Origin of the sequence: Pullulanibacillus pueri (genome assembly GCF_014639255.1) — a bacterium.
GTDB classification, from domain to species: Bacteria; Bacillota; Bacilli; order Bacillales; family Sporolactobacillaceae; genus Pullulanibacillus; species Pullulanibacillus pueri.
The window spans coordinates 115,344-346,029 of sequence record NZ_BMFV01000001.1 but is presented as its reverse complement, the minus strand read 5'-3'; the positions used below and the strand labels follow the sequence as shown (position 1 = coordinate 346,029).

213 protein-coding genes, 3 pseudogenes, 1 riboswitch and 1 other annotated feature (1 of these 218 running past the window's edge) are annotated in these 230,686 nt (G+C 40.2%); of the genes and pseudogenes, 63 read left to right on the top strand and 153 right to left on the bottom strand.

Going from position 1 to position 230,686, the window contains the following annotated elements; genetic code table 11:
* The 41 genes from pyrC to IEV91_RS01340 all read right to left on the bottom strand — a co-directional run.
* A protein-coding gene (gene pyrC / locus IEV91_RS01540; RefSeq protein WP_188495329.1) for a dihydroorotase crosses the window boundary here: on the bottom strand, positions 1-412 show its start. Its footprint begins 872 nt before the window's first position; the window shows 412 of its 1,284 coding nt (coding positions 1-412); it begins with the start codon at positions 410-412; its stop codon lies off the left edge, out of view.
* A gap of 38 nt (positions 413-450) precedes the next feature.
* Positions 451-1,365: an aspartate carbamoyltransferase catalytic subunit gene (locus IEV91_RS01535; protein ID WP_188495327.1), complete on the bottom strand. Its 915-nt coding sequence runs from the start codon at positions 1,363-1,365 to the stop codon at positions 451-453.
* 155 nt (positions 1,366-1,520) lie between these two features.
* The gene (pyrR, locus tag IEV91_RS01530; RefSeq protein ID WP_188495480.1) at positions 1,521-2,045 is read right to left on the bottom strand and encodes a bifunctional pyr operon transcriptional regulator/uracil phosphoribosyltransferase PyrR; all 525 of its coding nucleotides are present in this window, start codon (positions 2,043-2,045) and stop codon (positions 1,521-1,523) included.
* A gap of 237 nt (positions 2,046-2,282) precedes the next feature.
* Positions 2,283-2,453, bottom strand: coding sequence for a hypothetical protein (locus IEV91_RS01525; protein ID WP_188495325.1), 171 nt, complete (start codon positions 2,451-2,453; stop codon positions 2,283-2,285).
* 532 nt (positions 2,454-2,985) lie between these two features.
* Positions 2,986-3,897, bottom strand: coding sequence for an RluA family pseudouridine synthase (locus tag IEV91_RS01520; protein WP_188495323.1), 912 nt, complete (start codon positions 3,895-3,897; stop codon positions 2,986-2,988).
* A complete protein-coding gene (gene lspA / locus IEV91_RS01515; protein ID WP_188495320.1) occupies positions 3,894-4,355 on the bottom strand; it encodes a signal peptidase II in 462 nt (153 codons plus the stop codon). Before lspA ends, IEV91_RS01520 begins: the two co-directional genes overlap by 4 nt.
* Positions 4,356-4,508: 153 nt before the next feature.
* The gene (locus IEV91_RS01510) at positions 4,509-5,192 is read right to left on the bottom strand and encodes a TraR/DksA C4-type zinc finger protein (RefSeq protein ID WP_188495318.1); all 684 of its coding nucleotides are present in this window, start codon (positions 5,190-5,192) and stop codon (positions 4,509-4,511) included.
* Positions 5,193-5,516: 324 nt separating this feature from the next.
* Positions 5,517-8,276 carry an isoleucine--tRNA ligase gene (ileS, locus tag IEV91_RS01505; RefSeq protein WP_188495316.1) on the bottom strand — a complete coding sequence of 920 codons (2,760 nt, stop codon included), beginning with the start codon at positions 8,274-8,276 and terminating at the stop codon, positions 5,517-5,519.
* A gap of 187 nt (positions 8,277-8,463) precedes the next feature.
* Positions 8,464-8,680 (bottom strand) — a binding site (T-box leader).
* Positions 8,681-8,755: 75 nt separating this feature from the next.
* Complete coding sequence (locus tag IEV91_RS01500; protein ID WP_188495315.1) at positions 8,756-9,262, bottom strand: DivIVA domain-containing protein; 507 nt, start codon at positions 9,260-9,262, stop codon at positions 8,756-8,758.
* 124 nt (positions 9,263-9,386) lie between these two features.
* Positions 9,387-10,154, bottom strand: a complete 768-nt coding sequence (locus IEV91_RS01495; protein ID WP_188495314.1) for a YlmH family RNA-binding protein — start codon at positions 10,152-10,154, stop codon at positions 9,387-9,389.
* An 11-nt stretch (positions 10,155-10,165) separates the two neighbouring features.
* Positions 10,166-10,432: a YggT family protein gene (locus IEV91_RS01490; protein ID WP_188495313.1), complete on the bottom strand. Its 267-nt coding sequence runs from the start codon at positions 10,430-10,432 to the stop codon at positions 10,166-10,168.
* A gap of 9 nt (positions 10,433-10,441) precedes the next feature.
* The gene (locus tag IEV91_RS01485; RefSeq protein WP_188495312.1) at positions 10,442-10,882 is read right to left on the bottom strand and encodes a cell division protein SepF; all 441 of its coding nucleotides are present in this window, start codon (positions 10,880-10,882) and stop codon (positions 10,442-10,444) included.
* 14 nt (positions 10,883-10,896) lie between these two features.
* Entirely contained in the window at positions 10,897-11,580 is a 684-nt protein-coding gene (locus IEV91_RS01480) for a YggS family pyridoxal phosphate-dependent enzyme (RefSeq protein WP_188495311.1), read from the bottom strand.
* Between the two features lies 1 nt (position 11,581).
* Complete coding sequence (gene pgeF, locus IEV91_RS01475; RefSeq protein WP_188495310.1) at positions 11,582-12,412, bottom strand: peptidoglycan editing factor PgeF; 831 nt, start codon at positions 12,410-12,412, stop codon at positions 11,582-11,584.
* A 90-nt stretch (positions 12,413-12,502) separates the two neighbouring features.
* On the bottom strand, positions 12,503-12,778 hold the full coding sequence (locus tag IEV91_RS01470) for a YlmC/YmxH family sporulation protein (protein ID WP_188495309.1): 276 nt from the start codon (positions 12,776-12,778) through the stop codon (positions 12,503-12,505).
* A 419-nt stretch (positions 12,779-13,197) separates the two neighbouring features.
* Complete coding sequence (gene sigG, locus IEV91_RS01465; RefSeq protein ID WP_188495307.1) at positions 13,198-13,977, bottom strand: RNA polymerase sporulation sigma factor SigG; 780 nt, start codon at positions 13,975-13,977, stop codon at positions 13,198-13,200.
* A gap of 130 nt (positions 13,978-14,107) precedes the next feature.
* Positions 14,108-14,827, bottom strand: a complete 720-nt coding sequence (gene sigE / locus IEV91_RS01460; protein WP_188495304.1) for an RNA polymerase sporulation sigma factor SigE — start codon at positions 14,825-14,827, stop codon at positions 14,108-14,110.
* 20 nt (positions 14,828-14,847) lie between these two features.
* Positions 14,848-15,765: a sigma-E processing peptidase SpoIIGA gene (gene spoIIGA / locus IEV91_RS01455; protein ID WP_188495302.1), complete on the bottom strand. Its 918-nt coding sequence runs from the start codon at positions 15,763-15,765 to the stop codon at positions 14,848-14,850.
* A gap of 581 nt (positions 15,766-16,346) precedes the next feature.
* On the bottom strand, positions 16,347-16,811 hold the full coding sequence (locus tag IEV91_RS01450; protein ID WP_188495300.1) for a DinB family protein: 465 nt from the start codon (positions 16,809-16,811) through the stop codon (positions 16,347-16,349).
* A 468-nt stretch (positions 16,812-17,279) separates the two neighbouring features.
* Positions 17,280-18,422, bottom strand: a complete 1,143-nt coding sequence (gene ftsZ, locus IEV91_RS01445) for a cell division protein FtsZ (protein WP_188495298.1) — start codon at positions 18,420-18,422, stop codon at positions 17,280-17,282.
* An 87-nt stretch (positions 18,423-18,509) separates the two neighbouring features.
* Positions 18,510-19,784 carry a cell division protein FtsA gene (ftsA, locus tag IEV91_RS01440; protein WP_188495296.1) on the bottom strand — a complete coding sequence of 425 codons (1,275 nt, stop codon included), beginning with the start codon at positions 19,782-19,784 and terminating at the stop codon, positions 18,510-18,512.
* Positions 19,785-20,058: 274 nt separating this feature from the next.
* The gene (locus IEV91_RS01435; protein WP_188495295.1) at positions 20,059-20,424 is read right to left on the bottom strand and encodes a small basic family protein; all 366 of its coding nucleotides are present in this window, start codon (positions 20,422-20,424) and stop codon (positions 20,059-20,061) included.
* A gap of 4 nt (positions 20,425-20,428) precedes the next feature.
* A complete protein-coding gene (locus IEV91_RS01430; RefSeq protein WP_229745357.1) occupies positions 20,429-21,112 on the bottom strand; it encodes a DUF881 domain-containing protein in 684 nt (227 codons plus the stop codon).
* 21 nt (positions 21,113-21,133) lie between these two features.
* Positions 21,134-21,820 carry a DUF881 domain-containing protein gene (locus IEV91_RS01425; protein ID WP_188495293.1) on the bottom strand — a complete coding sequence of 229 codons (687 nt, stop codon included), beginning with the start codon at positions 21,818-21,820 and terminating at the stop codon, positions 21,134-21,136.
* On the bottom strand, positions 21,807-22,586 hold the full coding sequence (locus IEV91_RS01420; RefSeq protein ID WP_188495292.1) for a cell division protein FtsQ/DivIB: 780 nt from the start codon (positions 22,584-22,586) through the stop codon (positions 21,807-21,809). Before IEV91_RS01420 ends, IEV91_RS01425 begins: the two co-directional genes overlap by 14 nt.
* A 249-nt stretch (positions 22,587-22,835) precedes the next feature.
* Entirely contained in the window at positions 22,836-23,933 is a 1,098-nt protein-coding gene (gene murG, locus IEV91_RS01415; RefSeq protein WP_188495291.1) for an undecaprenyldiphospho-muramoylpentapeptide beta-N-acetylglucosaminyltransferase, read from the bottom strand.
* Between the two features lie 800 nt (positions 23,934-24,733).
* Positions 24,734-25,834: a stage V sporulation protein E gene (gene spoVE / locus IEV91_RS01410; protein WP_188495290.1), complete on the bottom strand. Its 1,101-nt coding sequence runs from the start codon at positions 25,832-25,834 to the stop codon at positions 24,734-24,736.
* Between the two features lie 356 nt (positions 25,835-26,190).
* On the bottom strand, positions 26,191-27,543 hold the full coding sequence (gene murD / locus IEV91_RS01405) for a UDP-N-acetylmuramoyl-L-alanine--D-glutamate ligase (RefSeq protein WP_188495288.1): 1,353 nt from the start codon (positions 27,541-27,543) through the stop codon (positions 26,191-26,193).
* A gap of 1 nt (position 27,544) precedes the next feature.
* On the bottom strand, positions 27,545-28,522 hold the full coding sequence (gene mraY / locus IEV91_RS01400; protein ID WP_188495478.1) for a phospho-N-acetylmuramoyl-pentapeptide-transferase: 978 nt from the start codon (positions 28,520-28,522) through the stop codon (positions 27,545-27,547).
* Positions 28,516-29,898 (bottom strand): UDP-N-acetylmuramoyl-tripeptide--D-alanyl-D-alanine ligase, encoded by a 1,383-nt coding sequence (locus tag IEV91_RS01395; RefSeq protein WP_188495287.1) that lies wholly within the window; start codon positions 29,896-29,898, stop codon positions 28,516-28,518. Before IEV91_RS01395 ends, mraY begins: the two co-directional genes overlap by 7 nt.
* Complete coding sequence (locus IEV91_RS01390; RefSeq protein WP_188495286.1) at positions 29,888-31,363, bottom strand: UDP-N-acetylmuramoyl-L-alanyl-D-glutamate--2,6-diaminopimelate ligase; 1,476 nt, start codon at positions 31,361-31,363, stop codon at positions 29,888-29,890. Before IEV91_RS01390 ends, IEV91_RS01395 begins: the two co-directional genes overlap by 11 nt.
* 161 nt (positions 31,364-31,524) lie before the next feature.
* The gene (locus IEV91_RS01385; protein ID WP_188495285.1) at positions 31,525-33,462 is read right to left on the bottom strand and encodes a stage V sporulation protein D; all 1,938 of its coding nucleotides are present in this window, start codon (positions 33,460-33,462) and stop codon (positions 31,525-31,527) included.
* A gap of 292 nt (positions 33,463-33,754) precedes the next feature.
* The gene (locus IEV91_RS01380; protein WP_188495284.1) at positions 33,755-35,911 is read right to left on the bottom strand and encodes a PASTA domain-containing penicillin-binding protein; all 2,157 of its coding nucleotides are present in this window, start codon (positions 35,909-35,911) and stop codon (positions 33,755-33,757) included.
* 14 nt (positions 35,912-35,925) lie between these two features.
* Entirely contained in the window at positions 35,926-36,291 is a 366-nt protein-coding gene (gene ftsL / locus IEV91_RS01375) for a cell division protein FtsL (protein WP_188495283.1), read from the bottom strand.
* A gap of 2 nt (positions 36,292-36,293) precedes the next feature.
* Entirely contained in the window at positions 36,294-37,241 is a 948-nt protein-coding gene (rsmH, locus tag IEV91_RS01370; RefSeq protein WP_188495282.1) for a 16S rRNA (cytosine(1402)-N(4))-methyltransferase RsmH, read from the bottom strand.
* An 86-nt stretch (positions 37,242-37,327) separates the two neighbouring features.
* Positions 37,328-37,759, bottom strand: coding sequence for a division/cell wall cluster transcriptional repressor MraZ (mraZ, locus tag IEV91_RS01365; RefSeq protein WP_188495280.1), 432 nt, complete (start codon positions 37,757-37,759; stop codon positions 37,328-37,330).
* A gap of 326 nt (positions 37,760-38,085) precedes the next feature.
* Positions 38,086-39,711: a bacillithiol biosynthesis cysteine-adding enzyme BshC gene (bshC, locus tag IEV91_RS01360; RefSeq protein ID WP_229745355.1), complete on the bottom strand. Its 1,626-nt coding sequence runs from the start codon at positions 39,709-39,711 to the stop codon at positions 38,086-38,088.
* Positions 39,712-39,867: 156 nt separating this feature from the next.
* A complete protein-coding gene (locus IEV91_RS01355) occupies positions 39,868-40,251 on the bottom strand; it encodes a DUF3397 domain-containing protein (protein WP_188495276.1) in 384 nt (127 codons plus the stop codon).
* A gap of 771 nt (positions 40,252-41,022) precedes the next feature.
* On the bottom strand, positions 41,023-41,613 hold the full coding sequence (locus IEV91_RS21945; RefSeq protein ID WP_188495274.1) for an RsfA family transcriptional regulator: 591 nt from the start codon (positions 41,611-41,613) through the stop codon (positions 41,023-41,025).
* Positions 41,614-41,924: 311 nt separating this feature from the next.
* The gene (rpmF, locus tag IEV91_RS01345) at positions 41,925-42,098 is read right to left on the bottom strand and encodes a 50S ribosomal protein L32 (protein ID WP_188495272.1); all 174 of its coding nucleotides are present in this window, start codon (positions 42,096-42,098) and stop codon (positions 41,925-41,927) included.
* Between the two features lie 26 nt (positions 42,099-42,124).
* Positions 42,125-42,640, bottom strand: coding sequence for a YceD family protein (locus IEV91_RS01340; protein ID WP_188495270.1), 516 nt, complete (start codon positions 42,638-42,640; stop codon positions 42,125-42,127).
* A 153-nt stretch (positions 42,641-42,793) separates the two neighbouring features.
* Here IEV91_RS01340 and IEV91_RS01335 point away from each other — a divergent pair, with 153 nt between their 5' ends.
* The gene (locus tag IEV91_RS01335; protein ID WP_188495267.1) at positions 42,794-44,029 is read left to right on the top strand and encodes a nucleotidyltransferase; all 1,236 of its coding nucleotides are present in this window, start codon (positions 42,794-42,796) and stop codon (positions 44,027-44,029) included.
* Positions 44,030-44,088: 59 nt separating this feature from the next.
* Here the strand turns inward: IEV91_RS01335 and IEV91_RS01330 are convergent, their stop codons facing one another.
* Positions 44,089-45,123, bottom strand: a complete 1,035-nt coding sequence (locus IEV91_RS01330) for a SepM family pheromone-processing serine protease (protein WP_229745342.1) — start codon at positions 45,121-45,123, stop codon at positions 44,089-44,091.
* A complete protein-coding gene (locus IEV91_RS01325) occupies positions 45,124-45,915 on the bottom strand; it encodes a patatin-like phospholipase family protein (RefSeq protein ID WP_188495266.1) in 792 nt (263 codons plus the stop codon). It abuts the gene before it with no gap.
* A 208-nt stretch (positions 45,916-46,123) separates the two neighbouring features.
* On the opposite strand from IEV91_RS01325, the gene spoVV reads away from it, so the two are divergent.
* Positions 46,124-47,359 carry a dipicolinic acid transporter SpoVV gene (spoVV, locus tag IEV91_RS01320; protein ID WP_188495264.1) on the top strand — a complete coding sequence of 412 codons (1,236 nt, stop codon included), beginning with the start codon at positions 46,124-46,126 and terminating at the stop codon, positions 47,357-47,359.
* Positions 47,360-47,365: 6 nt separating this feature from the next.
* Here spoVV and coaD read toward each other — a convergent pair whose 3' ends face one another.
* The 8 genes from coaD to IEV91_RS01280 all read right to left on the bottom strand — a co-directional run bounded on the left by coaD (position 47,366) and on the right by IEV91_RS01280 (position 53,330).
* Positions 47,366-47,851, bottom strand: coding sequence for a pantetheine-phosphate adenylyltransferase (coaD, locus tag IEV91_RS01315; RefSeq protein WP_188495262.1), 486 nt, complete (start codon positions 47,849-47,851; stop codon positions 47,366-47,368).
* 33 nt (positions 47,852-47,884) lie between these two features.
* Positions 47,885-48,442 (bottom strand): 16S rRNA (guanine(966)-N(2))-methyltransferase RsmD, encoded by a 558-nt coding sequence (gene rsmD, locus IEV91_RS01310; RefSeq protein ID WP_188495260.1) that lies wholly within the window; start codon positions 48,440-48,442, stop codon positions 47,885-47,887.
* A 634-nt stretch (positions 48,443-49,076) separates the two neighbouring features.
* Positions 49,077-49,355: a YlbG family protein gene (locus IEV91_RS01305; protein WP_188495258.1), complete on the bottom strand. Its 279-nt coding sequence runs from the start codon at positions 49,353-49,355 to the stop codon at positions 49,077-49,079.
* A 187-nt stretch (positions 49,356-49,542) separates the two neighbouring features.
* Positions 49,543-49,980: a YlbF/YmcA family competence regulator gene (locus IEV91_RS01300; protein WP_188495256.1), complete on the bottom strand. Its 438-nt coding sequence runs from the start codon at positions 49,978-49,980 to the stop codon at positions 49,543-49,545.
* A gap of 143 nt (positions 49,981-50,123) precedes the next feature.
* Positions 50,124-50,375, bottom strand: a complete 252-nt coding sequence (locus IEV91_RS01295) for a YlbE-like family protein (RefSeq protein WP_505891280.1) — start codon at positions 50,373-50,375, stop codon at positions 50,124-50,126.
* A 21-nt stretch (positions 50,376-50,396) separates the two neighbouring features.
* Positions 50,397-50,822, bottom strand: a complete 426-nt coding sequence (gene ylbD / locus IEV91_RS01290; RefSeq protein WP_188495247.1) for a spore coat protein YlbD — start codon at positions 50,820-50,822, stop codon at positions 50,397-50,399.
* A gap of 257 nt (positions 50,823-51,079) precedes the next feature.
* The gene (locus IEV91_RS01285) at positions 51,080-52,258 is read right to left on the bottom strand and encodes an amidohydrolase (protein WP_373284386.1); all 1,179 of its coding nucleotides are present in this window, start codon (positions 52,256-52,258) and stop codon (positions 51,080-51,082) included.
* Positions 52,259-52,292: 34 nt separating this feature from the next.
* Positions 52,293-53,330, bottom strand: coding sequence for a CAP domain-containing protein (locus tag IEV91_RS01280; RefSeq protein WP_188495246.1), 1,038 nt, complete (start codon positions 53,328-53,330; stop codon positions 52,293-52,295).
* A 499-nt stretch (positions 53,331-53,829) separates the two neighbouring features.
* On the opposite strand from IEV91_RS01280, the gene IEV91_RS01275 reads away from it, so the two are divergent.
* Positions 53,830-54,189: a YugN family protein gene (locus IEV91_RS01275; protein WP_188495245.1), complete on the top strand. Its 360-nt coding sequence runs from the start codon at positions 53,830-53,832 to the stop codon at positions 54,187-54,189.
* A gap of 139 nt (positions 54,190-54,328) precedes the next feature.
* Here the strand turns inward: IEV91_RS01275 and IEV91_RS01270 are convergent, their stop codons facing one another.
* The 7 genes from IEV91_RS01270 to cyoE all read right to left on the bottom strand — a co-directional run bounded on the left by IEV91_RS01270 (position 54,329) and on the right by cyoE (position 61,428).
* A complete protein-coding gene (locus IEV91_RS01270) occupies positions 54,329-54,829 on the bottom strand; it encodes a GNAT family N-acetyltransferase (protein WP_188495244.1) in 501 nt (166 codons plus the stop codon).
* Positions 54,830-54,957: 128 nt separating this feature from the next.
* Complete coding sequence (locus IEV91_RS01265) at positions 54,958-55,428, bottom strand: DUF420 domain-containing protein (protein ID WP_188495243.1); 471 nt, start codon at positions 55,426-55,428, stop codon at positions 54,958-54,960.
* A 989-nt stretch (positions 55,429-56,417) separates the two neighbouring features.
* Complete coding sequence (locus IEV91_RS01260) at positions 56,418-56,744, bottom strand: cytochrome C oxidase subunit IV family protein (protein ID WP_188495241.1); 327 nt, start codon at positions 56,742-56,744, stop codon at positions 56,418-56,420.
* 5 nt (positions 56,745-56,749) lie between these two features.
* Positions 56,750-57,367, bottom strand: a complete 618-nt coding sequence (locus tag IEV91_RS01255) for a cytochrome (ubi)quinol oxidase subunit III (RefSeq protein ID WP_188495239.1) — start codon at positions 57,365-57,367, stop codon at positions 56,750-56,752.
* 2 nt (positions 57,368-57,369) lie between these two features.
* Positions 57,370-59,235: a cytochrome c oxidase subunit I gene (gene ctaD, locus IEV91_RS01250; RefSeq protein ID WP_188495471.1), complete on the bottom strand. Its 1,866-nt coding sequence runs from the start codon at positions 59,233-59,235 to the stop codon at positions 57,370-57,372.
* A 50-nt stretch (positions 59,236-59,285) separates the two neighbouring features.
* Positions 59,286-60,320, bottom strand: coding sequence for a cytochrome c oxidase subunit II (coxB, locus tag IEV91_RS01245; protein ID WP_188495237.1), 1,035 nt, complete (start codon positions 60,318-60,320; stop codon positions 59,286-59,288).
* A 166-nt stretch (positions 60,321-60,486) separates the two neighbouring features.
* Positions 60,487-61,428 (bottom strand): heme o synthase, encoded by a 942-nt coding sequence (cyoE, locus tag IEV91_RS01240; protein ID WP_188495235.1) that lies wholly within the window; start codon positions 61,426-61,428, stop codon positions 60,487-60,489.
* A 445-nt stretch (positions 61,429-61,873) separates the two neighbouring features.
* Here cyoE and IEV91_RS01235 point away from each other — a divergent pair, with 445 nt between their 5' ends.
* Complete coding sequence (locus IEV91_RS01235; protein WP_188495233.1) at positions 61,874-62,773, top strand: COX15/CtaA family protein; 900 nt, start codon at positions 61,874-61,876, stop codon at positions 62,771-62,773.
* Between the two features lie 351 nt (positions 62,774-63,124).
* Here IEV91_RS01235 and pyc read toward each other — a convergent pair whose 3' ends face one another.
* The 3 genes from pyc to IEV91_RS01220 all read right to left on the bottom strand — a co-directional run bounded on the left by pyc (position 63,125) and on the right by IEV91_RS01220 (position 68,311).
* Positions 63,125-66,574, bottom strand: coding sequence for a pyruvate carboxylase (pyc, locus tag IEV91_RS01230; RefSeq protein ID WP_188495231.1), 3,450 nt, complete (start codon positions 66,572-66,574; stop codon positions 63,125-63,127).
* The gene (gene ftsW, locus IEV91_RS01225; RefSeq protein ID WP_229745340.1) at positions 66,544-67,713 is read right to left on the bottom strand and encodes a putative lipid II flippase FtsW; all 1,170 of its coding nucleotides are present in this window, start codon (positions 67,711-67,713) and stop codon (positions 66,544-66,546) included. Before ftsW ends, pyc begins: the two co-directional genes overlap by 31 nt.
* A 286-nt stretch (positions 67,714-67,999) precedes the next feature.
* The gene (locus IEV91_RS01220; RefSeq protein WP_373284382.1) at positions 68,000-68,311 is read right to left on the bottom strand and encodes an Fpa/YlaN family protein; all 312 of its coding nucleotides are present in this window, start codon (positions 68,309-68,311) and stop codon (positions 68,000-68,002) included.
* Positions 68,312-68,553: 242 nt separating this feature from the next.
* Between IEV91_RS01220 and IEV91_RS01215 the strand changes: the two genes are divergently transcribed.
* Positions 68,554-69,027, top strand: a complete 474-nt coding sequence (locus tag IEV91_RS01215; RefSeq protein WP_188495229.1) for a peptidyl-prolyl cis-trans isomerase — start codon at positions 68,554-68,556, stop codon at positions 69,025-69,027.
* Positions 69,028-69,082: 55 nt separating this feature from the next.
* Here the strand turns inward: IEV91_RS01215 and IEV91_RS01210 are convergent, their stop codons facing one another.
* Together IEV91_RS01210 and IEV91_RS01205 are read right to left on the bottom strand one after the other, a co-directional pair.
* A complete protein-coding gene (locus IEV91_RS01210; RefSeq protein WP_239540811.1) occupies positions 69,083-70,408 on the bottom strand; it encodes a PhoH family protein in 1,326 nt (441 codons plus the stop codon).
* A 74-nt stretch (positions 70,409-70,482) separates the two neighbouring features.
* Positions 70,483-70,767, bottom strand: coding sequence for a hypothetical protein (locus tag IEV91_RS01205; RefSeq protein WP_188495228.1), 285 nt, complete (start codon positions 70,765-70,767; stop codon positions 70,483-70,485).
* Between the two features lie 176 nt (positions 70,768-70,943).
* Between IEV91_RS01205 and IEV91_RS01200 the strand changes: the two genes are divergently transcribed.
* Together IEV91_RS01200 and IEV91_RS01195 are read left to right on the top strand one after the other, a co-directional pair.
* Positions 70,944-71,543 carry a YhcN/YlaJ family sporulation lipoprotein gene (locus tag IEV91_RS01200; RefSeq protein ID WP_188495227.1) on the top strand — a complete coding sequence of 200 codons (600 nt, stop codon included), beginning with the start codon at positions 70,944-70,946 and terminating at the stop codon, positions 71,541-71,543.
* Between the two features lie 239 nt (positions 71,544-71,782).
* Positions 71,783-71,983 (top strand): YlaI family protein, encoded by a 201-nt coding sequence (locus IEV91_RS01195; protein ID WP_188495226.1) that lies wholly within the window; start codon positions 71,783-71,785, stop codon positions 71,981-71,983.
* An 869-nt stretch (positions 71,984-72,852) separates the two neighbouring features.
* Here the strand turns inward: IEV91_RS01195 and IEV91_RS01190 are convergent.
* Both IEV91_RS01190 and typA read right to left on the bottom strand, forming a co-directional pair.
* On the bottom strand, positions 72,853-73,185 hold the full coding sequence (locus IEV91_RS01190) for a YlaH-like family protein (protein ID WP_229745339.1): 333 nt from the start codon (positions 73,183-73,185) through the stop codon (positions 72,853-72,855).
* A gap of 15 nt (positions 73,186-73,200) precedes the next feature.
* A complete protein-coding gene (gene typA, locus IEV91_RS01185) occupies positions 73,201-75,036 on the bottom strand; it encodes a translational GTPase TypA (RefSeq protein ID WP_239540809.1) in 1,836 nt (611 codons plus the stop codon).
* A 237-nt stretch (positions 75,037-75,273) separates the two neighbouring features.
* Here typA and IEV91_RS01180 point away from each other — a divergent pair, with 237 nt between their 5' ends.
* On the top strand, positions 75,274-75,444 hold the full coding sequence (locus tag IEV91_RS01180) for a DUF5325 family protein (protein WP_188495225.1): 171 nt from the start codon (positions 75,274-75,276) through the stop codon (positions 75,442-75,444).
* 31 nt (positions 75,445-75,475) lie between these two features.
* On the opposite strand, the gene IEV91_RS01175 is transcribed toward IEV91_RS01180, so the two are convergent.
* A complete protein-coding gene (locus IEV91_RS01175) occupies positions 75,476-76,306 on the bottom strand; it encodes an inositol monophosphatase family protein (protein WP_188495223.1) in 831 nt (276 codons plus the stop codon).
* Positions 76,307-76,499: 193 nt separating this feature from the next.
* On the bottom strand, positions 76,500-76,688 hold the full coding sequence (locus tag IEV91_RS01170; RefSeq protein ID WP_188495221.1) for a YkzI domain-containing protein: 189 nt from the start codon (positions 76,686-76,688) through the stop codon (positions 76,500-76,502).
* Between the two features lie 479 nt (positions 76,689-77,167).
* Between IEV91_RS01170 and IEV91_RS01165 the strand changes: the two genes are divergently transcribed.
* Positions 77,168-77,785: a YktB family protein gene (locus IEV91_RS01165; RefSeq protein WP_188495219.1), complete on the top strand. Its 618-nt coding sequence runs from the start codon at positions 77,168-77,170 to the stop codon at positions 77,783-77,785.
* A gap of 171 nt (positions 77,786-77,956) precedes the next feature.
* On the opposite strand, the gene IEV91_RS01160 is transcribed toward IEV91_RS01165, so the two are convergent.
* A complete protein-coding gene (locus IEV91_RS01160; protein ID WP_188495217.1) occupies positions 77,957-78,952 on the bottom strand; it encodes an NAD(P)H-dependent flavin oxidoreductase in 996 nt (331 codons plus the stop codon).
* 304 nt (positions 78,953-79,256) lie between these two features.
* On the opposite strand from IEV91_RS01160, the gene IEV91_RS01155 reads away from it, so the two are divergent.
* From IEV91_RS01155 to IEV91_RS01140, 4 genes are all read left to right on the top strand, one after another.
* Complete coding sequence (locus tag IEV91_RS01155; protein ID WP_188495215.1) at positions 79,257-80,750, top strand: aminotransferase class I/II-fold pyridoxal phosphate-dependent enzyme; 1,494 nt, start codon at positions 79,257-79,259, stop codon at positions 80,748-80,750.
* A gap of 262 nt (positions 80,751-81,012) precedes the next feature.
* Entirely contained in the window at positions 81,013-81,453 is a 441-nt protein-coding gene (locus tag IEV91_RS01150) for a hypothetical protein (protein ID WP_188495213.1), read from the top strand.
* Positions 81,454-81,465: 12 nt separating this feature from the next.
* The gene (locus IEV91_RS01145; protein WP_188495211.1) at positions 81,466-83,949 is read left to right on the top strand and encodes a molybdopterin-dependent oxidoreductase; all 2,484 of its coding nucleotides are present in this window, start codon (positions 81,466-81,468) and stop codon (positions 83,947-83,949) included.
* Between the two features lie 320 nt (positions 83,950-84,269).
* Entirely contained in the window at positions 84,270-84,419 is a 150-nt protein-coding gene (locus tag IEV91_RS01140; protein WP_188495209.1) for a hypothetical protein, read from the top strand.
* Positions 84,420-84,511: 92 nt separating this feature from the next.
* On the opposite strand, the gene lpdA is transcribed toward IEV91_RS01140, so the two are convergent.
* From lpdA to IEV91_RS01115, 5 genes are all read right to left on the bottom strand, one after another.
* Positions 84,512-85,921: a dihydrolipoyl dehydrogenase gene (lpdA, locus tag IEV91_RS01135; RefSeq protein ID WP_188495207.1), complete on the bottom strand. Its 1,410-nt coding sequence runs from the start codon at positions 85,919-85,921 to the stop codon at positions 84,512-84,514.
* A gap of 3 nt (positions 85,922-85,924) precedes the next feature.
* Positions 85,925-87,199 (bottom strand): dihydrolipoamide acetyltransferase family protein, encoded by a 1,275-nt coding sequence (locus IEV91_RS01130; protein ID WP_188495205.1) that lies wholly within the window; start codon positions 87,197-87,199, stop codon positions 85,925-85,927.
* 144 nt (positions 87,200-87,343) lie between these two features.
* Positions 87,344-88,321, bottom strand: a complete 978-nt coding sequence (locus IEV91_RS01125) for an alpha-ketoacid dehydrogenase subunit beta (protein WP_188495203.1) — start codon at positions 88,319-88,321, stop codon at positions 87,344-87,346.
* A gap of 3 nt (positions 88,322-88,324) precedes the next feature.
* A complete protein-coding gene (gene pdhA / locus IEV91_RS01120) occupies positions 88,325-89,368 on the bottom strand; it encodes a pyruvate dehydrogenase (acetyl-transferring) E1 component subunit alpha (protein ID WP_188495461.1) in 1,044 nt (347 codons plus the stop codon).
* 926 nt (positions 89,369-90,294) lie between these two features.
* Positions 90,295-90,960, bottom strand: a complete 666-nt coding sequence (locus IEV91_RS01115; RefSeq protein WP_188495201.1) for a YkyA family protein — start codon at positions 90,958-90,960, stop codon at positions 90,295-90,297.
* A 257-nt stretch (positions 90,961-91,217) separates the two neighbouring features.
* Here IEV91_RS01115 and def point away from each other — a divergent pair, with 257 nt between their 5' ends.
* A complete protein-coding gene (gene def, locus IEV91_RS01110; RefSeq protein ID WP_188495199.1) occupies positions 91,218-91,769 on the top strand; it encodes a peptide deformylase in 552 nt (183 codons plus the stop codon).
* 60 nt (positions 91,770-91,829) lie between these two features.
* Here the strand turns inward: def and IEV91_RS01105 are convergent, their stop codons facing one another.
* Positions 91,830-92,597: a Cof-type HAD-IIB family hydrolase gene (locus IEV91_RS01105; RefSeq protein ID WP_188495197.1), complete on the bottom strand. Its 768-nt coding sequence runs from the start codon at positions 92,595-92,597 to the stop codon at positions 91,830-91,832.
* A 464-nt stretch (positions 92,598-93,061) separates the two neighbouring features.
* On the opposite strand from IEV91_RS01105, the gene IEV91_RS01100 reads away from it, so the two are divergent.
* Positions 93,062-93,271, top strand: coding sequence for a DNA-dependent RNA polymerase subunit epsilon (locus IEV91_RS01100; protein ID WP_188495195.1), 210 nt, complete (start codon positions 93,062-93,064; stop codon positions 93,269-93,271).
* Between the two features lies 1 nt (position 93,272).
* Positions 93,273-94,946: a ribonuclease J1 gene (gene rnjA, locus IEV91_RS01095; protein WP_188495193.1), complete on the top strand. Its 1,674-nt coding sequence runs from the start codon at positions 93,273-93,275 to the stop codon at positions 94,944-94,946.
* Between the two features lie 92 nt (positions 94,947-95,038).
* Here the strand turns inward: rnjA and IEV91_RS01090 are convergent, their stop codons facing one another.
* From IEV91_RS01090 to IEV91_RS01035, 12 genes are all read right to left on the bottom strand, one after another.
* Positions 95,039-95,611, bottom strand: coding sequence for a hypothetical protein (locus tag IEV91_RS01090; RefSeq protein ID WP_188495191.1), 573 nt, complete (start codon positions 95,609-95,611; stop codon positions 95,039-95,041).
* Positions 95,612-96,429: 818 nt separating this feature from the next.
* On the bottom strand, positions 96,430-97,095 hold the full coding sequence (locus IEV91_RS01085) for a potassium channel family protein (RefSeq protein WP_188495189.1): 666 nt from the start codon (positions 97,093-97,095) through the stop codon (positions 96,430-96,432).
* Positions 97,096-97,149: 54 nt separating this feature from the next.
* On the bottom strand, positions 97,150-98,163 hold the full coding sequence (locus IEV91_RS01080) for a cytochrome d ubiquinol oxidase subunit II (protein ID WP_188495187.1): 1,014 nt from the start codon (positions 98,161-98,163) through the stop codon (positions 97,150-97,152).
* A gap of 134 nt (positions 98,164-98,297) precedes the next feature.
* Positions 98,298-98,981, bottom strand: a complete 684-nt coding sequence (locus IEV91_RS01075; protein WP_188495185.1) for an ECF transporter S component — start codon at positions 98,979-98,981, stop codon at positions 98,298-98,300.
* Positions 98,960-100,621, bottom strand: coding sequence for an ABC transporter ATP-binding protein (locus tag IEV91_RS01070; RefSeq protein WP_188495183.1), 1,662 nt, complete (start codon positions 100,619-100,621; stop codon positions 98,960-98,962). Before IEV91_RS01070 ends, IEV91_RS01075 begins: the two co-directional genes overlap by 22 nt.
* Positions 100,594-101,481: an energy-coupling factor transporter transmembrane component T gene (locus tag IEV91_RS01065; RefSeq protein ID WP_188495180.1), complete on the bottom strand. Its 888-nt coding sequence runs from the start codon at positions 101,479-101,481 to the stop codon at positions 100,594-100,596. The genes IEV91_RS01070 and IEV91_RS01065 overlap by 28 nt, the downstream gene beginning before the upstream one ends.
* 5 nt (positions 101,482-101,486) lie before the next feature.
* The gene (locus IEV91_RS01060; protein WP_188495179.1) at positions 101,487-102,266 is read right to left on the bottom strand and encodes a DUF4430 domain-containing protein; all 780 of its coding nucleotides are present in this window, start codon (positions 102,264-102,266) and stop codon (positions 101,487-101,489) included.
* A gap of 27 nt (positions 102,267-102,293) precedes the next feature.
* On the bottom strand, positions 102,294-102,863 hold the full coding sequence (gene srtD / locus IEV91_RS01055; protein WP_373284381.1) for a class D sortase, LPxTATN-specific: 570 nt from the start codon (positions 102,861-102,863) through the stop codon (positions 102,294-102,296).
* Positions 102,864-102,868: 5 nt separating this feature from the next.
* The gene (locus IEV91_RS01050; RefSeq protein ID WP_188495177.1) at positions 102,869-104,746 is read right to left on the bottom strand and encodes a DUF4430 domain-containing protein; all 1,878 of its coding nucleotides are present in this window, start codon (positions 104,744-104,746) and stop codon (positions 102,869-102,871) included.
* 174 nt (positions 104,747-104,920) lie between these two features.
* Positions 104,921-105,110, bottom strand: a riboswitch (cobalamin riboswitch).
* Positions 105,111-105,424: 314 nt separating this feature from the next.
* A complete protein-coding gene (locus IEV91_RS01045; protein ID WP_188495175.1) occupies positions 105,425-107,257 on the bottom strand; it encodes an ABC transporter ATP-binding protein in 1,833 nt (610 codons plus the stop codon).
* Positions 107,258-107,269: 12 nt separating this feature from the next.
* On the bottom strand, positions 107,270-109,030 hold the full coding sequence (locus tag IEV91_RS01040; RefSeq protein ID WP_188495172.1) for an ABC transporter ATP-binding protein: 1,761 nt from the start codon (positions 109,028-109,030) through the stop codon (positions 107,270-107,272).
* Between the two features lie 489 nt (positions 109,031-109,519).
* The gene (locus tag IEV91_RS01035; RefSeq protein WP_188495170.1) at positions 109,520-110,071 is read right to left on the bottom strand and encodes a peroxiredoxin; all 552 of its coding nucleotides are present in this window, start codon (positions 110,069-110,071) and stop codon (positions 109,520-109,522) included.
* 97 nt (positions 110,072-110,168) lie between these two features.
* Between IEV91_RS01035 and IEV91_RS01030 the strand changes: the two genes are divergently transcribed.
* Positions 110,169-111,026: a mechanosensitive ion channel family protein gene (locus IEV91_RS01030; RefSeq protein ID WP_373284380.1), complete on the top strand. Its 858-nt coding sequence runs from the start codon at positions 110,169-110,171 to the stop codon at positions 111,024-111,026.
* Positions 111,027-111,482: 456 nt separating this feature from the next.
* Here IEV91_RS01030 and IEV91_RS01025 read toward each other — a convergent pair whose 3' ends face one another.
* From IEV91_RS01025 to cbpB, 7 genes are all read right to left on the bottom strand, one after another.
* Positions 111,483-112,769, bottom strand: a complete 1,287-nt coding sequence (locus IEV91_RS01025; protein ID WP_188495167.1) for a hemolysin family protein — start codon at positions 112,767-112,769, stop codon at positions 111,483-111,485.
* Between the two features lie 143 nt (positions 112,770-112,912).
* On the bottom strand, positions 112,913-113,158 hold the full coding sequence (locus IEV91_RS01020) for a YkuS family protein (protein ID WP_188495165.1): 246 nt from the start codon (positions 113,156-113,158) through the stop codon (positions 112,913-112,915).
* 79 nt (positions 113,159-113,237) lie between these two features.
* Positions 113,238-114,362, bottom strand: a complete 1,125-nt coding sequence (locus IEV91_RS01015) for an N-acetyldiaminopimelate deacetylase (RefSeq protein WP_188495163.1) — start codon at positions 114,360-114,362, stop codon at positions 113,238-113,240.
* A gap of 74 nt (positions 114,363-114,436) precedes the next feature.
* Positions 114,437-115,156, bottom strand: a complete 720-nt coding sequence (gene dapD, locus IEV91_RS01010) for a 2,3,4,5-tetrahydropyridine-2,6-dicarboxylate N-acetyltransferase (RefSeq protein WP_188495161.1) — start codon at positions 115,154-115,156, stop codon at positions 114,437-114,439.
* A gap of 94 nt (positions 115,157-115,250) precedes the next feature.
* Entirely contained in the window at positions 115,251-116,114 is an 864-nt protein-coding gene (gene ccpC, locus IEV91_RS01005; RefSeq protein WP_188495159.1) for a transcriptional regulator CcpC, read from the bottom strand.
* Between the two features lie 47 nt (positions 116,115-116,161).
* Positions 116,162-117,667 (bottom strand): MDR family MFS transporter, encoded by a 1,506-nt coding sequence (locus IEV91_RS01000; RefSeq protein ID WP_188495156.1) that lies wholly within the window; start codon positions 117,665-117,667, stop codon positions 116,162-116,164.
* Positions 117,668-117,736: 69 nt separating this feature from the next.
* Entirely contained in the window at positions 117,737-118,198 is a 462-nt protein-coding gene (gene cbpB / locus IEV91_RS00995) for a cyclic-di-AMP-binding protein CbpB (RefSeq protein WP_188495154.1), read from the bottom strand.
* Between the two features lie 262 nt (positions 118,199-118,460).
* Between cbpB and IEV91_RS00990 the strand changes: the two genes are divergently transcribed.
* Complete coding sequence (locus IEV91_RS00990; RefSeq protein ID WP_188495152.1) at positions 118,461-118,634, top strand: aspartyl-phosphate phosphatase Spo0E family protein; 174 nt, start codon at positions 118,461-118,463, stop codon at positions 118,632-118,634.
* Between the two features lie 132 nt (positions 118,635-118,766).
* Here the strand turns inward: IEV91_RS00990 and IEV91_RS00985 are convergent, their stop codons facing one another.
* The 3 genes from IEV91_RS00985 to IEV91_RS00975 all read right to left on the bottom strand — a co-directional run bounded on the left by IEV91_RS00985 (position 118,767) and on the right by IEV91_RS00975 (position 121,293).
* On the bottom strand, positions 118,767-119,765 hold the full coding sequence (locus tag IEV91_RS00985) for an inorganic phosphate transporter (protein WP_188495150.1): 999 nt from the start codon (positions 119,763-119,765) through the stop codon (positions 118,767-118,769).
* Positions 119,766-119,776: 11 nt separating this feature from the next.
* Positions 119,777-120,397: a DUF47 domain-containing protein gene (locus IEV91_RS00980; protein WP_188495148.1), complete on the bottom strand. Its 621-nt coding sequence runs from the start codon at positions 120,395-120,397 to the stop codon at positions 119,777-119,779.
* Positions 120,398-120,717: 320 nt separating this feature from the next.
* The gene (locus IEV91_RS00975) at positions 120,718-121,293 is read right to left on the bottom strand and encodes an isochorismatase family protein (RefSeq protein ID WP_188495146.1); all 576 of its coding nucleotides are present in this window, start codon (positions 121,291-121,293) and stop codon (positions 120,718-120,720) included.
* 134 nt (positions 121,294-121,427) lie between these two features.
* Between IEV91_RS00975 and IEV91_RS00970 the strand changes: the two genes are divergently transcribed.
* The 3 genes from IEV91_RS00970 to IEV91_RS00960 all read left to right on the top strand — a co-directional run bounded on the left by IEV91_RS00970 (position 121,428) and on the right by IEV91_RS00960 (position 125,416).
* Positions 121,428-121,679 carry a sporulation protein gene (locus IEV91_RS00970; RefSeq protein ID WP_188495144.1) on the top strand — a complete coding sequence of 84 codons (252 nt, stop codon included), beginning with the start codon at positions 121,428-121,430 and terminating at the stop codon, positions 121,677-121,679.
* A 142-nt stretch (positions 121,680-121,821) separates the two neighbouring features.
* Positions 121,822-122,301, top strand: coding sequence for a MarR family winged helix-turn-helix transcriptional regulator (locus IEV91_RS00965; protein WP_188495142.1), 480 nt, complete (start codon positions 121,822-121,824; stop codon positions 122,299-122,301).
* The gene (locus tag IEV91_RS00960) at positions 122,285-125,416 is read left to right on the top strand and encodes an efflux RND transporter permease subunit (protein ID WP_188495140.1); all 3,132 of its coding nucleotides are present in this window, start codon (positions 122,285-122,287) and stop codon (positions 125,414-125,416) included. The genes IEV91_RS00965 and IEV91_RS00960 overlap by 17 nt, the downstream gene beginning before the upstream one ends.
* 155 nt (positions 125,417-125,571) lie before the next feature.
* On the opposite strand, the gene IEV91_RS00955 is transcribed toward IEV91_RS00960, so the two are convergent.
* Positions 125,572-128,883 carry an immune inhibitor A domain-containing protein gene (locus IEV91_RS00955; protein ID WP_188495138.1) on the bottom strand — a complete coding sequence of 1,104 codons (3,312 nt, stop codon included), beginning with the start codon at positions 128,881-128,883 and terminating at the stop codon, positions 125,572-125,574.
* A 530-nt stretch (positions 128,884-129,413) separates the two neighbouring features.
* On the opposite strand from IEV91_RS00955, the pseudogene IEV91_RS00945 reads away from it, so the two are divergent.
* Positions 129,414-130,688, top strand: a pseudogene (locus IEV91_RS00945) (MFS transporter).
* On the top strand, positions 130,654-131,268 hold the full coding sequence (locus IEV91_RS00940; RefSeq protein ID WP_229745353.1) for a TetR/AcrR family transcriptional regulator: 615 nt from the start codon (positions 130,654-130,656) through the stop codon (positions 131,266-131,268). The pseudogene IEV91_RS00945 and the gene IEV91_RS00940 overlap by 35 nt, the downstream one beginning before the upstream one ends.
* A gap of 224 nt (positions 131,269-131,492) precedes the next feature.
* Here the strand turns inward: IEV91_RS00940 and IEV91_RS00935 are convergent, their stop codons facing one another.
* The 4 genes from IEV91_RS00935 to IEV91_RS00920 form a co-directional block, all read right to left on the bottom strand.
* Positions 131,493-131,771: a hypothetical protein gene (locus IEV91_RS00935; protein ID WP_188495132.1), complete on the bottom strand. Its 279-nt coding sequence runs from the start codon at positions 131,769-131,771 to the stop codon at positions 131,493-131,495.
* A gap of 496 nt (positions 131,772-132,267) precedes the next feature.
* Entirely contained in the window at positions 132,268-134,193 is a 1,926-nt protein-coding gene (locus IEV91_RS00930) for an ATP-dependent DNA helicase (protein WP_188495129.1), read from the bottom strand.
* Between the two features lie 231 nt (positions 134,194-134,424).
* Positions 134,425-135,213, bottom strand: a complete 789-nt coding sequence (locus IEV91_RS00925) for a class I SAM-dependent methyltransferase (RefSeq protein WP_188495127.1) — start codon at positions 135,211-135,213, stop codon at positions 134,425-134,427.
* A gap of 382 nt (positions 135,214-135,595) precedes the next feature.
* Positions 135,596-136,156, bottom strand: a complete 561-nt coding sequence (locus IEV91_RS00920) for a DJ-1/PfpI family protein (protein WP_188495454.1) — start codon at positions 136,154-136,156, stop codon at positions 135,596-135,598.
* 239 nt (positions 136,157-136,395) lie between these two features.
* Between IEV91_RS00920 and IEV91_RS00915 the strand changes: the two genes are divergently transcribed.
* The 6 genes from IEV91_RS00915 (at position 136,396) to IEV91_RS00890 (ending at position 141,009) form a co-directional block, all read left to right on the top strand.
* The gene (locus IEV91_RS00915) at positions 136,396-137,196 is read left to right on the top strand and encodes a hypothetical protein (RefSeq protein WP_188495125.1); all 801 of its coding nucleotides are present in this window, start codon (positions 136,396-136,398) and stop codon (positions 137,194-137,196) included.
* 3 nt (positions 137,197-137,199) lie between these two features.
* On the top strand, positions 137,200-137,583 hold the full coding sequence (locus IEV91_RS00910) for a GntR family transcriptional regulator (RefSeq protein WP_188495123.1): 384 nt from the start codon (positions 137,200-137,202) through the stop codon (positions 137,581-137,583).
* Positions 137,580-138,269, top strand: coding sequence for an ATP-binding cassette domain-containing protein (locus IEV91_RS00905; protein ID WP_188495121.1), 690 nt, complete (start codon positions 137,580-137,582; stop codon positions 138,267-138,269). Before IEV91_RS00910 ends, IEV91_RS00905 begins: the two co-directional genes overlap by 4 nt.
* Before the next feature lie 29 nt (positions 138,270-138,298).
* Complete coding sequence (locus IEV91_RS00900; RefSeq protein ID WP_188495119.1) at positions 138,299-139,219, top strand: ABC transporter ATP-binding protein; 921 nt, start codon at positions 138,299-138,301, stop codon at positions 139,217-139,219.
* Positions 139,212-140,159, top strand: a complete 948-nt coding sequence (locus tag IEV91_RS00895; protein ID WP_188495117.1) for an ABC transporter permease — start codon at positions 139,212-139,214, stop codon at positions 140,157-140,159. Before IEV91_RS00900 ends, IEV91_RS00895 begins: the two co-directional genes overlap by 8 nt.
* Positions 140,160-140,382: 223 nt before the next feature.
* Positions 140,383-141,009, top strand: a complete 627-nt coding sequence (locus IEV91_RS00890; protein ID WP_188495114.1) for a LysE family transporter — start codon at positions 140,383-140,385, stop codon at positions 141,007-141,009.
* Here the strand turns inward: IEV91_RS00890 and IEV91_RS00885 are convergent.
* Positions 141,006-142,322 (bottom strand): amino acid permease, encoded by a 1,317-nt coding sequence (locus IEV91_RS00885; RefSeq protein ID WP_188495112.1) that lies wholly within the window; start codon positions 142,320-142,322, stop codon positions 141,006-141,008. The genes IEV91_RS00890 and IEV91_RS00885 overlap by 4 nt on opposite strands.
* Before the next feature lie 258 nt (positions 142,323-142,580).
* Between IEV91_RS00885 and IEV91_RS00880 the strand changes: the two genes are divergently transcribed.
* Complete coding sequence (locus tag IEV91_RS00880; RefSeq protein WP_188495110.1) at positions 142,581-143,480, top strand: SDR family oxidoreductase; 900 nt, start codon at positions 142,581-142,583, stop codon at positions 143,478-143,480.
* A 185-nt stretch (positions 143,481-143,665) separates the two neighbouring features.
* Here IEV91_RS00880 and IEV91_RS00875 read toward each other — a convergent pair whose 3' ends face one another.
* Both IEV91_RS00875 and IEV91_RS00870 read right to left on the bottom strand, forming a co-directional pair.
* A complete protein-coding gene (locus IEV91_RS00875) occupies positions 143,666-143,899 on the bottom strand; it encodes a hypothetical protein (RefSeq protein WP_188495108.1) in 234 nt (77 codons plus the stop codon).
* Positions 143,900-144,157, bottom strand: a complete 258-nt coding sequence (locus IEV91_RS00870; RefSeq protein WP_188495106.1) for a hypothetical protein — start codon at positions 144,155-144,157, stop codon at positions 143,900-143,902. It abuts the gene before it with no gap.
* A 63-nt stretch (positions 144,158-144,220) separates the two neighbouring features.
* Here IEV91_RS00870 and IEV91_RS00865 point away from each other — a divergent pair, with 63 nt between their 5' ends.
* A complete protein-coding gene (locus IEV91_RS00865) occupies positions 144,221-144,697 on the top strand; it encodes an Hsp20/alpha crystallin family protein (RefSeq protein ID WP_188495104.1) in 477 nt (158 codons plus the stop codon).
* A gap of 17 nt (positions 144,698-144,714) precedes the next feature.
* On the opposite strand, the gene IEV91_RS00860 is transcribed toward IEV91_RS00865, so the two are convergent.
* A complete protein-coding gene (locus tag IEV91_RS00860; RefSeq protein ID WP_188495102.1) occupies positions 144,715-144,921 on the bottom strand; it encodes a hypothetical protein in 207 nt (68 codons plus the stop codon).
* Between the two features lie 131 nt (positions 144,922-145,052).
* On the opposite strand from IEV91_RS00860, the gene IEV91_RS00855 reads away from it, so the two are divergent.
* Complete coding sequence (locus tag IEV91_RS00855) at positions 145,053-145,472, top strand: hypothetical protein (protein WP_188495100.1); 420 nt, start codon at positions 145,053-145,055, stop codon at positions 145,470-145,472.
* Here IEV91_RS00855 and IEV91_RS00850 read toward each other — a convergent pair whose 3' ends face one another.
* Together IEV91_RS00850 and IEV91_RS00845 are read right to left on the bottom strand one after the other, a co-directional pair.
* Entirely contained in the window at positions 145,473-145,676 is a 204-nt protein-coding gene (locus IEV91_RS00850; protein ID WP_188495098.1) for a hypothetical protein, read from the bottom strand.
* A 58-nt stretch (positions 145,677-145,734) separates the two neighbouring features.
* Positions 145,735-146,565 (bottom strand): alpha/beta fold hydrolase, encoded by an 831-nt coding sequence (locus IEV91_RS00845; RefSeq protein WP_188495095.1) that lies wholly within the window; start codon positions 146,563-146,565, stop codon positions 145,735-145,737.
* Between the two features lie 190 nt (positions 146,566-146,755).
* Here IEV91_RS00845 and IEV91_RS00840 point away from each other — a divergent pair, with 190 nt between their 5' ends.
* From IEV91_RS00840 to IEV91_RS00790, 11 genes and pseudogenes are all read left to right on the top strand, one after another.
* Positions 146,756-147,346 (top strand): YkoP family protein, encoded by a 591-nt coding sequence (locus IEV91_RS00840; protein WP_188495094.1) that lies wholly within the window; start codon positions 146,756-146,758, stop codon positions 147,344-147,346.
* Positions 147,347-147,589: 243 nt separating this feature from the next.
* Entirely contained in the window at positions 147,590-149,095 is a 1,506-nt protein-coding gene (locus tag IEV91_RS00835; protein ID WP_188495092.1) for a glycine betaine uptake BCCT transporter, read from the top strand.
* A gap of 1,119 nt (positions 149,096-150,214) precedes the next feature.
* On the top strand, positions 150,215-152,293 hold the full coding sequence (locus IEV91_RS00830; RefSeq protein WP_188495090.1) for a HelD family protein: 2,079 nt from the start codon (positions 150,215-150,217) through the stop codon (positions 152,291-152,293).
* A gap of 132 nt (positions 152,294-152,425) precedes the next feature.
* Positions 152,426-152,629, top strand: coding sequence for a hypothetical protein (locus tag IEV91_RS00825; protein ID WP_188495088.1), 204 nt, complete (start codon positions 152,426-152,428; stop codon positions 152,627-152,629).
* On the top strand, positions 152,626-154,116 hold the full coding sequence (locus IEV91_RS00820) for a spore germination protein (protein ID WP_229745338.1): 1,491 nt from the start codon (positions 152,626-152,628) through the stop codon (positions 154,114-154,116). The genes IEV91_RS00825 and IEV91_RS00820 overlap by 4 nt, the downstream gene beginning before the upstream one ends.
* A gap of 21 nt (positions 154,117-154,137) precedes the next feature.
* Positions 154,138-155,241 (top strand): GerAB/ArcD/ProY family transporter, encoded by a 1,104-nt coding sequence (locus IEV91_RS00815; RefSeq protein WP_188495086.1) that lies wholly within the window; start codon positions 154,138-154,140, stop codon positions 155,239-155,241.
* On the top strand, positions 155,228-156,334 hold the full coding sequence (locus tag IEV91_RS00810) for a Ger(x)C family spore germination protein (protein WP_188495084.1): 1,107 nt from the start codon (positions 155,228-155,230) through the stop codon (positions 156,332-156,334). The genes IEV91_RS00815 and IEV91_RS00810 overlap by 14 nt, the downstream gene beginning before the upstream one ends.
* Before the next feature lie 198 nt (positions 156,335-156,532).
* Positions 156,533-156,607, top strand: a pseudogene (locus tag IEV91_RS22035) (YjcZ family sporulation protein); the annotation flags it as partial.
* Positions 156,608-156,833: 226 nt separating this feature from the next.
* The gene (locus IEV91_RS00800; protein ID WP_188495079.1) at positions 156,834-157,298 is read left to right on the top strand and encodes a hypothetical protein; all 465 of its coding nucleotides are present in this window, start codon (positions 156,834-156,836) and stop codon (positions 157,296-157,298) included.
* Positions 157,299-157,367: 69 nt separating this feature from the next.
* On the top strand, positions 157,368-157,625 hold the full coding sequence (locus IEV91_RS00795; protein WP_239540804.1) for an alpha/beta-type small acid-soluble spore protein: 258 nt from the start codon (positions 157,368-157,370) through the stop codon (positions 157,623-157,625).
* A 355-nt stretch (positions 157,626-157,980) separates the two neighbouring features.
* Positions 157,981-158,550 (top strand): cell wall hydrolase, encoded by a 570-nt coding sequence (locus IEV91_RS00790; protein WP_188495077.1) that lies wholly within the window; start codon positions 157,981-157,983, stop codon positions 158,548-158,550.
* Positions 158,551-158,711: 161 nt separating this feature from the next.
* Here IEV91_RS00790 and rfbB read toward each other — a convergent pair whose 3' ends face one another.
* On the bottom strand, positions 158,712-159,662 hold the full coding sequence (rfbB, locus tag IEV91_RS00785; RefSeq protein ID WP_188495075.1) for a dTDP-glucose 4,6-dehydratase: 951 nt from the start codon (positions 159,660-159,662) through the stop codon (positions 158,712-158,714).
* A 140-nt stretch (positions 159,663-159,802) separates the two neighbouring features.
* Here rfbB and IEV91_RS00780 point away from each other — a divergent pair, with 140 nt between their 5' ends.
* From IEV91_RS00780 to IEV91_RS00755, 6 genes and pseudogenes are all read left to right on the top strand, one after another.
* Entirely contained in the window at positions 159,803-160,474 is a 672-nt protein-coding gene (locus IEV91_RS00780) for a GntR family transcriptional regulator (protein ID WP_188495073.1), read from the top strand.
* Positions 160,475-160,608: 134 nt separating this feature from the next.
* Positions 160,609-162,693: a DNA topoisomerase III gene (locus tag IEV91_RS00775; protein WP_188495071.1), complete on the top strand. Its 2,085-nt coding sequence runs from the start codon at positions 160,609-160,611 to the stop codon at positions 162,691-162,693.
* A gap of 714 nt (positions 162,694-163,407) precedes the next feature.
* Complete coding sequence (locus IEV91_RS00770; protein ID WP_188495069.1) at positions 163,408-164,547, top strand: zinc ribbon domain-containing protein; 1,140 nt, start codon at positions 163,408-163,410, stop codon at positions 164,545-164,547.
* Between the two features lie 12 nt (positions 164,548-164,559).
* A complete protein-coding gene (locus IEV91_RS00765; RefSeq protein ID WP_188495067.1) occupies positions 164,560-165,720 on the top strand; it encodes a S1C family serine protease in 1,161 nt (386 codons plus the stop codon).
* A gap of 355 nt (positions 165,721-166,075) precedes the next feature.
* Positions 166,076-166,729, top strand: a complete 654-nt coding sequence (locus IEV91_RS00760) for a peroxiredoxin (RefSeq protein WP_188495065.1) — start codon at positions 166,076-166,078, stop codon at positions 166,727-166,729.
* A gap of 479 nt (positions 166,730-167,208) precedes the next feature.
* Positions 167,209-169,009 (top strand): annotated as a pseudogene (locus tag IEV91_RS00755) (S9 family peptidase).
* A 318-nt stretch (positions 169,010-169,327) separates the two neighbouring features.
* Here the strand turns inward: IEV91_RS00755 and IEV91_RS00750 are convergent.
* From IEV91_RS00750 to recQ, 3 genes are all read right to left on the bottom strand, one after another.
* Complete coding sequence (locus IEV91_RS00750) at positions 169,328-169,783, bottom strand: DUF2269 family protein (RefSeq protein ID WP_188495062.1); 456 nt, start codon at positions 169,781-169,783, stop codon at positions 169,328-169,330.
* 125 nt (positions 169,784-169,908) lie between these two features.
* Positions 169,909-170,448 (bottom strand): acyl-CoA thioesterase, encoded by a 540-nt coding sequence (locus IEV91_RS00745; RefSeq protein WP_188495060.1) that lies wholly within the window; start codon positions 170,446-170,448, stop codon positions 169,909-169,911.
* 75 nt (positions 170,449-170,523) lie between these two features.
* Entirely contained in the window at positions 170,524-172,647 is a 2,124-nt protein-coding gene (gene recQ / locus IEV91_RS00740; protein ID WP_188495058.1) for a DNA helicase RecQ, read from the bottom strand.
* 119 nt (positions 172,648-172,766) lie between these two features.
* Between recQ and IEV91_RS21565 the strand changes: the two genes are divergently transcribed.
* Both IEV91_RS21565 and IEV91_RS00730 read left to right on the top strand, forming a co-directional pair.
* Positions 172,767-173,825: a YecA family protein gene (locus IEV91_RS21565; RefSeq protein WP_204871237.1), complete on the top strand. Its 1,059-nt coding sequence runs from the start codon at positions 172,767-172,769 to the stop codon at positions 173,823-173,825.
* A gap of 124 nt (positions 173,826-173,949) precedes the next feature.
* On the top strand, positions 173,950-174,096 hold the full coding sequence (locus IEV91_RS00730) for a transposase (protein WP_188495056.1): 147 nt from the start codon (positions 173,950-173,952) through the stop codon (positions 174,094-174,096).
* Positions 174,097-174,473: 377 nt separating this feature from the next.
* Here IEV91_RS00730 and IEV91_RS00725 read toward each other — a convergent pair whose 3' ends face one another.
* Positions 174,474-175,706, bottom strand: a complete 1,233-nt coding sequence (locus tag IEV91_RS00725; RefSeq protein WP_188495055.1) for an aminopeptidase — start codon at positions 175,704-175,706, stop codon at positions 174,474-174,476.
* A gap of 238 nt (positions 175,707-175,944) precedes the next feature.
* Here IEV91_RS00725 and IEV91_RS00720 point away from each other — a divergent pair, with 238 nt between their 5' ends.
* From IEV91_RS00720 to IEV91_RS00710, 3 genes are read left to right on the top strand one after another with little or no spacing between them, the layout of a single operon-like run.
* Positions 175,945-176,763, top strand: coding sequence for an amino acid ABC transporter substrate-binding protein (locus IEV91_RS00720; RefSeq protein WP_188495054.1), 819 nt, complete (start codon positions 175,945-175,947; stop codon positions 176,761-176,763).
* 11 nt (positions 176,764-176,774) lie between these two features.
* Complete coding sequence (locus IEV91_RS00715) at positions 176,775-177,467, top strand: amino acid ABC transporter permease (RefSeq protein WP_188495053.1); 693 nt, start codon at positions 176,775-176,777, stop codon at positions 177,465-177,467.
* Positions 177,464-178,213, top strand: a complete 750-nt coding sequence (locus IEV91_RS00710; RefSeq protein WP_188495051.1) for an amino acid ABC transporter ATP-binding protein — start codon at positions 177,464-177,466, stop codon at positions 178,211-178,213. The genes IEV91_RS00715 and IEV91_RS00710 overlap by 4 nt, the downstream gene beginning before the upstream one ends.
* 223 nt (positions 178,214-178,436) lie before the next feature.
* Here IEV91_RS00710 and IEV91_RS00705 read toward each other — a convergent pair whose 3' ends face one another.
* The 14 genes from IEV91_RS00705 to dppA form a co-directional block, all read right to left on the bottom strand.
* A complete protein-coding gene (locus IEV91_RS00705) occupies positions 178,437-178,784 on the bottom strand; it encodes a hypothetical protein (protein WP_229745337.1) in 348 nt (115 codons plus the stop codon).
* A gap of 141 nt (positions 178,785-178,925) precedes the next feature.
* Positions 178,926-179,432, bottom strand: coding sequence for a DNA topology modulation protein (locus tag IEV91_RS00700; RefSeq protein WP_188495049.1), 507 nt, complete (start codon positions 179,430-179,432; stop codon positions 178,926-178,928).
* 50 nt (positions 179,433-179,482) lie between these two features.
* Positions 179,483-179,842: a hypothetical protein gene (locus tag IEV91_RS00695; protein WP_188495047.1), complete on the bottom strand. Its 360-nt coding sequence runs from the start codon at positions 179,840-179,842 to the stop codon at positions 179,483-179,485.
* 366 nt (positions 179,843-180,208) lie between these two features.
* The gene (locus IEV91_RS00690; protein ID WP_188495045.1) at positions 180,209-181,747 is read right to left on the bottom strand and encodes a GNAT family N-acetyltransferase; all 1,539 of its coding nucleotides are present in this window, start codon (positions 181,745-181,747) and stop codon (positions 180,209-180,211) included.
* 309 nt (positions 181,748-182,056) lie between these two features.
* Entirely contained in the window at positions 182,057-182,134 is a 78-nt protein-coding gene (locus IEV91_RS22030) for a putative holin-like toxin (RefSeq protein WP_373284385.1), read from the bottom strand.
* 447 nt (positions 182,135-182,581) lie between these two features.
* Entirely contained in the window at positions 182,582-183,367 is a 786-nt protein-coding gene (locus tag IEV91_RS00685; RefSeq protein WP_188495043.1) for a serine hydrolase, read from the bottom strand.
* An 8-nt stretch (positions 183,368-183,375) separates the two neighbouring features.
* Positions 183,376-184,380, bottom strand: coding sequence for an ABC transporter ATP-binding protein (locus IEV91_RS00680; protein ID WP_188495040.1), 1,005 nt, complete (start codon positions 184,378-184,380; stop codon positions 183,376-183,378).
* 42 nt (positions 184,381-184,422) lie between these two features.
* Positions 184,423-185,331: a C40 family peptidase gene (locus IEV91_RS00675; protein ID WP_188495038.1), complete on the bottom strand. Its 909-nt coding sequence runs from the start codon at positions 185,329-185,331 to the stop codon at positions 184,423-184,425.
* Complete coding sequence (locus IEV91_RS00670; RefSeq protein ID WP_188495036.1) at positions 185,324-186,421, bottom strand: dipeptide epimerase; 1,098 nt, start codon at positions 186,419-186,421, stop codon at positions 185,324-185,326. Before IEV91_RS00670 ends, IEV91_RS00675 begins: the two co-directional genes overlap by 8 nt.
* A gap of 123 nt (positions 186,422-186,544) precedes the next feature.
* The gene (locus tag IEV91_RS00665) at positions 186,545-188,173 is read right to left on the bottom strand and encodes a peptide ABC transporter substrate-binding protein (RefSeq protein WP_188495034.1); all 1,629 of its coding nucleotides are present in this window, start codon (positions 188,171-188,173) and stop codon (positions 186,545-186,547) included.
* Between the two features lie 207 nt (positions 188,174-188,380).
* Positions 188,381-189,376: an ABC transporter ATP-binding protein gene (locus IEV91_RS00660; protein ID WP_188495032.1), complete on the bottom strand. Its 996-nt coding sequence runs from the start codon at positions 189,374-189,376 to the stop codon at positions 188,381-188,383.
* A gap of 7 nt (positions 189,377-189,383) precedes the next feature.
* Complete coding sequence (locus IEV91_RS00655; RefSeq protein WP_373284379.1) at positions 189,384-190,361, bottom strand: ABC transporter permease; 978 nt, start codon at positions 190,359-190,361, stop codon at positions 189,384-189,386.
* A 6-nt stretch (positions 190,362-190,367) separates the two neighbouring features.
* Positions 190,368-191,297, bottom strand: a complete 930-nt coding sequence (locus IEV91_RS00650) for an ABC transporter permease (protein ID WP_188495030.1) — start codon at positions 191,295-191,297, stop codon at positions 190,368-190,370.
* 13 nt (positions 191,298-191,310) lie between these two features.
* A complete protein-coding gene (gene dppA / locus IEV91_RS00645; RefSeq protein WP_188495028.1) occupies positions 191,311-192,135 on the bottom strand; it encodes a D-aminopeptidase DppA in 825 nt (274 codons plus the stop codon).
* Positions 192,136-192,476: 341 nt separating this feature from the next.
* Between dppA and IEV91_RS00640 the strand changes: the two genes are divergently transcribed.
* Positions 192,477-192,665 carry a hypothetical protein gene (locus IEV91_RS00640; RefSeq protein WP_188495026.1) on the top strand — a complete coding sequence of 63 codons (189 nt, stop codon included), beginning with the start codon at positions 192,477-192,479 and terminating at the stop codon, positions 192,663-192,665.
* Positions 192,666-192,765: 100 nt separating this feature from the next.
* Here the strand turns inward: IEV91_RS00640 and IEV91_RS00635 are convergent, their stop codons facing one another.
* The 13 genes from IEV91_RS00635 to IEV91_RS00575 form a co-directional block, all read right to left on the bottom strand.
* Positions 192,766-193,575 carry an SDR family NAD(P)-dependent oxidoreductase gene (locus tag IEV91_RS00635; protein WP_188495025.1) on the bottom strand — a complete coding sequence of 270 codons (810 nt, stop codon included), beginning with the start codon at positions 193,573-193,575 and terminating at the stop codon, positions 192,766-192,768.
* 42 nt (positions 193,576-193,617) lie between these two features.
* A complete protein-coding gene (melA, locus tag IEV91_RS00630) occupies positions 193,618-194,940 on the bottom strand; it encodes an alpha-galactosidase (RefSeq protein ID WP_188495023.1) in 1,323 nt (440 codons plus the stop codon).
* 84 nt (positions 194,941-195,024) lie between these two features.
* Positions 195,025-195,822, bottom strand: a complete 798-nt coding sequence (locus IEV91_RS00625; protein WP_188495021.1) for an SDR family NAD(P)-dependent oxidoreductase — start codon at positions 195,820-195,822, stop codon at positions 195,025-195,027.
* Between the two features lie 23 nt (positions 195,823-195,845).
* The gene (locus IEV91_RS00620) at positions 195,846-196,862 is read right to left on the bottom strand and encodes a sugar phosphate isomerase/epimerase family protein (RefSeq protein WP_204871236.1); all 1,017 of its coding nucleotides are present in this window, start codon (positions 196,860-196,862) and stop codon (positions 195,846-195,848) included.
* Positions 196,863-197,000: 138 nt separating this feature from the next.
* Complete coding sequence (locus tag IEV91_RS00615; protein ID WP_188495019.1) at positions 197,001-197,768, bottom strand: SDR family NAD(P)-dependent oxidoreductase; 768 nt, start codon at positions 197,766-197,768, stop codon at positions 197,001-197,003.
* 76 nt (positions 197,769-197,844) lie between these two features.
* Positions 197,845-198,846 (bottom strand): zinc-dependent alcohol dehydrogenase, encoded by a 1,002-nt coding sequence (locus IEV91_RS00610; RefSeq protein WP_188495017.1) that lies wholly within the window; start codon positions 198,844-198,846, stop codon positions 197,845-197,847.
* Between the two features lie 25 nt (positions 198,847-198,871).
* The gene (locus IEV91_RS00605) at positions 198,872-200,020 is read right to left on the bottom strand and encodes a mandelate racemase/muconate lactonizing enzyme family protein (RefSeq protein ID WP_188495015.1); all 1,149 of its coding nucleotides are present in this window, start codon (positions 200,018-200,020) and stop codon (positions 198,872-198,874) included.
* A gap of 32 nt (positions 200,021-200,052) precedes the next feature.
* Positions 200,053-200,874, bottom strand: coding sequence for a carbohydrate ABC transporter permease (locus IEV91_RS00600; protein ID WP_188495013.1), 822 nt, complete (start codon positions 200,872-200,874; stop codon positions 200,053-200,055).
* Complete coding sequence (locus IEV91_RS00595; RefSeq protein WP_373284378.1) at positions 200,874-201,797, bottom strand: carbohydrate ABC transporter permease; 924 nt, start codon at positions 201,795-201,797, stop codon at positions 200,874-200,876. The genes IEV91_RS00600 and IEV91_RS00595 overlap by 1 nt, the downstream gene beginning before the upstream one ends.
* 97 nt (positions 201,798-201,894) lie before the next feature.
* Positions 201,895-203,157: an extracellular solute-binding protein gene (locus tag IEV91_RS00590; protein WP_188495011.1), complete on the bottom strand. Its 1,263-nt coding sequence runs from the start codon at positions 203,155-203,157 to the stop codon at positions 201,895-201,897.
* Positions 203,158-203,867: 710 nt separating this feature from the next.
* On the bottom strand, positions 203,868-204,992 hold the full coding sequence (gene menC / locus IEV91_RS00585; protein ID WP_229745335.1) for an o-succinylbenzoate synthase: 1,125 nt from the start codon (positions 204,990-204,992) through the stop codon (positions 203,868-203,870).
* Positions 204,993-205,252: 260 nt separating this feature from the next.
* On the bottom strand, positions 205,253-206,770 hold the full coding sequence (floT, locus tag IEV91_RS00580; RefSeq protein ID WP_188495010.1) for a flotillin lipid rafts scaffold protein FloT: 1,518 nt from the start codon (positions 206,768-206,770) through the stop codon (positions 205,253-205,255).
* A 15-nt stretch (positions 206,771-206,785) separates the two neighbouring features.
* Entirely contained in the window at positions 206,786-207,304 is a 519-nt protein-coding gene (locus tag IEV91_RS00575) for an NfeD family protein (RefSeq protein WP_188495009.1), read from the bottom strand.
* Between the two features lie 279 nt (positions 207,305-207,583).
* Between IEV91_RS00575 and IEV91_RS00570 the strand changes: the two genes are divergently transcribed.
* The 3 genes from IEV91_RS00570 (at position 207,584) to IEV91_RS00560 (ending at position 212,938) form a co-directional block, all read left to right on the top strand.
* Positions 207,584-208,705, top strand: a complete 1,122-nt coding sequence (locus tag IEV91_RS00570) for a sensor histidine kinase (RefSeq protein WP_188495008.1) — start codon at positions 207,584-207,586, stop codon at positions 208,703-208,705.
* Positions 208,706-209,282: 577 nt separating this feature from the next.
* Positions 209,283-210,806, top strand: a complete 1,524-nt coding sequence (gene putP, locus IEV91_RS00565) for a sodium/proline symporter PutP (protein WP_188495007.1) — start codon at positions 209,283-209,285, stop codon at positions 210,804-210,806.
* A 974-nt stretch (positions 210,807-211,780) separates the two neighbouring features.
* A complete protein-coding gene (locus IEV91_RS00560) occupies positions 211,781-212,938 on the top strand; it encodes a hypothetical protein (protein WP_229745332.1) in 1,158 nt (385 codons plus the stop codon).
* A 21-nt stretch (positions 212,939-212,959) separates the two neighbouring features.
* Here IEV91_RS00560 and IEV91_RS00555 read toward each other — a convergent pair whose 3' ends face one another.
* Entirely contained in the window at positions 212,960-213,118 is a 159-nt protein-coding gene (locus IEV91_RS00555; protein ID WP_188495006.1) for a hypothetical protein, read from the bottom strand.
* A gap of 120 nt (positions 213,119-213,238) precedes the next feature.
* Between IEV91_RS00555 and IEV91_RS00550 the strand changes: the two genes are divergently transcribed.
* Together IEV91_RS00550 and IEV91_RS00545 are read left to right on the top strand one after the other, a co-directional pair.
* On the top strand, positions 213,239-214,249 hold the full coding sequence (locus IEV91_RS00550; protein ID WP_188495005.1) for an LLM class flavin-dependent oxidoreductase: 1,011 nt from the start codon (positions 213,239-213,241) through the stop codon (positions 214,247-214,249).
* 326 nt (positions 214,250-214,575) lie between these two features.
* Positions 214,576-215,181: an undecaprenyl-diphosphatase gene (locus IEV91_RS00545; RefSeq protein WP_188495004.1), complete on the top strand. Its 606-nt coding sequence runs from the start codon at positions 214,576-214,578 to the stop codon at positions 215,179-215,181.
* A 352-nt stretch (positions 215,182-215,533) separates the two neighbouring features.
* On the opposite strand, the gene IEV91_RS00540 is transcribed toward IEV91_RS00545, so the two are convergent.
* From IEV91_RS00540 to IEV91_RS00525, 4 genes are all read right to left on the bottom strand, one after another.
* Positions 215,534-215,935 carry an acyl-CoA thioesterase gene (locus IEV91_RS00540; RefSeq protein ID WP_188495002.1) on the bottom strand — a complete coding sequence of 134 codons (402 nt, stop codon included), beginning with the start codon at positions 215,933-215,935 and terminating at the stop codon, positions 215,534-215,536.
* Between the two features lie 183 nt (positions 215,936-216,118).
* Complete coding sequence (locus IEV91_RS00535) at positions 216,119-216,475, bottom strand: DUF6176 family protein (RefSeq protein WP_188495000.1); 357 nt, start codon at positions 216,473-216,475, stop codon at positions 216,119-216,121.
* Between the two features lie 40 nt (positions 216,476-216,515).
* Complete coding sequence (locus IEV91_RS00530) at positions 216,516-216,713, bottom strand: DUF6199 family natural product biosynthesis protein (RefSeq protein WP_188494998.1); 198 nt, start codon at positions 216,711-216,713, stop codon at positions 216,516-216,518.
* A gap of 108 nt (positions 216,714-216,821) precedes the next feature.
* Positions 216,822-217,154 (bottom strand): nucleoside triphosphate pyrophosphohydrolase, encoded by a 333-nt coding sequence (locus IEV91_RS00525; protein WP_188494996.1) that lies wholly within the window; start codon positions 217,152-217,154, stop codon positions 216,822-216,824.
* Between the two features lie 169 nt (positions 217,155-217,323).
* Between IEV91_RS00525 and IEV91_RS00520 the strand changes: the two genes are divergently transcribed.
* A complete protein-coding gene (locus IEV91_RS00520) occupies positions 217,324-218,205 on the top strand; it encodes a DMT family transporter (protein WP_188494994.1) in 882 nt (293 codons plus the stop codon).
* A 75-nt stretch (positions 218,206-218,280) separates the two neighbouring features.
* Here IEV91_RS00520 and IEV91_RS00515 read toward each other — a convergent pair whose 3' ends face one another.
* Entirely contained in the window at positions 218,281-218,934 is a 654-nt protein-coding gene (locus IEV91_RS00515) for an NUDIX hydrolase (RefSeq protein ID WP_229745331.1), read from the bottom strand.
* A gap of 129 nt (positions 218,935-219,063) precedes the next feature.
* On the opposite strand from IEV91_RS00515, the gene IEV91_RS00510 reads away from it, so the two are divergent.
* Positions 219,064-221,742 carry a YhgE/Pip domain-containing protein gene (locus IEV91_RS00510; RefSeq protein WP_188494992.1) on the top strand — a complete coding sequence of 893 codons (2,679 nt, stop codon included), beginning with the start codon at positions 219,064-219,066 and terminating at the stop codon, positions 221,740-221,742.
* A gap of 337 nt (positions 221,743-222,079) precedes the next feature.
* Positions 222,080-222,751, top strand: a complete 672-nt coding sequence (locus IEV91_RS00505; RefSeq protein WP_188494990.1) for a cupin domain-containing protein — start codon at positions 222,080-222,082, stop codon at positions 222,749-222,751.
* 602 nt (positions 222,752-223,353) lie between these two features.
* Here the strand turns inward: IEV91_RS00505 and IEV91_RS00500 are convergent.
* From IEV91_RS00500 to IEV91_RS00465, 8 genes are all read right to left on the bottom strand, one after another.
* On the bottom strand, positions 223,354-224,358 hold the full coding sequence (locus IEV91_RS00500; RefSeq protein WP_229745330.1) for an alpha/beta fold hydrolase: 1,005 nt from the start codon (positions 224,356-224,358) through the stop codon (positions 223,354-223,356).
* Positions 224,359-224,437: 79 nt separating this feature from the next.
* Positions 224,438-225,262: a DUF4097 family beta strand repeat-containing protein gene (locus tag IEV91_RS00495; protein ID WP_188494988.1), complete on the bottom strand. Its 825-nt coding sequence runs from the start codon at positions 225,260-225,262 to the stop codon at positions 224,438-224,440.
* Positions 225,255-225,815 carry a DUF1700 domain-containing protein gene (locus IEV91_RS00490; RefSeq protein WP_188494986.1) on the bottom strand — a complete coding sequence of 187 codons (561 nt, stop codon included), beginning with the start codon at positions 225,813-225,815 and terminating at the stop codon, positions 225,255-225,257. Before IEV91_RS00490 ends, IEV91_RS00495 begins: the two co-directional genes overlap by 8 nt.
* A complete protein-coding gene (locus IEV91_RS00485) occupies positions 225,808-226,131 on the bottom strand; it encodes a PadR family transcriptional regulator (RefSeq protein WP_188494984.1) in 324 nt (107 codons plus the stop codon). The genes IEV91_RS00490 and IEV91_RS00485 overlap by 8 nt, the downstream gene beginning before the upstream one ends.
* 533 nt (positions 226,132-226,664) lie before the next feature.
* Positions 226,665-227,174: a GNAT family N-acetyltransferase gene (locus IEV91_RS00480; RefSeq protein ID WP_188494982.1), complete on the bottom strand. Its 510-nt coding sequence runs from the start codon at positions 227,172-227,174 to the stop codon at positions 226,665-226,667.
* 105 nt (positions 227,175-227,279) lie between these two features.
* Positions 227,280-228,485, bottom strand: a complete 1,206-nt coding sequence (locus IEV91_RS00475) for a macrolide family glycosyltransferase (RefSeq protein ID WP_188494980.1) — start codon at positions 228,483-228,485, stop codon at positions 227,280-227,282.
* 256 nt (positions 228,486-228,741) lie between these two features.
* Positions 228,742-229,671, bottom strand: a complete 930-nt coding sequence (locus IEV91_RS00470) for an aminoglycoside phosphotransferase family protein (RefSeq protein WP_188494978.1) — start codon at positions 229,669-229,671, stop codon at positions 228,742-228,744.
* Positions 229,672-229,780: 109 nt separating this feature from the next.
* Entirely contained in the window at positions 229,781-230,572 is a 792-nt protein-coding gene (locus tag IEV91_RS00465) for a phosphotransferase enzyme family protein (RefSeq protein ID WP_188494976.1), read from the bottom strand.
* Positions 230,573-230,686: the final 114 nt, after the last annotated feature.

The following is a 230,686-nucleotide window of genomic DNA, read 5'->3' as shown; positions in this document are numbered from 1 at the left end:
CTTTAAAATCTGTCAAGCCATCACCTTTTTGTGCTTGGGTGATAGAGGCATAGGGTAAGACGCGCACAACCGCTGTTTCTTTAATACGTGCATTCACTAACTCAAGAGTTTCCACACTATCAGGTATCGGTGAGGTGTTCGGCATAGCCGCAACAGTGGTAAATCCTCCTCTTGCAGCGGCTTGTGTCCCTGACGCAATCGTTTCTTTATGTTCCCCACCAGGTTCGCGCAGATGAACATGAAGGTCAACAAAACCAGGTAATACAAGTTGGTGTTTAGCATCAATCACCTGATGATCCCCTTCATCGATGGTTTCTGCAATCCTCACAATCTCTTCATCAACAATCAGCACATCGCTTCGCTGAAACACACCTTTTCTATAGACTGTTCCGTTCTTAATCATTAACCCCATTTTTGCCTTCCTCCTCTATGTTTCTTGCAAGCTCGTATTTAAATGGATAGCTGAAAATGTTGCGGTATTATGTTCAGGCCTAATGCCCATTCGAGAATCGCCATCCGGATATGGACACCATTATGCATTTGTTTAAAAATTCTTGAACGCCTGCATTCTACAAGTTCACTTGCGATTTCAACCCCGCGATTAAAGGGGGCAGGATGCATAATAATGGCATGTGCCTTCATGCGCTTTTCTCTTTCTAGCGTCAATCCATAAGCCTGATGATACGTCTCTTTTGTAAACAATCCCTCTCCATCATGACGTTCGGTTTGAATTCTCAAGAGGTTGACAACATCGGCCGTTTCAATCGCTTCTTCTATTGAAACATAAGTGCCAGGAAATTCTGGAGCATGCCATTCCGGAGGTCCTGATAAAATCACGCTAGCCCCCAACTTGGTTAAGATCTCAGCGTTTGATCGTGCAACACGGCTGTGACGAAGATCACCAATCATAGCCACTGTCAGTCCTTTAAAACCTGAAAATTCTTGTTGAATGGTGAGTAGATCTAGAAGCGTTTGTGAAGGATGATGACCCGACCCATCACCCGCATTAATCAGTGAGAGATGTAAACGATCTTGTAAAGGTTCATAAAACCCTTGCTCTGAATGTCGAATAACTGCGGCTTTGGCACCAAGCTCTTCAAGCACACGAAGCGTATCATAAAGCGTCTCACCTTTTTGCGTACTCGATGTGGTATCATCAAAGTTTAAAGCATTCAAACCTAGACGTTTTTCAGCGACTTCAAAGCTAAAACGCGTGCGGGTACTCGGTTCAAAAAAGAGATTAGCCACAAAAATGGGCTCCCTGACTCGCTGTTCGGCTCCTCTGTCTTGAAACGCTTGGGCACGAGTCAAAAGTTCTTCAATGGTATGGACAGATAAGTCGGTCAATGATAAAAGATGTGGCATCTCAACATTCTCCTCCCAAAGATTTATTTATACGTTAAAAACCCCTCCGTCTTATGACGAAGGGGTTTTGGGCAGTCCTATTGTGAGCACACAATGAACTGCACCCCTTTGTCAGTCTCACGGGACTGCCTTTAAAAGGGTGTATCCTAAATTTATCACTCTTTGTCTCTAATACTTACCTCATCGAGCGTGTCAGATTCTGTCAGCTTTACCGCTACAATTTCACCTTTTGAAGTCGGGACATTTTTACCGACAAAATCGGGTCTAATGGGTAATTCTCGGTGTCCACGATCAATTAAGACAGCTAATTGAATGCTAGCAGGTCGGCCTTTATCCATGATGGCATCGATGGCCGCACGAACTGTTCTTCCAGTATAAAGGACATCATCGACAAGAATAACCTTTTTGTCACGGACATCCACCGGGATATCTGAACCCTTAAGCTGTGGCTGGCCATCATTTGTTTTTTCTTCGAGATCATCGCGGTATAGTGTAATGTCCACTTCACCAACGGCAACGGCGCTCGCTTCAATAGCCTCTATTTTTTCAGCGATACGTTTGGCCAAATAAATCCCTCTTGTCTTGATTCCTACAAGGACTAAATCTTCAGTTCCCTTATTTCTTTCAATCACTTCATGAGACAATCTTGTCAGCGCTCTTCGAATGGCACTTTCATCCATTATGATTTTAACCAATGTCTATCACTCCTAAGGTAACCTAAGCAAAAAACCTCTCGGCCAATGGGCGGAGAGGTTTCTGAAAAATCCATCACGCATTGATGGATTTATGCCGTTACCCTTTCCAGCCTCACGGGACTGTTATTAAAGGATCTTCATTTGTCTTTATTATTATGTCAAAAGCGGTCTAAGGTGTCAACACAAAAGACTACATTTTTTTATTTTTAACGCTCACTCTTATCATTCATCATGGTCTAGATCACGCTTTAAAAAGGCAGTCTTTTTCTCCTCTTTTATGCCTAATCTCGCCTTTATTTCAGACAAATCTCTTATCATAATCTGGGTGTTGATCAAGGCAAAAGTAGAAATACATATAGCCACAAGCACTAAAATAAGGATCATGATTTCCAAAGTACTCCCATCCTAAACTTTTTTACTTATCTTACCACAAATCGCTGAAACGTTTGGTTCTTTTTTCAATCAATGAATCAGAGGAGAATAATGGATGGGCTTTATTTTTCAACATTTCGTTGGGCACAAAAAGTTTTTTAGCAAAATGCATTGTCAGTATTAAATGGATTGGAGCGAAAGACGCGAGATGCTAAGGCCACCAAGGATGATCGGCTAAAAGCGTCACGTCGTTAAGGATCTTCGACTAACACCGTCACATCCGTGTGACAACGCCGGTGGTGCGTCGAAAGCTGACCCTACCCACATCAAAAAATCGTAAAACACGATTTTTTGCGAGGATGATTCTCTTAGAAGCTTTCCTTAATCCTAGCGAGCGTTCTGGAGTAAAAATCCACATCAATATTCCACAAATTGTATTTATCCAAGAAAAAAGGATGCCCATATGACGTTCAACTTATAAATTTTGATCTTATAAAAAAAGGATCTGCACCAAATCGTCAAGACATTTTGGTACAAATCCATTGAATTCTACTTACTCTCTATCCAATTCTTCAAGCAATCCGGTCATATCTTCAGGGATGGGAGCTGAGAAGGTTAGGCGTTCGCCTGTCCTGGGGTGGGTAAACCCAAGCTCAGCAGCATGAAGAGCCTGTCCATCAATATTTAAGGTTTTCTTCGGCCCATACTTAGGATCTCCTGCTACTGGATGACCAATATAAGCCATATGCACACGGATTTGATGAGTACGCCCTGTTTCCAATTGACAATCGACATAAGTAAAATCAGTAAAATGCTGATTGACAGTAAAATGAGTGACCGCGGGCTTACCATGACGGATATTTACCGCCATTTTTTTACGATCCTTCTCATCCCTTCCAATCGGGGCATCAATGGTACCATTTTTATGGGGAACAACACCATGAACAATGGCTTTGTAGACTCTATGGGTCGTCTTATCCTTCAATTGCTCTACTAATGATCGATGCGCTTGATCATTTTTTGCAACCATAATTAATCCCGATGTATCCTTATCAATACGGTGTACAATCCCTGGACGTAGAACCCCATTAATACCTGATAAGTCTTCACAATGAGCTACTAGGCCATTGACGAGTGTCCCTGATGTGTGACCAGGTGCAGGATGGACGACCATGCCACGTGGTTTATTGATAACGATGACGTCTTTATCTTCATAAACAATATCAAGATTCATCGGTTCTGGTTTAACATCCAAAGGTTCAGGTTCTCTGATGGTGACGGAAATAACATCATCTGTATTTATTTTATAATTTTGTTTGACTTTCGTATCATTGACCAATATATCTCCAACCTTGATCAACTCCTGAATTTGCGTACGAGAGAGTTCAGGAAATTGCTGATGGATATATTTATCAATACGATCTCCGACAATATGCGCTTCTACTTTCCAATTCGTTTCTGTCATTGTTTCTTTCCTTTTTTACCTTCGAATAAGGTGTATAATAATAATAAAATGACGCCAATCACTAACGAAGAATCGGCAATATTAAAAACAGGATAGCTATATGAACCAAGGTAGACATGTATAAAATCAACCACTTGACCTCTAAATATACGATCAATAAAATTCCCAAGTGTCCCTCCCAAGATAAAACCTAAAGAGACTCCTAAAAATGGATGATGGCGTCCCACTTTTTGCATGTAGTAGATCACAACACCGAGGACAACAATGGAAATAATGTAGAAAAACCACATTTGCCCTTCAAGGATATTCCATGCTGCGCCAGTGTTTCGGGAAGACGTTATGTATAAGAGATTTGGAATGAGTTCGACCTGCTCACCCACTGTCATATTATGTGCAACGGCATATTTACTACACTGATCAATAAATAACAAAATGATGGCTATTAAATAATAAATCACTTATATTCCCCTTTCTCTTTCCCTTAAAACATTTTAGCATAAGCCCTATGCAATGGCGAGATACATTTAAAGAATATGGAAAAAAACACACCTAAGAGGTCCTAGAGAAAATATATGGTATGTAAAGTGGGGAAGCTTTCACTTCTCCACTTTTTATTCATAAGCATCGTTGTCATCTTCCGCTAAGTTTTCTTGGTTCATCCACTGATCATATTGAATGTTTCTTAAGAATTGCACTTGGTCATCGCCTTGGTATCCATGTATATCGGTCGCACCAATGGCTTCTACCATTTGAACATAGCCTATCCCATCATAGCTATCCATTAAAGATGAGCCATCATAAGTCATGTCGATTTGGTTATAGCTGGCCACAAGGTCATAAGCATCTTGTTCATTAAATTCTGTTTCACGACTGGCTGTCGCATAATCTCTTTCCATCTGACGAAGAATGTCTTCTTCAATCGGGCGATCATGATTCACAAACGTATTGGGTGAATCTTTAGTAGTTGTGGTCGCTGTTGGAAGAGCCTTTAAACGCTTATAGGGAATTTTTTCACCCGTTTTCTCATCCACACCATAGGTGCCATTCTCTATTTTAGTTAATGCAACGGCGATGTCATTCAGCTCTTCATGCTTCATTTTTTGAAGCACAAGATCTTTTTCTCTCTCATAAAGTTGAGTTCCTGAATCAGCAGGATGGTTGTCATATTGGGAAAGCTCACCAGAGGAAGTGCTTGATGCAAAAGGAATGTCCATACCAAATTCATTATTTAAATTTAACTCATGTTCTAATTCTTCTTTTCGTTTTAATAATTGTTTTTTTATTTTTCTATACACATTTTATCCTCCTTACCCAAACATAAGCGAACTTTTTCTTGAAAAGTATGAGTTCGCGTTGTTTGACACATTTAGTGTTTGATGAAGAAGGATGAATTAGACTGATTAACATTTGCTAATCCGTTTGTCGTTTTCCTTAATTTCCAATGAGTAACGCGACCTTTTTGTATAATTCTCCTCTGAAGGTAAACAATCAAAAAGACTGAGCCAGCTTTAAACTTTCTCCTTTGTGTTTAAACCTCCTTTCAGCTTTGGACATTCAATCTCAATTTTATATACAAAAAGAGCGGGCTCATAATGAACCCACTCTCAATAAATTTTTATTTAAGCATAATGTTTGTGCATTGTATCAGCGCAACGTGAGCAAAGGGTTGGGTGCTGCGCGTCAGTCCCCACTTCTGGACTAATCACCCAACAACGTTCACACTTATCACCCTCAGCCTCTGTGACTACGACAGCCGCTTCTCGATATTTTTGTGCGGCTTCTGGTGCTTCATCAATTTCGCCAGCAATGGTTGCTTGTGACACAATAAAGAACTTATCAAGATCTTCAATGCTCTCAAGCAATGCACGATTGTCGGCAGATGGATATAACACTAATGCTGCTTCCAGCGACTTACCAATGATCTTTTCATTTCGAGCCACTTCTAAAGCTTTAAGAACATCGTCCCGAACGGCCATAAGTTGATCCCATTTTTCAAGAAGGCTTTCTGCTTGTGTGATATCCTCTTGTTCAGGCATATCGGTCAATTGCACATAGTCAGCCTTTTCTCCAGGAATATACTGCCATACTTCTTCCGCTGTATGAGGAATAATTGGCGTGAGCATTTTCGTCAAAGCGACAACATGTTGGTACAATACCGTTTGAATTGAACGACGAGCAGGGCTATTCTCTGGATCTGTATATAGGACATCCTTAGCAATATCCATATAAAACGCACTAAGATCAATTGTACAATAATTGTGAATCGCATTATATACAGATAGGAATTGATAATCGTTATATGCCTGTGTCACCTTATCGATAAGTTTGTTCAGCTTAACTGTCATATAACGATCAAGCTCTGTACGATCCTCAGGTTTTACAAAATGAGCTTTAGGATCAAAGCCATTAAGGTTTCCAAGTAAAAATCTTAAGGTGTTCCGAATTTTACGATAAACTTCTGAGACTTGTTTTAAAATATCTTGGGAAACTCTAGCATCAGCTGTATAGTCAACAGAAGAAACCCATAGCCTAATGATATCTGCACCGAGTTGTTTCATCACCTTCATAGGATCGATAACATTCCCGAGGGACTTACTCATTTTATGACCTTTTCCATCAAGAACAAAGCCATGGCTTAAAACCCCTTTATAAGGCGCATGTCCGGTCACAGCAACACTTGTTGATAAAGACGAGTTAAACCAACCGCGATATTGGTCAGAGCCTTCTAGATATAAATCAGCAGGTCTTTGCAGGTTTTCTCGTAGCTCAAGAACGCCTTGGTGAGACGAGCCAGAATCAAACCAAACATCCATAATATCGGTCTCTTTCCGGAAAACGCCATTAGGACTATGTTCTGAGGTGAATCCTTCCGGTAACAAGTCTTTAGCCTCACGCTCAAACCAAATGTTGGACCCATGTTCGCGGAACAACTCTGATACATGAGCAATGGTTTCATCCGTGATAATCGGTTCACCGTCTTCACCATAAAAGACTGGAATTGGCACCCCCCATACCCGTTGACGGGAAATACACCAATCTTCACGATCACGGACCATGTTATGGAGTCGAATTTCACCCCAATTAGGAACCCATTTGACTTGCTTAATGGCTTCAAGAATCTCATCACGGAAATCCTTAATGGATGCAAACCATTGTTCCGTCGCTCTAAAAATAATCGGCTTCTTTGTTCTCCAATCGTGTGGATAGGAATGCTTAAAGAACTCAAGCTTGAGCAAAGCACCAACAGCTTCTAATTTTTCAGTGATTGGTTTATTAGCTTCATCATAAAATAATCCTTCAAAACCTGGAGCTTCAGAAGTCATGACCCCTCTTTCATCAACCGGACAAAGCACATCTAGACCATATTTCTTACCGATAAAAAAGTCATCTTCTCCATGTCCTGGTGCAGTGTGGACACAACCTGTACCCGCATCCAATGTGACATGGTCACCAAGAATGACAACAGAATCACGATCATAAAACGGATGTTGAGCGACAACATATTCTAACTCGCGGCCTTTAAAAGTTTTAAGAATCTCAGGATTTTCCCAATCTAATGTATTTTTGAGTGTTTCGATAAGTTCTGTTGCGACAACATATTTATGCCCATCCACAGCAACGACACTATAATCAAAGTCAGGATTGATGCTGATCGCTAAGTTAGCCGGGATAGTCCATGGTGTGGTCGTCCAGATAACGATGGATTCGTCTCCTTCAAGTACCCCTTTTCCATCCTTGACCTTAAAAGCAACATAAATCGAAGGGGAGCGTTTGTCTTGGTATTCAATCTCTGCCTCAGCCAATGCTGATTCTGAAGACGGGGACCAGTAGACCGTCTTTTTATCTTTGTAAATGTAGCCCTTTTTCGCCATTTCACCAAAAACCTTGATTTGCTCAGCCTCATAACTTTTATTAAGTGTAATATAAGGGTGATCCCAGTCACCACGAACACCAAGGCGTTTAAATTGCGTGCGCTGACGATCAATTTGTTCTAATGCATACTCTTCACAAAGTTTACGGAATTCAGCAATGCTTAATTCCTTACGCTTAACGCCTTTTTTTGTCAGCGCCTGTTCAATTGGGAGACCATGCGTATCCCAACCCGGAACATAGGGAGCCTGATAGCCTGACATAGACTTGAAGCGAACGATCATATCTTTAAGAATTTTATTTTCTGCATGACCAATATGAATATCTCCATTAGCATAAGGAGGGCCATCATGTAAAACAAAAAGAGGACGTTCTTTCGTACGCTCTAATTGTTTTTCGTAAATATGCTGTTCTTCCCACTCCTTTTGCATTTCAGGCTCTTTATTGGGGAGATTTCCACGCATAGGAAAATCTGTTTTTGGCATTAATAATGTGTCTTTATACTCCATTCTTTTTCCTCCTAGACTGTCTTCCTTCTCAAAACCAGCACACACTCACCTTTAACACGCTCTCTTTTGCAAATGTCGAAATGTCAAAAAACGTGCAGCCTTATGAGAAATTAATGAAAACTTGATACCAGATTCGCTAACCACGACCCCTGGTTTTATATTTGTGCATAAAAAAGACCCCTCATCCTAAAGGGACGAGAAGGCCGCGGTACCACCCTTTTCAGCAAACCATGTTTCTGTTTGCCGACTTAATTCTTCGTAACGTGAAGTCACCGCCACCGCCTACTTCGGTTCAGGATGGAACTCAAGGGTGATATTCACTACTAAATGCAGATCAGGCTTCCACCATTCCCCGATTCGCTAAGCTGCTATTTATGAGCTACTTTCCCCATCATCGTTTTTACAACTATAACAATGCAGTATGACCAATTATGTGTAAGTATATGAAAAAAAGAATAAGAACGTCAAGTCAAAGCTTTTTATTCACTATATTCTGAGCTCACTTCAAGTTCCGCATCGTCAAGGGACTCTGAGAGCTTGTCCCACTCGTCATTCTTCAATAGCTCAAGTTGCGCTTCAATGAGCATGCGGAACCGTGTACGATAGACGCTGGCTTGTTTTTTCAGTTCCTCAATATCAAGGGCAATTTTTCTTGATTTACTTAGGGACTCATTAATAATGCGATCCGCATTTTTTTCTGCTTCTTTTACAATGAGCTTGGCTTCTTTACTGGCATTTTGCTTAACATCCTCAGCGGTTTCTTGAGCAATTAGGATGGATTTATTTAACGTTTCTTCAATGTTTGAAAAATGCCCAATACGTTCTTCTAATTTACGTACTTTTTCTTCAAGTCCCTTTTTTTCACGGATGAGAACCTCGTAATCCTTGATCACTTGATCGAGAAAATCATTTACTTCATCTTCGTCATATCCACGAAACCCACGTGAGAACTCTTTGTTGTGAATATCTAATGGTGTTAATGGCATCATGCCACCTCCATACTTCTTATGTGTTACTTTGCAATTTCGACAATGGCCGACGGATTTCCTGCAAATTCTTTAAATTCATTTTACAGTTTCCTGCCCTTGCTTACAAGTAGAAATTATACGTCTACCTTAATAAACCATAGGTAATCCACAGATTTCCACGTTTCGTTTGTCCGCCAACTGAGATAAGGCGACTGCGGCCAAACCCCCGCAAGGAGAGATAATCACCTGCTTTTAATTCAAATGACGTTTTTTGGATTAACTTCCAATTCACCTTAACTAAACCATTCGTCACCAGATCCGCAACCTTACTCCTGGAAAGATGGTAAATTTCTGACAAAACAACGTCGAGTCTGAGAGAAGGGACAGCACCTTCCCGCTGCTCCCATTCGTGTTCTACGGGTAGAATTTGATTAAGGGCGACTCGTTCAATTGTCACATTGACTCTGCCCACTTTGTTTAAATGCAGTTGGACATAATCGGCAATTTCATCTGCAACAACACATTGAACTCTATTTTCTGCAAATAAAAGATCACCAAATTTTTCTCTTTTCAATCCAAGACCCATTAACGATCCTAGAAGATTTCGGTGATCGATACTGGCATATTTTACAGGATAATGGACTTCTAATAAAGCCAGCCCAAAATCATTGTCCTCAACGTAAGGAGGTGACAACAACACTCTTGATCTTTCGGCCCCCTGGTAGCCGCCGGAGTAAGAAAGTGTGATCTCATCATTTTTTCCGATTATGGTCTTGACCATTTCAAGTTGTCGGGGATCGAGAAAATCAGTCCTTTTGACAACATAACGCTCAAGAACCTGCGTTTTCCATTCTAAAAGCGAATCAATAAATGGTTTTTCTTCGGGTCTAAAATGTTCATATATTGACATGACAACCGTCCTTAAAAAATCAGGTATGAGAAAAGCCGAGCAAGTCCAATGCGAGCAAAATATAGAACAAAGAGAGCCACCATCGGCGATAAATCCATCATCCCAATGGGTGGAATAATCTTACGAAAGGGTTCTAAATAAGGTTCACAAATTTTGCCCAGGAATTGCCCAAAAGCTGAATAACGAATATTTGGCACCCATGACATCAAAATATAGACAATGAGCGCAAAACTGTACAGCTCTAATAGAATAAGAATAAAATTCAAAAGATAAAGCATTTATTCGCCTCATTTCATGATTACTTTTTCACTGTACTCCACTAACACTGAAGTCACATCAATTTCATTAAGTGCACATAAAAAGGTATGCGGTTCAAGCTTAATGATCTGACCATCCAAAGCATAAACAACGCCACTCATAAAATCAATCATCTGCTTCGCTTCAGCCTTCGGAACATGAAAAAGGCTAAAAATAACAATCTGACGCTCTCGTATATGCTCGGTAATGGTTTGTACATCTTCATAACCATATGAATCTAATCGAAAGATCTCTGGTTGTGGCTCTTCGTCGTTATACACTTCTTCTGCAGCGTATTCAAAATCATCAGGATCATGATAAGAGGATCCTTCCGTCGATTGTCTCCTTCTATCGGGTTGTTCCTGCTCGAAGTGGCTTTCTAATTCTTCATCTAAATTAAAAAAATGCTTAAATGAATCTTTTAAACCCATAAAATAAAACTCCTTTATTCTTCATGCCCAACAAGCGCAGTTCCAATACGAACAAAGGTGGCTCCCTCTTCAATGGCAATTTCATAGTCATTGGACATTCCCATAGATAATTCATTACACGGAGCATGGGGGTAAGCCTTTTCTTGAATGCGCAGTTGGCAATTTTTTAGACGCTTAAAAACTGTTCGAATGAGTGTCTTATTTTCAGTATGTGGCGCCATCGTCATTAAACCGATCACTCTAATTTTTTTGTACTGACTCAATTGCTCAATAAAAGAGTCTAAGTCCGCCTCAGTAATTCCATGCTTACTCTCTTCACCTGAAACATTCACTTGAACGAAACAATTTATAACCGATTCACTTCGCTTTTCGATCTCTTTGGCCACTGATAAACGATCTAAAGAATGAAGCATGTCAATATGATTCACAACATCTTTGACCTTACGAGATTGGAGGGTCCCGATAAAATGCCAACAAATATCTTGAGAAGAAAGCTTGCTCTTTTGTTTCGCCAAAAGGCCTTCTGGACGGTTTTCACCTAGATGCTTGACCCCGCTTTCTACAGCTGCAAAAGCCCGCTCCACACTGACATATTTTGTCACAGCAATAACAGTCACTTCAGAGGGATCTCGTCCCACTTTTTCACAGGCCAATGTAATATTCGTTCTAATTTTTTTAAAATTCTCACTTACATTCATATTATACCCCACCATTAATTCCGATGTATCCTAGCATCCGACCTGTTTTTCCATTCTCTTTCCGATGAGAGTAAAAAAGGTCAGTACGACAGCTCGTGCAGTATTGCGTCATATGGATATTCTCCTCTGCTACGCCAGATGCCTTGAGGATGCCTTTATTCAATTTTTTCAGATCGAGTTGATAGCGATGCTCACGTTTCTGAGTGGCAACATCATCTATTTTTATGTATGAAAGTGCCTTCACTTGCTGCATGACAAAATCATCAACTTCGTAGCAACACGGGCCAATGGAAGGTCCGATTACAACGTTGACCTCTTGAGGTAGAATATTAAATTGTTTTGCCCACTCCTCGACCATCTTCCTACCAATCTCCCCGACGGTCCCACGCCAACCGGCATGAGCGATACCCACAACAGGTACCCTATTGCAGTAAAAAAATAAAGGCACACAATCCGCAAAACAGGCCGTTAATAGTAAGTCTTTCTCTGTGGTATATAAACCATCACAAGCTTTCACGACAGAATCAAGGTCCAAAGCGCCCATTCCTGCAGAATCCTTTGACACTCTTAAGATGAGATGACCATGAACTTGTTCTCCAGTAACCCATCTTTCTGCAGGGAATTTAATAGATTCTCCTAAAAGCTTACGATTTGCTGTGACCATTTTGGCATCGTCACCTACGTGATAGCCCATGTTTAAACTTGCATAATCACCAACACTGTAGCCACCATTTCTTAGCGATATCCCCACTTTAATACTGCCATTGGTCAACTTTATTGGAGCGAGCTCTAATTTTTCTGTCGCTTGTATTTGAAAAGGTTCTGACTGCAAAGGAAACTCACTCCTCAAACTCAACATTTATCTTAAAAGAATGCTTTCTATCCTTTTTTATCATAACATAATATTGCACTTCAATGGCAGTCATTCGTACGATTCTTTTGCTTTATCATACCCACTATTAGGTTCATTAAAACGGACAAGGATGACGTCATCACCAACCCTTACAATATTACGCCAAGGGATGACAACTTCGCTTTCTCGTCCAAACAGTCCTAGCATTTTCCCTGCCCCTGGAATAACGATATGTTCAATTTTTCCTGTGGTCATATTGACATCTAAATCTCCAATATGACCGAGCAACTTTCCATTCTCCACATTAACCACTTCTTTTACTTGAAAATCTGATATTCGCGCCATGGAATCTCCTCCAAAAAGATGATCTTGTCATTAATATATGGAGCTATCGTCCAAAAAAGAAGCATCAGAAACTAAGTTTTCCCGACCTTCTCAAAAACAAGAGCCCCCGGTCCACTTTAAACATTGAAAAGAATTTTAACCAAAGGCAACGTCCCCCCAGTTGATGGGAACGGAGAGTGCGAGAGTCGGAAAGCTTTTACTGATGTTCCTCAGCGCGGCTTACTCACGATGGCCAGAACTAGAGTCTTCTGGAATTGCACGTATCCGAAGATCCACTATAGTAATTCAACCATCCAAAGTTTAGCTTTATCGGCAAATATCAAAGTTACATTTAAAAAGGCTTCCATAAAGTGATAATTGCTGACGTTATAAAAAAGCACCTATCTTAGCGATAGATGCTTATGTAGGTGTATTAAATTTTAATGATGAATATTCTTATTCATCTCCTTTATGGCCGCTTTTTCTAAACGTGAAACTTGTGCCTGAGAAATACCAATTTCTTCTGCCACTTCCATCTGAGTTTTCCCTTGAAAGAAGCGCATGGATAGAATATTTTTTTCACGGTCATTTAATCTTGTCATGGCCTCGCGAAGCGCGATTTCTTCAATCCATTGAATGTCTTTATTCTTTTCATCTCCAATTTGATCCATCACAAAGATGGGATCACCACCATCATTGTATATGGGTTCAAATAAGGAGACAGGATCTTGAATGGCGTCAAGCGCGAACACCACATCCTCCATCGGAACATCTAATTGTTTTGCAATTTCTTCTGCCGTTGGTTCTCGAGAATTTTTTGAAATGAGTTTTTCTTTTATTTGTAGTGCCTTATAAGCAATATCCCGAAGTGATCGCGACACGCGAATCGGGTTATTGTCCCTAAGGTACCGTCTAATCTCTCCTATGATCATCGGTACAGCATAGGTGGAAAACTTCACATTTTGTCCAAGATCAAAATTATCAATGGATTTCATAAGTCCAATACATCCGACTTGGAACAAATCATCGACGTATTCGCCACGGTTGTTAAATCTTTGAATGACACTCAAAACAAGTCTGAGGTTACCATTGACAAGCTTTTCTCGTGCTGTAATATCGCCGTTCTGTAGTTCAACAAATAGCTTTCGCATTTCTTCATTTTTGAGAACAGGCAATGTTGCGGTATCTACGCCGCAAATCTCTACTTTATTTCGTGCCATATGATTCCCTCCTAATCGGAGCTTTGTACAACGTAAAGTATCTCCTAGAGAGGGAAAAATATGCATCAGGATATGTCTGTTATTTTATGGAATAATTTCAATATGTTCTTTTTTATTGATCCTAATAGGGTTAGACCATTTTATTAAATTCTTTCTGAAGCCGCTTTATAATCCGCTTTTCTAAACGGGAGATATAAGATTGAGAAATTCCTAATTGATCGGCCACATCTTTTTGGGTTTTTTCCTTACCTCCTGCCAAACCAAAACGAAGCTCCATGATTTCTTTTTCACGATCATTAAGCAAAAGAATCGCTTTCTTTAAGAGTGTACGATCAATTTTCTTTTCCATATCACGGGTGATGATGTCTTCATCAGTCCCAAGGACATCAGAGAGTAGGAGTTCATTCCCGTCCCAATCCACATTGAGTGGCTCATCAAAAGAAACCTCTGTTTTACGTTTATTATTTCGTCTGAGATACATTAAAATCTCATTTTCAATACAACGTGAGGCATAAGTGGCCAACTTGATTTTCTTCTCTGGATTAAACGTATTGACCGCTTTAATCAATCCTATTGTGCCGATACTGATAAGATCCTCAATATTAATCTTCGTATTTTCAAATTTACGAGCAATATAAACGACTAAACGTAAATTTCTTTCAATCAGTGTTGAACGCGCGTCTTGGTCGCCTTCAACCAATTTCACTAATAGCTCTTGCTCCTCTTCCTTAGATAAGGGAGGTGGAAGGGCTTCACTACCGCCTATATAATAAATTTCTTTAGGCTTAATGCCCATTTTTCGAATGAGCCTATACCACCACGTCATGAACTTCATTTTAAGCTGTCTCATAAATTTCTCCCACCTTTGCCTTAAGATGCTGAAATGTGTAATTGACCCTGCTGAAGCATGTCTGGATGTAAAATACAATTAAATGCATCATCTTCTGATAAACGATGCTCTGTTAAGGCAACAAAGACCTTCGTACATTTTAGATAGCCCTTTGGATGTTGGATGATAATCGCATCAGGTTTTAAAGCAATCACAAGCTGATCCTTTCCATCGACACCTCTATAAGGGATTAAAGTTAAGCGATTCAACCATTCTTTCTCAATTGAGGGATCTCCATAAACCAACAGTGGGTCTTCAACAAATAGACCTTTCGGAAGATAATCACTAGCTGCGGCCTTACTAATAAACATAACAGGCGTCCCTGTGGCTGGGTGTGTTAGCTGGTTCCCAGTATCCACAATGCCATTTACTGAAAAAGTGATTTTGCCAAAATGGAGCTCGACAGGCATCTCATGATCTATCTTCCATTTGCGGACTACAACGTCCTCTAATCTTTTTTTAGAAAAATACCAAACAAGTGGAAAAGCAATGATCACAAAGATCCAGCTCACAGGATCTCCATATTGAAGTGTACTGAACAGCACCCCATTATCATATGATTGATTTGACTGAAGAAAATAATGGATCGCAAACAGGCCTCCACCCATCATAAAGGTGACAAAATAAAACATAAAAAAACTTTGAAAAAAGAGCGAAAAACGCCGGAAACCAAAGACTATCCAAACAATAAGCATAGAATAAATCAGTTTGCCGACAGGATGATAAAACATAGGTGAAAGTGGTGTAAAAAGGAATAAAATGATCAACGATGCAAAAAAACTACCTGCAACTAATCGCCATTTCTTAATGGGTCTTTTAAGAACACCTGCAGTAAGGTTGAGGATCATAAAGTCTATGAATAAATTGAGTAACCAGACGACATCCAAATAGATGGTCAACTTTAACCGCCACCCGCCTGAAGGTTGTTAATCAAAAGTATACGGGCTTATATTTAGAATGTCTGTCGTTTAGTGGTGCTCAAAAGCTATTATTTTGTATTTTAATGACTGTTACATACCGGTTTTTGTCGATGTAAATGAAGTTATTTTTTGGAGGATTATGGTGTCAGTCGGTGAGGAAAGACTTTCAAAAAATTTTTGAAAAAAGTTCGTCTCTGAGCTTTTTTTGGGACCACGACTTTCACCCCAAAAAGTAAAGGGCACTTTTCGGGGACCACGACTTTCACCCCAAAAAGTAAAGGGCACTTTTCGGGGACCCCGATTGGGCGTCGAACGTCGCCCTCTCCGTCGTGTAGGCATGAGGAAAACGAGCTTTTCGAAGCGGAAATCCACACTTTCTGATGGCAAAAATTTTTTCTTACTACTTTAGAAACTTAAAACTTATCTGACCAAAACGTGATTAAAGTGAACAAATACCAGACCCTTGCTTCCCTTAAGGATTTATCCTTTTTAATAAACAAAAAAACCCAAGCATGAAAGCTCGGGTAACAGTTAAGTCACCTTTATAAACTATAGCATTTTTATCTTTCATAAAAAAACGGCGGTTCAATTCCTAACAGTCTTAAATAGATATAGCCTTGACCACGATGATGAATCTCATTTTCAAGCGCGTATTGCAAGCGATCAAAATGGCTCATTTCCCCTCCAAAGAAGGGATCCTTTTCAACCACGGCGAGTCTCTCCTCTGTTATTTCGTGCCACCAATTTCTCACACTTTCTTGGGTCTCTTGACAGGCTTTTAAAAGATCTGCCTTCGAGGAAACACCAGCGTAGGGCTGTGTATATTCCCAGTCTCCCAAGGCAATACCACGAGTATAGCCCCGTTCAACATCCAACACTTCTAAAATCATCTCTGAAAAAGGACGCAACGGTTCTACTGGAGAATATGTAAATAACTTGTCCTCAGGAAAAGCTTGCAACGTGCGAATCGTTAATCCCCGATTGGCATCTAAAGTTTCTCGAAATTTTTCAAGTGATAAAATCATTGAATAACGCCTCCTTTATGTCAATCATATACATAGTATAGCCGCGCTTTACTGACAACAATAGTCAGTGAAAATAAAAAATATTAACCAAATGTTGAGGAAGTGTGAAAAGCAAGAAGCAATAAAAGTGTTTGAGCAGGAACGGCAGGATCAAAAATTATAAAAAGTATTATTGATGTAGATTGCGACGCAACTGCAAGGTGATACCTTTCCGAGCTAATAGTGTAGATCTCCGCTCCAGGTCGCTCGCTTTTCTCATGCCCACAGGACTAAGGAAAGCGGAGTGTATGTCCGTAGCGGTGATTATGTGGTTACGTCGCAATTGACTTCAACTCTAAACTTCATTGTCTTGACTAGAACAACCATTTTCTTTAAATAAGCTTCAGCATTTAATAATAGATACCACTAAAGATGTTTTAACAGCATTTTTAAAGGGGGTTTAACTCCAACAAAAAAAACCGCCGTATATTAACGGCGGCGGTTTCTATTTCTTAGAAATGTCGGAATATCAAGGGTATCCTCTTCTTCTTCAGAGGACACTGAATGAGAATGTGAATGCGATTGCGTGTGTCTTGAAACCTCTTGTTCCTCACGATGAATCGGCTTAGCCTGTGGTTTAAGACTCGGACGATCACGCATAATATTTTGTCCTCGGGATTCTACTTCTTCAAATCCAGTGGCAATCACGGTGACCACAATTTCATCATCGAGGTCTTCGCTAATAACTGAACCAAAAATCATGTTGACTTCTTGATCTGCAGCAGTCGCCACAATATCAGCGGCTTCATTGACTTCATAAAGACTGAGGTTGTTTCCTCCAGTGATATTCATCAAGACACCTTTTGCGCCATCAATGGATTTTTCAAGTAAAGGACTGGAAATAGCCTTTTTAGCTGCTTCGGCTGCGCGGTTTTCACCTGTTGCAACTCCAATCGCCATAAGCGCTGTTCCACCATCGGTCATAATGGTTTTAACGTCAGCAAAGTCCAAGTTAATGAGACCCGGCATTGCAATAAGGTCGGAAATTCCTTGAACACCTTGCCTCAAGACATTGTCTGCTTCTCGGAAAGCTTCGAGCATTGGTGTGTTGCGATCAACGATTTCCAAAAGACGATCATTAGGGATGACAATAAGAGTATCCACTTTTTCTTTTAGATTGCTTATACCACCCGCTGCTTGATTTTGCCGCTTTCTACCTTCAAATGTGAAGGGACGCGTTACCACACCAACCGTAAGAGCTCCCATATCCTTCGCAATTTCTGCTATAACAGGTGCTGCACCCGTTCCAGTGCCACCACCCATTCCAGCCGTCACAAATACCATGTCTGCTCCTTTAAGAGCTTCCTCAATGTGTTCACGGCTTTCTTCTGCCGCTTTCTTCCCAACATCGGGATTCGCACCGGCACCCAAACCCCTAGTTAACTTTTCACCTAGCTGTAACTTAATGTCTGCCTTTGAAAGCTTAAGGGCTTGTGCGTCTGTGTTAACACAAATAAAATCGACGCCCTGTACGCCACTTTCTATCATACGATTAACAGCGTTTGAACCGCCGCCACCGACACCTATTACTTTTATTTGTGCGAGTTGTTCCATCTCCATATTGTCAAACATTCTATGTGCCTCCCATTTGTTAATTGCTCAAATTGATCAGAAGGGGTTAAAAGCACTTATCGTCTCTCGCTTTTTTCTGCCCGTAGATCAGTCAAAAAATGAATCAAATAATTGCTTAACTTTCTTAGTGACACCACCACGTTGTCTAGAATTCTCCTGTTTTACTTTACTTTTCTTTGGGTGTCCATTATTGCTATCGGGGGCAATGGCCACTGCAATTTCTCTACCCTGAATGCGAACATTATGATAAGCAAACTTAATTAGTCCAACACAAGTGGTATATTGAGGTTCTCGCACACCGATGTAATCAGGGATTGCTACCCTCACATTATGGTCAAGCTCATGCTGAGCCAAATCAACAAAGCCTTCCATCGCTGTAACGCCACCCGTAAAGATATATCCCCCTGGAACGTCAACAAACCCATGACGTCGGATTTCTGTTCTCACAAGTTCTAGGATCTCTGCAACCCGGGGTTCGATAATATAAGCAAGATCTTGCTGACTAAAGGTTTCCTCGCCATTTCTCCCCATTTTTGATACTGTAAAGGTTTCTTCTATGGAGGCAAGATCGATAGAAGCATGTCCATATTTAAGTTTAATAGATTCTGCATTTTCTGTTGAAGTGCGTAATCCAATGGACACATCTTTAGTGACATGGTTCCCACCAATCGGGAGGATAAAAGTGTCAACTAAAACACCTTGTTCAAATAAAGCCACTTTTGTTGATCCCCCACCAATATCGACAAGCGCAACCCCAAGGTTTTTCTCATCACTCGAAAGCGCCACAGAACCTAGCGCTAAAGGTGTTAAACAAATATCTGCTATTTCTAAGCCTGCCTTTTCAACACAACGTTGAAGGTTATGTAATATTGTTTTTGAACCCGTAATCACAGTGCCCTTCATTTCTAAACGTACGCCAACCATCCCACGAGGATCGTTAATCCCCTCTAAACCATCCACGATAAATTCATGATGAATCACATCGATAATTTCACGTTCCGGCGCAATAGGCATAACCTGAGCTGCTTCCATTACCCTTGCGATATCGTCATCGCCAATTTCTCGATTGTCACTTGAGACTGCTACAACACCATGACAAGGGTGTAATTGAATATGATTCCCAGTTATTCCCACGATTGCGCTCTGAACCTTTGAACCTACCATTCTTTCGGCCTGTTCCACTGCGTTTCGAATTGAGCGCACCGTTTCATCTATATCGACGATTGACCCTTTTTTAATGCCGTTAGAGTCACTTTTACCGATGCCTATGACATTTAAAGTATCTCCTGCCATTTCTCCAATCAAAACCTTCACTGTGGACGTACCGATGTCCAAGCTTACATAAATATCATTGTTGTTCAATCTCCGGCACCTCCTTTTAACACCTTTCAAGATCTATCCTTTTTTAGATAATCATATTTTACACTATTCAACACTATATCGTATATTTTTGAAAAGATTTCTATCTTTTTATATACGATAATGTTGATAGCATAAGCAACACTTAATTTTTGGTAAAAAACTTTCCTATACATATATTTCGGTTTATAGATGCAATAAATGTACTCTTTTTAGACTACCATATGAATGGTATTCAACACATCAAGACATTTATCCTTTTTTTCATAAGCAAAAATTACGATTTATGCACATTTTTTTCTGCTCGTTCGCGCCACATTTGAATAAAAAGCCTACGAATTATGGCGATATTGTTAAAAAGTCTGACACCGAAAGCAAAAAGAGCTACTAAATATAAGTCTACACCAAGTTTCACTCCGAGAAAAGCTAATCCTGCTGCTAAAATAATATTGAAGAAAATACCAGAGACAAAAACAACATTATCATAGTTTTTTTGCAGGTGGGCTCTCATCCCTCCGAAGAGTGTGTCTAATGCTGCAAGTATAGCAATAGAGAGATAATGAGCATAGGCCTCAGGGATCGAAACGTTCGTAAACCAACCAATAACGAGTCCAATAAATAATCCTAAAACGGGTAGCCACATTTTACTAATCCCCCTTGACTGGCTTCATATATTCCACTTTTTCACTCTCACCATTAGCGGGGAGCTTAAGCCGATCTTCTACTTTAACCATCATAGTCAAGCCTTCACGTGCAAAGTCTTCCATACTTTCTGAGACTTCTAGTCGTTTTTTTAGATCAGACGGATGAGGCGTAAGGACTCGAATTGGAAAAGGAAGGTCCGGTAAAGGATGGTCATTCACATACACTATTTCATGGACCATTCTGATCGGTGAGCGGTTCGTTAATCTTTCATCTGCAATAGCAATATCTGTCGCCCCTAGAGTATTGAGTTCATTAATCAAACGTCGGATCAAATCAGCGTTAAGTCCCTCGCCTGCTTCTGAATACCCTTGGGCAAGGGCTTGTACCGTGACTAAAACGCCTGTGCCTGCTTTTACTGTCTCTCCGGCAAGTTCTTTCTGCTTATCTAGTGCTTCTTTCATTGTCTGTAACTGACTCTTTGTATCATCACTCTCATAGCCTTCTAGTAATCGATTACTCTCGCTAAGTTGTTCATTGAGTTGAACGTGTTTTTTCTCTGCTTTTGTTAAATCATCTTGAAGTTGATAAATATCACGTGTATCTCTTGGCTTGTCCTCTTTAGTTACTCCAAATTGCAGAGCCACCATAAATCCAAGAAATGCGGTGACTAGCGTGATGGAAAGCATCTTTTTCACTCTAACACTACCCTAAATAAGTGGTTTTAACGTTATATCGCTTTTCTTTTCTGTGGAAACCTTAATCCCTCTATTCATAAGCAAGTCCACTGTCCCACCACTCATGTTCAATGACGATAATAAAAGATGGGGATCTCCAATGGCCTCAACGATAAAAGGTACCGTATGTTTTTGTCCATCAATCTTAACAACCGGACCGACACATTCAATATAGGAATGGATCGATAATCTTTGCCCATTTAGTGAAACGCCTTCAGCTCCTGCGGCGTAAAGTTCATAAATGACTTCTTGAATATCTTGCTGATGCACGATGTAGTTATTCGGATCATCCTCTTCTGGGACATACTGAGCATCCTCAAGAGATACTCGAATGCCTGGCCCATGGACTTTGGTTAAACCATTGAGCATCCGGTAATTGTTAAGGCTTTTCTGTATATCGTGTGCCTCTTTTTTCTGATTTGCCAAGGTTTGCTCATTGCTTTGTACTTGTTCACGGCGATTTTCCAACTTTTTCTCTAGGGATTGATTCGTCTCTTGCTCTTTTATCAACTGCGTGCGCAACTGATGTTCTTGTGTCCATAGCTCGTTTGCTTCTTCAGACTTTGGGCTCTCAGCTTTTTTAAAGTATTGATAAGAGAAGACCACAATAAACCCTGTAACCATTAAAATAATGGCTAACGAAAACCTATGATTTCTCATTGCCCTCTCCTTTATCAGGGGACTCAAAAGGCTTCCAAGTAGCGCCTAATGTGAGGTCAATAATGCCCTTCTTACCTTTTTCAGCAGCGGCAATACTCGAGTAATATTTATTCATTTTCTCAGCCAAAGAACTTATCGTCACGATAACCTGGTTGCCATCACTCATATAAAGCTGAATACCATCTGAATTCATTGTTGTTGGTGAGAAAACTATTTCTGAAATGGCATTATAAGTCGCCGGCTCTATCTTAAGTAATTGCCGAGTTAACAATGTCAAGGTTTTCCCTTTTTCAACTTTTTTAATCACAGGTGCAGAATAAGGAAGGGCTGTACCCGAAACCTTTTCCATGACCTTCCCACTTGAAAGTACCGGTAAATAATGGTTATCTTCTTGAATAAACGCTACACGCTTATATTCGGTTACCTTAATGGTCACTTTCGATGGGAAGTGGCTTTCAATATCAGCCGATTTAATCATAGGGATTTCTTTTATTTTACTGGCAACAGCCTTTTCATCAATATCCCATATCTTGCTCTTTGTTGTCACACCACTTTGTTTCTCTATTTCTGGAGAGTCAACATACTCATTTCCACTAATATCAATGGTTTTGACATTACTAAGAGGCGATTCGAAATACACGACGGCCATGATCAAGATAAAGAAGATCGTAAGGTAAAAGATAATACGTCTATTTGTTTTTTGGCGTCTTTGCTCTTTTAATTTTGGAATACGGTCTTCAAGTTGTATGACCTTCTTTTCTGCCATGCTTGTCTCACCTAAATTTCTTTCTAGTTTGAACTTGCACCCACCAGGTGTGCTTGTCCTGCACATACTCTATAGATTATGTATGACGTTATAGAAGTGAAATAAAAGCGACACACTCGATGCCGCTTTTTAGCTCATCATATATCGAATATTATACCATAGAATAAACGCTAGATTTTCCTATTTTTAACGTCAACTTAAAATCAATTTGCAAATCCATAAATGAAACGCTTTAAGGATTCACTGCTCCTATTTAAGATTTTCTCCTGATCGGATAAGTTGATAAAGCCTATGGGCAGCATCAGGAATCCCTTGCTCTTTTGCCTTTTTCATCATTGTTTCTCGTTTCACAGGGTTGGACATAATGTCATCAATGGCCTTATGCAACGAAGCCCCGGTCAATTCCGATTCAGTAATCACTTTTGCTGCTCCGTGCTTTTCAAGTGCCCGTGCATTTTTTTCTTGATGATTATTGGTCACATACGGACTTGGGATTAATATGCTAGGTAGAGCAAGTGCTGTAAATTCTGCCAAGCTCGTTGCTCCTGCTCTTGAGACGACAAGATCAACACCTGCTAGGACATCCGGCATATTGTGAATAAAAGGTTGGATCGAAATATTTTCAGGTTTACCTTGGGCATTGACTTCGGCAATTACTTGCTCATAGTGGACTTCCCCTGTGATATATATCAATTGGTAATCTTTTGTCGCTATCGTCGGTAGCAGTTCAATGACAGCTTCGTTAATCGGTCGTGCCCCTCGGCTGCCCCCAAATACTAAAACTGTTTTTTTACCGGTTTTTAATCCGACAGATTCTATTCCAATTTTACCGTTACCATTTAAGATTTCAGAAGCTCTTGGATTGCCTGTAAGTACGGTATTTCCTTTAGTAAAATAGCTGTCAGCTTCTTCCATAGATAAAGCGACGTGATCCACATATTTACTTAAAAATTTATTTGTTAAACCAGGCACACTATTTTGTTCATGAATAACTGTAGGAACGTGAAGCTTTGCTGCGGCGTAAACCACCGGCCCACAGACATAACCACCTGTGCCAATAACAACATCTGGTGCAAATTTATGAATAAGGCTTTTACTTTTACTGACGCCTTTTAAGAAGCGCATCACCGTTTTAACATTTTCAATCGAGATCTTTCTTCTAAAACCTGTAATGTCTAGTGCATGGAAAGGAAGATGTTCCCTTTCAACAATATCCTTTTCTAGACCATTTTTTGTTCCAATATACATAAATGCAGAATCTGGTTCCTGTCGCTGTATTTCATGGACTAACGCGATGGCAGGATATATATGTCCACCCGTGCCACCACCACTAACGATTACTCTCATTGATGTCACCCTTTATAAATAGCTTTTACCCATAATAATATGTAAGGTCTATTGATCTTTACTTGAGCTTGAGATCAACTGAGCAAGTATAAAATCCACACCCTTTATTCTTCTATTTTTTAGTGAAGATTTACTCTCTAATTGATCCCTACACCGTGTAAAAAAGCGTCTAAATATACAAAGAAAGACGCCCACATTATATTGTATTAGATTTTCTTAATTAAACAACACCATATTATTGGATATTTTATAACTCTACACATTTTAAACCATGCGATGTACCATATCAAATTTTCGCTTACTCCTGACGTTTTATGACGATTTTCAGAGTTCGAAATAGAAGAATCGCTGCTTTCAAACGCTTATCAATAGGGCTTCTCTTTTTAATGATAAGAAAAACCGGGCAAAAACATGCCCAGTCCTCATTCAGTTGAGCATAAAAATGTTTTTTACCAAAATGCACCGTCAGCACCAAGTGGATTGGAGCGAAAGACGCGAGACTCCTTCGGGAACAGCACGTGTCCGAAGATCCACTTGGGAAACCCGATAGCTCATCCCAAGTTAGCTGAGGCCGTGCCCGAGGAAAGCGAGCATTCTGAAGCGGAAATCCACTCCGTCCTGATGACCAGAATTTTATACATTCTTATTCTTTTAGAAAACTTGGCTTCCGCCAAGCCTTAATGGCAGAAGCCTAAGTTGCACTTATAAGGTCTTCCACTCATTTAAATTCTGACGTTACAAAAATATGGAGAAACCCTTGTTAGAGTTTCTCCATATAAGCTAAGCACTACTGAACCTATTTAAAGTCGCGCGTATCGACTAATATTCAGGAGTATACCTACCGCAACGAGCATTAAGGTCAGAGAGGATCCTCCATAGCTTAAGAACGGTAAAGTAATCCCAGTAACCGGCATAAGGCCAGTAACTACTGCTATATTGATCATAACCTGAATGGCAATCATCCCTATAATCCCCACCGATAGTAAACTACCATAGAGATCTGGCGCACTCATCGCGATACGGATCCCTCTCCATAACAATAGGCAAAAAAGTAAAAGCACAAAAGTGGCACCAATAAACCCTAATTCTTCAGAAATAATGGAGAAGATAAAATCCGTTTGCGGTTCGGGAAGGTATTGGAACTTTTGACGACTTTGTCCCAAACCAAACCCCAGTAAACCACCAGGACCTATCGCATAGAGGGATTGGATAATTTGAAACCCACTTCCTAACTCATCCTTCCATGGATCTAAGAAAGAAGTAATCCGCTGTATACGATAAGGGGCTGAAATAATGAGACCCGCAAAACCTATTAAACCGATAGAACCTAAAAAGACGAAGTGTTTAATACGAGCACCCGCCACAAACAACATAGTGATACAAGTTGCCACTAACACTGTCCCGGAGCCTAAATCGGGTTGGAGCATGATCAGTCCGAATGCAAGAAAAACAAGAGCCAATGACGGGACAAGACCTTTTTTTATTGTCGTCACATACTTTTGATTTTCTGATAAAAATTTCGCTAAAAAGATAATCAGTGCTATTTTCATAAATTCAGAAGGTTGGATTGAAAAAGCACTTGGACCCAGCCAGCTACTTGCTCCCCCTCTCACCTTTCCGACCCCAGGAATAAGCACTAAAATAAGGAGAAAAAAGCAAATGAGCAAGGCTATTTTTGACCACGATCGCCAAGTCCAATAATTAATATTCATGACAAAAAACATCGCCGTGACGCCAATACCTGCAAATAATAATTGTCTTTTTGCAAAATAAAAAGCATCATCAAATCTGTAAGACGCCCAGACCGCACTCGCACTATATACCATCACTAAACCAATGGTTAACAACGAAAGAGTGACAATGATAAGAAAAAAATCCGGTGCCGCTTTTTTTTGTGGCATGTTCCCACCTCATTTAAGTACGATAAGGTCGATGCTCGAAAAGAGGTCAAAAAGGAAAAAGTCTAAGCCGTATCGCTTCTCGAGACCAGAGCGTCGTTTCACTACACAAGGCCTGAAGAGCACGCTAACGACGAGATTCGCCGCTCATCATTTGTTGACTTTTTGGATTCCTTTTGATCTAGGTCCAAAAAGAGACAAATAAGAAGCAAGAAGGTCTAGGCAGCGTCACTCTGAGGACCGCAGCGTAGATCATTCCTACGTGAGGACCGGAAGAGTCCGCTAACGACGAGATTCGCCGCTTATCATTTGTTGACTTTTTGGATTCCTTTTGATTTCCTCTCTTTGAGATAACCTGTCTACTTAAGCGTATGCACCAAATTCACAAACATGTCTCCACGTTCCTCAAATGTCTTAAATTGATCCCAGCTCGCACACGATGGAGATAATAATATGACGTCACCCGCTTCAGACAGGTCATATGCAACCTTTACAGCTTCTTCAATATTATCGACCATCTTTGTAATTTTCACACCCGCATCTTTGGCAGTGTGATGAATTTTTTCTTTTGTCTCTCCAAAGGTGACAATGGCTTTTACATTTTTGAGAAAGGGAACCAGGTCTTCAAACCCATTGCCCCGGTCTAAACCGCCAGCAAGTAAAATCGTGGGCTGTTGAAACGCACTCAATGCCTTTGATGTCGCTAAGATATTCGTTGCCTTTGAATCATTATAAAATGCTCGTCCTCGGATAGTCTCGACATATTGAAGACGATGTGGAACACCTGTGAAAGTTTGTAATACATGCACGATATGATCATTAGGAACATCCATGATTTTAGCAACAGCAATAGCCGCTAAGGCATTAGCAATATTATGCTCTCCTTTAGGCATAGCAAATTGATCTTGATGGATGATCGCTTCACCATTAAAATAAAGCGTCCCTGCTTCTAAATAAGCCCCTTCCACACGACGAGTTGTAGAAAAATAGACGCGCTGAGCTAGCGAATGCTTGGTAAAGTCTTGCACACGTTCATCATCAGCATTCACCACTAACCAATCTTCCTCGGTTTGATTTTTAGTAATATTTGCTTTCGCTTGCCCGTAGGCTTCAATACTTCCATGATAGTCTAAATGGGCAGCAAACAGGTTTAAAAACACCGCAATTTTAGGATGAAAGGTTCTAACCCCGAGCAATTGAAAACTCGATAACTCCGCAACGATAATGTCCTCTGTCGTTGCTTTTTGTCCCACTTCGCAAAGGACGGTTCCAATATTTCCTGCCACTAAAGGGTTAAAAAGACTTCCTTTAAGCATTTCACCAACCAAAGTCGTTGTCGTCGTCTTTCCATTGGACCCAGTAATCCCAACAAATTCAGCTTCCGACACTTGAGCTGCGAGTTCCACTTCAGTAATGACCGGAATACTCAGGCTTTCCGCTTTCTCAATCAGTGGATTAGTATAAGGAATCCCCGGATTTTTAACAATGATGTAGGTTTCTTCTGTCACCAATGACAATGGGTGACCATTATCAACCACACGAATGCCCAAGTTTTCGAGTTCAGTTACGACTGGCTGTCCCTTTAATGAGGCACGGTCATTCACCGTAACCTTTGCACCTAATTTGTTCAATAATTTTGCAGCTGCACAGCCACTTTTCGCCATACCTAGGACGAGAATCTCTTTGTTTGTATACTCATGAATTTGTCTCATTTTATAGCCACACCTTTAAATAAACACCAATAATTGCAAATAAAATACCAACGATCCAAAACGTCGTTACAATACGCCATTCTTTCCAACCTGAAAGTACATAATGATTGTGCAACGGACTCATCTTAAAAACGCGCCGGCCGCCTGTTGCTTTAAAATAGGTCACTTGTATAATTACCGATAGCGTCTCAATGACGAAAATGCCCCCGATAATTACTAAGAGAATTTCAGATTTTGTCAGCATGGCCACACCGGCGAGAGCTCCACCTAAGGCCAAAGAGCCAGTATCCCCCATAAACACTTTAGCCGGATGGGCATTAAACACTAAAAAGCCTAATAAAGCCCCGCATACAGCGGTAGAAAAAATCGCCACATCATGTTGCGAACTATCATATGCAATAATAGCAAAAGTAGCAAAAGCAATCGCTGCTGTTCCTGATAAAAGGCCATCCAAACCATCTGTAAGATTGGTGCCATTTGAAGTCCCTAGTAACATAATAATCGCGAGTATGAAGTAAGCCCAATAAAAATTAATGGACCAATCTGTTCCTGGTACAGAGACATAAGTCGAAAAACCGTTTTTAATGATAATGATATAAAAAATCACGGCAACAATAATTTGTCCTAATAATTTTTGCTTTGATGTTAACCCTAAGTTACGTTTCATCACCACTTTTATAAAATCGTCTAAGAATCCAATGATCCCAAAAGCTAAGGTGACAAAGATCAAGAGCCATAGATGACTATTTAAAAAACCATATCTTATTCCTGAATATAGCGAAGCAGCAACAATAGAAAGCACAATTATCACGCCACCCATCGTTGGCGTACCCGATTTCTTTTGGTGCTCTTTCGGCCCTTCATCTCGTATGTATTGTCCAAATTTTAACATTTTCAATAACGGAATAAATATCGGTGAAAATATGATAGCCACTAGGAAGGCAATGATCAATGTTGTTAATAAAATCGTTGTCATGATTCGTCCCCCCCATCTTTCAATGCATCAATCAACGTTTCGAGTCCCGCAAGTCGTGAAGCCTTAAATAACATCACCGTGTCTCTCCCCAACTGATCAAAGAGAAGTGGTAAGGCCTCTTCCTTTTTAGAAAAGGATATTACCTCCAGTGTTGACTGTTCTATTCTCCGGCATTCATCAGCAATCCATTGGGCTTTTTCACCAATGGTAATCACCTGTGTAATCGGCTCAGTTATCACTTCGGCAACCTCACGATGCAAGGCTTCTTCATCATCTCCAAGCTCATACATATCCCCTAATACAATCACCCTCTTTTTAAAACCAGACAGCTGCTTAACGGTATCTACAGCAGCCTTCATTGATGTCGGACTGGCATTATAGGCATCATTTATAAGGAGTGTCCCCAGTTTTCCAGAAAGGGTTTCTAAACGCATAGAGGTACTCTCCAAGCGTTTAAGTTTATCTTCAATCACGGGTTCCGTCAAGTGAAGTTTATATGCCAAAGCAATGGCATACGTTGTATTTTTAACGTTATGTGCTCCCAATAAAGGCATATTATAGGATTTGCCATTAACGGTAAAAACACTCCCCTCACTCTTGGTTTGTAGAGAAGAAATCACATAGTCATTCGATGATCCATATCCACAGGTTATCCTATTTTTCCCAATAGCTTCTGCCTGAGTAAGTAATGGTTCATCTCCATCAATAATCAAGGTCCCTTCCTGTTTCATCCCCTCTAAAATTTCTAGCTTAGCTTTAGCGATCCCTGCACGACTGCCCAAGAATTCAATATGGGATTCCCCAATATTAGTGATAATACTAACATCAGGCTCAGCAATTTGACTTAACAAAGAGATTTCTCCAAAGTGATTCATTCCCATTTCAAGAACACAGACTTCACAATCAGCAGGCATTGCCAATAGGGTTAAAGGTACACCAATATGGTTATTTAAATTCCCTTTTGTTTTATGCACCTTATAAGTACTACTCAAAAGTGAAGCCACAATTTCTTTCGTCGTCGTTTTTCCATTGCTTCCAGTGATCCCAATAACGATAGGGGCAACGTCATGACGATGCATCGTCGCTAAGGTTTGCAAGCCTACCAAGGTATCCTCAACGAAAAACAAGGGGAAATCCTGCTCTAAATCACGCGGAACGGGCTTTCCTTCTTGCCAAAGCGCAGCGACCGCTCCATTCTCTTTAGCTTCGAAAAGATGATCATGACCGTCAAAGTATTCACCCACAATAGGGATAAAGAGACTGTTCTCAACCTTTTGCCGACTATCAGTCGATATCTCTAAAGTGTCCATCCCTTCTATAGCCTTTATAGAATTTTCGCTCTTGGTGAGAGCCCTTAAAAGCTCTACTCTAATTCCCATCTGCTAAACGCTCCTTTATTGCCTGACGTGCTTCGACACGATCATCAAAGTCTAAGACTTCCGTACCTATAATTTGATAGGTTTCATGGCCCTTTCCAGCAATGAGAACGACATCATGATCAGCAGCCTGATTCACCGCATAGGTGATCGCTTCACGCCGACCGGTGAGTTTCGTATAGGTTCCTTTATCAAGCCCCTTCACCATATCTTCGAGAATGCGTTCAGGATCCTCTGTTCGAGGGTTATCAGAAGTAAATACTGCTAAATCACTATATTTCACAGCGATCTCTGCCATGAGCGGTCGCTTGGTTCGATCACGATCCCCTCCACATCCTACGACAGTGATCACGCGGCCTTTAGCAAATTCCTTGATCGTTAAAAGCGCATTTTCAAGACTATCTGGCGTATGAGAATAATCAACGATAACACTAAAGTTCTGACCGGCCTCGACGGTTTCAAAGCGACCAGAAACGCCTTCAATATCTTTTATAGACTCAATCATTCTTTCCCAGTTAATACCGTTTAAATGGCAGACACAGGCGGCAGCAAGGATATTGTAAACACTGAATTTGCCCACTAACTTCATGGATACCGAAAATGTACCGTCTGGAGTTTTAAGGTCAAACTGTGTCCCCTTGGCCGTTACTTTTATATTCTGGGCCTGCACATCTGCGGGTTGATCAATACCGTAGGTTAAAATAGACACAGCCGTGGCTTGTTTTAATGTCTCAGCGGCCGCATCATCATTATTAATGACCGCCACCTTCTTTCGTTCACTATCATATGTATTACCTAATTGTGAAAAAAGAAGGGATTTTGCATGGAGGTAATCCTTCATGGTGCCATGATAATCAAGATGATCCTGTGTAAGATTAGTGAAGACAGCAATATCAAAATCAAGACCACGCACCCGACCTTGAACAAGCGCATGGGAGGATACTTCCATGACAGCGGATTGAATATCATAGTCCACCATGGTCCGAAACGCCTTTTGTAAAACAGGGGCCTCTGGTGTTGTATTGCTCACAGAAATCTCTTGCTGGCCAAACTTGATGCCCATTGTTCCAACAATGCCCGTCTTGATGTTTGCGGCCTCTTGAATTTGTCTCACTAGATGAGTAATTGTCGTCTTTCCATTCGTACCTGTTACTCCGATGAGCGAAAGCTGATGAGTCGGTTGCCCATAAAAAGTATCGACCAGCATCCCCATAGCCCGTCTTGCTTCTGAAACGTATACCACCGGAATATCCGCACTTATCGGCCGTTCAGCAACGAGTGCTACCGCTCCTTTGGCTTGCACTTCTTCTACGAATTGGTGACCATCAAAACGTTCACCTTTTACACACACAAATAAGGATCCAGGTTGAACTTGACGTGAATCCATTTCTATGGAAGAAATATCTGGATCGCCTTCATTCTCTCTTCGATAACTCCCCAATGTGGTGAGTAGTTGATTTAACTTCATTTTTTCTACACATCCTTGTAAAACAGAACTCGTATTTATAGAGAAAGTATCCATTCATTTATTACATCTACGTACGTGAGCCTTGAGCTCATCGAAACATTCAGTTGCAATAAATTAGCCAAGGCATTCACGCACTTGGCTAATGACACTCATTGATTATTTTAATCATCATTATCGGATTTGTCACCTAGATTTATACGAATTGACGAACCTTCTGGGATTTTTGCTCCGGCTTTAGGGGCTTGCTCCGTTACAACATCCCCCTTACCCTCAGGAAGAATTTTTAAATTAAAGTAGCTTTGGCGAATGTCATCCTTTGTCTTCCCTATAAGATTCGGAACCTCAACCATTTGTGTGTCCCCATAACGATATTCTTTTGGAATGCCTTTAGTTTGTTTCTTCACGCCCATGGCTTGTAGACTGTCAGCAATAATTTTACCTGCAATCGGTGCTGCGACCTGTCCACCGAATTGGATCGTATTTTTAGGATTATCAATCGCAACATAAACGACAATTTGCGGATCATTGGCTGGCGCAAAACCCATAAAGGATAAAATATAGTTATTCTCTAAATAACCGCCACCCTTTGCACTTTTCTGGGCTGTTCCTGTTTTACCTCCGATTCGATATCCCTCCTGATAAGCGTTGCGTCCCGTTCCTTTAGCAACAACACTTTCAAGAGCATTTCGTACTTCTTTTGATGTTTTTTCAGAAATGACTTGTTTCTTCATTTGTGGGGTATTCCTACTGAGGACTTCACCTGTATCAGGATCAATCCAATCCTTCGCAATATAAGGCTGATACAGATATCCCCCGTTAACAGCAGCCGATACGGCGGCCACTTGCTGAATAGGCGTCACCGCTACCCCTTGCCCAAAGGCCGTTGTCGCCGCTTCAAGAGGACCAATTTTATCAGGATCAAACAAAATGCCTTTGGCCTCTCCCTGTAAATCAATTCCTGTTTTCTCTCCAAAACCGAATTGATCGATATACGAAAATAAACGATCTTTACCGAGCATTTCTCCCAGCTTTACAAAGCCGGGGTTACAAGAATTTTCAACGACTTCTAGAAAAGTTTCGGGACCATGTCCCCCTCGCTTCCAACAGTGGAGATCCGTTCCGTTCACATCGATATAGCCAGGATCATTAAAGGTATCATTTTTCAAGTCAACAAGATGCTCATTTAAGGCAGCCGCAAGCGTGATGACTTTAAAGGTAGACCCTGGTTCATAGGTTCGCCATACAGGTAAATTGTGATTATAAACTTTGGATGACACAGTTTGATAATCTTCAGGATTAAAATCAGGGCGTGAGGACATGCCGAGAATTTCACCCGTATTTGGATTCATAGCAATGGCGAGCGCACTATCAGGATGATACTTTTGATTAGCGTTATCAAGTTCTCTCTCGATAATCGATTGAACTTTCGAATCGATCGTAAGCTCTAAATTAAGGCCGTCTTTTGGTGGGACATACTCATCTCTTAAAGATGACATCCGATTCCCTTGAGCATCGGAATAAAAATCAACATGCCCTGGCGTCCCTTTTAACATGTCATCATAATAGGATTCCAAACCGATTAACCCCTGATTATCAATACCCGCGAAGCCTAATACGTGTGATAAATAGCTCCCATAAGGATAATGTCTTTGAAAGTCCTCTGCGATAAATACCCCGGGCAGTTTCAATTGCTTCACTTCAGCTGCTTTTTCATTCGTAATCTTCATACCCTCAGGCTTAATATAAGTGGAGCTAGACTTCTTAGTAAGATCTTTATACACCTTCTCCTTATCGGCACCAAGAACCTTTGCTAACGCTTCGGCGGTCTTAGCCGGATTACGCACTTGCTTAGGTACAATAAGAACCGTCGGACGACTCACATTCGTCGCAAGTTTCACACCGTTACGATCCAAAATGTCCCCGCGTTCTGCTTCATACTTTATTTCTCGACTCCATGAATTCATGGCCTTATCCTTTAACCAATCGTTAAGAAAAAGTTGGACATAACCAAGTCTGACAACAAAAATACCGAAAATAAAAAGGCCAACGAATAATATGAAAAGTAGTCGCTTTCTCACTGTAACATTTGATACGCGCACCTGCTGCCCCTCCCAATTCAATTAAACTAGGCTTGTATCAAAATATGCTTGAGAGGGACGAGTTAGAACTTTCTGCTAGAAGTGAGATTTGACTTTTCCCATTCATCTTTTTATAGACAATGACCTTGAGAAGAGGGATCAACCGCAGCGGAGACACTTCAACGCTTCTATGTTACTATTTACCCGCCGTCACTTAAATCGAGCAAAATGCCCCTCGGAATAAGCGTCCAACTCATAAACGCCGCTATAAAAAAATGCGGAGAAATCATAAGACTTCTCCGCCTGCCTTGGACTATTCTTCTTTTTCTTCATTGCCATTAGGTTCTAATTTCAATTCTATTTTTGTATCATCCTTCAGAACTGTTCCCTTGGCCGGACTTTGCTGGACAACATAGCCATTCCCTGTGATACTTGGGTCAACATGCAGCATCTTAACTAATTTAAGAACATCTGTGAGTGACCATCCTGTCACATCAGGCATGGTTTTCGTTCCAGTTCCCACGAGAATAATTTTGCTGTCTTTAAAAACTTGGGTACCAGCTGTAATGGACTGGGCCTCAACTTCTCCCTTGTTCCCCACTGTCACAACATCGAGCCCTTGTTTTTCTAAAGCCTTTTGGGCAGAAGCCAGCGATTTCCCTTGCCAATTGCCAACCTTAACGATCTGTTCTTGAACGTCTTTACTATCCACTTGCCCACTTTTTGGTTCAACATTCAAGTATTGCAAGGCATTTTTCATTACTGGTTTGAAGACATCAGCAACAGGCTGAGAATCACTAGCAACACCCTCTAAATGCGGGCGATCAATCGCCACATAAACAATGAGTTTTGGATCTTTTTCGGGTGCCATTCCTAAGAATGAGAAGACATAATTATCCCTCCCCGTCAGATACCCCTCGGGTCCACCAGAAATTTGTGCCGTCCCTGTCTTGCCAATCACATCATAGTTAGGAAGATCATAAAGAGTTCCTGTTCCGTTCTTTTTGTCATGAACGACTTCACTCATTAAGTGACGCACTTGTTCTGCTGTCTCTTTTGTAATTGGAGTTCCCACTTCTTTTACTTTATGCTGCTGAACCACTTTTCCTGTGTTGGGATCCTTAATTTCCTGAATCACATAAGGTTGAACCATTTTACCATCATTAGCAATGGCCGTTGCCGCTTGCACAATTTGGATCGGGGTTACAGCTGAAGCTTGTCCAAACCCCGTCATTACCTGGTCTAAACGCCACTTAAAATTGATTTGGCTCGGATCTTCACCAGGTAAATCAATTCCTGTTTTCTTTGTAAAGCCAAAACGCTGTAAGTAATCATAAAATTTATCCGGTCCAAGAATATTATCAACGACCCTAGAAAAGGCTGTGTTAGAAGAACGTATGAACCCTTGCTCGTAAGAAATCGTGCCCCAGTCCTCGTCCCAATCGTGAATAGGCATCGTACCCGGGCTCACTTTATAACTCCCTGACTTATAGGTCGCATTCCCATTCCATTTACCTTCGTTAATAGCTGCAGCTAAAGTAAAAGTCTTCATGACTGACCCTGGTTCAAAAGGATTGGCAATGACATCATTCTTATAGTTCTTGATATTCTTTTCATTAGGATTAAACGTTGGTCGATTGGACATTGCGAGAATAGCCCCTGTTTTTGGATCAGCAACAACGGCGACCATACGATGAGGTTTATATTTTTTATCTACTGTTGACATCGCATCTTCAAGAACAGATTGGATTTTGTTATCAAGCGTTAAGTAGACGTTATCACCATTTTTAGGTTCTTTAATATTCTTTGTTGTGTTTTGTATCTTGATGTTTTTCCCGTCACTATAAAAAGAAAGCTCGCCATCCACCTCGGATAAATAGGGATTCAATGATTGCTCAAGACCTAATATCCCTTTTTGTTGTTGCGTCTTATCATCTAAATTAGTGAATCCTAGAACATAAGAAGCAAACGTTCCATTAGGGTAATTGCGTTTGGATTCTGGCAAGAATATAATTCCAGGAAGTTTGAGTTTTTCAATTTTTTCTTTTTGTTGAACACTGATCTTGCGTCCACCAGGACCGAGCTCCACTTGCTTTGCATTCTTTCTGTCAAGTAAACTTAAGATCTTGCTTTCTGACATATTGATAATGGGCGCAAGTTCTGCTGCTGTTTTTTCCTTATCTTTAACGTAAGAAGAGGTATCTTGATCCAAAACTGCCGCTACAGTGTAGGCTGGAACGTCTTGGGCGAGAATTCCTCCGTTACGATCAAGAATTTCTCCCCTTTGTGAATCAATCACCTTAAGCGTCGTCCACTGCTTCTTCCCCTTATCGACGAGGTTATGATTCTGAACCTCCTTGGCTTCTGCAATATAAACAAAGCGTCCAGCAATGACAAAGAAGAGCAGCAAAAAAATGATTGCTAATAATGCTGCCCATTTATTTATGGATTTATTTTTTTGTGGAAACATCTTCTGCCACCTGCTTATTTATTCACGATTTTCACATTTTTACTATTCAATTTAAGGCCATTTTCTTTAGCAAATTTAATAATGCGCTCAGGTTGCTTAAGACTTTGAACTTGAGTTTGTAAATCTTGATTGGTCTTTTCTGTTGATTCTAATTTCTGTTCAATATTTGAGAGGGATCTTGAAGATTCATAGAGAACCGCTTGTTTTGATACGATCAGGATACCAAAGATTAATAGAGTTAAAGCCGCGAGTGACCATAACAGCTTTTCTCCCTTTGTAATCCGTCTCTTCGGCAAGGTCATGGTTTGTGAATCTGTTGTGTGCCTCCGTTGTTTTTGAACATATTCTCTCTGCGTAAGTTGTCTTGCTGGCTGTGCCATTCCTATTCCTCCTCATCTATTCTCATTTTTTCCGCCACTCTTAATTTTGCTGAGCGCGAGCGACGGTTTGCTGTTAATTCTTCCTCTGTCGGTAGGATTGGTTTACGATTGACCAATTTTAAAATAGGTTGCTTACTCTCAGGAACTACCGGTAATCCTGGCGGTAAATCCGGAAGCTTGCTATACCTTTGAAAGGTTTGTTTACACAATCTATCTTCCAAAGAATGAAACGTGATAACAGAGAGTCTACCATTGACATTTAGACTAGCAATTGCTTGCTCAAGGGACTCTTCAAATGCCTTAAGTTCATCATTGACTGCTATTCGTAGCGCCTGAAAAATGCGTTTGGCAGGATGACCGCCTTTACGCCTTGCCGGTGCTGGAATAGCTTCCTTGATTAATTCGACAAGTTCTCCCGTTGTTTCAATGGTCCTTGTTTCTCTCGCTTGTTCAATTCGTCGAGCAATCTGTTTTGAAAATTTCTCTTCACCATATTTAAAAAAGATCGATACAAGTCTTTCATATGGCCACTCATTGACAACAGTATGTGCAGATAACCCTTGTTCTGTATTCATTCGCATATCTAAGGGGCCATCATGCTGATAACTAAACCCTCTGTCTGCACGATCAAATTGTGGCGATGAAACGCCAAGATCGTACAATATACCATCCACTTTCTCGATTCCACGTTCTATTAAAGACGCACGAAGGAAGCGAAAATTTTGCGGGATAATCGTTAATTTATCCTGATATGTAGAAAGTCTTGCTTGCGTCTCGGCATGTGCAAATGGATCTTGTTCAAAGGCAAATAAATGCCCTGTACTTAGCTTGGATAATATTCCCTCGCTATGTCCTCCCCCACCTAATGTACAATCTACATAGATGCCATCTGGTTTGATGTTAAGACCTTCGATTGCTTCACGTTTTAAGACGGTTATATGGTCAAACATAGATAAAATCCTTCCACTTCTATATCGTGTTGTTAAATGGCGCTGTTGTCTCCATTTTGGACACTTACTTTAAATTCTTTTTGAGGTTATAAATCAAAGTCAAGAAGGCTTTCTGAAATTTCACTGAAGGATGCTTCAGATTCTTCATAATAGCTTTCCCATATAGACTTACTCCATATTTCAATACGACTGGAGACGCCGATGACGACACATTCCTTTTCAAGTTTAGCGTAGCTTCTTAAAGGCTGAGAAATATTCACACGCCCTTGTTTATCCAATTGCGATTCCGCTGCACCAGAGAAAAAGAAACGGGTAAAAGCTCTCGCATCTTTTTTAGTAAAAGGCAGGGCTTTTAATTTTTGTTCCAGTTGTTTCCACTCTTCCATAGGATAACCAAACACACATTGATCCAAACCCCGGGTCAACACAAATGTTGTTCCGAGGTCCTCCCGAAATTTAGACGGGACGATTAATCTTCCTTTTTCATCAATTGAATGTTGGTATTCACCCATGAACATGGTCGGAGCCCCTCTTTCTCCCACTACTTTACCACATCGCTCCACTTTTCACCACTCTATATTTAATTATTCGCCCCAATAAAAAAAAATCCTGCCATATCAGCAAGATTTTCTAGTAAAAAATTTATGAGATTAGTGAAGTTAAATGGACGTTCGACCATAGCCACATCGTGTGGGCATGGGGAAAGCGAGCGTTTCTGGAGCGGAAATCCATACCGTCCTGGTGACCAAAACCTTTATGTTTTCTCACTTCTTTTAGAAAACTTGGCTTCTCGCCATACCCTTAAGGTATAGGCAAAATCGCTCTTGCAAGGGCCTCCTCAATGTTATAAATAAACAATATACGGCTTTCCATCAAATTCGAGAGAGGTTTGTAGCAACTCATCTATCACTTCCGAGCCCCAATAATTCAAGAAGTAGAAGGTACTCCATACCCGCTCCTGAGGACTGCCATCAGGAAGCAAACACGCCTTCACGCGATCAAATTTTCTTAACTCCGTACTATGGGCCTGGCGAATACGTCTTTCGATTGTTTTTTTCATATAGTCGATCTGATTGTTGATGATCTCTTGGTTCTTTTGTGTTAATGTTTCAAGCTCAGAATCGACCTCGGCTGCCAGAGCGGCGAGCGGCGTATAGGCTGATGCCATTTCCTTTTTGACAGTCTTAACGACACCCTCAACGTCCCACTGATGCTGCCGACCAAGCCAAGCCTCTTTTTCTTTATAGAAGGACTCGCTGAGACCATCCTCTACTGTGAGCTGTTTCCCTTTTAACCATTTCTCAGTTTTACGATCAACCATCGTCAATCTATGTCTGAGTACCACCGGCGGCATTTTAAAATCAAAAACATGAAAGGCCTCTTTTAATCCAGACCAATAGGCTATTTCACCTGGTCCCCCTATGAAAGCAAGTGTAGGGAGTAAAAATTCTTGCATAAGAGGGCGGGTAACAACATTATTACTCAATCTTTCTGGATGTGTTTCAGCTATATCCAGAAGCTCAGCCCGGCTGACTTGATAGCCTTTATTTTCATTGACAAACGTTTGTTTATCCTTCCTATATAGGAGAATGCGCTCATCCTGATCATGAATAAACAGATTAGCACTTTCAAGACTCTGATCTAAATTTACCGTATAACCAGATGCTCTTAAAGCTTCGAGCTGTGTCACGACGCTACCTGAAATTTTTTCATTTTCCGCTATCAACTGATTGAAAAAGCCTGATTCTAAATGTCTAAGCTTAGGGTCACCAGAATCCATTAAGATAAGTCCTGAATCCCCAAACAATCGGTGGATTTGCCGTGCAAAAAAATCAATAAATGTTTTTGATGCTTCTGCATCCTGCTTGACTTGTGCTAATAACGCTTTGGTTCTAGATGTTTCTCCATAAGCCTGGAAAACGGATTCAATCCATACATTCAATCTTTGTTTATCAATGTCTATTCTTGATAGCGAGTCGAGACCCGTTCCTTTTTGGTGATAAGCCAATTTACGGACAGTCTCTTGATGGTAAGCGAAAACATGGTTCACCTCAGCATAGTCATGATCTTCTCCTGCAATCCAAAAAACAGGAACAACAGGGACTCCTAGTGCTTTTTCCTGCTGATGGGCTAATTGAAGAATCGAGAGACATTTATGGATAGTGTATACTGGTCCTGTAAGCAAGCCTGCCTGTTGACCCCCAACAACCACCACGGTTCTTTCATCCTTCAACTTTTGTATATTATTGATCACTTTTGGTGAAGCCTCGTATTGTTGATTAAACGCCATCAAATAGTCTACAAGTCCCTCTCGGTTGTAGCTTCTTTTATGTAAGTCTTCTAATCGTTTTTGGTAACAGGCCATGTCCTGCGTGGAATAATCAAAGAAACGTCCTATCGTACCATTGTCACTTATGTAATCTGCCGTCAAGTTTGACGTTTCAGGGAGATTTAATTTTTCAATTCGCATCACTTTAATGTCTTCCTCTCTAGACCATCTTTGCTTTTATGAGTATAGCAAAATTCAAACCAGAGTTAAAAGGTCCTGCTTATTAAGGGATAAAAAATAATCTATTCCATAACGCTTCGATTTAGGAACCGATAGTTTATGTCCTCGTAAACCTCTTTATATTTGGTTGGCGATCCCTGAAATGAGACCGTAAATGATCAGCACGATATAAAGAGACATAAAGATGAGAAAATTAAAACGCCATGCGCCTCTAATAAGCTTCTTAGGCTGTATATTGTCCTTAAAAATCCAATTTAACCCAGTGAAAAGAAAAGCGATCAAAATAAACGCAAAAAGAATACGGCCAAAAAAATGATGATGCCAAATCCCGTACATTACGACATCAACAGAAAGGATGGTAAAAAAAGTGGTGATATCCACGGACCAATGAAGGGCTTTTTTTGCTTCCTTGAAGATTCCTTTAAATAGCCAATAAAGAGCAAACAAAGTGACCATTGGTGCCGCAATGAGGACTGCAAATAAATAGATAAATAGAGTCAATGTCCTACTCCCCTCGTTGCTTTTGTTATCTCTTTTTATTAAAGTTTACACAATTCTTTGTTTTCAGGTCAATTTTTTGTTTAGTTCCTCCTCTATTCCTACACTTCCTCATTTGACTTTCTGAATAAAGTGGTTTTCATAAAAAAGTGATCTCAAACTATACTATAATAGAAAAGGAGCGCTCTATAAAGATATTTCAATGAAGCTGGATACTGGATAATGGTACTTAGGAGGCCATTAACGAGGACAGCTAGCTTATCCCATCACCAGTGATTAATTCCAAGACTTCAAAGCACTTGATAAGTTTAGAGAAGGTGGGACACGGGATAGCTATGCTAAAGGATCTAGAAACAAACCTCATGGAAATGACAGTACCTCTCCTTTCTACGGCTTTTATTTCAGAATAAACGCGTTGTTAGAATGAGTCGGTACACAATCAACCACAGGTTTGAACTATCACAAGGTGATTTAGAGCTTTGGAGACACCCATACTTTCTTTCTATCATGGAAAAGGTTCGAAATGGCATTTGTGGCATGAGACAAGCGATTTAATCTCCAATAAAAATTCACACCATGGAGCAATCCAAAAGGTTGTGGGGAAAGATGGGGTTTGGTTAGAAGCGTTACGTATATACATAACGTGATCGTGGAGAACGGAACATTGAAAAGAAAAAAAGGACCCATACAGGCATTAAGACTCGCACGATAGAAAAAACTTGGCGGCCGCCAAGTTTTTTCTCATGCATTCATAAATACTTCCAAACATTTTCGCTAACTCTTACTTGTTTCTTTCTCTAAATTAGACTGTGCAAGCTGTCGCGCTTTATCCATCATCGAAAGCAGGGTTTGATATTCCTTTTCGATGTCGGTATATTTTGCTTTTAATGCCACATAGTCTTCCTCAACTTGACTTTCTCGTTGTCGTAGATCCTCCAAGTCCTTTTTCAAACGTTCATTCTCTGATTGTAATTGCTCAATCAATTTCCCACTTTCCTTGACACTTTCTAAATAGGCAATGACAGAAGAGAGATCTAATGTGGCTAAGCTAGGCGTGGTCTCGTTCTTTTGTTGGCTAACATCAGATTGTGATGGCTCTACAATGGGTTTAGGTTTCTTTTCCGTTTTTTTCTGTTTTGCTAACGCTTTACGTTGCTGCTTCGCTAAAAGGATCGCTGTCTCATACTGCTTTCTCACAAGAGAATTCCATCTAAACCCACAAGCTGCTGAAGTTCTCGATAGTTTCTTTCCTACCTCTTGAAAGGCTTTAAGCTGTGTACTACCTTCTCTTATATGTCTTAAAACGGTTTCTGCCAATAAAAGATCTTCTTCGTCATTCCAAGCATCTTGGCGAATCGTAGACATACTACCCCTCCAATCCTTATTCTGTTTATTCATATTATGCTTTTACTAGGAAAGATAGACTAAAAAATCTAGTATAAGTTTTTTTACAGGATGAAAGGGCAAGTCTACTATACCTTTAATGCTAAAGAGACAAGCATTCCTTTTTCAGGATAGCCCATGGGCACCAAAGAAAACGGGTCATCCACCCAGCATTCATCAAAGCGGCGAATTTTCTACCGAGCCTCTTCATTCTTACGGTATAGAGCATTATTGTTTGAATAAAAAAAAACAAGGAGATGACTTCTCCTTGCTTCTTCTTAACGAAATAACTCTTATTTTTCAACAACTTCTTTACCTTTGTAATGTCCACATTCTGGACATACACGGTGAGCCAATTTCATCTCCCCACAGTTATCACATGCTACCATCCCTGGTACACTCAATTTAAAATGGGTACGGCGTTTATTTTTACGCGTTGTTGATGTTTTTCTTTTTGGTACTGCCATTATTCCCACCTCCTCCAAAGCGCTCTTTACTCATCAAAAAAATGTTTCAATTTCTCCAGCCTGGGATCAATGCGATCACTCGGACCCTCATCAGTTAACAATTCCCAGCCATTCCCTTTTAGATGCGGCGTCTCTTTAACCTTATCACTCACAACACGTATAGGCTTTTGCACTAGAATTTCTTCTATGATATACGGCGTGAGATCAATTATTTCGCCTTCCACATCATGAACCTGTTCACCTTCAGCATCATCTTCAGATAAATGATCATTGATTCGAAAGGTCTCAGACATCTGCATGCGAAAAGGATAAAGTACGTCTTCAAGCGTGACAGAACAAGGTAGGGTCATTTTACCGTCTATTGTAAGATGAAAAGTGACTGCCTCTCGTTTTATGCTTGCTAAACCGGTGACTCGTACCGGAGAAATGTCACGTACTTCCGGATCTCTTTCTTTTAAATCATCGATAGAGATGGTTTCATCGATCTCTAAAAACTCGTCTCGGTTCTTCATTAAATCAGGTACCGACCACTTTAAAACCATTTTCATACCACCTCAAAACAACAAGTGTAATTATAATAATAGTTAAGATAAATGTCAATATGTTCACCTTTACACCGCGTATAAAAAAGCCTATGCTATAGTTAATCGAAGGACAAACCAGATATTTCTGATGTTATTAATATGGAGGTAACCATGAATATCGCAGGCGTTGTTGTTGAATATAATCCTTTACATAATGGTCATTTATATCATTTACAAAAAACAAAAAATCAAACCCATGCTGATTTACTTGTTGCCGTCATGAGCGGACCCTTTCTGCAGAGAGGAGAACCTGCCTTACTTTCAAAATGGGATAGAACCCGATTAGCGCTTCAAGCCGGTGTCGATCTTGTCATCGAGCTCCCTTATCAGTATGCTACCCAAAAAGCCGAGGTTTTTGCCTGGGGAGCAGTTGCGCTTTTGCATGAAATCGGGGCCACGCATTTGTGTTTTGGAAGTGAAGCCGGAACCATAGCCCCTTTTCTAAATACTCTTGAAATCCTTTCTGAACATCAAGAGGATTATAATCATTGGTTAAAAACGTATTTAGCAGACGGAAATAGTTATCCTAAAGCCACAGCACTGGCCTTCAATACATTAGGGTTTAACATGGAATCCCTTGTAGACTTATCTCAACCCAATAACATCCTTGGCTTTCACTACGTTGAAGCTGTGCAGCGACTCCAAAGCTCGATCAAAGTAGAAACCATTCAACGGATTAAAGCCGGTTATCATGATGTAGAAATAGCCGATCAGCAAATCGCGAGTGCGACAGCTATCCGTCAGGCCCTTTTTCAGACTGAAAAGGCGCCAACGCAACTCGAGGGGCTCACCCCTCCTTTTACCTCTCGGATGTTGACCACTCTAAAGCTTCAAGGGCGTTTACGGCACTGGAATGATTATTATCCCTATTTAAAATATCGATTACTTACAGATACACGCGTCCAGCTACAAACCATTTATGAAGCTGAAGAAGGTTTAGAAAATCGCTTGAAGCAGAAAGCTCAAGATCACGAGAATTTCCATACATTTATGTCCGCCATTAAAACGAAACGTTATACTTGGACAAGACTTCAACGGCTTTGTACACATATTCTTACAGGGACTACAAAAAAGGACATGCTATCGGGACAGACGCGTGAACGCCCCAAGTATATTCGTTTACTCGGCATGAGTGACACCGGACAAATATACTTAAATCAGCAAAAGAAAAAACTTAAACTGCCATTGATCACCCATGTATCAGGCACGAGCATCCCCGGACTAGCATTGGATATAAAGGCACAAGAATGCTATCAATTAGTCCATAATGCTTCAGATGTCCATGAATACCAAAGAACACCAATCCGTTATGATCGCCCCTCCGATACATTTCTCAATAATAATTAAAAATGATCAAGGGTAGTGCATGGCCATCTATCGACCAATGCCTACCCTTTGTTTATCTTTTAATTTAGCTTTTGCAAAAACTTAAGGGCATCATCAAACTTACTCACAGGCACGATTTTCATATCTGTTCCAATATCCTTAGCTGCAGCTTCGGCATCCTTTGCCTCACCTTCTGCTGTTGGCGCAAAGAAATATTCTGCCCCAGCTTTATCAGCTGCTACAATTTTTTGCTTTATGCCTCCGATGGGACCCACTGTACCATCTAAGAAGATCTCCCCAGTCCCACAAATATCATGCCCTTTTGAAACATCCTCTTTAGTCAATTGATTATAGATTTCTAAAGTCATCATTAAACCAGCAGAAGGACCACCGATCCCTTTAGTATTAAACTTTACAGGCGGGTCGACATCTAAGCTCATATCATCTCCTTGGAGAATCCCTAGACCGATTTTCTTTTGTTCACTAGAGGTCACCCATTCGTCAGGAAAACGTGCCATTTTCGTTGTAACGCTTAAAGTTTTACTGCCTCTTTTAATTTTAAGGTTTACAGAGTCACCTAACTTTTTATTCTTAAGAATATGAGCGAGATCCTCCATTTGGTGAACAGGTTTCCCTTCTGCCCCCACAATAACATCTTTTACTTTTAAAACTTTGGCAACTGGCATTTTGGAATTGACGTTGACAACTAAGACCCCATTATATTGAAGCTTTGGGTGTTTATTCGCCGCTTTGTATGCCACATAACTCGCTTTAATCTGTGATTCATCCATATAATTGAGCTGCCTGACTTCCATTTCCTCAGGCGACTCATCCGCCAGTTGAATTTGTTGTTGTTTTAATACTTGGGTGTATTTATTAAAATCCAACTTTGTCTTTAAATATTGTAAGACATTAGCCTGACCCTCCAAAATTGTGACGAGTCGAAGGGTACCTTTTTCTTTATACCCATTCTCCACTGTTACCATGGGCTCCAAGGCATCAGCTGTCCCCGGTTGTGTAATGAAATAAGGAAGTTTAATAAAATTCATTGCAATACCAACTACAAGGACAATGACGATAATATAATAAAGGATCCTACTACGATTCTTGCGCAATCATGAGCGCTCCTTCCATGCTTTGATGAGTTGCTGTATGTCGGGTAACTGCCGCCTGGCTGTTGCTTCCCCAATTTCAATAATTTTTTCCATTGACTCCCAAACCTTTAATTCCGTTCGATATTGGCCTATGGGTGGCTTTATTACAATATCAGCACTCGGCTCTTGTAGCGTTACGATCTGTTGTTGCATAATATCAATACTGCTCATAATCACATCATATATCGAGTGGATATCTGATTTCCCATAGTAACTTGCCACATCGACCGCAATAGTGATATCCGCTCCCATCTCTTTAACAACCGTCACAGGTACCCTATCAATAACGCCGCCATCAACAAGGATCTTTCCGTCCTTTTTCACAGGAACAAAAATTCCCGGAATAGAAATACTGGCTCGAACGGCCTCGTAAAGATAACCCGAATCAAAAATCACATGTTTTCCACTTATTAGGTCGGTCGCGACAATTTTTATCGGGATCTTACAGTCCTCAAAGCGTTTGTTATGCGTGAGCACTCTTATTAAGTTCCCCACCTTCCGCCCTGAAACCAACCCCATTTTTGGCAGTGTCCAATCTACAAAATGCTTCCTTCTAAAGGTAGTAGCCATCTTAGCCATCACCTTCCAATCATGCCCACATGCATAAAGGGCACAAGCTAAAGCCCCCATACTCGACCCCGCCATAAAATCAATCGGAACTCCAGCTTCTGATAAAACTTTTAACACACCTACATGAGCAAATCCTTTTGCTCCACCCGAGCCCAATGCCAATCCAATCTTAGGTTTCGCCATTTCATTTTCCTCCCCAGCAGGTGGTCTAAACTCGTCCGAGGTGCGTATATTTGGTTAGTAGATTATTTTTCATTCTAATCATTACTTTATGCAAAGCTGACGGGGTCCATGAACCACGCCTTAAGAGGGTGTTCAAAAAGATCAGCTTTAACAGACCCTGATATCCATTTTTTGAACACGCACTTAAGAGGGAAGGGAGACTTACAGTTTGAATCGAACGAGACTTAAAACATATGTATTAGCAGCTGCAGCCTTATTCATCGCTGGAGCCATCATTGCCTATCCCAAAATTTCTGTTGAGGCATCCTTATCGGGTTTAAAAATGTGGTGGAATATCGTCTTTCCCTCACTATTACCTTTTTTCATCATTTCAGAATTATTGATTGGCTTTGGGATTGTCACTTTTATTGGTGTCTTGCTTGAACCCATTATGCGCCCTATTTTCAAAGTCCCCGGTGTCGGTGGTTTTGTTCTTGTCATGGGTATGGCTTCCGGCTTCCCAGCAGGCGCTAAAATATCATCACGATTATATGAAGAAAAACAATTGACAAAAACCGAAGCAGAAAGGCTAGCAGCTTTTACTAATTTTTCAAACCCACTCTTTCTCTTTGGCGCCATTGCTGTAGGCTTTTTTGGCAAACCTGAACTTGGCATTGTTTTAGCCCTTTCCCATTATATAGGAAATCTCCTCGTTGGTTTCTGCATGCGATTTTATAAAGGGAAAGAGCGTGTGGAGAATCAAGAGAAAACGGGCTTCTTCTTGTCCCCTAAGCTCATTATTAAAGCCGCTGACCGCATGCACCATGAACGTATCAAACGTAAAAAACCATTTGGAAAAATGTTAGGAGATGCCGTACAAAACTCGGTAACGACTTTACTCATGGTCGGTGGATTTATCATTTTATTTTCCGTCTTAAACAAAATATTAGACGTTGTAAATGCCACAGAGATTATCGCATCCTTTTTTAAAATGATTCTTTATTCACTACATATGACACCTGCTCTTGGGTCAGCATTGGTTCCAGGACTATTTGAAATCACAGTGGGATCTCAGAGTGTAAGCCAGGTCAACGCCCCGCTGATTCAACAAGTCATTATGGTCGTCTTTGTTTTAGGCTTTGGCGGTTTTTCAATCCAAGCCCAAGTAGCCAGCATCTTGAGTGAAGCTAAATTAAGTGCTAAGCCATTTTTCATCGGCCGCCTTCTGCAAGGCTTTTTTTCAGCCATTGCCGCGGTATTCCTTTTTCATTGGTTCGCCATCCCATCTAGTGAGGCGATTTACAATAAAAGCATCGCTGTTTTTCAGCCGATTTCAAATGGTATCTATCACTTTGACGCCACAACTAACGAATACTTACAATGGGGCTCTTTTATCACACTCTTTACTTTAGTTACGTTTATCTTGCTCAAAGCGATTTCTAAAAATCACACTTATTCCAATTAAACTGTATTAAGAGGATTCATATTTTAATTTCAAAGCCTGTTCTACCGGTTCAGGCACTAAGTCCGTAACCTTTCCATGATATTTAGCCACTTCTTTCACGATGCTTGAACTCAAAAAAGAATATTCTTTATTGGTCATCATGAAAAAAGTCTCAATGGTATCATCAAGTTTTTTATTCATCGAAGTAATTTGTAGTTCAAATTCAAAATCGGAGACAGCGCGTAACCCGCGGAGAACAGCATTGACCTTTCGCTCCCGAGCATATTCGATCATCAATCCTGTAAAGGAATCAACTTCAACATTTGGCAAGTCAATAGTTGTTTCCTTTAAAAGGTTTACGCGCTCTTCGACTGTGAATAAAGGATGCTTAGCATCGTTTTGTAAAACAGCAACGATGACTTTATCAAATACTTTCGACCCTCTTTTTATAATATCTAAATGACCTAAGGTGACCGGATCAAAACTCCCCGGATATAAAACGACACCTGCCATTAGATTCACCCCCACTTCTCTTTCTTTTGCTCGCTATTTTCTTAGATAAATACTTAAGGCTGTTTGTTCATGAGCTGTATGATACTTCCACAATTTTATCTCTGACGATAGATGTTCAGGGAAATCTATGGTTTTAGGATGCTCAATAACAAGATACCCCATTGCATTCAAAAGTCCAAATGAAAGGATTTTCTCTACATCCTTTTCAAGTCTTCCCGCAGCATAAGGCGGATCCAGAAAAATTAGGTCGAAACGCTCTTGGCGCTTTCCAAGAAGGTTCAGCGCTCGCTCAGCATCATTGCGATAAACTTCAGCCCGTTCTGAAAGCTGACACAACGAAAGATTTTTCTTTATTGTTTGTATGGCTGGGGGGAATTTATCAACAAAAATCATTGTCTTTAATCCCCGGCTCAGAGCTTCAATGCCTAGTCCTCCACTCCCACCATATAGATCCAAACCACGACCACCCTCAAAAAATGGCCCAATCATATTAAATAAGGTTTCTTTGACCTTATCTGTTGTTGGTCTTGTCGTTTTACCGGGAACACTCTTTAATGGTCTTCCCTTACATTCCCCTGCAATTACCCTCATAATCATATCACCTTGACCTAATGGATTTACGAAACTATCCTACCATAAAATGTGTTCGACATACATTTTTAAATAAATAATTTCAAAATACGATGTATAGCAGACTATTTATCCGTTCATAATAAATACAACAACATCACCACTCATGATGTTGTTTCCAACCGCGGAGACTTACGTTTCCCCATAAGTTTTTCCGCCGGTTTCTCCTCTCCCATTGTCTTAGCATACTCAGTATGTATGAGACACCCGCAGGATTTTCCTGCGGGTTTTTTTAAAATGTTAAAGATGCTCTTTTGGTTAAGAAAAGAACATTTTAGATGTCACTAGAGGGCACAGCGTTGATTCCCACTCTAGGGGACCATTTTCCTCAGGAGCCTAGACTAAGGCAGCTTCTCAGAGAATAATCTTCGCGAAAAATGTATTTTTCAAGATTTTCTAACAGGAGAAAGATCCGCATTGGACGCAAATCAGAGCCCGCGAAACATATTCATTCCTTTTTGTAGTGTATTGATGTCTCAGTTCAGTGTGACCAAAGGGTTTTATGACCTCAACATATAAAATATAGCGCCTTATAACTATATAAAAAGCAAAAGGTGAGACATCAGCTTTTTTAGTCTGTTCTCACCTTTTGCTATTATGGAGACGGGATTTGTTGCTCCTCATCTTCAGGTTTAGTCTCTGTTTTTTTCTTATAATGGGTACGAATCTCTTGTAGATAGGAAAGATCCACTCGCTTCGTAAACTTTTGTTTCTTCAAACGTTGAATGATGAGATCACTTTCCTCCGCATCGCAATAAAGAACCGCATATTTTAGCGCTTTCGATACATAGTGAATGTTTCCATACTTTCTTAATGTCTTTACATGTTTAATATGATAGAGCCAGACAATCATCCCTGTCCGTTCAGTTACCATGGTTTAGTCTCCTTACACTCAAACACTTATTCATTTATATAATAGGAATTACTCGTTATGTAAAAAAACATTGTTTACGCATTGAGCCGTCGAAGGGTATGACTAAGACTACCTTAGAACTAAAAAAGATAAGGTAGTCTTAATCCATTTATAGGTCGTAGCATTGTCAGCTTACATCGCTCTTGTCCTAATGACAGCTACATGCACCGCCAGAGCCACAACCTCCACCACAGCCTCTGTCAAAGAACGGATCACCTGTAGGAACTTTAATAGAGTCAGAAACGGCATAGGCCAGAGATTTACTGATCTCATTAAGGAGTTTTTCCAGATCCTCCTCGGCACTCTTATAGGCTGCGATTGTATCATTTAAATCTAAATCCCTCTTGATGTTCATCATCGCTTTAATCACTTGATTATAATTGGGGTGATATTTGCCAAAGCGCTGAACTTCATTATAGTCTTCACGAAGCTTTGTAAAGCGACGAATCAACTCAAGGGCGTCTTTATCGTGTGCAAGCTTGTCCTTACATTCACGATAATGATCCATAGCTTCAGAATCTGCCAACATCGCAACAAGACCATCCGCTTTTTCTAAGATTTCGATGTGTTCCAGTGTTGCAATCATATAAGAACACCTCCAACTGTATTGTAACATGAATTCTTTAATTTTCCATACTTTATTTTATGATCCTTTATATGTAATCCTTAAGCGCATAGGCTCATAAACCACAGTACCCATGCGCCACTTTTAGATCTTTTTCATTTTAATTATTCCTTTGTCTGTTCAGCAACGGGGGATTTGTCTTCTTCCATTAGGGACGTCATCTCCATAAACATATTTAACATCCCTAAATACTCGCCAAATTGTTCAATTTTCTTTTTCATGGAACGTCCAAAGTAATCGTCTGCTTGTGCCTTGATCTCTTGTATTGCCTCTGGATGTCTGGACAATTTATGATACCATTCTGGGTTTTGACGCATAAATGTCCACAAGTCAGGATGATGGTCTAAATATTGAATGACTTCCGCTCTCAGAAAGCATCAATCCCTTCTAAAATATGGAGGTGCCTGTTGAGGAGAGCCCCCATTTCCAGTTGGCCATTGATTTAAAGGGTAGTTTTGTTGTGGTGAAGGTGATGACTCAGGCTGGAATTGGACAATCAGATCCTGGATATTGGTTAGCACACCATTGACTTGATCCAATCGCTCCTGCATTTCCTTGGCATCAAGATTCCCTATAAAATCAAACACCCTCATTAGTTCTGCTGCTCCCTTGGGCTTTTTTTTAGGTTCATCTCTTTTTATTCCGTATTGTTCCCAAATTTCATGGTCCTCACCAAATAAAAGCCATTCATCAAAGATATCTTTCCAAGACTTCCCTTCCTTTTTTATCCCTTTAACCAATTCTGGGTGTTTCTTCACAAAGACCTTAAATTCTTCTATGGACTCACTTTTCTTATTCGCCATAAACGAATCACCTTTACCTTAATTTGTTCTGCCAATAATTAATGAACCCCTTTATAAACAGTATAGGCAAAACAACAGAGAACGTGCATAACTCCATTAGAAAACCGAGCGAGAGCACCTCCATCCTGTCTCGAGATTAAAAAATTCAGACTAAAACGTTCCGCCAGCAACGCATCCTACAGTGTCAGATATGCCTTCTTTCTTATACATAAAAAAGACCCATCCTTAAATGGGTCCCATAAATAAAGCGTATAAGTTCAAGTGTTTAAAAAACGATAAGCCGCGGCAACAAAGAGTTTTACGCCGACTTCAAGCGCATCTTCATCAATTGTAAAACGCTCGTGATGGTGAGGATAATGACTCTCTTTCTCTCGATTCCCGATGCCGATAAAAATAAATGTTCCTGGTTTCTTTTCTTGATAGGCAGAAAAGTCTTCTCCACCCATTGTCGGAGGAAGCATTTCAATAGCATCAGCTCCAAAAGTGGCTTTAACGGTCTCCTCAATGACTTTCGTCGTATCGGGATGGTTAATGACAGGGGCATATCCCTTTTCATATGTAAAACGATAGCCGGCTCCATGGGCTGCAGTAATCCCTTTAACAAGCTGTTCCATTCGCGTGATGAGCGTGTCTCTTAGGTGAGGATCTAAGAGACGTACTGTTCCTGTAAGCTCAGCAGTACCTGGAATCACATTATGAGTTGTCCCACTTATAAATTTTGTCACACTGACAACCACAGGATCAATCGGGTCCATCTGCCGAGAAACAAGATGTTGAAGATTTGTGACCACTTGGGAGGCAATGGCGATACTATCGACCGTTTGTTGTGGCATCCCTCCATGGCCCCCTTTGCCCTCAACAGTGATATGAAAGACATCTGGGGAAGCCATCATCGGACCATAAACAATACCGATTTTCCCAGAAGCTAGCGGTGACCATAAATGCGCCCCAATCACCCAATCAACATTTTCTAAGACGCCCGCTTGAACCAATTCCTTAGCACCACCAGGAAAAACTTCCTCTGCGTGTTGAAAAATAAGACGAACTTCACCAGCCAGTTCTTCTTTTAAAGAATTAAGGAGCTTCGCTGTCCCTAATAGCATGGCCGTATGCCCATCATGCCCACAAGCATGCATGACCCCATCATGCACGGATTTAAAATCAAAAGTATTTTTCTCATCGATGGGCAAAGCATCCATATCAGCTCGGATGGCTAAGGTTTTACCAGGTTTATTCCCCATGATTCTTCCAACCACACTTGTTTCGGTTGGCCTTGATAATTGGATACCCCCAAAAGAATGCAAAGTATCATAGACAAACTGTGCTGTTTCCTTCTCATGAAATGAAAGTTCTGGATGTTGATGTAAAAAGCGACGCCATTGGATCATCTCTGATCTTATCTTCTTCACTTCTGCCATAAGTCTCTCCTGATTTATCACTCTTTTTCCTCCCCCTATAATTCTACGGTACTCATGGTTTCGTAAAATCCTGCGTATAATATTTCTGATAAACACCTACGCCTAATTGAGTGAACCTTTTATCTAATAAATTTTTGCGGTGCCCCTCACTGTTGATCCAGCCCATAACAGCACTAATACCATCTGTGTAATTATGAGCTATGTTTTCTCCAGCCACTTGAAATTGGACACCTTGAGCATTTAATCGATCTCCCAAATTCCCTTCCGCTTCGGAATCATGTGAGAAATAATTTTTATCATTCATTTCTTTACTGTGAAGGTAAGCCGCTTGAGCCACATTATCATCCCATTGCAATGGTTTTAAATTATGATTCTTACGGAAAATATTAGAGATTTCAAGTGTCTCTTGGGACTCTGCTTGCTGAATGTCTTTCCACTGGTCCTCAGAAGGTGGTGAGGGTGTATCTAGGTGTCCACGATACACAATGGTATAAGGTCTCTGTTTTATTAATATGTCACTCGTCCAATATCTGACGCCGATTAACCGATTGGTAAAATGATCAAAATATAACTGAACATAATAATCCCCAAACTTAATAAGGGGCTTAACCATCATTTCGTCTTCCTCAAATTCAATTTCAACTTGGGCTTGTTTATAGTTAAGGGACAATGTATCTTGTAACGTCACTTTTTTAAATATATTGGAAGCATCTTCATTTATTTTAAAAGGCTGTGTTGGTAGCTCGTCGCCTAACGCAAAGATCGTCACAACCTTATTATCTTCAATACCTATTTGTAAATATTTTTTTTGAGAATCACTTCCATAAATCCACCAGTCATAACCATAAGCTGTTGGGTCCACCCTTTCAGGTTCACCTAAATTCTTTTTGATTTGATCAGCAGACACACCGATATAAGTATATAAGCCTTTCGTAGGCACTTTAAAACCTGTCGGCTTATTGTATTCAATTTTTGGTGATCCATCCGAACTTTTTTCATCCTTATTCGTAAAATCAAATAAAAATGTCAGCAAAAATACAATGATAGCAATCACCAAAATAAGTACATTTGTTTTACGCAGAATGGCCAACCTCCGTTTATCTTGTCTTATTCTAAGTATAGCAATTTTTAATAGTAAGAAGTAATAATGTTTGTTGTTTAATTATTAAACTTTTATTGAAATTGAGAAGATTTTATTGCTCATACACAGTATATATTGTTTGTTTTCGCTCATTATATAGCCTTAAGTGTAACATTCTTTAAAACAACCATAAAAATATATGCCCTCTTTTAATACATTTTCGACCGTTTTTTAAGATATAATCATTATTTTTTAGAAAACTCGGCTTATTGCTTCACCGCTTCGCTATGTACAGCCAGAAATTCAGGCATAGGCCTTTACACGTTAATGTTGGCCCAAATTATAATTTCGAAAGTCCTAGTAGCACTTATAAGGTCTTCCACTTAAATATTCAGTGACGCTTTTTTTCTATGAAGAGAAAAGAGCGTAACCAAACATTGCATTCCCAAATTGTTCGTACTATTATAAAATAAGAAGAGATTTTGAATTCAAGAAGGAGGTCTTGCTCGTGCGTTTTGAAGCAGCAAAAATTGAAGGCGCCATCATTCCTTTTCCGGAATTGGAACATATCATGAAAGGAATTGGAATGATTCGTGGTGGTGCATGGGATTATGAACGTGTTACATATGATTTTAAATTTGAAAATCGAACAGATGGCAGTGTATATTATTTCCGTATTCCTGGTATAGCCGTAGAGGGAGAGGTTGAAAGCAATAACGGAAAAATAAAATTACTTACCCCTTATGTCGGACGCCATTATTATCCTCATGGTGTTGAATATAATGAGCATTTTCCCGATTCCGTTGTTAATAAATGTAAAGAGAAAATATCTCAACTCTCAGAGGCCTTACATCAATTCCAAGCATAATGTCTCTCTTTCTCAGCCACACCTACAACATCATTTTTTAATAGCATATAAAAGGGGCAGAACCTGCCAAAAGTGTATAGGAATCTAAAGTTTCCTGTACACATGCTGGTATTTTCTGCCCCTGTTACTTTAGCTTATCTTATTCAATCATTTTACTCATATAAAACTCATTAACAACCTCATGATCAAGAACAACGGACTTTCTACGAATCCCTTCTACGGAATAGTCCAGACGGCTATATAGCCATAGCGCTTGTTTGTTATGGCTCATGACCGATAATTCAAATCTTCGTATTCCCTGTTTGACAGCCCAAGCCTCAGCCGCCTTCATAAGCTGCTTGCCAATCCCACGTCCTTGAAACTCTTCTAAAACGCCAAGAGTAATCGTAGCCCGATGCTGAATTCTTTTTAAATCATTACCCCGGATTGTAATAAATCCTATTAGTTCATTTCCATGATCAGCAACCAAAAGTGTTGAACGTTTCTTAGATAGAACATCCCTGATATGTTCTTGTTGTTCTTCAACTGAAATATACCGTTCACCCGGTTCAAAAATTATAAATTCGGATTGCTCGTCAAGTCTTTGACATAACTCTAGATAAAGTCTTGCATCCTCTTCTTTTATCTCTCTGATGTCCATTTTGATTCACCCGCCGATTTGAATTGAAAATCCTATTGTCCTCTTCAATATGTATCTATTCAGCGAATGGCATCTTCATGACACTTGATCCCAACAAGAAATCTCCCCCACAAAGCATACGTTCTCTCTTAACCACCAAAAACAGCATTTAATAAACTGGTATCCATATCACCTGGCCATACCAAAAACAGGAGAACATAAACCACAATACCGGTAATCGTGGTTACAAACCATATCACCGCAGTATAAGGTGAAATTTTTCGATGTAAAGGAATTTTATTTTTATTTCCTAAGTAAAGACTGATCAATCCAAAAATTGCCCCGAGCAAAGCGAAGACAATATGAAAAAACAAAAAAAGATGATAGGGTAATTTCATCATATCTGGCCCGCCAAATTTCACGTTGCCAATAAAAAGCGTTCTAAACATATAGATAACAAAAAATACAAGGGCAAAGACCGCAGCTGTCACCATTATTTTCTTATGACGCTTTCTATCTTTTGTTTTCCTGATAACGATCCACCCATAAGCAATGAATAAGCCACATAAAAAAATGAATAATGTACTGATTGATGCAAGGACAGCACTCAAAGCAATCATAACCGTTCTCCTCTCTTAAGATGCACCTTGCCATGATGAAAACTTGAGCAAGTCTACACATTTCTATCTTACCAAGCCGGCAATTGAATGAAAAGAATTATCTTTTTAAAAAATATTAAAAATAGGCTAAATTAGCCTTTTGAAAAAGATTACAATAAATAGAATTATACATCCTACAATGAAATTCCCAGTAGAAAGTAAGTTATTTTCGCATCACACGTTTCCCATCGCTTGTCGCTATTGATATAGATTGCGACGTAACGGGTAAGGTGCACGAAACAAGAGGCAAACTCACAAAAAGACGAGGCGCCTACACATAAGAGGCGATAAACTTAAAAAAGAGTATTGCGCACGCACTAAAGAAGAGGCTGACTCACAAAAGCAGCTGCCGCGCGCACTAAAGCTAGCCTCAACGCACAAAAGGCGCACGAATCAAGGGTGAAACTAACAAAAGAACATTGCGCTCGCCCATAAGAGGCAGCGGACTCACAAAAGCGGCTGCCGCGCGCACTAAAGCCAGCCCAAACTCACAAAAGGCGCTCAAATCAAGGGGCAAACTAATAAAAGCTCGCCGTGCCCATGGAAAGCGAGCGACCTAGAACGGAGACCAACATAAAATGCATCGATGCTATCCAGTTGATCGGAGTGTAAGGTGCGAGACTCCTGCGGGAACAGCACGAGCCGAAGATCCACTTGGAAAAATAAATAGTCCATTTCCAAGTTAGCTGAGGCCGTGCCCGCGGAAAGCGAGCAACCTGGAACGGAGATCAACATAAAGGTCACCCAATCTGTTACGTCGCAATTTCCTTCAACTTCTAACATTTAGGGTTCCTGAGTAAAGCAACCATCTCTTAGAAAAAAACTACATTTAATAATTGCTGCATTAAAAATGTTTTAAACAGCATGTACAAACGATTAATTAAGCCGTATTTTCTGTGTAAAAATACCTTGCTGAGCACTCAGCAAGGTATTTTAGCTTCTCATCTGTTTTAAGAAATCCAAATGATCGAGACAAAACTAATCACGGTTAAAAAAGCAACTGCCGCCCCACCATAAAGAAATAAGGATGGGAAACCATGATCTTTATCCTTCATGTGCATGAAATAATAGAGCTGAAACACCACTTGAACAATCGCCATCGTAACAATAAAGATGGCAATGAGATAATCATTAATACTATCTCTGAGCATCACAGCAGCAAAAGCTAAAATGGTGAAAAGGATCATCAGGACAAAGGAAACATAATAGTGCTGCAATTCTCGTTTCCTTTTTTGCTTTTCAACATATACATTAATATCGGATTGGTTTGTAGCCATATGCTTTAATCCCCCAATATTCCGAGTAGATATACAACAGTAAAAATGAATACCCATACGACATCAATAAAGTGCCAATATAGGGCCGCTACATAATATTTTGGAGCAGTTACTGTCGTTATCCCTTTTTTATAGGATGCAATCATCAAAGTCGAAATCCACAATATCCCGAAAAACACGTGACCCCCGTGTGTCCCTACTAAGGTGTAAAACGAGGAAGAAAAGGCACTTGTTTTATATCCTAGGCCTTCACTAAGATACTCGGAGAATTCATAGATCTCAAGCCCCAAGAAGCAAAGACCAAGAAGGACAGTAACCCAAAACCATAATTGCATCTGCCTGAGCTTATTATCTTTCATCGCCATGACGGCAAATACACTTGTTAAACTACTGACAAGAAGGATCATGGTCGAGATAAATGTCGTTGTTATACTAAACAACTCTGGTCCAGAGGGTCCACTCGCCACCTTATCCCTTAAAGCAAGGAAGGTCGCAAAAAGTGTCCCAAACAGAACGGTCTCACCGCCTAAGAAAAACCAAAAGCCTAAAAATTTATTCTTTCCTTCTAAAGTCGCTTTTTCAGGGTTGGCGAGTTTTTCGATACTTGTATGTGTCTCAGACATCGTTACTCAGCCCCCTTCTCTGTTTCAATAATTTCCTCTTTATGAATATGGAAGCCATGATCATCTTTCAGTGAATGAATGAGCATGAGCAAGAACATTAGACCGATGCCAATGCCAGCAAAAACCAATGCTCCCATGCCATTTATATCAGCATAGATAAAACCAAAGCTGGCTAATGTTAGAGAAAGTGACATAAGGAAAGGCAGAATAGATGGTGACGGCATATGGATATCCCCTAAAGGTTCTGCCGGTGTTAGCTTTTTATTCCCTTCCATCTTAGCTTTCCATAAAGGATCGATCCCTTTAACTAACGGTGTTTGTGCAAAATTATACTCAGGTGCTGGAGAAGCTATTGACCATTCTAAAGTACGTCCTAGTCCCCAAGCGTCTCCTTTAGCCTTTTTACCCTTTGCCGTAGTAATGACTATATTAATGACTAAGAGAATAGTTGCAATAGCCATACCACTTGCGCCGATACTACTAATCAGGTTTCCAGCTTCGAGTCCTTCACCTTTAAAATATGTAAAGTAACGACGTGGCATACCCATTAAACCTAAAAAGTGTTGTGGGAAGAAGGTAAAATGAAAACCAAAGAAGAAGAACCAAAAAGTGAATTTTCCTAAAGTTTCATTCAAAAACTTCCCGAACATTTTTGGCCACCAATAGAATATAGCGGACAGAAGACCAAAGACTACACCACCCACAATAACATAATGGAAGTGAGCGATAACAAAATAGCTATCATGGTATTGGAAGTCAGCGGCAGGAACGGCAAGCATAACACCGGTCACACCACCCATGACAAACGTTGGAATAAAACCAATGGCAAACAAATTCGCCGTATTAAAATGAATTTGCCCACCCCACATGGTAAACATCCAGTTGAAAATTTTCATTCCGGTTGGGATCGCAATAGCCATTGTAGCGATTGCAAAAATAGAGTTGGCCATCGGTCCTAGCCCTACCGTAAACATATGGTGAACCCAAACCATGAACGCCAAAAAGCCAATGAGAACGGTCGCAAAAACCATTGAGCTATAACCAAACAAACGTTTTTTGGCGAAGGTCGGAATCACCTCTGAAATGACACCAAAAGCCGGAAGTATCAAAATATAAACTTCAGGGTGTCCGAAAATCCAAAAGATATGTTCCCAAATGACCGAGTTCCCGCCATTTGTCGCATTAAAAAAGTTTGCTCCAAAGATTTTGTCAAAGAGTTCGAAAAATAAACCAACAGTTAGCGCTGGGAAAGCAAATAAGATTAGCGCTGAAGTCACTAGTGCTGTCCAAGTAAATAACGGCATGCGCATAAAGGTCATCCCCGGCGCACGCATATTGATAATAGTAACGAGGAAGTTAATCCCACCCATTAGCGTGCCAGCACCTGCTACCTGCAAACCAAGAATATAAAAGTCCATCCCACTGCCCAAATATTCAGATGATAAAGGGGTATATGCTGTCCACCCTCCATCTGGAGCACCACCGAGGAACCAACTTACATTTAAAATTAAACCACCAAGAAAAAATAGCCAAAAGCCCAAGGAATTTAAAAACGGAAACGCAACATCTCGGGCGCCAATTTGTAATGGAACAACAGCATTCATTAAAGCGAAAATCATCGGCATGGCCGCTAGGAAAATCATTGTTGTTCCATGCATGGTAAGTACTTGGTTATAGGCCGAGCCCACTAAAAAGGTATTTTCAGGTACAGCCAATTGAATCCTTATAAGAATCGCTTCGATACCCCCAATGAGAAAGAAGAAGCCCCCCCCACAGAGATATAGAATGCCCACTTTTTTATGATCAAGTGTTGTTAACCACATCCAAAGCCAAGCTAAAAAACCTTGTTTTTGCCTTGGTGAATGCACGTGTGGACTAATCGTTGTCACAGATGTTTACCTCCCTTTTTAAGCAATTATTAATCTTCGACTGATAATGTAAATAAATAATCTGCGATTTGCTTGATTTGATCTTTGGTAAGATTATTATTCACGCCTCGCTTAGGCATTAATGCACCTGGTTTCTCTGCTTGAGGATCCCAGATCCATTTCTCAAGATTTTCCTTATTGTGATCCAGGAAGCCCGCGATATTCTTTCTGTCAGCAAAGTTTTCAAGGTTCGGCGCAATACCTGCATCTTTACTATCCACTGCGTGACAGCTCATACAATTATTTTTAAAGAGTGCTTGACCTTCCTTTGCACTTGCGGTCGTTGGTTCTGAGGCTCCATCCTTCATTGCATTGATCCAAGCCTTGTAATCATCATTGCTAACCGCTTTCACATTAAAGTACATTAAAGCATGCGAAGCACCACAAAGCTCTGCACAACGCCCACTATAAGTACCATTTTCATCAGCTTTTAATCTTAGCTTTGTTGTTTGACCTGGGTTAGCATCAACTTTACCACCTAATGCTGGAACCCAAAAAGAGTGTGTCACGTCTTTAGACGTAATGTTAAAGATAACATTTCTACCTGTTGGAATCACGGCATCCTCTGCAGTCACAACTTTATCATCAGGATACTCAAATTCCCACCAAAATTGGTTGGCTGTGACATTAATGACGACTGCATCTTTCGTCACACTTTTGGATGTTGTGTCAGAAGTAGAAAATGTTTTTGCTACAGTTGGTACCGCTAAAATAGCTAGAAGAATGATAGGGATCACTGTCCAAATAATCTCTAGCACTGCACTTCCTTCAACTTGCCTTGGTATGTACTCCTCTTGACCCTTACGCTTACGGAACTTCACCAATACATAAGTGAAAATAATACCGACAACCAAAACAACAATAATCATAATCGAAAAACTAATGATCATCAGTTTTGCTTGTTCCCTGGCAATTTCACCAAATGGTTCAAGGGCTGAAACGCCATCTTTTCCGCAACCCGATAGTAGCGCCAAAAGCGTAATAAGAGGAAGGAAGCGCAAAACGTGTTGCCAATTCTTCTTCATAAAGGACCCTCTCTTTCTATATCGGAAGTTTAAAAAATATAATAAAAAACAGTTGCCGCCACAAAAAAATAATATAAGTGCATGTTTTAAAGAGACAAAGCTACTTCAAACAAAAAACCCTCATTCTATTTTAAGTGTTAAACGACAACTGTTTAATAAACAACGCTTAGAAAAGGACAGATATGATCATGACAATAAACAGTATAGTCATGTAATTCAAAGAAAAAACAAACATTATGCGTGACCATTTAATAATATCTTTTGTATAAAAACCTGCAATACTTATAATTAACCACGCGATTCCAAGGATTCCTGCAGCAATTAAATAGACAGTTCCTAATTCATATAACATCAATGAAGCAGGAATAAGAGCAGCAACATAAATAATCATTTGCCGTTTGGTTACTTCAAAGCCCGCTACAACAGGAAGCATTGGAATTCCTGCACGACGATATTCTTCGACTCTCTTTAAAGCAAGAGCTAAGAAGTGCGGCGGTTGCCATAAAAACATAAATAAAAACAGTAACCAAGGAACCATACTTGAAAGACTAGGATCTATTGCTGCCCACCCAATAAGTGGTGGGACAGCTCCTGAAACTCCACCAACAATCGTATTTATGGAGTGAGTTCTCTTTAGCCACATAGTATAGATAACAACATAAACAAAGAGTCCAATGAGACCAAAAATCGCGGAAACAGGAGAACCCATGAATAATAAAATGGTTCCTAATGTTGACATGATGATTCCAGCCCATAAGACTTGCCGTGGAATGAGTGTCCCTGTTGCTGAAGGGCGCTCCCTTGTCCTTTCCATTAATTGGTCAATATCTCGATCAATAAAATTATTGAGACAGCAACCTCCAGCAATAACAAGTGCTGCTCCAGCAAGTACCAATATAATTTTAACAAGATTATCTAAAAACAACTGATCAGTTAACTTTAAGGCTAACCATATTCCTGTGAATGTAGTCACGAGGTTAGAATTCACAATTCCTGTCTTGCAAATTTCCAGGAAGTCTTTAAAGGTACCTGTTTTCTTTTTATCAGCTAAATTGGAAGCCGTATCTATAGTTTGAGTTGAATCAAGTGAACTCAACGGTTTTGACATTCCGGTCGCATCCTTTCTAAATCAAAACGCGTTCCGTTTCTAAAACGCGCGGTTCTCCTATCGTGTCTATTTAGATATGTATTCAAAAAGACGCCATTTTCATGTGAAAGAGTATTAAGATAATCACGGGTCGAAAACGGGATACTATACATAACCCACAGTCTTTTTGAACATCCTCTATTATAATAAACGGTCCTATTATTTGAAAACCTAAAAGATTATTTTATTTTTAGCCATAAAATTGTTTCTTCCTGTTCACAAATCAATGACTAGTAGGAGCCCTATTGTGTTAGGATATTATATGAATTGGATAACATAACCTTATTTCATTATATACGAAGTCTATGCCTTTGTATACTTTGCACAAAGTTGACACAAAATCGACAAACTTTCAATTGTTCTATAAAATTGTTGTAAATAGTTTCTCATTTGAGAAGGTGACTTAATGGATCGTGTTTTACGTATTTTAGGTGTCTTAACTTCCCTAGGAATGCTTATTGTCGTTATCATGGGCGCTATTGTAACCAATACCGGCTCTGAATTAGGATGTGGTCATCATTGGCCACTCTGCTACGGCCAAGTCGTTCCAGATACAAGTAATAAAGAAACCTTTATTGAATTTAGCCACAGGGCCGTTTCTGCCTTAGCAGGTTTATTGATTGTAATTTTAAGTGTATGGGCGTGGATTCGTCTTACGAAGGTCAAAGGGGTTAAATTCCTATCCATCTGCTCTGTTTTTTTTGTAGTATTACAAGGTTTATTAGGGGCAGCTGCAGTGATTTGGGATCAATCCTCCATCGTTCTTGCCCTACATTTCGGAATTTCACTCATATCGTTCGCGAGTGTTTTATTGTTAACGGTCATTATATTTGAAGAGACAAAAGCTTCGGGGTCCATCCACCCACGAACAGGAATGGGAATGCGGGTCAATCAAACCCTTTTAATCATTTATACTTATATTGTTGTCTATAGTGGGGCCTTTGTGCGTCATACAGATTCAGCTTTAGGTTGTCCCGATTTCCCACTATGTACTGGTCAGGTCATTCCAGATTTATATAGTCGTGCAGGTGTTCAATTTGGTCACCGAGTACTAGCTGGTATTTTAGCCCTCTGGATATTGATCACATTCCTTTATGCCCTTATCCGATTAAGGCATGAAAGATGGTTATTCTGGGGATCTTTGATCGCTATATTATCTGTGATAGGTCAAGCTACAAGTGGTGTTTTTGTTGTTCTAACACAATTGAACTTAACATTCCTATTACTCCATTCGTTTTTTATTACTTGTTTATTTGGTATCCTAGCGTTTATGACGATGATCGCTTTAAGAAAGCAAACAAAATAATTAAGAGGGTATCCCAAAAGCCTTTGCTTTTTGAGGATGCCCTTCTCTTTTGAATCATTATTTTGATGTAAATAAAGTTGAATTTACACTCTTTTCGCTAGCATCTACGAAACCTTTTAAGAATACTTGGTCTTTATGGGCGCTCTATCCACACCATAATATTCTAGAAACATGATTCTCTACGCGTACTTTTTCTCTGAAAGATTTCCATCCTCCCGCATGTAGAGAGAGCATTCTGTAGCAAAAATCTCCATTTACTTAATGACCTGACATTTCCTTTGTTATCTCTTAAATAAAAAAAGATATATAAAAACTGCAACCCTTTTTTAGGATTGCAGTCTTTTAGTATGCTTAATTCCCACGAAGTTCTATGAGAAGATCTCCGGTTTGAATGGCTTCATTTTCTTTAACAAAGACATTTTCAACAACTCCATCAAACGGCGCTTGAAGTGTCGTTTCCATCTTCATCGCTTCCGTAATAATGATGTGATCGCCCTTTTTCACCTTTTCGCCCTTGTCCACTAATACCTTTATGACTGTCCCTGGCATTGAAGCACCAATTTCACCAGGATTACTCTTATCGGCTTTTCTTTTTACATCTACAGATGCCTCGATCGTATTGTCCTTAATCACAACTTCACGCGGTTGACCATTTAATTCAAAGTAAACGATCCGCGTTCCATCTTTTTGCGGCTGTCCAATCGATACAAGTTTAACAATCAATGTCTTCCCTTGTTCTATTTCGACAGAAACTTCTTCTCCAAGCCTCAAGCCATAAAAGAAAGTTGGTGTATCAAGGACACTGACCTGCCCATATTGTTCAACAATTTGTCTATATTCATTATAGACCTTTGGGTACAGGGCATAAGAGATCATTTCTTTATTTGATGGTGTGCTCCCGTACCTTTCGGTTAAACTCTCTTTAAGCTCATTAAAATCTACGGGTTCTAAACGCTCACCAGGTCGATTGGTAATAGGTTCACGGCCTTTTAGAACAATTCTTTGTAACTCCTTAGGAAAGCCTAGATAAGGTTGACCTAATTTCCCTTCAAAGAACGTAATGACCGAGTCAGGAAAATCAATATCTTCCCCTCTTTCATAAATATCGTCCTCTGTTAAATCATTTTGCACCATAAAGAGAGCCATATCACCAACAACCTTAGAAGAAGGGGTGACTTTAACGATATCGCCAAACATCTGATTCACTGTTGCGTACATCGCTTTAACGTCTTCCCAGCGTTCGCCTAGCCCAACGGCAGAGGCTTGCTGCTGAAGATTAGAGTATTGTCCCCCTGGCATTTCATATTTATAGACTTCTGCATTAGGAGCATTTAAGCCACTTTCAAAAGAAGCATAGTATTTCCGTACACTTTCCCAATAACGACTCACTGCATCTAAGCCGTCGATATTGCTCTTCAAAGGACGCTTATTCCCCTCAAGTGCGTAGTAAAGGCTATTGGCACTGGGTTGTGAGGTCATGCCGGACATTGAAGCTACGGCAGTATCCACAATATCAACACCTGCTTCTACTGCTTTAATATAACTGGCTATCCCATTACCACTGGTATCATGCATATGAAGATGAATCGGCAAATCAACCGTCTCTTTCAATTCACTCACTAAAGCATAGGCGGCTTCCGGCTTGAGTAACCCTGCCATATCCTTAATGGCGATAATATGTGCGCCAGCATGTTCTAATTCCTTCGCCATTTTTTTATAATAGCCTAGATCATATTTCGTCCGAGTTGTGCTAAGGATATCGCCAGTGTAGCAGATTGCTGCCTCAGCAATTTTCCCTGTCTCTCGCACCGCGTCTATAGCAAGCGTCATTCCTTTTAGCCAATTGAGACTATCGAAAATTCGGAACACATCAATCCCTGAGGCTGCAGATTCCTTTACAAAGGCCTTGATCAAATTATCAGGGTAATTCGTATAGCCTACAGCATTTGCTCCTCGTAAAAGCATTTGAAATAGGACATTAGGAATCTTCTCTCTAAGGAGTGTTAAGCGTTCCCATGGATCTTCCTTAAGGAAACGATAGGCGGTATCAAAGGTCGCTCCTCCCCACATTTCTAATGAAAAAGCATTAGAAAGTAACCGGGCAACAGGGTCCGCAACCTTTAAAATATCGGCCGTTCTTACCCGAGTAGCCAATAAACTTTGATGAGCATCACGGAAGGTGGTATCTGTAATAAGAACGTCATTTTGCTTTTTAATCCATTCAATGAGGCCATCGGCGCCCTCTTCCTCTAGAATTTGTTTCGTCCCTCTAGGCGCTGGTTCAGAGAGCTTAATCTTAGGAAGCTGTGGTGAATCAAAGGCCGGCTTTTTAGACTTTTTAATCCCCGGAAAACCATTGACAGTAATTTCTCCTATATAGGTCAACATTTTCGTTCCACGGTTTAAGCTTTCTGGGAAAACAAAAAGCTCTGGTGTGGCGTCGATAAAAGTTGTATCAACCGAACCATTTAAAAACGCTGGATGAGTGACTACATTTTCTAAAAAAGCAATGTTCGTTTTAATGCCTCTAATTCGGAACTCTCTTAAGTTACGAAGCATCTTTGAGGCAGCCGCCTCAAAAGTCAAAGCATAGGTTGAAACCTTGACGAGAAGAGAGTCGTAATGCGGTGTAATAACAGCCCCTTGATAGCCGTTCCCAGCATCAAGTCGCACACCGAAACCGCCACCTGTCCGATAGGCCATAATCTTTCCTGTGTCAGGCATAAATTGGTTCGCAGGATCCTCTGTTGTGACCCGACACTGTATGGCAAAACCGTTGGCCCTAACGTCCTCTTGCTTGGGGATCGAAACAGGAGCGTCAAATAGATTATGTCCTTGAGCAATTAGGATTTGGGATTGAACAATATCCACACCCGTTATCAACTCAGTTATCGTATGTTCCACCTGAACCCGAGGGTTAACCTCTATAAAATAAAATTGCTCATCTGGAGTCACTAAGAACTCCACGGTTCCAGCATTAAGATAGTCCACACTGTCCATCAGTTTTACAGCCGCTTCATGGATGGCCGATCTAACACTGTCACTTAAAAAACGACTCGGCGCAATCTCAACCACTTTTTGGTGACGACGTTGGACTGAACAATCCCTTTCCAAAAGGTGTACGGTATTCCCTTCGGAATCTGCAAGGATTTGGACTTCAATATGTCTTGGTTTTTCCAAGTATTTTTCAACATAAATATCGTCTTGACCAAAGGTGGCTTTTGCTTCGGATTTAGCTCGTTCATAAGCATCCTTGAGCCCTTGTTTACTTCTAACAATACGCATACCACGTCCACCACCACCGAGGACGGCTTTGATCATGACAGGGAATCCATGCTCATCAGCAAATTGTTGGGCCTCTTCTAATGTTTGAACTGGACCATCAGTCCCTGGAACAACAGGGATATTAGCGTTAATTGCTGCTTCTCTTGCCTTTGCTTTATCACCAAAAACCTCTAAGTGTTCCACTTTAGGACCAATAAAGACAATACCTTCCTCTTGGCACCGGCGCGCAAATTCTGCATTTTCAGACAAAAAACCGTAGCCAGGATGGATCGCATCCACATCATTGGCTTTGGCGATTTCAAGGATCCCTTCAATATCAAGATAGGCATCTATTGGTTTCTTCCCTTTACCTACGAGATAGGCCTCATCCGCTTTATACCGATGATAAGAACCCGAATCCTCTGTTGAATAAATCGCAACAGTGCGTATATTTAATTCTGTACACGCTCGAAAAATACGAATGGCAATTTCACCGCGGTTAGCGACTAATATTTTATTGATGTTTTTGTTCTCCATTTAGCAGTCTCCTCTTCATTCACTTGTTCTTTTATTTTGACAAATCCTGATAGGTTAACAACAATGCCTACTGAAAACATCATCATAACGAGTGACGAACCACCATAACTAATAAAAGGCAGCGTAACCCCTGTTATTGGTAGTAACCCTGTGACAACGCCCAAATTAATAAAGGTTTGGATAGCCATAAAACTACCAATTCCAATCGCGAGCAAGCTTCCGAAAACATCTTGACAACGGATGCCAATGTATATGCTTTTAGTCACCAAATAAGCTAAACAAATAATAACAAAGAGTACACCGATAAGTCCGAGTTCCTCGGCTGTAATCGACATTATAAAATCGGTTTGTGGTTCAGGTAAATAGCCTGTCTTTTCAATACTTTCTCCAAGCCCTTTTCCTGTAAATCCACCAGAAGCGATGGCTATGTAAGAATTAATAAGCTGCAAGCCTGTACTTTGGCTGATTTTTGGATCAAAAGGATGGTATGCACCCGCAAAACGTCCGGATTGAACATCTGATAAGGAAGTAAAGAAAATAATCGAAAGCGCCACACATGCTAATCCCAACAGCATGAGAATGTGTTTCACACGAATCCCTGAACAAAGAATCATCGTTCCAGAAATACCAGCAATGATCATTGCACTTCCCAAATCAGGCTGAATCGCAATTAATAGAAACACTAAGGAAATCATAATGAGCGGTGGCAAAACACTTGATTTAAAATCTGATATTTGATTTTGCTTATTAGAGAATACTGAAGCTAAATAAATAATAACGGATAGCTTAGCGATTTCAGCAGGTTGAACCGAGAAAGGACCAATATCAAACCAAGATTGCGCATGGTTGGCGACCGTTCCAACTAATAATACCAATACTAAAAGAAAGAGCGTAATAAAGATAATAGGTTTTACAAGTGCTTTATACATCTTATAAGGGAGGATCATGCCGCAAAGTAAAGCTATGATTGCAATGAATACCCAGAAAAGTTGTTTGATAAAAAAATAGTTTGCTGGGTGATTAGCATTTAAAGATACCGCTACACTTGCACTATAAACCATCACAACGCCAAAGCCTGTAAGTAAAAGAGCCACAACTATTAAACTGTAATCGTAATGCTTAAATAATTTTTGAATCATCGCTTCGTCCATCCTATTCCAATGTTGCTTGTCTACTCTATGTTCGCTTTCAAGGTGAACTTTTCCTGCTAGTTCTTATTATATAAAAGAATTCAAACAAATTAAAGAAAAAACTCAAGCGATCCTTATGATCGTTTGAGTTTAGTCATTCTAAAGAGATCATTGTATGAACAGACCATCATCCTTCAATCTCATGATATCTAAAAAGACTGAAAGAAAATGAACAGCGCCCTGTCCATCAAACTTTCATTTCATTCAATAGAAGATTAAATAGAAAAATTCAACTTTATTTTTCGCGCGTAACAGCATCGTGAAGTGTTGATAACTGCCTCTCCAATGACTCAAGCAATTCCTTGGCGTCCTTCTCTTCGACCAACCCTAGACGAATAGCGAAATCAATTTCTCTAGAAAGGCCGAACATTTGTGTATCTAGAACTTCCTCATATAGAGGACATTGTGGCATGGTTAAATTATCCATTTGCACTTCTATAAGTTTTAGGATCTTGTGAGCGTCGCTTTTGAGCACTTGGTAGGCTTTCTCACGGTGACCCGCTTCGATTTCGGTCGACAATAGGATCCCCTCCGTTTGATTCACCATCCTAACTCACATATTAGCTTTAAAAGCTATAAAAAGCAAGAGGAGAGTGGTATAGGTTTATACAATTTTTTAGATTTAAAGCTATTTTTCTCCTCAAAAATCATTTTTTAGCGCTCCAGAATTAGAATGTGTGACAAAATACTTTATACCTTTTATACTAGAATCAGTACGTCCAAAATAATCTTTCCCTTTTGCCGTCAGATTACGGTATGAAAGGTCTTAACATGAGAGAAGGTTTAAAAATGCCAGAAATAGTTACCATTACAGGATTAGTTTCTTTTCCATTAACATTGGACCCAAGTAGTTGGATTTTTGATGACAGAAAAATTGATATTGATGATTTCTTTAGCAATGATTTTGACCTCGATGAATTTCTTGAAGCGCAAAAAGATGAACGCGCGGGAGCAGCGATTCCGAGACTAGCTAAAGGTCAAAGAAAGTATAAAAAACAAGAATGGCTCACTCGTTCCTTCGCAATCCCCGTCAAAATTTTTATCGAAAATTCAGAACCAAAGAACGAGGCAACGCAAGTGACTTTTTCACTACAAAATGGCGAAAAAGCGATTGTTTCACTCGAAGATGCAAAATCAGGTGTTTTTGCATTCAGTATTAACGGCAGAATCATTGAGGAGGATGGCCCTCTCCATTTTTATTTCCAGGATCCTAGTATGAAAGATAAAGCCATTAAAGGCATTACCTCCATTATTGTGGAATGATCTTGGATAACCCCAACCTTATCAAACATTTGATAAGGTTTTTTCTTGTTCAATTTCACAAGATATCTGCCGCCAACTGTGCGAGCGTTGATCGCTCTCCTTTCATCAACTTGACATGTCCACTAATCTCCAAATCTTTCATTTTCTCAACAACGTATGTTAGCCCATTATTATACTCATCTAGGTAAGGGTGGTCGACTTGCTGAGGATCTCCTACTAAGATGATTTTTGTTCCCTCTCCCACTCGAGTAAGAATTGTTTTTACTTCATGCTTGGTCAAGTTTTGTGCCTCATCAATAATAATAAACTGCTCTGGGAGACTTCTCCCACGAATAAAGGTTAAAGCTTCAACCTGGATAGAACTCATCCCTGAAAGGATATTTTCTATTTCTCCTTTTCTTTTTGTATTAAATAGATACTCAAGATTATCGTAAATAGGCTGTAACCAAGGTTTTAATTTTTCTTCCTTTTCGCCTGGTAAATACCCTAAATCCTTTCCGACTGGAACAATAGGACGAACAATAAGCATTTTTTGATACTCTTGTAAATCCTCTGTTTGTAACAGCCCTGCTGCTAATGTCAGCAACGTTTTACCTGTTCCAGCTTTTCCTACTAATGTCACAAGTTCAATTTCATTTCTTTGCAACAGCTCTAATGCCATTACTTGTTGGGCATTTTTGGCTTTAATTCCCCAGACTGAGTCATTTCCAAATCTACAGGGGGTGATCATTTTTGCATGCTCATCTGTGATACCTAACGCAGACGATTGATTCGTAAAAGTTTTCAATATGACAAACTCTCGAGGGTAGAGCGGTCCACATTTCAAGGCAAGAACAGGCAGTGCTTTGTCTTGGTAAAATTGATTCATCAGCTCTTCATCAACTTCAATTTCCTTATAACCGGTATATATGTCATCGTTATTGATCACACGATCACTCAAAAAGTCCTCTGCGGGAAGGCCTAACGCATCTGCCTTTACTCTCACCAGAACATCCTTACTGACAATGATGACCGGTTTAGGATCCGCTTTTTCCTGTTCTTCTCTATGGAGATTTAGAGCTACAGCTAAAATACGATTATCATTTGTCCTTTCAATAAACGTCTCCTTAAGATATTGAAAAGAACGGTGATTAAGCTCTACCCACAGGTGACCTCCCGTTTCCAAAGGAATTTTTTCATGAAGTCTGCCTTTCTCTCTTAAATCATCAATTAACCGCGAAACGTGACGTGCATGTTTGCCAATTTCATCCATATTTCTCTTTTTCGAATCAATTTCCTCAAGGACAACTGCTGGAATGACAATATCGTTATCCTCAAAAGCAAATAATGCGTATGGATCTTGCAAGAGCACGTTGGTATCAAGGACATATATCTTGGTCAAGATGACGCCTCCTGTGCTTTAAGCTTATCTCTATTTTGTATTTCTAACACCAATATATGTGAAGGTGTATAAAGTTAGACGGCCATGAAGAAAATAAAGAAAACTTGCTGATTGGCGAGCCTTGGTAAAGGCGATGACAGAAGCCTAGTTGCACTTATGCTGGACACTTTTTTCTCTCTTTCAATCAGCGAAAAGAAAACTTGCTGATTGGCGAGCCTTGGTAAAGGCGATGACAGAAGCCTAGTTGCACTTATGCTGGACACTGATTTCTCTCTTTCAATCAACGAAAAGAAAACTTGCTGATTGGCGAGCCTTGGTAAAGGCGATGACAGAAGCTTAGTTGCACTTATGCTGGACACTTTTTTCTCTCTTTCAACCAGCGAAAAGAAAACTTGCTGATTGGCGAGCCTTGGTAAAGGCAATGACAGAAGCTTAGTTGCATGCTGGACACTTTTTTCTCACTTTCAACCAGCGAAAAGAAACTTACTAAAAGATCCATCATCCTTAATCCAAAAGAAAAAGGAGGAGTATAACCATGTTTAAAAAGGGATTAGCCATTGTGACATGTCTATTCGTATTAAGCGGATGTACGGCTGGACAAAAAAATCAAGGGGCCGATGAAAATCAAAATATCCACATAAGTGAAGTCAAACAAACGGTTGACAATAAACAAAAGAATTTGAACGGAAAACAGGTGGCAAGGAGATTGGTCAATATTGCTACACGGATCCCCGATGTTCATGATGCAACAGCCATTGTTGCTGGTGACTATGCAGTTGTTGGTATAGATATTGATAAAGATTTAGACCGAACTAAGGCTGGTAATATCAAAAACTCAGTAACAGAAGCTCTCACCAAAGATCCTTATGGAGCCAACGCAATTGTGACAAGTGATCCGGATATAATTCAGCGTTTAAAAAACATGGGTGCTGAAATACGGAAAGGAAAACCGCTATCAGGGATTGCAGGAGAATTAGCTTTAATAGTTGAGCGTCTCGTCCCTGAAGTGCCGAATAAAGTCATACCCGATAAAAACGAAACAAATGATCAAAACAAAATTGATCAATCTAATAAAAATAACCAAAAGAATGTTAACCCTAAGATAAATGAAAAGCCAAAGAATCAGGTCCAATAAATTTGAATCGATCGGGATTTTTGCCCTTCCCCACTGATTGTTAGTGGAACCCATTAGGAGTTAGCAGTTACTCTCACTTAAATAGCTTTGTATCATCGCCTATTTTTGAAGTGGGGGTCTCACGGACAGTTGAACCGGGATAAACCTTCCTGAACGTCCTTCCTTTCTTTATAAGGAAATAAAAGCACTTGCTCTAGCACAGGCTTTTCTGCTAGTCTTTAGTTAAGGGTGGTGAGACTATGCAGGTGACCTGTGCTATTTGTGAAAAAGAAGAAGAAATTAATGATCAATCTGCTATTGCCAAAAGAATTCGCAATCGCCCAATCCATACCTATTTATGTAAAACATGCAATGAACGAATAAAAGTACGCACTATAGAACGTTGGGAGACAGGAAAATTTAAGCTTTATCAAAAAAAAGAAGTCGAAGAAAACTGGTAAGGATTCTTACTTACCAATGCCTATGTTTATAGAGGGAAAAAGCTGTCAAACACACATTGACAGCTTTTTTATTATTTTATAACGTCAGAGAATTTATAACTAAGTGGAAGACCTTATAAGGGCAACTTTGGCTTTCGCTATTAAGCCTGGCAACACCTTAGTGGTAAGTGCAAAAGCATGAAATCAAGCTGTACTTAGCCAAAGCGGTTAATACCAAAAGGCACCGTCGGCACCATATGAATTGGAGCGGAAGACGCGAGATTTGGAACTCTTCAACAAAGTGTATTCCTCAGCGCACTGACTCACAGGCGCCTAAACTGGAGTCCTTCAGAAATTGCAACCAGCGGACTTCACAAATGCACTTCGAGTTGTTCCGAAGAAGCTTACTACGAACCCAAGCTAGTAAACGCAAGAATAAGGATTTTTAGTCAAATATTTTGGAACACCATTCAACCCTCCCAAAATAGCTGAGGCTACTAAGGACGATCGGTTAAAATCGTCACGTCCGTGTGACATCGCCGAAGCTAGCACCTCAGTCACCCCAAAAAGTAAAGAACACTTTTCGGGGACCCCGACTACCACCCCAAAAAGTAAAGAACACTTTTCGGGGACCCCGACTACCACATCAAAAAATCATAAAAACACGATTTTTTTCGAGGATTATTCTCTTGCAGCTTTCCTTAGTCCTGTGGAAATGAGGAAAGCGAGCGTTCTGAGGCGGAACTTCACATCGTCCTAATGACCAGAATACATTCCATTCCTATGTAAAAAACTGTGGATCCTCCACTTATAAGAGTTTCCACAGTTTTTAATGAGAAAAACAAGCCCTTTGACCAATTTCAGGTTAACACTCCGAGAGAAAGGGTCAGTTATGCGCCTTTGCTACTTTGTTCTTTTTTCTTCGTGCTTTTTAACCTTAACTTATAAATAACCAATACAATCGCGGCAATAAATAATGCTCCAACAATGGGCAATTGCAAAGAAAGAACGGCTAAAATTAAGCAACCTATAAGAAGCATGAAATAGATAATGATCGATTTGATCATCGGTAACTTTTTTGCAAAACCTAGTTTGTAAACAATAATGGACAAAAATACAATGGTAAGGTAAAGATAGAACATCGCATAATGACTTGTCCATGAATGATCAAAAAGGAATTGTGCATAACCAGAAAGCTTCACTGATCCTTCAGCGGAACCCACAGGGCCACCCCCCTATTATTTCGAGCCGACTTTTTTGCGCTTTTCAGCTTTTTCCCGTTCATTCTTATTTAGATACTTCTTCCTAAGTCTGATGTTTTCTGGGGTGATTTCGCAATACTCATCGTCATCTAAATAAGAGAGTGCATCCTCTAATGATAAAATTCTTGGTGACTTTAATGTTACCGTTTGATCTTTCGTGGCCGAACGCACGTTAGTTTGATGCTTCGTTTTCGTGACGTTAACTGTAAGATCATTTTCTCTTGTATGCTCACCAACAATCATACCTTCATACACTTGAGTACCCGGCTCTATAAACATTGTACCACGATCTTCTAATTGCATCATACCATAAGCAGACGCTTGACCGGTTTCCATAGCCACAAGTACACCTTGTCTTCTTCCACCAATTGCTTCTTTAATTACAGGACGGTAATGATCGAAAGTATGGTTCATGATTCCATACCCACGTGTTTCCGTTAAAAAGTCACGACGATAGCCGATAAGACCACGTGAAGGAGCAATAAATTCAAGCTTGAAATGCCCATCAGATTGCTGTTCCATATTTTGCAGTTCAGCTTTTCTGATCCCCATGGACTCGATGACTGATCCCGAATAATCTCCAGGAACATCGATATGCACACGCTCATATGGTTCTGAAAGAACACCATCAATTTCTTTTACAATTACACTTGGTTTTGAAACAGCAAGTTCATAACCTTCACGACGCATATTTTCAATTAAAATCGAAAGGTGAAGCTCACCACGTCCAGAAACCACCCATTTATCCGGAGAGTCTGTCATTTCAACGCGAAGGCTAACATCTCTTTCAAGTTCAGCCAACAATCTTTCTTCTAACTTCCGACTAGTGACATGTTGGCCTTCACGGCCCGCAAAAGGACTGGTATTGGCTAAGAATGTCATCTGTAAAGTTGGCTCATCAATGGTTAACAAAGGAAGAGGATCCACATGGCCTGCGGTGTTAATGGTTTCACCAATATTGATATCCTCAACACCAGAAATTGCAATCAAATCCCCCGCTTTGGCTTCATCGATTTCTTCTCTTTTCAACCCAAAGAACCCAAAGATTTTCGTAATTCTAAACGCCTTTTGACTGCCATCTGTTTTAACAAGGACTGCCTGTTGACCCACTTTGATTGAACCACGGAAGATACGTCCAATTCCAATACGTCCAACATAGTCATTATAATCAAGCATTGTGACTTGGAACTGTAAAGGCTCATCAGAATTATCAACAGGGGCAGGAACATGTTCTAAAATAATATCAAATATTACAGACATATCTTTCGTAACATCTTCGGGATCCGTGCCTGCAACCCCATTGACTGCTGAAGCATAAACAACTGGAAACTCTAATTGATCATCGTCTGCTCCTAAATCTATAAAGAGTTCAAGCACTTCATCTATAACAGCTTCAGGGCGAGCCATTGGCTTGTCGATTTTATTGACGACAACAATGGGCTTAAGCTTGGCTTCAAGCGCTTTTTTCAATACAAAACGTGTTTGTGGCATGACCCCTTCATAAGCATCAACAAGAAGAAGGACACCATCAACCATCTTCATAATGCGTTCAACCTCACCACCGAAGTCGGCGTGTCCAGGTGTGTCCACCACATTAATGCGATTGCCGTTATAAGCAAGGCTTGTATTTTTGGCTAGAATCGTGATCCCACGTTCACGTTCTAGATCATTTCTATCCATTGCGCGTTCACTGACATGCTCATTCTCTCTAAATGTCCCCGATTGACGAAGCATTTGATCGACGAGCGTTGTTTTACCATGGTCGACGTGAGCGATAATGGCAATATTTCTTAGTTCTTCTCTTTTATTCATAATCGTAACTCCTCATAAATTGATACGAATGTTATCGCATAATCCTGTAAATTATTACGTACAAAAATCAAACTTCTTTATTATAACACATGGTGCCCAAATTCCCTAAACTTATTTTAGCAATCCTTCATAAAATCATGCAAATCGCTTAACACTGCTACTTCCACGTGATTTTTACTAAAGGTCTTTCCCTTTTTATCCAAAGTGCGCTAAAATAGCATTTGGAGGCGGTATACGATGAATATTTTATTTTTTCTACTTGCAGTACTCACAGTAGCCAGCCTTGTGGCGATTGGATATGGCATTGCTGTCGCTAGCCCACTTTTTACTATCCTTTCGATTGTTGGCGTGTTTGTCTTTATGGGCGTTGGCTTTACACTTAAAAGCAAATTAAGACAACAAAATTAATCTCTTAGGACGACGTTGCGATGACGTCGTTCTATTTTTTTTCAACATACTTTCCTTCTGCTATCCCCGACTGTATATATTGCAGCATTTCCTGGTGAACACCTTTCTTACCAATTAAAATGGAATTCTGTTTAAGTAACTCCAGTGGGCTGCCATCGACCTGAGAAACACGTCCCCCCACTTCATCAATCAAAATCAAGCCGGCACCGATATCCCATGGGGCTAAACGCATCGATAAATAACCGTCTAATATGCCATTTGCAATGTAAGCAAGTTCAATAGCCGCAGAACCATATGACCGAGTGCCACGGGTGTGCTCAGCAATAGAGCGAACAATCTCTGGATTGATCCGCCTGTTTTTACTCAACCAAGTCCCATTAATGGCCACTACAGAGGTTTTAAGTTCCCCGTCTTCTAGGGGGCGCATTTTTTCTTTATTTATAAATGCCCCTTGTCCTTTAACACAGTGATAAATATCTCCAGCAATGACATCATAGATCACTGCAACCTTCCCTACACCCTCTTCATAAATGCCAATAGAAATTGCAAAATGCCTTTTCTGGTGAACAAAGTTCATCGTGCCATCAATCGGATCAATGAACCACAGAATGCCCTCAGTCGTTTGCACCTCGTCTCCAAAGCCTTCTTCTGAGACAATGCGATGACCTGGAAAATGGCTACGGACTTTATCAATAAAATACTGCTCCGTTTGCTTATCCATATTTGTGACGAGATCATCTGGTGATGATTTAGACTCCACATTTAAATGACCGTTTACCGCTTTCTTTAAGATGTCTCCAGCTTCTTGAACCCACTCTATGACTTGGTCTCGAACCTGACCCCAATCTAATGCCTCTGCCATACGCACATACTCCTTTTCTAGAAACTGATTTCCTTTATTATGACACATAAGAGCGTGATCTTTACATTTTTAGACCTTGATGATTTAAGATCATCAATATCGAATAACGTCAAACGCTTTCGTCAAACCTGAATAATAAGAGACCCCCTATCACTAGAGAGTCTCTCATCGAACCATTATACCAAAATCATGATTATGCTTCTAATCTTATGAGCTCTTGTCTAAGCTTGGTTAAACGTTCTTTACATCTCTTTTCTTCATTTTCATCTTGATTGACCATTGCGTCGTGTAGTGTTGCCAGTTCATAATCAATCTCTAAGCGTAAAACCGGGATACGCTTCTCGGCATCTGTTCTCTTTAAAGTTTGAATCACTTGTTTCATGGAACCTACACTTCCTTTCTGGGGAATGGTCGATGGCTAACCAACAGGGTTTCACTTAGTTAAAAATTTGGATAGTTCACATTTTCTTATCCGTTCATTCACTTAAAATACTCATCATTTAACAGGTACTCGTTATTATTAGGATCTAATATTCTGACTTTTTGAGTATTGCTTCATCATATGATTTTTATCAATAATATGCTACAGTTCCTGAATTCTTGCTTGTTATTTTCCTCATTCGCCTACAATGTAAACCCAATAATTCTTAATAAAATTCAAAATTTCCAACACCCTTTTACAGGACATTAGGGGTGATAGGTCATAATCATTTTTTTACAACCTGTCTGTTTCCAACTCAACGTTTGTACTTTTTTTAAATGATTTTAGAAAGTGTTGAAAAGTGGTGGCAAAGAGTCTAAATGTTATAATGTAGGATAAGCACTATATAGGAGTAGTTTTACTTTGAGGAGGACACAAAAATGACATTTACTGGATTTACCAAAGAAGATTTTGATGTTTTTTCTATAGAAGGGCTAGAACCACGTATGGAAGCCCTCATCGCAACAGTAAGACCCAAGCTCGAGTCCCTCGGCGCACAATTTTCTCCGTTACTGACAAGTTTAACAGGGGATGAGATTTTCCCGCATGTTGCCAAGCATGCGAGACGGACGGTTCATCCACCAAAGGATACTTGGGTTGCTTTTGCCGCCGATAAACGTGGCTATAAAAAACACCCCCACTTTCAAATTGGTTTGTGGGGAACGCATGTATTTGTATGGTTTGCCATTATTAATGAAGCTGTCCATAAAAAGGAAATTGCCGAAAGACTTAAAGCACAGCAGACACAGCTTCTCGGTAACTTACCGGCCAAATTTGTTTGGTCTATGGATCATACCCAACCAGCGATAGTTGAAACTTTTGATCCCCAAATGCTCGAACGCTTAGGAACCATAAAAAAGGCTGAATTGCTTTGTGGCCAAACCTTTTCTAAAGAACAAGCCATTGAACGTGGCGATCGTCTGAGCGAAGATATTGAAGCCATCTTCTCGAAGCTTTCACCTCTTTATGAAGCTGTCACAAAATGGCCTGTTAAATAAATAAAAGGGAGAATTTTAAGTTTTAAGCGAATGAAGGAGTGACATATGGTCACTTCCCCCAGGGCGCAGCGCTCACTGGGATAAGGAGAGGTTCCTTATCCCGGAGCAGCCTTCCTAACAACTGTGGTTCACCTCTTGATTTTGTTTCTAAATGTGATCCAACCTCTCTTTTTAAAGTTTATGTTTTGAAAAAGTGCCCCACTTTTTTGAGATACATGTTGCTTCGCGCTGTATTCTCTCCATCAATGCTGCAACAGTTGGTATATCATGCAGGTGTTCAACAACTTGGCCTGCCCATCCGAATCCACTGGCGTCATCTCCCTCATAAATCATCCGGCGATTGGCTTTCCCACTTATGTGATGTTTTAACTCTTCATAGGTTCCACCTTGGCTCTCCATTTCCAGAATTTCATCGATCCACTGATTCTTTAATGCTCGTGCTGGTGCACCAAGGGTTCTCTTTATGATTGTTGTATCCGTAGCATGGGCTTCCAACAGTTTTTGCTTATAAACCTCATGAGCCAGTGTGCATTCTTTGGTTGCAATAAATCGCGTCCCCATTTCAATACCTTCTGCCCCGAGGGCCAGGGCCGCCATGAGGGAGCGACCGTCACTAAAACCACCAGAAGCCACTACTGGAATGTTAACGGCATCTACAATCGCAGGGATTAGCACTAAACTTGTTGTTTCCTCTCGACCAAGATGCCCGCCTCCTTCAAAACCTACAGCCATGACTGCGTCTGCTCCTAAAGCTTCAGCTTTAAGTGCTTGCCGTACCGAAGAAACGAGAATCAAGATCTTTGCCTCCGAGTGGGATTCCTTAAGCGCTTTAATTACGGGGGTCGGATTTCCACCAGTAACGGTAATGACTGGCACCTTTTCTTTTATTGCTACCTCAAGGTAATCCTCATAAGGTCTCCCGTGTTGTCCAATGGCAAAATTCACGCCAAACGTTGCCCGAGTCAAGGTTTTTAAGTTTTGAATCTCATGTAAGAGCACCTCAGGACTTTCACAAGTCATCGCCGTCAGTTGTCCTAAAGCCCCTGCATTAGAGACAGCCGCAGCAAGATCGGCATTAGCTAAGTAAGCAAGTCCACCTTGTATAATCGGTATATTAATGTCTAAAAGTTCAGTTAACCGCGTCTCCAATCTAAAGACATTCCCCATAATCAAACCTCCTAAAAAAATTTTTTAAATAAAACTTGATAAAACCGTTCAACTTAAATAAGATAAGTCTAGTTTGTGTGAAAAGCGAACCCGAATTTAAAAAGGGATCACCCTTGTGACATAATTCTAATGATTTTTTCGGCCTCGTCATCGCACACTAAATATACAACCACTTTTATTAGATCCTACCCTTCATAAAAGTCATCAGTAGATCTTTTAAAGAACAGCATCAAGTGTATGGCTTAGGATACTTTCCCATACAAATGGAATGGTTTATACTTTTTATTTTAAAGAGGTGCAAGAAATGAAGCAATCAGATACACCACTACAATCAGATACACCACTATTTACAGGACTTCTTCAATATGTTCAATCAAATCCCGTTCCCTTCCATATTCCAGGTCATAAAAAAGGTCGAGGAATGGATCCAGAGTTTAGAGCTTTTATAGGTGAAAATGCCTTGTCTATAGATCTCATTAATATTGCGCCATTGGATGACCTTCATAATCCTCATGGAATGATAGAAGAAGCGCAAAAACTGGCAGCAGAGGCTTTTGGTGCTGATGCCACCTTTTTTTCCGTCCAAGGCACAAGTGGGGCAATAATGGCTATGATTTTATCGGTTTGTGCTCCTGGAGATAAACTGATTGTCCCTAGAAATGTTCACAAATCTGTCTTATCCGCTATTATTTTTTCCGGAGCAACACCCGTCTTTATTTATCCTGAAGTTGATCGTGATCTCGGCATCTCTCATGGCATTTCACCTGATGCTGTCAAAAGGGCCATTAATCAACATCCCGATGCCAAGGGGCTTTTAGTGATCAATCCTACATACTTTGGTGTAAGTGCAAATCTAGAAGAAATTGTCAACATCGCCCACAAGCATGCGATTCCTGTTCTTGTTGACGAAGCCCATGGCGTTCACATTCATTTTCACCCTGAGCTCCCTATGTCTGCCATGCAAGCCGGTGCTGATATTGCAGCGACCAGTGTTCATAAACTAGGTGGGTCTCTTACACAAAGTTCGGTTTTAAATGTTCGTGAAGGATTAGTTTCAGTAGACCATGTTCAATCTATTTTAAGCATGATAACTACAACATCAACATCTTATATCCTTCTAGCCTCGCTAGATACCGCTAGGCGCTACTTAGCGATCCACGGAAGGGAAAGACTTACCGAAACCATTGCACTCGCTCATGAGGCTCGTAACCGCATTAACGCGATTCCAGGGTTATATGTAGCAGGTAAGGACATTCTGACTTCTAAAGCCACTTATGCCTACGATCCTACAAAATTAATTATTTCCGTTAAAAGCCTAGGCATGACCGGTTATGAGGCTGAAGTTTGGCTTAGAGAGCATTATCAAATAGAGGTCGAGCTCTCAGACCTTTATAATATTCTCTGTATTATCACACCGGGTGACGATCAAGCGAGTATCAGCCGTTTAATTGAAGGGTTGCAAGCCATGGTCAGTCAGCAAACAAAGCAAAAGGGACAGGTGTTTAAACCTCTTCCCGTCCATGTTCCCGATATGCCTCGTCTCGCATTATCACCTCGTGATGCTTTTTATGCGGATACAGAGTCCATTCCTTTTTCGGAATCAGTTGGACGGATTATTGCCGAATTTGTCATGGTCTACCCCCCTGGCATTCCTATTTTTACTCCCGGTGAAGTTGTGACTCAAGATAATCTAGATTACATCACGGAGAATATGCAAGCCGGACTTCCGGTTCAAGGACCAGATGATCCTACACTCCAGACGTTAAAAGTTGTTCAAGAACCCAAACCGATTAGATAGTAATAGAAAACTGACTTGAGAAGTTAAATATACTTTTTGAGTCAGCTTTTTGATATTACTCAGTTAAGTTAAATTAACAACAATTTCAATGACTTTCTTAATATCCATGGGTGAAGTACCATTTAAAAATTTATTTAGTTGTATTATTTCATTTCATGAATGGTTTCTCAGACACCTTGAAAATGTGGATTAAGCCCTTATGGTATAGGTAATTATAGAAGTCATATATTAGTCATAGGTCACCTTAACTGGGAGGAAGAAAATGAATCACCTTATCCTTCACTTAAAAAAAATCGAGCAACTCATCCAATTAATCCTAGTACAAGGCTATACAAATAAGAATTCATTGGAAATTATGTATTTCTCATTACTTCGTGAGGAACAAAAAATCTTAAATCGACTTATGAAAATGAATTTAGATTCTCTTGACGCTAAAAAGAAACTAAAGGTCTTACTTTCTATATTATATCGGGATGACGAAGCAGCAGAACCTTTGTTCAGAGCTTGGTTACGTAGTTCAATTTGGTCTCCGTCCTCATGCCCAACAGTAATAGAAAGAGACTTTAGAAAATCAATGTTTCGAGAGATTCAACATGAACTAAAAGAAACAGTTCCATATGTTCAACAAATTTTTGATCAGGAACAATCTCGCTATATCATCCCTGCTTTATTAAGAACTACTAACCAAAGGCTATCTTATTAGGGGGTTGAAATTTTGAGTTGGATTGATTCAAGAATAGATCTCAATATCTATAGCCAAGGAGAAATTAATCAATGGATTTATAGTACATGTAACATTTGTTCAATTGGGTGCGGCTGCTATATCGCAGTGAAAGATAACAAAATTGTCGGTATAAAAGGGAATTCCGAGCATCCCATCAATAGAGGAAGATTAGACCCAAAAGGAGAAAACCAGTGGTATGCCAATAATAGTCCTGACCGTCTATTATTACCTTTAAAAAGGGATACAAATGGTGAACTCGTCGAAACCACCTGGGACGATGCCTTCACCATTCTTGTTAACCAGGCAAAAAGGGCATTAAAAAATTATGGCCCCAATGGTGTTGCTATATATTCAACAGGCCAGGCGACATTAGAAACCTATTACACTATAGCCAAAATCGGTCGAGCTGGTTTACGTTCACATTTACTGGATGCGAATACCCGTTTATGTACGGCCACAACAGAATGGGGATTACTCGAGTCATTTGGATCAGATGGCGTCCCAGCTTGTTACCAGGATATTGATGTTACCGAGACATTGTTTTTAATCGGTCATAATCCTGCAGAAACAGGTACGGTCTTATTTGAACGTATTATGGAACGAAAAAAACGAACTGGGAAACCATTTATGATTGTAGTGGATCCTAGAAAAACATTAACCGCTAAGGAAGCCAATTGCCATTTGCAGCTGCTTCCTGGGACTAATGTCGCCCTTCTCAATGGCCTTATTCACCTGATCATTAAGAACAACGACATAAATAAGTCCTTTATCAAACAACATACCATCCATTTTAATCAACTTGTTGAGGCTGTTCAAGAGTGGACACCAGAAAAGACAGCTAAAGAAACAGGGATACCAGTAAAGCAATTAGAATTAGCAGCCGAACAATTAGGAAAAACCCCTTCATTAGTCACGACTACCCTTCAAGGAACTTACCAATCAGCAGACGCTACTACAACAACAGTTGACGTAAACAACCTTCATTTAATTCGTGGCCTTATCGGAAGACCTGGCTGTGGGCCTTTGCATATGGCAGGTCAGCCAAGTTCTTCTGCAAATCGAACAGTAGGTGGTGTAGGCTCTTATCCCGGGAATCGTAATCCAAATAATCCACAACATGTAAAAGAGATTGCCCAGCTGTGGAATGTACCTATTTCACACTTAGAAGTAGGTCCGGAGAAAGGAATTGAAGAAATTTTACATTTGATGGAAGAAGAGAATATAGGTCTCTTTTGGAACATCCAAACCAATCCAATGGTCTCACTTCCCAATAGAAAACGCGCAAAAAAGGCTTTTGAAAAAACCTTTGTCGTAGTCCAAGACCCTTTTTTGACTGAGACCACCGAAGTTGCTGACCTCGTTCTCCCCCCTGCAATGTGGGGAGAAAAAGATGGAACAATGGAAAATGCCGATCGTACTATAAATCTTCTAAAAAAAGCTATTGATCCGCCGGCTAACGTCCTTCCCGACTTTGACATTTTATTGGAGTTTGCAAGAAGAATGGATTTTAGGGATAGGGACAATAACCCTTTAATTTCTTATACGACTCCAAAAGAGTGCTTCGAAGAATGGAAACGGGTCTCAAAGGGCCGTCCTTCTGATATGAGTGGCATTACTTATGAAAAGCTCGAAAAATATAATGGCCTTCAATGGCCTGTGAATGAGGAACATCCCTTAGGTACACCTAGACTATATACAGATTTAAATTTCCATACCACAGTAGACGCTGCTCAGAGTTATGGTAAAGATCTCTTCAATGGTCGGGAAAGAGTAAAAGAAGAATATGAAGCACTTAATGCAAATGGTAAGGCGATTCTCTATCCAACAATTTACCTCCCCCCTATTGAAAGACCTTCTGAAGAATATCCTTTATGGCTGACAACAGGAAGACTGGTTTGGCACTGGCACACAAGAACTAAAACGGGAAGATCGCCGGCACTCCAAATGGTTGCCCCTGAAGGCTATGTGGAAATTAATCCAATCGATGCCGACCGCTTAGATTTACTACCCGGGGAAGTCGTCCGTTTAATTTCCGCACGCGGATGGATAGAAGTTCCTACTCGAATTGTAGATACAGTACAGCCGGGGCTGGTCTTTGTCCCCTTTCATTATGGAAGCTGGGAGGCTCACCAAGCAGCCAACGAAATTACAGTTGACTTTACTGATCCCTTATCTAAACAACCCACTTTTAAGCAAAGTGCGTGTCGTATAGAAAAAAGACGAAAAAAAATAAAAATAACCTCAGAAGAGAACCTCATAAGCGTTGCAAAAAACTACAATTTAACAGTTAACGAAATTGCCCGTGCCAATAAAATGACACCACCTTTTCGCTCCGATATCGGTCAAGAGATTGAAATTCCATTATCAAAAGTGAACGTTACAATTCCACCTTATATGCCATATCGTAAAGTTGAACGTTATCCACATTTCAAACAAGCTAAATTTCCTGTAACAAAAATCGATTTGCAAGATTAATCCATTTAAGAATTAAAGAAGATAACTTTAAGTCGATTTCGTACGGATCGACTTTTATTTTGTTTTTTGGCCGACAAACCATCACAAGGATTGTATTTCCCAACACTATTTGTACTTTTAACTCATCGACCTTTTCATTTTACTTCTCCTTATAAAAAACAGGGGATTACGCCCTTGTTCTTGGCAACCATTAGAAAAACCGGGCGAAATGCATGCCTGGTCCTCATTCAGTTGGGCATTAAAAAGCTTTTTTACCAAAATGCTTCGTCAGTATCAAGTGGATTGGAGCGGAAGACGCGAGACTCCTTCGGGAACAGCACGTGTCCGAAGATCCACTTGGGAAACTCGATTATCATCCCAAGTTAGCTGAGGCCACTAAGGACGATCGGCTAAAAACGTCACGTCCTGTGACAACGCCGACCCTACCCACATCGTGTGGGCATGAGGAAAGCGAGCGTTCTGAAGCGTAAATCCACACCGTCCTGATGACCAGAATTTTATACATTCTTATATTTTAAAAAAACCTCTGAGCACTAGCCCAGAGGTTTCGTAGAACACTTCATTATTTTGCAATGTGGATTGGCAAGCCTAAAGCAACTTCGGCTGTTTCCATAGCAATTTCACCTAAAGTTGGGTGAGCGTGAATAGTCAAAGCCACGTCTTCAGCTGTCATCCCCGCTTCAATGGCTAAGCCCATTTCTGCGATCATGTCAGAGGCACCTGAACCGGCAATTTGCGCACCTAAAATTAAACCGTCTTCCTTACGAGTCACAAGCTTCATGAAGCCGTCTGTTTCGTTTAAGGAAAGTGCACGACCGTTAGCCGCAAATGGGAATTGTGAAGCCACGACATCATAGCCTTCTTCTTTTGCCTGCTCTTCAGTTAAACCAACAGAAGCAAGTTCAGGATCTGAGAAGACAACAGCAGGAATGCATTGATAATCAACCTCAGATGCTTGACCGCTAATGACTTCAGCAGCTACTTTACCTTCATAAGAAGCTTTATGAGCTAAAGCAGGCCCATCAACGATGTCACCAATAGCATAGATGCCTTTGACATTGGTTTGACCTTTTTTGTCGACTTTAATTAAACCACGTTCTGTTGTTTCAACCCCTGCAAGGTCAAGACCAAGCTCTGCAGTGTTAGCTCGTCGACCAACAGTCACAAGGACATAATCAGCTTCGAAGACTTCTTCTTTGCCTTTGATTTCAGCTGTGACTTTCACACCGTCGGCTGATTCTTCAACACCTTTAGCGAGGGCTTCAGTGTGAATGTCAACCTTTTTATTTTTAAGACGCTTTTTAACAAGCTGACTCATTTTCTTTTCAAAACCAGGAAGAATGGTATTCGAACCTTCAAGAATCGTGATTTCAGTACCAAAACCAGCAAACGCGTTTCCTAATTCAATTCCAATATAACCGCCACCGATGACGATCATTTTTTTAGGCACTTCTTTAAGTGCTAATGCACCAGTAGAAGAAAGCACGCGGTCAGACCATTTGAAGGAAGGAATTTCAATTGGGCTGGAGCCTGTTGCAATGATACAGTTCTTAAACTTCAAACGCTTAGAACCATACCCATGATTGACACGAATTTCGTCTTCAGCCACAAATAAAGCTTCGCCTTCTTCAATCTCTACTTTATTTGCTTTAAGAAGTGCGCCAACACCACCCGTTAGCTTCTTAACAACAGAGCCTTTCCATTCTTGAACCTTTTCGAAATCGATCGTCACATTTTCTGCTTTAATCCCCATATCCTCTGATTCATTTGCATGTTCAAAACGATGGCTTGCAGAAATAAGTGCTTTTGATGGTACACAACCTACGTTAAGACAAACGCCACCAAGGTTTTCCTTTTCAACGATCGTTACTTTTTGTCCAAGTTGTGCTGCGCGAATGGCGGCAACATAACCGCCAGGGCCTGCCCCAATGACAACTGTGTCTACTTCGGTTGTAAATTCTCCAACTACCATTATTTACCCCTCCATGATTAAACGTTGTGGATCATTTAACAAACGCTTAATTTTATTTAATGCATTCTGTGCTGTTGCACCATCAATAAGACGGTGATCAAAGCTCAACGAAAGCGCAAGAACTGGAGCCGCTACAACTTCGCCGTCACGAACGATCGCTTTTTCGGCAATACGTCCGATACCTAAGATCGCAACCTCTGGGTGATTAATTACTGGTGTAAACCATTGACCACCAGCGGAGCCGATGTTCGTAATGGTACAGCTACCACCAGACATATCAGCGGGTGCTAATTTGCCTTCTCTTGCTTTTGTTGCATAGTCAGCGATTTCTTTTGCCATTTGATACATAGACTTGCGATCAGCGTCCTTAATGACAGGAACAACCAGACCATTTTCTGTATCAGTTGCAATGCCAATGTTGTAATAATGCTTATACACGATTTCTTGATTTTCATCGTCAATAGTAGCATTTAATGTTGGATATTCGCGTAAAGTAGAAACAAGTGCTTTCACAACATAAGGAAGATAAGTAAGCTTATACCCTTGGTCAGCAGCTTCTTGTTTAAAGGCTTTACGGTGAGCCACCATCTTCGTCACATCTACTTCATCCATGAGTGTTACATGAGGAGCAGTATGTTTGGAATGCACCATGGCTTGTGAAATCGCCTTACGGATACCACGGATTTTTTCGCGAGTTTCGCCACCTGTTGGTGCTTGTGGTGCTACTTGGGTGCTCGTGCTTGTTGTTTCTTCCGCTTGTGCCTGAGCAGCTTCAGTCTCTTGAGGTGCAGATGTTGCTCCACCAGATAAGAAGGTATCGATATCCGCTTTGAGGATTCTACCGTTTTTACCACTGCCTTCAACTTCACTAATATTAACATTGTTTTCACGTGCATATTTACGAACAGAAGGCATAGCAATGACGCGTTTGCCACTCTTTTCAGTTGCATCAGTTGTTTTTTGTTCAGCTTCAGGCTGTTTTTCTTCTTGTTTTGATGGCGCTTCGGAAGCTGGAGCCTCTTCTTCTTCGTCATCATATCCTTCTGCGTCGATTGAGATGAGGGGATCACCTACTACAGAAGTCGTACCTTCTTCAGCTAAAATCTCTAAGACCGTTCCATCAACAGGACATGGAACTTCAACAACGGATTTAACGTTCTGAACTTCTAAAAGAATGTCATCTTCTTTAACTTCGTCACCAGGCTTAACAAACCATTTGACGATTTCGCCTTCATGAATTCCTTCACCAAGTTCAGGCAATTTAAATTTATAGGCCATAGTCTTTTTTCAGCCTCCTTTTAAAAATATCATCATAGAGTGCTCAAAAAGCTCCAGAGTTCAGTCCATCATATTTATTAGACAGCATGAAACTTCTTTTTAGACTTAATTTGAACACCCCTAGTATTGCTTAAATGTACTGATTTAGAAGTTGATAACTTCTTTTACTTTAGCAATGACGTCTTTGTCATTAGGTAGCCACACTTCTTCAGCAGCAGCATAAGGGAAGACCGTATCAGGTGCAGCTACACGACCAACAGGTGCCTCAAGATCTAAAATAGCTCGATCATTGATTTCAGCAATAATATTTGCTGAAATACCTGCTTGCTTTTGTGCCTCTTGGACAACTACTGCACGATTGGTCTTCTTGATGGATTCTACAATCGTTTCAACATCGATTGGGCTCACTGTACGAAGATCAATAACTTCAGCATTGATCCCTTCCTCAGCCAATTGTTCAGCGGCTTTCACTGACGTTTGCACCATCGCACCATACGTAATAATGGTGACATCTGTTCCTTCACGGACAATATTAGCTTTACCTAATTCAACCGTATATTCGCCATCTGGAACTTCATCACGGAATGAGAAATATAATTTCATGTGTTCCAAGAAAATAACAGGGTCATTGTCTTTAATAGCCGAAATAAGTAGGCCCTTTGCATCATAAGGGTTTGAAGGAATAACGACCTTCACACCTGGTGATTGAGCAAAAAGTCCTTCAAGACTATCAGCATGGAGTTCAGGGGTCTTCACGCCGCCGCCAAAAGGAGAACGGATCACGACTGGTGCATGATATTTACCACCTGAACGGTAACGAAGACGTGCAAGTTGTGAAACAACACTATCCATTGCTTCAAATACAAATCCGAAAAATTGAATTTCCATTATTGGACGAAAGCCATTCATTGCTAAACCTAGAGCTATACCACCAATACCTGATTCGGCAAGAGGTGTATCAAAGACACGTTCCTCACCGAATTCATCTTGTAAACCTTCAGTAATACGGTATACCCCACCGTTTTGACCAACATCTTCACCAAAAATGACAACATTATCATCATTTTTGAGCTGAGTCCTTAGGGCATCAGTAATCGCTTGAGCCATTGTCATTTGCGCCATGGTTTACTTCGACTCCTTCTCACGATATTCTTCAAGTTGTTCACGAAGATTGACTGGAAGCTTCTCATTCATAATCTCAATGAGTTCAGACACTTTTTGCTTAGGTGTTTTATCAGCTTCTTTAATTGCTGCTTTTATGTCTTCCTTCGCTTGTTCAACCGTTTTTTCTTCTTCATCTTGAGACCAAAGATTCTTACCTTCAAGGAATTTACGGAAACGGATAAGCGGATCCTTAAGTTCCCATTCGTTATCTAAATCTTCAGTACGGTAACGCGTAGGATCGTCCCCGGCCATTGTGTGTGGACCATAACGATAAGTGATCGTTTCAATTAAGGTTGGACCTTCACCGGCAATCGCATTTTCACGCGCTTGTCTTGTTGCTGCATAAACAGCGAGTGGATCCATACCATCAACTTGAATACCATTAATTCCAGCAGCGATGGCCTTTTGTGCTAATGTGTTTGCAGCTGTTTGCTTTTCAACAGGAACAGAAATGGCAAAGTGGTTATTTTGAGAGATGAATACAGCAGGGACCTTAAAAGCTCCTGCATAGTTAATGCCTTCATAGAAGTCACCTTGAGAAGTCGCACCATCACCAAAATAAGTCAAAGCAATGTTTTTCTTTCCGCGTTTTTTCAAACCAAGAGCAACACCAGCAGCTTGAGTACATTGTGCTGCAATGATAATTTGTGGCATCAAAGCATTGACGTCATCAGGAATTTGTCCCCCGACAAAATGTCCACGTGAATAAAGGAAGGCCTTTACTAGTGGAAGGCCATGGAATACCAACTGTGGAATATCTCGATAAGATGGTAATAGCCAATCTTCCTTCTCCATAGCAAATTGACTTGCAAGCATTGATGCTTCTTGACCAGCGACTGGAGCATAGAATCCTAAGCGTCCCTGGCGGTTGAGAGAAATTGCACGCTGATCCCAAATACGTGTATACACCATACGTCTCATTAATTCAGTTAACTGTTCATCAGAAAGGTCTGGTACAGCATCTTTATTAACGATTTCACCTTCAGTGTTAAGAACCTGTAACATCTTAAACTGCTCTTCCACTTTGCTATAATCGATCGTTTGCAAACCCTTCACCTCTTCCTTTCAAAATAAAAAATTAGTTTTGAGTCATTCAAAAGAACAAAACAGGGACTGACCCTCTTGGTACAATAAAGACATGACTTAAGGGTGTCAAACTTATGTCTTCCCGTATTTATCAGTTTTTTTGAACGCGCTCTTGTAGTTTACATATTGAAAGCAGTCATTCTTGCCTATTCTTTGGTTTACCCTATTTATTAAGCAAACATAACACCTAAAAAACAAGCGAGTATGTAAACGTGAAGCCTTCAACTGTTGTAATAAATAAAAGAAATAATTACTAATACAACTCAACCATTAATTAGTTTATATTAATTGCTTAAAATAAGTCAATAATAAGGTCCTTTATTAACCAAAAATAATCTGTTATATAAAAAACAAGCAATCTGTACTCATTCTGTTTCATTTAGAGTTTTTTATAACAGAAAAAGAGGTTGGAAGAGAAATATTTCACTCATAGAAAAAACCGAACATCACTATGAATGAACGGTTTTTTCTTTACTGCTTAACATGAGGTACGAATCGCTCCGTCAAAATACTTCGCTTTCCACATGCCCACACGACTAAGGAAAGCTGCTAAGAGAATAATCCTCGCAGAAAAATCATGTTTAGTCGATCATCCTTTGTGGCAACAGCTAACCCCTTGGAGTGGAACTTTTAATGCTCCAAAGTATTTATGACTAAAAACCCCCTGTTCCTGCGTCTACTCGTATCGCTTCGTAGTAAACTTCCTCTGAACAACTCGAAGTTTAATCGTGAAAGTCACGTTGGTTGGGTTCCTGCCGGAGTCTCTGCATTTTGACTATGCTCACTTGAACTTACATTGTTCGGTATTTGTATTCATTATTTTGTTTTGCCCCAGCCCTCCTCTTTTATTTATTTTTGCTTTTAATCCCCAGTGCGGAATAAAAACTTTGCTTCTCTTTGTTGAAACTCTCAGTATATTTATTAAAGGTTTCTTTATTTTTTTCTATGGACTCATAGTGATCATTCACTACTTTTAACTGTTTCTGAAGATCTTCTGTTGTCAACTTTTTATTGGTCATTAGCTTGAAAAGTTTTTGGTCATCTGTAATTGAGGCCGTATAGACTTTATATAAGTCCCCAAATGCCTCATATCGCTTTTCCATGTTTTCAATAGTCTGTTTTCCAGGCTTTTGGGCCTTTTCCTCTTTCACCTTATTAATATGAGGAACAGCCTTTTGGAATAATTTATAAGCCGAATCGATACTTTTCTTTTCTTTTTCCATCATCTTTTGACGTTTTTCAATAGAAGCAAGCGCTTGATCACTGTATTTACTGACTTGTTTATCATCTTTTACGTCGACATTCATTATCTTATTGTAAAGATCTTGTTCCTTCTTTTCTTCATCCACTAACGGTTGTTGTTGTTCATTAAAAGTTTGTTCTTCTGCGGCTGCCTTTTCCATAAAATCGAAAGCTTGATCGCCTTCTGACTTTTTATTACAACCCGATAATAGTGTTATAACTATCAAGGCTAAAACACATGCTAAAAAAGGTTTTGAATGCTTGGCCACTTCTTTTCCCCCTTGACTACCAACTGATAATTTTAATAATAGCAAATCTAATTGTGAAAATATAGGCAACGGTCCAAACGTTCCCATTTAAAAGGTATATTATAAAAAATAACAGACCCCTTCTTTGACTTCAAACTCATCCTGAGCGTATGATCTTGAATGTCAAAAACGATATGATAAACTATACATAGTTATTAACCCATGTTATGGAATAAACGATGAGTAATCTCCGTTTAAATAAAGAGGAGTGTTTTTATATGATTACAATGGATGATATTATAAGAGAGGGCAATCCTATACTAAGAACAGTAGCTGAAGAAGTCCCACTTCCTCCAAGTGAAGAAGACAAGGCAACTTTAAAGGAAATGTTGGAGTTCCTTAAAAATAGTCAAGACGATGAAATCGCCGCTAAATATAATTTACGAGCAGGTATTGGTCTTGCTGCCCCACAAATAGGCCTCAAGAAACGTATGATTGCCCTGTACCTCACAGATGAAAAAGATAAGTTACATGAATATGCCTTATTTAATCCTAAGATTGTCAGCCATTCTGTCGAGGAAACCTATTTAGAATCAGGCGAAGGGTGTTTATCTGTCGATCGGGATGTGCCAGGGTATGTTCCCCGCTTTTCTCGAGTAAAGGTTTCAGCCATTGATATCAATAACAAACCCGTTGTTCTTAAATTAAGAGGACTTCCTGCGATTGCGATCCAGCATGAAATTGACCATCTTAACGGTATTATGTTTTATGACCGCATTAATAAAGAAGATCCTTATAAAGTTCCTGAAAAGGCAACGACGGAGCGTTAAATCAATGGCTCAGAGTGAAGCGGGAAGCTCCACCTGGTCCCTTTGAAAAAATCACTTCATTTAAATTAAACCAAGATAGTTCAAGCCGTTCATAATACCATGGTCGTCCGAAGATGTGGTGATATGATCGGCTACTTTTTTGGCCTCTAGGTGTCCGTTTTCCATCGCAATCCCCTTATTTACAAACGAGAGCATTTCGATATCATTTAAGCCATCTCCAAAAGCAATGGTGTCGGTGCGTGAAAGCCCCAAATGGTCAATAACCTTCTGAATACCTTCTGCCTTTGAGCCCCCTTTGGGTAAGATATCCATAGAATAGGGATGCCACTGTATATGATCAAAGTATGGCAGACTGTTTAAATAAGTATCAGCCTCACCACTCTTGGCAAAAAGCAACCCTTGATAAACGTCATGTTCCTTATAGTATGTTGGACAATACACCGGTGAAGCTTCTTTTAAATCCTTAAAACTTTGAAGGATGTGAGGATGATTATTCGCATTGGCTCCCATTCCTGTTGCCGATAAAAAAGCTAGAGGGTGATGGAACTCCTGGGCTTTTGTCACTAAAGCCTCTATATGTGTCTTGGGCAATGGATGAGTAGAAATCACATGACCTTCATGAACAACATATTGACCATTAAAACTCACAAAGGTATGAATATCTAATTTTTCTCGAATTGAAGTAAAATGAAAAGGCGCTCGACCGGTAGCAATAGCAGGGACAATGCCTTTAGCCTTTAAACGTTTAATAGCTTCATAAGTGGAATCCGGGATTCTTTTGTGGCTGTCTAAAATCGTACCGTCTAAATCAAAGAAAACGATGGTCATTTCTCTTTCAAAACCTTTCTCAAATAAGTTATGAAATAGTACAAAAAAGGCAATACTGATTGAATCTTACTCTACATGAATTTTAAAAAAATGTGCAAAATAACACTACACCCTCAAAATCAAGGTTTCCTTCTCCAAGCAGGCAAACGAGAATTTAAAACATCAAGGAGGAAGGACCATGTTAAAAAGAGTGAGGAAAAAATGGGTTCAAAAAGTAAGAGAGCTCCTAGGCAATAAAGGGCTTGTCCAGATATAACCTATTTTGTGGTGCTCAGTTAACCTGAGCGCCACATTCCTCCATTTTAACGAGAAATAAAGAAAAAATAAAATGAAAATAAGAAATGAATGAAAAAGAACAGCTTTTCATTTATAATAAAAATAGACTTTTTAATTAGGTAAAACACCCCACGGCCGCCATGGGGGTGACCATATATGATTTTTAAGCACTTAAAGGAGAGGTTAATATGATTTATAAAGTTTTTTATCAAGAATCTAAGGATCAAGTCCCAGTAAGGGAAAATACCAAAGCACTATATATTGAAGCGAGTACGGAAAGAGAAGTCCGCCAAAAATTAAAAGACCGCAATATCAATATTGAATATATTACTGCGTTAGACGAAGCCATGTTAAATTACGAAAAAAACACTGAAAACTTCAAGCTGGAGTCATTGTAGTATGAAGTTTGTTAAAAATCATCAAACAGCTGTCTTCAGTTTAGGGGGCTTGGGCGAGATTGGCAAAAATACCTATGCCGTCCAATTCCAAGACGAAATCATTGTTATTGATGCTGGGATTAAGTTTCCCGAAGACGAGTTGTTAGGGATCGATTATGTCATTCCCGATTATACTTATTTAGTCAAAAATGCGGACAAGGTAAAAGGTCTCATTATCACTCACGGTCATGAAGATCATATTGGCGGCGTTCCTTATCTGCTTAGAGCACTCAATGTCCCTATCTATGGTGGACAACTTTCCATTGCATTGATAAGAAATAAGCTTGAGGAACACGGTCTTTTGCGTACCGCTAAGCTTAATATTGTCGGTGAAGACGATGTGATAAAGTTTAATAAGATGTCAGTTTCCTTTTTCAGAACAACACACAGTATTCCTGAATCCTTTGGTGTTGTTGTTAAGACACCTCAAGGTAATATTGTACAAACAGGCGACTTTAAATTTGACTTTACGCCTGTAGGTGAACCAGCAGATTTAACGAAAATGGCTGAAATAGGTAAAGAAGGTGTTCTTTGTCTACTTTCAGACAGTACTAACAGTGAAGTTCCTAATTTCACAATGTCAGAGCGACAAGTCGGAGACAATATTACCGATATTTTTAGAAAAGTAAAAGGGCGGATTATCTTTGCAACCTTTGCTTCTAATATCTATCGACTTCAACAGGTCGTCAATGCTGCTGTTAAGACCAATCGAAAAATCGCAGTTTTCGGAAGAAGTATGGAAGCTTCTATTACCATTGGACAAGAACTGGGATACATAAAGGCTCCAAAAAACACCTTTATTGATCATCAACAGCTCAGTCGTCTCCCTGAAAATGAGGTCACCATACTCTGTACAGGTAGCCAAGGTGAACCGATGGCGGCGCTTTCCAGAATTGCGAACGGGACACATAGACAAATTCAAATTATGCAAGGCGATACAGTCGTTTTTTCTTCCTCCCCTATTCCTGGGAACAAGGTGAGCGTAAACCGAACGATCAATCAATTATATCGCGCAGGTGCCGATGTCATTCATGGGGCACTTAATAATATTCATACTTCTGGACACGGTGGGCAACAAGAACAAAAACTTATGCTTCGCCTGATGAAGCCCAAATTCTTCATGCCTATACATGGTGAATTCCGGATGCTGAAAAAACATACAGAACTCGCCCAAGACTGCGGCATTCCTGCCGAGAATTCATTTATAATGGATATTGGTGATGTGCTCGCATTAGACGAGAACAGCGCCCAAGTTGTCGGTAAGGTACCTTCTGGTAATGTCTATGTTGACGGCAGTGGTATTGGTGATATTGGTAATATCGTTCTCAGAGATCGTCGCATTCTTTCAGAAGAAGGTCTTGTTATCGTTGTCGTTAGCATTAATATGAAGGATCATAAGGTATTAGCAGGCCCAGATATAATCTCACGTGGCTTTGTCTACATGCGAGAATCTGGCGACTTAATTAATGATGCTCAATCCATGTTGAAGCAGCATCTCCAAACAGTCATGGAAAGAAAGACGACCCAGTGGTCTGAAATCAAAAATGAGATTACGGATACATTGGCTCCCTTTCTCTATGAAAAGACACGTCGAAAGCCCATGATTTTACCTATTATTATGGAAGTCGATCAGTAAAGCTCTTCGACTATATGGTGTCGAAGCTCGAACTTTATACAAAAATAAACCCACCCTCGGCCGGGGTGGGTTTTTCTTTTTTCTTACCTTTATTAAACGTCCTCTCGAATCTGTATTTTTATCCTTAGTAAAAATCGGGTCGCAAAATAAGCAATCATCACGATAACATAATCTATGAGGAGAAGGTAAAAAAGATTCATCCCATTTCGAAGATCCAACATCCCTAATAACTTCTCACAAGAAGCAAAACCAATCGAAAAAATGAGACTTAATACTAAAGCAAAAAGATAAAAATTCTTTTTGTGATTTGTGCAAAATTGATAAACCAATAAATAACAAACGGGAATCATGGAAGCTGTTAAATTTAAAGCGACCGGCATATCCGGAAATAAGAAGTATTGATGAATTAATAAATTATTTTTGGATAGTACAGTATCTGTATACGACCATAACATGTGAATGGTGTATCCGAAAAAAAACACCTCAAAGATCCTTCTACGGTCGACAGCAAACCAAAGAATAATAAGTGGTATCACTAATAATGAGAGCACTAACCAAAATTGCCAAGTGCCTAAACCAGAAAATTTATTCCAATAATCGGCGAGCAAGGAATTTAACTGGTCATTTTGTTTATAGATGTGTTGCCAATATTGACTATGAGTCATTAGAGCTCTCCCTTCCAATATTTTCTTCACAATGGATAGGTTACTCAATTTCTCAGTATTTATGCTTAATATGGCTCATAACTCAACAAAGCCTTTTTAAATAAATGGAAAAATTTAAATTGGTGACTCTGACAACGTTTTAAAAGTATTATTGAACCCTTTTTAATCGGTTTCTGTTATTCATGGATATTTTGAGAGTTTGTCGCTTTTTAACAGAGTATGTATTTCGGAGTAGAAGGATATTGCGACGTCGATCATAAAACACCGCTACGGAAATACACTCCGCTTTCCGCGGGCGGCTGGTGAGCCTCCTCGCGCTCCGCGCTCCGGGGTCTCACCTAGGCCTCTGCTCCCGCAGGAGTCTCCGTGTATTTCCTTCGCTAGCTTGGGTGCATAGCAAAAAAAAGAAATTCATTGAATTAATTCCTGTGAAACAGCTCAAAAAGCTTCGATTGCCATCAAGTGGATTGGAGCGAAAGGCGCGAGACTCCATCGGGAACAGCACGAGTCCGAAGAACCACTTGGGAACAAAATAGTCCATTCCCAAGTTAGCTGAGGCCGTGCCCGAGGAAAGCGAGCGACCTGGAGCGGAAATCCGCCTATCCGTTACGTCGGAATCTATATGAATACTGGCACATGAATTGATTTATTGTAAAAGATGGATGCTTGCGGCTTCGTAAGCAGCATTAAGGATAACTCTCGACGAAAGACCATGCTTTTGTCTTGTTATTTTGATATTATATGATAGCCACAATCTATACACCCCCGCATTTAACTGAGAATCAAATAAAAAAGCAATCCGCCTTCGAAAAGGTGGATTACTCATTTTCTAACATTTGCTTCTTAAACCGGTCAATATCGCTGTCCGCACCGATAATGATAAGGATATCTCCTTTGTTTACAATTTCATCTGCACGTGGGGAGACGTTAATGTGGCCCGATTGCTTAATAGCGACAATGTTGACGCCGTAGTTCGCTCGGACGTCTAAATCAATGATCGATCGGCCATCCATTTTTCGCCCAGCAACGACTTCAAGAATACTGTGCTTGTCAGAGAGTTCCAGATAATCTAAGACACTTGAAGAAGTAATATTGTGGGCAATTCTTGCCCCCATATCTCGTTCTGGATGAATGACTTGATCGGCTCCAATCTTTCGAAGCACTTTTTCATGGTAATCATTTTGTGCTTTAGCAGTCACCTTCTTAACCCCTAATTCCTTCAAAATCAATGTACTTAAAATACTCGCTTGAATATTATCGCCAATAGCCACAATCACGTGATCAAAATTCCTTAGACCTAAGCTCTTCAATACCGTTTCATCTGTTGAATCAGCGATAACCGCATGTGTAGCAATTGAGGTAAATTCATTAACCCTGTCTTCATCCACATCGATAGCAAGCACCTCTGCTCCCTGATCACTTAATGTGCGGCAAATACTTCCCCCAAATCTTCCAAGACCAATCACTGCGAATTGTTTCTTCATATGCTTTTTCCTCCATATTAAAAAATCAATGTTATAAGCGCCTTTTTTAGCTCATTATCTTTCTTCACTTTTATTTTTATGACTTCGGGCAATAAAAAGTCTTAAATAGAGTATCAAGACTGGAATACTTAAGGCACTCACGATGACGACACCATCCACGATGTCATTTAAAACCGTTGAACCGAAGGACGTCTGAGGCAGAGTGACATCAGGATAAATAATGTAAGGGAGATGCGAAATCCCATAACCAAAAAATGCAAAGAAAAATTGAAGAAGAACAAAAAAGAAGGCCACAGAATGCCATTTATCTTGAAACACAAGGGTAATGGCAACCATCAAACAAATCAGAGAGCACAAAAATAACCACGATACATCTAAAGCCTTATTAAAGTGCTCTGGATTATGATTTTGAAGTCCTGCAAAGACAACTGCGCTTGCAAGGATCGTGGGAACGCTCCAGGCTATAACATAGCCCTTTAACTGATTAAGCAGCTCTCTCGCCTTCCTTTTTGCCGCATAAAAAGTCATAAACATTAAGCTAATATAAACAACTGAGATAACCGCCAATAAGAGAACGACCCAGAAGTAAAAGCTACCAAATAAGTCCCCATAATTTAATCTCCATTGGCCACTAATATTATGTAAATAACCTCCCTCGGTCATCGTCAAGCCCGTTGCCATTACGGCGGGGATAGCCAAACCCGTTAATCCATAAAAGACATAAAAAAAGCGATTTTCCTTCTCTGTATAATAATAATAGGCATAGGTTCCCGTTCTTATAAGTAAAAGCAATAAAAGAATAAGACTTGGTGTAATAAAGCCCCCCTCATAAAAAGAAATCATGTTGGGTAAAAAACTTAAAATGCCAATAAAAAAGAATAAGAAAATGATATTTGTCATTTCCCAGAAAGGCGACAAGTAGTGATGAACGAGTGAATAAATTCTCTTATCTCTTCTAAACACTCTGCTAAACGCTAAGAAAAAGCCGGCACCGAAGTCGATCGAAGCAAGGATCAAATAACAATATAATAAAATCCAGAGAACGATAATAAGTAACCACTCAGACAACGTCGCACCTCCTTTTATTTCCCCTATAGATTTATTAATTGTGACGAATTTCACAATGATTTTTACTCATACAAATAGGACACAACTCTAATAATAAAGGAAAACGGGATTGAGGAAAAGTCTTAGTAGTCTTTTTATGAGAGGAGACCATATTTCTTTTTAAATCTCCCCAAGATTTTTAGCCAAGTATGACTAAAAATGGTAATGAAAAACACATTTGATAGCGCATGAGCACCATCAAAATAAAAACTTAAACTATAAAAAGCAAACCAGTAGTGTAGATTTAATGTTTCCGAACTCCCAAGAAGTGCCCATAAGTTCATGACCCACCCAAAGAAAAATCCCGATAAAACACCGTAAATACACCGTCCCCAGATACGCTGTAACATCCACGTATCCTTGAGAGCCCCGGCAATTAAACCTATGGTGCCCCACGCTAGCATTTGCCAAGGTGTCCAGGGACCTTGACCCAGAAATAAGTTGGAAACCAAAGCCGCTAACGCTCCAACGACGAAACCACTTTCAGCACCAAAAACCATTCCCGTCATAATCACAACAAAGGTTGTCGGTTGAACACTTGGTATCGAAGCAAAAGGCACCCGACTGACAGCTGCAATAGCTGCCAAAACTGCAAGAAGGACAAGTTCTCTTCCCTCAATTTTCCTTAGCTCAAATCTCAGAATAAAAAAACCAATGATCAACAAGATGAGCAAGAAGCTTATAAAAAGGGGATTTAAGTGAAAGAGAAACTGCCCGCAGATAAACAAGACAAGCATGAAAACAATCAATAAGCCTTTTAAGAGTTTTGCATGCGCCATGTCTGTTTGGCCTCCTCTAGCGTTAAGACTTCGGGTACACCTGTTTGTCGGGTTAAGCGATCCATTGCCGTTGTATAAAAGGTATTTCCTTTAAAGAAGGCATCAGGGGTTCCTTCTGCTGTGAGCTCACCTTGAAACATTAAAGCACAGCGCGAGGAAACCTGAGCAGCAAATTCAATATCGTGGGTCACATTGACAATAGTTAGTCCTGATTGATTTAGCCTTTTTAAACGCTCAATTAAGGACTGCTTGGCCATAGGATCCAGTCCCTTTGTTGGCTCATCAATCAGTAACACTTCAGGTGACTTTAGGAGAAGACATATAAGTGCCGCTTTCTGTATTTCTCCACCACTCAAATCATATGGATGATGGTCACGAAGAGCCTTTAGATGAAAACTTTCTAGATAATAGTCAATGTGCTGTTTCCCTGTTTTATGATCCAACCGTTTATTTGAGGCAACCGCCTTTTCCATTTCCTTCTCGACGGTATCCTCAAGAAAAAACAACCTTGGATTTTGCGGAAGATAACCGACCTTTAAGATTTCGTTTCTTTTTTTGTTGCTTCTTGTTCCCTTTATTTTCAAATGTCCACGTTGAGGCTTTATAAACCCGGCAAGAACCCGTAATAATGTCGATTTGCCCGTCCCGTTACCCCCAACTATCGAGAGACATTCACCCTCATAGACTTTGAGTGACAATTGCTCTAAAACCTTATGGTTATCGCGCTCATATTGAAAATCGACGCGTTTTAATTCTAGAAGCACCGCTCCGTTTTTCTTCTTTTTTTCAGGCTTTTTGAGGCTTTTACTAATGATCGTTTGTTCTCGCAACCACTGCTGCCCTTCTTTTATGGTCAAGGGCACCATTTTTTCCTGTTCGTGACTAAAAGTCATCGCCAGGGCTGTTGCAGCTGGCAGATAGGACTGGTACTTTTCATGGGCAATTTCAGCAGACAATTGTCGTGGTGATCCCGAATGGACGATGGTTCCTTTGTCTAAAATAACAGCCAAATCAGCAAGCGGCAAGACATCTTCTAGACGATGTTCAGCCATGATAACAGTTATGCCAAGCTCTTCATTCATCCGCCGTAGCATAGAAATAAAAGACTTAGCAGCCACAGGATCTAATTGTGCAGTGGGCTCATCTAATAATAATACTTTGGGTTCAAGTAAAAGAACTGAAGCTAAATTAATCATTTGTTTTTGCCCGCCAGAGAGCTCAGAAATACGCCGGTTCAACAAACTGTCTAAACCAAAAAAATGGGACATCTCTGCCACTTTCTTACGCATGTAATCAGTACGAAAGCCTAGATTTTCTAAGCCGAAAACCAATTCTTCTAACACTCGGTCCATAACAATTTGATTTTCTGGATCTTGAAAAACCATCCCGATTTCCTTTGCTAACGTTTCTGCAGTGTGCTCAGCGATTGAACGATGATTGAAGATGATTTGGCCTTTGGATTCACCATGGGGAGCTACTTCACTTTTAATTAATCGAAGCAAAGTAGACTTTCCACTACCAGACGGTCCAAAAAGAACAACAAAATCCCCTTCACTCACTGAAAGAGAAAGATTATTTAAAACCCAATGCTCCTCATCGGGATAACGAAAACTTAAATTTTGTAACGCCAAAATCTCCATAATACCCACTCCCTTCCCTCAATGCACAAAGGTATGCCCATATATAAGAGACCCACAACGTAAAAAAACCATTCTCTTCCTGAGAGCAAAGGACTTTCTAACATCGGTTGTATCTCTAGGACAAGATCACCTAATGCCCAGCCAGCTACACTCAAACTAAAAAAAAGAATGATGATGACCAGCAGCAGTCCATCCTTTAGTTGAAAGTGATAAGGGGTATAACGCGAACGCTTTTTTAAACCATACCCTCTTGCCTTCATTGAATCTGCCGTTTGGATTCCTTCCTCAAGTGACCAAGTAAGCAAAATTTGGACAAACAAGAGGCCATTTTTAATTCTTTGTTTTAAAGACCCCGTCTTCACGGATACCCCTTTACTTTGTTGGACTCTATCGATTTCAACAAGTCGCCGACGAAATAAAGGCACAAATCGCATGGCCAACATCGTCAAGAGTGCCCATTGAGGAAGTACTCTAGCAAACAAAAATAAAAATTTGTCGGCAGTAATGATCTGATTATACGAAAGAAAAACAAGGAGAAGGCAAAGGAGAGAAAGCCCCGTAATCATGCCTTGAATCACCGCTTCCAGCATGACTGGATTATCTCGAAAATAAAACAAAAGATGCGTACCGCGGTGGTTAATGAGCGGTGTAAGGACAAGAAAAAAAATAATAAGGGTAGCATAAGCCCCCCACCACCGGATCAAGCCCCCCCCTTTTTCTTGGATGATGTTAAAAACAATGAGTACCAGAACTGTCGACAAAAGAAAAGCCGGGTGTTGCCCTAGCATAACGATGACTAAGGCCCCGACATAATAGAGGAAGCACGTCAGAGGATGAAATGATGAAAACCCTCGTTTCATTGTCATCACCCTCCATTTTTAGTGTAATTATGAGTATAAATCCAGTGTATGTTATCTCCTTTTTGTACCGGTTCAATGCCTGCACTCCGGCTCAATGACTGACCATTTTTTTCAGCAAGCCACCCGCTATTTGCTCCGTGATCAAATTCATAAGTCCCGGCAATTCCCTTAATATAAAGGGTTGCTCCACTTCCTGACTTTTCATAGGCAATCCCTCGAGCCTGTAAGACTCTTTTTGTCACATCGAACACCGTATCATTTTTCTGGATCTCAACCTTAGTGGAAGACAAAATAGTTTTACTGTTATAACCCGTGATTGAGACCGTAGCCGTGCTGACAGGTTGTTGTTTCTGTACTGCTGGCTCTTCTTTGGAGGTAGCCTTTGTTGACGCTTTTGCTGTTGCTGTTGACGTCTTATTCTCCGATTTCGTTTGCGAGGAAGCGGCGCTCTTCTTACGTTCAGTTGACGCTGAAGAAGCCTCTTTTTTTACTGAGGATTCTTCAGGAGATTTCTCGACCTTTTCTTGACTTTGAGTTGTACGTGATGTTGACTTTTCTTGTGTAGCCTTTTCTTGTGATGACTTTTCTTCTACTTTCTCATTCTTAGCTGCATCTTTTTGTTTAGTATTCTCTGATACTTTCTGTCCTTCATGGTCTTCTGACTGGGTTTCCTGTTTGACTTGATCCTGAGTCAGTGGTTGCACTTTATCCTTGGCGCAGCCTCCAACCAAAAAGGTGAATAACAATATAAACACTAAATAAACGATTGATTTTTTAAAATACAAGCCTTACATCCCCTATGATTCGGTTACTTACTTTTTCTTAGGGTATGCATAAATAATATAGCGCTTCGGTGCATCCCCTATATAACTAAAAGGATAACAGGTGGTTAACACCAGTTCTTCTTTAGGTTTTGTTGAATGTATGATGGTTCGATCATCTTTATCTACAATTTTCATGTGGTCAACAACATAAGTATATGTTCCATAGGGTAAATCCACACTAATGTCATCACCCTTTTGAATTTCTCCAAAATGACGAAAGACCGTGTCACGATGCCCTGATAAAACCACCTGGTCATTTTTACCTGGTAAAGCCGAACTCTTATAGTGACCAACACCTTTTTCTAATTGGTCAGGAGAAGTCCCTTCCACTATTCCTAACTTTTTGTCTAAACGAGGAATATAAAGAATTCCGATCGTCTCGCCCTTAATAGGATCCCAATCCTTATACTTTACAGGATCCTTCTTAGTTACAGTTAAAGCCTGGGCCTTTTTCATAGTTTCGTGTTGTTTAACTGAACCATGCCATAACTGCCAGCCTCCAACACCGGCAAACCCGAGTCCAACAAGTATAATTAAGAATGCAAGTTTCCGAATCACTTTGATTACGCCCTTTTTTTCTTTCTATTATACACTAAGAGCAGGCTCCCCATCATTACTAAAATAAAACTTATCATAAAATAAGAGGATAAAGAGGTCGCTGTATCGGGTAGTTTAGGACCAACTGCTTGCTTTGGGTCTGCTTTTTTTGGGGCGGTCGCAGCTGTTGTTACCTTCAACTGTCTTCCTTTATTATCAAACGCTAATGATGTTGCATGACTCTTAAGGTATTGTTGGTAAGACACTAATCCTAGCAACGCTTGAGGTGTTGTCAAATCATTCGAAGCTTCTCCCATGAGATGAGCAAAACCGCCATCTTTTTGTTGGAAAGACAATAAATGCGAGATTAAGTTACCCTTCTCCTTGGTAAACGCCGTACTTGTCGGATCAATACCAGCAGCGGTTAAACCGAGAATAACTTGTGCCGTCGATTCACTAGAGTCTCCACCATTTACTTGACTCCCATAACCCCCAGCCTTATTCTGGTGCACGCTTAACCATTGTTTAGCCCGATTAATAGCATGGACTACCTTCGACTCTGACTTATAAGGTGCCAAGGCCGCGATAGCGATCCCTGTTAGATCCGCACTACTCTTACTACCTGTTAAGGCCCAGCCCCCATCCTTATTTTGATGATTTATAATATAATCGACAAGTTTGTCACGCGTCCACAGTGCATTTTTAGGCACATTATACTCCCCACTGTCTAAAGAGAGCAGACCATAAATGGGACCATTATTTCCTTGATTCACCATTCGTTCATTGGAATAAACGGCTTTTACAAGGTCAACACCCTCGAAATTTGAGGCGTCACCACCAGCAGACGTCACGCCTAGGACTATTTTTTCATAATCTGTGACATTATGAAAACTGCCTTGACTCTCTTTCACCTCATTTGCCAATGCATTAACATACGTTTGTGGGACGGTTTTATCAAGAAGACGTAAAGCCATTGCGCCATAAAAATTAGTTGCACGATGGGAGATTAAATGACGCGTTGCTTTTGTAATTGCTGAATGAAGTTGATTTGCAGAAATCGTTATTTTTGGAACATTATTTTTATCTGAAGAGGGACCACTATTAGCCGCCTGATCATCACTTCCTGCTGAATTCGTATCACCGACAGGATCTTTAGCATCATCTGCTGTCCCAACAGCATCCCCCACTAAACTAAGGGTATCGCCATCTTTCACTTTATAACTCGATATCCCTTCATTTGCGCTTGTTCCATTAATATTGAATCCCCAGTACTGGCCTTCTTTTAATTGAATACCTTGAATACCTTTTACAAACGCCAGGTATTGATCATCAATAGCAATGTTTAGCTTATCTCCCAATGCTTGTTTTAAAACATCGTAAGCATTTGAACCTTGAACCACTTGAATTGTTTTGTTATTTATGGACTGCCCGTTCGAATCAACGAGAGGCTTTCCCTCTGTGGACAATAAAGAAACGTTTGCAGAGACCGTTTTAGGGGGATAATGAACAACCTTGAATAAAATATCGTCTCCTGCATGGACATTGTACGTCGATGCACCGACATCCACAGATTGACCATTTACGATGAACCCCCAATAAGCTCCGCTCGCTGAATCTGGCACAACTCCATTAATGCCGTTTATAAAAACACTATCGAATTGAGCATTATATGGGGCATCGAGATCTTTAGACACTTCTTTTAACACATCAAACGCGGTTTCATTATTTTTTAACTTTATTGCTTTCATCGGGATAATCGTATTCCCTTTGTCATCTTGAACTGAAATTGTAACTGCCGGGTCTAATGTTGCGGCTTCAGCATGACGAAGCACAACCCCTGTACACTGCATGACAACAAGGAGCATAGCAAAAAAAAGTGGTGCTGTTTTTTTAAAGAATTTCACTTAAATTCCTCTCCTCACTTTCGTGTTTTTTTCAACCCTCAAGCATCATTCACTATGCCTAAGGCTTATCTCCAAACAAAAAAACATCCCCTACAGAGATGTCAAAGTATGTAAAACTCATATGTGTCTTGCAAACACTCAGAGTATCCACACCTCCCTATCCGCGTAGGTATCATCGGTGATTTCGAATAGGCAGGTCTCCTGGCTCATGATCATCATGCTTCACAACCTTCCCGTTTTATCGACAGTGGTACAAGTGGGCATTCACATTCACAGTGGCGGGACCGCTCCGGAATTACACCGGCTTCCCTTTTCATGACGTTTTAAATGAATCTCAACGTCAACCTATTCTCAAGCATTCAATTGTCATTTATATAGTAGTCTATCAATCTCACACCGTCAACAAATATTAAATTAACAAAAACTGGACACTGGGCATTGATCTTTATTTGGAGGATTAAAAGGTGTTTAAAAAGGTCCCCTCTCTAATCAAGAGCCCTCGGTTATAAGCATCCTTGTGGCTACAACCAAAGCTAGAACGTCCAATAATTATTGAAAAGGTGAACTCACTTATAGCCCTGGCATGTCTTTTTCATGTTTAAAACACCAGTATTATCGTCATCATTAACATATTAAAACCGCCAATAGTTTTATCTATTGACGGTTTTTTTAGATGCATTAACTTGCGTTTAAGGCTTCAAATTGGCTAATGACAAGCTCGTAATATTTTCCACCAAGGACCATGAGTTCATCATGTGTCCCTTGTTCAAGAATATTCCCATTCTCAAGTACGATAATTTTGTCAGCCTCACGGATCGTAGATAATCTGTGAGCAATGATAATTGAGGTTCGACCTTCAAGTAACTTGTCTGTTGCTTCCTGAATCTTCAATTCAGATTCCGTATCAATACTTGAAGTCGCTTCATCAAGAATTAGAATTTTAGGATTCGCGAGTAATGCCCTTGCAAAAGAAAGCAATTGACGCTCACCAACAGATAGAATATTTCCACGTTCCTCTACTTCAGTCTCATAACCATTTGAAAGCTGTTTAATGAAATCATCAGCACCTGCTGCTTCAGCAGCGGCAATGACTTCTTCATCTGTAGCTCCTGGTCTCCCGAAACGAATATTTTCAAGTATAGTACCAGAGAAAATAAAGGTATCTTGGATAACAGTAGAGACATTGGCTCTAAGCTCTTCTAAATTGATATCACGGACATCAATCCCGTCAAATTTGACGCTACCGCCTGTTACATCATAGAAGCGTGCAATGAGATTGGCAATCGTTGATTTACCTGATCCCGTATGTCCTACTAACGCAATGGTATCTCCTGCATTCATATGAAGGTTGATATGATTTAGCGCATTTCGTTTATCATCATATGAAAAGACAACATCCTCGAAATCGATGGTCCCTTTTATATGCTCCATACTCACCGGAGCTTCACTATCCTTCACAATAGGCTTCTCATCAAGAAATTCAAAAATACGTTCAGAGGAGGCCATTGCCATTAATAACTGGTTATATGTTTGCCCCAGACGAGAAATAGGATCCCAAAACATTCCTAAATAAAATGCAAATGAAACAAATACACCTGTTGTTACATTACCACTATTTAGAATGAGGTAAGAACCAAACCAAATGAGAATGGCCGAACCCACAGCGTTAGCACCTTCAACAAACGGACTAAACGTCGCACTCTTTTGTTGCGCTTGGTTTTGCGTCTCTCTTGTCTCAATATTAACACCATCAAAGAAGGCTTCATTGTTGACTTCTTGGTTAAAAGATTGAGTCACACGCACACCTTGCAGAGATTCGTTCAAGTGGGAATTTAACTTGGATAGTTTTACCCTTACCATTTGCCATGCTCGACGAATTTTCCTACGGAATTTTGTAGATAAGAAGAACATGATAGGTAGAACCACTAAGACGGCCAAGGCTAATTGCCAGCTTAAGGTGAACATAATGACCAAAATACCAATAAGCTGTATTAAATCCATGAGTGTGTTGACAATACCGTTTGTAAATAAGTCTTGAAGACTATTTACATCATTAATAATTCTAACGAGCACTGATCCTGCAGATCGTTGATCAAAAAATCGATGTGAAAGTTTTTGAACATGATTAAATAATACTTTTCTTAAATCATAAATGACATATTGACCAAGCTTGTTTGTCAGTTTTATACGAAAATAATTGCTTATGAGATTGATTAAGTACATTGCTGCAATTGCTGCAACTAACCAATATAACGCGTGGGTATCTCTTTGCCCAATGACTCGGTCAAAAGCTACCTTACCAATTAAAATAGGGACAAATAAGCGAACTGCTGTATTCACTAACAATGCCACCACTGCAGCTGGAAGCAAGGTTTTCGAATACGGTTTAAGATATCCTAACAATCGTAACATTTGTGGCCAGTTAAACGGCTTTTCTGCGATCCTATCCTGTGTGTAATAAAACCGCTCACGATTTTCTAAGGATTTTGATTCAGGTTTTTTTGTAGCCATGACTTCCACCTCCTAGTGAGCATTTTGTCTTGCTTCTAATATATCTTTATCTTTAAACTGAATGTCATAAATTCTACGGTAAAGCCCTTCTGGATTTTGAATTAATTCACTGTGGACTCCCCGTTCAGCAATTCTCCCTTTATCAAGAACAAGAATTTCATCAGCATGTTGCACAGAAGAAATTCGGTGAGCAATAATAAAGGTTGTTCTTCCTCTCATCAATTCACGGAAGGCCTTTTGAATTTTCGCTTCTGTTTGCATATCTACTGCACTTGTTGCATCATCCAGAATAAGAATACTTGGGTTGACTAACAGTGCACGGGCGATTGAAATCCTTTGTTTCTGGCCCCCAGAGAGCCCAAGTCCCCGTTCGCCTAAGACCGTATCATAACCATCAGGTAAACCCTCGATGAACTCATGCGCCTGAGCTCTTTTAGCGGCATCAATGACGTCTTCTAATTTGGCGTCAGGATTCCCATAGGCAATATTATCCCTGATAGTTGAAGAGAACAAGAAATTCTCTTGAAGAACATAACCAATGCTTTTTCTTAAGACAGGTAAAGAATAGCGTTCAACGGGTTCGCCGTCGACTAACACTTGCCCTTCTGTGACATTATAGAAGCGTGCAATTAGCTGTGTAATAGTCGATTTACCAGAGCCTGTTGCCCCCATTAATCCTATGACTTGACCTGGTCTTGCTTCAAAAGTAACATCTTTTAAAGCATAAACGGTTTCATTTGGATACTGGAAAGTAACATGGTTAAATTGTACTTTTCCTGCAATTTTTTCAGGTGAATATGCATCCGCTGGTGATTCAATCTCAGACGGTTCATCTAGGATTTGTAATAGACGCTCACCAGAAGCCTTTGCCTGTGAAAATTGGTTAATGATAAACCCTAGATCCTGCAATGGACCCATGATATACCATACTAAACTAAAGAAGGCGATTAATTCTCCAGGTTGCATCGACGAATGAATAACTAAGTAACCACCAAAACCTAAAAGCACAACCACACATAAATTTCCTATAAACTCCATGACCGGGAAGAATTTTGCCCATATGTTCGCTGTGAAAATTTGTTTTTCTTTATAATCTTCATTTGTTACCGCAAAACGCTTGATTTCTTCATCTTCTTGAGAAAGGGCTTTAACAGTATTCATACCGCTAATATTTTCTTGAACTCGCGTATTCATCCGCCCCATTGAAAGTCGAATGGCACGGAAAGCCGGATGCACCTTCTTATCAAATTTCATAACTGTAAATGTAAGAAAAGGTGTCATGATGAGAGTCACAATCGCCAGCTGCCATGAATAAACAAACATAATAATTAAACTAAATGTAACCATAAAAATAAATCTGATGAGCTGGCTCATCCCAGCTGAAAGGAAGAAGCGAAACCCTTCAACATCTTGTGTTAATCGTGACATCAAGTCGCCTGTTCGAGCATTATCATAATAACGAAAGGGTAAAGTGTTCAATTTTGCATATAATGCTTTTCGCAATTCATACACCGCATTAATACCAAATTTCGCACCCCAATACTGTTGGTAATATGCCGAAAACCCTTTTACAATCATTATAAGAATAAACCCAATTGCAAGGAATGCTGCATAGCCGTAATTTTGTTTATTTACGACTTTATCAATCGTTTGCTGTAAAAAGACTGGATAAAGCACCGTAATCCCTGTTACGAAAAATAAGAAAAAGAGCGATCCGAAGAAAAATCTTTTGTAAGGCCAATAAAAATCCTTTAATCGCTTAAAAACATCCATGGGGGTCACCACCTACTCCATATCGCTTAGAATTGTAACATTACTAAATATAACGGATTTCGAAATATTTAACCACAAACTAAATGAACCAAATTGACTTAAATTACAATGTTTTAAATCAAATTTACGGTTTTTTAAAATGAAATTATATTTTTAATACTTTTTACTATCCTTATCTCCCAATATCTACGATTCATGTTTTAGTTTCAAAAAGAATTTCCCCTTTTTTTAAGTGGTCTAAATTGTTACAAAACACATAATACCACCATTATTATGCATTATCTAATAAAACGACTCCAAAAATAAACAAAAAAAATAAAAACAGGCGTTCGACTGTTTTTAAGTATCATTTCTGTATTAAATACCCCTCATTGATTATTAAAAATGAGGAGAAAGAGCTAAAGCCCTCCTCCCCATTCCGTTTTATTCCTCTGTTTTATTAAGAAATACCGGGCAATATGTCCGATTCTTCAAGGAAACCAAAGTCAATCAAGAAGCATTGAGTGTTTTTTGACCTGGTTTCCAATTGGCCGGACAAAGTCCACCTGTTTGCAGTGCTTGTAGTACTCTTAATATTTCATCAACATCGCGTCCAATATCATTGTGATGAACCACCGAATATTTTAATTCTCCTTTAGGATCAATAATAAACAACCCTCGTAGCGCAATTCCTTCTTCTTCTATAAGTATCCCATAGTTCCTAGCCACCTCATGATTAGTATCAGCGGCAAGGGGATAATTTAAATCACCTAACCCGTTTTTCTCACGTGGCGTATTGATCCAAGCTTTATGGGTATGAATTGTATCGGTGGACACTCCAATAACTTCTCCATTAAAGGCTGTAATATCCTGGTAACGATCACTGATGGCTGTTATTTCCGTCGGACATACAAATGTAAAATCCATAGGATAGAAGAATAGAATGGTCCACTTCCCATTCTTTATATGCTCATCAAGACTTACCTTACCAAACTCCTTATTTGGCATCACGGCTTCCATCTCAAAGCGAGGTGCCTGTTTCCCTATCATTTGTCCTAACATATGTATCCCTCCGTACTCACTATACTTCGTTTGAATTCTACTATTATTATCGCTATACTAGACGAATAGTATACATACATTTTTAAAATTTGAGGTGATGCATTACATGTCATTAGATATCTTTAATAATTTATGGGAATATCTTGCGACAAATTTAGGATTTAAAATTCTTAAGATTATTTTAATCTTGATCCTTTTCTTTATCTTTAAAGGGATAGGAAAAAAGGCTATCAACCAAGCTTTTAAGGTTTACCAAGAGAAGCAACAAGCCACAAAAGCTCGTGTTTATACAATGGAAAAACTCGTCAACAACATTCTATCCTATGTTCTCATTTTCATCATGATTGTAATGATCTTCAACACATTAGGGATTCACACAGCAAGTCTAATTGCTGGGGCTGGTGTTGTAGGTCTTGCCATTGGGTTCGGTGCACAAGGTCTTGTCAGTGATGTCGTTACTGGTTTTTTCATTTTATTGGAGAAACAAATGGATGTTGGCGAAGTGGTCACCATTGGAAGCTATAATGGCATTGTCGAAGAGGTTGGCTTAAGAACAACACAAGTGAGAGGTTTTGATGGCATTCTTCATTTTATCCCTAATCGAAACATTTCAAGTTTAAGCAACCATTCTCGAGGAAACATGAGAGCATTAGTAGATATCGGGATTTCATATGATGAGGATATAGATGAGGCACTTAAAGTCATTCAAGAAGTTTGTGAGCAAGTTGCTCAGCAAGAGGAAAATATCGTAGAAGGACCTGACGTGATTGGTGTACAAGCTTTAAACAGTTCTGACGTCGTCCTAAGAGTTATAGCCCAAACTAAAAACGGTGAACAATTCGGAGTTGAACGGACGCTTAAAAAAGCCATTAAGGAAGCACTTGATGCGCACAATATCGAAATTCCATTTCCGCATCAAGTCATGGTTCATAAACAAGAGCGTTCACAGGGCTAAAACGTCTATCAGCAGGGGCTGGGACATAACGAAATAAGCCAAGTCAAAAGACGAACAATCATATTTTTAAATATAAGTAAGTGTTATGACGCAAAAAGCGAAGTGTTTTGACGGAGCGACCTTACGTACAAAGGCAAAAGCGAACGACTTCTAAATCGTTCGGTTTTGCCTTTGTCTTATATAATTTTAACCCAGCCTCCTCTTTTTTAGGATCTATTATAGATGTTGAGGTTACACCTCTTTAAAAATGGCTATTAAAACATCTTTAAGTGAGATCTACACTATTAGCTCGGAAAGGTATCACCTTAAAGTTACGGGGCAATCTATAGCAATAGCAACGCGCAATGCGAAGGGAGCCTATACTCAATAAGGCTCCCTTGACCATCTTATCATCAGTGACAACTTTTTATATCCCTTAATTTGTATTTATAAGCCGTCTTTTAATGATGGTATTCATCAATCTGCTCCTTTAATCTTTACTTTCTTTATTTGTGTTCCTGATAATTCCGCAATTTGAACATTAAGTGTGCCTAAGTGAAGCTCCATCCCCTCCGAAATATTAGGGTACTTTGCCAAAATTAATCCCCCAATCGTATCAATATCATCATGTTCAAGCTCTTGATTAAAAAAGCGATTAATTTCCGATAAAAGTGTTTTTCCATCGACTAAATAAGTGCCCTCTTCAACCTCATCAATCATGGGACGTTCATCTGTATCAAATTCATCGCGAATCTCTCCCACAATTTCTTCTAGGATGTCTTCAACAGTGACGATCCCACTCGTTCCACCATATTCATCCATTAAAACGGCCATATGGACACGTTCCTTTTGCATTTTTACAAGTAATTGTTTGATGGGAATCGTTTCAAAAACATGAAGAATGGGTCTAATATGTTGCTTAATATCATCTTTATTATCCGCCATAAATCGTGAATAATAGAGCTCCTTAATATTGATAAGACCAATAATGTTATCCTTATCATTTTCTGCAACAGGATATCTTGTAAATGTACTTTCAGCCATGATTTCCCTATTGGCCTCAAGAGACTCTTCTAAATAGAGACAAACCGTTTCGGTTCTTGGAATCATAATCTCACGAGCGGTTCGATTATCAAATTCAAATATTCGGTTTACATATTTATATTCAGATTGATTAATTTCCCCACTTTTATAACTTTCAGAGAGGATCTGCCTAAGCTCTTCTTCAGTATGTATGGTTTCCGACTCAGACATTGGCTTGGCGCCAAACAAACGAGCAATCGCATTCGCTGAACCATTCAGTATCCAAATAAAAGGATAGGCGATAATGTTAAACACAATTAAGGGTTGAGCTGCCATCATCACAATCGCTTCAGCTTTTTGTATCGCGAATGTCTTTGGGGCAAGTTCTCCCAAAACAACGTGAAAAATAGTCACAAATAAAAAGGAAAGGATAACCGATATTGTAACCGAAAGCGTCCCTGAAAAGGAAAACACCCCAAAAAGGTCTTCAATCATATGACCAATGGTGGGCTCACCAAGCCACCCAATCCCTAGAGAAGTCATCGTTATGCCCAATTGACAGGCTGACAAATATTCATCTAACTGATGAATGACTTTCTTTGCAGCTATAGCTTTCTTATTCCCCTGATCAGCCAATAATTCAATTCTAAGTTTGCGGGCTCTCACAATAGCAAACTCAGCAGCAACAAAAAAGGCGGTGAGTAAAATAAGTAGAATCAGAATGATCAATTTAAGCGTCACTGTTCATTTCTCCTAAAAAAACTTGTTCTTACATTATTATATGTGTTCAAAACTCTTCCCTAAATATACGAAACAATCTATATAATGGTTTCATTATGTATAAAGAAAGCAGCCTTAATTGGCTGCCTACACGTTATGTTTACTTATCGACTTAGACGATGCTCAACCTCTTCACATACTTGATTGGCATCCATTCCGCGGCAATCAATGACTGGAGCCTCTGTAACAATATCCTGTACGCCCATAACATTTTCATCCACTCCAGAAATGACACAGCAGTCACAATCTTTGGCGTCAGCTTCCTGTCTAAAAGGAACCACTTGATACCCTTTTTCCTCTAATGCTTGTTGAACATCTGTTAAGGTTTCTTCAACTGCAATCTTTGCCACTTGTTCGCACCTCCTCGAATAATAACGCAATACATGTATATCATGCCAATCTCTTTGGAGGTTTATACGAATAGCTTGATTAAAAAGCTTTTTTTAAATATCCTGTAACAATCTCAACACCCATATGAAGTGCATTTTCATCTGGCTTGAATTTTGCCGCATGTAAGCCCGCTTCTGAATCGACCCCTAGCCAAAACATGAAGCCAGGAATGTCCTTTAAGAAATAACCAAAATCTTCTCCTGTCATCGCCTCTTTACAGATAACTAAAGGATAGTTACTAGACCGACAATAATCAATGAAATCAGATGTTGGCTGGGAATGATTATAAACTTGATAATAATTTGAACCAAAATCAATCTCAGCATCACATTCAAATGATGCTTCAATTCCCACAAGATGTGCTTTTATTGACCGCTTAATTTGATCCATTGTTTTAGGGTCAAGTGCCCTCAGCGTTCCTTCGATTCGTGCCGTTTCTGCAATGATGTTTTGTTTTGTCCCGCCGGTAACCTTTCCTATAGTAACCACTGCGGAATCAAGAGGATCGATACGCCTGGAAACGATGCTCTGGATTTGAGTGACAAAATGACTTGCGGCCACAACCATATCATTAGATAAATGAGGGTAAGCCGCATGGCCCCCTTTACCCTTGAGATCAATGAATAGTTCTGACGTATTGGCAAAGAGAAGACCTTCTCGTGTCGCAATCGTCCCCGTAGGATATTCAGGGGCCACATGGAGAGCCATAATTTCATCAGGACGCCATTCATTAAATTCACTACTCTTTAGCATAGGAAGGGCGCCACCAGGACCTTCTTCAGCAGGTTGAAAAATGACAAGGACATTATGCTCAGGGGGGTCTGCAATTAAACGTTCAATGACGCCAAGCGCTATCGTCATATGAAAATCATGCCCACAAGCGTGCATATTCCCCTCATGTTCAGAACAAAAATCATAGCCCGTCTCTTCTTGAATCGGAAGACCGTCGATATCCGTACGATAAGCCTTCGTCTTATGATTCTCAGGTTGCGTCCCTCTAATGAAAACAAGAACACCCGTCTTCCATGTTTTTATCGATAGTCGCTCACCAGCGGAAAAAGATTCAAGAGTGTTTAAAATAAGTGCTTGTGTCTTATGTTCTTGAAAGCCGAGCTCCGGTATCCGATGGAAGCTTCGACGTGTTTGAATAAGATCTAATCCCATTTCCCACTCACCTCATGGATAGCATTTAAGACTACAAATACAGGGTCCTCATCTTTTAGGACCCTGCTTGACCATTAATCTTCTTTTAATTGACGAAGTTCTTGCTTAATTTCTGTTTTGGAACGTGTTTTATCATCGATCTCCTTAATGACTCGAGCAGGCGTTCCTGCTACAACTGTATTGGGCTTAACATCTTCAATAACCACAGCACCAGCAGCAACGACCGCGCCTTTTCCAACTGTTACGCCTTCAAGAACAACCGCGTTAGCACCAATAACCACGTCATCCTCAATGACAACAGGTTGTGCTGATGGTGGCTCAATGACACCTGCAAGAACTGTACCTGCACCAATGTGACAGTTTTTTCCTACCGTTGCTCTCCCGCCGAGAACGACGTTCATGTCAATCATGGTGCCTTCTCCGATCACCGCACCAATATTAATGCTTGCACCCATCATGATCACTGCATTTTTACCAATTTCGACTTGATCACGGATAATAGCTCCCGGTTCAATACGGGCTTGAACCTTTCTATAATCAAGTAAAGGAATGGCAGAGTGACGACGATCATTTTCTAAGACGTAGTCTTCTATCTTGTCAGTATTTTCATCTAATACTTCTTGAACCGTTTTCCATTCGCCAAAAATAACTCCACTTTTATCATTAACAAACGCCTGTATGTCTTGACCAAAGTCAATATCAGACAATTGACCTTTTATGTATACTTTCACCGGCGTTGATTTTTCACTATTTTGGATGAAAGAGATGATTTCGTTAGCATCCATTTGTTTCACATTGATCTCCTCCTCAATCTTCCTCTTTTATAGAGTCGTGTATAATGTTATCGAATTTCGACATAAAAGTCTATAATGGTTCGCTACATTCCTATCATTCTTCATTTAAAAGATCAATAAAAGCCTTCACCTGTTTGAGCTGAATCGCATCTTCATGAGCCAAAAGCCATGTATCTCGCTCAATGCCCTGGCGCATTTTATCCTCAAGAGGAATTTTATTAATCCCGTAATCACGATCAGTCAAACTCACCGATGGCAAGATCGCATAGCCAATACCATTCAAAGCCATTTGTTTACAGGTTTCGATTTGATCCACAATAATAGTCCGCTTCGGCGTTTTTTTAAAGTGGTTATGCCACCAGTCTTGAATTTCCTGATAGTAAGTTGAATCACTGCGAAACTGTATAAAGGGTTTTTTGTAGTTATCAAGTTCCTCCAGACTCTCAAGCGTTGTATCTACAAGATTAAGGGCATCCGTAAACAGATGACGTTTATATCCCCGCCATTTAGGATTCCCACGAATAATCCCAATATGACCATCATCCTCGTACATATGATGGAGAATCTCACTAGACCACCCTGTCACCAGTGAGATCTTGACAAGGGGATAGCGCTCAACAAAACGCTTGAGAACCTTCGGAAGCCAATATTGACCAATAATAGAAGCCACCGCTATTTTAAGCGTGCCATACACCTCTGATTGATCAGAAATAAGACTTTCACGCAGCTTATCTTCTTTTTCTATCGTTTCTTTTGCAAACTGAGCCACTCTTTCCCCTTCAGGTGTTAAGTCCAGCCCTCGCTTTGAACGGACAAATAGCGGAGTCCCCCAATCACGTTCAATGGATTGCAGGCGCTGACTTAATGCGGGTTGTGAGACAAATAGTCGCTCCGCTGCTTTTCTCATGTTTTTTTCTTCACCTAATACGAAGATAATTTGTAAGTCACTTCTTTGCACGTACTCTACCTCCAAGTCGTTCGTATATTGCTCACGCATCCCGTTGTTTACTCATCTCGCGACGAAAAATACTTCTTAGGGATACAGATAATCAAAATTAAAGAAATGACTGTAAAAATAAAAACACCAATATAAACAGAATGTAAAGCGACCTCAAGACCATGTTTTAGCAACGCCATCGCATGCGCAGATAGGTTCACACTTTTATTTTCTAACACGGCATTGGCAGAATTGATGGTAAGGTGCTCTTTGGCGCCATGCTCACTTATAAAATTTTGTAGACGGGTATTTAAAAGTCCCCCGAGTAAAGCTGCGCCTATAGCGCTTCCTAGCATACGCATAAACATATTGGAAGATGTCGCGGCCCCACGAAGTTTCCAGGGCACACTATTTTGAATGGCCACAATAAAAATGGTACTTGTTGAACCCATACCAAGACCAATCACAAACGAGCTTATCGCTGCATAGATAGGCCCTTTCTCTCCGTTTAAAAGGAAAAAGAGAATCCCACCAACCACAAGGAAGGCACCACCTATTGTTAACAGCAAGCGGTGGCTTCGCTTAAGCAACAGCCGACCAACAATGGTAGAGGAAAGCGGCCAGCCTATAGACATTGTCGTTAACGTAAATCCTGCAATAATAGCCGATTGACCCATAATGGACTGGACAAACGATGGTAAGAACGTTGTCAAACCAATCGTCACAATTCCAGTGGTTAAACTAACTGTATTGGCAATCGCAATTAATGGATTTTGCCAGATGACTAAAGGAACAACAGGTTCTTGGGCCTTTCGTTCTCTCCATATAAATAAAATAATGCCGATGACAAAAAGAAGAATCAAGAGTAAAACAGGTAAAGATAGCCACGACCAAGCCACTCCCCCTTGAATTAAGACAATCATCAATGAGGAGATCACCACAAACATAAGAAATGAGCCTAAATAATCAATCGAATGCTTCTGCTTCTCAACCTTTTCATTAAAGAAAATAAGAATACCGATAATCGACAATATGCCAAGGGGAAGGTTAATCCAAAATACCCATGACCAACTTATGTATTCTACAAATACACCACCAAGCGCCGGACCACAAATAGCCGATATTCCCCAGACACTTGACAAATAGCCTTGAATTTGACTTCGTTCTTTTATAGTATAGAGATCCCCCACAATGGTCATGGCAATGGGCTGAACAGCGCCTGCCCCTAACCCTTGAATCACTCGAAAAAGAATTAACAACTTCATGGATCCAGCGAACCCTGCACACAAAGACCCGATCAAAAAAACAATAAGTCCAAAAAGAAAAACTGGTTTTCTCCCAAATAGATCGGAAAGTTTTCCATAGATCAGAATGGTCAAGGCATTCATCAATAAATAGGCAGAAAATACCCAGCTATATAACTTAAAACCACCCAGATCTCCTACAATAGCAGGTATTGCGGTGGCTACAATCGTCGCCTCTATTGACGCCATGAACATGCCTAAAATCAATGAACCTAACACTAGTGAACGTCTTTTTTTATCTTTATCAGTAAGGACAGCAACCTGCTCCATTTCATCACCTCGAGTTTCTCGATAACTTCTTCATCATTATATAAGAATTAAACATAAAAAAACCAGCCGTTAAGGCTGATCTGTAACTGAACGACTAATGTCTCTCAAATAGTGGTTTAAAAATTTTAATAGCGAGCTGCGCGGAAGGATGCCTTGAAATATCCCCTTATCATCTTCTATACATATAAAAGCATGATCAATCGAAAGCTTTATCGCAGATAATAGATCATCTCCTACTCTTAATAGAGGAGGATTTTTTTTCATGGCAGATTCTACAATCCGTTCCCCTAGCTTTTCATATTCAATCCGCTCGATACCTACAATATTATTTAATATTAATGTTTTACTAATGACCCCTTGCAATCTAGAATCCCGGTCTAAAACAGGAATCGCTGAATAACCTGTTTTCATTAAAACTAATAAAGCATGTTCAAGTGGATTTATGGATTGAACATGAGCCACCTTATCTGCAGGAATAACTAATTCCATAATATTTTTTTTAAAGACGTCCTCACTTGTCATTTTCTTCATGAACTTCATCCTCTCTCATCTCATGAAGGGACTTTCTGTAAGCCTTTTCCATAATTTTAGCATATTAAAACTTGTTCCGTCACTGTTTTTCTTTGCAAAAAAAACGCGTCAAATAAAAATAGAAACGAACACTTTTCCGATATTATACAAAAATAAAAATGTCGTTTTATGTATGATTTCGACGAAACGGTTTAAAACAAGGGACTTTTGTACGATAATATAATTAACTTATGCCAAGTATATAATAAAAGGAGTAGCTGAAATGATTAAAGATATAGAACAAAAAAGAAAACAGCTCATAGAAACAGCCAATCGATTTGGTATTCATGCCAGCATAACACTTGAATGCAGTAAAGAGCTCGATATTCTCATTGCTCATTACCAAAAAAGTCAATATCTAAAAACCACTCAGATGATGTATAGAAACATAAGTTAACCATATGTACTTATTCGTGTAAGAAACAAAGCACTTGTCCTTAAGGATAAGTGCTCTGTTAGAAGTATTCATAAAGAAAACCCATAGAAACGCGCCTTTAGGCCTTGGTCTTGCTTCACAATTTTTAATCCACTATAAAAACAAAGCTAATAATTGATATATAAGAGCTGCAACAATAGCAGTAATCGGAAGCGTGATGATCCAAGTTAAAACGATATTCAGAGCTGTTCCCCATTTTACACCTTTCACCCGTTCTGCAGAACCTACACCCATAATAGAAGATGAGATGACGTGAGTCGAACTGACAGGTAGATGGATAAGCGTCGCACCAAAAATAATACTCGCAGAGGATATGTCTGCGGCTGCCCCGTTGATCGGCTTAATCTTCATGATTTTACCACCAACTGTTTTAATAATTTTCCAACCGCCAATAGAGGTTCCCAGTCCCATGACCGTTGCAGACGCCAACCTTACCCACATCGGGATGTCCATTGAAGATGTGAAATTAGCACTCACTAATGCCAGCGTAATAATCCCCATCGCTTTTTGTGCATCATTTGTGCCATGAGTAAAGGATTGAATGGCCGCTGTGAAAATTTGAAAGACTCGAAAGCCCCTATTCGTCTTACCTAAATTAAAATTCCGGAAAATCAGCTGCAAAAGAGTCATAACAATAAAGCCAATGGTTAGAGCCAAAATTGGTGATACAACCAGGGCAATAATAATGTTAATAAAGCCATGATAATTTAAAGCATGAAAACCAAGCGCAGAAATCGCGGCACCAGCTAATGAACCAATAATAGCATGGGAAGAGCTACTCGGTATGCCATAGTACCACGTCACTAAATTCCATAAAATCGCTGATATCAGTGCTGACAGGACAATAACTGAACCATTTTCAATATGGAAGGGATCAATAATCCCGCTTCCAATCGTTTTAGCGACCCCGGTAAATGTGAGTGCCCCAACGAAATTCATGCTTGCGGCTAAAACAATAGCGATCTTCGGACTTAGCGCTCGAGTCGACACTGAAGTGGCAATGGTATTTGCTGTATCATGAAAGCCATTAATAAAATCAAAGCCTAAAGCAAAAATGACGATGAGTATAGTCAAAAAAAATAAGCTGTCCATCAAAATACCCCTTATGAATTTCTCATTATAATGGTTTCTAGTGTATTCGCTACATCTTCACAATTATCAGCAATAAGTTCAAGCATTTCGTATAATTCCTTATACTGGATTATTTTGATAGGATCCTTTTCCGTTTTGAACAACTCACGAATACTCTCTTGAAGTATGTCGTCACATTCGGACTCAAGGTCATTAATTCTAATAACGTGTTTTCGGATATTCTGTAGCTTTCGTCTCGACAAATGGTGGGCGGCTTCAGCAATCTCTTTTGTCGCTTCCAAAAGGAGGTCGACAAATCGGATCATATAATCATCCGAGCTTGTAAATTCATATATTTCAACACGTGATGCCCATTGTTCATAACCATCCAGAACATCATCCAGCTTCATCGCTAAAGCAAGAATATCTTCCCTTTCAAGAGGAGTAATGAACGTTTTGTTGAGATCAACAATTAACTCATGAATATACACATCGCCTTTTTTTTCATAAGCCTTCATGGCCTTGGAAAATTCAACGAGATCCTCATGCGTTTTAATTTTAAAATCAACAAAATATTGTGCTGCTTCTTCTAAATTAGTAGAAATTGTTTTAAGCATGTTTAAAAATTTGTCGTTTTTTGGAGTAAAAATCACTAACCATCACCTCATCATTTATACTTCATTCCTCAGGGTATCTTCCAATAACTAAGGAGGATTCAACTCCGAAATTGACCGAAGTATTGAACACTAAAATTATGTATCCCTTCGACAAAACTTTTTACACAATCGATTTCATTTTAGCAAAACCTGTCCAAAAGACAAACAAAATTAATAAAACTTTACAAAACTGAAATCTCCTTAACGTTTACTCTTTTTATTTATTGTTTCTTTTTCCCCAAATTCATTTGGAATATGTCTCTCAGTTATAAACACCAAAAAAGCCTTACACTTTCATGCAAAGCTTTATGGTTTCATTATTTAAGCGCATCAAGGACTTCTGCTGTTGTCCTTACCCGCCCCATCTTAGGTAAGACATGGTTAACGGTATATTCATGTTCTTCCTGAGTTATTCCATTCATTGCATCTTGAACAAAAATTTGTTGGTAATTCCTTTGAAAAGCCTCACGCGCAGTAGTGTCAACACCAATACCCGTGGCAATCCCCGTGAGAATAATGGTGTCAATCCCGCGACGGCGAAGCTGTAAATCGAGTTCCGTTCCGAAGAAAGCTCCCCATTGTCTTTTAGTGATGACAAGATCCCCTTCATGAGGCCCTAATTCAGGAAGTATTTCTGAAAACCCTTCTGGACGTTCCCCACTTGATGAGGCTGAAGCGTCTGTTACTGGCTTTAATGCATCTTGTCCATCGAGAAAATCAACATGGACGAGAGTGACTAGACCTCCCTTAGCTCTTAGGGCCTCTGCCAATTTCACATTATTTTGAACGACTTCTTGAACTTCATATGGCTGACTGTTCATAGCCACGATGCCCTTTTGTAAATCAATCACAACAAGCGCTGTTTTCTTTGGATCCTGAAACAATTGAGTCATATATATTACCCCTTTTAAAAAGATTCTTCTCTCATTGTAACACTTCAATCATATAATACTCTTATCATTTGCCCACATACCTCACTTTAATCTGGGAATAATACAACCATTATCTTGATTTGAGGAGGACAATCATGGATTTTACTTTAAGTTATGTGAAGGAATCCCTATCAAATTGGATCGATGAAAATGAGACGGCTTATAGAATTTACGAAAAACTAGAAGATCATTACTATGAGAACGAAGAACAATTTGCGATAGCCTTAGATGAAGAAGAGAAACAATATCTAAGTGAGTTATTGGCTGTTGAATTAGATTACGCCAAACAAGAAGCCGATCACGTGAGAATTGCCCAATTGAATGAAATGTACGAGCAACTCTATTAGGGTTACATTCAAGTTCACAAAATGGTCATAATTATCCCCCTTACTTTTAGGGGGATTTATATTGACGGCGGTCTAGACTCTGATTATAGTTAAACACGTGAACTATTCACCTCGATAACTAATTTCTAAAAAGGAGGACTGTATGGACGAAAACCAGCTCAATCACATTATTGAAAGATATGAAGAACTCAACTATTTAATCCACAAACGCGGTGAGTATTTAATTTCTCAAGAAATTCATGCAGAATTGACGTATGATCAGCAGTTCGCATTACGCCACATACATAAACGGAAAACAACCACATCTTCAGAACTCGCACAGTTCCTCAATGTGAATAAAAGTGCGATTACTGCACTCATCCGCCGTTTGGAGGAAAAAGGCTTGATCAAGCGTGAACGCCAAAGCCTCGACCGCCGGATTGTTCATCTTTCTCTCACCACAAAAGGCGTTCAACTTTTTGACGAGTGCGAAAAAAAGATCAATGAACTCGTCTCGCAACTCATCAAGCGTTTCAAAGATCAAGAAATTATTCAATTTATTGAGCTTTACGAAAAACTTGCACTGTTTTTAGAAGAAACAATTGAAACAATGAAAGGTGTTGGCAATGAGACTCATACTTAAGGGAAAATGGTTTGTCCTCGCTGCATGGATCATCGCGATTGTTGTGTTAATGGTTACACAGCCAGATATAAGTGCCCTTGTCCGCGACAAAGGAAATGCCGAAGTTCCTGATGGTTATTCTTCATCGGATGCTAGTCAGTTATTAGATGAATGGAACAAGCAATCGGGGGGTAAGGATACCTCCTCTGTCGCTCTTGTCTTTTACGATAAAAAAGGATTAGATCAGAAGGACAATGACGCGATAAAAAAAGGGATTCAAGAATTAAAAGCGAATCAATCCAAACTGGGCATTACAGAAATCACCAATAGTTTTGACACCCCTAGTTTAAAGGATCAATTAATCTCTAAAAATAATAAAACAATGCTCGTCAATGTGAATATCAGCCTCGGCAATAAGGATACAAAGAAACTAACTGACGACCTTTATAAAACCATAAAAAATGTCAGCGTTGACCATTACTATACGAGTGAATGGATGATTAACAACGACACAATGGAAAGTACCCAGGATGGGCTTCATAAGACAGAATATCTGACCGTCATTTTTATATTATTAGTGCTATTTATTGTCTTCAGATCCTTAATTGCGCCCTTTCTCCCACTTGTTGCTGTCGGCATTTCTTTTCTTGCTTCACAAGCAGTGGTTGCTTTTCTCGTTGACTGGTTTAACTTTCCGATTTCTAACTTTACACAAATATTTCTTGTTGCCGTCCTCTTCGGTATCGGGACAGATTACTGTATCTTACTCATCAATCGCTTTAAAGAAGAAATCCCTAAACATGAAACCTTAGATGATGCGATAGTTCACACATTTAAAAATGGTGGTCGAACCGTATTTTTTAGCTCTATTGCTGTTTTTATTGGCTTTGCTGCTATTGGCTTTTCAACTTTTAATATCTACCAATCTGCTGTCGGGGTTGCGGTGGGAATCGCCTTTTTAATTTTATCGCTGGTGACCATTGTCCCCATCATCATGTCCTTACTAGGAACAAAACTGTTCTGGCCGGTGAATAAGAACCTAGGTCATAGTCAGAATAAATTCTGGGGCGGTATGGGCCGTTTCGCACTCGCACGTCCCTTGATCGCCCTTATTATCGTCGCCGTTATTACCGTTCCTTTTTTAATCACTTATCATGGTGACCGTTCCTTTAATAGTGTCGGTGAAATGAGTGATAGCTACAATTCAGTTAAAGGCTTCAACCTTATTTCTGACAACTTTAATCCTGGTGAAGCAATGCCTACAAGTATTGTTTTAAAAAATGATGAGAACATGAATCACCGGGAATATTTACAAACCATTGAAGCCATCACCCGTGAAGTCAAAAAAGTCAACCATGTTGACACTGTTCGAAGTGCAACGCAGCCTCTCGGAGAGCCGATTAAGGATTTCCTTGTACCTAATCAAGCACAAACACTTGATAAAGGCTTAAATGATGCCAATGATGGGATCAACAAAATTGCTGACGGACTCCATGATGCCGGCAGTCAGTTAGCAGATTCTGGCCCACAGCTCAAACAAGCCACTGGAGGCATTGATGATCTTATCTCAGGAACTCAGGATTTAAAAAAGGGCGTTGTGCAACTTCAAGGTGGATTGCAAGACATCCAAGGTGGTATAAAGCAGAGTGCCTCAGGTGCCGGTGACATTAAACAACATTTGCAAGAGGCTAAAGACGGAGCTGAAGAACTGTTAACAAATAGCAACAAAATCCTTGAGGGTTACAAGCAAATGCAAACAGGGTTAACTGACATTCGTTCAAATTACCAAAAGATCTATGACGGATTGAAAAATTTACCGAATATCCGTGATGCTTTCCAAGCCTATGCTACTGAGCACCCTGATGCTGCAGATGATTCCTACTTTAAGCAAGGATTAGGTGGCTTAAATGCTTTGCTCAATGACCAATCGAACAACTCAAAGAATCCGAGTCTGTTGGATGGCATGAAACAATTGCAAGATGGCCTCAACCAACTCAATAGGAGCATGACGGAAGCCAACAAGGGGTTTGCAACCCTTCTCGACAACCAAAAGACATTTAATCAAGGGTTAGAGCAACTCATTGCTGGGCTTGATCAACTCCAAGCCGGATTGAATAAAACAGCAGATGGTCAAGGTCAGGCCATTCAAAATATCCCTTCCATCACCAAGGGATTTGATGGTGTGATTGGCGGGCAAACCCAATTAAAAAATGGTTTTTCTGGTTTAGATGATCAAATGAACCAACTCGTCAAAGGCTTAGATGATTCTGTCGATGGACTCCATCAAGTATCAGGTGGACTTGATGATGCCAGCAGTTTTCTAAATGAATTATCCAAAAGCAATAGTGCACTAAGTGGCTTCTATATTCCTGATGAAGCTTTAAAGAATAAAGATTTCACCCAATCCTTAGACACTTACATGTCAACGGATCGTAAAATTACGAAGCTCGATGTTGTTTTCGATGTCAATCCCTATTCTCAAACTGCACTCGACCAAATTGACAAGGTGAAAGCAGCCGTGAATAGAGCGACAGAAGACACACCTCTTGAGAATGTAAAGGTGGGTATTGGTGGAGCCACAAGCACCTTTAACGATCTCAGTCACATTTCGAATAAAGATTATAATCATACCGTCTTATTGATGCTTATCGGCATCGGTATCGTGCTGATCTTCCTGTTAAGATCGCTCGTGATGCCGATTTATATCATCGGTTCGCTGATTTTAACGTATTATGCCTCTATGGGCATGTCTGAAAAGATTTTTGAGCACTTCTTTGGTTACGCAGGGATAAACTGGGCTATACCATTCTTTGGATTTGTCATGCTCGTCGCTTTAGGTGTTGATTACAGTATTTTCTTAATGGATCGCTTTAATGAATATAAAGATCTCCCTGTCAGAGAGGCTATTTTAGAGGCAATGAAAAATATGGGGTCAGTTATTTTATCTGCCGCGATTATATTAGGTGGCACATTTGCAGCCATGATTCCTTCAGGGGTTACAGAATTGATGGAAATTGCGATGATAATTATTCTAGGGCTAATTATCTACAACCTTCTCATCCTACCCCTATTCATTCCAGTCATGGTTCGAACCTTTGGTACTGCCAACTGGTGGCCATTTAAGCGTGGAGAATAAGAACTCTTAAAAAAAGCAGCCGTCCGTATCACCGGATGACTGCTTTTTTATAACGTCAGCGTATAACTTAACGGAAGACCTTTTAAGGACAACTTTGGCATTGCCATTAAGGCTTGACGAATGCCAAGTTTTCTAATGACTACAATGCGAAAAGATTAAATGATTCGCTTTTTACGTCTTTGTAAAATTAAAGCGGTTAGGCCCACAGCGACCATAAGAGCACCAATAAGCAACCAATTGAACATATGTGTGGCTGTATTAGGTAGATTTCCCGCCCCGGCAGAGTCACTCGTAGAAATCGTCCCTGAATGATGATCATTACTTACATTTCCTGACTGATCATTATTGCTGTGACCATTATTTCCTGAGTGTCCTGTACCATTTGTATCACCATTATCGTCACCATTACCACCGGTGTTCCCTGTATCCCCAACTGCTTTTGCCAAAACTTCGACGTTCCGTTTCACAGAGGATGTATTGCCTACTTTATCTGTAACCGAATAGGTTAAAGTATATTCCCCTGTTTTTTCAACATCAACCTGCCCTGAAACCTTTACGTCCTTCTGTAAGTTTCCATCAACATTATCCGATGCTTTAAACCCTGGATCCTTGAAAGCTTTGCCTTTTTCCCATTCTAATGGGTTATCTCCTTTCAAGGTGATCACTGGTGCGGTATTATCAACGGTAATCGTCAATGGCTTAGATGAGGTTGTGTGATCCTTTGCATCTGTTGACGTGACTTTTATCGTGTATTTATCAGACTTTAGATCCTTCGGAATAGTCAAGACATGCTCAAAAGTCTGATATAATCCCACCATATTTTCAGTTTCGGAAAGCACCGTTTTACCATCAGCATTGACTAATGCATAAGTTAATGACACACTTTCCCCATGACCATCATCATGGACTGAGCCCATGAGATCAATTTGGTTATGCCCTTGTTGGCTAGAATACACGGTTGTTTTTAATGGCTCGACTGTTAAGGCATCCACATCACCCACATGAAGAGCAAGGCGTCCTACTGACAGATCATCTGCTTGACCCAGGACATGGATTTTCAAACCATAGCTGGGGATATTTCTTCCGGCATAAATTTGTCCTGGATCACTATAATCACGAGAATCATCAAAAGTTGCCACCGCTGTTTGTGGTGCAAATTTTAATATTCTTCCGTAGTCCTCTCTTAAATCTAAAACTTTCTTCGCCGTTTTATTCAATGAGAAGGCTGCATCTGCCACTTGATACTGAGTCGATGCCGGTCCATAGTTATCAACCCCATCATGGATATTCGTATCCTTCCATTGCATCGCTTTTTGATGGGCATCCACAACACCTAAGAAGCCATCACCTGGATGGTCTCCGACCCAGTTGTCATCAAAGTTATTATCCACATACCAAACAACCATACCCGGATCATAGTTCATCAGTTGATCGCCAAAATTGAGGTGCTCTAAGGCTGTGTCGGCCCCTGCATAATTACGCCATTCTACAAGATAATATTGTTCGGTGTACTTAATGCCTTTATCCTGTGAAAATCCTTCGAATACAAATGGCGGATCACTGGATTCCGCATCGTCGTTAAAGATTGCCTTTCCATCTGCCTTAATGGCAATATCATCCACATAAAAGCCTGCTTGGGCAACATACGGATCACCAACATATTCAAATCTTAACATTATTTTTTTGCCACTATATGCTGAGAGATCAAAGGTGGCGTCTTTCCAGCCATTAGATTCACCGGTTATCCCATTTCCCAAGTTGGCTACGTTAGGATCAGCGGTTGTGGTAATATTTCCTGCAATGTTCGTCCAATTTTTACCATTATCTTCTGAAACCCCGACATACGCATAGTCAAAGTCTTGTTCGATACTATACCACGTCTTAAACTGAAGCTCTGCGCTATTAGCCGAGGAGAGATCAATTGTTTCTGACGTCGTCATCCTATTGTCAACATTATTTTGGCTGCCACTAAAGTATTCATAGGTTCCACTTGTCGGTTGGTTAATCTTTGTCTGTTTATCAGGGAGATTAATTCTAATGCCATCTGCATTTGTCCCTTTGACACTGGCTTCATCTAGATCAATGACTTGCGTTCCCTTTTGAAGGGCTTCTAGATCGTATTCTGTATCATGAAACCAATTAGACTTTGGCATTGTACTTTGCAGGAATTCTTTATCCTTGGCTCCGAATCCCGTAGGCTCAGTACCTGGTATTTTACCGCCCCAGCTTCCAGAAGCCATAATGGTCCAGTAAGCTGTTGGTGCCCCCACACTATCGTGGGTATAATTGGTATCATAATCATCAGGCAGCCCTAGATTATGACCATATTCATGAGCAAAAACACCTGCTGCACCATCTTCTGGCTCAACTGTATATTTATACCCTAAAAGCTGATCGACTCCTTGGCCAGGGAATCGTTCTTTCGTTGTGTCAGAATGAGTTCCCGGAATCGGCACATAACCCCCTAAATCCCAGCTGTGAGACCAAATCGCGTCAGCACCAAGTCTACCACCACCGGCTTCTTCACCGACGCCAGAATGAATAACCATTAAATGATCGATAATACCATCAGGCTCACGTGTATTATCATCACCGTCCCAATCATCGGGATCCTCTTGATCATAATCACTCAAGCTGATCGATTTATCTGCAGCCGCTTTGGTCAGTGCCTCGTAAATCAATTCTCGAGGGTTACCATCACTTCCTGTCGCTGGATCATTCCCCCCATAGTAAGCCGCAGGATGATCCGCCATATACCAACCGGCGACGTTACCATCAATTGTGTAGCTGTTACCAGATTGTTGATCGTAAAACTTTTTAACAGAGATAAAATCCTGGCCATCAGGGCCTGTATAGCCATTTTTTCCAAAAATCATATTTTGATAGTGTTGTTTATTGAAATCATCATACTTTAAGATCGGATCATCTTTGTCTGTAATCTTATTATGGGCGTTATCTGGAAACTCCATAAGCAGTACCAAGACCTTATCTTTTCTTGTCTGTCCATTCCAATTTTCCTGTTTTATCGGGTCGACAGTTTCTGCTTTCTTTTGAGTACTCTTCACTACTTTATTTTGAGTATCCTTTGCAAACTTCGTCGACTTTTTCATCGGATCAATCGTCTTCTTCAAAGTCTTTTGTTTTTTAGCATTTCCAAGCGTCTTCTTTTGACGCTCATTAAGATAATTTCTCATTTGTTGATCTTGCTTCTGATTAGAGGCATTTTTATCAACAATACCTTCTCTTATCAACAATTTCTTAACCTTTTCCTCATTCACTAGTCCTAAATCAAAAGGACTTCCCGTATGCTCTTCTATGGCTGGTAATAAATTTGACCCCTTTCCAGCGGTTGATACTTTAGCCTCAGCTCCTGTTGGTGATTCTGCAGAAGCTAAGGGGGCAAAAGCACTAAAAATAAGACCAGCAGATAACACAGAAGTACCTATAACTTTTTTCCAATCGACCAATACTACCCCTCCCTTATTTATAAAACGTTAAACTTGCCATCCCTCCCCTGAAATTACAAGTTTAATAGATTTAGCACCTGATATATAAAAAGTGATTGCCTAAATCTCTTTATATAAAATTCAACAATTCATCAATGATTCCTTTATATTTTTTCAATTCATCAAATGTTCTTAAATTTCGACAAATAATCGACAGGCTTCTTTGTTGAATCCCGGTGTTTTATTAGTATACTGGCTATCATTCGACAAAATGTTATGCGGTTGATAGACTCCGTCACCTCTTTCAGCCATAAAATACACTCGAGCTTTGGCTACAATCAGTCTATAGACGGACAGAGATCCGAGCGATCGGTGGAATCCAATGGTTAGATTTTTTAATAAACTAAAGGAGCATGGTCACTGTGAAGGTTTTCTAATCAAGGACGAGTATGCTTAATAATAAAATTTTTAAAAAAACTTGAAAAATGACAGAAGTGTCACTATAATAAAAATGACACGTTTGTCATTTTGTGAATAAGGAGGCAGATTAAGTGAATCGTCAACTCTTAAAAAATAAAGGTTATGTCACCCTAATTTCTGCGCAAACGATTTCAAATTTAGGGGATTGGCTGACCATTCTGGCATTAATGGCCCTCTTAGCGATCAAGTGGGAGGCTTCCCCACTCGCCTTATCCATTGCGATGCTTTGTTTGGCTGTTCCCAATATTTTCTTTGGATCCTTTTCCGGTGTCATTGCCGATCGCTTCAATAGGAAGATTCTTATGATTGCGACTGATGTTTTAAGAGCACTTGTCATGATTGGCATTGTCTTTTCAACGTAACTTTGGCACGTCTACATTCTTCTCTGTTTATCCACTATTTTTTCCTCTTTATTTGAACCTGCAAAAGAAGGAAAGCTTAGAGAGCTTGTCGGCGACGACCTCATTCAACCAGCAGTAGCTACGAGTGAACTCATTAATAATGGCGCCAAAGTCCTTGGCCCTACGATTAGTGGTATCTTTGTGTCAACAATCGGGATTGAATGGTCCTTTTATATTGATAGCTTGTCTTTTATCCTTTCTGCGGTGCTCTTATTCTTTATCCCAGGGAAAATGCGGATAGAAACAAGCGATAATGTAGAAAAAGAGTCAGAGAGAAAGCCTGGATTTTGGGCTCAATTTAATGAAGGGTTTTCCTTTATAAAGAAACAACCGAAGATAATAACAGGACTCGTCATTCTGAGTGCGATGATTCTTGTTCTACAAATCTGTGATTCACAGTTCGCTATTTTAATGCGAGAAATCCCCAATCAACCGATCATGCTACTCGGTTGGTTAATGGCTGGAAGTGGCTTAGGCATGGCGTTAGCAGCCATTTATCTTAACAAAAAGGTCTTTCATTCACCCTTATTACCACTGGCTCTTGCCTCTGGTGTCGTAGGCATTGGTTATATTCTCTGTGCTTCTTTCATTCATCTTCCAGTCATTATCGTTATGATCAGCTATCCATTGCTCGGAATAATTGTTGGCTTTTTCTGTGCTATTGGCTTTATTCAATTTAATGTGTTGGCTCAAAAAACAACACCGAATCATTTTACGGGTCGTGTTTTTGGAACGATTGGTAGCATTACCACACTAGCAGCAGTCATCGGGATGGTCAGTGGTGGTGTCATTTCTGAATTATTCGGCGCCATCTTCACTTTTATACTCGCAGGGTCTTTGCTTGTTCTTGTTGGGATAATCGTTTATATTGGTCGTAGCAGATTTGAAGGTGGAGATCAGATTGCCGAAAGTGACTCAGGAACACATTCAAAAGCGCAAGGATGAAATTCTGGATGCTGCAGAAAGAGTGTTTAAAAGAAAAGGATTTGAGCCGACAACAATGAAGGATGTCGTTGAAGAAACACAAATGAGCCGAGGCGGTGTTTATCAATATTTTTCCAATACTGAAAACATGTTTGAGGCGATTCATGACCGCCATCTTAAACAATTGCCGCATCAGCTCGAGCATCTTCTTGATCAAAATGGTACAGTGTGGGAAGCTCTTCTGACCTATCTTCATCATTACTATATTGATAATACAAGCCAATATGATGTGCGATTTGGAATGGTTGCTTATGAGTATAGCGTCACCTCATGGAGAAATGAACGCCATCGAAGATTCATGTTGAATAAATCACAAGAATCGATAACGGCGTTCACTGACTTCTTACAAAAAGGGGTGGACCGAGGAGAATTTTCGCCACTGCAGCCTCTAAAAACGATTACATTCTTTATGTTTAATATTACAGATGGACTTATGCTTCATGCCTCTATAGATGACGATACCTCTGTAATTAATGGACAATTGGAAGGATTAAAATTATATCTTCAGACCGCGTTAGGTGTTAACGCTAAAGATGTATAAGGAAAATAAAAAAAGCGGGCAAAAGATTGCCCGTGAACGTGACATTTTCCGAGTAAATCAACACCATGATCTTAAAAAATGTGGAGAGCAACTTCTGGCTTCTCCACATTTTTTATTATTTTTATAAAAGGGCTTATCCTTTAATAATAGATTGTATTTCTCACGCATATAGTTTCAAAGGAGAGACTCGTTTAAGACTTTATGTAGGATAAAAGCCCAACAGCTTAAATTACTTGGATCCCCCGACGATTAACGTATAAACTTTGGATTAAGTGCTTCATCGTTCGCTTGGCCTGTTCACCTTCTACCACAATAAGGACACAATCTTCCTCAGAGGTTAAAGTAAAAGCAATCAATTCCGTCATCCTTCTAATCCGACAGGTTTTACCGTCCTTATATAAATAGACATTTTGATCAGAGCTACTGCATATAAAATAAAAGTCGATGAGCTTTTCAAGTGTAAAATCACGAATAGGGAAATTAAAAGATACGATGTTTTTCATGTTAGTTTTAAACTCCTTTTTCTATGTTATCCCGCATAAACCGTGCGGTAAGATCCCCCACTCAAACCTACGATGGGGTAGTAGTGGGGATCAACTCCCCGGCAAAGGTCAACTTACAATCGACACACGCCTCAAACTGAATGAAGTTTCACTTTATCTGTTTATATTTTCCCATACATATCATGATTTCTGAACGGGGTGTTTTTGTCGAATCACCACTAGTTTTCATGCTTTTCGCAGAAATTTTTCATGGACAAGTTAAGGGCATTAAGAAAAAATTGGATTCCGCCAAGTCCTAATCAGAGATCGCTTATACTTTCTTATTCTTTTAGAAAACTTGGCTTATCACCTGGCCTTAATGTGGTAAGCCAAAGTTGTTCTCATAAGATTTTCCACGCGTCATAAATTCTGACGATGTAAAAAACCCTTCCAGAAATCATTCCTGAAAGGGTTGAGCTATAGCTTTCTGAGTCTATTTCAAAATTCATATCTTGAATCACTCTTCGTTTAGAGCAACGGGCAATACTTTCTTGAGTTCATGACTATACGTATGCTTCTCCTCTTCCGTCATCCAAATATGAATGATACCTTCATCTCCATGACTTCTTATGAGTCGGCCAATCCCTTGACGTACACGTAAAAACATATAAGGAGCATCAATTTCTTCAATTGGGTTCTTAACATGCTTACGTTTGGCTTCGAAGACAGGATCCTTAGGTGGAAAAGGTAATGATGCAATGATAACCTGTGTTAAGGATGGTCCTGGAATATCGAGCCCTTCCCACAAATGATAGGAGCAGAGAACATCAGACTGATGACGTTGGAAAGTTTTAATCAATTGACTGATTTCCTTATCGCCTTCAAATAACAGTGAGAAATCCCATGAATGTTGAAGCGACCACTGCCTAAACCTGTCCATTTCCTCCTTTGTAGAAAAGAGAACAAGGGTACTGCCATTATTTTTTTGCAGTGATTCACCAATATCCATCCATTTCTCCTGTTCCGATTTTTGCGTATGACCTACAATGCTCATTTGCTTTTCATAATCAAACGGAGAATTGACAGAAAACGCCTTGTACTGTTCGATACCAAGGGATTTGGCAATATAGGAAAAGTCGCCGGCCTGTGATAATGTAGCTGATGAAAAGATAAAAGGAATGTCCTGAGAAAAGACCTCTTTTTTCAAAATATCTTCCACTAATCTCGGCATAATGACTAAAACAGTATCATTCTCCGTTTCCTCAAGCCAGAAAATACCTTCATCTTCTGTAAGGATGATCGAAAGACCATATGAAAAAAACTCCAAATATTCCTCGATAATCTTGACGTGATAGTCATCGATAGTAAAAAGTTCAGCATCAAATACTAATTGATCCAATAATAATTGGACCTTTTTATGAATCTTCTCTGCTGTATTAAGCAAAGCCTTTGAAAACTCAACATGTTTACGAATGGAACCCTCAATTGCCTCTGCGGCATCCTCCAGACCCTTGAACCATTCCTCATTGAGCGTAATAATATCCTCAATTAAGTAGAGCGTCTCTTCTCTCACCTCTTGGTTCATATAGCCTGTTAAAATGTTTGTTAATGTTTCTGAATGAAAACGATAGGTCATGGCCTTTTGAGCAGCAAATTCTAATAAATGACCCTCATCAAAAACAACACAGCTCGCCTCTGGTAATAAAGGCATTTGCCCCTCCCGCTTTCTTGATTCCTTGGTCCAAACATGCTCCATGTAAAAATCATGGGAACAAATAATGAGATCCGTGGCATGACGATAATATTGTCTATTTAGGGTTTGTCCACTACGATTTCGCCATTCACAGGTTGAACATTGTTGAAGGGGATCCCATCCAATTTGCTCCCATTTTTCATTAGACACCCATGGATATTCTTTGCGATCCCCGTACTTTTCAAATCGATTCATAGAAATTCCTTGATCAAAGACAAATTCGGGGATCTCATCGTGAACGCGCAGGATATCGGGATCATCAGTTTGATTCGCTAAAGCATCAAGCTTTCGTACGCAAACGTACTGCTCTCTGGCCTTTGCTAATCGAACATCTATAGATAAACCCAATGCGCTTTCTAGTTTTTCAATATCTCCGTCTTCTTTTACCAATTGTTCAATCAGCGTTTCATCGGCACAGGAAATAATAGCGGGTTTTCCTTTGTATCGCGCGTAGCAAATCGCATAAAGAAGATAGACAAAGGTTTTTCCTGTTCCAACGCCCGCTTCTGCAAAGATGGTGGATTTCTCCTTAAAAGCTTGCTCAATTTGATAAGCCATATATATTTGCTCGTCACGAAGTTCATAACCTTTTTCAGGTAAGATATCATAAAAAACATCCCCTATGTAATCCCCTAGACGCTCAAAAAAGTTTTCGGTTTTTGAGATGGTAAATGGCAACTGGCTTGTCATACAATCCATTTCTCCTGTTCTTGTGAATTTTCATTGCTTTTCTTTTGTTAATCCTATTCGGAAAAAGGAGGACGCCTTGATCAGAGGCATCCTCCCTAACATAAATTCAAGTCAACCAATCATCCCAATAATATATCATTCAAAGAATAACCCTGCAAGCATTTATCACTCGTCCTGAAAACGCGCGTTCGCTCACCACTCCAACTGAATTAGAGCCAAGGACTTCAAGAGCTAAGCCTTTTTTGCCACCCATACAGTCCAGCGATCTTTTTCAATAATAGGTTGCTCATCCCCTTTTTGAATTTCTGCTTTTATGAAACTCACGAGGTGTTTTAATTGCTGATCCTCTAATTCATACAATATCGAACGGCCCACTCTTTGGAGGAGATTATCCTCCAACTCTTTGAACGTCGGGTAAACGTTACGTACCTCCCAGAATGACCTTTGTTTTATATCGATAAAACCAGATTGCTCCAATATTTGTGTCACAGTCCTTGAATCGTGTCGTCTTGCGATTTCTTTTTGCGCTAGCTCTGGGTATTTTTCAAAAATATAACCTCTAATATGTTCTGGACTTCCTTTTATAAGGCAATCTTCAGGAGTACGATCTTGGATAAGGAGTCCCCCACCAGATGTTAATAAGCGATAAGCTTCCTTAGCCGAGGAAAAAAGTTCCGAATAATTAAGATGATGAATTAGCGCACGCTCAAGAATGACATCCACAATAGAATTTTCTAAGCCCGTTTCTTGAGCCCTCCCTTGATGAAGTTTTATTTTATCAGTGTCTAAACCATTCTGAGCTGCTCCTTTTAGCATTTCCTCAGAAAAATCAATCGCTATAACGCTGGCTGCCCCCATTGCTACCAATTGTTTTGAATATATCCCCCCACCGCAGCCAATATCAGCAACCCTTTTCCCTTGGATAGGCACAAGTTGTTTCATTATTTCTGACCAGTGGTGATCAACAGGTCTTTTCGCATAAGTCATTCGGTTATTTTCATCAAAAAAGTCAATCGACATGTGATTCCCCTCCTTCCCCCCTAGCATAAAACCAATTTAGAAATAAGTATATTTAATTTTTTTTATGAAAATAGATAAGTATTTATTATCCTATACACCATAGTAAAGTCTTTGTTATTACGGAATTTCGCTTCACTATTAAAAAGAGGAAAGAGGTTGGTACAAAATTATTTCACTCATAAAAACAACTCGAAATTGACTCGTGAAATCACGCTCATTCCTGTTCCCGCTGGACTAAGAGAATAATCTTCGAAGAAAAAATCGTCGTTCTTACGATTTTTTGAGTCCCCCTATTTGACTAAGCGCTCCATTTCCGACGACATCTCTGATTGTTCGGTATCAGTCCCCATTATTTTGTTTTGCCCCCCTGCTTTCACAATCTTTATTCTTTTTCAAGCAAGTGAATAAATTCACGCATAAAACCTGGAAGATCTGGCCAGGCATGACCAGAGACAAGCTGGCCATCAACATGCAGTGTCTTTTCTCCATACGTGGCACCAAGCGATTCAACATCCGGCTTACAGGCAGTGTAGGCCGTCATCGTTTTCCCTTGAAAATAAGATTGATCTTTTAAAGCTGCCAGTATCAGAACAGCATGGCAAATGGCTCCCACTGGTTTGTCATTGTCTAAAAAGTGTTGAACAATATCTTGAACACATTCGTCTAATCGAATGTACTCTGGCGCACGTCCTCCAGGAATCATTAGACCATCATATTCAGTGGGATCGACATCTTTAAAGGCCACATGCGACTCTAGAAGATATCCTTGTCGCTCTGTATATGTATCCCAGCCCACAAAATCATGAATGACTGTATTTAACACTTTCTTTTGTGGTGAAGCAAGCACCGCGTCGTAGCCTGCCTCCAATAAGCGAAAATAAGGGTAATATACTTCTAAAGCCTCGACAGCATCACCTGTGATCAACAACACTTTCTTTGTCACAATCACCACTCCTTTAAACTGTTTTACTTTAAATTTATGTGTGAAGACGCCAGAAAAGTAATGATAAAAAAACGATTGATGGCCTTTCTTCACGATCGCAAGCTCCTCCCTTTTGAAGCCGATGTATGCCAATCAAAACGAGAAATGGAGTGTTGACAGTAAAATTGTTCTAGTGTACTATTCTATTAGTACACTAATTCACACATACAAAAGGAAAACATTTCGAGGAGGTCACTTGGATGGATGCTTGGTGGCATTTATTTAAAAAGGAATTTCGATTAGGTATGCCCGCAATGTTATTCACAATTATTGCTTTTGTGGTCATTGTAGGGCTAGCAGGATATTTTGGTATCAAACACGGTCAGGGAACTGAACCTGCGATTATAGCTGCTTTAATCCTTATCCCTATACATGTTTTTTACTTAATTTGTTACATGTTTGACAGCTTACAGAAGGAAAGAAAAAAATTGCATCTCTGGTTACATAACCCACTCCCGGGTTATAGCCTTTTATTAGCAAAATTAGTCAGTGGCTTGATGGCCATGACCATCACATTGTTTTTATGCTGTGTGGTCGTATTCATCGGATTGAATTTCCAAAACGATTTTAGGGAGATATTTGACGTCTTCACTTGGCCAAACATTATTAGCACAGGACTTTTTTCTCTCATCAATATCTATCTTTTAGCTCTAGATTTTTGCATTTGGTTCATTTTCTTATGGGTGATTTATCGGATGCTGTCTCGACGACTTGGTGGCTTAATAAGCTTCATTATCTCGTTAGCCTTGTTCTGCTTACTCGTCTATCTAGAGAATTTACTTGCTAAAACGCATGTTTATGACGTCCTCACTCATTGGGGAAGGATCTCTATTGTTGATATTGTTTCAGGATTCAACTTTAACTTTTCATTAGATCCAGGCAGTCACATTCCAGCAGATACGACCGCCTTTTATTTGGGGAGTTATGTGTTTGAAGCGATCATTGTGATCATCCTATTTTTGATTTCCAGTTGGATTTTAGATAAGAAAATCGAGGTGTAGACCATGACTGAAATCTTTGATTCGTCGACACCTATTTACTTACAGCTTGTCGAGCGCATCAACCGTCAAATCTTACGAGGCGAATTAAAACCCGGTGATAAACTGCCTTCTGTTCGTGAAATGGGCATCCAATCAGGAGTAAATCCTAATACGGTCCAGCGTACTTACCGGGAGCTTGAAGGGATGAAAATCGTGGAGTCTAAAAGAGGACAAGGAACGTTCGTAACTGAAAATCAAAAGATTCTTCAAGACATGCGCGAGCAACTCAAGCAAGAAGAAATCTCACACTTTGTGGAAAGCATGAAAGCCATGGGCTATTCCGAAAGCGAAATCGTTAATGGTTTAGAAGTCTTTTTATCTCAGATCGAAGGAAGTGAGTCGGAATGATAACACTTGATCACGTGACAAAGCGTTATTTAAAAACAACAGCGCTCAGAGGCATTAATCTCCATTTAGAAACGGGTAAAATTTATGGACTTATTGGCTCCAATGGTAGTGGTAAGTCAACAACACTAAAACTGATTGCCGGTCTCATCCAACCGACTAAAGGCACTATTAAGGTAGAAGATATACCTGTTGATCGCCGCATTGCCTCTAAGGTCTCCTACCTCTCTGAACTGGATGAGTATTATGGCTTTTATACGGTTCAACAAACCATCGACTTTTTCGGTTCCCAGTTTCCTGACTTTAATCATGAAAAGGCTGAAGATATTCGTCAATTCATGAAGCTGGATTCTGAAAGTAAGGTGAAGCATTTATCTAAAGGGAATCGCGGGCGGCTAAAGATTCTACTGACTCTTGCTCGAGAGGTTCCCGTTATTCTTATGGATGAACCCCTCTCTGGGCTCGATCCAATGGTCCGTGATTCGATCGTCAAAGGTCTTATTTCCTTTATCGATCTCGAACATCAAGTCGTTATCATTACAACTCACGAAATTAAAGAAGTTGAAACTTTGCTCGATGAGGTCATTGCCATTAAAGACGGCGAAATTGCCGGTCAGTATAACGTAGATGATCTGCGGATTGAACAAAACATGAACATTGTTGAATGGATGACAAGAATTTATGAATGAACCTTTGAACAAGGTAAGGAGGAACTATAATGACACAACCCGCTATTCAGCTTCAACACGTTAAGAAAAAGATTGGAAGTAAAACGATAATCAAGGATCTAAGTTTTGATATCTATCCTGGTGAGGTCTTCGGCTTTCTTGGTCCCAATGGAGCCGGAAAAACGACAACGATTCGAATGATCGTTGGGCTAATGAAAATGTCTGAAGGCGATATTTTAATTTTTGGCAAAAGTATTAAAAAGCATTATAAAGAAGCCATCAAACCCGTCGGTGCCATTGTTGAAAATCCTGAACTTTATAAACATCTCAGTGGTTACCTTAACTTAATTCATTATGCCCGCATGGTCAATGGAGTGACCAAAAAGAGAATCGATGAAGTTGTCGAGCTTGTCGGCTTAAAGCAGCGGATTCACGAGAAAGTAAAGACCTATTCCCTCGGCATGAGACAAAGATTGGGACTTGCTCAAGCACTATTACATTCTCCTAAGATCTTAATTCTTGATGAACCGACCAATGGATTAGATCCAGCCGGTATTCGTGAAATCCGCCAATACATTCGACGCTTAGCGGCGGAAGAAGGCTTAGCAGTTATTGTCTCAAGTCACTTGCTAAGTGAAATGGAACTCATGTGTGATCGACTAGGCATCATCCAAAATGGACAGCTTGTCGGCGTGCACACGGTAGGTGAATTTGTAGGGAATGACCATGAAGTCATGGTACGCTTTGCAGTAGATCCTATTGATAGAGCCTTTGCGATCTTGAGCGAACACTATCAAGCCTCTCCCCAAAAAGAGGGCAACCAACTTTTGCATCCTATGAATCATGAAGATATCCCTGAACTTATTGAGACATTGGTCCAAAACAACATAAAAATTTACGGGGTACATGCTGAATCAAAAACATTAGAAGAGAAATTCCTTGAAGTCACTGGAGGGGAAAAAATTGTTTAAATTTATCAAGCTCGTACAAAATGAAAATATGAAAACCTTTCGCAGGGTGTCTTCCATTGTCATGTTAGCTATTCTACTATGTGCCTTAGGGGGCGTCGGAGCAATTAACAAACACTATGACACAAAGGATGGCAAGCAAACGTGGCAGCAACAGCTCCAAGCCGAAAATCAGACTTTGGAAAAACAATTAAAAGAACATCCAAACAACTCAATGAAAGAAACCCTGGCCATCAACACCTACCGTTTAGATCACAATATCAAGCCTCAAGATCGCTCGACTTCATTTTGGGGGAACATCGCTGATGACGCTGCCAATGGGATGCAATTGGTCATGATCTTTGCCATTATTATTGCCGGGGGTATTGTGTCAAGTGAATTCGGTTCAGGGACGATTAAATTACTATTAACACGGCCTGTCAGTCGCTCGACCATTTTACTCTCGAAGTACGTGTCTACCCTTTTTACTATACTTGTTTATACTTTTGCCTGTTTTATTTTCTCTTGTCTTGTATCGGCTACCTTTTTTGGTCTCGATGGCCTAAGCTCTCCTTACCTTTTTTATCAGGATGGAGCCGTACATGAAGGGAATATGCTTTTACATGTTTTCGGTCAGTATGGATTTCAGCTAATTCCAACAGTGATGTTCGTGACTCTTGCCTTCCTCATTTCTACGGTCTTTAGAAATTCAGCCTTAGCCATCGGTCTTTCTATCTTTGGTCTAATGGCCGGAAGTCTTGTGTTACAATTTATCGGTCGCTTTACTTGGTCTAAATACGTTATATTTTCAAACCTTGATCTCACCCCATACTTTCACGGCGGCGGCGAACCCTTTAGAGAAGGAATGACACTTGGATTTTCCATTACCGTTCTCGCCATTTACTACATGGTCTTTATCGCGATCACATGGATAAGCTTTAAAAAGCGCGATGTCACTGCATAATTTATTTTTTTAAAAAGAACCGGGACTTTCCCTGGTTCTTTTTAATTTAAGTCACTCTTCTCCTCATTGTCATCAGAGGCGCTGATGTCCTTTCCGCTTAGGCTCCTCACTTGAACGGAATGCCCTCACATTTGAATGTTGACTTTCTTTTAAAAACAAGTTGTACATCCACGGTTTTATGAATAAAGTGTACAAGCGCTTTTTTTAAAGGAGAGAGATAGAGATGAGTGTCTATTTTGGTTACATTTTTTTAGGTTTATCCCTAGCGGCACCCATAGGACCAATTAATGCGGCTCAACTAGATAGAGGCATCAAATATGGCTTTTTACATGCCTGGTTTATTGGAATTGGAGCAACACTTGCCGATGCTGCTTATATGCTTCTCGTTTATTGTGGGCTCGCTCATTTTATTGAGTTCCCCATTGTCAAAATATTTTTATGGCTATTTGGTGGATTTGTTCTCATTTACACAGGAATAGAAAGCGTGATCAACGTTAAAATTGATGCTAGCACCGTTTCTCGAAGCTATGAATCACTTTTTAAATCCTTTATATCCGGATTTTTCATGTCCATATTTAATCCTCTCACTATTCTCTTTTGGCTTGGCATTTATGGCTCTGTGTTAGCGAAGACAGCAGCCACCGTAGGGACACAAGAACTCCTACTTTGTAGTGCGACGATCTTTATAGGTGTTTTATTATGGGATGTCACTATGGCCGCTTTTTCGAGTACGTTCAGACGATTTTTAAATGTGAGGGTGTTGAATATTATCGCCCTAATTTCTGGTTGTTCCTTAATCGGTTATGGTCTCTATTTTGGATATCAGGCCTACCACTTACTTCTTGGTTAGGGCGAGGTCACTTTCCGTTTTTTCCATAAAAAATGCATAAAAAACACGACGATGCCGATGATGAGAATAAACACAATGCTGCCATAAAACCCCGGCCTACTCCCTGCATGAAATAATGTGCCTGAGACAGCCAAGAGGATTAAAAGGATACCAAGACTATTTTTTGATTTCCCCCATCTCCCCAAATCGCTCAGTTTAAATGAGGAGAGTAAAATAAATAACCAATTGTACAAAAGCATGAGCCCTGCTGCAGTTGTAATGTACTCATAAATTTTCCCAGGCATAAGAAGCGCTAAAACAACAGAAACAATCATCCCACATAAAGTTAGCCCTAATCCTCTGAGTGGCACCCTGCCTTCTTTTTTCGCTTTCTTAGAAAAAAAATGCGGGGCATCTCCATCTTTTGCAAGGGTAACGAGCATTGTCGTCACTGAAAATAATGAAGCCACCATTGTTGAAAAGCCGGCAACAATTAAAGCGCCATTAAAAACATGAGGAAAAAAAGTTAAATGATATTCCTTAAGCGCAATCACAAATGGACTTTCCTTTGTATTGAAGGTCTGCCAAGCTCCGATAATAACAGCCAAACATATAGAAATGACATAAATAATCCCAAGCATAAAGAGCATCAACTTCCCTGCTTTAGGTGCATCATCCTTATTTTTTAGTTGCATAGCCATGATTCCCATAATTTCAATGCCCCCGAAAGCATAGAAGGCATAAATAAAAGAAGACCATAGCCCAAGGGGTCCCTTTGGAAATAATGTCTGGATAGAGTGTGGATAATGCGTAGCCCCTGCTCCCTTCAACACTCCTATTAAGGCTAATATGGCAATAATAATAAACATTAAAATAGCCGCTATTTTTACTACTGCCAGTAAATTTTCAATGCGATCGAAGCCCTTTGTGCCCATAAGCACCACAAGAATGCCAAGAACAGCATAACCGGCAGCAAACACCCATAAGGGAATATTAGGAAACCAAAACCGAGAAAATATAGCTAAAGCAGTCATTTGACTACCCATAATCATCATTTCCGACAGCCAATAGACCCAGCCACTACTAAAGCCAGCCCAACGGCCATAAGCTTTTTTAGCATAGGATCGAAAGGACCCTTGCTGTGGATCCTCTATGGTCATTTTAGCCAAAGCATCATAAACAATATAGGTGCCGAGAGCGGCAAGAATAAAGACAAAAATGGCGGATGGGCCAGCCATCATCATGGCCAATCCAGACCCTAAAAAATACCCTGTGCCAATGGTACAGCCAACTCCGAGTAAAGAGAGTTGCCACCATTTTAACTGTCCTTCCATTCTTCGACCTCCTAAAGTTTAGAATCGTATCCCTTAAAAGCATTTCATAGGTTTTCCTAGTTTTTAAGGTTTATCCAGATAAAATTGCTTGGCTTCCACCAAGTCCTAACCAGAGAACACAAATTTTTCTACCGATCTCTATATTGCTTCGATGGCTTATACTTTCTTATTCCTTTTGAGAAAACCATTAATAAAAGTATGGAAATCATTTTTCAGCTCATACTAAAAACAAATTTAGAACATTTACGAGGTGAAAGTATGTATCCTGAAATGCCTTTTTATAAAGAACAATCGGAAACAAAAATGAAAAAATTAACCTTTCCTCCGCAACATCAAAGTCAAATGCCCGCCATGGAATCACAAATGAATCCTTTTCCAATATATGATAACTCCGAATACAAAGGATCAGGAAAGTTAAAGGGGAAAACAGCTATTCTTACAGGAGGCGATAGTGGGATTGGTAGAGCGGTGGCGGTAGCCTTTGCTAAAGAGGGGGCTGATCTTGTGATCGCTTACCTTAATGAACATGAAGACGCCAATGTCACAAAAGCGGCCGCCGAAAGCTATGGGGTTACATGTACATTAGTTCCAATTGATTTACGTGAACAACAATCTGCACAGAAAGTTGTTGACCAAGCTTTAACAACACACGGGAAAATTGATGTTCTCGTCAATAACTGTGCTGTGCAATTTATCCAAAAAAGTATTTTAAATATCACAAAAGAACAATTGGATCAAACCTTTCAAACCAATTTTTATTCTTATTTTTTTATGATCCAAGCGGTGCTCCCTCATCTCAAAAAAGGGGCAGCCATTATTAACACAGCCTCTATCACTGCTTACAAAGGTAATCAAGAGTTGATAGACTATTCTGCTACCAAAGGGGCGATCATTGCCTTAACACGATCGTTATCGACTTCTCTAGCTGCGCAGGATATTCGAGTCAATGCGGTTGCTCCTGGCCCTATTTGGACCCCGTTGATTCCTGGCTCTTTTGACGAAAATAAGGTCAGCTCGTTTGGCAGTGATACCCCGATGAAACGTGCCGGACAGCCGTTCGAGTTAGCTCCCGGTTATGTTTATTTGGCTTCCGACGACAGTCGCTTTATGACTGGACAAACCCTTCACATCAACGGTGGCGAAATCATTAACGGTTAAACTTGCACATCACTATCACCCCCAAAAAAGAAAAAAACACGTCACGTGACGTGACCTCCTGGATATTCGGAAAGCACGTGTTCCGGAGCGGCAAACAACACCATTTACTCAGGTGACAACCAGGAGTTAACGTAAAAAATCTCGGGCATCCTCCTCGCCCGAGATTTATTTCTTCTTTAGATATTTCAAGTGATGCTCCATTTTTGAAAGTTTGCGTCGGCAAGATCTTGATCCATGACACTTCCGATTGGGATATTCACACTTGTAAGATCCCCATTTTCTTCACCAAAGCCCTGATTCCGTTTTGTCGAGTTATTGATATCCATCTGTTGAATAGGTCCAAAACTTAGTGTCGCTGTCCGCTCCATAACATTGATTTTAAAACCAAGGAGATTCACTACCATGGGTGCAAAATTCATTTAATCCCTCCTATATTGAGGCGGTTTAGGCCTATTCAATTGCTGATAAGCATTAGAATCATTGATATCCCGATCGTCCACCCCACTATTCGTCGCAAATTCCGATCTATCCCCAAAATTTTGACCAAACCCTTGATTTTTCTTGGAGGAGTTATTCCAATTGGCTAATAAATTTTCACCAATATTTACTGCTGAAGCATTTTCGAATGAATTAATTTTGAAAAGAAAAATATTAATGGCAATAGAGGGTTCCGTCATTGAATCGCCTCCTTATTGAATGTATATGAAAATTAACTGACAGTATGTTAGGAGCGAAACCTTATGGATGTTGATAAATTAAAAAAATGGCTCGATGTCGCCCAACAGTTCCAAGGCAATGACTTTTGGAGTGAGATCTTCGATGATAACACCACTTCCTTTTCACAGAACCAGAAACAAAAGAAGGGATATACTGCAAAACAAGAAATGGCAGAACAACCCAAACCACCTCAACCAGCCATAGATTTATTTCAAACGCCTAACGAATTCATTATCCTTATTGATCTTCCAGGTATAGCCAAGGAGGATGTGCAATTAACTTTAACCGGTAATAAAGTCACCATCCAAGGGACTGCTCGATTGAATTATTCAGCGGAAACACTTATCCACAGTGAACGACTTAACGGGAGTTTCGAACGCAGCATTGATCTCCCGGATGCCGTGGACAGCCAGCGCGCAATGGCCCAGTTCCATCAGGGAATATTGCACATACGGTTACCCCGAGCTGAACCCAATCGACACTCGATTTCTATTGATTGACTCATAAAAAGAAAACTTTATCGCTGATTGCTGTCGGAGACATCTTGATCGAAGACCCACCCTTTAGGACTGTACATTCTATTCCCATCACTATTGTCTTCACCAAACCCTTGATTTTTTAACGTCATATTTCTTATACCGACTTGCGCCGAAGGTCCAAATGTCACAGTACTGGTAGGGCCAACCGTATTCACCTTCATATGACCAATTGTTACCTTTTTCAATATACTCACCTTCTATTTGTATTTATAATTTATTGCTATGCGTGACATTGCCCATCATTCATCAACATTTTATACAATGCTTCAAATAAAATTGAGAAACAAGAAAAGCAGAACTAGAGGTGAAATTCAACATGATCTTTAAGTTTTTAAGCCAACATATTCTCAAACACAATCCCCAGTGGCAGCTCATGAATCGTAAGCTATTGGCACTAGAATCTGAACTGAAGGCATTGCAAACCGATAATGAGGGAGAACAGAATCCCTCACATCCTCCTGCAACCATCATTGAACATGTGAATATTGAGAAAGTCATTATTGAAAAATACGAACAAAGCAATAATTTCGGGGCTTTAGGCATCAAATCTTTAGAAGGTCGTTTAAATATCGGAGCAAATTACGGGATGTCCTCATCCTTACCTCAAGATTTCGAGGATTTATTTAAGCAGAAGGCGGTCTTGAATGAAAAAAAGGTCGGCACCGTCAAAAACGGACAACCGACCTCTACATCTCAAACACCAAAAACAACCATACGCTCTCGAAACGCATTGTAATTAGCCTTGTTCTTCCGCTTCTCCCTTTAATCTTTGTTGCACAAAATCTCCTATAAAACCAATCAAAAAAAGGACAACCGCCCCACTCCAAATGTAATCAATGGAAGACCATGAGCCTAAATCTCTATATAATTCAACGATAGAAAAAACAAGTAAAGCTATTATGCAAAGGCTCCCAATGTAACTCATCACTTTTTTAAACATCTTTTCCCCATCTTTCTAACCTTGTTACCACAAGTGTATTAAAGAACCGGGCATTTGTCTAATCATCCCCATGGTTATTTAGACAAAAAGATCGGATTCTATTCGCAATCTCTTCTGGGCGTTCCTCAGGTAATAAATGTCCTGCTCCTTGGAAGACCTTATACTCTACTCTTGGAATATCTTGAATAAAGCGTTCTCCGACATGTGGAGGAACAATTTGATCTTTATCTCCCCACATTAGTAACACGGGTTGTTTAATTGTTTTTAATTTTTCAGAAGACAAATCCCCTTCGCGGTGTCTGATTAAACGGATGAGAGATTTATAAAACGCGAGCGCATACATCGGTTTAAGATAGCCCTCCATCATTTCTTTAGTAATCAGCGATCGATCATTGGTAATTTCTAAAAAGCTCGCGGCAATATCTTTTTTATCAAAATAAAACTTAAGCATTCGACTAAAAAAAGGAATATAAGAGAGGCGAACAAGGGAGCGCTTCACTGGACCCATATAACCTGCACAGGCAATACCAACCACCTTTTTCACCATTGAATGATTTTGCAACGCCGATTGTAAAGCAATTTGGCCACCCATGGAATGACCTATAAGTACTGCCTGTTTCACGCCCATTCGGTTGAGGAACCCGAGAACGAGTTTTCCATAATTATGTAACGAATACACAAAAGTCAGTGACTTTTCACTTTTACCGAAGCCTGGAAGATCAAGAGAAAGAATTGTGTAATCGTGCTCTAAATAGGGCACTAATCTTCTAAAACTAAAAGTCGAAGACAAGTAACCATGAATTAAAACAAGCACCGCTTTTCCCTCAGCAAGACTTTTGCCATATTGTTCATAATAAAGAGAAACCCCATTGACTTGTACCATCCCCATTTCCTTCACCTCGCTTATCTGTATAGTGTAAGTGTAAACCTTCTTTCGTTAGATTTCATCTTACCCCTAGTGAATGGTATATCATTCAATTTATAAATAATTAATGTTATAATGGCTTATGAGTTGGAGAGGAAGGCTTTTGTTCTTAGCTTTTCTCATATCAATAGTCTTTGGGTTAGGGGTTCAATAAATGGAACAGCACAATCAAGAACAAAAAAAAATCCACTGGCACAAAAAATCTTTAATGAGACTTTACTCTCTTTGGGAACATCTTTATCACAAGATGCACGGATTAAAACCAAGACATGAAAGGGATTTAATCTTATTTAGGATTAAAGAATACAAAGGTGAGCCACTCTCTCTAACAGATGGAACACTTCTTCAGGAAGGCGACCTGATCCTTGATCTTCATTTCAACAATGATCTCCTGATTCAAACATCCATTGAATCAAAAAATACCATGCACATGATTACAACTTTACTACATATGATGAAAGCCACTTTCAAACGCATGCGTTCTTATATGAGTGAGCCAGAATATGAAAAAGTGAAGGCTTTGTATGGCGTCTCACTTTTTCATAGAGGTGCCAAACAATTTGGGTTTGATGTCCTTGATCTCCCTAAAGGCGGCAACTCCGGTTTCCAACGCTTTTATCTCAGGCTCTTACTGACCATCATGCATCCGAATGGGCGGCAAAGGTTACAGTCCCACTCCTCTATGCTCTCTCCAAAGATTTTGGCTGTTTCAAGAACGCATTTCTTAGAGAATGAAAAAAATTAAAACATTGGGCTCGCATTAGGAGAGTCCTTTTATTTTTTTATGTCCTGAGTTGTTTTAGAGAGATTGAATGAAATACCACTTTTTCATAAAAGAATGAAGCATGGATACATGGTCTTCTGCAATTAGGATAGTCTAAGAAATAAACCATTAGGCTCACGTTTGTCTGTATTCCTAAATAACAGTGACATTTTGACTGATACGTACGATTGATTATGGAAATAAAGACAGGTTGGTGAAACGCTTATGAAAAAAACAACAACTGTATTTAAAATATCAGTTGTCCTTGCAATTATCTTTGTTCTTTGGGGGGCTCTTGCCCCACACAATTTGCAGACTGTTACCAGCTCTATTCAAGGATTTATTCAAGTGAAATTTGGGTGGTTCTACTTAATCAGTGCGACCATTTTACTTATTTTTGCGATATTCCTTATTTTTTCGAAATACGGAAATATTAAACTTGGTAAGGATGATGACGAACCCGAGTACTCTGCCATCAGCTGGTTTGCCATGCTCTTTAGTGCCGGTATGGGTATTGGCCTTGTATTTTGGGGATGTGCTGAGCCCCTTTCCCATTTTAGCGATCCCCCTTATGGTGATCCTAAAACACAAGATGCTGCTGAACTCGCGCTCCGTTATTCCTTCTTCCACTGGGGCCTCCATCCTTGGGCTATCTATGCTGTTATTGCCCTTGCTCTGGCCTATTTTAAGTTTCGTAAAGGAGAGCCCGGTCTTATAAGTGCAACCTTTCGCCCTATTTTAGGGGAAAAAGTAAAGGGGTGGCTAGGAAAACTTATCGATATTCTTGCTGTTTTTGCCACCATTTTTGGTGTAGCCACTTCACTAGGAATGGGCGCCGTACAAATTAATGGGGGATTATCCTTCATTTCGGATAGCATCCCAAATTCAACAAACGTGCAGTTTCTCATTATCCTTGTCGTCACTGTACTCTTTATGTTATCGGCTATTTCGGGATTAGGTCGAGGGATTAAATGGCTAAGTAATGCCAATATTGTATTCGCTGTTCTCCTAATGCTCTTTTTATTATTTATTGGACCTACAAACTTTTTACTTGATTTTTTCACATCACAACTGGGCACATATATTGAAAATCTCCCAAAGATGAGTTTACGTTTGACACCCTTTAGTGAAAAAAATAGTGCTTGGATCCAAGACTGGACGATTTTCTATTGGGCTTGGTGGATTTCCTGGTCACCCTTCGTTGGGACTTTTATTGCCAGGATTTCAAAAGGCCGGACAATTCGAGAATTTGTAATTGGTGTTCTAGCTGTTCCAACCATTTTTAGCGCCTTATGGTTTGCCGTTTTCGGAGGAGCAGGCATCCATTTACAGATCTTCTCCCATGTTGATTTAACAGGATTAATCGATAAGCAAGGCTATGAAGTCGCGTTGTTCTCCGTACTTAGCCACTTTCCTATGAGTACTTTAATGATTGTCCTAGCAATTCTATTGATCACAACCTTCTTTATCACGTCTGCGGATTCAGCAACCTTCGTTTTAGGAATGCAAACGACTAACGGAAGCTTAAATCCGCAATTATGGATTAAGGTTGTTTGGGGCATTATGCAAGCCGCGGCCGCTTCTGTTCTCCTCTTCTCAGGAGGATTAGACGCCCTGCAGACCGCTGCCATTATCGCCGCCTTTCCATTTGCCATCATCTTGCTCTTTATGATCTACTCGATGATGAAGGCATTTAAGGACGAAAAACCGCCAAAACATCTACGGAGATAGTAAAAACCGAGTTTACGCTCGGTTTTTTTATGGCTCTAATTATTTTAACAACATTTAAAAATCATTCTAAAAATTAAATGCCTATGTTCTGTTTTAGAAGATGGGTACTTTGAATGTTAGGAATTGAAGGATATTGCGACGTCGATCGGCTTTGACAGCTCATACCTTACCTTATTATATTTAGTGTTTAACAACCGCTTCGGCAGAATACTTCGCTTTCCGTGGGCACGGCCTCAGCTAACTTTGGAGTCAGTTTTTGGTGCTCCAAAGTGGATCTTCGGACACGTGCTGTTCCCACTGGAGTCTGCGCATTCTGCCTACGCTATGTAAGATGATTTGATTTACTTGCAACTAGAGTTAATATTAGCTTAAAAAAAAGCAAAGATGCCCAATCTTTTCATCAATAAGCATCGACAGCATGGAAGTGGATTGGAGCGAAAGGCGCTTTGGCTCCTTTGGGAACGGGACCAGCGTGACTTCTCGAATACACTTCGAGTTGTTCCGAGAAAGCTGACTGCGAAGCGGTACGAGTAGACGCAGGAACAGGAGATTTGTACTATAAAGACTTGGGAACACAAATATAAAAACCAAGGAACTTCAGTTGAAAACGTCACGTCCGTGTGACAACACCGAAGCTAGCACATCAATACCACCCACCCCAAAAAGTAAAGAACACTTTTCGGGGACCCCGATTACAACCCCAAAAAGTAAAGATCACTTTTCGGGGACCCCGATGGTGGGTCGAACACCGATCCTACCCACATCAAACAATCGTAAGAACACGATTTTTCTGCGGGACTAATCTCTTAGTCGCTTTCCTTAGTCCTCTGGGCATGAGGAAAGCGAGCGGAAATCCGCCTATCCGTTACGTCGCAATCTATATGAACTCCGGCCTTTTATAATTTTTGTGTCTTTTCATTTTTCGTTTGTAATATAGGATTCAATCTTTTTTTCACCCCAATATTTTCCATGGATTTTTATAATAGTATTTGGCTTTTGAGTCGAGCCTTGGTGATGGTCCAGTTTTCTAATGCAAAATGTTTATTAATATTGCCTTTGTTTCAAAGTAGTGGTAATATTATAAATTCCTCTTTCGTAAAATTTGGGAGGTGGATAACGGTGGAGGATCAAAACCATAAACAAGAACAAGCTCATTTAACTCGTACTCTAAACATTATTTCACAGCAAAAGGAAAGGCTTGAAGAAGTCGATCAATATGTTGGTGACGACATTACCGAACAAGCTTTAGAGGATATTCGTGAACGCACACGTCAAAGCTTAAAAATCGCGGAAAAAGAACCGTATTTTGCGAGACTTGATTTCCAAGAAGATCTCACACCACAAGCCGAAGCCTTATACATAGGAAAAGTTGGTGTTGCTGACGAAAGTGGTGAACCCCTTATTATTGATTGGCGGGCCCCTATTGCTAGCTTATTTTACTCTTTTGCGGGAGGCAACGACCTTGCTTATTATGAGTCACCCGAGGGGCTTGTGGAAGGATACATTCACCTCAAACGCAATATCGTCATACGAAACCGTCAACTTCAGCGCATTGTTGATGCCTATGTGAAAGGCAAAACAGACCTCTCCAATGTTGATGAATTTTTACTGTACCGATTATCGGAAAGAGAAAGTTCCAAACTCCAAGATATCGTCTCTACTATTCAAACCGAGCAAAACAATATTATTCGCGCCCCCAAAAATAGTGCCCTTATTATTCAAGGGGTTGCCGGCAGTGGAAAAACAACGATCGCCCTTCATCGCTTGGCCTATCTTATCTATCAGCATCAAGACAAATTGCGCTCAGAGCGTATGATTATTTTTGCTCCTAACCGTTTATTTCTTGATTATATTGCCGATGTGCTACCAGAGCTTGGCGTTGGAGGCATTCAACAAACGACGTTTAATGATTGGGCTCTAGAACAACTTGATGAGCCATTAACACTGAGAAGTCAACACGAATCCCATAAGGAGTGGTTAGAAACAGGGGGAAGCCCGACAGCGATGGAACGCCTCCGTTACAAAGGGTCGCCGGCGTTTATTACTTATGTTCATCAAGCCTTAGCACATTACGAAGCCGAGGCCATTCCTGATCAATACTTAGAACTCCTTCCTCACAAGGGACTGAGCTCCGAAACGATCAAACAATGGTTTTACACAGATTACAAGCATTACCCCCTTTCCAAACGGAAAGAACGAATCGAAACAAAAATGAAGAATTGGGTTGAAGAGGCACTAAAATCACTCGAAAGTGGAAAAGAAAAACAAGCACTAAAACGAAAAGCCCATCAAAAAATTCGAGCGTATCTTAAAAAGCATTTGAGTCCAACAGCAGTATCATTCTATATGCAACTTTTAAAAGCAGACCAGACATGCCCACCTGATGTAAAGGCCCAAACCTTAGAAATGCTAAAAAGCAAAGAAATTTACTCAGAGGATCTCCCACCGCTCACCCATATCCATCATTATTTAAACGGAGTGCCAAAAGAGCAAAAATTTCACCATGTGGTTATTGATGAGGCTCAGGACTTCTCTCCATACCAGGTCGACATCTTAAAGACCATCACGCTGAATCACTCCTTTACCATTCTCGGTGATTTATCTCAAGGGATCCATGAGTATAAAGGTATAGACGATTGGAGTGCCTTTTCAGAGCGTTTCGATCAATCAAAAGTCACTACCTTTGTCCTCGAGAAAAGCTATCGATCAACAACCGAAATTATTGATTGTGCCAATAAAGTATTAACCCAGGCCTATCAGCCCATGTGTCTTGCAGAACCCGTATTTCGTAGTGGTGAAGAGGTTAAAGTGATCGCCTGTAATGATGATAATTATCATCAGTCCTTAATTGAATCGATTCAAAAGGCATTAGAAAAAGGCTACACCAATATTGGTATCCTCACTCGTACAGAAGCTGAAAGTACAACGCTTGAACCCATTATTCAATCTGCTGGTCTTAAGTGTACGCTATTATCCGGGCAAGAGGATAAATATAGTGGTGGACTATCCCTCTCACCCGTCTATCTCTCTAAGGGATTAGAATTCGAAGCCACCATCATCGCAAATGTCAGTAGAGATCATTATCCCTCTAATGCGTTTCATGCCAAACTCCTTTATGTAGGTTGCACGCGTGCTCTTCATGAATTGACATTGATGTATAAAGATGTGCCGTCACTATTAATAGAGCCTATTATTTAATCTATTTTCACCCCCTCCCATCACTTGGTGGGAGGTTTTTGAGCATCTCATGAATCATGAATCTCATGTTTATTGCCAAAGGTGATTGGTCATACTTAATAGTACACACAAAATAAATGAGAAGGTATGCCTATGAATACGTTCATTGTACTCAGCTTTTACCCACTCCTTCTAGTTTTTTTTCTAGCCGTTGTTTTTCGATTGCATCTCATTTCTAATCTTTTCATCTATATATTGATTCTTTGGCTCTATCTTGCCCCCTTTATCTTGATTTTCGTTGATCAAATAAGAAGTGATCCTTTAAGCCAGCCCCCAAAAGAGGATGAAACAAATTGAAATGGTTTTCTAAAACCCAACAAATACAAGCTAAAAAGAAACAACTGGATACACTTTTGAAAAAATTAATGGAATCAGGCGATTTTGTTTCAAAGGAACATAAACTGAAAAAAATCAGTGTCCAGGTTTCTTTTGTTAAAACATTAGCTGATGTTGAAATCATTCATCGCGATGTTATCGCCTACTTAATTCAAAGTGAGGCCGAAAGCTTAGAAGAATTGCGTGAGAGTGTCCCCTTTGAGACCGTTATGATTACAGAAGATATAAGTATCATTGAAGAAAATCTTCTTCACGGTCAACTTCTTATCCAATTAAAAGATGACCCTTCCAAAGGGATGCTTTTAGATGTTGTAGCTAAGAATGGCCGACAAGTCACCATCCCTGAGGTAGAATTTAGTGTTCTTGGACCAAAAGAAAGCTTTATAGAGGCCTTAGACACTAATGTATCTTTAATAAGAAAAAGACTACCATTACCCAATCTCCAAGTGAAAGATATGGTTGTAGGCAAGTTGACTAAAACGAAGGTCGCTATTATCTATGTCGACGGCTTAGCTGATCGTGAAAATATTAATACCGTCGTTCAACGCATTGAGGATATTGAATACGATCAAATTATTGATAGCTCTTTTATTGTCCAAATGATTGCTGATAGTGCTAATTCGCCCTTTCCACAGCTTATTGATACCGAAAAACCTGATCATGTCGTTTCCTCTTTAGTCGAGGGAAAAATCGCTGTACTTGTGGATGGTTCTCCTTTTGCAGTCATGGGCCCTACCAATATTGTTGAATTTTTCAGTGCCTTTGATGACTACACCTTAACTTGGTATATTGCTTCAGCTTTTCGCATGGTCCGATTAATATCCGTTGCCTTTTCGGTTTTTGCCACACCATTATATGTTGCGGTTTTAACCTATCATTACCAGCTTATCCCAAACACCTTAATGGCAACGCTCATCTCTTCAAGAATGGGGATCCCGTTTCCACCATTAGTGGAAGCACTCCTCATGGAATTGACCATCGAAATCTTGCGTGAAGCCGGAGTCCGGCTGCCGACTAAGGTCGGCCAAACCATTGGTATCGTTGGAGGTATTGTTATTGGAACGGCTTCAGTGCAGGCCAACCTTACTAGTAATGTCTTACTGATTTTAGTCGCTATGGCCGCTCTTGCCTCCTTTACAACCCCCAATTATAAAATGAACAACACGATTCGCATTTTGCGTTTCCCTTTTATTTTATTTGCCGGTTTTTGGGGGATGCTTGGGATTGCTGCTTGCTTCTCGATCATTGTTGCTCACTTATTAAAGTTAACTTCACTAGGGCGTCCTTATATTGAACCGTTTGTCCCCTTGCGTATTCTCGATTTAAAAGACGCCTTTATTCGGATGCCCTTCAGCTGGCAAAAAATGCGTCCTATTCTCTTAAGGCCACAAGATCCACCACGAGTGAATACACGGCGCGCAAGGAAAAAGCACGACATTGATGAGTAAAAGGTCAGGAGGTTTATCAAGTTGCCATTAAAAATACCGGAAAATCACCAAGTTTCTTCCTCCGCCTTATTTTTTATCCTTTATCAAATCCAAGTAGGTATTGGTATTCTTGCCTATCAACGCACAGTCGGATTACACGCAGAAGCCGATGGATGGATCTCTATTTTATTTTGTGGATTGGCTGTCCAGATCGTTCTTTGGATGATGTTACAACTCCTTGATCATTTCCAAGGAGATCTTATAACGATACATACCTCTTTATTTGGAAAATGGCTTGGAACCGGGCTAACCATTATGTATATTTTTTATTATTTAGGCATGGCTTTAACCGTTCTTAACTCCTATGTTTCTATTGTCCAAGTCTGGATGTTTCCCCAAATGTCTTATTGGGAAATCGCTGTACTCTTACTTATCGTAGGTTATTCGTTTATTTCTGGAGGCTTGCGTTCAATCTCAGGTATCTGCCTTTTATCTACGATTTATTCAAGCCCGCTATTTATAACGCTCATTTTTCCCGTTGAAACCAGCGGTGACTTTGACAATATGCTTCCACTTTTTAGCCATACCCCGGAAGACATGTTTTTTTCATTAAAAGAAATGGCACTCAATTTTGAAGGGATTTCGATTATTTTTATGGTTTATCCCTTTATAAAAAAATCCAAAAAAGTAGCTTCTTGGGCCCAATACTCTGTATTTCTTTCTACTTTCCTTTACACTGTTTTGTATATCATTTCAGTGTGTTATTTTAACACGGATGAGCTCGATCATATTTTATGGCCGACAATGTCCCTCTGGAAAATTGTGAATCTCCCTTTTATGGAACGTTTCGAATACATTGGTATTACTATTTGGCTGTTTGTTATTTTACCTAATTTGTGTTTAACAATTTGGGGAGGTTCCCGAGCCATTAAACGGATGTTTTCTATTAATCAACGCAAGCTTGTCCTTGTTATTCTCGCCCTTTTACTCATTTGTGGTTCGTTCTTTAATAACCAACTTTTATTAGAGAAATGGAATGAATTGCAATCACTATTTGGCTTAGGTGTTTTGTTCGGTTACATTCCTTTCTTATACTTTTATCATTTAATCGTAAAAAAGGTGAGGAAACACCATGCTAAAGCGTAGTAAACCCATTCTTTACATCCTTTGTATCACCTTGCTCATGTTTTCTTTATCAGGGTGTGTTCGCACAAGGGTAATTGACGATATTCATCTTGCGCAAATCGTTGGCTATGACACTGTTCCCAATGACGATGATAGTGTTTTGGGGACCATCTCCGTCCCTATCTATACACAATCGGGTGGAAGTGGTGTCTTGCAACCACAATCCGATAATATGTCTGTTATCGCTCATAGAGGGAGTCAGATCCGATCTAATCTTGAATCGGTATCGGAATATCCTTTAGAGGTAGGAAAACTAATGACCATTCTCTTCAGTAAAGATATCGCTGAAAAGGGACTCTATACTTATATCGATTTTTATAAAAGAAATCCAGATGTAGGGCGCGGGATTGTGCTTGCGGTTTCAGATGGTTCTGCCGGTGATATTATTAATGGACAATATAAGACCAATCGTTTGGTTTCTGAGTATATCATGAACCTTGTTAATAACAACTCAAGGAATAATTCTCCAAAAACCAATCTCCATTACTTTTTATATAGTTACTATAACGCGGGAATGGATCCCTTCTTACCGATCATTAAGAAGGAGGAAGATGATCTAAAAATTGAGGGCATTGCCTTATTTAAGAAAGATCGCTATGTTGACATGATCCCCTATTCTCAAGCCTTTCTTTTTAAAATGTTGTATCAATCATTTGCAGGTGGTAACTTTTCTGTCCCAATAAAGGATAAATATGTCTCAATCTCAAGTATTTCCTCAAGGGTTTCTTACCGTTTTAAAAAATTAAAAGGCGGAAATCAAGAGATTACAATAAAAATAAAACAGAAAGGCTTCCTGCGAGAGACGGAACGTAAATTAGAAGGAACAACGACCATTCCATATATACAAAAAGCAATGGAAAAATACCTCACTAAAAATGCCAATACAATGGTAAAACATTTACAAGAACTTAATGTCGACTCACTAGGCTTAGGCGATCATATCCGTAGTAACGATCGCGGTTGGAATGCGGAAAAATGGAATGAGGTTTATCCCCACCTTAATATTAAAGTCAATATAGATGTGGAACTGAAACAAACAGGTATCACAGATTAGGTATCCGCCCTTTTTTCGCTATTGCTTATTTTGGCATTCCCAAATCCCTTATCCTACATAGGATATAGTGTATAAAGTCAAAAGGAGTGATTGTAAATGGCATATGGTCCATGGAATTACGGCAACGCAGCTTACGGTAATGCAGCTTACGGTGGTTTCGATGGCGGTTGTGGTTGTGGAACTGGAGGCTATGCTGGCGGAGGTTACGGCTTTGCTTTAATCGTCGTTCTCTTTATCCTCCTCATCATTGTAGGTACTGCTTACGTTTGGTAAATGTTGTACACATTATTTATTCAGTGGGTGGGTCTCTCCCCACTGATATTCTAAAATGTGCCATTATATGCAATGGATTTCATACCCACCCCCATCCTTTTTGGGGGTGAATTTGTAACAAGCGTTACTCTTTACTTTTTTTGGATATTTATATGGGCAAAAACCCATACTAGATTTATACATACTCACTTAAATTCTGACCAATCGTGTGCAAAGGACTGTTAAAATGAAGAAGATTGAACGTTTACTGTGGTCGATTGCTTTTCCAGGCTTCGGCCAGCTTCTTAATCACGATTATATAAAAGGGATTGTCTTTATCCTACTTGAGCTTCTTATAAACACACATGGACATTTCAATATGACAATAGCCTACAGTTTCAGAGGAGAAATTGATCTTGCCTTCGCTGAAGCTAACATCGGTTGGTTAATGTTTTATCCATGTGTTTATTTTTATTCGATGTGGGATGCTTACAAAAACGCAAATGAGCCTGTTTCTACATATACCTCCCTCCCCTTTGTTTTTTCAGCTTTTTGTGTGACGGTAGGCGTTATGCTTGCTCCTATGATTCAGTTTCCCGCTTTTAGACCCGGTCCTGTTTTCTTTCCTATGCTCTGTGTCATTCCGGGGGTTGGCATCGGACTGATCTTAAAATTTATTTTATCTCAAAGCTTTAATAAAGAAGAATCTTAAGGCCTCCTTGTAAGAACTGAAAAGTTGAGCAGACTAATGCTTGACAACATCTTATAAGGAGGTTTAATCATGTCTCATCATCAAACATTTATGCCTAACGCCAAAGAAAGCATGCGGGAACTAGCCAATAAAGTACTAAGCGAAAAAGGTTACCCTAGTGATAATATGGGGAAATACGAGCTTGCACAAGATCTTGGAATTTCCTTGAACAAGGGCTATAACGGCAACATCAAAGCGAAGGATGCCGGAAAAATCGGTGGCTCTATTGGAGGGCAAATGGTCAAGGAAATGGTAAAAATGGCTCAAAGAAGCTTGCAAAAACCTTAAAATTACTAAAAAAGAAAGCTGAGAAAAATCCGACACCATTCAACCATCTTATGTTTAGTCTTTTTGAGTGGGTCGGATTTTACTTTAGCAAATCGTAATGGAACGGAGCTGAGATAATCCTAACCCGTTTCGTCAAAAGCCGTCGCTGCCCATGAATACGTTGCTCTGAACCTTTATTGTCCAGTATTTATGTCACTACTCCGTATTGGTGCTGACTCTAATGATTTTTCCTCAGCAATATTATTTGTCTTGAGAATATTTAATGACGTTTTGGATAGACTAACTTTTTGTGAATAGCATATGAAACATACATAGATCGCTATCCAATTAACATCTTAGACAATGGAGTGAGCTAATGAAAAAAGGGTTACTGACATTAATAGCTTTAGGGTTTTGTCTCTGTGTACCGACTACATCAAGCTTAGCTTACACTGTTAAGCCGGGTGATCGTCTATCCACCATCGCAGCCCAAAATCATATGACGCTTCACCAAGTCCTTGCACTAAACCCTAGTATAAAAAAAGCCAATAAAATTTATGTTGGACAAACCATCAAGCTCGGGTCTTCTAGCCTCTCTTCAAGTGATAGAAAGCTCTTAGCCCAACTGATTCACGCCGAAGCTTCTGGTGAACCCTTTAAAGGAAAAGTGAAGGTCGCACAAGTGGTTTTAAATAGGGTGAAAAGTCATCAGTTTCCTAATACAATTAGAGAGGTGATCATGCAAAAGGGGCAATTTTCACCCGTTGCCAATGGATCTATTAAAAATACGCCAAATTCCAAAGACTACGAAGCGATAGATACCGCACTCAATGAACATTCAGAGGACGGTTCTCTCTACTTTTTTAATCCAGACATCGCTGAAAGTCAGTGGCTTTCCAACTTAGAAACGACGACAGTCATTGGCCACCATGTGTTTAAAAAATAGCTGAGGACGTGCCCGAGGATAGCGAGCGTTCTAGAGCGAATATCCACACCATCCCAATAGCTAGAAATTTATGTTGAACTTTTGTAAAAACCTTTTAAGGGCCTTTTGCAATTGATTAACCTGTATCCATACACTGTCCATTTCATAAGGAAGGGTTGAGGTTAGTTCCTATTCATTGTTTTTTCCAAAGTCCATTCAATCGTTTTGGCTATGCCCTCTTCAAATGAGACCCTCGGTTCCCATCCGAGGGCTTCATGCACTTTCGTCCAATTCATCGCATAATGAAAATCATGCCCTAGACGATCAGGGACAAAAGTGATCAAAGTCTTTGATTTTCCAAGATACTCGAGAATCATATTCACAATCTCAAGATTACTCTTTTCACAATGTCCCCCGATATTATAGACTTCACCTGGCTGTCCGGCTTGCATGACAGAATAGATGGCCCGGCAATGATCTTCTACATAGAGCCAATCCCTAATATTTTTACCCTCTCCATAAATCGGAATGGCTTCATTACGCATGGCCTTTTCAATGGTTTTTGGAATTAATTTTTCTGGATGTTGTTTGGGACCATAATTATTAGAACAGCGTGTGATTAATAAAGGTAATTTATAGGTTTGAAAGTAAGAGCGTACCAGTAAATCAGCACTGGCTTTACTCGCAGAATAAGGATTATTTGCCATGAGCGGATGACTTTCAGTAAAAGCTGCTTCCCCTTCATCTAAAGACCCATAAACCTCATCGGTAGAGACTTGAAGGAGTTTACGGGCTTTCCCCTCCATCACCTTTTGGATCAGCTGAAAGGTCCCGAGTATATTGGTATGTAAAAACGGTTCTGCTTCTTCAATACTTCGGTCAACATGGGTTTCAGCAGCAAAATTAACGATGCAATCATAAGTCCGATCAAACACTTCCTCCGACATTTGATGAATATCTTCTTGAAAGAACCGATAACGGTGATCGGGCAATTCGAAATCAAGATTTCTCAGATTTCCCGCATACGTGAGAACATCTACATTCGTGACTCTTAATTCCGTCGTTTGTAAAAGATACTCAATAAAATGGCTCCCAATAAATCCTGCTCCACCTGTTACTAAAATGTCCTTCACCTTTTAACCCATCCCTTACATATCATTTTTAAACTCTCTTTCACTACAATATGAAAAAACACATTGGCGTACACCTAAAACGTCCGCTTGCCAAATGTTTAAATATTTATTAAAAAGGAAATTTATGATATATTTGTTTTATGAAAAATCAATGGATAAAACCTGTCAAACGGGTCTCACTTAGAGAACATATTTATTCTGTTTTAAAAAGGGCCATTATTAATCTTGAGCTTAAGCCAGGAGAAGTCCTGCGTGATCAAGTGATTGCTGAACAATTTGAGGTCAGTCGCACCCCTGTTCGCGAAGCATTAAAACGTTTAGAAGATGAAGGCCTTATCGAAACCTTTCCCGGCGCAATTACACGGGTAACCCTTATAAAAGAAGAAGAAAGTCAGCATATTTTACAAGTTCTCGGCACATTACATACTCTCGCAACTCGACTTGCGCTACCTGTTATGACTAGCGACAATCTTAAAGCCATGCAGGACTTCAATCAACAGCTCCTACTGTGCATAAAGAACAAGGATGCCCGAGGTGCTATAGACGCTGATAGCGCCTTCCACCAAGTCATTCTAAATGCCGCTAACAATCCAGAAATTATTTCGTGCTTAGAGCTTATGACCCCTAAAATTCAAAGAGTCGAGCTTGTGAAATTCCAATCGATTGATAGTCTTCTTTCCGTCGATCAACACCAGGAAATTATCGATGCTATAGCGGATAGGAATGAAAAGCAAGCCGTGAAAGTAATGGAAGAAAATTGGTCCATTTTAAATGCCCTTTTATCAAAAGATATGCCTCCATCCTCTCCCTAATGAAGCTAAGTTCCATCTGTCCTCATTTTTAGATTTTCACGCGCTTTTCTTCATTCTTCTTCCAAGTTGGGCTATACTTAGACTAGCATAGAGAAACAGACTTGTTTAAAGCAACAACTTGGAAGGAGTTTATAATGAAATCACTTGTTTTAGCAGAAAAACCAAGCGTTGCTCGTGAAATTGCCCGCGTTCTTGGTTGCACTCAAAAACATAATAACTATATTGAAGGGAAGCACTATATCGTCACATGGGCGCTCGGCCACTTGATCGAGTTAAAAATGCCTGAAGACTATGATAAGCAATATAAAACATGGCGAATGGAGGATCTCCCCATTCTTCCAAAACATATGGGACTAAAAGTCATTCGCAAGACAAGTCCTCAATATAGAGCCATTGAACAGCTCATGAAGCGCAATGATGTTAACGAGGTAATCATTGCTACCGATGCCGGACGCGAAGGAGAACTGGTCGCCCGTTGGATCATTGAAAAAGCGCATTGGAAAAAAGGACTCAAGCGTCTCTGGATTTCATCACAAACCGATCGGGCTATCCGTGATGGCTTTAAACAATTAAAGCCCGCGAAGGATTATGAAGCCTTATATGAATCCGCAGTTTGCCGAGCGGAAGCGGATTGGATGATCGGATTAAATGTCACAAGAGCGTTGACAACCAAGTATAACGATCCTCTCTCTGCTGGACGTGTGCAAACCCCAACCTTAGCGATGATTATTGATCAAGAGAAAAAGATCCAAGGCTTTAAACCCCAAAAATATTGGAAGGTTACGGCGACTCTTGGTCCAGTGACTGCCGTTTGGGAAGATAAGGGTGAAGGGCGCATTTTTCATGAAGATAATGCCAAACAAATTGTCAATAAGGGAAAAGGCGCATCAGCAACCGTTAAGCACATTGAGAGAAAAGAAAAAAGTGAAACACAACCTTTGCCCTACGATCTCACGGAATTACAACAAGATGCTAATCGCCGTTTTGGCTTTTCAGCAAAAAAAACCTTGAACACATTACAAAATTTGTATGAACACTATAAAATCGTCACCTACCCTCGAACAGATTCCCGCTATTTAACAAAAGATATGGAATCCACAATGAGTGATCGCCTTAAAGCTATTGCTTCTGGTTATAAAATAGAGGTTCAACCCGCTCTGAAAGCTAAAGGAAAAGTTCTGGCCAAAAAAGTCTTTAATGATGCCAAGGTCACAGACCATCACGCGATTATCCCGACAGAAGAACCACTTTACCTTGGTGATTTATCTTCTGATGAGCGGAAATTATATGATCTTATTGTCCGGCGCTTTCTCACACTCTTTTATCCAGTCCATCGCTTTGAAAGCCTTAAAGTGATCATGGATGTTGCTGGCGAAACCTTTGTTTCAAAGTCGACGGTTGTCATTGATCCGGGTTTCAAGCGAGTGACAGGAAAAGAAGAAGCTAGCCCCAGCTCAAACCTTTCGCTGCAAGAAGGGCAAACGCTAAGTGTCAAAGCGATGACGAGCGAGCAGAAATTGACAGAGCCACCGCAAAGATTCAGCGAAGCTGATTTACTGCATAGAATGGAAAAATACGGCTTAGGAACTCCGGCTACTCGGGCTGATATTATCGAAAAGCTGCTGCAATCTCAGTCAGTAGATCGCCAGAATGGGCGTCTTCTTCCTACCGCTAAAGGGAAGCAACTCATTGAGCTCGTCAACAATGAATTAAAGTCACCAGAGTTAACTGCGCGTTGGGAGAAGCAACTAGAGGAAATTGCTCGTGGAAAAGGTGATTCTAGAACGTTTAAGTCGAATATAAGAAAAAAGGCGGCAGCCCTTGTCTCTGAAGTTAAAGCGAGTGAACAATCCTATCGGGCACACAATTTAACAGGTTCAAAATGCCCCGAGTGCGGTGAACTTTTGAAAGAGATAAAAGGAAAAGAGGGTAAAATCCTCGTCTGTTCAAGCCAAACATGTAGCTATCGTCGCCGGAAAGATCCGAAGCTTTCCAATCGCCGTTGTCCGCAATGTCACAAAAAGATGGAAATTCACAAGGGGAAAGCTGGCCTCTATTTTCAATGCCGCCCTTGTAATCTTGTCGAAAAAGCAGAAGATAAAAAGAAAGCTGTATCCAAGCGCGATGAGCGCAAACTTTTAAACAAATATAAGAAAAAAGAAGAAAACATCAATCCATTAGCGGAAGCTCTTAAATCCGCTCTAAAAGATAAAGACTAATTTTGCTGAAATTAAAAAGACCACCAATGTGTTAGGCGCAAAAGTTACATCAACCAAACGTTAACTTTTGATGCTCTACCCACAGGTGGTCTTTTTCTTTGATATGCATAAAAAAAAGAGGGGTATCCTCAAAAGCAGTTAGACTTTAGGGACACCCTCTCAAGGGGGGGTAGTAACATTATGTGATCAACACCTTTACTTTAACATGCTTGTCTCGGTAAACGGTCAATATATAAAATTTCACACACTTATGGACATTTTTACATTTTCTTTGGTCATGTGCTCCCTTTTTATACCCACTATTCTCCCTTGTTTAACTCAATTCATATGATTTGTCTTCCCCATGCCAACATCGTTTATTGTCTAGCTGTCCTTTTCCTTTCTTTGTTAAAATGAGCAGCATTGCTGTCCTTCGCCATTTATTCGGGATTTAAAGTAGAATCTCTTTTTCTCCAACGCTTAGGAGCGCACCTCCCAACCTTTTTGTCCTTTTCCCATTATTTACCTCAAAATAAAAAGAGGTAGTCCTTCCATACTTTTTTGATGATATTCCTTTTGCCCCAAGGGGCTTACATCGTATGTTGTACTTCACTTTCTTTTAGACTCACCTCCCTCTCTACTATTGATCGATATTATTTCCTCTTACCTATTCTCATTCTCTCTTACTTATGGCAAACTATTAAGTAGATTGTTTGATAGGAAGGATGAATAACTATGCTTTGCCCACATTGCGAGTCACCTATGGAGGAGGATACGCTCTTCTGTCCTAACTGTGGACATCGAGTGGTTCGCGATCATACACCCAAAAAGAGGTATGGCTGGTGGTGGCTGATGCCTTTATTTATATTTTTACTTATTGCTGGTACTTTAACAGGCTGCATGCTTTATGAGCAATCAAAGACAGCCGCTGCGATCGCTTCCTTCCAAAAAGGAGAAACACTCGCTAAAAAAGGCGATTATCAGGAAGCCTATCAAGCTTTTGAGCAAGCGACAAAAAAACGCCGGAATTTCGCTGAAGCGAATCTAGATAAAACAGTCGTGACTCTAGGTCTATCCATTCAAAAGGACTTTGATCAGGTTGATGCCTTCAATAAAAAGAAAGACTACGCCAAAGCCTTAACAACATTAGATGAGTCCGAGCAAAAACTTAAGGGATATAAAGGAGATATTGTTAATAATTTGAAAGAAGCTATTTCAAATAAACGTGTCAACACGATGGTACAAAAACTACGACTCGAAATGAAGAGTAAAAAAACCATTGATGAATTATCCTCTATCTTAGAACAAGCTAAAGCACTTGATGTTCCTGAAGCCCATCAAATCGCCGATGAGATTCTCAAACAAATCGTTGAGTTAGCCTATACCAAAGCGAGTAATCTGTTGCAACAGAATCAATTTTCAGAAGCCCTACAAGCGGTGACTGATGGTTTAAACTATGATAAAAACAATAAAAAACTCTTAGATTTACAAGATACAATCAAAAACGCCCAAGATTCATTTGAATCTGCACAAGAAGAGCGTATTCAACAAGCCATGGCCGCTGCCGAGAAAGAGCGTCAGCATAATAAAAATGATGCCGTTCAACTGGTCAGTGCTAAAGCAAAACTCAATGAATATGGTGACCTTGTCGTAAGTGGAAAAGTGAAAAGTGATGCAACTGTCCCCATCACCATGATTAAGGTCGCCTATACGTTAACAGATCAAGACGGAAAAAAATTCAAATCAAACGAAGTCTATGCGACACCAGATACCGTAAATCCCGGAGAAGAGGCCCAATTTGAATATACTCATATGGCAGTAAATAAAGATTTGAAACTGAAGGTCACCGGATTTACTTGGTACGTCGATAATTAAGGAGGGACACACATGAAAAATAAACATTTTATTCTCGCTATTGTCACCTCTGTCCTCCTCCTTCTTTTTGGTGCTATAGGTTACTTTTTTATCCATAAGCATTTTGAGCAATATAAGGTCGTTAAAGCCTCAGCAATAGTCAAGATAGACAAGACAACACCTGACGCTCAACCGAAGAAAAAAACGTTAAAAACGATTATTTATGATAGTGAGAAGGCTGTTGTGCAAATTCAAGTCGAACTAGTTGATAGCCAAGTTATCGGGTCGGGATTTCTTTACAACTCAAAAGGTGATATTATAACGAATGCCCATGTTGTTCAAGGCGCCAAAACTGTAACGATAAAAACCTCTGATGCGCAAACCTATGTTGGAAAGGTCATCGGAATTGGGGATAAAACGGATGTTGCTGTCGTTCGCGTAGACAAAATGGCCGGCATGACTCCCCTCCCTATTGACACTAAAGGGAAGGCTGATGTTGGGGATGAAGTCATTGCCCTCGGTAGTCCCTTGGGCTTTCAAAATACCGTCACCACAGGCATCATAAGCGGAACCGATCGTCAATTTACCATTGATCCCTTTTCTTATGATCATGTGTATCAAATTTCAGCCCCCATCACCCATGGAAACAGCGGTGGTCCGCTCATTAATAAAGAGACAGGAAAAGTCCTCGCTATCAATTCTGCTGGAATGGATGAGGGGAACATCGCATTTAGTATTCCAATATCTGAGGTTATTGACCAAGTCCACTCATGGTCAAAGAGTCCTCAATCTATTGATGGCATCAACGGAACTGGAAGTTCAGCTAATGATGTTGAAGAAGGCGAAGCTTTAAAAAGTGATGCAGAAAATCTCGTAAACTATTTTTATGAGAGTCTCAATAGTCATGATTACGTTGCAGCCTATACATTACTAGGAAGCGATTGGCAAAACAAAGTCAGCTACGATAAATTTCGGAAAGGCTACTTACCCACTTTACAAGCATCCATTGAAGATCTTAAAAGCAGTCTCTCTTCAGATGGGAAAAAGGCAACGGTGACGATTAGACTCTCAGCGCTTGAACAAACCGATGATGGCAACAAACAAACAGTGAATTACAGTGTTACTTATACTATTGGCTATGAAAATGATCAATTAAGACTCTTTGAGGGCAAAGGAAAAGTCATAAAAGATTAGAAAACTTGGCTTGTTGCCAAGCCTTACTTAAAGGCGAAAATCAACATTGTCCTTATCACGGTGTTTCGAAAAGCTATACGATATGAAAAAACAGCTCCGTCGTGGGCTGTTTTTTTAAAACTCAAAGAATGTAAGAAGAAACACCTCTTAAAACACCGACTTGAATCATCACTTTGACCTATAAATCTAGCATTGAATGCCCTTGATCTTCAAGGTTTTGTCATTTTAATAAAAAAATAATAGTAAATCGATTGAAAAATCATACGTTTTGTTGCATAATACAGATAAGTTCTTATTACATAAATTCCTAGTCTTTCTATAGGAATAGTATATTATTTTTTTGGAGGTGCCAATCATGGCAGAAACAGAAGTAAAAGTATCCTTACCGCTTTTAAACGAGCCGGCTCCAGATTTTGAAGCACAAACAACTCAAGGTCCCCTTAAATTGAGTGATTATAGAGGGCAATACGTGGTTCTTTTCTCACACCCTTCTGATTTCACACCTGTTTGCACAACTGAATTTGGTAGTTTTGCAACAGCCGCTTCTGAGTTTGAAAAACGCAATGTGCAACTTATTGGCTTGTCAGTAGACAGTGTCCCTTCTCACCTTGCGTGGATTCGTGATATTGAAAAGATCTTTGATACCAAGGTCAAATTCCCAGTCATTGCTGACCTTGATACGAAGGTTTCAAGAGCCTATGGTATGCTTCATCCAGGATATTCAGCCACAGCAACCGTGCGTTCCGTCTTCATTATTGATGACAAAGGCATTCTTCGTGCTATGATTTATTACCCTGCAAGTGCTGGGCGTAGCATTCCTGAAATACTCCGTGTGGTTGACTCCTTACAAACCACTGACGCGTCTGGTCACACAACACCAGCTGATTGGAAACCGGGTGACCCTGTTATTGTACCTCCAAGTCTTAACGCAAATTCCATTGAGGGCGAAGAAGAATCAACCGCTAAAGGATTAGACTATAAAGCTTGGTATCTACGCTATAAAAAATAAACACTTGAATCACAAGGGAAGTCCCAATCAAGGGGCTTTCTTTTTTTAGGAATTTAATATATATTGCTATCCATCACCTAGCGAATATTCTTACCTAGCGTAGGCAGAATACGGAGACTCAAAGTAGGAATAGCACGTGTCTGAAGACCCTTAGACCACCCCAAAAAATAGAAAGCGTTTTTTCGGGGACACCGGTTGGGTGGGGTGTCCGTGAGGGGGCAGAAGCCGTGCCCACGGAAAGCGGAGTATTCTGCCAAAGCGGGTGTTTAGTACTATATTAATCAGGAGCGCGCAAGTGAAAAATTAGCAGATTTAAGTTGCAATCTATATCCATAGCAACACATGATGCAATTTCAGCCGTGTAAAAAATTTCTGCTTTGAAATCCTGTCCATAGGGATTTATTTTAAATTATTAGAGGTATCTCTCGCCACTATCAAGAATTATAGAGATAAAAGGATAGACTAAAGGAGGTTTTTTGATGGGTATTGTGTTTCCGAAACCTGATCTTGAACAATTTTTGAGGACATACACTATCTCACATTTTACGGTGAATGAAAAAGAAACTCAGCTTGTATTTAGCAGTAATATTAACGGGAAATTTAACCTTTGGGCCATGGACCTACCTCAGCTTTCTCCCTATCCGTTAACCTTTAACGATCGAGAGAGTCAGTTTGTAAAGATGGATCCCGAAGGTCGTTTTTTACTTACCGCATTTGACAATGATGGAGATGAGAATTTTCAAATCTATGCTTTAAGACCTGAAGGCGGCGTCCCCCTCCCTTTAATAACAGGTGAAAAACAGGAAAAATATTTTTTTGCAGCGCTTTCTAAGGATGGTAACCGTCTCTATTACAACTCCAGTAAAGACAACCCACATTATTTTGATACTCGCCTCTACCATATTGACACACGAGAAGACAAGCTTTTATTGAAAGGTGAAGAGGCGCCTACCTATTTAGAAAGTATCAGTCCAACTGAAAAAGCGTTTGCTTATTTAAAGATGTTTGCCAATACTTATATCCTAGGCTATGTCCAAGCAGGCGATGCGTTTATTAGCGTAACACCCGATGAAAACGTGGCCCACACCGTCTTTGATTTAACGTTTGTAGACGATAACACCCTCCTTTTCCTTACTAATTTTGGTGAAGAATTTTCTTATCTCGCCCGCTTTGATATTGAAAATCAAGCCTTTACACCACTTCTGAAACTCGCAAAGGAAGATATGCGCTCATTAAAATGGCATAAAGAAACCGAAACGGCTTACATTGTGACTGAAAAGGGCGTTTGTGATGCCTTATTTGCTTATTCTTTAAAAGAAGACACCTATGAAAAGATCGCTTTACCTATAGAAACCGTTCAACAACTTCTTGTGGCCCAAAGCGGAAACCTTTACGTCCTAGGAAGAAGTGCAACACAGTCTTTCAATCTTTATACTAGAGGAGACAATAGAGGATGGACAGCCTTAACTAATAATCGTGTACCTGGTCTCTCACAAGACCAATTAGTTGACCCTGACGTTGTGACTTATCCTTCCTATGATAATACATCTATTGAAGCCCTCTTATTTCGAGCGAACGCTGACGTGGCCAATGGATACACTATTTTTTGGCCTCATGGTGGTCCTCAAGCTGCCGAAAGGAAATCTTTTAGAGGGGCGTTTCAGTTTCTTTTGGGACAAGGGTACAATCTATTTGCACCCAATTTCCGTGGAAGCACCGGCTATGGTTCGAGTTTTACCAAACTTGTTGAAGGCGATTGGGGGGAAGGTCCGCGTTTAGATTGCGTCGCTGGCATTGAATGGTTATTTGAACAAGGGATAACTAACCGCGATAAATTGTTCCTCTTTGGCGGAAGCTATGGCGGCTGGCTATATGACACTCCTTCTCGCCGGGCGTCATCCTGAGTATTTCCGTGCCTGCGTTGACATCTTTGGACCGAGCAACCTTTTTTCTTTCATCGACTCCGTTCCTGAGCATTGGAAACCTATTATGGAGCGCTGGTTAGGCGACCCCGTAAAAGATCGAGAAAGGTTAGAAAAGGATTCCCCCATGACCTATTTAAAAACAATGACTAAACCAATGCTTGTTATTCAAGGCGCCAATGATCCACGTGTCGTTAAAGCAGAATCCGATCAAATTGTCGCTGCCCTGAAAGAACAAGGGACTGAAGTCGAATATCTCATTTTCGAAGATGAGGGTCATGGCTTCTCCAAAAAGTCTAATGAAATCGAAGCTTATTCACGCGTACTTGAATTTTTTGAAAAACATAAGGGGCATTGATTATATAAAGCCGCCGCCTCTTATATAGGGAAAATTCGCTTTATGATTGTTGTTTGAAAGTCATCATAATCCCCCTTCACTGAGTGGCCTTCATCCTAACTATAAAACATGCAGAAACGCTCCGGATCAACAGGAGAATTTCTGCATGTTTCTTTATCCATTTGAATGGGAATACACACATCTTTGATAGGAGCGGAAAGCAACCACTCACGCCATTCTGAGCGATAAAGCACATGAATATAGCCCTTTTTAAAGAGAGTTTTTCAGTGTCCTCTCCCTTTGCTCACCTTTTGCTGCTGGCGAACGCTTATTCATAGATTAAAAAGGCTTTAAGATCATTAAGGCAAGGATGATAAGAAAAAGTGCATTCAATAATAATTCAAATCGTAATAATTGTTGCGCCAACGCTTTATACTCTTCTGGAATTTCCTCGCTTTTACAAGTGGTTAATATATATTTCATTCTCTTAGTTCGAGGAGCTAATATGCTAGGACCCATAGCGAGTCCTAATAAAAATAAAATAAGACACGCTAAGTACCATCCTTGTTGAAACAAGACTGGGTTTAAAGCTCCCATGAGTATTCCGGTGATCAGTAGTGAAAACCCACCGACCATGACCACGCGGTGAAGGCGTTGGGTAATGAAATAGGAATGTCTAAGCTCCGTTATAGTGTGCGCTGACCTTTTAATATAAAAGAAGACAAAGCCTGGACCTAATCCCAAAACAGCAGAAAATATGTGAATGACAACAAGACATTGGTAAATGGCGTCCATGATGCTCCTCCAGACATAAATAAGCTCTCCCTTTATCAACCTTAAAAAGCTAGCATCTTATCACAAATATGTCTTATTTTTAACAAGCAAAAAATATCCATTAATCCACATAAAGCCTATAAATTTTAGAGCTCACTACTTTTGACGTCTTCTTCCCATAATAATGTTGAACCAATCTTTTCAATCAAATTCTTACTTTGTACTCTTCGTTGTTTACGAACTTTTGCACGGTCTGGCGCTGTTTGGTGTAAAAATTTCTCAACTTCAGTTTGTGGAATAATTTTCGGAACTTCTGTGGGACGACCATCGTCTCCTATGGCAACAAAGGTTAAAAAGGATGTCGCACAAACAATCCTTTCGCCACTAAATAGGTCTTCTGCTAGCACCCTTACAAAAATCTCCATTGAAGTCTTGTGCGTCCATGTTACAAACGCTTCTAAACAGACTTCATTATCCACTTTCACGGGTTTTATAAAATCAATAGAGTCCGTTGATGCAGTGACGGCATTACAACGCGAATGTTTACGCGCACATAAGGCAGCAACATCATCAATATAGGCCATCAGTTTTCCACCAAATAATGTCCCATGATTATTAGTATCAGGGGGAAGAACATGACTTGATTTAAATATTCGTGATTGACTTACTGTTTTTACTTGATCCATTTTGATTCTTACTCCAATCTGTTTTAACATCTTTGATGACTTACCTATCCAACACATTGCATCATTATACACCTGTTAGTTGTTCATCGCTTGTAAATAAGCTTGAATCGTAAAATAATCAATATCTTCAGGCAATGCTTCCTTTAAAGGTTTTAACTTCTCCGTACCGAGTCTTTCAACTGCTTCAGCAAGTTGTGGGATATATGTAGGATCGATGTACTGGTTCCAATCAATATCATAGCCCTTTTGTCCTGCCTCAATAAGATGTTTTTGAACAGTGAGCAGCGAGAGGCCTCGCAGAGTCGCAATTTCCTCTAAAGCATGCCCCTTTTGGTAATATTCATAGGTTAAACGATAAGATTTTTCCCTTTTCTTAGAGTGTGGAGAACCCAACACTTCCTGAACCTTCACTTTCTGACGATGTTCTCCATCATTTTCTTCACAATATTTATAAATTAAAGTTAAGAAAGCCTCCCCGTAACGGGCCGATTTTTGTTCACCTACACCTTTTATGTGTAAAAATTCGCTCTCGGTTTGCGGAAGTTTTTCACTCATTTCTCTAAGTGTCGCATCAGAGAAAATCATATAAGGGGGAACTTGCTCAGTATCCGACAGCTGTTTACGAAGCTCGCGAAGCTGGTCAAATAGCGCATTATCAACAATGATTTGCTTAACGCGTAAGGCCTCTTTTTTTGTCACCTTTATCTGTCCTAATATCACATCTACACCTTGTTCAGTCAAAGTTAATACTGGGTAGCTCCCGGTAGTCGCGCGAAGATAGCCTTCAGCTGTGAGATAGTCAATGAACTCACCAACCTGTTTTTGGCTATAATCCGCCATAAGGCCATAAGTAGACAGTGTATTAAAGCGAAACTGTTTTATCTTTTGACTGCTTGACCCTGTTAAAACTTGAGCAACTAGTGACTTGCCAAAGCGCTGATTCATTCGCTTAACACAGGAAAGAATCATTTGGGCTTCCTTAGTAATATCGACGTTTTCCCGTTCATCTAAACAGTTACCACAATGCCCACATTGAGAGTGCTGATGATCTCCAAAATAATCGAGAATATAAGTCTGCAAGCACATTTCCGTATGGCAATAGCCCATCATTTGCTGGAGCTTCTCATACTCTCTTTGTTTATAGAGAGGCTCCATATCAGATTGATCGATAAAAAACTTTTGAATCTGGACATCTTGAGGCGAGTACAACAAAATACACTCACTGGCTTGTCCATCACGACCTGCACGCCCTGCTTCTTGATAGTAAGCTTCAATATTTTTAGGCATATTGTAGTGAATGACATAACGGACATTGGACTTATCGATTCCCATACCAAAAGCATTGGTTGCGACCATGACATTCAAGTTATCATAAAGAAAGACCTCCTGTTGTTGCGCCCGTTCTTCTTCCGACAGTCCTGCGTGGTATTTTCCGACCTGAACTCCCTCGTCTTTTAGAAAGCTATGAAGCTGCTCTACTCTTTTTCTTGTCGCTGCATAGATAATCCCTGATTGTGCTTGATTCTTCATAACATATTCTCTTATGAATCTTCGCTGATCTTGTCCTTTAACGACTTGAAAGAAAAGATTGTCACGGGCAAATCCCGTTTGAACCACATGATGTCTATCAATTTCTAACAATTGACAAATATCAGCGGTGACTTGTGGGGTTGCTGTTGCAGTAAGGGCAAGTATTACAGGTTTATGCACCAATTGTGTGAGCATCTGCTTAATCAACCGATAACTCGGTCTAAAATCATGGCCCCACTGAGAAATACAGTGAGCCTCATCGATAGCCATTAACTCAATCGGAAGTGTTTTCAGCCAATCAATAAAACTGGTCGATTCAAAACGCTCTGGCGCTACATAAATCATTTTATAATGACCCTCTTCAGCCATTTTTAATCGCTGTCTCACTTCTTCTTGTGAAAGTGAACTATTGATAAAAGTCGCGGAAACCCCCTCGTTCCTGAGAGCGTCGACTTGATCCTTCATTAAAGAAATAAGTGGTGAAATGATGAATGTGAGGCCGTCAAAGAGTAGCGCAGGAATTTGATAGCACAAAGACTTTCCACCGCCTGTTGGCATAATTCCCACCGTATCCTGCCGATCAAGCACGCGGCTAATAATGTCCTTTTGCCCTTCTCGAAAGCTATCATACCCAAAGATTTTCTTTAATAGTGTTGTCGCTTGTTCCAACCTTTACCCTCCTGTATTTTCCAACATTGGAATCTATACGATACTCTTCCTTACAAAATCCTAGAATCCAAGGTGCATTTAGTGTTATTATAACATTGCTAGAAAGGAGCGGACGTAAAGTGAACATCGGACGCAATGATCCTTGCCCTTGTGGCAGTGGAAAAAAGTATAAAAAATGTTGTATGAACAAGGTTGAAACGCTTGAGAAAGGACAGGAGAGAATTCTTTTTAAAGAGTATGAGCGGGTGTTACAAGATCTCTTTAATTATGCAAGAAAAAACTATGAAAATGAGCTTTCCGCCCCGTTAAGAGATTTCTTTACCGACGCGGAAGTAGATGACACGTTTATAAAAAATCATAGTTTCTTTCTTATCCTTTGGGAAATATTTAATCAACCTCTTCAAACAGAAACAAAGGAAACCATTTTTGATCACTATCTTGAACTCTATTTGGAGAAACAAAAACGGACTTCTGCTCAAAAAATGGTGCAAGGTTGGAAAGAGACAAGCTTTTCTACTTATAGAGTCCTAAACATTTCAACTGAAGAAGAAAACATGGTTGTTGAGGATGCATGGACAGGGACAACCTACACTACATTTTTACCGGATAGTCTTCCTGAACCCTCCAGCCTACTTATTGGGCAATTAGTCGCTATCGGTCAAAGGTATGAGTTCTTTGGCGGGTACTTCGAGCTTCAGGAATATACTCAAGCTGAATTAGACGCCGTTAGAGCCGCTCACTTCCCAAATGGTACAGAGCAAGAAAAGGCCATTGCATTTAAAAACGCTTTTCCTACTCTCTTACTCATGCTCGCAACGAAAAATGATCGCGAGGCTTCACCTCTTGAAGAAAAAAGTGTTGCGATCGGAGCAATGACAGAGGAGCAAAAACAAGTGTACGCTCTATTCATAGAAAAACACGACTTGGCCTTAGAACCTAAAACCTTGGATATAGTCGCCAAGCTGTGGCACCATTATGTAAAAGAGGAATTTCCTCAAGTGAAAAAACCAGAACTTTATGCAGCAGCCTTGGAATATTTGGCCGCCAATCTATCCAGCCAATATGCCACCACCCAATCTGCATTGAGTAAAAAATATGGCGCTTCTGCGTCTTCGATCTCTCAAAAATATCGAAGTCTAAACGACTTTCATGAGCGCTCAGCAGTCGTCAGCGGATGACGCATCCATAATTGAATTGAGAGGCTGGGGCATAACTAGCCCGAATAAATAAGAAAAACCGGGCGTAAATGAACTGCACCCCAATTGTTAGACACCATCTAACAATTGGAGGTGCAGTTTTCTTATGGCTAAATTTACATTGGAACAAAAATTAAGTGCTGTTAACGACTATCTTCAAGGGAAAAGTTCATGTATAAGTATTGGGGAAGCTTTAGGAACAGCAACCAGCGTGACTTCACGAGTAAACGTCGAGTTGTTCCGAGAAAGCTGACGACGAAGCGATACGAGCAGACGCAGGAACAGGTAACTTTGACTTTTAATCGTAAATACTTTGGAACACACAGATAAACCATTCCCAAGTTAGCTGAGGCCACTAAGGTCGATCGGCTAAAAACGTCCTGTGACAACGCCGACTCTACCCACATCAAAAAATCGTAAAAACGCGATTTTTCTTCGAGGATTATTCTCTTAGCAGTTTTCCTTAGTCGTGTGGGCATGAGGAAAGCGAGCGTTCTGTAGTGGAAATCAACATTGCCAATTCCGATGACAAACGGAATTTATACTTTTTAATTAAAAAGAGTGTTACCCACCAATTTTTTTGGTAGGTAACACTCTTTAATTTACTGGTTTTGACCCAGCCTCTTCGTTTTAAAAAGCCCAAAGACCGTTTCTAAACACGGGTTCTTCTGTACCAGATGCTGTAATGCCGTCAATATTAAGTTCAGCTGAACCAATCATAAAGTCAACATGAGTTAAGCTTTTGTTTGCACCATGGGCATCCAGTTCTTCTCGCGTCATGTTGACGCCATTTTCGAGACATTTCGGATAAGCCTTCCCGATCGCTAAATGGCAGGAAGCATTTTCATCATAAAGCGTGTTAAAGAAGATAAGACCCGACTCTGAAATGGGAGAATTATGCGGAACAAGAGCAACTTCACCTAAATAGTGAGAACCTTCATCGGTTTCGATTAATCGTTTTAAGCTCTCATAACCACTTTCAGCATTAAAATCGATAATTCTACCGTTTTCAAACGTCAAAGAAAGTTTCTCGATTAATGTCCCACTATAATTTAACGGCTTCGTACTTGTCACCGTGCCATTCACCCCTGTTTTTAAAGGCAGAGTAAACACCTCTTCAGTGGGGATATTTGGAAAGAAGCTTGTTCCTGCAGCATTGTTTGCAGCTCCACCAGCCCATTGATAGGCCTTAGGAAATTCAATCGTAAGGTCTGTTCCAGGAGCGGTATAATGAAGTTTTTGATACTTTTTCTCGTTGAGATAATTCAATTTCTCATCTAATGTTTGCTGATGGTTTTTCCAAGCTTGGATAGGATCTTCTTGATCGGCACGGGTCATCTTAAAGAGCGTTTCCCACAGCTTCTCTACAGCCTTTTCAGTCTCCAGATTCGGGAATAATTTCTGTGCCCATTCCTCAGATGGTACGGCGAGAATCGACCAGGCCACTTTATCCGCCATGCGATACTCCCTGTAATTTTCCAATGCCGACGACGTTGTTTTGTTATCCATAGCAACTCTTTCAGGATCAATGCCATTTAATAGATCGAGATTCGGAGTCCGCAAGTCAAGAAAGGCTGCCCCTCTTTGAGCCAGTGTTTCTAATCCCTTGGCCTCCCATTCTGGATATTCCTTAAAGGCCTCTTCAGGAGCATATGTAAATCGAGTTAAGGTTAAAGCATCATCACTCCATCTAAAATGAACGTGCTTAGCCCCTGCTTGATAGGCTTTCTTCGTTACAATCCTAACAAAAGAGATCGCATGAATAGGAGCATTAATCACTAATTCCTGTCCCTTTTGAATATTGATGCCCACTTTCACTGCTAACTCTGCATATTTTTCTAGGTTTTCGTGAAAATTTTCCATTCTCATTCCTCCATTCTCCTCTATCTTACCACTTAAACCCTCCCTTTTATAATAAAGCCGCATGCTGTGCATGGTCCTTTGGAATAGTGGTTAATTTATAAAAGTAGCTCTGAGTTATTTTTATTGACACCGCAAATTTTGTCGATTATATTTAAATCTCATTAATCAACTAGGAATAATAGAATTAAAACATTTTCTTGAGTTGTCTAATGACTACATAAACACAGGAGGTTTTTTTATGCAAAAGAAATTTCTAGGACTTTTTAGTCTTATTTTGGTTGCTATTCTCATTCTTGCGGGCTGTGGGAATAATGATAATGATACAGCACAAAAAAATACGAAAAGTAGCTCACAAACACTGCTTGATCAAATAAAAGATCGCGGCACCTTAAAAATTGGAACCGAAGGAACCTACGCACCTTTTACTTATCATGATGATAATGGTAAATTAACAGGTTTTGATGTGGACATCGCTAAAGAAGTTGCGAAACGCATCGGTGTGAAAGCTAATTTTGTTGAAACAAAATGGGACGGCATGATTGCAGGTCTTGATTCCAAGCGTTTTGACGTTGTCTTTAATGAGGTCGGTGTTACACCAGAGCGAAAAGAAAAATATGATTTCTCAGATCCCTACATCGTCTCCAAGGCCGTTCTTATTGTGAGCAAGGACAATAATGATATTAAAAGCTTCGCTGATCTCAAAGGAAAAAAATCGGGTCAATCATTAACGAGTAACTTAAGTAAAATTGCTGAGAAAAACGGAGCACAAATCGTTTCTGTTGATGGCTTTAACCAAGCCATCGATCTTCTAACATCCGGCAGAATTGATGCTACCGTTAACGACAGTTTGTCATACTTAGATCTTAAAAAGCAAAAACCCAATGTACCAATAAAAAGTGTGGATTCTGATAACGACGCTACCGATAGTGCTGCGATGATTCGAAAAGGGAATAGCGACCTTGTTAAGGCCATCGACAAAGCGCTAGCGGATATGAAAAAGGATGGAACCTACCTTAAAATCTCCAAAAAATACTTTAACGAAGACGTCTCTAAATAAGGGGATTTCTCATGGATGATCGTAGTGCAAGACTCTATCACATTTTTGTTGAATCTTTTCTACCTCTGCTTAAGGCTGGGGTAGAATTTACCATTCCATTAACCTTAGTTTCCTTTTTCTTTGGCCTGCTATTAGCCTTTTTAACAGCATTAGTACGTCTTTCACCGGTTACACCTTTAAAACTTATCGCTCGTTTTTATGTTTGGATCTTTCGAGGGACACCCTTGATTGTGCAGTTATTTATTATCTTTTTTGGGCTACCAAGTATTGGCTTAACCCTCTCGCCCTTTCTCGCTGCCTCCATTGGCTTTTCTTTGAGTGTCGGCGCCTACGGATCTGAGATCATTAGAGCGGCTATTATATCGATACCTCAAGGTCAATGGGAAGCTGCCTATTCAATAGGTATGACAAAAAATCAAGCCTTACGTCGGATCATTATTCCACAGGCATTAAAAGTTTCTGTACCACCCTTATCGAATTCATTCATTAGTCTCATTAAAGACACTTCATTGGCTGCGAGTATAACAGTAACGGAAATGTTTCAAAAAGCCCAACAGATTACTGCTCGCTACTATGAGCCCATGCTGCTCTATTGCGAAGTTGCTGTGATCTATTTGATCTTTAGTACGGTTCTATCTTCATTGCAAAATCGCTTAGAGCGTCATTTTGATTTACATTCTTCAAATAAAGGAAGCCGCTTATGATAGAAATCAAACAACTTGAAAAAGCTTTTGGCGATCACCAAGTCCTTAAAGGCATTGACCTAAATATCGAAAAAAGTAAAGTAATGGTCATTATCGGCCCATCAGGATCCGGCAAAACAACCCTTTTACGTTGTATGAATTTATTAGAAATGCCAACCAAAGGTGCGCTTCGTGTCGGTGATTTTCAGATGACTTTTGGAGAAGGAAACGTCCCAAAACAAAAAGACATTTTGAGCTTACGAAGAAAGTCAGGCATGGTTTTCCAATCCTATAACCTTTTTCCTCATAAGACGGTGCTGCAAAACATTATGGAAGGACCGGTTATTGTTCAAAGGAAAAAGCAAGAAGAAGCAGAAGCACGAGCTTTACAACTTCTCGACAAGGTGGGCCTTAAGGAGAAAGCACAGGCTTACCCTGAACAACTTTCTGGGGGACAACAACAGCGTGTAGGGATTGCACGGGCAATGGCCGTTAATCCTGAAGTATTGTTATTCGATGAACCCACTTCCGCTCTTGATCCTGAACTTGTCGGCGAAGTTCTTGGCGTAATGAAAGAACTCGCTTTAGAAGGGATGACGATGGTCGTTGTTACCCATGAGATGAAATTTGCCAGCGAGGTTGCCGACCAAATCGTACTTCTAGATCAAGGAAAGATTCTTGAGCAAGGCAGTCCCGATGACATCTTTAATCACCCTAAAGAAGAGCGGACGAAAAGCTTTCTCTCAAGATTAATTGATCCGATTTAAGCATCTAAAATATTCCCATATCATAAAAAGTGTTAAGACCCTATTTTCTTTTTCAAGAGAAGTAGGGTCTTTTGCTTACCCATTTGATAATGACACAGAAGTTATCTCAGTTTGGTTAAATAAGTAATGCTGCATTGGATGGTTTGTTAAATAATTTGAGTGATTTAAGAGGTCTATTGCAATGGGGTCTTAAAAGACTGAAAAAATAGAAATGAAGGCATAATTATTGTCTGACGCTTTTAAGCTTATCAACATCTGCCCGGACCTTTAGAGTATCAACATTTAAAATTTTCAACTGACCTTCAATACTATCTAATCGGTCCTCAGTGTTTTTACGAAATTCATGCATTTCAGCTTTAAATTCATGCATTTCAGCTTTAAATTCATACATTTCAGCTTTAAATTCATACATTTCAGCTTTAAATTCATACATTTCTGTCTTAAACTCATTCATTTCTGTCTTAAACTCATTTAAATCCTGTCTAATTTCCTTAACTTCATTATGAATCAGCTGCATACCTTCGCTAAGTGAAGCGACATGCTCTAAAATCATATTCATTTTTTCTTCCAAGTTTCTCACCTCCTTTGGATTGTTTTATTATATCATATTTTTTGTTGTTTTTTTCGTGATCTTGTCGAATTATAAACAGTAAAAGTTGCCCTTTATACGTTACAAGCTAATCCAATCTAAGCATATATTGTCTCCCCTAGCTCATTGGACATTGTCCAAAAAACGTTTAACTTCTTTTGGTGATGTCAAAATTATCACTCGTTTGTCTTGAGACAAATGCTCTAGCCTTTTTAAAATGGCTGGCCTTTTAGTTCTGGGATAATCCCAAATCCATTTAAAAAAATCTAAGTCAAATCTCTCCTCACAGCCCACCCCCATGTCTGGTCTTGTTTTATTTCGGTACTGGAGCATCCTTTTAAACGCACGGTAGATACAAATCATTCTAGGAATATCAAGAAAAATAATGGTGTCTGCTGCTACAAGTCTTAATTCCATTGTACCGCTATAGTTTCCATCTATAATCCATGCTTCTTTTTTCACTAGCTCGTTTTGAATTTGTCTTTGCTCATCCTTTTGAACACTGACCCAATGTGGTTTCCAAAATAACGCATCAAGATGATAAACATGAATATTTAGCTTTTCACCTAATCGCCTGGCTAGCGTCGATTTCCCTGAACCCCCTGAACCAATCAGTACGACTCTTTTCATAAAAACCCCCTTAAAACTTCTATTTCCTCATATCACTAAATAAACACGACTCAATTTCCCACTTGAGTAATCAAATAAAACTTATCCTTTTCCTCATAGATAATAGCCTTTTTATTTTTAAGACTTTCATAAAGACAAGTCCCTTTATTTAAAAAATTCGAGTCAAAATTTTTCTGGTCATACGCTTTATGACCTGCATCCATATCTTCAACATTTCGCTTTACAACACCTATTTTTTTGCCAACATCACTTTTATTAGTAACAGTGCTGTTTTTTGAGGCACTATATGAAATACCATCAACAACGACGAAGCGATAAGCCCAAGAGGCGGTCCTTTGTGTAGTCGAGCAAGCACTTGTAACCATTAGGATGATCAGTAAAAGAGATAAAACAACGGATCGCTTTTTCATTATTTTCCTCCTTTGTAATGAATTGGTCCCTTCACTTTGAAACAACCCCTGTAGCGAATAGAATGCTTTTATTGTTTTGTCTCTCTTTTTTAAAGACCCTTGCTTAAGGAAAACTCGGCTTTCACAAAGTCCCTATCCATGAAGACAAGTTTTTCTCCTGATCACTTTATTGCTTCGATGACTTTCTTATTCTTGGAAAATTTAGCTTTTAAATCCCCATCTGCAATTTCATTTTAGCATAAAATGCCAAATCAATTTTCTGACTTTTATAATAAAAAAGCATACCCATTTCTACCTCAATGGATATGCTTGAGTTCAGATTCATTATCGCTTTTTCGTAAAAACTTAAACGACTTGCCTTTCACGTTATTTTTTCTTCCACCTTACCTCATATAAATCACTACGACGGTCCTTGAGTTGTAAAACATCACCTGTTTTTCGATAGCGACGCAACAGTTCGAGATCAACATCCCCAACAACGACTGTTTCTATATTAGCCGAGCACTCTCCAACGATACCATCTCTAGGAAAAGCAAAATCCGAAGGAGCAAAGATTCCTGACTGAGCATATTGAATGTCCATATTTTCAACAGAAGGCAAATTCCCGACGGTTCCTGAAATCACGGTATAGATTTGATTTTCAATGGCCCGTGCTTGAGCACACACTCTCACGCGCATATAGCCTTGACGTTCATCGGTGCAAAAAGGTGTGAAAATTATCGATGCTCCCATATCCGTGACCTTTCGCGCTAGTTCAGGAAACTCAATATCATAACACACTAAGATAGAAATTTTACCGCAATCGGTATCAAAGACATGAACGTCATTTCCTGGTTTAATCCCCCACCATTTCCGCTCGTTAGGTGTAATATGGAGTTTATATTGCTTCTCAATTGTGCCATCACGACGGAACAAGTGGGCGACATTATAAATATGATGATCTTCCTCAACGAAATGTGATCCACCGATAATATTGACATTATATTTCACTGCAAGTTCACTAAAAAGCTTTAGATAATCTTCGGTAAACGTCGCCAGCTTTCGAACCGCTAAGCTGGGACTTTTTTCATCCAAAAAGCTCATAAGCTGAGTTGTAAAAATCTCCGGAAAGACCGCAAAATCTGATCGATAATTCGACGCAACATCTGTGTAGAATTCAACCTGTGTTGCAAAATCATCAAAGCTTTCAATTTTCTTCATCATGTATTGGATGACACAAATTCGAACAGGAAGTGACGTTAGAAACTGGCGCTTGGCTTTTTGCCGAAAATCGATATTGTTCCATTCCATTAGCGTAGCATATTCTTCGGAAGCAACATCATCCGGCAAATAATGGGCATTAATCCGTTTAAGTACAAAGCCATTCATTAGTTGAAACGTTAAAACAGGATCATATAAGTTCCTTTCAATCACTTCTTCGACGTACTCCCTTGGTGTAAGAGAATCTGCATGGTCATGATAACCAGGAATTCGACCCCCAATGAGAATACTCTCAAGATTGAGTTCTCGAGCCAATTCTTTTCTAGCTTCATATAAGCGTCTGCCTATTTTCATGCGCCTAAATTCAGGATCAACCATCACTTCGATACCATACAGGTTGTCTCCATCCGGATTGTGGTTGGTTATATATCCTTCATCTGTAATATCATCCCATGTATGGTTGTTATCATATTCTTCAAAGTTAATTATCAAACTGGAACACGAACCAATAATTTTACCTTCATAGGTGATACAAAATTGTCCTTCAGGGAAAATTTTAAGATGACTCTCGAGTTGATCTCGTTTCCATGGATCCATCCCAGGAAAACAACGTTTCTGTAATTCCAGAATATCATCAATGTCCTCCATTTTAATATTGCGGAGCTCCATTTTCTTTTCATACTTTGAAATATCTAATTTTGCCATGTCACTCATCCTTATTTTCTATATCCTAAGCTTATATATTTCCCCATTTTTTGAAACATGAAACCCTTATTTGATGCGTTGCTGCTTTTTATAGATAAAAGAAACACTAAGTTTCCATTACATCACTGTACATAAAAAAATAAATAGGTATAATGATTGTAGGGTTTAAGCATACAATTAAAAAGTGGCCGTAGGTGCACCACCACCCACGACCACCGACAAAGGATTCTGATGCCCCAGCGCACAGGATTAATTAACGCAGTGGCTAAAAGCCTTCCGCATAGACCAATGTCTTTAAATAAGACTGGTCTATTTTTTCTTGTCCAATAAAGCCGTGATCAAAAGCCCAAAGTCGAGCATCAACGTCAAAGCTTCGAATACGGACATGCCCGAGCACCTCCTCAGGGAAATGCGCGGGGCTTAGGATTCCCTTGCCGTTACTATATTATATCAGAATTCATAACATAAAAGAACGAATATTCCCTCTTTTGGGAAAACCACTACAATATAACTAGTTTTGTATAGGCCCTTTTTCACACCTTCTATTGACACAAAGCAATAAGTACAAGATAAAATAAGGTTACATCCGTTAAAAGCGAGCATGGCACCCTGTTAAAATGATCCGACCACATGGAAAGTGAGACCTTAGAGTCCCACTCTTTAACCTTGTTTTTTTCCACTTGAACAATAGAGAAGGCTCTCCCTTCCATGTCAGTGAATGTGACTTCTACAGAAAGCGAGCGTCTGTAGCAAAAATCCACACCGTCCTAATGATTAGAAATTTATGCTTGCCGGTCTTTAAATAAAAAACTCACCTATCCTTAGACAGATGAGTTACATATGTTCAATGATTGCCTTTCCGATCTTCCCTATGACCTGGCGACCTTCGGCATTGCTTTCCAAATCCGTTAAAAGAATGACAACGAGCGCTTCACGTCCTTGATGCTGAATGATCCCGACATCATGTTCTACACCATGAACTTCACCGGTTTTATGGGCAATCACTGGATCGTTATCACCATAATCTACGATAAGTGATGGTAATTTATTGCTGAGTTGCTGAGCTTCCATGATCTTGATTATCTCACGCCGACTGGTCTCATTCAGTCGTTCTCCATTTCTAATCTCACGTAAAAATAGCAGGATATCATGAGCCGAAATAACATTATGGCGTCCTTCTTTAATAGCGGCTTGATCAAATAACTTCCTTTGCAGACTCGTATGATGGCATCCTATGATCTGGCACAATTGATGAATGGATTCCCGCCCTAATAGATCAATCATTATGTTCGTGGCGGTATTATCTGAAACAATGATCATTAAAGTCAAAAGGTCTTTGATCGTCAGGGTCGCTTCAAGAGACAAATGAGTAAGGACCCCTGATCCTCCCACTCTTTGTTCTTTTGGAATACGAAGGCGCTGCTCAAGAAGAATCTTTCCTTCTTCATATTGTCGATAAGCCTCTACCAATATAGGAATCTTGATAACACTTGCTGCCTCACATCTTTGATGCGCATTTAGCGTGAATAATTGCCCTGCCATTTCAATGGCAATACTATAATTTCCTTTAAGGGAATGAAGAAGGGTTTCAATCTCTATTTTTAGTTTTTCAAATGCCATACCATCACCTATAACTGCTCAATTTTTTCTTTCGTTTTTTTCGCTTGTTGACCTTCGAAGATATGGCAAGCGACATAATGTTGATCATCCACTTCTGTCCAACTCGGCTTTACTGAGGCACAAATAGCCATGGCTACCGGACAACGCGTTCGAAATACACAGCCACTTGGAGGATTAACAGGACTTGGCAATTCCCCTTTTAATATAATCCGTTCTCGTTTGTCTTCGATATCAGGATCAGGAATTGGGATGGCTGAAAGCAGTGCCTGAGTATAAGGGTGTAAAGGCTTCTGGTACAGACTTGCGCTCGAGGTGAGTTCAACAATATTCCCAAGGTACATTACGCCTATACGATCACTAATATGTTTGACCATTGACAAATCATGTGCAATGAATAGATAGGTTAAGCCACGCTCTTCTTGTAACTGCTTCATTAAATTCACCACTTGAGCTTGCACAGAAACATCTAAGGCGGAAATCGGCTCATCCGCAATAATAAAATCTGGATCTACTGAAAGCGCACGAGCTATACCAATTCTCTGGCGCTGGCCACCACTAAATTCGTGGGGAAAGCGATTGGCGTGATCACGATTGAGGCCGACAATTTCTAAAAGTTCCTGAATTCTTGGCTTTCTTTTTTTCCCAGTATATAAACCATGAACATCCATTGGCTCAGCTATAATTTCCGCTACAGTTGAACGTGGATTTAAGGAAGCATAAGGATCTTGAAAAACCATTTGGACGTTCTTGGTTAAGGCGATTTGTTCTTTCGCATTTAATTGATGGATGTCTTGACCATTAAAGAGCACTTGACCTGCCGTTCGATCATAAAGTCGAATCATCGTCCTGCCAGTGGTCGATTTTCCACACCCGGATTCACCAACAAGCCCAAACGTTTCCCCCTTATAAATATCAAAGGAAACATCGTCAACGGCTTTCAACACACTTCTCTTCCCCATTGTAAAATGTTTCTTCAAATGTTTAACTTCAACAAGTTTTTCACGCTGTCCCATATCGATGCCTCCACATTCCGAAATAACAATACTTTTAAACGTTTAAGAAAAGTAGCGCCTAGCCACACAAAGTTCTTTTTCATAGAGGGTACCTTCGAGAGTAATAATTTCTACACTCCTACCCGTATTAGGCGCGTGAATCATTTGCCCCTCTCCGTAATAAATGCCAACATGATGAACACGTCCTTTACCTTCCTCATAAGCAAAAAACAGTAAATCTCCAGGGCGCAATTGATCCAGCGCGACAGCTTGCCCACTTTTTGCTTGGTCATGTGCATCTCGTGGAATCGTATAGCCATTGGCTTGGCACATCGTATAGGCAAAGCCTGAGCAATCAAAACCGAAGCCTGTCATTCCTCCCCACAAATAAGGAAGACCTAAAAAGACTTCCCCAATGGCCACAATATCAGCCCCACTCCCATTTCTTGAGCTTCCTTCTTTAGAGATTCTGACATCAGAAGAGCGTAATAATCTTACACCATTTGGGGTGTCAACTCTTATCCAAGAGTGAGTCTCCTGAATAACCTGAAGCCGTGTTTGAAAGCTAAGTAACAAATCAGGATTTTTCTGCTCATCATATAAAATGGCAAGCGGTGAGGTCACCACCGCATAGAGTTCCCTTGGCTCCTCGATAGAGGTTTTTGCCGTTAGCTGACATTTAGGAACCCAGCCCGGATAACCGCGGGAATCCTTTGAAGAAGGCTGATCGCTAACGATGATATGCGCCCACTCTTCGGTTTCGTTTAATAAAAGAACCGTCTGGCCGAATAATGCTTGTGTTTGTACAAGATTTTCACTACTTAAGGCTGCCCGTGGTTCATATTCGAGAGCCTTTAACCATTGCGAAATATCCGTCGGAGAAGTAATGGCAGGAAAATCGATCGCTCTCACAGATTCAGGTGATGTCCAAACGGTCGCGACATTGACATTAATCCGATATTCTTTACTCACTCGTGCCACCTCCAAAATCAATCGCTTGGATACCTAAACCAGGTGCTCCAGGCATTTTAATCCGGTGTCCTTCATAAACAACGCCACCTTGAATAGGATCCCTCGATAACATGAGGGGGGCATCAAAGTCGTAGCTGACGATGTTCTTCTTACTAGCCGCAAAATGAGCCGCAGCCGTTATCCCAAGCTTAGTTTCAATCATACTGCCGACCATACATTTAACCCCACAAACCTCTGCGAGATGATTAATTTTCTGAGCGTTGTAAATTCCCCCAGCTTTCATCAGTTTGATATTTATCATATCGGCTGCCCGCAGCTTAAGAACTTCAAAGGCCTGCAGCGGTGAAAACACACTTTCATCGGCCATGATCGGTGTTTCAACAGCCTCCGTTACTTGCTTTAAGCCGACAATATCCAATGCTGTTACTGGCTGTTCAACCAGCTCTATATCCAGGCCCATATCCTCTATTTTCCTTATAGCGCTGACCGCTTCCTTCACTTCCCAGCCTTGATTTGCATCTAGGCGGATCCGAATGTCTTGTCCGACACGTGCTCGAATTTCTTTTATTCTCTCAATATCTTTTTTGATGTGATCCTTCCCAACTTTGACTTTTAAAACTGAAAAGCCCTCGTTAACATAACGAACCGCATCCTCACCCATTTCTTCTGGCTCATTGACACTAACGGTAAAATCAGTTGCGACTTCTGATTGATAACCTCCAAGATACTGATACAGAGGCATCTCGGCATTTTGCGCTAAACAATCGTAAATCGCCATATCAACTGCCGCTTTGGCACTGACATTATGTACAAGAGCCTTCTCAAGGTCATAAAAGAGTGCCTCAGAGTTTAGTAAACTTCTTCCTATCAACAAAGGCTTTATTACTTCTTGTATAGCCGAGTCAATACTTGACATGCTATCGCCTGTAATCACAACCGTTGGTGGTGCCTCTCCCCACCCTACATAACCATTATCACAAACCAATTTGACGACGACAGTCTCCGCCGTATAAACCGTCCGAAGCGCTGTTTTAAATGGCTTACTTAAAGGAACAGAAAGCCGATAGGTATCCAGTGTGCTAATCTTCATGTTCTCCCACCTTTCATGAACACCTTCGAATATGTATAGGTATGATGAACTTTCCCCTATCACGCTTAGCTAAAAAGGAAGGAAAGAGGGAAAATGCCTCCCTCTTTCTATCATTTTCTACTACTATTTAATATCAGCCCATTTGAGATCGAGATAACCTACAGGGTGACGGATAACGTCTTTCACATTATCTTTTTGTAAATATTCATAGTCATAATATTTTATAGGCACAATTGGGGCTTCATCAAAGAGAATATCTTCCGCTTGATGGAGGTCTTGAGAGCGTTTGGCTTCATCCGTTTCTTTACCTGCCTGATCGATGAGTTGATCATATTTTTTGTTACTCCATCCTGTACGGTTCATTGACGAATCAGTCGTAAAACTGATGAGTGAATTCAGTGGGTCTGCATAGTCATTGATGAAAGAGCTTCTTGAAAATTGAAGTTTCAAAGCTTTTTGCTGATCCGAGAAGACATTCCACTCCATATTGGCAAGCTTGACATTCACACCGAGTACCTCTTTAAATTTTTGTTGAAGTGCTTCAGCCACTTTTTTATTGGTATCGTCGGTGTTATACGTCAACGTCACCTGAGGAAGCGTCTTATATCCTTCTTCTGCCATTCCTTCTTTTAACAATTTTTTTGCTTCATTGGCATCATATTTATTATAGTCTTTGCCTTGCGCACGGAAATCCTTTCCATCAGCATCTGGTAGTCCTGGTGAAACAAACGCGTGGGCAGGCTTCTCTTGGCTCTTAATCACATATTTCACAAGCTCCTCCTGATCAACGGCGAGGGCAAATGCTTTACGAATTTTTTCATTTTGGAACGGTTCCATTTTTGTGTTGAAGCGATAAAACTCAATACCTGCTTCAGGGCTGACGGTTACCTTACCTTGTTTCACTAATTGGGCTGAAAGATCCGCAGGTACATCTGCTTGATCTAAATCACCTGATTGAAACATTTGATACTCAGTATTGGAATCATTAACCATCGCCCAATCGACTTCATCAAGCTTAACAGTATCAGCATCCCAATAATTTTTGTTCTTTTCCATCACCATCTTGCTATTATGCTGCCAGTCTTTTAATGTGAAAGGCCCATTTCCTACAAACGTTTTTGCTTCTTTAAACCAGTTCGCATCCTTATCTGCGACTTTTTTATCAATCGGGAAGAAGCATGGGTTCGTAATAATGTTTAAAAAGGCTGCATCAGGATTGGCAAGCGTGACTTCTAAGGTTTTATCATCATTTGCTTTCACCTTTACATCGTCTGCAGACCCTTTCCCAGAATTATACGCTTCGGCTCCTGCGATCGAGTTGCCTAGGAAGGCTGCTGGTGAAGCCGTTTTTGGATCTAACATTCGCTTCCAAGCGTATTCAAAGTCACCCGCTGTCACATCGTCTCCGTTTGACCATTTGGCATTACTGCGAATATGGAAAGTGTATGTTTTTCCGTCATCAGAAATGTCCCATTTCTCCGCCATCGCAGGTTCTGGGTTATTATCTTTTCCAAGGCGAACTAAGCCTTCCATGAGATTATTTAAAGCATTCCATGAAACTGCATCAAAGCCTTGCGCGGGATCAAATGAAGTTGGTTCATTCCCGTTATTTAAGTGTAAAACTTTTTTTGAGCCAGAACTGGCACCATCACTTCCTGAGCTGCTACCTGAAGTCGACGATTGTTTTGTCGAACATCCCACAATAGCTAAAGAAAGCACAATAGTTACTACAAGAAAAAGATACTTTTTCAAATGGTTGTCCCCCTATATTTATTAGTTTCTATAAAGTAAAACTCTAATGGCAGCGGCAATCTTCATCCCGCTCCTATTGAGAGTTAAACCATCTAGCAGTTTAATAGCCTAGCTAATTACCAAGTCACCCTCAACGAAGAATCACTTTTCTACTGCAGTGCCCTCTTCCTTCGTTAGCCAATCCTTTAGTATTTTTCAATTGAATGCTTATCCCTTTGTCGCGAACGTGACCTTTTTCGCTCTTTCATCCTGTAACCAACAATCGACTTTATGATGGTCATTGATATGAGATGTTAATGGATAATAGTGATCACACACTTCCATAGCCTGGTCACATCGCGCCATAAAGGGACAACCTTTTGGTGGCGAAAACAAGTCTGGTGGTGTACCTGGGATCGGAATGAGTGCTTCCTCTTCCTTGTCAATGCGTGGAACCGAGCGAAGGAGTCCACGTGTATAAGGATGCTGAGGTCGATAAAAAATTTCTTGGCGATTGCCGATCTCCACCACTTTACCGGCATACATAATGGCAATGCGATCAGCGACTTGAGCGACCACCCCTAAATCATGTGTGATCAATATAATAGAGACACCTGTTTCTTTCTGAATCTTTTTAAATAGCTCTAGAATTTGTGCTTGAATGGTCACATCCAACGCTGTTGTCGGCTCATCTGCAATTAGAACGGAGGGATTACAGACAAGAGACATTGCAATCATAATCCGTTGCCTCATGCCACCACTAAACTGATGCGGATATTGCTTTAGTCGTTCCGATGGATTCGCAATCCCTACCAAATCTAGCATTTCGAGCGCAACTTCTTTTGCTTCACTTTTTGATTTATGAGTATGTTGAGTAATGCCTTCAATTAATTGAGAACCAATGGTAATGGTTGGATTTAAGGACGTCATGGGATCCTGAAATATCATTGAAATATCAGATCCTCGTATTTTTCTTAATTCCTTCTCGGGTAATGTTGCTAAATCATGACCATTAAAAAGAATGGCACCTTTGACTATATCGCCTGTAGTTAAGCGCATAATACTTTCGGAAGTGACTGTTTTACCACATCCCGATTCTCCAACAATGGCCAATGTTTCACCTTTTTTTAAAGTAAAATTGACACCACGAACGGCCTTGACCGTTCCACCATAGGTTGGAAAACTGACATGAAGGTCATTGACTTCAAGAATTGTTTCTACCAAGTTGACTCTACCTCCTCAGTTTCGGATCAAGTGCATCCTGTAGACCATCGCCTAGAACATTGAAAGCGTACATTGTTAATGAAATAAAGAAGGCTGGAAAGAACAGTTCCCACCAAAACCCCGTTAAAATCGCAGACAAACCATCATTGGCCATCATCCCCCAACTTGCATAAGGCGGTTGAATCCCCAGCCCTAAAAAACTAAGGAAAGCTTCTGAAAAAATTGCTGAGGGTATCGTCAATGTCATTTGGACAATAATTGTTCCCATAGTATTTGGCAATAAGTTCTTACGAATAATCTTCATCGTCTTTGTCCCAAAGGTTTTAGAAGCGAGCACGAACTCATAATTTTTGATTTGCAAGACCTGCCCTCTGACAATCCGAGCCATGCCAACCCAACCTGTCACTGTCAAAGCTAAAATAATGGTAGAGAGTCCTGGCCCCATTACTACGAGCAATAAAATAACCATGAGAAGGTAAGGAAGACCGTAGAGGATCTCGACAATCCGCATCATGACGCTATCCACTTTACCGCCTTTATAGCCCGAGATTCCTCCATATATAACGCCGATAAACAGGTCGATAAAAGCAGCCATAAAGCCTACAAAAAGCGAGATTCTAGCTCCATACCACGTCCGAGCAAACATATCACGTCCCAAGGCATCTGTCCCAAACCAATAGGTTTTAGAGGGCGGTAAATTTTGATCGGTAAACACTTGCTTTGTTGCACTATGTAACGAAATTATCGGTCCGAAGATGGCTAAAAGAATAAGAATGATTAATACAACAAGACCCGTCATCGCTAATTTATTCTTCCTTAATCGGTTCCAAGCATCCTGCCAGTACGTGAGACTCGGTCGCACAACAGCTTCTGCTTCTTTTCCCATCCGCTTTTTAGCGACAAATAAATGGTCAGGAGCTTCTGATAAGGATGTAAGTGTATGACCCTCATCACTCATCAAGTCATTTTTTTCGCGTAATCCCATGTCAGATTATCCCTCCTTCTTATGCAACTTGATTCTAGGATCCAAAACACCGTACGCAATATCGACAAGAAAGAGCATGATAATAAGAAAGCCACTATAAAAAACGGTCGTGCCCATAATGACAAAGTAGTCACGGCTGTTAATACTATCAACAAAGTATTTGCCCATCCCTGGAATCGCAAAGATCTTCTCAATGACAAAGCTTCCCGTTAAAATCCCCGCTGTCAGTGTCCCTAAAAGCGTCACAACAGGGAGTAAAGCATTCCGGAGGGCATGCTTCACAATAATTTTAATTGGTGAAAGCCCTTTCGCTTTGGCTGTTCGAATATAATCTTGAGTTAATACTTCCAGCATACTCGAACGTGTAAGACGAGCAATAATCGCCATCGGCCCTGTCGCTAAAGCCACTGTTGGTAAGACCGCATGCATAGGAGTGGCCCAAGTTGCCGTAGGAAAAATCGCCCAGTTCACAGCCAGCTCTTGTATGAGCAAGGTCGCCATAATAAAGTTAGGAACAGATATTCCGATAACAGCAATTGTCATCGCGATATAATCGATAATCCCATTATGCTTCAAGGCCGCCAATACCCCTAAAATGATCCCAGAGATCACTGCGACAAGTAAAGCAAGCATCCCGAGTTCAAAGGAAACCGGAAATCCACGACTTAAGAGATCATTAACGGTTTGGCCCGGAAGTGTGATCGACTCCCCAAAATCAAAGTGAAGAATATTATTAAGGTAATGAACATATTGAATCGCAATCGGTTTATTCAATTGATAGTGCTCCATTAAGTTCTCTTGTACAGAAGCACTTGTATTACGCTCTTGGTTAAACGGTGAACCCGGAGCAAGGTGCATGAGAAAAAAGGTTAAAGTCACAATGAGCCACAACGTGACGATCATGGCGACAAAACGACGCAAAATGTATTTCACCATAGTGTTTCACTTCCTAACTGAAGGTCGCGTTCATGGCTAGCTCTGTCATGACGAGCATCGCTTGATAGGCTTCTAATATCGTATTCGCTTGGAATTGAACGATGGTACTCTCCGCTTGCAATTTTGTTCCGGGCATCAAATGTGCCCATTCTGCTTGTCCATAATTGGCGAATTCAATTTGTAATAGCGGACGTTCTGGAGGAATAAGTGGTTTGACGCTATCCCTATTCTCTATAGCCTTTTTCGTCTTTTCTCTTAATAGCTCACCACTTTTTTGTGGGGTCAAACTCTTGGCAGCGGTGCGTGATATGTATTCCTTGACTACGGCTGTCGTCACACCAGGAATTAGCGCTTCAGCCTCCTTGGCTGTCTCATCATCTCCTGCAACCATTAAAACTGGCACACCGTAATAACCAGCAACATAGGCATTAAAACCAAGTTCTCCAACTTCTAAATCATTAATAAACATCCTTCTCGCCCCAAAAGTCATGGTGTGAGATAACACGCCCTTTGAAGACCCGCGCGTATGATAACCAACAAAAACGGCTCCACTAAATGAATCATCTAAGCCTTGCACCATCGAAAAAGGCTTAACATCCCCAGTAATCAATTGCGCTTCGGGATGAAGCTTCTCTATCAACAGATTATTCATTTTCGAATGGCTATCATTAACAATGACTTCTTGACACCCATTCTCAAAAGCGCTTGTGATGACGTGATTGGCTTCTGCCGTCATTATTTCGCGTCCTCTAGAATAATTATGTTTAGAGGAATCTACCATTGTTGCATCGATAATACCTGTAATACCTTCCATGTCTACTGACATATAAAGCTTCATCACTTCTGCCTCCCTTGCTGACTTCATTCCTTCAAATGTTGAATGGTTACGGTTGAAAATCGTTGCCCTATTTAAATATAATATTTAAATAATTCTTAGTTATCAATTATACAATATTCTATAAAAAAATAAAATATGGAATTATTTGAGTATAGATTTTACCCTACCTAATCGAGGGTCAAAGGTCTATTAGTTTGTAAGTTTTTCTTACACGAAAATCTCATAAAGCTCTTAAACCAATAAGACAAACAGCACTACGAAAAAGAAAGCGATAGCCTACAGAATATCTAACATAAAAAAGGAGATTCTAAAACAAGAGCTTTTCGAAAGGAAGATGTATAATGCCCTATCTTAATGAATACGAGGAACAAGCGGCGGTTCTATTCGCTCACTTTAAAAAGGAAAACATTCCATTGACTGAAGCAACACAAAATTTAATTACAAGCTGCCTTAAAGAAGCCTACGAATGTGGTTATGAAAATGGATTGGCTGATGAAAAAGAGATTACAGAGAATCCTATTAGCGGATAAATGAAATGAGGAGGACGTCACAAGCGACGATCTCCTCATTCAATAGATTAGGATTTAAATGTAAGCGAAGCGATGCATACCTCAAATGCATTTATCATTATTACGCTTTATGAGATTGCGCACCTCCATCAACATATAACATTTGCCCTGTGATCTGACTCGCAAAATCAGAAGCTAAAAAGATGGCAGCAAATGCAAGATCCGTCCCTGTTTGAAATCTCCCTAATGGCATTGATTGACCGCTTCGTTCCATAGCCTCAAGATCTTCCCCGACTTTTTTCCAGCGCGCAACTTCGCCATCCGAAGCTACCCATCCCGGATGAATACAGTTGACCCTTATACCATATCGTGACAAATTCTGGGCGACATTTCGGGTTAATGTAATGATGCCACCTTTTGAAACGGCATAGGCAGTTGTATCTATTTGTCCCTTAGTGGCATGAAGGGAACCAATATTGAGGATATTCCCACTTTTTTGTTCAATCATCATCGGTGCAACCGCTTGCGAAGTGAGATATGCCCCCTTTAAATTAACCGCAAGCACTTTATCCCAAAAGGCTTCATCCATCTCAAGAAAATCAGCCCTCGGAAAAATACCCGCATTATTGATTAAAACATCTATGTGCTTAAATTCGTCAACCACGGAAGCCACCATATTTTTTACATCCACTGGCTTTGACACATCACAATGAAAGTACTGGACATTGTACCCCTTTTGTCGCCAGCCATCGGCTAAATTTTCTCCTTGATCATCCATAACATCAATAATGGCAATATGGGCATCCAGTTGTACAAACTGCTCCACAATCTGGGCACCAATCCCCCTAGCCCCACCGGTAACCATAATGGTTTTCCCTTTATAACCACTAAAACCCATTTTAATATTTGGAGTGATTGCGGTTTTCTCCATATTTATCAACCCCGACTTTCATTTATACGATTTCCTCACACTTTAAGACAGATGTTTAAATTGTGGAAGCCACTCTCGATTTGCTGCAAACATTTCATCAACCATGTTCTTAATTTCCTCTAAACTTAACACTGCTGAAGTGAGGGGATCAAAACAAATCGCATGAAATATTTTTCGTGGATCTCCTGTTAACGCTCCTTCTACTGCTAATTCCTCACAGCGTGCGCTTGTATTCACTAATAAAGCCAGCTGGTCCGGTAGTGGACCGACATGGATAGGGCTTAAGCCACCCTTGGAGGCAAGAACAGGAACCTCTACACAACAGCCCTCAGGTAGATTGTCAATGAGCCCAAAATTTCTGACGTTTCCATTAAACTCAAATAAATTCCCACTACCAATCGTCGCATCAAATATATAGGCAGCATATTCCTCTCCCCGCTGCAAGTCGATGGGACTGTCTCGCCATTCCTCCATTTGCTGCTGCCAATGAACCCTGCGCTCTTCTGCGTGTTTGATGGTCATCGCATATTCGCCTGGATTCCATCCCGTACCATGCGTGCAGTATTTTTCGATCAAATCAGGACGCTTACGAAACCAAGCATTATATTCGGAATTATGTCCACTTGATTCTGTGACATAATAATCCAAATGAAGAAACATCTCATTTCGCACTTGTTCTTCGTTGTATATTTCCGGCCTCTTTAATACCGCCTCACGGATTAATGGATAAGCGTCTTTGTTATTCCACTTATAGTCCAGATAAAAGGCCTGATGGTTAATCCCTGCGCATCGATAGGTAATTTCATTCATAGGCGCGCCGATCCAGCGCGCCAACATTGCTGCCGTGCCTTGGACACTATGACATAACCCTGTTACTTGTAGCTTACTTTCACTTTGCATCGCTCTACAAAGCATTGCCATTGGATTCGTGTAATTAAGGAAAATAGCGTCCGGGCAATAGCACTCAATATCTCTACAAATGTCCATCATTGCCGGAAGCGTGCGTAAAAAGCGAAAGATCCCCGAGGGTCCTCTCGTGTCGCCGATATTAATATCCACCCCATATTTTTTGGGGATTTCCAAATCCGTTCGCCACACTTCTAAATCGCCGACGAGAATGGTTGTCACGACCCCATCAGCCCCTGTTAAGGCTTCAGCTCTATTGGTCGTTGCCTCCACAGTAGCCCCGTAATGTCCAGCTGCAATGATTTTTTCCACCATACTTTTAGCAAATCCCAATCTCTCTGAATCAATATCCATCAAGGCAATGGTGCAGTCCTCAAAAGCTGGAAAGGTTAATAAATCACGGACTAAATTTTTCGTGAATACTAAACTCCCTGCACCAATAAAAGTGATCTTTGTCATCCTTATATCCCCTTTTTAAAAAAATGACGATTTATCCTTAACCGTATCTTCATAAGTATCTATTCCGCTTGTTACGTACACGGGTTATGACTGACTATCTGCTTTTTCGTAGGCCATTCGTGGAATCTGAGTGGCTAATTTCCCACCACTGACATCGATCAAAGTCCCAGTGATATAACAAGCTTGGTCAGAAGCGAGGAAACAGATAAGATAAGCCACCTCTTGCTTTTCCCCCCAGCGACGGAGGGTTAAAGTATTCAATAACTCTTGTTGTCTTTCCTGTGGAAGCTCTGCAAAGTGATTCATCTCTGTAGGAATCATCCCCGGCGCGTAGCAATTGACTGTAATGTTCCATGGGCCTAATTCACCCGCAAGTGTGCGCGTGAATTGCTTTACTCCGGCTTTCGACGAGGCATAGGCAGCACTTCCGAAACTAGGGACAATGGCAGCAAAGGAGGAGGCATTAATAATCCGACCAGACTGTTGTTGCTTCATAATGGGAATGACCGCTTTACACATTAAAAAAGCACCTTTCAAATTAATATCATGATTCAGATCCCATTGATCTTCCGAAAGGCTATCAACTGGACTGCCCCCAGCAACACCAGCATTATTGACTAAAATATCAATGCGTCCATACACCTCTTCAATATCAGCAATAACCTCCTGAATCCGCGAAAAATCACGGACATCACAAAGATACTGTCGACCTTCAAAGCCCTTTTCAGAAAACTCATCCGCAACATCTTCAAGGTAGGTTGCCTTTATGTCAATGACAATGGTTTTGACCCCTTCCTGAGCTAATGTCGTTGCAATAGTCCTACCAATACCGCGTCCCCCACCTGTCACGATGGCTACCTTATCTTGTAAATCAATGTGCATGTATAAGGACTCCTTCCTTTTTACTAGGCCCGATTTATTTTAGATTCATATTTTCGAAACAAAGGGACAATATAAGCAAGGCTTGTGGCTAATTGCCCCTCTTCGTACGCAATGATAGCCTTTACTGGTTCTCCCTTTTCATACGGGGTCCGCCAATCTGCTGGGGGTTTGGCGTGACATCTGACCAATTGAAGCACTTGAGCCAATTGCGCCGCTGAGCGAGGAGGGTAATCGGTCCAATAGTCCTCCGCTAACACTCGAGTATTTCGAGCCTCCAAAGCACCGAGTTCAATAGAAAAAGTCATTTCAGGGCACTTTTCATGCAAGAGATCAAAAAGTGCTGGAAAATCGATGACCCCTTGACCAAGTGGACATCGAACAAGACGATAGCCTTCCTTACTTAGATAGATCCAATAGTCTTTTAGATGAACATTTTTTAGATAAGGCGCGACACGCTTTGCAAAATCAATCGGCTCTTCGGCCGTTGCCAGCGGATTACCCGCATCCAAATTTATCCCAAAATGCGGAGAATCAATCGTCTCACAAAGCCATAGCAATTCTTCTGAAGCAAGATCCTGATGATTTTCAACTGCTAAACATACACCCGCTCGCTCGGCAAGACTTACCGACGCACGCAGTCCGTCTAAAACTTCTTGCAAAAAAGCTTGCCATTGTCCGGTTAATCGCCGACGGTCCCCGCCAAAATTTGCCCCACCTACAACCGTCCGAACCGTCTTTGCCCCTAATTGAACGGCTGCCTCAATCGCGTCAGCCAGTTTATCGGGGGTATAGCCTCCTGCTGCAACTGTAATAAATTGCCCCTTTGTCTCGGCATACTGGGCAACTTCTTCAACATTTTCCAACTCTAAAAGATTAAGGGGGAATTCCACCCCTGAAAGTCCGGCTTCCTGAGCCTGATCCATCAGTTCTTTTGGTCGAATCGCCGGACGGTCAGATTGAGGGTGCAGGCCCATGGCATATGTCGTGCCAAATACGGAAAGTCCCATTTTCATTTGTCTTATTCCTTTCTGTTTCATCATTCATCTTTCACCTGCAGCGTGAAAAAGAGTTATATTATGGCATGGCATTAAAGGAAAATGTGTTTAAATGTACTAGAGTCATATGACTTCAAAAATATATAAAAGAGTTCCCCTTACTCCTTCCCTATCAACAAAGGGTTATCTGGCAGACCAGCCACCATCGATCACTAGATCTGCTCCTGTCATAAAGCTTGAAGCATCCGAAGCGAGGAAGACGATCGCTCCAGCCAGTTCTTCGGGATCTCCCCATCGTCCTAACGCGATATTGTCAATAAAGTAATGATTGGTTTCCGGATCTTCCATCACAACCTTATTGAGCTCAGTTGCCATCGGCCCTGGACTTAAGGCATTCACTGTCACATTATCAGGAGCCCACTCCAAGGCTAGGACTTTCGTCAATTGCAACAGTCCTCCCTTACTCGAACTATACGCTCCTCTCCCTGGTAAAGCGACACTGCCTAACATGGAGGCAATATTAATCACTCGACCATGTTTTTGTCGCCTCATATATTTGGCAACTGCTCGAGCACAAAGGAAAGGAGCTTTTAGATTGGTATTTTGAACCAAATCCCAACTTTCTTCATCAAACGCTTCAATCTCTTTTCGAATGTTCACCCCGGCATTATTGACAAGGATATCAATACTTCCAAAGTGCTCCACCACCGTACGAACCATTGATTCGACATCATCTGCCTGAGTGACATCAACCATCACTCCTAATGTCGGTTGTCCAGTGGCTTCTGCAATAAAAGAGGCCCCTGCTTCCGCCCTTTCCTTATTCCGACTGGTGATGGCCACGTTGGCACCTGCCTCGGCCAAGGCTAGCGCCATGACCCTTCCTAAACCTCCCGATCCCCCGGTAACCAAGGCTACCCTTCCGTCCAATTTAAATTTTTCTAGGCTCATTCCCCTCTGCACTTCCTTCCGTAAAATATGTAACGATCACCCTTTAATAACAAGCTTGTAATGAAAATTTATAGCTTTAGGCCATCGTTAATAAAATTTTTGCGATTTTTCCAGCATTCCCTATTAAGTGTTCAAAACAAGCGCCCCCTTCCTCCAAAGGGGCCTGAAGCGTCCACGGCTCTAAATGGACTTTACCGTCCTCGATCCAATGGAGAGCGGTTTCAAAATCATCGTGGCTATAAGCAAAAGAACCGTGCATACTGACTTCATTACGGATAATGGTATTAATCGGAAGCCTGCTATCAGCTTCATGCAAACCGGTAAAAATGACATGTCCCCCTGATTTTACGGAGGTCATGCATTGGGACCGCGTCACTGCTAACCCCACGGCATCAACGGCTGCATCAAAGCCCCTGTTGGCAGACTCTTGGCCCAAAGCATCAAGAGACGGCACCGCTCTTGCACCCATTTCCCTGGCGATCTCTAATCGTCCTTCGTTAAGATCAATCACCACAATATGGCGTAAGCCCATCACTTGAGCGGCAATGAGAGTGAAAAGACCAATGGGGCCCGCCCCAACGATGAGTAACTGATCGGAAGGCTTAAGGGATAAAAGCCGACAAATATGGACAGCACAAGCAAATGGCTCCGTAAAAGCCCCCTCCTCAAAGCTCACATGATCTTGTAATAGATACGTATTTTTTTCCGGAACAACAACATATTCAGCGTAGGCCCCTGGACAATGAGCGCCTAATAATTTTCGCTCTTGACACAGCTGCTCGCGTCCGGATTGACAATACCCGCAAATCCCGCAAGAAATCAGGGGATTTGCTGTGACTCTATCCGAGATTTGAAAACGTGTCACCGCTTCTCCTACTTGAGCGATCGTCCCAGAAAATTCATGTCCCATAACTAATGGTGGATGTCGCAGCGAATTTTGACCTAAGTAGCCTCCTAATTCCGAGCCACAAATCCCGGCACGTTCGACCCGAATGAGAACTTCATCTTTTTTGGGCACTGGGACCGGCTGTTCTCTAATATTCATGAGTTTGGGTCCTTCGTAGACGAGAGCTTTCATAACGACATTCCTTTCTTTTCTAATATCATTTATTCCCCTCACGTTTTTCCCAACCATCTTTATATAAAGGCAGCCAATTCCCCGGATGATAAGGATGTTTTGATAATTCTTCTAAGTCAAGATCAACACCTAAGCCCGGACGTTCCGAGGGACGCAAGTAGCCATTTTCAACTTTTAACGGATGATCCAGTAGCTTTTCTTCCCATGGTTCATTAAAATCATCAAAGATTTCGTGGAGATAAAAGTTCGGTGTCGCCATATTAAGATGAGCACAGACAACAGAACATATCGGTCCCTGAGCACTATGGGGCGCGATTACGCCATGATGGGCATTCACCATCCCACAGATTTGTTTGGACGCAGAAATGCCCAAAAATTGGGGTTCAAGCTGGATAATATGGACTGCATCATGCTTTAATAACTCGGCAAATTGCTCCCTGCTATAATAATCCTCCCCACAGGCGACAGGCACTGGACTCCTTTTAGCTACCTCAACCATAGCCGCGATGTTTTGTGCAGGAACTGGGGCTTCAAACCATGTTGGTTGATAAACTTTCATAGCATCGGCGAACTGTAATGCAGTGTGGGCACTGAAACGATTATGCCCTTCTATTAAAATATCGACATCAGGGCCCACCGCATCTCGTACAGCACCAATAATATCAAGAGCCAAGGCAAAATCATCTCTGTCAACCGTACGCCACGCAGAGCCAAAGGGGTCAAATTTTAAGGCTGTATACCCTTTCGAGACGACTTCTCGTGCTCTCTCGTAGAAAAACTCTGGGGTCCTTGGTCCTGTGTACCAACCATTGGCGTAACAACGAAGCTTCTCATGACAGCTCCCCCCTAACAATTTATACAAGGGCTGATTCGTGACTTTCCCAATAATGTCCCAACAAGCAGTTTCAACCGCCGCAAGTGCAGACCCCTGTATTTGCCCACCATCCGAAAAAACATCCCGGGTCATTTTTAAGCTAAGGGCCTCGACATCAAAGACACTTGACCCAATAAAGAGATGTTTGAGTTCATGGATGGCGGCTTCTACGGTTTTAGCAAACCCGTTTAATGTCCCTTCGCCAATGCCATAAACCCCCTCTGTGGTGTGCAATTTGACGAACAGCCAGTTTTTCCATGGGTTCCCGACAATAAACGTTTCAACTTCTGAGATCTTCATAAAAAAGCACCCCTATCTCTTATATTCCAAGCTCACCCTTTAATTGCGCCTGCTGCTAAGCCCCTAATGAAATATTTTTGAAGGACTAAGAAAAGGATCGCCATCGGTAATATGGCAATAAGCGCAGCAGCAGCAACCAAATTTAAATTATTTGTATTTTCACCAAAGAAACTGGCCAAGGCTACGGTGACTGTACGAACAGATGCATCTTGCAAGAAGAAAATCGCAAACTGGTAATCATTCCAAACATAGACACAGCATAGAATTAAAATCGTTGCAGTAATTGGTTTTAATAACGGAAAGACTACTCTAAAAAATATTCCCATAATGCTGGCGCCATCTATCCGTGCGGCTTCTTCTAGTTCCCTGGGGATGGTTGACTTAATAAATCCACCATACAAAAAGATAGTTAAGGGTAAGAATGAAGCGACATTATTAAGCACAGCGATGGTTCTCGTATTAATCATGCCGATAGACACCACCATATTATATAGAGGAACCAAAGCCGTTAATGGTGGGATAACCATAATAGCGACAAAGCAGACGTAGACAATTTTATTTAATTTTGTTTCTCTACGAGCCAGCGGATAAGCTGCCAGAGACCCCACGAAAATGAGTAATAAGGCCGCAAACAAGGTGATTGTGAACGTATTAAAGAACGCATGCCCTAAATCGACCTGCTTCCACGCCTCAGAAAAATTGTCGAGCTGAAAATACTTTGGAAAGGCCCATCTGGAACTAAAGTCAGCTGTTTTTTTCAATGACATCGTAATCAGAATATAAAAGGGAACGATATGGACCAAGGCAATAAGGATTGAAAGACCTGTCATAACCCCCTTTGCTGATTTTGACATTATGCCTCAACCTCCTTCCGCTTAAAGAAAGCGAGTGCAAGTAAACTTAATATTAAGATGATAAACATCATCAATATCCCCTGAGTTGCCGCAAAGCCAGCATCCTGTTGGTCGAAATACAGAGAATACATATACGTCGACATAGATTGGGAGGCATTCCCTGGTCCCCCACCAGTAAGAGAGATAATCACATCGAATAATTTCAATCCGCCAATGATATTTAAAACCATATTAATGGTGATGGCAGGGGCAATGAGCGGGAAGGTAATTTTCTTGAATTGTTGAAATACTGAAGCGCCATCAATTTGCGCAGCTTCATAATATTCACTAGAAATGCTTTGAAGGCCAGCCAAATAAATAATCATGGCTATCCCAACATATTGATAGGTATTGACCAATACAATAATCCAAATATTCAGATGCATGTTTCCTAATGTATTTACCTGATGGAACCCTAAGGCCATCAATACATCATTTAACGCCCCGTCTTGATAAGCAAAAAAGAAATACCAAATGTAGCCCATGATAAGGGGACTAATAATGACAGGAAGATACACAATAATACGAGTGACTGATCGCATCCGAATTTTTTGATTAAGCAATAAGGCATAAAGAAGACCAAATATATTTTGCAAAATTGTACTCCCGAGACCATAAATTAAAGTATTCCTAACAACAAGCCACGTTGTTGAATCCGAAAGCATCCGTTTGTACTGCTCTAGACCTATAAATTTGGAATCCTGTGAAAAGCCATTCCAGTTTGTAAATGAAATTTTCAATCCATCAATGAACGGATATATAATAAAAATGATCACGAGAATGCAAGCGGGGAGATACATCCAAAAAAGCGAATATCCCACTCTATACTTGCGTTTAGAGCTTTTGGGATGAGATAATTTAGAGCTTTTTGCTAAATCATTCAATGCCACTCAACTCCTTATCTACAGATCCAAAAGGTAGTCTTTTTTTGCGGGGATAAAAGACCCTATGCGGTCCTTATCCCCCAAAGTCACCATCATTCTATTGGTTTTGTTTTCTCAGTCGTGTATACTCATCTCCCATTTGTTTAGACACCTGGGCCGGGGTTTTGGCACCACTGAACAAATCTTGACCCGTTTTCCCCATGACATCCCACATCCCACTTGGCAAATAAACACGATCAAAATAAGGAACAATTGGTGAATCACTGTATTTGTTATAGTCATCAGAATAATAATTATCGACTTTAACATTGGTCAGCCCTGGAGGAAGAGAAGACAATTCAGCGATTTGTTTGACATACTTTGGTTGTGAAATGAAATCAATAAACTCTTTAGCTTCCTTTTGATGCTTCGAGTCTTTCCAGACCGCGACTGTATAGCGCTCACCTCCTGTGTAAACAGGTTTTTGATTAGGGTAAAAAGCAGGCGTCGGCAACAACCCTACTTGGACATCCTTATTTAAAGCTGTCGTCTCTGGACCAAATGAGCCACTAATAAAAGCAAAAGCGATCTTTCCTTGGGCCATTAACTGGGTGGCTTGTGTGCCTTTTGCTGTCAAAGCGTCTTTGTTTACTAACCCCTCATCTTTTATTTGTTTTAATAATTCTGATAATTTATCGTAATGTGACCAGTCAAAGCTGCCATCAAGGAGTTGTTTACTATAATCATGATCCTTATCAGTAATTAACAAGGGTGTCGCCATGAGATCATAGATGCCTCCAAAAGCTGTGGCTTCACTCCCACCAATCCATAAAGGCGTAACCTTGCCGTTACTTTTTTCTTTCACCGTTTCCAAAGCCTTAACAAAGTCATCGATCGTCGTTGGTGGTGTTATTCCATATTTTTCAATTAACTTCTTATTATAAGCTAAACCATCCTTCGCTTCATTCATCGGATAGGCGTAAACCTTCCCTTTATCATCGGTTAAAATCGGCTTCATCGCTTCATCCATATCTTTGACCCAATCCATATCACTTAAATCAGCCGTATAATCCCCATAACGTTTGATTGCCCAGCCATGTGTATCAAATAAATCAGGCATTTCATTCGCTGCCATTTTAACTCTTAATAGTTTTTCATAGTCCTCACCTGGGAAATTGGCATTTATTTTAATGTCGGGATGTTCCTTTTCAAAATCGGCAATGACCTTTTTAAATTTAGGCGCTTCGTCCGTATTCATTGTGGAGTAAAGCGTGAGCGTTACTTTGCCCGAACCAGACCCTGACCCTCCTGATTTTGAACACCCTGAGAGGATCACAGAAATCACAAGAAGAGAAATAACAACAATGACAAACTTCTTCATATTTCATCCCCCTAGAATAATGAATGAATGCAACAAATGTCTCCATTAACCCCCTTTTTCTTTCTTTTTTAATTCCTACCCAAAAGACTTTTCTATATGAGGAAACAAGGTAGGCCGCAAGTCAATCAGAGTTTCATAATTAAGTTAATTTAAAATCAAGCTTCAGTAGCCTAACCGTCGGTCAAGCAGGATGAATGTACATTCAACGCATAAAAACGTTAAATCCAGAAGAACACTCACAGGAAATTTCATAAATAATAAAAGCGCTTTCATATCATTTTAAAGATATGCGCACCAGAAAGGGTTATGTCATTAACTTTAGAATTTTAAAATTATTTATCGATTGAATACGTATGCTCGTGCCTTTACGCACTTTCTCCCCTTTTTTGTTTAAAGGAAAGGTTCTAAGTCAAATGTTGAGACACTAAAAAGTGTGACTACCAATAAAATTCCAACGAAAATAGCGAGACCAAACCTACATGATTGCTATAGATTCCGACGTAATGGGGAGATGAGAGGAGCTGGGCGCACATATCAAGGCTGAAACTAACAAAAAGCATCACAGCAATCAATTTAATAGTAGATTATCATTATAAATCCCAACGTATATAATAGAACTAAAAGAATAGAGCCCAAAACCTTCCGAGAAGATTCTGGGCCCATTTTTTACACTATACCAAAACATAAGCGTGACATAGGAAATTAGGTGTTTACATTGTATACACTTTTTCGTCTATTAAATAGCGCTTAACAGCGTCATGATTGATGGCATACCCTATGCCTGGTGCTGTCGGTACTTCGATTGTACCTTTTTTTACAGTCACTTCGGGTTGGATGATATCTTCAAACCAGTAGCGAGAAGAACCGGCTGTATCTCCGGGGAGTGTAAACTGAGATAATGTTGTTAAGGCGATATTGTGTGCTCGCCCGACACCGGCTTCAAGCATTCCCCCACACCAAACCTCAATACCATGTTTAGCACATAGGTCGTGGATTCTCTTTGCCATTGTAAGACCACCAACACGTCCAATTTTGATATTTATAATTTGGCAACTCCCTAGCCTAATCGCATGGCGGACATCATCTAGCGAATGGATACTCTCATCTAAACAAATCGGGGTTTGAAGCTGTTTCTGTAGCTCAGCATGATCGAGGATATCCTCGTGCCCTAAAGGTTGCTCAATCATCATTAAATCAAGATCATCAAGCTGCTTCAAGTGTTCACTGTCCTTTAAAGTATAAGCAGAATTGGCATCAGCCATCATTGGGAGATCTGGAAAGACCTCCCGTATGGCTCTAAGAAACGCCACATCTTGTCCAGGTTTTATTTTAAACTTAAAGCGTTTGTAACCTTCTCGTAAGTAGCTCTCTATTTGTTCAAACAGCTGAGGCATTGACTCAGGAAGGCCAAGACTAATCCCGACATCAATCGTTGACTTCTTCCCTCCAAGCGCTCGCGCTAAAGACACGTCTTGGCGCTTAGCATATAAATCCCAGATCGCTCCCTCCACTGAGGCTTTTGCCATGTTATTTCGCCGTATAAAGGCAAAACGCTCACTCACCTGATCAGGATGATCAATAGGGGATTTTAATAAAAGAGGAATAAGGACATCTTCAAGTAAATATTCCGTCGTCTTGACTGTTTCCTCTGTATACCACGGCAGATCCATGGCAACAGATTCTCCCCAGCCACTCCGACCGTCTTGATCAATGGCCTCTATCAATAAAAACTGCTTTGTTTGCGTCGATCCATAACTTGTCTTAAAAGGGTGTTTCATCTTCATTTCTAACTTGCGAATAATAACCTTATTCAGTTGGATAGATTCGTCTTTCATGTCAATCTCCCTGTATTCCAAATTCAATGCGGCCTGTTGCATCTATCAAAAAGATATATTATGCCCCCGAAAGGATAAAGTCAACTCTCTATGTTTAAAGAAAATTATATGTGTTAACACCAAAAGAGCTGTACTAAGAATATCAATGATTGAGGCTACTTTCTCATTCTTTGATATAATAAGGCTGTTAGTCTCGCCAAACATAGAGAGGAAGCCCTCTCCAAGCGTCCAGTTTAGACTTTCGAGACGGCTCCCCTATATTATTCCTCGATACTATTCTGTTTCCCCTCTTCCACCGTTGATGGAGTGCTTGCGGCTGCCTCGGAGAAATGCTTAAACATCTTTAGGGGTGTTTTTTGCGTTAATCCCTGTAAGATCCCATTCAGATCTATCCCTGAAACATCTTTCAACGTTTCTGGCATTTGTGTCATGAGTTTTGTGACATAATGACTCATTCGTGTTGCCCCGTCACTTTTATCTGAAGCTCCTCCATTGTCAATCACAGTGACCTTATCTATAGCGCGTAGTGGAGACGCTACTTTTTCGGCGAACTCTGGTAACATTTTCGCAAGCATATCAAGAATGGCCGCTTCACCATACTTTTCCATAGCCTCAGCAAGCTTCTCTTTCGCTTCGGCTTCGGCAAGACCCCTGGCCCGTATAATTTCAGCTTGGGCATTCCCTCGAGCACGTTCTGATGAGGCAGCTGCTTCCCCTTCCAAACGGACCTTCTCGGCATCAGCTTCAGCCGCTTTCAGGCGTGTAACTTTATCAGCCTCTGCGCGCTGTTCGGCAGCATAGCGATCCGCGTCCGCTTTTTTCTTTACCTCAGCATCATATTGACGTTCACTCCGTAAGATCTCCTTCTCTTCTAATTCAATAGCTTTTTGTTTTTTAACCAATTCAATTTTCATTTGTTCTTCTGTAACTTCCTGTTCAGAACGTGCCTTTTGCAAATCATAAGCCATATCAGCTTCCGCCTTCGAACGATCTTGCTCCCTTTTAAAGGATGCCATCTTCAATTCCTTCTCTTTCGTTGCTTCAGCAATATTTGTATCCCGTAGGAGCTCCGCTTTTTGTCCTTCTTCATCGGCCTGGGCTTTACGAATCCGTGAATCTCTTAAAGCATCTGCCTCCGATATATCCGCATCTCGCTTCACCTCAGCAATTCTTGGCTTCCCAAGGGCTTCGAGATATCCATTCTCATCTTGGACATCTTTAATGGTAAAAGACACGATTTGCAATCCCATTTTCTTCAAATCTATCGAGGCTTGACCTTGAACCTCTTGGGCAAAACGCTCGCGATTTTTATAGATTTCTTCGACGGTCATCGTTCCAAGAATGGCTCGCAGATGACCCTCTAGAACCTCTTGGGCTTCACCTTCAAGCTCGGCATCCTGTTTACCCAAAAATTGTTCGGCTGCTGTCGCAATTGCTTCTGTTGTATTGCCAACTTTAATGATAGCAGTAGCATCGGCCATAACAGGCACACCATTTTCGGTATAGACATTAGGAGTCGATACGTCAAGCTTATGAGAGCGTAAACTAATGAGTTCCTTTTGTTGAAAAACAGGTAAAATAAAAGCCCCGCCACCACGTACAATTTTAATCCTTCCATCCGAGGCGTCCCTAAATACATTCTTTGAACCTAAAAAGCTTCCCGTAATGATCATCGCATCATCTGCACCTACTGTCTTATAGCGCGAGGCAAAGGCGATGGCCAAAATTAAAATAACAACGACGACAACTCCAACGACAATCAATGCATTCATATCCATTCGATTTCCCCCTTATTATGAATCTAAGAGGTCTTCCATCGGAGAGACATGGAGTACCCCTTCTTCATCAACTTGAACAATCACAACTCTTTGACCACTTAAAATCTTAATCCCATCAAAACTTTTGGCGGTTTCATTTTGACTCCCAATCGCAGACGGGATGTAGACCTCTCCATAGCCATGTTCAGGAATAGTCGTAATGACTTCTGCCATTCTGCCTTCATAATCCCGAATAGAATGGGCGTTGGAACTTTCTGCTCGCGATAATGGGATAATAAGAAAATAATAAAGTGAAATATAAGTTACACTGCCTAAAATAAGACCAATGATCAGGACTAGACTTACACTAAGACTCGTATATGTCGTTAAAATGATTCCTGTTCCAGAAATGACGGCTAATGTGCCAAAGATTAAAAGCGGATGAAAGAAACCATCCAGAATCCCGTCAAAAATATCTCCTAAAAAGAACAATAAAATCGCAATGACAAAACTCCCAACGAGCACATACCAATAAATTGATAGAAGATCAACCATCTCTACCCTCCCTTCACAATAGAATCAATCGCATCCAAAAATATAGATTTTTAATAAAATACGGATAAGTAAGAAAAAGGTTTCGTTGTTTTCCATATTATGATTTTACTGTAAATAATCACATGTACTAGCATAACTAAAATACCTTTGTTTATTAATACTTAATATTTAGAATAATTTCTTTAAAAATTTTTAATTTCTTATAGAAATTATGAGAATTCATAGTAAGATAGAAATGTAGAAGTAGGAAAAAAACGAGTTTTGAGGGGGACTTCACTGTTGGACTCTACTTTTCTTTTATCCAGTAAAGAAAAACTTATTCAATATCTTAGGTTGCATCGCTCAGATCTCATCAAAAAATGGATAGACTTAATCTATTCCAATAAAGAGGATATTTACAAAGAGCGGTTTCCTAAGCATGCCCTGGCTCTATTTGCTTTAGCCATAAAGTCGATTAACAATGCTTTGTCCGATCAAGAAATAGAAAAACTCGCGAATAAAATAGCCAACGAAAGAGTCCAAGCCAATGTCCACATTGGGGATTTTGTTTACAGTTTAAACATGGGACGCACCCTTTTAATCAGTTTCATCCATCAATCAGGAATGTCCATTCAGGAGTTATCACCTATTGTCAACAATATTAATTCTTGTTTTGATCGCTTTTCTTACTATGCAGTCAATAAATTCACACGATCTAAAGAACAGGAGTTACAAGATAAAGTACTCTATATCAATCAAACGCATAAGGATCGTCTTTCTTTATTAGGTCAAATGTCTTCCAGCTTTGTCCATGAATTTCGAAATCCATTAACTTCTGTAATGGGTTTTGTCAAGTTAATTAAAGCTGGACAGACCAATCCTATGTATTTAGATATCATTGAACGTGAATTAAGACAGTTGAATTTTAGAATTACTCAATTTTTACATACTTCTAAGATTGAAATTATTGATAAAGAAAAGAAAAATATTATTCTCGTCACTTTAATTGACGAGGTCTTAGATTTTATATATCCTAGTCTACTTGATGGTGATATCGTGATCGAAACCGAGTTTAATTTTGAAAAAACGATCATGGCCAATGAAGATGAACTCAAGCAAGTCTTCATCAATATCCTTTTAAATTCCATTGACGCTGTTAAACTTCATAAGACGCCTCGCAAAATAAAAATAAAATGTTATGAAGAAGACGAACAAATCAAAATCAGTCTCACCAATAACGGACCGTCCATCCCAGAAAACACGCTAAAAACAATCTTTGAACCTTTTTATACGACAAAGGAATTAGGTACCGGTATTGGTCTTTATGTTTGTAAAAAAATTATCGAAAAACATCACGGAAGTATCTCTTGCCATTCAACGGAGGAGGAGACAACCTTTCAAATCGTATTACCTGTCTCCTAAACGGGTTCACTTTGAGCAGTTCCCCCTTATAAAATAGGCTTTTTTCATAGGAACATACGCCTTGTTTCATCATAGGTTAATAATGAACAAGTCAGTTAACCTATAGAAAAAGGAGCAAAAGAAAATGTATCCTGAACGACAACTTAGCGCTCATCACGGAGGATATTACCATGGTGGTCACTGGGGACAGCCTCCCTATCGATATTGGGGCCCGTATCGTCCACCTTTTTATCCTGTTCCATACCCTTATTTTTATCCGAGACCCTTTTTTCCACCCTTTCCTTTTTATTAAACTTTATAAACTAAAATGGCCAGTCTTAAATATAAGGGAGAAGCTCAACGTTCTCCCTCTCTTTATATCTATGATAGGGTTCTTGAGAGATGACTGTTTCGACGATTCCTCTTTGCAAAGCGCATGATCCTTTTTACTCCCCTCATAAAATATATTTCCTCTGTCAATGATCCTAAAAACACCATTTTTTTGACATACTTGTCATAAGATAAACTATATTTAAAAATGACCTTGTTTTAATAAGTTTAAAAAAGGTTATTGGAGACTATTGGAAGGAGTGTGAAAATGCAAGGAGAAGTCATTGTTTCTCTCAGTATTTACATGATCGCCATGTTAGCCATCGGATATTATTCATATAGACGAACGACTAACATATCGGATTACATGTTGGCAGGACGTGGGCTTGGTCCAGCAGTCACCGCTCTATCTGCAGGGGCTTCTGACATGAGTGGATGGATGTTGATGGGACTCCCCGGTGCTATGTATGCCTCAGGACTCTCGAGTGCATGGTTATCCATCGGTTTATGTATCGGTGCTTATTGCAATTATTTATTGCTGGCTCCCAGATTCCGTGTTTACACAGAAATCGCTGAGGATTCCATTACGATTCCCGATTACCTAGAAAATCGTTTTCAAGATCGTTCCAATCTTTTACGGCTCGTTTCTGGTCTTGTCATTCTTGTCTTTTTTACGCTGTACGTATCCTCCGGGATGGTCTCTGGGGGAACATTATTTGAATCAGCCTTCGGACTTAATTATACTACTGGCCTTCTCGTCACTGTCGCGGTTGTTGTTTGTTATACTTTATTTGGTGGTTTCTTAGCTGTCAGTATGACGGATTTTGTTCAAGGTTGCATCATGTTTGTCGCCTTAATCTTAGTTCCCATTGTTGCCCTTACTCATGTAGGTGGAACTCATACTATGACAGAAGATATTCGTTCCATTAATCCACATCTTCTCAATTTATTCACTGGAACTTCCGTCATCGGCATTCTATCATTAATTGCTTGGGGATTAGGTTATTTTGGCCAACCTCATATTATCGTACGATTCATGGCGATTAAATCGACTCGAGAACTTCGCACGGCTCGTCGAATCGGCATGAGTTGGATGATCATCTCCATTATAGGTGCAATGGCCGTTGGGCTTATTGGCATTTCTTATTTCTCCCATCATGGGGGTTCATTAAAAAATCCAGAAACCGTATTTATTGAATTTGCCGATATTCTTTTTAACCCCCTGATTACTGGTTTTATCCTTGCTGCTGTGCTTGCTGCGATTATGAGTACAATCTCCTCACAACTTCTCGTCAGCTCAAGTGCAGTAACAGAAGACTTTTATAAAACTTTCTTTAGAAGAAGCGCCTCAGACAAAGAACTTGTCTTTATCGGACGTGGAGCCGTTCTTCTCATTGCTTTGATTGCGATTGGTCTCTCTTATACAAGCCAATCCATCTTAGATATTGTGAGCCATGCGTGGGCAGGCTTTGGCTCCGCCTTTGGCCCGGTCATTCTGCTCAGTCTCTATTGGAAACGCATGACCCGCTGGGGGGCCCTTGCTGGAATGATGGTTGGAGGACTCACTGTTATTTTTTGGCTAAACATTTCCCATCTCCCTCTTCCGCATTTTATGGATTGGGCTCAAACTAATATTTATGAAATGATCCCTGGATTTATCCTCGGGCTTATTGCATTAATCGTGGTCAGTTTATTAACAAAGGCACCTGAAAAGGAAGTTTCTGATCAATTCGCCGCCATGCAAACCAAGTTAAAAGCAGACCTCGCCCCTAGTCACAAAACAAAATCATAAAGTCACCAAGAAGGACTTCTTCCTTTTCGATAACATCAATAAGATTAGGGTCAGTAGCACTTCGACCATTGATTAAGCAATACTTATCCTTAAGCACTTCATACACAAATGAAAAATCGTTAAGATCATTGAGGTATTATGAGATTATGGAGGTCCATGGAGGGACTTAGCTTTATTGACTATTGTTTAGAAATCACCGTAACCATCCATTTCACTTAGTGACTTTCTTTATGAATTAAAAAACGCAGAAACTCTCAATAAAGTTTGAGAGTTTCTGCGTTTTGTTTGTCTGTTTAAATGAATACACCTTCGACATGTCAGTTAATTGAAGCGCAAGGCGCGAGACTCCTTCGGGAACAGCAACGATCGTTTCTTCACGAATACACTTTGAGTTGTTCCGAGGAAGCTAACGACGAACCAATACGTGTAGACGCAGGAACAGGAGATTTGTAAGCCTAAAGACTTGGAAAAATATTCCATTCCCAAGTGAGCTGAGGCCACTAAGGACGATCGGTTAAAATCGTCACGTCCTTAAGGAACTTCGACTAAAATCGTCACATCCGTGTGACAACGTCGAAGCTAGCACATCCTGTGCGTCGAACACCGATCCTACCCACATCAAAAAATCGTAAGAACACGATTTTTCTGCGAGGACTAATCTCTTAGTCGCTTTCCTTAGTCCTGTGGGCATGAGGAAAGCGAGCGACCTGTAGTGGCAATCAACCTCTCGGCAGCATCTTATTTTAAAGGAGACTTTTTCAGTGGTCTCAATTATTAGGGCGTTCTTTTTTGATGACTTACTTTGCTTATAGATAGCTGGCAAGCATATAACATATTTCTTACAAATCTATTAAGAAGCGACACATTGTTTCAAGAATACGTTACACTAGAGTAAGAGTTTCTATTATTTTTGACGAAAAATGTCAGATCCATCAAGAATACCACCTACTCTTCGTGTAAGGACGTGAAACACATTGAATCGCTCTATTCTAACAACAGCACTGATGGCTTTCTTATTCGTATTTTCCACGGCCTGCTCCGAGCAAACGAGTAGCTCCGTACATAATAAATCGAGTGTGAAAAATAATAAGGATGTAGTGGAAAATAAAAGCAAAGAAAAAGCCTCTGATGAGTCTAAGCAAAAAGGGGATCAACAAAAAGCTACTGCAAAGAAGGTTAAACCGCAAAAACCCCAAGACCCATTTAAAGCCCTCACGCCTCAGGAAGGAGTAAAACCACTCAAAAGCAATTATTCAAAGGATGAGCTTGAATTAATGCCTTTGCTTGAGGCACATGGTGATACGCGAGAAAGAAGTGTTCCTTTTGGTCAAACATTGCAACATGGTGGAGAAGATCATACACAGGGTCCTTTAAAACATTACCGCCTTGTCGCTTTTTATGGAAATCCCCATTCAAAACAAATGGGCATCCTTGGGCAATTGGAGCCTGAAACGCTCATGACCAAATTAAAAAAACAAGCGCAAGCCTATTCTAATGCGGATCCAACTCATCCTGCCATTCCAACGCTGGAATTGATCACCACCATTGCCCAACGTGATCCTGGTCCAAACCAATTATACTATCATATGACGCCTGAACAGGATTTGAAAGATTATGAGAAACTGGCTAAGGATAATGGCGCCATTCTTTTATTAGATGTCCAACTTGGGCGTGATAGCATCCTCCATCAGGTCAAGCTTTTAGAGGATTATTTGAAGCTACCCAATGTTTATCTCGCTATTGATACCGAATTCCATGTCAAAGAGGGACAAACGCCTGGAGTAAATCTCGGCCATGTGGACGGCAAGAAGATTCAAGAAGCCATCAATTATGTCTCCACTCTTACTAAGAAGCATCATCTGCCGGACAAAGTAGTCATCGTCCATCAGTTTAAAGGCGATATTATTGCCAATAAAGAAGCCATCAAGCCGACCCAAAATACAGAGGTTGCCATAAACTATGACGGTTTCGGTTCTCCTGGCAGTAAACTTGCGAGTTATCATGGATTAATCCGAAATGAAACTGTCCAGTACGGCGGGTTTAAACTCTTCTATAAAAACGATCAACCGTTGCTAACACCAAAGGACGTTATTCAACTCGACCCTGCCCCTGCCGTCATTGATTATCAATAATCAATAGCCAATCAGATCCTCTCAATCCTCTCCATTGAGGGGATGTTTACTTTTCATAGTAAAAATGGCAGCTTTCGGGCAAATTACTGGACGAATACCAAAACAATCCGTATCATTTCTAATGAGAAAACTTGGCGTATCCTTCACAGCATCGCCAAGCACAGCCTGATGTTTAGGCATACGCCTTCACACATTAAAGTTGTCGTCTTAACGGCGATAACAAAGTTGTAATTATAAGGTCTTTCCGAAAAGTTATACATTCTGACGTTACAAGAAAGAGGATAAGGAGTATCTAATATAATGACTAAACATCAACCCAAACATTTTCATAATATCCCATTATCTGTCCTTGACCTTTCTCCGATCAACGAAGGTAGCCAGCCTGGGGAGTCCTTTAATAAAAGTGTCGATTTAGCTCAGCACGTTGAAAAATGGGGGTTCCATCGCTATTGGTTAGCGGAACACCACAATATGCCTGGCATCGCGAGTTCAGCAACATCGGTTGTCATTGGACGAATTGCTGGAGCAACCGATCATATTCGTGTGGGATCGGGTGGGATTATGCTGCCCAACCATGCCCCTCTTGTCATTGCTGAACAATTTGGTACTTTAGAATCGATGTTTCCGGACCGTATTGATTTAGGTCTTGGCCGTGCTCCCGGAAGTGATCAGGCTACCGCCTATGCTTTACGAAGAACTTTGCATAGTAGCCCTGAAGACTTTCCTTTACAAGTAGAAGAGCTTCAAGATTATTTTAAAGGAACAGCTCGCGTTCATGCTTATCCTGGTGAAGGTTTAACTATTCCTATTTGGCTTCTCGGTTCCAGCGGTTTTAGTGCTCAGCTTGCTGCTCAAAAGGGGTTACCGTTTTCGTTTGCTAGTCATTTTTCACCTGACTATACGTTACCCGCCCTTCATCTTTACCGCAAGAACTTTCAACCTTCAGAGGTTCTTGAAAAGCCCCATGTGATGGTGGCTGTCAATATTTTCGCTGCGGATAGTGAAGAAAAAGCGAAATGGTTAGCAACCTCACAACAACAACAATTTCTTAGTTTAAGAAGAGGTCAGCCAACGGCTTTAAAACCACCAATTGATGACATTGATGACGTTTGGTCAATTCCTGAACAGGAAGCTGTACGACAATCCCTACAGTCCCCTGCAACCATTATTGGCACGGTCGATACCGTTAAAGAGAAGTTGGAAAGCTTCCTCAATGATACTCAGGCTGACGAAATTATCGTCAACTCCCAAATCTATCACCATGAAGATCGCTTGCGTTCTTATGAAATTGTTGCTGACTTAATGGATTAATCACTCATTAGCGCCGGATACAACTCATCGTATCCGGTGCTTTTTTGATATTTAAAAAGAAAGTGGAAATATTGCAATCATGTAGGTTTTTGAGTCAATATAACCACGATGGGCTACTTCCGCTATACTAGCTGAGTTTTTACACTTAGCTAAAAGTTTAAAGAATGATTAAAAAGGTTAAGAACGTTTTTCGTTTGAAAAAATCACAACATTATTGTTGATTTTCTGTTAAAATAAAGAGAAAACATTTTAACCAAGTGATCAGATTGCTTAACTTTTTAAACGATTACTAAAGCTCTTTGATACAGTTGAACGAGGAGAAAGTCATGAATCCATTTGATACTACTATCTATCACGCGATTAACAATTTATCTGGCCATATTGTATGGTTCGATCACACAATGATGTTTATATCAAAATATGCCCTTGAAATTTACGCCCTACTTTTTATCCTTTTCTGGCTCACATTGCCACGCTCTAGACCTGAATCTCGACATGCCTTAGTCCTGTCCTTCTTTTCAGGTATTTTTGCGCTTGTGATTAATTTTATCATTGCTCATTTTTGGGCTCGTCCTCGCCCGTTCGTCTCCCTTCAGCCCGGGACATTTCATCAGCTCATTCCCCATGCAGCTGATGCTTCCTTTCCAAGTGATCACGGATCAGGAAGCTTTGGATTTGCAGCGGCTACTTGGAAGCTGAACAAATGGATAAGCCGTACCTTTACAACCTTTGCCATCATTGTCATTTTCTCAAGAGTGTATACTGGTGTGCATTGGCCAACCGATGTTCTTGCAAGTGTCGTGGTGGGGGTGATAGCGGCTTTTATTGTCAGGAAATTTTCTCGTTTCTTTTATCCTATCACCAACTTTGGATTAAAGCTCTTTCGCTTGCAACCTAAGACAACGAAGAGAGTAACGCGATACCGTCCATAAAAAATAGACACATCAAAAAAGCGCTCGAGGAATGGCTTCACTTTCCTTAGCGCTTTTTAAAATGACTCTATTCTAAGCATTGCGGTTTAATCCCCATTAGAACAGAAAATTTATCCTTTAATGCGAAGGTTTCTATCTAGGATATTGTTGCTTTCTAAGACAAGAGGCGTCGAAATAAATACCGACATAACGGCTAAGTATTTCTAAAACACTGATCATCTGGACTTTTACCCAAGAGGCTCGCTGTCCTTAAGCTCACAACAAGATTTCCTGAAAAGGGCTTGAAATGAGTACACTTTATTCCCACAACAATTGACTTTAAGCCTTTACACGATACTTCCATTATGTATTATCATTCAGCCGGGAAAAGGCCTCGTAATGTCGCGGGCACCTCACGCGCCTTACGCGTTTTTTCATCCATTGTCACGCTAGTTACCCACGCCTCGGCACAGACCTCGCCCTTTTGATTAGTCATTTCTTGATAAAAAACAAAGCTAGTCCTTCCCACTTTTTCCGGAGTGGTTTTAACGTCCAAGCAATCTCCTTGAGTGCATTCTTTTCGATAATTAATGTTAATATTGACCGTGACGGTTTGAATGCCCATTTGTAAAAAGGCATCATACGTTAATCCCGCTTGTTCATACCATTCCTCACGCGACCATTCTAGATATTCCAAGTATTTTGCATTATTGACATGACCATTCACATCGATCTCCGTTGAACGAACAACGATGGGTAAATGAACTTCTCGCATCTTTCGACTCTCCCAAAATGTTATCTACTGAAATCCTATCACATATAGAGATTAATGACAGAAAGAGATACTCCTCCAGATTCTTACTCAATAATTATAAGGATTGCTTCAATTGTTCGATTTCTTCAGTGGTAAGGTCCGTCACTTCTATCTATCATAATAAAAAGCAAAAAAACATTTGATTTACAGTTTGCCGAAAGCCTTCCGAATATTATCCGGAATCATCACGACTTCTGTTTCCATATCTATTGGAGAACCCGATTCATCAATGCACTCAGCCCAAAATTCTAAATGCTTTTTATCTACATCATGCTGGGAATCCTCCACACTTACGCCACCTTCTCCCTGAATCGAGTACCAATATAAGTACTCCTGCCCCTCATGACACTCTCTAAATATAGTTTCCACATGCATTTTTTCATCTTTCAAGGTTAAAAGAACGTCTTCCATGTGTTCATTTAAAAAATGCATCCACTCATCAACCCGTTTAGCTTTCCCGGACTTCACTTTGAACTTTGAAAGTTCAACCTTTACCTCCATATTTCCCCCTCCAATAACGCCGGAACACTATGTTGTCCGTTTACATGAATAAGTAAACAAATTCACCAATAATACCCAAAAGAATAAAGATCACTCCAAGAATCTGCAGAACATAAAGATATAACGTTGAAGGTCTACCATGTTCCGTGAGCCAACTTTCAGTCACGCGCCAAATCCATAAAGGTTTAAGTGACATCAAGAGACCCAAAACAATAAAAATCCCAAAGAAAACCAGCATCTTGTTCCACCTTTTAATCCATTTTTACTGCGTCTTTCATTTTCCGGGAAATATGTCTTTATAAAACGTCGATCATTTAACAGCCTTTATCTAAAATATTTCCCTTTTTTACGCTTTTCCTTCTTCAACATCCAAGAGAAAGAGTTTTTTGGCAAAGCGCCCTCTCCTTTCTGCTTTCAAACGTCGAATTTTCTCTAATTCTGCCGGTTCCACTCCATGGACCTGTCCGAGAGCATAAATCACTTCAAGCACATCAGCGAGCTCTTCAATAGCTTCATTAGTCTTGCTGCTTTCAAAGTACTCATTTAATTCTTCTTGGGCTTTTCGACGTAACTCAACAAGATAGTCTTCTTCCTCTAATTTTTTCACATGGTAAGTCTGACCATTCTCGGCAATAATCTCGGGAATGCGGTCGCGCACTAATTTATTATACTTTGGCATAAGCTCCTCCATTGACTCGGATCTTTCATCTTAAGATCTGATATAAGCGATGCATAAGTTAAGTATACAAAAATTTCATAATGAAAGGTTGAATGCTTTAATAAATACAATAAAAATCATATACTTAAATTTAGATTTTTATTTCGTATGTAAAGTAGGAGAACACAATTTGAGATCACCTTTGATAACTTATGGCCTTTTATTATTTGGCGTTTTTGCTTTATCCACTTCGGCTATTTTTGTAAAATTAGCTGATGCACCTGCGACGATGACTGCATTCTATCGGATGTTTTTTGCAACCTTTATGGTGCTTCCCTTTCTTTTTTTAGGAAAAGGCAACCGTACTGAATTACGACGACTATCAAAAAAGCAATGGGGACTTGGGCTTTTATCGGGACTTTTTCTTGCCAGCCACTATGTCTTGTGGTTTGAATCGTTAGACTATACTTCTGTTGCCAGTTCAACTGTTCTCGTCACACTTCAACCGCTATTTTCATTGGCTGGCGGATTTTTTCTATTTAAAGAACGTTTTAATAAAGGGGCGATACTAGGTGTCATCATTGCCATTGCCGGTAGTATTGTGATTGGCTGGCAAGATTTCCAGATAAGTGGCCAAGCCTTATTTGGCGATATCCTCGCGTTTATTGCTGCGGGGGTCATCACCGCTTACTTTTTTCTTGGTCAATATTTCCGAAAAAGCTTATCTCTTGTCCCTTACTCTATTATCGGTTACACGAGTAGCGCTCTTTGTCTTGGTGTTTTTGCCTTTCTTCAACACACGTCATTCTTTCATTACTCGGCAACAACATGGTGGGCCTTTCTAGGATTAGCCTTTATCGCGACCATTTTAGGTCAAAGCATTTTCAATTGGCTGTTAAAATGGTTAAGTCCAACCGTGATAACCATGGGTATTCTGGGTGAAACTGTTGGCACTTGCATCCTAGCTTATTTCATTTTAAGGGAAGCTCTATCTCTCCAACAATGCCTAGGCATCATGTTGATATTAATCGGTTTAGCAGTGTTTTTATTATTACAAAGAAAACGAGGCTAGGTTAACGGGAGAAGCCTGCGCCTCTCCCAACTCCAGCCATCATTGACTTCAAAATGACATCCCGCTCCCTCCTGCTTAGACACCTATGTACCTTCGAATCCCATTTAATACTGGGGTAAAATAGGCGCTATCATTGGAAACAAAACCTTTCTTACTTACAGATCTTGAAATCGAGTGCTTCATGCCTGCTTCATCGATTTCAAAACCTTCCACATGGACTTCTGCTAACTCTCCTAACCATAACGCATAGAATTGGCTAAATTCTACTTTAACCATGCCTGAGACTTCCTCCGCCTGTAATGAAAAGTCATCTAAGGAAAAAGGGCTTTTGTATAGAAAGACATTGGCGATTTCTTTGTCTATAAAAGTTCCTTTGGTAGCAGTGGTGGCTATGACCCCTAAAGGAATTAGCGACTCTATTTGAACATCGATCCCTATCTCTTCTTTAATTTCCCTTACACCATCACTTACCGTTTCACCGGCAAGTAAGTGACCCGCGGCTGTAATATCAAACAAATTCGGATAATCCTTTTTGCGCCAGCTCCGCTTTTGGAGATAAATATACGGCTCCCCTTCCTCTTCACTTACAAACCAGCATTGAAAGACCTCATGCCAATACCCTAATTTATGAACGTCTTCCCTTGTCGCTTCGCCTATAGGTGTTCTATGTTCGTCAAATATTGTTAATTTCTCACTCTCCATACTCATATCCTCTCCTCTTTTGGACATCTGAAATAGCCTCCTTATTCCATTTAAAGCGACTTTATAGGTATGTTCAAGTTTATGCTCTGTTTTTATAGTCATAAGAAGGCCGTTTGTTGGAACACTAAAGACATCTTGAAGTAAAGGTGATTCACAGTGAAATCTATCCTTCATATCTATAAAACAGATTGGCTTAATATCATAAAAATACCGATGGCTTTATTTTTAATCATCGGCTTGATGATCCTCCCTTCCCTCTACGCCTGGTTCAATTTAAAAGCAGGCTGGGACCCTTATGGCAATACTTCTAAAATTCCCATTGCGGTGACCAATTTAGACAAAGGAGCCACTATACATAAAAACAAAATCACGAAGACCATTCATGTAGGGGATGAAATGGTTGATCAACTGAAGAAAAATCATAGTCTGGGTTGGACTTTTGTGAGCCAAAAAGAAGCTGAACGAGGGGTCAAGCATGGCGATTACTATGCCAGCATCCTCATTCCAAAGGACTTTTCTAAAAACATTTCATCCATCATCGCTAAAAGCCCAACTCATCCTAAAATTGTATATACTGTTAATGAAAAAGTTAATGCTATTGCTCCAAAGATAACCACCACTGGGGCCTCAACCATTACTGAAAATCTTAATGAAACAATTGTTCGTACGGCAAGCGAAGCCCTCTTCACAGAATTCAACAAAGTAGGGATTGAACTTGAAAGGGAGCTTCCAACACTTAGACGTTTAAAAAGTCAAATTTTCGAGTTACAAGCCCGACTTCCAGAGATTAAATCTGCTGGAGAGAAAATCCTTGCCTTTGAAAAGAAGCTCCCAGAGATAGATCAAAAGGCACAAAAAATCCTGACGATTGAAAAACTTCTTCCCGATATAGAAAAAGCCGGTCAAGCCTTACTACAATTAGAGGAAAGGCTGCCAGAAATTCAGAAGGCAGGAGATGATCTTGCAACCCTACAATCGCGTCTGCCAGACATTCAATCTGCCGTTAATCGCGTGGTTGCCATCGATCAAAGCTTCGATCATTTAAGTAAGAGCTTTAATCAAGCGCTAGCAAATGTTCAAGCCATTTCTCAAGTGATTCAGAAGGCTCAATCTGGATTGAACGAGCTTCAGTCATTAGCAGAAAATGGGGAAAGTACGGCGAGTGGTATCCATCAATTCCTTCAAGCCAATGATCAAACGTTTCAGACGCTTACTCCCGTCATTCAACAAAATCTGCTGCTTATCCAGCAAACGAATGATGGCGTCGCGAATACTGCTCAAGCCTTACGTTCTGGAGACACGCCGCCCGATGTCAACGCCCTTTCCAAAATGCAAAATCGCCTGATCGCGAGTCGCGATGCCAGTCAACACTTGGAAAATTTAATAACCACACTTAACCAGCTCATGCCGAGTGCTCAACTTCAAGCCCAAGAAAAAAGCCTGCAAGCACTCGTGAAAAATCAGGATCAACAAATCAACACCATGACAGCTATTCAAAAGTCCATGGCTCAATCAGGTAGCACCTCTAGCTCTGATAATGAACACCTGCTGGCTTTAACCGAGCAAGCAGACCGCCTTTTGACTTCGATAACTAACGATTCTCAGGGGCTTTCACCAACCGTCAGTCAAGATATTCAAAAACTTATGACTCAAGCAGAAAACGCCAATCAAACATTGAGCCAGTCTCAATCGGAAATCCCCAAGCTCCAATCTCTTTTAGATGAAGCGAATCAGGCCGTGGCTTTCGGTCATGGGGAGCTCGAGCGGCTGCAAAAGGATATGCCAAACATTCAAGCTAAGATCCACTCCTTAGTTGTAGGCCTTCAAGAAAAAATGCCCGGACTCATTAAAGGAGTGAATCAGGCAACTGCTTTTATGAAAAACGATTTTCCAAAGCTCGTCCCAAAAATCCATCAAGCCGCTCAATTTGTTCGTCAGGATCTTCCTGCCACCGAAGCTGATATCCACAAACTTTCTGACTTTGTGCAATATAAGTTACCCGAAGTCGAAGTGACGGTCCATAAGGTTGCAGGGCTCGTGCGCCATGATCTTCCCGAACTTGAACGCTCTCTTCATAATGCCACATCTAAAATCAATGCTTTTGAAAAGGAGAACAATCTTGGTGATATTATTGAACTTTTGCGCCACAATATCCAAAAAGAGAGTGATTTTTTGGCACACCCTGTCCTTTTAAAAGAAAAGAAGGTCTTTCCCATTCCTAATTACGGTTCAGGGATGTCCCCATTTTATACAACCTTATGCTTATGGGTGGGGGCTCTGTTGCTTGTCTCGCTTTTAAGAATAGATGTTGAAGACTCCAACCAAAATTATCGAAGCTACCATATCTATTTCGGGCGGCTGTTAACCTTTATTACCATCGGTCTTTTTCAAGCACTTATTGTCACAATAGGGGACATGGTTCTCTTAGGTGCCTATGTCAAAAGCCCTTTTTGGTTCGTTATTTTTGCATTGTTCGCAAGCGTCGTCTTTATGACACTCGTGTACACCTTTGTTTCTTTATTTGGAAATATCGGCAAAGCCTTAGGCATTATTTTATTGGTGCTGCAGCTCTCCTCTGGCGGAGGGACTTTCCCGATTCAGGTTTCTCCTCCCTTTTTTCAAAGCATTCATCCCTTCCTGCCTTTCACTTACGCCATCAGCCTTATGAGAGAAGCGGTTGGGGGAATCGTGGGCGCCATCGTTTTAAGGGATAGCCTATATTTAGTATTCTTTTTAGTCATAGCGATTCTTTTAGGGGTCATGTTAAAGGGACCTCTGCAAAAATATACACAGCGCATTACCGAACGAGCGAAGGAAAGTAAACTTATTCATTAATATGAAAAGCGGACATGAGGATTTTTCAGTTAAAAAGATACAAGAGCTCCTTCTTGAATGACTAAGTTTGGAGTTCTTTCGCTATTAGAAAACTTGGCTTATACTCCATTGCTTCGCTAAGTACAGCCTGAGGTTCAGGCATACGCCTTCACATATTAATGGTGTCGCCAAGCCTTCATGGCGAAAGCTAAAGTTGCACTTATAAGGTCTTCCATAAAGCTATACCTCCGACATTATAAAAATAAAGTGTTATGTATTATCCTTATTTAAAGACTAATATTCACTTATTTGCAGCATAAAATGGAAATGTGTGACACTCAAAAGGAGGTCTATGTGGATGAGTCAAGAGTTAACTTCTCCCTCTTTAACGCTTTTCGCAGATGCTAACCAAACGGTGAATTACCGCCGCGACACCCATAACTACATCACGCAAGTCTTTGCCCAGGAGCTTCCCGCTATTCGAACGGGTCTATTTAATGTTCATATGAGTCAGGGGATCATTATTCAGCCCCATTGGCATACGAATGTGACTGAGCTGGTCTTTCTGATCCATGGTGAAGTCATCACATCCGTTTTTAATCCCTTTACCCAACAATTAATGACGTATCATTTAAAACCCGGTCAGGTCTCAGAATTCCCAAAAGGATGGTTTCATTGGATCGTTGCACTTACCAATGATGTTCATCTGCTCACACTCTTTGACCAGCCAACCCCTGATATTGTCTATGGCTCTGACTTTCTGCGGTTTACACCTAAAGAAATTATGCATCTCGCCTATTGTATCAACATGGAGGAATATGAACAGGCGATTGCACCCGTAAAAGAATCCCTTATTTTAGGGCCACCGCCTGGATGTCAGTCTAATGCACCTTATCAACAGCTTTCCATCAATCCTAACCAAGCAACATCCCCATCAGCCTATCCCACTCAAACCAACACAGCCTATTATACAAATTATCAAACCCCTCCACAGTCCAATCATTATAGACCCTACCCCTATTCCTATTAGTGATAGAGAAAAAGATTTTTTACTTAAAAGTCAGTAGTTATAGCCAGTATTGTAAGAAGTGGGTGTTGGATAATAAGGATGTCGATGCACAGCATTGGAATGATTCGCTGTATTCATATTGGGATAATGCGATGGATAAGCATTCGAATACGGGTTGGGTGTGTTCCCTTGGTTGGTAGGATTCGATGAGTTAAGACATTCGTCCGTCGTTCCATGGAAGGTATTCATTAGGGCTGCTATTGCTATAGATTGCGACATAACTTGAGAAGAGTTATGAGGGGTTAATAGTGTGGATTTCCGTAGCAGTGCTTATGTGTGGTGAGTTACGTCGCATTTCCTTCAACTCCTAACAGTCAAGATTTAAGAAAAGCACCATTCATCTAGCGTAAAGTTTATCAAAAAAAGGGCCTTTGACTGGCCCTTTTTTGATACGAGGTCATGAAGTCACGGAAAATATAACCGCAAGATCCTCCTCCATAAAGTGATATCAGATTTTTCAGCACCTGCTGTTGAACACTACCACCCGAAAAGATTTTGCACAATTTCTCTGTTCTTAAAAGCCTTTTTCCCATGGATTCAGCATCTTTTTTTGTAGCTAACACTCATTTTACTTTTACGAGGCTATTAATGAATATTTTGCTATGAGTTGCAATGGTTTCATACTTGAAATCCTGAACATAGTGCCCGCAATCAAGTAGAATCTGTTGACTATTATTTACTTTTGAAAGATAGTCTTTTTGATAGTGTTGCCATTCTTCCCGAGCAATTCCTGTCCCAGCACCATTTGATGTAAAAAACAACATAGGAACCTGTGGTGGTGGCATCTCATTAACCTTTTGGGCATTAGCTTTAACACTTTCCAGCTCATTGATCATTGGTTTTGTTTCTGTTCTTCTATAGAAGACTGCTTTATAAATATCTTTTTCATGATTCGTTAGAGTTCCCCCTTTAATTGCGGGTTCACTGTTTATCATAGAGGGAATGAATCTTGTGACACCCATTTTAGCTCCTAATGAAAACAAATCGAAAACGAATGTGGTTTTTGGCATTTGAATGTTTCCATAGGCAGCTGGAACAGCTGGATCTAACCCTACAATCGCGGAAACTTCATTCGGATACTTTTGTGCCCAATATTCGGCCTCTAGCCCAGACATAGAATGTGGAAAAAGTATATAGGGTGGTTTCTCACCAGCTAGCTTTAACGCTTTTCTTGTTTCATCTAGAACTGTATCAATATCTCTTGGAGTATCTGCAACATCACTAAATCCATAGCCTATTCTCTCTGGCACTGCAATTCTATAGCTATCACTTAATCGAGAATACAGGCTTTTGAAATCCAGAATTGGAGAAGCCGTACCTCCTCCAGCTAGAAAAACTAAAGTGGTTTTACCCTTACCTCCTGTGTAAACACTCATACTATGTCCGTCTACTGTAACCATTTTGCCCAATGGCTTAAATAATTCAGACTCCTGATTCAATTTAACTTTATGATTAATAAAGCTAATTAAAACGGCTATCAATAAAATCCCGATAATTACTGCTAAAACCAAGCTCGATATCTTTAGGGTCTTTCTCATTATTGCCTTACCCTTAGACTGTTCTGCCATTTCATCTACTCCTATCTTTCTTCTTGCTCGCGTTTCCTCCTTATATCAATCATTTTTTATTTTAATAACAAATGACCTTTTACTGGCCCTTTGCTTTACTTATTGTTATCGATCCATTATCCGTCGATAGTTTTATTAGATTTTTCCCTTTACCGACGACGGCATCATCTTTATAGAGATTTAAAAGGTTAATGTGTCCGTTGTCAACATGTACATCAAACCTTACATTCGTCGGTTTTTTCTCGGTAATAATATCAATATGCCCATTGTCGCTATCTAATGTAATAGGACGATCAATATCATGCGTCTTAAGTGAGATCTTGCCATTGTCTGTTTTGCCTTCAATAGCCCCTTCAACATTTGCCATGATTATTTTCCCATTACTAGAACTAACATTCACCTGTTTAGACTGTATATTATTGAGCTCAATCACACCATTATCAGTTGATGCTTTTAAATCTTTTGCTTCCATATTTTCAAGATGTACGCGACCATTATTATTGTTAATATGCAAGGCATTATATTGCTTTTTAGGTAGTGACACTTTTAAGTTAAGTTTGGTGAAGATATCACTAATATTAATAAGTTGAAAATGCCACTTCGACTTTAAATGAATCATTAAAGTCGATCCCTTAATTTCTGTTGTCAATTGATAGTTATTCGCTTCCGTTTCTTTTCCTGTCAACTCGATTTTTGCTTTGGATCCCGTTGTAGGAACAACTTCAACCGTCGCATTATCGGTTTGAAATTCCACGGAAGTATAGCGATTCTCTGTTATCATTTTTGTTTCTGCAACAGCATGTGTTTTATTCGTCTGATGGAAAGTTAGGAGACAGCCGATAACCCCAACAACGATTAAGAGGGTTGCCACCCATGATAGCTTCTTAATCTTTAATTTAGTCACGTTTCAAACCACCTTTCACTAGTGAGGCATTGTATTTTAAATAACGAATAAAGCCTTTCGCAATATACTTTGTAGCGTGCAACATCCCCACTAAAATAAAGATCCCTAGTCCACACAGCAAAATAGAACTAAACAGATTGAATAGATTAAAGGCGCTTGGGGTTATAGCAAGATCAATCAATACAAGTAACGGTGAAAGGATAAAGGATACTCCCACTGCCCAACCGGCAATAACAACACCTGCAAAACCAATAAATGGTCCAAGCACAATAATAAGGTTAAAAAAGCTGAGACCAATGACGGCCCAAACCGCACGCATAATATTTCCTGTCGTTGCGGTTGCTTCTAATTTTTCCAGATGATATTCGGCAAGTAATTCCTTAGCAATGTGTTGAGGAGAACCAAGTCCCGAAGCAATCTCCTCTTCCGTCTTCCCTTCTTCAAGTCCGAATGCAAAATGCTCCTTATAATCTCGTAAAATATCTTCGCGTTCTGCCGCCGTTAAACGTTTTAAAGAAGCCTCCAGTTCCTTTAAAAAGCGTTCCTTAGTCATTGCTTACACCTTCTTCTATTAATTGATTGACCCCATTTGAAAATTCCTGCCATTCTTTAATCAACTTATGCAAATAAAGACGGCCCTTTTCTGTTAACGTATAATACTTTCTCGATGGTCCTTCAGTTGATTCCTTCAAATAGGTTGTAAAGTACTCTTCCTTTGTTAACCGTCTTAATAATGGATACACCGAGCCTTCCGAGATTTCGATTCGATCGGAGATCTTTTGTACCAATTCATAGCCATAGCGATCTTGTTTATCTAATAAAACAAGCACACAAAGCTCTAGAACCCCTTTTTTAAACTGTACATTCAATGTCATCACCTTATTCGTTTATATTTAGTACTGTTTATTATACAGTACCTGGTTGCAAAAGCCCTTAACTGTTTACACTATACCATCAGGTACTGTTCATTGCAAGGTACTATTTTATATTTTTATAAAAAGTATATCCATTGGTCAATGAATAACCTCAGAATCCTAAAATGCAGGCTTAAAAAATCGATTTTGAATCAAGGTGTTCAAAACGTATTCTTTCCATCAGTCCCCTACTCATGAAGCTAAAATAGGTTGTCTAGAATACGAACACCACGCCCCCAAAGAGTAAAAATTAAGACCAATGCACTCAAAATGAGTGCATTTTTTATAACGTCAGAATTTATAGGTTAGCGGAAGACCTTATAAAGGGAACTTAGGCTTTCACCTTGGCGACAACCTTAGTGTGTGAAGCTGTATGCCTGAACATCAGGCTGTGCTCAGCGAAGCGGTGAAGTGCAAGCCAAGTCTTCTAAGGCAATTATCAAAGTAAAAGAGCTTTCCTTGCCCCACCTTTCCCTTACGAAGTAAAATCAAATGTGACGATAATATCTAAGGGAGGTGTAATTTTCCCCCTCTATATTTCCATATCCATTCTGCTCAGATTTGGATACGAATCCTTTGGCCTCATAGAAAGGTATGCCCTTTTGGTTTCCTTTCGCAACAGACACCCATTGTTCAGTAGCGTTAAATACTTCTTTTTGTTGGCTTGTCAAAGCATTCAATAACATCGTCCCGATCCCTTCACGGCGTCGATTAGGCTTTAGATATAATACAAAGACTTCTCCTGCCGTCTCAGCGATCATGCCGCCTCCAATGGCACCTATCACTTTGCCCTCTTCTACAGCAACAAAATAACCTCCCCATTCCCTGCTTGTTTCACTCACTTCCTTTTCAATTCTTTCGTGATTATAAAATTCCTTTATTATTCTTTTAATATAGTCTTCACTCCGTATACCTTTATAAGTCGCCCAATAACCATCACTACAGACCTTTGCAATTCCTTCAACGTGACGTGAATCTGCCTTAATAATCTGTATCATATGTATGTCTTCCCCCTTCCATTGAATAGCCCTATCCTCACTAGAATGGGAATGTCTTATAGACCCTTGCCGCCCCCACTTTAAGTGTATAGCTCACAATCTAACTTAAATAATATTTTTACTCCTTTTAAATTGGAAAATCTCATTCACTGCCTGGTGATATCCTCCAGCCTTTTGAAAAGATTTCTTTAGATTCGCGACAGTACTATGGAAAGAGGACTGATTTAATACTTTGTCCGCCGCTTGACGCAGTTGGTATGCCGTCAAACCGTCCATTTGCATTTGAATACCCGCTCCAATTTCGGTTATTCGCGCAGCAATCATTGGTTGATCCGCGCCTTGTGGTATGACAATTAACGGCACTCCGTAATAGAGACTTTCATTGGTACTATTCATTCCTCCGTGTGTAATAAATAACTTTGTATATTTTAGTACTTCGGTTTGTGGAACATAGGCTTTCACAATAAAGTTTTGGGGGAGCTCTCCCAAATCAGAGCGTTGAATCTGATTCCCAATGGACATGACAACTGTATGATCGCTATCAGCAAATGCTTCTAAGCAAAGCTTGTAAAACTCAAGCGTGCGGTTAAAAACCGTCCCAAGCGAGATATAAATGGGACTTTTTTCTTTGAGGACATCAAGATTAAAACTATCCTTATTCATTCGTGAAAGGATAGATGGACCGACAAATTTATACGTTTGATCAAAGGCTTGTCCAAAAGGTTGAAACTCCCTTGTCGTGTAGACTAGAGTAAGTGGGGCTGGATTACAAAAAACTTCGTAAGGAGAGGGTATCTCTACACCATACTTTTCCTTTATCATCGATGTCAGGCGATTAAATTTATCGTTAATAGGTTTAAGTCTTTCTTCAGGGATTCCGCTTAATTGCTGTTCCAATTTGCTATCAAAGGATGTCTTTGTCTCTGCAAAGGAAGTGCAAGAATTGATTGCCGGTAGCTCAAGAATTTGAGCAAGGAAATACCCGCAACCAAACATGGCATCATGGATCATATAATCAAAATGTTCTCCATTAATCTGTTCAAGCACACTAGGTATGACAATATCAGCAGTAAGTAATAGACCGTTTATTCTTTCAAGTGCACCATTTCTTCCACCGGAAAGAAAGGCTTTGATAAACTTTTGACCATCTATTGTTCGGACAATCGCTCCCGTCCTCTCTAGTCGCTCTCGAAAAGCTTCTATCGTAAAGTAAACAACCTCTTCACCGCGCGAAATAAGCTCTTGGACAACTCCGAGAGTGGGATTGATATGTCCTTCTGATCCTGGATTAATAAATAAAACACGTGCCATTTCAACCACTCCTTGAACACACATTTGTAAGAATAGGGGCGCTTCATCATCCCTTGGCAGCCCAAGGCCTTTCTTAGCTAATCGTCTTACTCTCTATTTATTCAACAAAAATAGCCATCTCCTTTTTGAAGAATGGCTACCCTACTTGAACAAGCCTATAGTCAAAATCTTAATCGCCCCGTTCACCGTGCCACAAATCACATCATTTTAAGATGCAATACTTAAAAATGCCATCCACCACTTTGAAAATAGCACCTTATAAAGCCTCCCAATAGCCTTTATTATTGAGGTTTTTAACACACCACTGATAATGGCCATCTTCACATTTCGGAGAGTATAGATTTGCAGTAAGGAAGCTATAAATCAAAACATATATATATAATCGTTTTCTAACACTTTCACTCAATGTTGCAATAATGATGTTTAAATACCTTTCATATAGATTGGCTTTTAATTCATTATACATATCAAGGCAGACCCAGCCTATCGCAATATCAAATAAATGGTCACCGTACATCGTCATGATTCCAAAATCAATAAGTCCAGTCACTTTTCCATGCTTGTTTGCCAAGAGGTTTCCAGGATAAAAGTCTCCATGAATTAACGAATACTCCCCTTCATAGCCTGATGATAAAAAGGCTACTAATCGATTGACTTTTTCATTGTAATGCTGGACATCTCTTTTAAAATAACAGTCTAGTTCCCCTTTTTTCCTAATCACCATTTCTTTCAAAGCAAAATACCAGTTATCGGGTGCTTCTGATGTCTGATTTTCATTGAACAAAACGAAACCTTCAATATCAGACTCAACTTTTGCAGATTTTAATTCTAGATTGGCATTGAGATAGGTTTCCATCATCTTCGTTTGTTCATTGACAGTCATATCTGAGAATAAACGTTGCATATTGCTACCCCGCATTCTTTTTTCAATCGTAATGACCATGCCATTCTCATTATAGATATCATAAATATACGGAAGTTCATAGCTCAAATCACTTGAATCGATTTTCGAGTAGAATGCTTTAAGGACGGTTTGCTTCCGATAATCGGACATCTCATTATATACTTTCAATACTTTTTCATGGTCATATAAATAAACTTCGCATTCCATGCCCGATCCAATAAGCTGCGCTTGATCCACATGAAATTTATCGAGTAGTATTGATTTAGGATCGTCTTTGTTCATCTCAACACCTCAAAGTTTCCATTTTAAACAATCCATCGGTGATTTAAAAAATCCGCAAAAAAAATCAATCTCTGATTGATTCAACGTAACCGTTAAAAAACACCTCCCATTAAATCCATTCCTGCCCATGTTCACGAATAAACTTAATATCGTTTTGATAATGTTCAAGATGCCCTTCATCTACCATCTTTTGAAAAGCAATATCACCTTCACTAACTTTTCTTTTAATGGTTTGACATAACCCCTCCAATCGGAGTAATACCATTTCCAAATAATCTTCGTCTCTTCCATCTCCGTAAGATTCAAAAAACAATTTAATTCTTTGTTTTATCCGGTTGGCATGCTGTGATGATTCATAATAAACTTCCTCACCTGTTTCAGCAATATAAAATCGACTTAAGGGGACGCAAGTATAAAGAGTATAGGCGATGTCCCAAAGTCTTGGACCAGGTCCAGCAACATCAAAATCAATAATACCAACGGGTCTTTTATGATTAAAAACAATGTTATATCTAGCAAAATCATTATGGCATAATACTTCCACTTTATTGGGTGTATTATCTATTGGTTGCCATTCATCTGTTAATGGAAAATCACACACAGCATCATGGTAATGGCGAAGCATCTTCGCTATTTCTTCCAAAGAATCATCAGACCACATGTATTCTTTTAAAGGATCATTACCAGCTTCACCTTCAATAAATGATAGTATCTCTCTTCCCTTTTCATCAATACCCAAGTACTTTGGTGCATAATTAAAACCTTTGTTTTCTAAATGTTTTAATAGCCTATGAATTTTGGTACTCCCTGGTTTTAATTCTCGACGCACAGTATCTCCCAGACGATAAACGCTAGAGACATTTCCACCTGTTAGCCTTTCTTCATTTTCATGATTTGACAACTAGATCCCTCCTTCCTCTAAATACTTTGTATAGAAAGCAAATCATGATCAATAAAATATCCTGAGCTTTAACTACACTTAGAAACAGTTATTCTCCATTTTCAAAATAGTCCC

What these genes read in the sequence shown, in the direction of transcription:
- IEV91_RS01105 (WP_188495197.1), bottom strand. Translation starts at nt 92,597, where the DNA reads ATGACCATCGTTTTCTTTGATTTAGACGGTACGATTTTAGACAGCCAC.
- IEV91_RS00850 (WP_188495098.1), bottom strand. Translation starts at nt 145,676, where the DNA reads ATGTTTAAAAAAGTGATGAGTTACATTGGGAGCCTTTGCATAATAGCT.
- IEV91_RS00835 (WP_188495092.1), top strand. Translation starts at nt 147,590, where the DNA reads ATGAAAAAAACAACAACTGTATTTAAAATATCAGTTGTCCTTGCAATT.
- IEV91_RS01030 (WP_373284380.1), top strand. Translation starts at nt 110,169, where the DNA reads ATGCATTACATGTCATTAGATATCTTTAATAATTTATGGGAATATCTT.
- pyc (WP_188495231.1), bottom strand. Translation starts at nt 66,574, where the DNA reads ATGGAGAACAAAAACATCAATAAAATATTAGTCGCTAACCGCGGTGAA.
- IEV91_RS01085 (WP_188495189.1), bottom strand. Translation starts at nt 97,095, where the DNA reads ATGAAGAAACAATTCGCAGTGATTGGTCTTGGAAGATTTGGGGGAAGT.
- IEV91_RS01155 (WP_188495215.1), top strand. Translation starts at nt 79,257, where the DNA reads ATGAAGCAATCAGATACACCACTACAATCAGATACACCACTATTTACA.
- IEV91_RS00550 (WP_188495005.1), top strand. Translation starts at nt 213,239, where the DNA reads ATGACTAAACATCAACCCAAACATTTTCATAATATCCCATTATCTGTC.
- IEV91_RS01200 (WP_188495227.1), top strand. Translation starts at nt 70,944, where the DNA reads ATGTTTAAAAAGGGATTAGCCATTGTGACATGTCTATTCGTATTAAGC.
- IEV91_RS00720 (WP_188495054.1), top strand. Translation starts at nt 175,945, where the DNA reads ATGCAAAAGAAATTTCTAGGACTTTTTAGTCTTATTTTGGTTGCTATT.
- IEV91_RS00810 (WP_188495084.1), top strand. Translation starts at nt 155,228, where the DNA reads ATGCTAAAGCGTAGTAAACCCATTCTTTACATCCTTTGTATCACCTTG.
- ftsL (WP_188495283.1), bottom strand. Translation starts at nt 36,291, where the DNA reads ATGGCACAGCCAGCAAGACAACTTACGCAGAGAGAATATGTTCAAAAA.
- cbpB (WP_188495154.1), bottom strand. Translation starts at nt 118,198, where the DNA reads ATGAAGAAAATGACAAGTGAGGACGTCTTTAAAAAAAATATTATGGAA.
- IEV91_RS00780 (WP_188495073.1), top strand. Translation starts at nt 159,803, where the DNA reads ATGAAAAATCAATGGATAAAACCTGTCAAACGGGTCTCACTTAGAGAA.
- IEV91_RS01180 (WP_188495225.1), top strand. Translation starts at nt 75,274, where the DNA reads ATGAATATTTTATTTTTTCTACTTGCAGTACTCACAGTAGCCAGCCTT.
- IEV91_RS00975 (WP_188495146.1), bottom strand. Translation starts at nt 121,293, where the DNA reads ATGACTCAATTGTTTCAGGATCCAAAGAAAACAGCGCTTGTTGTGATT.
- IEV91_RS01070 (WP_188495183.1), bottom strand. Translation starts at nt 100,621, where the DNA reads ATGGAGATTTTGGCGTTACAAAATTTAAGTTTTCGTTATCCCGATGAG.
- IEV91_RS00840 (WP_188495094.1), top strand. Translation starts at nt 146,756, where the DNA reads ATGGAACAGCACAATCAAGAACAAAAAAAAATCCACTGGCACAAAAAA.
- IEV91_RS01495 (WP_188495314.1), bottom strand. Translation starts at nt 10,154, where the DNA reads ATGTCAATATATGAACATTTTAGACCCGAAGAAAAACCATTTATTGAT.
- IEV91_RS01305 (WP_188495258.1), bottom strand. Translation starts at nt 49,355, where the DNA reads ATGGTAACTGAACGGACAGGGATGATTGTCTGGCTCTATCATATTAAA.
- IEV91_RS01420 (WP_188495292.1), bottom strand. Translation starts at nt 22,586, where the DNA reads ATGGCAGAAAAGAAGGTCATACAACTTGAAGACCGTATTCCAAAATTA.
- IEV91_RS00770 (WP_188495069.1), top strand. Translation starts at nt 163,408, where the DNA reads ATGCTTTGCCCACATTGCGAGTCACCTATGGAGGAGGATACGCTCTTC.
- IEV91_RS00875 (WP_188495108.1), bottom strand. Translation starts at nt 143,899, where the DNA reads ATGAATTTTGCACCCATGGTAGTGAATCTCCTTGGTTTTAAAATCAAT.
- typA (WP_239540809.1), bottom strand. Translation starts at nt 75,036, where the DNA reads ATGAATAAAAGAGAAGAACTAAGAAATATTGCCATTATCGCTCACGTC.
- IEV91_RS01215 (WP_188495229.1), top strand. Translation starts at nt 68,554, where the DNA reads ATGCCAGAAATAGTTACCATTACAGGATTAGTTTCTTTTCCATTAACA.
- IEV91_RS00925 (WP_188495127.1), bottom strand. Translation starts at nt 135,213, where the DNA reads ATGTCGATTGACTTTTTTGATGAAAATAACCGAATGACTTATGCGAAA.
- IEV91_RS00475 (WP_188494980.1), bottom strand. Translation starts at nt 228,485, where the DNA reads ATGGCACGTGTTTTATTTATTAATCCAGGATCAGAAGGACATATCAAT.
- IEV91_RS00900 (WP_188495119.1), top strand. Translation starts at nt 138,299, where the DNA reads ATGACACAACCCGCTATTCAGCTTCAACACGTTAAGAAAAAGATTGGA.
- putP (WP_188495007.1), top strand. Translation starts at nt 209,283, where the DNA reads ATGCAAGGAGAAGTCATTGTTTCTCTCAGTATTTACATGATCGCCATG.
- IEV91_RS00775 (WP_188495071.1), top strand. Translation starts at nt 160,609, where the DNA reads ATGAAATCACTTGTTTTAGCAGAAAAACCAAGCGTTGCTCGTGAAATT.
- IEV91_RS00690 (WP_188495045.1), bottom strand. Translation starts at nt 181,747, where the DNA reads ATGGCAAAATTAGATATTTCAAAGTATGAAAAGAAAATGGAGCTCCGC.
- def (WP_188495199.1), top strand. Translation starts at nt 91,218, where the DNA reads ATGATTACAATGGATGATATTATAAGAGAGGGCAATCCTATACTAAGA.
- IEV91_RS00845 (WP_188495095.1), bottom strand. Translation starts at nt 146,565, where the DNA reads ATGGGGATGGTACAAGTCAATGGGGTTTCTCTTTATTATGAACAATAT.
- rnjA (WP_188495193.1), top strand. Translation starts at nt 93,273, where the DNA reads ATGAAGTTTGTTAAAAATCATCAAACAGCTGTCTTCAGTTTAGGGGGC.
- IEV91_RS00905 (WP_188495121.1), top strand. Translation starts at nt 137,580, where the DNA reads ATGATAACACTTGATCACGTGACAAAGCGTTATTTAAAAACAACAGCG.
- IEV91_RS01015 (WP_188495163.1), bottom strand. Translation starts at nt 114,362, where the DNA reads ATGGGATTAGATCTTATTCAAACACGTCGAAGCTTCCATCGGATACCG.
- IEV91_RS01340 (WP_188495270.1), bottom strand. Translation starts at nt 42,640, where the DNA reads ATGGTTTTAAAGTGGTCGGTACCTGATTTAATGAAGAACCGAGACGAG.
- IEV91_RS00750 (WP_188495062.1), bottom strand. Translation starts at nt 169,783, where the DNA reads ATGGACGCCATTTACCAATGTCTTGTTGTCATTCACATATTTTCTGCT.
- IEV91_RS01195 (WP_188495226.1), top strand. Translation starts at nt 71,783, where the DNA reads ATGCAGGTGACCTGTGCTATTTGTGAAAAAGAAGAAGAAATTAATGAT.
- IEV91_RS00890 (WP_188495114.1), top strand. Translation starts at nt 140,383, where the DNA reads ATGAGTGTCTATTTTGGTTACATTTTTTTAGGTTTATCCCTAGCGGCA.
- coxB (WP_188495237.1), bottom strand. Translation starts at nt 60,320, where the DNA reads ATGAAGAAGAATTGGCAACACGTTTTGCGCTTCCTTCCTCTTATTACG.
- IEV91_RS01325 (WP_188495266.1), bottom strand. Translation starts at nt 45,915, where the DNA reads ATGGCGAAACCTAAGATTGGATTGGCATTGGGCTCGGGTGGAGCAAAA.
- IEV91_RS00600 (WP_188495013.1), bottom strand. Translation starts at nt 200,874, where the DNA reads ATGTCAAAATCAGCAAAGGGGGTTATGACAGGTCTTTCAATCCTTATT.
- bshC (WP_229745355.1), bottom strand. Translation starts at nt 39,711, where the DNA reads ATGCGAATTGAAAAATTAAATCTCCCTGAAACGTCAAACTTGACGGCA.
- IEV91_RS01100 (WP_188495195.1), top strand. Translation starts at nt 93,062, where the DNA reads ATGATTTATAAAGTTTTTTATCAAGAATCTAAGGATCAAGTCCCAGTA.
- IEV91_RS00525 (WP_188494996.1), bottom strand. Translation starts at nt 217,154, where the DNA reads ATGCCAAAGTATAATAAATTAGTGCGCGACCGCATTCCCGAGATTATT.
- IEV91_RS01450 (WP_188495300.1), bottom strand. Translation starts at nt 16,811, where the DNA reads ATGATTTTATCACTTGAAAAATTTCGAGAAACTTTAGATGCCAATCGG.
- IEV91_RS01535 (WP_188495327.1), bottom strand. Translation starts at nt 1,365, where the DNA reads ATGCCACATCTTTTATCATTGACCGACTTATCTGTCCATACCATTGAA.
- IEV91_RS00695 (WP_188495047.1), bottom strand. Translation starts at nt 179,842, where the DNA reads ATGAAAAAGCGATCCGTTGTTTTATCTCTTTTACTGATCATCCTAATG.
- IEV91_RS00650 (WP_188495030.1), bottom strand. Translation starts at nt 191,297, where the DNA reads ATGGTGAAATACATTTTGCGTCGTTTTGTCGCCATGATCGTCACGTTG.
- IEV91_RS00515 (WP_229745331.1), bottom strand. Translation starts at nt 218,934, where the DNA reads ATGTCCAAAAGAGGAGAGGATATGAGTATGGAGAGTGAGAAATTAACA.
- IEV91_RS01065 (WP_188495180.1), bottom strand. Translation starts at nt 101,481, where the DNA reads ATGAAACGAGGGTTTTCATCATTTCATCCTCTGACGTGCTTCCTCTAT.
- IEV91_RS01390 (WP_188495286.1), bottom strand. Translation starts at nt 31,363, where the DNA reads ATGAAGTTAAATCAACTACTCACCACATTGGGGAGTTATCGAAGAGAG.
- IEV91_RS00615 (WP_188495019.1), bottom strand. Translation starts at nt 197,768, where the DNA reads ATGAGCCTAGAAAAATTTAAATTGGACGGAAGGGTAGCCTTGGTTACC.
- IEV91_RS01500 (WP_188495315.1), bottom strand. Translation starts at nt 9,262, where the DNA reads ATGCCATTAACACCATTAGATATTCACAACAAAGAGTTCTCACGTGGG.
- IEV91_RS01520 (WP_188495323.1), bottom strand. Translation starts at nt 3,897, where the DNA reads ATGACAGAAACGAATTGGAAAGTAGAAGCGCATATTGTCGGAGATCGT.
- IEV91_RS01480 (WP_188495311.1), bottom strand. Translation starts at nt 11,580, where the DNA reads ATGAATGTAAGTGAGAATTTTAAAAAAATTAGAACGAATATTACATTG.
- IEV91_RS00710 (WP_188495051.1), top strand. Translation starts at nt 177,464, where the DNA reads ATGATAGAAATCAAACAACTTGAAAAAGCTTTTGGCGATCACCAAGTC.
- IEV91_RS00960 (WP_188495140.1), top strand. Translation starts at nt 122,285, where the DNA reads ATGAGACTCATACTTAAGGGAAAATGGTTTGTCCTCGCTGCATGGATC.
- IEV91_RS01000 (WP_188495156.1), bottom strand. Translation starts at nt 117,667, where the DNA reads ATGGAGCAGGTTGCTGTCCTTACTGATAAAGATAAAAAAAGACGTTCA.
- IEV91_RS00470 (WP_188494978.1), bottom strand. Translation starts at nt 229,671, where the DNA reads ATGAACAAAGACGATCCTAAATCAATACTACTCGATAAATTTCATGTG.
- IEV91_RS00790 (WP_188495077.1), top strand. Translation starts at nt 157,981, where the DNA reads ATGAAAAAAGGGTTACTGACATTAATAGCTTTAGGGTTTTGTCTCTGT.
- IEV91_RS00930 (WP_188495129.1), bottom strand. Translation starts at nt 134,193, where the DNA reads ATGACAAGCCAGTTGCCATTTACCATCTCAAAAACCGAAAACTTTTTT.
- IEV91_RS00985 (WP_188495150.1), bottom strand. Translation starts at nt 119,765, where the DNA reads ATGGACAGCTTATTTTTTTTGACTATACTCATCGTCATTTTTGCTTTA.
- IEV91_RS01160 (WP_188495217.1), bottom strand. Translation starts at nt 78,952, where the DNA reads ATGGGGAATGTCTTTAGATTGGAGACGCGGTTAACTGAACTTTTAGAC.
- IEV91_RS00855 (WP_188495100.1), top strand. Translation starts at nt 145,053, where the DNA reads ATGATCTTTAAGTTTTTAAGCCAACATATTCTCAAACACAATCCCCAG.
- IEV91_RS01045 (WP_188495175.1), bottom strand. Translation starts at nt 107,257, where the DNA reads ATGGCTACAAAAAAACCTGAATCAAAATCCTTAGAAAATCGTGAGCGG.
- IEV91_RS00935 (WP_188495132.1), bottom strand. Translation starts at nt 131,771, where the DNA reads ATGAAAAACATCGTATCTTTTAATTTCCCTATTCGTGATTTTACACTT.
- IEV91_RS00555 (WP_188495006.1), bottom strand. Translation starts at nt 213,118, where the DNA reads ATGCCTAAACATCAGGCTGTGCTTGGCGATGCTGTGAAGGATACGCCA.
- IEV91_RS01035 (WP_188495170.1), bottom strand. Translation starts at nt 110,071, where the DNA reads ATGTTAGGACAAATGATAGGGAAACAGGCACCTCGCTTTGAGATGGAA.
- IEV91_RS01165 (WP_188495219.1), top strand. Translation starts at nt 77,168, where the DNA reads ATGACATTTACTGGATTTACCAAAGAAGATTTTGATGTTTTTTCTATA.
- ylbD (WP_188495247.1), bottom strand. Translation starts at nt 50,822, where the DNA reads ATGGCGAATAAGAAAAGTGAGTCCATAGAAGAATTTAAGGTCTTTGTG.
- lpdA (WP_188495207.1), bottom strand. Translation starts at nt 85,921, where the DNA reads ATGGTAGTTGGAGAATTTACAACCGAAGTAGACACAGTTGTCATTGGG.
- IEV91_RS00870 (WP_188495106.1), bottom strand. Translation starts at nt 144,157, where the DNA reads ATGACGGAACCCTCTATTGCCATTAATATTTTTCTTTTCAAAATTAAT.
- IEV91_RS00910 (WP_188495123.1), top strand. Translation starts at nt 137,200, where the DNA reads ATGACTGAAATCTTTGATTCGTCGACACCTATTTACTTACAGCTTGTC.
- IEV91_RS01335 (WP_188495267.1), top strand. Translation starts at nt 42,794, where the DNA reads ATGAATATCGCAGGCGTTGTTGTTGAATATAATCCTTTACATAATGGT.
- rpmF (WP_188495272.1), bottom strand. Translation starts at nt 42,098, where the DNA reads ATGGCAGTACCAAAAAGAAAAACATCAACAACGCGTAAAAATAAACGC.
- IEV91_RS00885 (WP_188495112.1), bottom strand. Translation starts at nt 142,322, where the DNA reads ATGGAAGGACAGTTAAAATGGTGGCAACTCTCTTTACTCGGAGTTGGC.
- IEV91_RS00590 (WP_188495011.1), bottom strand. Translation starts at nt 203,157, where the DNA reads ATGAAGAAGTTTGTCATTGTTGTTATTTCTCTTCTTGTGATTTCTGTG.
- IEV91_RS01130 (WP_188495205.1), bottom strand. Translation starts at nt 87,199, where the DNA reads ATGGCCTATAAATTTAAATTGCCTGAACTTGGTGAAGGAATTCATGAA.
- IEV91_RS00480 (WP_188494982.1), bottom strand. Translation starts at nt 227,174, where the DNA reads ATGATACAGATTATTAAGGCAGATTCACGTCACGTTGAAGGAATTGCA.
- IEV91_RS00880 (WP_188495110.1), top strand. Translation starts at nt 142,581, where the DNA reads ATGTATCCTGAAATGCCTTTTTATAAAGAACAATCGGAAACAAAAATG.
- IEV91_RS00625 (WP_188495021.1), bottom strand. Translation starts at nt 195,822, where the DNA reads ATGCACATTGATTTACAAGATAAGGTAGCCATCGTGACAGGTGGGGGA.
- rsmD (WP_188495260.1), bottom strand. Translation starts at nt 48,442, where the DNA reads ATGAGGGTAATTGCAGGGGAATGTAAGGGAAGACCATTAAAGAGTGTT.
- IEV91_RS00825 (WP_188495088.1), top strand. Translation starts at nt 152,426, where the DNA reads ATGAATACGTTCATTGTACTCAGCTTTTACCCACTCCTTCTAGTTTTT.
- murG (WP_188495291.1), bottom strand. Translation starts at nt 23,933, where the DNA reads ATGAGAGTAATCGTTAGTGGTGGTGGCACGGGTGGACATATATATCCT.
- IEV91_RS00915 (WP_188495125.1), top strand. Translation starts at nt 136,396, where the DNA reads ATGGATGCTTGGTGGCATTTATTTAAAAAGGAATTTCGATTAGGTATG.
- spoVE (WP_188495290.1), bottom strand. Translation starts at nt 25,834, where the DNA reads ATGCCACAAAAAAAAGCGGCACCGGATTTTTTTCTTATCATTGTCACT.
- IEV91_RS01175 (WP_188495223.1), bottom strand. Translation starts at nt 76,306, where the DNA reads ATGGCAGAGGCATTAGATTGGGGTCAGGTTCGAGACCAAGTCATAGAG.
- IEV91_RS01425 (WP_188495293.1), bottom strand. Translation starts at nt 21,820, where the DNA reads ATGAGAAATCATAGGTTTTCGTTAGCCATTATTTTAATGGTTACAGGG.
- IEV91_RS00795 (WP_239540804.1), top strand. Translation starts at nt 157,368, where the DNA reads ATGTCTCATCATCAAACATTTATGCCTAACGCCAAAGAAAGCATGCGG.
- IEV91_RS00620 (WP_204871236.1), bottom strand. Translation starts at nt 196,862, where the DNA reads ATGATGAAACAGAAAGGAATAAGACAAATGAAAATGGGACTTTCCGTA.
- IEV91_RS01075 (WP_188495185.1), bottom strand. Translation starts at nt 98,981, where the DNA reads ATGGCGCATGCAAAACTCTTAAAAGGCTTATTGATTGTTTTCATGCTT.
- IEV91_RS01260 (WP_188495241.1), bottom strand. Translation starts at nt 56,744, where the DNA reads ATGGCTACAAACCAATCCGATATTAATGTATATGTTGAAAAGCAAAAA.
- IEV91_RS00635 (WP_188495025.1), bottom strand. Translation starts at nt 193,575, where the DNA reads ATGGAGAAAACCGCAATCACTCCAAATATTAAAATGGGTTTTAGTGGT.
- IEV91_RS00765 (WP_188495067.1), top strand. Translation starts at nt 164,560, where the DNA reads ATGAAAAATAAACATTTTATTCTCGCTATTGTCACCTCTGTCCTCCTC.
- IEV91_RS00760 (WP_188495065.1), top strand. Translation starts at nt 166,076, where the DNA reads ATGGCAGAAACAGAAGTAAAAGTATCCTTACCGCTTTTAAACGAGCCG.
- ftsZ (WP_188495298.1), bottom strand. Translation starts at nt 18,422, where the DNA reads ATGTTTGACAATATGGAGATGGAACAACTCGCACAAATAAAAGTAATA.
- IEV91_RS00505 (WP_188494990.1), top strand. Translation starts at nt 222,080, where the DNA reads ATGAGTCAAGAGTTAACTTCTCCCTCTTTAACGCTTTTCGCAGATGCT.
- IEV91_RS00745 (WP_188495060.1), bottom strand. Translation starts at nt 170,448, where the DNA reads ATGGATCAAGTAAAAACAGTAAGTCAATCACGAATATTTAAATCAAGT.
- floT (WP_188495010.1), bottom strand. Translation starts at nt 206,770, where the DNA reads ATGGATATGAATGCATTGATTGTCGTTGGAGTTGTCGTCGTTGTTATT.
- IEV91_RS00490 (WP_188494986.1), bottom strand. Translation starts at nt 225,815, where the DNA reads ATGACTAAGGAACGCTTTTTAAAGGAACTGGAGGCTTCTTTAAAACGT.
- IEV91_RS00655 (WP_373284379.1), bottom strand. Translation starts at nt 190,361, where the DNA reads ATGGGATTACGCGAAAAAAATGACTTGATGAGTGATGAGGGTCATACA.
- IEV91_RS01300 (WP_188495256.1), bottom strand. Translation starts at nt 49,980, where the DNA reads ATGATTGCAACACTGGAACACATCGAAATCTTAGAAAAAGCGGATGGT.
- IEV91_RS01170 (WP_188495221.1), bottom strand. Translation starts at nt 76,688, where the DNA reads ATGAAACAAGTGATTCAAACTTTAAAGAGAACAGATGCCGAGAAGCGT.
- IEV91_RS01150 (WP_188495213.1), top strand. Translation starts at nt 81,013, where the DNA reads ATGAATCACCTTATCCTTCACTTAAAAAAAATCGAGCAACTCATCCAA.
- IEV91_RS21945 (WP_188495274.1), bottom strand. Translation starts at nt 41,613, where the DNA reads ATGTCTACGATTCGCCAAGATGCTTGGAATGACGAAGAAGATCTTTTA.
- IEV91_RS22030 (WP_373284385.1), bottom strand. Translation starts at nt 182,134, where the DNA reads ATGTCCGTATTCGAAGCTTTGACGTTGATGCTCGACTTTGGGCTTTTG.
- IEV91_RS01395 (WP_188495287.1), bottom strand. Translation starts at nt 29,898, where the DNA reads ATGGGAATTAGAGTAGAGCTTTTAAGGGCTCTCACCAAGAGCGAAAAT.
- sigE (WP_188495304.1), bottom strand. Translation starts at nt 14,827, where the DNA reads ATGAGACAGCTTAAAATGAAGTTCATGACGTGGTGGTATAGGCTCATT.
- IEV91_RS00500 (WP_229745330.1), bottom strand. Translation starts at nt 224,358, where the DNA reads ATGGCAGAACAGTCTAAGGGTAAGGCAATAATGAGAAAGACCCTAAAG.
- IEV91_RS00990 (WP_188495152.1), top strand. Translation starts at nt 118,461, where the DNA reads ATGATTAAAGATATAGAACAAAAAAGAAAACAGCTCATAGAAACAGCC.
- IEV91_RS00965 (WP_188495142.1), top strand. Translation starts at nt 121,822, where the DNA reads ATGGACGAAAACCAGCTCAATCACATTATTGAAAGATATGAAGAACTC.
- coaD (WP_188495262.1), bottom strand. Translation starts at nt 47,851, where the DNA reads ATGGCAGGTGTCGTTTTATATCCGGGGAGTTTTGATCCGGTCACCTTA.
- IEV91_RS00670 (WP_188495036.1), bottom strand. Translation starts at nt 186,421, where the DNA reads ATGAAGATTAGCACACTGGATACCTATCGGCTTTCTGTTCCTTTAAGT.
- IEV91_RS01265 (WP_188495243.1), bottom strand. Translation starts at nt 55,428, where the DNA reads ATGATTGCTTTGAGTGCTGTCCTTGCATCAATCAGTACATTATTCATT.
- IEV91_RS01235 (WP_188495233.1), top strand. Translation starts at nt 61,874, where the DNA reads ATGGATCGTGTTTTACGTATTTTAGGTGTCTTAACTTCCCTAGGAATG.
- IEV91_RS01430 (WP_229745357.1), bottom strand. Translation starts at nt 21,112, where the DNA reads ATGCTTTCCATCACGCTAGTCACCGCATTTCTTGGATTTATGGTGGCT.
- IEV91_RS01090 (WP_188495191.1), bottom strand. Translation starts at nt 95,611, where the DNA reads ATGACTCATAGTCAATATTGGCAACACATCTATAAACAAAATGACCAG.
- IEV91_RS00575 (WP_188495009.1), bottom strand. Translation starts at nt 207,304, where the DNA reads ATGGTTGATCTTCTATCAATTTATTGGTATGTGCTCGTTGGGAGTTTT.
- melA (WP_188495023.1), bottom strand. Translation starts at nt 194,940, where the DNA reads ATGACAAAGATCACTTTTATTGGTGCAGGGAGTTTAGTATTCACGAAA.
- IEV91_RS00545 (WP_188495004.1), top strand. Translation starts at nt 214,576, where the DNA reads ATGAATCCATTTGATACTACTATCTATCACGCGATTAACAATTTATCT.
- pyrR (WP_188495480.1), bottom strand. Translation starts at nt 2,045, where the DNA reads ATGGATGAAAGTGCCATTCGAAGAGCGCTGACAAGATTGTCTCATGAA.
- ileS (WP_188495316.1), bottom strand. Translation starts at nt 8,276, where the DNA reads ATGGAGTATAAAGACACATTATTAATGCCAAAAACAGATTTTCCTATG.
- IEV91_RS00680 (WP_188495040.1), bottom strand. Translation starts at nt 184,380, where the DNA reads ATGGGACAGCGTGAAAAACTTGTTGAAGTTAAACATTTGAAGAAACAT.
- IEV91_RS00685 (WP_188495043.1), bottom strand. Translation starts at nt 183,367, where the DNA reads ATGGCATTTGAAAAACTAAAAATAGAGATTGAAACCCTTCTTCATTCC.
- mraZ (WP_188495280.1), bottom strand. Translation starts at nt 37,759, where the DNA reads ATGTTCATGGGTGAATACCAACATTCAATTGATGAAAAAGGAAGATTA.
- IEV91_RS00970 (WP_188495144.1), top strand. Translation starts at nt 121,428, where the DNA reads ATGGATTTTACTTTAAGTTATGTGAAGGAATCCCTATCAAATTGGATC.
- IEV91_RS00530 (WP_188494998.1), bottom strand. Translation starts at nt 216,713, where the DNA reads ATGCTGGTTTTCTTTGGGATTTTTATTGTTTTGGGTCTCTTGATGTCA.
- IEV91_RS01380 (WP_188495284.1), bottom strand. Translation starts at nt 35,911, where the DNA reads ATGTTTCCACAAAAAAATAAATCCATAAATAAATGGGCAGCATTATTA.
- IEV91_RS01435 (WP_188495295.1), bottom strand. Translation starts at nt 20,424, where the DNA reads ATGTGGCTACCCGTTTTAGGATTATTTATTGGACTCGTTATTGGTTGG.
- IEV91_RS00730 (WP_188495056.1), top strand. Translation starts at nt 173,950, where the DNA reads ATGGCTAAATTTACATTGGAACAAAAATTAAGTGCTGTTAACGACTAT.
- IEV91_RS00540 (WP_188495002.1), bottom strand. Translation starts at nt 215,935, where the DNA reads ATGCGAGAAGTTCATTTACCCATCGTTGTTCGTTCAACGGAGATCGAT.
- IEV91_RS01270 (WP_188495244.1), bottom strand. Translation starts at nt 54,829, where the DNA reads ATGGACATCAGAGAGATAAAAGAAGAGGATGCAAGACTTTATCTAGAG.
- sigG (WP_188495307.1), bottom strand. Translation starts at nt 13,977, where the DNA reads ATGGCACGAAATAAAGTAGAGATTTGCGGCGTAGATACCGCAACATTG.
- IEV91_RS00700 (WP_188495049.1), bottom strand. Translation starts at nt 179,432, where the DNA reads ATGAAAAGAGTCGTACTGATTGGTTCAGGGGGTTCAGGGAAATCGACG.
- IEV91_RS00535 (WP_188495000.1), bottom strand. Translation starts at nt 216,475, where the DNA reads ATGGAGGTAAAGGTTGAACTTTCAAAGTTCAAAGTGAAGTCCGGGAAA.
- IEV91_RS01255 (WP_188495239.1), bottom strand. Translation starts at nt 57,367, where the DNA reads ATGTCTGAGACACATACAAGTATCGAAAAACTCGCCAACCCTGAAAAA.
- ftsW (WP_229745340.1), bottom strand. Translation starts at nt 67,713, where the DNA reads ATGATTCAAAAATTATTTAAGCATTACGATTACAGTTTAATAGTTGTG.
- IEV91_RS01470 (WP_188495309.1), bottom strand. Translation starts at nt 12,778, where the DNA reads ATGGCGCGAATATCAGATTTTCAAGTAAAAGAAGTGGTTAATGTGGAG.
- dppA (WP_188495028.1), bottom strand. Translation starts at nt 192,135, where the DNA reads ATGAAGCTTTATATGTCAGTAGACATGGAAGGTATTACAGGTATTATC.
- menC (WP_229745335.1), bottom strand. Translation starts at nt 204,992, where the DNA reads ATGAAAGACGAATCTATCCAACTGAATAAGGTTATTATTCGCAAGTTA.
- rsmH (WP_188495282.1), bottom strand. Translation starts at nt 37,241, where the DNA reads ATGTTTGACCATATAACCGTCTTAAAACGTGAAGCAATCGAAGGTCTT.
- murD (WP_188495288.1), bottom strand. Translation starts at nt 27,543, where the DNA reads ATGAGACAAATTCATGAGTATACAAACAAAGAGATTCTCGTCCTAGGT.
- IEV91_RS01040 (WP_188495172.1), bottom strand. Translation starts at nt 109,030, where the DNA reads ATGGATGTTTTTAAGCGATTAAAGGATTTTTATTGGCCTTACAAAAGA.
- IEV91_RS00865 (WP_188495104.1), top strand. Translation starts at nt 144,221, where the DNA reads ATGGATGTTGATAAATTAAAAAAATGGCTCGATGTCGCCCAACAGTTC.
- cyoE (WP_188495235.1), bottom strand. Translation starts at nt 61,428, where the DNA reads ATGTCAAAACCGTTGAGTTCACTTGATTCAACTCAAACTATAGATACG.
- IEV91_RS01490 (WP_188495313.1), bottom strand. Translation starts at nt 10,432, where the DNA reads ATGCTTTATCTTTTGAATTTTATTCTTATTCTATTAGAGCTGTACAGT.
- IEV91_RS01220 (WP_373284382.1), bottom strand. Translation starts at nt 68,311, where the DNA reads ATGGTGAATCAAACGGAGGGGATCCTATTGTCGACCGAAATCGAAGCG.
- IEV91_RS00605 (WP_188495015.1), bottom strand. Translation starts at nt 200,020, where the DNA reads ATGAAGATCTCAGAAGTTGAAACGTTTATTGTCGGGAACCCATGGAAA.
- IEV91_RS00715 (WP_188495053.1), top strand. Translation starts at nt 176,775, where the DNA reads ATGGATGATCGTAGTGCAAGACTCTATCACATTTTTGTTGAATCTTTT.
- IEV91_RS00800 (WP_188495079.1), top strand. Translation starts at nt 156,834, where the DNA reads ATGAAGAAGATTGAACGTTTACTGTGGTCGATTGCTTTTCCAGGCTTC.
- IEV91_RS01125 (WP_188495203.1), bottom strand. Translation starts at nt 88,321, where the DNA reads ATGGCGCAAATGACAATGGCTCAAGCGATTACTGATGCCCTAAGGACT.
- pdhA (WP_188495461.1), bottom strand. Translation starts at nt 89,368, where the DNA reads ATGTTACAGGTTCTTAACACTGAAGGTGAAATCGTTAATAAAGATGCT.
- IEV91_RS01485 (WP_188495312.1), bottom strand. Translation starts at nt 10,882, where the DNA reads ATGGGTTTAAAAGATTCATTTAAGCATTTTTTTAATTTAGATGAAGAA.
- IEV91_RS00640 (WP_188495026.1), top strand. Translation starts at nt 192,477, where the DNA reads ATGCCCTATCTTAATGAATACGAGGAACAAGCGGCGGTTCTATTCGCT.
- IEV91_RS00610 (WP_188495017.1), bottom strand. Translation starts at nt 198,846, where the DNA reads ATGAAAGCTCTCGTCTACGAAGGACCCAAACTCATGAATATTAGAGAA.
- IEV91_RS00725 (WP_188495055.1), bottom strand. Translation starts at nt 175,706, where the DNA reads ATGGAAAATTTTCACGAAAACCTAGAAAAATATGCAGAGTTAGCAGTG.